This is a genomic window from Janthinobacterium sp. TB1-E2, from assembly GCF_036885605.1.
In the GTDB taxonomy this organism is placed as follows: Bacteria; Pseudomonadota; Gammaproteobacteria; order Burkholderiales; family Burkholderiaceae_D; genus Janthinobacterium; species Janthinobacterium aestuarii.
This window is the reverse complement of sequence record NZ_CP142523.1, coordinates 2868329-3099014: the sequence shown is the minus strand read 5'-3', so window position 1 is coordinate 3099014 and position 230686 is coordinate 2868329. Positions and strand designations below refer to the sequence as shown.

At 61.8% G+C, this 230686-nt stretch carries 160 protein-coding genes, 4 pseudogenes and 2 riboswitches (2 of these 166 cut by a window edge); of the genes and pseudogenes, 59 read left to right on the top strand and 105 right to left on the bottom strand.

The window, feature by feature from the left end; genetic code table 11:
• From OPV09_RS13875 to OPV09_RS13860, 4 genes are all read right to left on the bottom strand, one after another.
• A protein-coding gene (locus tag OPV09_RS13875; protein WP_225241018.1) for a PDGLE domain-containing protein crosses the window boundary here: on the bottom strand, positions 1-179 show its beginning. Its footprint begins 262 nt before the window's first position; only the first 179 of its 441 coding nucleotides appear in the window; it begins with the start codon at positions 177-179; its stop codon lies beyond the left edge, outside the window.
• 109 nt (positions 180-288) lie between these two features.
• Positions 289-738, bottom strand: a complete 450-nt coding sequence (locus tag OPV09_RS13870) for a VOC family protein (protein WP_338682179.1) — start codon at positions 736-738, stop codon at positions 289-291.
• A gap of 53 nt (positions 739-791) precedes the next feature.
• Positions 792-1586, bottom strand: coding sequence for a TOTE conflict system archaeo-eukaryotic primase domain-containing protein (locus OPV09_RS13865; RefSeq protein WP_338682177.1), 795 nt, complete (start codon positions 1584-1586; stop codon positions 792-794).
• A 61-nt stretch (positions 1587-1647) separates the two neighbouring features.
• Positions 1648-3165: an MFS transporter gene (locus OPV09_RS13860; protein ID WP_338682175.1), complete on the bottom strand. Its 1518-nt coding sequence runs from the start codon at positions 3163-3165 to the stop codon at positions 1648-1650.
• 146 nt (positions 3166-3311) lie between these two features.
• Here OPV09_RS13860 and OPV09_RS13855 point away from each other — a divergent pair, with 146 nt between their 5' ends.
• A complete protein-coding gene (locus tag OPV09_RS13855; protein ID WP_338682173.1) occupies positions 3312-4217 on the top strand; it encodes a LysR substrate-binding domain-containing protein in 906 nt (301 codons plus the stop codon).
• A gap of 63 nt (positions 4218-4280) precedes the next feature.
• Here OPV09_RS13855 and OPV09_RS13850 read toward each other — a convergent pair whose 3' ends face one another.
• Together OPV09_RS13850 and OPV09_RS13845 are read right to left on the bottom strand one after the other, a co-directional pair.
• Complete coding sequence (locus tag OPV09_RS13850; protein WP_319993113.1) at positions 4281-5405, bottom strand: fimbrial protein; 1125 nt, start codon at positions 5403-5405, stop codon at positions 4281-4283.
• A gap of 43 nt (positions 5406-5448) precedes the next feature.
• Positions 5449-5754, bottom strand: a complete 306-nt coding sequence (locus tag OPV09_RS13845) for a hypothetical protein (RefSeq protein ID WP_338682170.1) — start codon at positions 5752-5754, stop codon at positions 5449-5451.
• Here OPV09_RS13845 and OPV09_RS13840 point away from each other — a divergent pair.
• Complete coding sequence (locus OPV09_RS13840; RefSeq protein ID WP_338682168.1) at positions 5753-6472, top strand: SDR family oxidoreductase; 720 nt, start codon at positions 5753-5755, stop codon at positions 6470-6472. The two genes, OPV09_RS13845 and OPV09_RS13840, sit on opposite strands and share 2 nt — an antisense overlap.
• A gap of 308 nt (positions 6473-6780) precedes the next feature.
• Here OPV09_RS13840 and OPV09_RS13835 read toward each other — a convergent pair whose 3' ends face one another.
• Genes OPV09_RS13835 through OPV09_RS13825 form a run of 3 tightly spaced genes read right to left on the bottom strand, consistent with a single transcriptional unit; the run spans position 6781 to position 8164 of the window.
• Entirely contained in the window at positions 6781-7038 is a 258-nt protein-coding gene (locus OPV09_RS13835) for a hypothetical protein (RefSeq protein WP_338682166.1), read from the bottom strand.
• Entirely contained in the window at positions 7035-7607 is a 573-nt protein-coding gene (locus tag OPV09_RS13830; protein WP_338682164.1) for a type VI secretion system amidase effector protein Tae4, read from the bottom strand. Before OPV09_RS13830 ends, OPV09_RS13835 begins: the two co-directional genes overlap by 4 nt.
• A complete protein-coding gene (locus tag OPV09_RS13825) occupies positions 7604-8164 on the bottom strand; it encodes a PAAR domain-containing protein (protein WP_338682162.1) in 561 nt (186 codons plus the stop codon). Before OPV09_RS13825 ends, OPV09_RS13830 begins: the two co-directional genes overlap by 4 nt.
• 135 nt (positions 8165-8299) lie before the next feature.
• Between OPV09_RS13825 and OPV09_RS13820 the strand changes: the two are divergent.
• The 8 genes and pseudogenes from OPV09_RS13820 to OPV09_RS13785 all read left to right on the top strand — a co-directional run.
• A pseudogene (locus OPV09_RS13820) lies at positions 8300-8440 on the top strand (LysR family transcriptional regulator); the annotation flags it as partial.
• Positions 8441-8612: 172 nt separating this feature from the next.
• A complete protein-coding gene (locus tag OPV09_RS13815) occupies positions 8613-8882 on the top strand; it encodes a LysR substrate-binding domain-containing protein (RefSeq protein WP_338682160.1) in 270 nt (89 codons plus the stop codon).
• A 97-nt stretch (positions 8883-8979) separates the two neighbouring features.
• On the top strand, positions 8980-9594 hold the full coding sequence (gene gstA, locus OPV09_RS13810; protein ID WP_338682159.1) for a glutathione transferase GstA: 615 nt from the start codon (positions 8980-8982) through the stop codon (positions 9592-9594).
• A gap of 286 nt (positions 9595-9880) precedes the next feature.
• Entirely contained in the window at positions 9881-11437 is a 1557-nt protein-coding gene (locus OPV09_RS13805; RefSeq protein ID WP_338682157.1) for an FAD-dependent monooxygenase, read from the top strand.
• A gap of 61 nt (positions 11438-11498) precedes the next feature.
• Positions 11499-12596: an acyl-CoA dehydrogenase gene (locus OPV09_RS13800; RefSeq protein WP_338682156.1), complete on the top strand. Its 1098-nt coding sequence runs from the start codon at positions 11499-11501 to the stop codon at positions 12594-12596.
• Between the two features lie 170 nt (positions 12597-12766).
• Complete coding sequence (locus OPV09_RS13795; protein WP_235194278.1) at positions 12767-13564, top strand: HDOD domain-containing protein; 798 nt, start codon at positions 12767-12769, stop codon at positions 13562-13564.
• Positions 13565-13656: 92 nt separating this feature from the next.
• On the top strand, positions 13657-14088 hold the full coding sequence (locus OPV09_RS13790) for a hypothetical protein (RefSeq protein ID WP_034754765.1): 432 nt from the start codon (positions 13657-13659) through the stop codon (positions 14086-14088).
• Complete coding sequence (locus tag OPV09_RS13785; RefSeq protein ID WP_338682154.1) at positions 14085-15032, top strand: DUF2145 domain-containing protein; 948 nt, start codon at positions 14085-14087, stop codon at positions 15030-15032. Before OPV09_RS13790 ends, OPV09_RS13785 begins: the two co-directional genes overlap by 4 nt.
• Positions 15033-15041: 9 nt before the next feature.
• Here the strand turns inward: OPV09_RS13785 and OPV09_RS13780 are convergent, their stop codons facing one another.
• The 9 genes and pseudogenes from OPV09_RS13780 to OPV09_RS13740 all read right to left on the bottom strand — a co-directional run bounded on the left by OPV09_RS13780 (position 15042) and on the right by OPV09_RS13740 (position 23366).
• Positions 15042-16343: a glycosyltransferase gene (locus tag OPV09_RS13780; protein WP_338682153.1), complete on the bottom strand. Its 1302-nt coding sequence runs from the start codon at positions 16341-16343 to the stop codon at positions 15042-15044.
• Positions 16327-16923: a flavin reductase family protein gene (locus tag OPV09_RS13775; RefSeq protein WP_338682300.1), complete on the bottom strand. Its 597-nt coding sequence runs from the start codon at positions 16921-16923 to the stop codon at positions 16327-16329. Before OPV09_RS13775 ends, OPV09_RS13780 begins: the two co-directional genes overlap by 17 nt.
• Positions 16924-16932: 9 nt before the next feature.
• A pseudogene (locus OPV09_RS13770) lies at positions 16933-17349 on the bottom strand (GNAT family N-acetyltransferase); the annotation flags it as partial.
• A 47-nt stretch (positions 17350-17396) separates the two neighbouring features.
• Positions 17397-18026 carry an NAD-dependent dehydratase gene (locus OPV09_RS13765; protein WP_338682151.1) on the bottom strand — a complete coding sequence of 210 codons (630 nt, stop codon included), beginning with the start codon at positions 18024-18026 and terminating at the stop codon, positions 17397-17399.
• A gap of 58 nt (positions 18027-18084) precedes the next feature.
• Positions 18085-18468 carry a nuclear transport factor 2 family protein gene (locus OPV09_RS13760; RefSeq protein WP_338682150.1) on the bottom strand — a complete coding sequence of 128 codons (384 nt, stop codon included), beginning with the start codon at positions 18466-18468 and terminating at the stop codon, positions 18085-18087.
• 31 nt (positions 18469-18499) lie between these two features.
• On the bottom strand, positions 18500-19600 hold the full coding sequence (locus OPV09_RS13755) for an alkene reductase (RefSeq protein WP_338682149.1): 1101 nt from the start codon (positions 19598-19600) through the stop codon (positions 18500-18502).
• A gap of 74 nt (positions 19601-19674) precedes the next feature.
• Positions 19675-20259, bottom strand: a complete 585-nt coding sequence (locus tag OPV09_RS13750; protein WP_338682148.1) for a TetR/AcrR family transcriptional regulator — start codon at positions 20257-20259, stop codon at positions 19675-19677.
• A gap of 59 nt (positions 20260-20318) precedes the next feature.
• Positions 20319-21599 (bottom strand): arsenic transporter, encoded by a 1281-nt coding sequence (locus OPV09_RS13745; RefSeq protein WP_338682147.1) that lies wholly within the window; start codon positions 21597-21599, stop codon positions 20319-20321.
• Between the two features lie 117 nt (positions 21600-21716).
• Positions 21717-23366 carry a DUF4394 domain-containing protein gene (locus OPV09_RS13740; RefSeq protein WP_338682146.1) on the bottom strand — a complete coding sequence of 550 codons (1650 nt, stop codon included), beginning with the start codon at positions 23364-23366 and terminating at the stop codon, positions 21717-21719.
• Positions 23367-23560: 194 nt separating this feature from the next.
• Here OPV09_RS13740 and OPV09_RS13735 point away from each other — a divergent pair, with 194 nt between their 5' ends.
• Both OPV09_RS13735 and OPV09_RS13730 read left to right on the top strand, forming a co-directional pair.
• Positions 23561-23848, top strand: coding sequence for a DUF6150 family protein (locus tag OPV09_RS13735; RefSeq protein WP_219330318.1), 288 nt, complete (start codon positions 23561-23563; stop codon positions 23846-23848).
• A gap of 21 nt (positions 23849-23869) precedes the next feature.
• Positions 23870-24439, top strand: coding sequence for an Hcp family type VI secretion system effector (locus OPV09_RS13730; RefSeq protein WP_072453861.1), 570 nt, complete (start codon positions 23870-23872; stop codon positions 24437-24439).
• A gap of 9 nt (positions 24440-24448) precedes the next feature.
• Here the strand turns inward: OPV09_RS13730 and OPV09_RS13725 are convergent, their stop codons facing one another.
• From OPV09_RS13725 to OPV09_RS13715, 3 genes are read right to left on the bottom strand one after another with little or no spacing between them, the layout of a single operon-like run.
• Positions 24449-25822: an efflux transporter outer membrane subunit gene (locus tag OPV09_RS13725; RefSeq protein ID WP_319993099.1), complete on the bottom strand. Its 1374-nt coding sequence runs from the start codon at positions 25820-25822 to the stop codon at positions 24449-24451.
• A complete protein-coding gene (locus OPV09_RS13720) occupies positions 25822-28968 on the bottom strand; it encodes an efflux RND transporter permease subunit (RefSeq protein ID WP_338682143.1) in 3147 nt (1048 codons plus the stop codon). The genes OPV09_RS13725 and OPV09_RS13720 overlap by 1 nt, the downstream gene beginning before the upstream one ends.
• Before the next feature lie 33 nt (positions 28969-29001).
• Complete coding sequence (locus OPV09_RS13715; protein ID WP_338682142.1) at positions 29002-30159, bottom strand: efflux RND transporter periplasmic adaptor subunit; 1158 nt, start codon at positions 30157-30159, stop codon at positions 29002-29004.
• Positions 30160-30292: 133 nt separating this feature from the next.
• On the opposite strand from OPV09_RS13715, the gene OPV09_RS13710 reads away from it, so the two are divergent.
• Together OPV09_RS13710 and OPV09_RS13705 are read left to right on the top strand one after the other, a co-directional pair.
• The gene (locus OPV09_RS13710; protein ID WP_072453865.1) at positions 30293-31048 is read left to right on the top strand and encodes a response regulator; all 756 of its coding nucleotides are present in this window, start codon (positions 30293-30295) and stop codon (positions 31046-31048) included.
• Positions 31048-32133, top strand: coding sequence for an ATP-binding protein (locus OPV09_RS13705; protein WP_338682141.1), 1086 nt, complete (start codon positions 31048-31050; stop codon positions 32131-32133). The genes OPV09_RS13710 and OPV09_RS13705 overlap by 1 nt, the downstream gene beginning before the upstream one ends.
• Here the strand turns inward: OPV09_RS13705 and OPV09_RS13700 are convergent, their stop codons facing one another.
• Positions 32134-33018: a LysR family transcriptional regulator gene (locus OPV09_RS13700; protein ID WP_338682140.1), complete on the bottom strand. Its 885-nt coding sequence runs from the start codon at positions 33016-33018 to the stop codon at positions 32134-32136. It lies immediately after the preceding gene.
• A gap of 102 nt (positions 33019-33120) precedes the next feature.
• Here OPV09_RS13700 and OPV09_RS13695 point away from each other — a divergent pair, with 102 nt between their 5' ends.
• Both OPV09_RS13695 and OPV09_RS13690 read left to right on the top strand, forming a co-directional pair.
• Positions 33121-34119 (top strand): aldo/keto reductase, encoded by a 999-nt coding sequence (locus OPV09_RS13695; protein WP_338682139.1) that lies wholly within the window; start codon positions 33121-33123, stop codon positions 34117-34119.
• A gap of 120 nt (positions 34120-34239) precedes the next feature.
• On the top strand, positions 34240-34878 hold the full coding sequence (locus tag OPV09_RS13690) for an NAD(P)H-dependent oxidoreductase (protein ID WP_070306009.1): 639 nt from the start codon (positions 34240-34242) through the stop codon (positions 34876-34878).
• 55 nt (positions 34879-34933) lie between these two features.
• On the opposite strand, the gene OPV09_RS13685 is transcribed toward OPV09_RS13690, so the two are convergent.
• Positions 34934-36244, bottom strand: a complete 1311-nt coding sequence (locus tag OPV09_RS13685) for an ATP-binding protein (protein ID WP_338682137.1) — start codon at positions 36242-36244, stop codon at positions 34934-34936.
• Complete coding sequence (locus OPV09_RS13680) at positions 36238-36903, bottom strand: response regulator transcription factor (protein ID WP_034754799.1); 666 nt, start codon at positions 36901-36903, stop codon at positions 36238-36240. The genes OPV09_RS13685 and OPV09_RS13680 overlap by 7 nt, the downstream gene beginning before the upstream one ends.
• Positions 36904-37089: 186 nt before the next feature.
• Between OPV09_RS13680 and OPV09_RS13675 the strand changes: the two genes are divergently transcribed.
• From OPV09_RS13675 to OPV09_RS13665, 3 genes are all read left to right on the top strand, one after another.
• On the top strand, positions 37090-38955 hold the full coding sequence (locus tag OPV09_RS13675) for a LodA/GoxA family CTQ-dependent oxidase (RefSeq protein ID WP_338682135.1): 1866 nt from the start codon (positions 37090-37092) through the stop codon (positions 38953-38955).
• A complete protein-coding gene (locus OPV09_RS13670) occupies positions 38952-40046 on the top strand; it encodes a tryptophan 7-halogenase (RefSeq protein WP_338682134.1) in 1095 nt (364 codons plus the stop codon). The genes OPV09_RS13675 and OPV09_RS13670 overlap by 4 nt, the downstream gene beginning before the upstream one ends.
• A 220-nt stretch (positions 40047-40266) precedes the next feature.
• On the top strand, positions 40267-41466 hold the full coding sequence (locus OPV09_RS13665; RefSeq protein ID WP_319993090.1) for a YbfB/YjiJ family MFS transporter: 1200 nt from the start codon (positions 40267-40269) through the stop codon (positions 41464-41466).
• A gap of 23 nt (positions 41467-41489) precedes the next feature.
• On the opposite strand, the gene OPV09_RS13660 is transcribed toward OPV09_RS13665, so the two are convergent.
• Positions 41490-41849: a cupin domain-containing protein gene (locus tag OPV09_RS13660; RefSeq protein ID WP_319993089.1), complete on the bottom strand. Its 360-nt coding sequence runs from the start codon at positions 41847-41849 to the stop codon at positions 41490-41492.
• 229 nt (positions 41850-42078) lie between these two features.
• Here OPV09_RS13660 and OPV09_RS13655 point away from each other — a divergent pair, with 229 nt between their 5' ends.
• Complete coding sequence (locus OPV09_RS13655) at positions 42079-42612, top strand: ankyrin repeat domain-containing protein (RefSeq protein ID WP_338682133.1); 534 nt, start codon at positions 42079-42081, stop codon at positions 42610-42612.
• Between the two features lie 687 nt (positions 42613-43299).
• On the opposite strand, the gene OPV09_RS13650 is transcribed toward OPV09_RS13655, so the two are convergent.
• Positions 43300-43566, bottom strand: a complete 267-nt coding sequence (locus OPV09_RS13650; protein ID WP_072453872.1) for a hypothetical protein — start codon at positions 43564-43566, stop codon at positions 43300-43302.
• Positions 43567-43984: 418 nt separating this feature from the next.
• On the opposite strand from OPV09_RS13650, the gene OPV09_RS13645 reads away from it, so the two are divergent.
• Positions 43985-44854: a transposase gene (locus tag OPV09_RS13645; RefSeq protein ID WP_072453873.1), complete on the top strand. Its 870-nt coding sequence runs from the start codon at positions 43985-43987 to the stop codon at positions 44852-44854.
• Between the two features lie 273 nt (positions 44855-45127).
• On the opposite strand, the gene OPV09_RS13640 is transcribed toward OPV09_RS13645, so the two are convergent.
• The 15 genes from OPV09_RS13640 to OPV09_RS13570 form a co-directional block, all read right to left on the bottom strand.
• Positions 45128-45475, bottom strand: a complete 348-nt coding sequence (locus tag OPV09_RS13640) for a hypothetical protein (protein ID WP_139248293.1) — start codon at positions 45473-45475, stop codon at positions 45128-45130.
• 279 nt (positions 45476-45754) lie between these two features.
• On the bottom strand, positions 45755-64813 hold the full coding sequence (locus OPV09_RS13635) for a hemagglutinin repeat-containing protein (RefSeq protein WP_338682132.1): 19059 nt from the start codon (positions 64811-64813) through the stop codon (positions 45755-45757).
• Positions 64814-64878: 65 nt separating this feature from the next.
• Positions 64879-66651 (bottom strand): ShlB/FhaC/HecB family hemolysin secretion/activation protein, encoded by a 1773-nt coding sequence (locus tag OPV09_RS13630; protein ID WP_338682131.1) that lies wholly within the window; start codon positions 66649-66651, stop codon positions 64879-64881.
• A 297-nt stretch (positions 66652-66948) separates the two neighbouring features.
• Positions 66949-67740, bottom strand: coding sequence for a hypothetical protein (locus OPV09_RS13625; RefSeq protein WP_338682129.1), 792 nt, complete (start codon positions 67738-67740; stop codon positions 66949-66951).
• 124 nt (positions 67741-67864) lie between these two features.
• A complete protein-coding gene (locus OPV09_RS13620; protein WP_338682127.1) occupies positions 67865-68173 on the bottom strand; it encodes a hypothetical protein in 309 nt (102 codons plus the stop codon).
• A gap of 52 nt (positions 68174-68225) precedes the next feature.
• Entirely contained in the window at positions 68226-69017 is a 792-nt protein-coding gene (locus OPV09_RS13615; RefSeq protein ID WP_338682126.1) for a hypothetical protein, read from the bottom strand.
• A gap of 124 nt (positions 69018-69141) precedes the next feature.
• A complete protein-coding gene (locus OPV09_RS13610) occupies positions 69142-69933 on the bottom strand; it encodes a hypothetical protein (RefSeq protein ID WP_338682125.1) in 792 nt (263 codons plus the stop codon).
• A 31-nt stretch (positions 69934-69964) separates the two neighbouring features.
• Positions 69965-70744 (bottom strand): hypothetical protein, encoded by a 780-nt coding sequence (locus tag OPV09_RS13605; RefSeq protein WP_338682123.1) that lies wholly within the window; start codon positions 70742-70744, stop codon positions 69965-69967.
• A 17-nt stretch (positions 70745-70761) separates the two neighbouring features.
• Positions 70762-73665: a T6SS effector BTH_I2691 family protein gene (locus tag OPV09_RS13600; RefSeq protein ID WP_072453878.1), complete on the bottom strand. Its 2904-nt coding sequence runs from the start codon at positions 73663-73665 to the stop codon at positions 70762-70764.
• A gap of 45 nt (positions 73666-73710) precedes the next feature.
• Positions 73711-74634, bottom strand: coding sequence for a DUF4123 domain-containing protein (locus OPV09_RS13595; protein WP_338682120.1), 924 nt, complete (start codon positions 74632-74634; stop codon positions 73711-73713).
• Positions 74621-77425 carry a type VI secretion system Vgr family protein gene (locus tag OPV09_RS13590; protein ID WP_338682119.1) on the bottom strand — a complete coding sequence of 935 codons (2805 nt, stop codon included), beginning with the start codon at positions 77423-77425 and terminating at the stop codon, positions 74621-74623. Before OPV09_RS13590 ends, OPV09_RS13595 begins: the two co-directional genes overlap by 14 nt.
• Before the next feature lie 122 nt (positions 77426-77547).
• Positions 77548-78903 carry a T6SS immunity protein Tli4 family protein gene (locus OPV09_RS13585; RefSeq protein WP_338682117.1) on the bottom strand — a complete coding sequence of 452 codons (1356 nt, stop codon included), beginning with the start codon at positions 78901-78903 and terminating at the stop codon, positions 77548-77550.
• Positions 78904-78931: 28 nt separating this feature from the next.
• Positions 78932-81985 carry a phospholipase gene (locus tag OPV09_RS13580; protein WP_338682116.1) on the bottom strand — a complete coding sequence of 1018 codons (3054 nt, stop codon included), beginning with the start codon at positions 81983-81985 and terminating at the stop codon, positions 78932-78934.
• A 55-nt stretch (positions 81986-82040) separates the two neighbouring features.
• Positions 82041-85346 (bottom strand): type VI secretion system Vgr family protein, encoded by a 3306-nt coding sequence (locus tag OPV09_RS13575; protein ID WP_338682115.1) that lies wholly within the window; start codon positions 85344-85346, stop codon positions 82041-82043.
• Positions 85343-86113, bottom strand: coding sequence for a hypothetical protein (locus OPV09_RS13570; protein ID WP_338682113.1), 771 nt, complete (start codon positions 86111-86113; stop codon positions 85343-85345). The genes OPV09_RS13575 and OPV09_RS13570 overlap by 4 nt, the downstream gene beginning before the upstream one ends.
• Before the next feature lie 216 nt (positions 86114-86329).
• On the opposite strand from OPV09_RS13570, the gene OPV09_RS13565 reads away from it, so the two are divergent.
• Genes OPV09_RS13565 through tssA form a run of 7 tightly spaced genes read left to right on the top strand, consistent with a single transcriptional unit; the run spans position 86330 to position 95728 of the window.
• A complete protein-coding gene (locus tag OPV09_RS13565; protein ID WP_072454193.1) occupies positions 86330-87175 on the top strand; it encodes a M15 family metallopeptidase in 846 nt (281 codons plus the stop codon).
• A 14-nt stretch (positions 87176-87189) separates the two neighbouring features.
• Entirely contained in the window at positions 87190-87459 is a 270-nt protein-coding gene (locus OPV09_RS13560; protein ID WP_034754859.1) for a PAAR domain-containing protein, read from the top strand.
• A gap of 31 nt (positions 87460-87490) precedes the next feature.
• Positions 87491-88942, top strand: coding sequence for a hypothetical protein (locus OPV09_RS13555; RefSeq protein WP_338682109.1), 1452 nt, complete (start codon positions 87491-87493; stop codon positions 88940-88942).
• Between the two features lie 46 nt (positions 88943-88988).
• Complete coding sequence (gene tssM / locus OPV09_RS13550) at positions 88989-92885, top strand: type VI secretion system membrane subunit TssM (protein WP_338682299.1); 3897 nt, start codon at positions 88989-88991, stop codon at positions 92883-92885.
• Positions 92882-93862: a type VI secretion system-associated protein TagF gene (tagF, locus tag OPV09_RS13545; protein ID WP_338682107.1), complete on the top strand. Its 981-nt coding sequence runs from the start codon at positions 92882-92884 to the stop codon at positions 93860-93862. Before tssM ends, tagF begins: the two co-directional genes overlap by 4 nt.
• Before the next feature lie 2 nt (positions 93863-93864).
• A complete protein-coding gene (locus OPV09_RS13540) occupies positions 93865-94659 on the top strand; it encodes an OmpA family protein (protein WP_338682105.1) in 795 nt (264 codons plus the stop codon).
• Between the two features lie 19 nt (positions 94660-94678).
• A complete protein-coding gene (tssA, locus tag OPV09_RS13535) occupies positions 94679-95728 on the top strand; it encodes a type VI secretion system protein TssA (RefSeq protein ID WP_338682103.1) in 1050 nt (349 codons plus the stop codon).
• 59 nt (positions 95729-95787) lie between these two features.
• On the opposite strand, the gene OPV09_RS13530 is transcribed toward tssA, so the two are convergent.
• From OPV09_RS13530 to OPV09_RS13465, 14 genes are all read right to left on the bottom strand, one after another.
• Positions 95788-97938, bottom strand: a complete 2151-nt coding sequence (locus OPV09_RS13530; protein ID WP_338682101.1) for a phospholipase effector Tle1 domain-containing protein — start codon at positions 97936-97938, stop codon at positions 95788-95790.
• A gap of 31 nt (positions 97939-97969) precedes the next feature.
• Complete coding sequence (locus OPV09_RS13525) at positions 97970-98467, bottom strand: DUF3304 domain-containing protein (protein ID WP_139143539.1); 498 nt, start codon at positions 98465-98467, stop codon at positions 97970-97972.
• Positions 98468-98520: 53 nt separating this feature from the next.
• Positions 98521-99021: a DUF3304 domain-containing protein gene (locus OPV09_RS13520; RefSeq protein WP_319993071.1), complete on the bottom strand. Its 501-nt coding sequence runs from the start codon at positions 99019-99021 to the stop codon at positions 98521-98523.
• A 73-nt stretch (positions 99022-99094) separates the two neighbouring features.
• Positions 99095-99514, bottom strand: coding sequence for a hypothetical protein (locus tag OPV09_RS13515; protein ID WP_331778742.1), 420 nt, complete (start codon positions 99512-99514; stop codon positions 99095-99097).
• 37 nt (positions 99515-99551) lie between these two features.
• A complete protein-coding gene (locus OPV09_RS13510) occupies positions 99552-100475 on the bottom strand; it encodes a DUF4123 domain-containing protein (protein WP_219330390.1) in 924 nt (307 codons plus the stop codon).
• Complete coding sequence (locus tag OPV09_RS13505; protein ID WP_338682095.1) at positions 100472-103273, bottom strand: type VI secretion system Vgr family protein; 2802 nt, start codon at positions 103271-103273, stop codon at positions 100472-100474. Before OPV09_RS13505 ends, OPV09_RS13510 begins: the two co-directional genes overlap by 4 nt.
• 135 nt (positions 103274-103408) lie before the next feature.
• Positions 103409-106072 carry a type VI secretion system ATPase TssH gene (gene tssH, locus OPV09_RS13500; protein ID WP_338682093.1) on the bottom strand — a complete coding sequence of 888 codons (2664 nt, stop codon included), beginning with the start codon at positions 106070-106072 and terminating at the stop codon, positions 103409-103411.
• A gap of 45 nt (positions 106073-106117) precedes the next feature.
• Positions 106118-107212: a type VI secretion system baseplate subunit TssG gene (tssG, locus tag OPV09_RS13495; protein WP_072453894.1), complete on the bottom strand. Its 1095-nt coding sequence runs from the start codon at positions 107210-107212 to the stop codon at positions 106118-106120.
• Entirely contained in the window at positions 107176-109020 is a 1845-nt protein-coding gene (gene tssF, locus OPV09_RS13490; protein ID WP_338682090.1) for a type VI secretion system baseplate subunit TssF, read from the bottom strand. The genes tssG and tssF overlap by 37 nt, the downstream gene beginning before the upstream one ends.
• 2 nt (positions 109021-109022) lie before the next feature.
• Positions 109023-109511 carry a type VI secretion system baseplate subunit TssE gene (gene tssE, locus OPV09_RS13485; protein ID WP_034752188.1) on the bottom strand — a complete coding sequence of 163 codons (489 nt, stop codon included), beginning with the start codon at positions 109509-109511 and terminating at the stop codon, positions 109023-109025.
• Positions 109512-109657: 146 nt separating this feature from the next.
• Entirely contained in the window at positions 109658-110149 is a 492-nt protein-coding gene (locus OPV09_RS13480; protein ID WP_034752191.1) for an Hcp family type VI secretion system effector, read from the bottom strand.
• Positions 110150-110178: 29 nt separating this feature from the next.
• Positions 110179-111663, bottom strand: a complete 1485-nt coding sequence (gene tssC, locus OPV09_RS13475) for a type VI secretion system contractile sheath large subunit (protein WP_034752193.1) — start codon at positions 111661-111663, stop codon at positions 110179-110181.
• 4 nt (positions 111664-111667) lie between these two features.
• Positions 111668-112177 (bottom strand): type VI secretion system contractile sheath small subunit, encoded by a 510-nt coding sequence (gene tssB, locus OPV09_RS13470; protein ID WP_034752195.1) that lies wholly within the window; start codon positions 112175-112177, stop codon positions 111668-111670.
• A gap of 69 nt (positions 112178-112246) precedes the next feature.
• A complete protein-coding gene (locus OPV09_RS13465) occupies positions 112247-112828 on the bottom strand; it encodes a hypothetical protein (protein ID WP_338682089.1) in 582 nt (193 codons plus the stop codon).
• Positions 112829-113187: 359 nt separating this feature from the next.
• Between OPV09_RS13465 and tssK the strand changes: the two genes are divergently transcribed.
• The 6 genes and pseudogenes from tssK to OPV09_RS13430 all read left to right on the top strand — a co-directional run.
• Positions 113188-114534, top strand: coding sequence for a type VI secretion system baseplate subunit TssK (gene tssK / locus OPV09_RS13460; RefSeq protein WP_034752199.1), 1347 nt, complete (start codon positions 113188-113190; stop codon positions 114532-114534).
• Between the two features lie 9 nt (positions 114535-114543).
• Complete coding sequence (gene icmH, locus OPV09_RS13455; RefSeq protein ID WP_070304023.1) at positions 114544-115323, top strand: type IVB secretion system protein IcmH/DotU; 780 nt, start codon at positions 114544-114546, stop codon at positions 115321-115323.
• Complete coding sequence (tssI, locus tag OPV09_RS13450) at positions 115323-119129, top strand: type VI secretion system tip protein TssI/VgrG (protein ID WP_338682088.1); 3807 nt, start codon at positions 115323-115325, stop codon at positions 119127-119129. Before icmH ends, tssI begins: the two co-directional genes overlap by 1 nt.
• A 50-nt stretch (positions 119130-119179) precedes the next feature.
• Positions 119180-119617 (top strand): hypothetical protein, encoded by a 438-nt coding sequence (locus tag OPV09_RS13445; protein WP_319993063.1) that lies wholly within the window; start codon positions 119180-119182, stop codon positions 119615-119617.
• Positions 119618-120766: 1149 nt separating this feature from the next.
• Positions 120767-121288, top strand: a complete 522-nt coding sequence (locus tag OPV09_RS13435; protein WP_139143435.1) for a hypothetical protein — start codon at positions 120767-120769, stop codon at positions 121286-121288.
• 272 nt (positions 121289-121560) lie between these two features.
• Positions 121561-121686, top strand: a pseudogene (locus OPV09_RS13430) (IS5/IS1182 family transposase); the annotation flags it as partial.
• A 32-nt stretch (positions 121687-121718) separates the two neighbouring features.
• Here the strand turns inward: OPV09_RS13430 and OPV09_RS13425 are convergent.
• The 9 genes and pseudogenes from OPV09_RS13425 to OPV09_RS13385 form a co-directional block, all read right to left on the bottom strand.
• Positions 121719-122018: pseudogene (locus OPV09_RS13425) on the bottom strand (Arm DNA-binding domain-containing protein); the annotation flags it as partial.
• Between the two features lie 1205 nt (positions 122019-123223).
• Positions 123224-124482 (bottom strand): IS3 family transposase gene (locus tag OPV09_RS13420; RefSeq protein ID WP_338679941.1). Its coding sequence is split into 2 segments (ribosomal slippage): positions 123224-124143 and positions 124143-124482, totalling 1260 coding nucleotides; the frame shifts between segments, so codons are not numbered across the junction.
• 373 nt (positions 124483-124855) lie between these two features.
• Positions 124856-125677: an Imm49 family immunity protein gene (locus OPV09_RS13415; RefSeq protein WP_338682087.1), complete on the bottom strand. Its 822-nt coding sequence runs from the start codon at positions 125675-125677 to the stop codon at positions 124856-124858.
• Entirely contained in the window at positions 125677-147948 is a 22272-nt protein-coding gene (locus OPV09_RS13410) for a filamentous hemagglutinin N-terminal domain-containing protein (protein ID WP_338682086.1), read from the bottom strand. The genes OPV09_RS13415 and OPV09_RS13410 overlap by 1 nt, the downstream gene beginning before the upstream one ends.
• A gap of 65 nt (positions 147949-148013) precedes the next feature.
• Entirely contained in the window at positions 148014-149786 is a 1773-nt protein-coding gene (locus OPV09_RS13405) for a ShlB/FhaC/HecB family hemolysin secretion/activation protein (protein WP_338682085.1), read from the bottom strand.
• Between the two features lie 259 nt (positions 149787-150045).
• Positions 150046-151656 (bottom strand): glutamine-hydrolyzing GMP synthase, encoded by a 1611-nt coding sequence (gene guaA, locus OPV09_RS13400; protein ID WP_034752205.1) that lies wholly within the window; start codon positions 151654-151656, stop codon positions 150046-150048.
• Between the two features lie 66 nt (positions 151657-151722).
• The gene (guaB, locus tag OPV09_RS13395; RefSeq protein ID WP_034752206.1) at positions 151723-153183 is read right to left on the bottom strand and encodes an IMP dehydrogenase; all 1461 of its coding nucleotides are present in this window, start codon (positions 153181-153183) and stop codon (positions 151723-151725) included.
• Positions 153184-153318: 135 nt separating this feature from the next.
• Positions 153319-153615, bottom strand: coding sequence for an RnfH family protein (locus tag OPV09_RS13390; protein WP_338682083.1), 297 nt, complete (start codon positions 153613-153615; stop codon positions 153319-153321).
• On the bottom strand, positions 153608-154039 hold the full coding sequence (locus OPV09_RS13385) for a type II toxin-antitoxin system RatA family toxin (protein WP_034752216.1): 432 nt from the start codon (positions 154037-154039) through the stop codon (positions 153608-153610). Before OPV09_RS13385 ends, OPV09_RS13390 begins: the two co-directional genes overlap by 8 nt.
• A gap of 93 nt (positions 154040-154132) precedes the next feature.
• Here OPV09_RS13385 and smpB point away from each other — a divergent pair, with 93 nt between their 5' ends.
• On the top strand, positions 154133-154582 hold the full coding sequence (gene smpB / locus OPV09_RS13380) for an SsrA-binding protein SmpB (protein WP_034752217.1): 450 nt from the start codon (positions 154133-154135) through the stop codon (positions 154580-154582).
• 305 nt (positions 154583-154887) lie between these two features.
• Here the strand turns inward: smpB and OPV09_RS13375 are convergent, their stop codons facing one another.
• From OPV09_RS13375 to ppsA, 5 genes are all read right to left on the bottom strand, one after another.
• Positions 154888-155196: an H-NS family nucleoid-associated regulatory protein gene (locus OPV09_RS13375; RefSeq protein ID WP_010397665.1), complete on the bottom strand. Its 309-nt coding sequence runs from the start codon at positions 155194-155196 to the stop codon at positions 154888-154890.
• A gap of 610 nt (positions 155197-155806) precedes the next feature.
• Entirely contained in the window at positions 155807-156751 is a 945-nt protein-coding gene (locus OPV09_RS13370; RefSeq protein ID WP_034752220.1) for an SPFH domain-containing protein, read from the bottom strand.
• A 15-nt stretch (positions 156752-156766) separates the two neighbouring features.
• Positions 156767-157183, bottom strand: a complete 417-nt coding sequence (locus OPV09_RS13365) for an NfeD family protein (protein ID WP_338682297.1) — start codon at positions 157181-157183, stop codon at positions 156767-156769.
• 177 nt (positions 157184-157360) lie between these two features.
• Positions 157361-157858, bottom strand: coding sequence for a Dps family protein (locus tag OPV09_RS13360; protein ID WP_070304020.1), 498 nt, complete (start codon positions 157856-157858; stop codon positions 157361-157363).
• Positions 157859-158004: 146 nt separating this feature from the next.
• Positions 158005-160437, bottom strand: coding sequence for a phosphoenolpyruvate synthase (ppsA, locus tag OPV09_RS13355; protein ID WP_034752367.1), 2433 nt, complete (start codon positions 160435-160437; stop codon positions 158005-158007).
• 152 nt (positions 160438-160589) lie between these two features.
• Here ppsA and ppsR point away from each other — a divergent pair, with 152 nt between their 5' ends.
• Positions 160590-161438 (top strand): posphoenolpyruvate synthetase regulatory kinase/phosphorylase PpsR, encoded by an 849-nt coding sequence (gene ppsR / locus OPV09_RS13350; RefSeq protein ID WP_034752226.1) that lies wholly within the window; start codon positions 160590-160592, stop codon positions 161436-161438.
• A 38-nt stretch (positions 161439-161476) separates the two neighbouring features.
• Here the strand turns inward: ppsR and OPV09_RS13345 are convergent, their stop codons facing one another.
• The 17 genes from OPV09_RS13345 to rpsB form a co-directional block, all read right to left on the bottom strand.
• Positions 161477-162679, bottom strand: a complete 1203-nt coding sequence (locus OPV09_RS13345) for an aminotransferase class V-fold PLP-dependent enzyme (protein WP_338682078.1) — start codon at positions 162677-162679, stop codon at positions 161477-161479.
• 11 nt (positions 162680-162690) lie between these two features.
• Positions 162691-163476 (bottom strand): RNA methyltransferase, encoded by a 786-nt coding sequence (locus OPV09_RS13340; protein WP_338682077.1) that lies wholly within the window; start codon positions 163474-163476, stop codon positions 162691-162693.
• Entirely contained in the window at positions 163473-164111 is a 639-nt protein-coding gene (gene rnhB / locus OPV09_RS13335; RefSeq protein WP_070304017.1) for a ribonuclease HII, read from the bottom strand. Before rnhB ends, OPV09_RS13340 begins: the two co-directional genes overlap by 4 nt.
• A gap of 37 nt (positions 164112-164148) precedes the next feature.
• Positions 164149-165333 carry a lipid-A-disaccharide synthase gene (gene lpxB, locus OPV09_RS13330; RefSeq protein WP_338682076.1) on the bottom strand — a complete coding sequence of 395 codons (1185 nt, stop codon included), beginning with the start codon at positions 165331-165333 and terminating at the stop codon, positions 164149-164151.
• Positions 165317-166108, bottom strand: a complete 792-nt coding sequence (gene lpxA, locus OPV09_RS13325) for an acyl-ACP--UDP-N-acetylglucosamine O-acyltransferase (RefSeq protein WP_338682075.1) — start codon at positions 166106-166108, stop codon at positions 165317-165319. The genes lpxB and lpxA overlap by 17 nt, the downstream gene beginning before the upstream one ends.
• A gap of 1 nt (position 166109) precedes the next feature.
• The gene (fabZ, locus tag OPV09_RS13320) at positions 166110-166604 is read right to left on the bottom strand and encodes a 3-hydroxyacyl-ACP dehydratase FabZ (protein ID WP_034752234.1); all 495 of its coding nucleotides are present in this window, start codon (positions 166602-166604) and stop codon (positions 166110-166112) included.
• Positions 166601-167656: a UDP-3-O-(3-hydroxymyristoyl)glucosamine N-acyltransferase gene (gene lpxD, locus OPV09_RS13315; RefSeq protein WP_319993057.1), complete on the bottom strand. Its 1056-nt coding sequence runs from the start codon at positions 167654-167656 to the stop codon at positions 166601-166603. Before lpxD ends, fabZ begins: the two co-directional genes overlap by 4 nt.
• 149 nt (positions 167657-167805) lie before the next feature.
• On the bottom strand, positions 167806-168324 hold the full coding sequence (locus OPV09_RS13310; protein ID WP_051991282.1) for an OmpH family outer membrane protein: 519 nt from the start codon (positions 168322-168324) through the stop codon (positions 167806-167808).
• 52 nt (positions 168325-168376) lie between these two features.
• Positions 168377-170713: an outer membrane protein assembly factor BamA gene (bamA, locus tag OPV09_RS13305; RefSeq protein ID WP_219328429.1), complete on the bottom strand. Its 2337-nt coding sequence runs from the start codon at positions 170711-170713 to the stop codon at positions 168377-168379.
• A gap of 83 nt (positions 170714-170796) precedes the next feature.
• Positions 170797-172158, bottom strand: coding sequence for an RIP metalloprotease RseP (rseP, locus tag OPV09_RS13300; RefSeq protein WP_072453997.1), 1362 nt, complete (start codon positions 172156-172158; stop codon positions 170797-170799).
• Positions 172155-173339, bottom strand: coding sequence for a 1-deoxy-D-xylulose-5-phosphate reductoisomerase (gene ispC / locus OPV09_RS13295; RefSeq protein WP_338682070.1), 1185 nt, complete (start codon positions 173337-173339; stop codon positions 172155-172157). Before ispC ends, rseP begins: the two co-directional genes overlap by 4 nt.
• Before the next feature lie 8 nt (positions 173340-173347).
• Positions 173348-174181: a phosphatidate cytidylyltransferase gene (locus OPV09_RS13290; RefSeq protein ID WP_070304011.1), complete on the bottom strand. Its 834-nt coding sequence runs from the start codon at positions 174179-174181 to the stop codon at positions 173348-173350.
• Positions 174181-174948, bottom strand: a complete 768-nt coding sequence (uppS, locus tag OPV09_RS13285) for a polyprenyl diphosphate synthase (protein ID WP_034752255.1) — start codon at positions 174946-174948, stop codon at positions 174181-174183. Before uppS ends, OPV09_RS13290 begins: the two co-directional genes overlap by 1 nt.
• Positions 174949-175047: 99 nt before the next feature.
• Positions 175048-175608 carry a ribosome recycling factor gene (gene frr / locus OPV09_RS13280; protein ID WP_034752256.1) on the bottom strand — a complete coding sequence of 187 codons (561 nt, stop codon included), beginning with the start codon at positions 175606-175608 and terminating at the stop codon, positions 175048-175050.
• A gap of 302 nt (positions 175609-175910) precedes the next feature.
• Positions 175911-176627, bottom strand: coding sequence for a UMP kinase (gene pyrH / locus OPV09_RS13275; RefSeq protein WP_034752258.1), 717 nt, complete (start codon positions 176625-176627; stop codon positions 175911-175913).
• A gap of 148 nt (positions 176628-176775) precedes the next feature.
• The gene (gene tsf, locus OPV09_RS13270; RefSeq protein WP_034752260.1) at positions 176776-177687 is read right to left on the bottom strand and encodes a translation elongation factor Ts; all 912 of its coding nucleotides are present in this window, start codon (positions 177685-177687) and stop codon (positions 176776-176778) included.
• Between the two features lie 158 nt (positions 177688-177845).
• Complete coding sequence (gene rpsB / locus OPV09_RS13265) at positions 177846-178598, bottom strand: 30S ribosomal protein S2 (protein ID WP_010397614.1); 753 nt, start codon at positions 178596-178598, stop codon at positions 177846-177848.
• A gap of 398 nt (positions 178599-178996) precedes the next feature.
• Here rpsB and map point away from each other — a divergent pair, with 398 nt between their 5' ends.
• The 4 genes from map (at position 178997) to OPV09_RS13245 (ending at position 184101) form a co-directional block, all read left to right on the top strand.
• Positions 178997-179809 (top strand): type I methionyl aminopeptidase, encoded by an 813-nt coding sequence (gene map, locus OPV09_RS13260; RefSeq protein ID WP_034752375.1) that lies wholly within the window; start codon positions 178997-178999, stop codon positions 179807-179809.
• A gap of 34 nt (positions 179810-179843) precedes the next feature.
• Positions 179844-182411, top strand: a complete 2568-nt coding sequence (locus OPV09_RS13255; protein ID WP_338682068.1) for a [protein-PII] uridylyltransferase — start codon at positions 179844-179846, stop codon at positions 182409-182411.
• Between the two features lie 41 nt (positions 182412-182452).
• Positions 182453-183202 carry a pseudouridine synthase gene (locus tag OPV09_RS13250; protein ID WP_034752263.1) on the top strand — a complete coding sequence of 250 codons (750 nt, stop codon included), beginning with the start codon at positions 182453-182455 and terminating at the stop codon, positions 183200-183202.
• A 134-nt stretch (positions 183203-183336) separates the two neighbouring features.
• Positions 183337-184101 (top strand): flagellar brake protein, encoded by a 765-nt coding sequence (locus OPV09_RS13245; RefSeq protein WP_080698590.1) that lies wholly within the window; start codon positions 183337-183339, stop codon positions 184099-184101.
• 179 nt (positions 184102-184280) lie between these two features.
• On the opposite strand, the gene def is transcribed toward OPV09_RS13245, so the two are convergent.
• The 7 genes from def to OPV09_RS13210 all read right to left on the bottom strand — a co-directional run bounded on the left by def (position 184281) and on the right by OPV09_RS13210 (position 194318).
• Positions 184281-184817, bottom strand: a complete 537-nt coding sequence (def, locus tag OPV09_RS13240) for a peptide deformylase (protein ID WP_034752265.1) — start codon at positions 184815-184817, stop codon at positions 184281-184283.
• Positions 184814-185707, bottom strand: coding sequence for a UTP--glucose-1-phosphate uridylyltransferase GalU (gene galU / locus OPV09_RS13235; RefSeq protein ID WP_034752268.1), 894 nt, complete (start codon positions 185705-185707; stop codon positions 184814-184816). Before galU ends, def begins: the two co-directional genes overlap by 4 nt.
• 24 nt (positions 185708-185731) lie before the next feature.
• Entirely contained in the window at positions 185732-188083 is a 2352-nt protein-coding gene (ligA, locus tag OPV09_RS13230) for an NAD-dependent DNA ligase LigA (protein ID WP_338682064.1), read from the bottom strand.
• Positions 188084-188097: 14 nt separating this feature from the next.
• Complete coding sequence (locus OPV09_RS13225) at positions 188098-189267, bottom strand: cell division protein ZipA C-terminal FtsZ-binding domain-containing protein (RefSeq protein ID WP_072454000.1); 1170 nt, start codon at positions 189265-189267, stop codon at positions 188098-188100.
• The gene (gene smc, locus OPV09_RS13220; protein WP_034752272.1) at positions 189264-192791 is read right to left on the bottom strand and encodes a chromosome segregation protein SMC; all 3528 of its coding nucleotides are present in this window, start codon (positions 192789-192791) and stop codon (positions 189264-189266) included. Before smc ends, OPV09_RS13225 begins: the two co-directional genes overlap by 4 nt.
• A 184-nt stretch (positions 192792-192975) precedes the next feature.
• Complete coding sequence (locus OPV09_RS13215) at positions 192976-193611, bottom strand: phosphatase PAP2 family protein (protein ID WP_235194236.1); 636 nt, start codon at positions 193609-193611, stop codon at positions 192976-192978.
• Between the two features lie 134 nt (positions 193612-193745).
• On the bottom strand, positions 193746-194318 hold the full coding sequence (locus tag OPV09_RS13210; RefSeq protein ID WP_338682059.1) for an ATP-dependent Clp protease proteolytic subunit: 573 nt from the start codon (positions 194316-194318) through the stop codon (positions 193746-193748).
• Positions 194319-194487: 169 nt separating this feature from the next.
• Positions 194488-194574: riboswitch (glycine riboswitch) on the top strand.
• A gap of 27 nt (positions 194575-194601) precedes the next feature.
• Positions 194602-194707: riboswitch (glycine riboswitch) on the top strand.
• A gap of 74 nt (positions 194708-194781) precedes the next feature.
• Here OPV09_RS13210 and gcvT point away from each other — a divergent pair.
• The 3 genes from gcvT (at position 194782) to gcvP (ending at position 199376) form a co-directional block, all read left to right on the top strand.
• Positions 194782-195903 (top strand): glycine cleavage system aminomethyltransferase GcvT, encoded by a 1122-nt coding sequence (gene gcvT, locus OPV09_RS13205; protein WP_338682057.1) that lies wholly within the window; start codon positions 194782-194784, stop codon positions 195901-195903.
• A 73-nt stretch (positions 195904-195976) separates the two neighbouring features.
• Positions 195977-196357: a glycine cleavage system protein GcvH gene (gene gcvH / locus OPV09_RS13200; protein ID WP_034752282.1), complete on the top strand. Its 381-nt coding sequence runs from the start codon at positions 195977-195979 to the stop codon at positions 196355-196357.
• A gap of 118 nt (positions 196358-196475) precedes the next feature.
• Positions 196476-199376 (top strand): aminomethyl-transferring glycine dehydrogenase, encoded by a 2901-nt coding sequence (gene gcvP, locus OPV09_RS13195; RefSeq protein ID WP_338682056.1) that lies wholly within the window; start codon positions 196476-196478, stop codon positions 199374-199376.
• A gap of 157 nt (positions 199377-199533) precedes the next feature.
• Here the strand turns inward: gcvP and OPV09_RS13190 are convergent, their stop codons facing one another.
• The gene (locus OPV09_RS13190) at positions 199534-199701 is read right to left on the bottom strand and encodes a hypothetical protein (protein WP_338682055.1); all 168 of its coding nucleotides are present in this window, start codon (positions 199699-199701) and stop codon (positions 199534-199536) included.
• A 144-nt stretch (positions 199702-199845) separates the two neighbouring features.
• On the opposite strand from OPV09_RS13190, the gene OPV09_RS13185 reads away from it, so the two are divergent.
• From OPV09_RS13185 to OPV09_RS13160, 6 genes are all read left to right on the top strand, one after another.
• Entirely contained in the window at positions 199846-201063 is a 1218-nt protein-coding gene (locus OPV09_RS13185) for a Bcr/CflA family efflux MFS transporter (protein WP_070304004.1), read from the top strand.
• A gap of 25 nt (positions 201064-201088) precedes the next feature.
• Positions 201089-201706, top strand: a complete 618-nt coding sequence (locus OPV09_RS13180; RefSeq protein WP_338682054.1) for a helix-turn-helix domain-containing protein — start codon at positions 201089-201091, stop codon at positions 201704-201706.
• Positions 201703-202362 carry an Asp/Glu/hydantoin racemase gene (locus OPV09_RS13175; RefSeq protein ID WP_338682053.1) on the top strand — a complete coding sequence of 220 codons (660 nt, stop codon included), beginning with the start codon at positions 201703-201705 and terminating at the stop codon, positions 202360-202362. The genes OPV09_RS13180 and OPV09_RS13175 overlap by 4 nt, the downstream gene beginning before the upstream one ends.
• A gap of 379 nt (positions 202363-202741) precedes the next feature.
• Positions 202742-205426 carry a magnesium-translocating P-type ATPase gene (gene mgtA, locus OPV09_RS13170; protein WP_338682052.1) on the top strand — a complete coding sequence of 895 codons (2685 nt, stop codon included), beginning with the start codon at positions 202742-202744 and terminating at the stop codon, positions 205424-205426.
• 36 nt (positions 205427-205462) lie between these two features.
• Positions 205463-205804: a hypothetical protein gene (locus OPV09_RS13165; protein WP_319993046.1), complete on the top strand. Its 342-nt coding sequence runs from the start codon at positions 205463-205465 to the stop codon at positions 205802-205804.
• Positions 205801-206367, top strand: coding sequence for a ribonuclease HI family protein (locus tag OPV09_RS13160; protein ID WP_338682051.1), 567 nt, complete (start codon positions 205801-205803; stop codon positions 206365-206367). Before OPV09_RS13165 ends, OPV09_RS13160 begins: the two co-directional genes overlap by 4 nt.
• Here OPV09_RS13160 and OPV09_RS13155 read toward each other — a convergent pair.
• From OPV09_RS13155 to OPV09_RS13145, 3 genes are all read right to left on the bottom strand, one after another.
• Positions 206364-208001, bottom strand: coding sequence for a methyl-accepting chemotaxis protein (locus OPV09_RS13155; protein WP_338682050.1), 1638 nt, complete (start codon positions 207999-208001; stop codon positions 206364-206366). The two genes, OPV09_RS13160 and OPV09_RS13155, sit on opposite strands and share 4 nt — an antisense overlap.
• Positions 208002-208082: 81 nt before the next feature.
• Complete coding sequence (locus tag OPV09_RS13150; protein WP_338682048.1) at positions 208083-209690, bottom strand: methyl-accepting chemotaxis protein; 1608 nt, start codon at positions 209688-209690, stop codon at positions 208083-208085.
• 238 nt (positions 209691-209928) lie between these two features.
• Complete coding sequence (locus tag OPV09_RS13145; RefSeq protein WP_034752308.1) at positions 209929-210420, bottom strand: chemotaxis protein CheW; 492 nt, start codon at positions 210418-210420, stop codon at positions 209929-209931.
• Between the two features lie 48 nt (positions 210421-210468).
• Here OPV09_RS13145 and OPV09_RS13140 point away from each other — a divergent pair, with 48 nt between their 5' ends.
• The 5 genes from OPV09_RS13140 to OPV09_RS13120 all read left to right on the top strand — a co-directional run bounded on the left by OPV09_RS13140 (position 210469) and on the right by OPV09_RS13120 (position 214591).
• Complete coding sequence (locus OPV09_RS13140; protein ID WP_338682047.1) at positions 210469-210747, top strand: hypothetical protein; 279 nt, start codon at positions 210469-210471, stop codon at positions 210745-210747.
• Positions 210748-210750: 3 nt separating this feature from the next.
• Positions 210751-211401, top strand: coding sequence for an HD domain-containing protein (locus tag OPV09_RS13135; protein ID WP_338682045.1), 651 nt, complete (start codon positions 210751-210753; stop codon positions 211399-211401).
• Between the two features lie 119 nt (positions 211402-211520).
• The gene (locus OPV09_RS13130; RefSeq protein WP_070303117.1) at positions 211521-212804 is read left to right on the top strand and encodes a TCR/Tet family MFS transporter; all 1284 of its coding nucleotides are present in this window, start codon (positions 211521-211523) and stop codon (positions 212802-212804) included.
• A 100-nt stretch (positions 212805-212904) separates the two neighbouring features.
• Complete coding sequence (locus tag OPV09_RS13125) at positions 212905-213726, top strand: substrate-binding periplasmic protein (protein WP_072454011.1); 822 nt, start codon at positions 212905-212907, stop codon at positions 213724-213726.
• 7 nt (positions 213727-213733) lie between these two features.
• Entirely contained in the window at positions 213734-214591 is an 858-nt protein-coding gene (locus OPV09_RS13120) for a DMT family transporter (RefSeq protein WP_338682041.1), read from the top strand.
• Here the strand turns inward: OPV09_RS13120 and OPV09_RS13115 are convergent.
• A complete protein-coding gene (locus tag OPV09_RS13115) occupies positions 214588-216540 on the bottom strand; it encodes a CocE/NonD family hydrolase (protein WP_338682039.1) in 1953 nt (650 codons plus the stop codon). The genes OPV09_RS13120 and OPV09_RS13115 overlap by 4 nt on opposite strands.
• A gap of 318 nt (positions 216541-216858) precedes the next feature.
• Here OPV09_RS13115 and trpS point away from each other — a divergent pair, with 318 nt between their 5' ends.
• The 3 genes from trpS to OPV09_RS13100 all read left to right on the top strand — a co-directional run bounded on the left by trpS (position 216859) and on the right by OPV09_RS13100 (position 220922).
• Positions 216859-217935, top strand: a complete 1077-nt coding sequence (gene trpS / locus OPV09_RS13110) for a tryptophan--tRNA ligase (protein ID WP_338682038.1) — start codon at positions 216859-216861, stop codon at positions 217933-217935.
• 119 nt (positions 217936-218054) lie between these two features.
• A complete protein-coding gene (locus OPV09_RS13105; protein ID WP_338682037.1) occupies positions 218055-219644 on the top strand; it encodes a pyridoxal-dependent decarboxylase in 1590 nt (529 codons plus the stop codon).
• Between the two features lie 36 nt (positions 219645-219680).
• Entirely contained in the window at positions 219681-220922 is a 1242-nt protein-coding gene (locus OPV09_RS13100; protein ID WP_338682036.1) for a voltage-gated chloride channel family protein, read from the top strand.
• Between the two features lie 119 nt (positions 220923-221041).
• On the opposite strand, the gene OPV09_RS13095 is transcribed toward OPV09_RS13100, so the two are convergent.
• Positions 221042-221599 (bottom strand): XRE family transcriptional regulator, encoded by a 558-nt coding sequence (locus OPV09_RS13095; protein WP_338682035.1) that lies wholly within the window; start codon positions 221597-221599, stop codon positions 221042-221044.
• 51 nt (positions 221600-221650) lie between these two features.
• Here OPV09_RS13095 and OPV09_RS13090 point away from each other — a divergent pair, with 51 nt between their 5' ends.
• Positions 221651-222562, top strand: coding sequence for a DMT family transporter (locus OPV09_RS13090; protein WP_338682034.1), 912 nt, complete (start codon positions 221651-221653; stop codon positions 222560-222562).
• Here OPV09_RS13090 and OPV09_RS13085 read toward each other — a convergent pair.
• The 6 genes from OPV09_RS13085 to OPV09_RS13060 all read right to left on the bottom strand — a co-directional run bounded on the left by OPV09_RS13085 (position 222554) and on the right by OPV09_RS13060 (position 229687).
• Positions 222554-223504 (bottom strand): cupin-like domain-containing protein, encoded by a 951-nt coding sequence (locus OPV09_RS13085; RefSeq protein ID WP_338682032.1) that lies wholly within the window; start codon positions 223502-223504, stop codon positions 222554-222556. The genes OPV09_RS13090 and OPV09_RS13085 overlap by 9 nt on opposite strands.
• A 52-nt stretch (positions 223505-223556) precedes the next feature.
• Entirely contained in the window at positions 223557-224549 is a 993-nt protein-coding gene (locus OPV09_RS13080) for a chemotaxis protein CheB (protein WP_072454017.1), read from the bottom strand.
• A gap of 128 nt (positions 224550-224677) precedes the next feature.
• Positions 224678-225421: a DNA-binding protein gene (locus OPV09_RS13075; RefSeq protein WP_034752328.1), complete on the bottom strand. Its 744-nt coding sequence runs from the start codon at positions 225419-225421 to the stop codon at positions 224678-224680.
• A 142-nt stretch (positions 225422-225563) separates the two neighbouring features.
• Positions 225564-226181: an LON peptidase substrate-binding domain-containing protein gene (locus OPV09_RS13070; protein ID WP_083292699.1), complete on the bottom strand. Its 618-nt coding sequence runs from the start codon at positions 226179-226181 to the stop codon at positions 225564-225566.
• A gap of 66 nt (positions 226182-226247) precedes the next feature.
• Complete coding sequence (locus tag OPV09_RS13065; protein WP_070303106.1) at positions 226248-227486, bottom strand: DEAD/DEAH box helicase; 1239 nt, start codon at positions 227484-227486, stop codon at positions 226248-226250.
• A 119-nt stretch (positions 227487-227605) separates the two neighbouring features.
• On the bottom strand, positions 227606-229687 hold the full coding sequence (locus OPV09_RS13060) for a TonB-dependent receptor plug domain-containing protein (protein ID WP_072454019.1): 2082 nt from the start codon (positions 229685-229687) through the stop codon (positions 227606-227608).
• Positions 229688-230080: 393 nt separating this feature from the next.
• Between OPV09_RS13060 and asd the strand changes: the two genes are divergently transcribed.
• Positions 230081-230686 carry the 5' portion of an archaetidylserine decarboxylase gene (asd, locus tag OPV09_RS13055; protein WP_034752331.1) on the top strand. 243 nt of this gene lie beyond the right edge of the window, so the window shows 606 of its 849 coding nt (coding positions 1-606); the start codon lies at positions 230081-230083; its stop codon lies beyond the right edge, outside the window.

The following is a 230686-nucleotide window of genomic DNA, read 5'->3' as shown; positions in this document are numbered from 1 at the left end:
CACTCCCTGCTTTCCAAAATGGCCCAAAGAGTACCGATTTCCAGGTCCGTGATGCCATTGAATTGGACCGGATTCAACAAAAGCGCAATTTCCTCGCCCTCGTCAGGTTCTTCAATCCGATTTGCATATCGGATGGCCTCGGCTGGACCGGCGATAAAGAAGTCTGCAATTACTCCCAATGTAGTTCTCCCAGTTTTTTGCACAAGATTGATTGGATATTCAACGACTGCTGCTGGCCGGCTGCCGTCGTTTCACTAACGGGCTAGACGCCGATCCGGCGGGATTCCCTCAGGACGTTTTCTGCACGAGCTGTTCGGCAAGCCCGATGAGGATTCCTTCCGGACCACGAATATAGCAGAGCCGGTACATGTTTTCGTACTGGACTACTTCGCCGACCAGCTTCGCGCCGCGTTTGACGAGCCGGACGAGCGTATCGTCGATATTCTCGACGGTAAACATGACGCGCAGGTAGCCGAGCGCGTTCACTGGGGCGTTGCGGTGATCGGCGACCACGGGCGGCGCGAGGAAACGGGATAATTCCAGACGGCTGTGACCGTCCGGCGTACGCATCATGGCAATCTCGACGCGCATGCCGTGCAGTCCGGTGACGCCATCTGCCCATTCTCCTTCAATCGGGGCACGCCCTTCGAGAACGAGACCAAGTTCGGTGAAGAATGCAATGGCGGCATCGATGTCTTCTACCACGATGCCGACGTTGTCCATGCGCTTGACTGTCATGTTGCCTCCTGGGTGTCTAACTTAGCTTGAAATAAGGGATAAGGAGCGCCCCGCTACGGCAGCCGGTGCCGGAACGTCGGTTCGATATTACGCGCATGCAGCCAGCGCACGATGTCTTCCAGGCTGGCGTCCTGCAGCAGCAAGCCCGGCGCAGCGGCGGATGTTGCCACTGGCAATGTGACGGCGACTGGAGCGGGCACGGCGTCAAGCAGGCCCGCATGCCCCTGCAGCTTGGCCAGCGCTTGCGCGAATTGTCCCGGGGTGATGCTGCGCAAGCTTTCCAGGAAACCCAGCTGGGCGGCGGGCGGCGGCGGCATGTCCAGGCCAGGCTCATCGACAAAGGCGGCGCCCATGCTGGGGTGGATGAAGGCGGCCCACTTGCCCGTTGGCTGCAGGCACGGCGGCAGCGCCGCCTGTTCCACGTAGTCTGGCGGCGCGATAGAGAGGATGTCGGTCGATGCTGGCAGGAAAGTCGAGCGCAGCAATTGGACGAATTGGCGCGCCTGCGCGACGGGTACGGGCGTGGCCAGCGACAGCCACAGCTGGAATGCACTGCCCGAGATGCTGACGGCGGGCGCCGGCAAGTCCAGCTCGTGCTGCACGGCATTGGCGATCGTGCACAGCGCGCTCCAGTGCGCTTCGCCGCCGCCCTTGCCGCCAAACTCCAGCACCAGCGCGCGCGTCAGGCCGCTCTCGGTCACGAGTTGCACGGCCACCGTCTGCTCGCCCGACAGATGGCGCGCCAGCACGGCCGGCGTCAGCGGCTGCGCGCCGCCCTCCGCATCGATGTATTGCTGCTGTTCCTCGAACAGGTACAGGCGGGTGAGTTCGGAAATCAGTTTATGCATGGGCGGCCTCGTAATAACGTTGAGCAAGACTTGTCAACGTGCCCAGATTATAGCGTCCTGGCTATTCCCTCACTGGCAGCCCGGCTGCATGCCGCGTCCGTCCGGCGCCAAACACCAGCCAGCTGGCCACGGCGAACAGGCAGGCGGCCACGCCGCCATACAGCATCACGGCGCCAAATCCCTGCGCCAGCGCCAGCTTCGCCACGCCGGCCGGCAGTGCGCCGGCGCCCTTGCCTACCGACAAGCCTTCCGCCATGGCGCGCAAGGTGGCCGCGTCCAGTCCGCCGGGCAACTGCATCCGCAAGGCGGACTGGATGGCTGCGACGAGAATACAGCCCATCAGCGCGATATTCACCGACAGGCTGATCATGCGCGCGCTGATGTCGATGCTGGAAGCCATGCCGGCCCGTTCGCCCGGTACGGCGCCCGTCGTCGTATTGGTGACGGGCGTGTTAGTCAGGCCCAGGCCCGTGCCCGCCAGCAGGCAGCCGGGCAGGATCGTCAGCCAGCTGGCGGCATCCACACGGCTGCCCCACAGCATCAGCAAAAAACCCACGCCGATGACCAGCAAGCCGGCAGGAATGACGGCATCGGCCCGGTAGCGCAGCGCCAGGCGCTCGGCCAGCGGCGGCACGAGCAAGGTGGGCAAGGTGTAGGCCAGCAAGGTCAGGCCCGTGTCCAGGCTGCTGTAGCCGAGGCCATACTGCACGTACAGGGGCAGATAAATCATGAACGGCCAGAAACTGCAGTTCATGCCCGCCGAACCGAGCAGCGCTCCCGAGAAACGGCGGATGCGGAACACGGCAAAGTCGATCATCGGTTCGGCCTGGCGCCGTTCGATCATGACAAACAGCATCAGACTGATCAGCGCCACGGCCAGGCTGGCCACGCTGCGCGGATCACCGAACCCCAGCGCCGGCCCCTGCGTCAGGCACCAGGCCAGGCTGAACACGCCCAGCGACAGGGTGGCGATGCCGGCCACGTCCAGCTTGCGCCGCTGCGGGTCGCGCGATTCGCTCACGCCCAGCGTCACCAGCAGCAACGCCGCCAGCGCCAAAGGTCCGTGTACGAGAAATACCCACTGCCAGTTTGACAGCGCGACGATGGCCGCGCCGATGATGGGACCGAAGCCCAGGCCCAGGCCAAACACGATGCCCCAGGCGCCAAACGCCCGGCCCCGCGCGGCGCCGTCCGGAAACTGCTGCGACAGCACGGCCACCTGGCAAATCAGCATGGCGCCGCCAGCCATGCCCTGCAGCGCGCGCGCGGCGATCAGCACGCCCGTGCTGCCGGCCCAGCCGCATGCCAGCGAACTGAGGCCGAACAGGATCAGGCTGGCGAGCAGCAAGCGCTTGCGGCCATAGCGGTCGGCCAGGGTGCCCGTGGCCATCAGCACGGTGGTGCAGGCTAGGGTGTAGGCGTTCATGATCCATTGCAAGTCCTTGAAGTCGCCATGCAGCACGGTTTCCAGGGTGGGCAGGATCACGGGCACGCTGGAAATTTCCAAGCCAAACATGAGCGAGGCCAGGCAGACGGCGGCCAGGGTGAGTACGTTTTGTTGCGAAGTAGTCAGGTGCATCGAAGCTTTGCTTTCGGTAGTCATGGAGGGATGCGTGGTGCCGGGGCACTGCAAGCGGCCATTCTAGAAAAGCTCGACTCATGAGGGAAATGATAAAATTTTGTACAATTCATTCATTTTCATCATGAATCGCAGGAGCGTCACCCATGGACTTCGATACCGCCCTGCTGCGCGCCTTTGTCGCCGTAGCGGACACGGGCGGCTTTACGCGCGCCGCCGAACGGCTGCACCTGAGCCAGTCCGCCATCAGCCACCAGATCCGCCGCCTGGAAGAGCAAGCGGGCAGCGCGCTGCTGGTGCGCACGACACGCAGCCTGCGCCTGACGGAAGACGGCGAAGATTTCCTGCGCCACGCGCGGCAGATCCTGGCCGCGCAGGATGCGCTGGCGCGGCGCTTTCAGCGCTCCTCGATTGCCGGCGCCGTGCGCTTTGGCGTGCCGGAAAATTTCATGGGCGCGCGCCTGCCCGCCCTGCTGGCGCAGTTCGCGCACCTGTTTCCCGCCGTGCGCCTGGATGTCACGGTAGGCACCTATCTTGACTTGCAGAAACTGGTCGCTGCCGATGCGCTGGACCTGGCCGTCGTCATGGCCCTCGCGGACGGACAAGATGAGGCAGCCGTGCTGCGCCGCACGCGCTTCGTCTGGGCGGCGGCGCAGGATTTCCGGCACGACAGCGCGCTGCCGCTGCCGCTGGCGTTTTCGCCCGCGCCGTGCATGCACCGGCAAGTCGGCGTCGACGCCCTCGATGCCGCCGGTCTGGACTGGCGCGTGGCGTTCACCTCGCCCAGCCAGCAGGGCTTGCGCGCCGCCGTGCTGGCGGGATTGGCCATCACGGCCATGCCGCAAAGCGACTTGGAGCCGGGCATGGTGATCATCGATGGTCAGCATGGCTTGCCTGCCCTGCCCGCCGCCCAGTTCCAGCTCGTCTGGCGCGCCACCAGCACCACGGCGGCGGCTGAAGCGTTCGGACAATTGCTGCGCGAGTGGTCAGCCGTCGCCAGTGTACCTTTGCAGGCGACATTTTCAGGCCAAAGCACATCGCCAATGACGTAACAAGCCAGGTATTGCTGCTGATGGAGGCGGCAGTCCGATAAATCGTCGCCGGACGGCTACAAGTCAGTCATAACTCATCGTGAACGTCGCCGATGCGTTTGCCGGACCTGGCGTCACCTTGCTGCCCGTCTGCAGGTAGCGCGCGCGCAGCGCGATGACATAACTGCGTTCGGTGGAGCTCAGGGTCAGGCCGCTGCTCTGCAAGCTTGCCAGCGGCACCGTGTTACTGGCCTGGGTGGCTATCTGCAGGCCTATGCCGGTGGCGGCGGGAGGACGCCCGGCGGCACCGGAGTCGAGGCTCAGCACGCCGTTGCCTGCGTTGATGGCCATGCGAACGGGATCGATGCGATAGCGCAGGCTGTTCACTTCACGCGTTCCGGGTGTCCCCGTGCCGCCCGGAGAGCTGCCGCTTTGCGACTCCCAGCTTGCAGCGGTCTTGTTAACCGTTCCATGAAACGCCGGGCAATCATTCAAGCGTATGGAAAAATCCTTCCAGCCGGTGGCGCTGTTGATCCCGCTAAAATCTTTGGGTGCATACGTGCCCATGGGCACCGAGACATCCGGCGTGCTGCAGGTCCGCGAGACGATCTGGAGACTGCCGGTGATGCCTATCTGGAAGCCCAGCACTCTGGCATCGCCGAAATTGCCGTACAGGCTGACGGTCGGCAATGAGCTGTTTGTCAACACCCCGGGAGTCACGTCTCCCAGCTTGATCAATATCAATTCAAAATTGGACGGCCCCTCAAAAGGAATCAGGCAGCGATGGCCCGGCGTGCAGGTGCTCGGCTGCGTGGAGGTCCGTCTTGGCAGTACACCGCCCCGACTATTCATGACTACCCCCAACCCCGGAATACTGGTCTTGTAGACTTTATTGGCATACGTCCCGCTGGGCCAGGCGGCCAGGCCGAAGCTGGCGTCTACCGTCAGCTCGGTAAACATTTGAAACGGGGCATACAAGCAGTCCGGTGTCACTGCCTGGCCGGAGGCCATTTTGAATGTCTGGCGATACACCTCGGTGCCCACCGGCACGTCGCGCCCGACGGTGATCGCCGACACTTGCAAAGGCATGTAGCCTATTGCCGGCTGGATCCCATTCGAGTAAGTGCAGTTGACCGCGAAAGCCGAATCGGCTACCGCCCACAGTAGCGCGACGGCCAGACCCGATTTGAGCAAAGAGCCAATATTCATAACGCGACCTTTTATATGTTGATTGGTGCAACTTACTGATGATTCATGACGTAATCATGGCGCTGGCGGCGGCGCCCAGCGGCGTAGCAATTGCTCCGTGGCAGCCCCGAACCAGGAATGTCCGACGTTCAGATCGAAAGCATCGATGCGCGAAATCGCTTCTGTATTGTTGCGGGATGAAGTGTATGGCCCCAACGGCACCTGCCATATAGGAGCACTCCGAAAAGCGGATACATTGCAAAAAATTATTAACAAGCAAGCCAAGCGACACCGGCAGCGAAGCATGCAATGGCAAAAAAGTGTAGCCTTCGCAGGTGTTCATTTTCAGGCCAAAGGAAATCCTCTCCATGACATCCCGTACTTTTCTCGTCACTGGCGCGACACGCGGTATCGGTTATGCCATCAGCACCCTGCTGCATCGGCAGGGCCACCGGGTCGTCGGCATCGCCCGGCATACTGAAGGCGTGGACTTTCCAGGCACCTTGGTTGGCTGCGATCTTGGCGACCTGGCGCAGACGGCGCAGGTTCTCGAGGCGCTTGAAAAAAAGTTCGATATCGACGGCATCGTGAACAATGCAGGCATTGCCTCGCCCCAGCCACTGGGTCAGATCGACTTTGCCACCTTGCAGAACGTCTTCGATCTGAACGTGCGCGCCGCCATCCAGGTGACGCAGCAGTTCGTGGCGGCGATGAAGCAGCGCCGCTATGGCCGCATCGTGAATATCTGCAGCCGGGCCATCTACGGCAACGCGAACCGCACCGCCTATTCCGCCGCCAAAAGCGCCCTGGTCGGCTGCACGAGAACCTGGGCCCTGGAATTGGCCGAGCACGGGGTGACGGCCAATGCGGTCGCGCCAGGCCCCGTGGAAACGGAACTGTTCCGCAAGACCCGCCCCGCCGGCAGCGAGATGGAACGCCAGGTACTTGCAACGATACCGATGCGGCGGCTCGGGCAGCCCGATGAAATTGCCGCCGCCGTCGGCTTCCTGCTATCGGAGCAAGCCAGTTACGTGACAGGCCAGGTGCTGGCGGTCGATGGCGGAGGCAGTCTGGGCGGACGCGCCTGACAGCTCAGCACTAGCAGCAAGGCTGGCATCAACACGCCGCCGAATGTCAGGGTGTAGGTGCTGACCCGTCTCCGTAGAGCCCAGTTCCTGATGGATTTTAGGCAAGCCCGTCAGCACGATGGACGTGCCGAGCACGATCATCACCTAGCTAACGAGAACGGCCGCCTTGTGCGGCGCGGCGGGGAGAGTGGAATCGGGAAGATTTTTCATGCCGCTACTGCAAGGCGTACGCATTGAATAGCTACCAGAATCAGCATGAACTTATTAGCAAAGCTAATGAGTACAAGGCAACACATGATACAGGCCACTCACCGCCGTTCACGCCCCTGCGTGCCGGCTAGCCTTTGATCATGTCGTCGGCTCAGCAAGGCTGCCACTATCGCCGCCCCGAACGCAAAACATAGCCAGCATAGAAAGAAAATATCGGCTGCATACGGCGTGCGGTCCCAATAGCTGTCGCCTTGTTTTAGCTTGAGCAACATGGCGCTCCATATGAATAGACCGCCCCAGGCAATGATGCTGGCGATAACAAAAGCAAGGATGGAATAAAGAAAGGTTCTCATCATTTGATTGAGAAAAAGCGAATCTTCCCGGCTTCGCGGAGATCCGACCAAATGGTAGGAATGACAATACCGAAGCTCGTGCGCAGGCCTGAAGTCAGATCCGTCATGCGGCTCCCGTTCCAAAGGTCGATATGATCGCCACCGGAGCCACCGGAGGGCGTGTAATAGTCCTCAAAGCAAATAATACCCGTCCGGTCAACCACCTTGTCACGCCAGTCCTTGCCGGTAATATCCTCAACTTTGCCACAGCCAAGGAAAGGCTGCTTTTCAAGCCAGGTGGCAAGTTCCGCAGCCGCCAGGCAGTGATCTTCAGCCGGATGAACCCAGCACTTGCGCTTGGAAGGATAGGACTTGAACGTGACCCCGACTTTCTTTAACGCGTGGCTTACTCGAATGGCGCACTGATTCGCAAACAAAATATCTCCCTTGGCATCCTTGGCGTTGCAAGGGCTTCCTTTTTCGTAGGCGGACCAGAGGGCACTGAATTTGATGATTGATGCATTGATCTTGCAAACCGAATCCTTGATCGCATTCGTCTTTACGCTGGCTTGCTGCTTGACGGCTTTTGTCACGCGGGTCCCCCTTCGATACGGGCCAGTGCCTCATCACCCCAAAAAACCTCATACTCGGCAATTCCATCCGTAACTACCCGCTGCATCTTGCCATCCACATCGACCTGACCAGAAAGGCGCTGGCCGTCCGGCAATACAATCAGGTAAGGCACACCATGGGCCAGGCGTTCGGCGAACACAGGTTGCTCATCGTATAGCTCCTTTACCCCACTCACAGCTTGATTGATGAGAATACCCGCTGCCATGGTTGCAACTGCATTCTCTGCTGCGTTCGGTGCACCGGATGCCCCGCTACTCCAGTCAACCGTATCCGTAAACTGGGTTGCGATCAGTGTCGCACCGCACGCGGTCTTCATGCCGGCAACGGCCACCCCTCGGCCATACAACGTCGTTGTATTGACTCCCTCGATAATCGGGTAACTCCCCTTGCACCGGGGACACATGACCTTGTGCCCCATATATGCAATCGGTTTGCCATGGCAAAGATCAGTTACCGAACCTTCAAGCACTTTGCCGCCGTGGCTAGTGGGATCACCTAATCGAATTATCTCTGGCATGCCAAGTTTTCTTTTATGAGAAATTTTATCAATTAATCATTATGTCTCACTAACTCAATTGTCCGAGCACGATAGGATGTCGCGGATAAATGTTAAAGTCGCCATGAACTTATTAGCAGTACTAATGAATAAAAAATGCGCATGGAACAGACCAACTTCAACGACATCCTTGCCTTCGTGGCCGTGGCCCGCGAAGGCAGTTTTACCCGGGCGGCGGCCAAGCTGGGCGTGTCGCAGTCGGCCTTGAGCCAGACCGTGCGCGCGCTGGAAGAACGGCTCGCCTTGCGCCTGCTGGTGCGCACCACGCGCAGCATCTCGCCCACGGAAGCGGGCAAACAGCTGCTGCGCACGGTGGCGCCCCGCTTCGACGAGATCGAGGCGGAACTGGTCCTGCTCAGTGAGCGTCGCGACAAGCCGGTAGACAACATCCGCATCAGCGCGGGAGAGCATGCGGCGCTCACCGTCCTGCAGCCGGCCATCGCCAGACTGCTGCCGGCCTACCCTGGGCGGCCTGTTTGCCTGGGAATTTGTCAAAGATGGGCAGGAACTGAAAGTACGCATGGAAGGGCAAATGATCTACAACAACATGGCCATGCAGCTCCATTCGGCGCTCGATGGCCTGGGCGTGGCTTGCATGGCCGAAGACGTCGTGCTGCCCTATGTGCCCAATGGCAGGCTGGTGCGAGTGCTAGATGATTTGAGCCAGCGCAATCGTTGACCCGAGGCGTGCTGAAAATGACGCGAACAAGCATTTACCCGCCGCCTGCGCAGGTCTATAGTGGCGTCTTCCCAATCTGTTCAAGGACAGGACCGCCATGAAACTCTTTTACTCGCCGGGCGCCTGCTCGCTGGCACCGCACATCATCCTGCGCGAAACGGGCACGCCGTTCACACTCGTCAAGGTCGACCTGGGCCAGCACAAGACGCCGGAAGGCGGCAGTTACTATGAGCTCAACCCGAAAGGCCAGGTACCGCTGCTGGCGCTCGACGATGGCAGGACCTTGAGCGAAGGCCCCGTCATCGCCCAGTACATCGCCGAGCAGGCCGGCAAGCACGACCTGCTGCCGCCCGTGGGCGACTTTGCCCGCTACAAGGTGATGGAATGGCAGAATTACATCACGTCTGAGCTGCACAAATCGTTCAGCCCCCTGTTCGATTCGCGCATCGACGCCGCCACCAAGGCCCTGTTCATCGAGGAACTGGGCAAGAAATATGCGTGGATCAACAGCCGCCTGGAAGGCCAGGCCTACCTGACCGGCGACACCATGACCGTGGCCGATCCCTACCTGTTCGCCGTGACGGGCTGGGCGCCGCAGCTGGGCGTGGACCTGTCGCAACTGGCCAATGTGCAGGCATTCCTGGGCCGCATGACCGAGCGCGACAGCGTCAAGGCGGCACTGGAAGCGGAAGGACTGGCCAAGGCCGCCTGAACGCCGTTGCATGGAGTTTTCCCGGGCTGGCGGCGCACGACAATCCCGTGCTAAGATCGTGGCGTCGAAAAAGGTGGACCGGCGTGGTGAGCCCCGGTCAGCCGTCCGCCTGTGGACGGTCATATTCCAGCCCTGGGGGCCGCGGACCACGACGAAAAGCGGACGTGCGCCGTTTTTTCGTCGGCGTGCGTTCCGTCACCCTGCTGCCTGAACGGCGTTCCGCCTGCCGCGAAAAATCACCACGTCCTTGACCAAGTGTGCTCTGCACAACCTCCAGGACGACATCATGAACCCAGCTTCAATCCACACCCCTGTACTCATCATCGGCGGCAGTCTCGTCGGACTTTCAGCCTCGCTCTTCCTCGCATGGCGGGGCGTGCCGCATATCCTCGTTGAAAAACACCACGGCAGCGCCGCGCATCCCCGCGCCACGGGCTTTACGGAACATACATTGGAATTTTTCCGCACCGCCGGCATCGCCGAGCGCATCCCCCAGGTGCCGCCCGGCGCCACCGTGCGCCGCGCCCGCGTGGAAAGCCTGGCGGGTCAGCACTACGAGGAATTGCCGTGGACACCAGGCCAGCCGGAGGAGCGCGACGGCAAGGCCTCGCCCATGGCCGGTGCCGCCATCGCCCAGGACTTGCTGGAACCGATACTGCGCGAGGCCGCGCGCGCACGCGGCGCCGACCTGCGCACGGGCGTGGAACTGCTGTCCGTGCAGCAGGATGCGCAGCGCGTCACGGCCCAGCTGCGCCAGCGCGACACGGGCGCATGCTATGCCGTCACGGCCGATTACCTGATCGCCGCCGATGGCGCGGCCAGCCCCATCCGCGAACAGCTGGGCATCGCGCGCCAGGGTGCCGGTGCCCTGCGCGTGCTGCGCAGCGTGCTGTTCCGCTGCGCGGAGGCGGACGCCTTTCTGGAACGGGGCATTCGCCAGTTCGACATCGACCAGCCAGGCTTCAAGGGTTTCCTGGGCACGTATTCGGATGGGCGCTGGTTCCTCATGTTTGAAGAGCAAAGCGAGAGCACCGACGCGCAATTGCGGGCGCTGGTCCGCCAGGCCCTGGGCAAGGACATGGCCTTCGAGCTGATCACCACAGGGCGCTGGGAGCTGGCCGGCCTGATCGCGGACAGGTTCAGCGAGGGGCGCATTTTCCTGGCCGGCGATTCTGCCCATCAATTGCCGCCCACGCGCGGCGGCTACGGCGCCAACACGGGCATCGACGACGTCTACAACCTAGCATGGAAGCTGCAAAGGGTGGTGCGGCAACAATCGCGCCCTGCCCTGCTCGACACCTATACGGACGAGCGCCGGCCCGTCGCCTGGCTGCGGCACCAGCAAACCTTCGCCCGCCCGGACTACGCGAAATGGGTCGGCGACGGCTACCAGAACGAACCCTTGTATGGCAACCTGGCGATGGAACTGGGCCAGCTGACACGCTCCAGCGCCATCCTTGGCGCGGACGCGGCACTGCCGCCGGCCGCCCATCCGCGCGACTGGGCCGGCCAGCCAGGCACGCGTGCGCCCCACGTATGGGTACGGCATCGTGGCAACAGCGTCTCCAGCATCGACCTGTTGACCGAGGATTTCGTGCTGCTGACAGCCGATCCGCGCTGGTCCGCCGCCGCCGCGCACCTATCGTTGAAGACCTTGCTGGCCGGCGCCGACGTGGTTTTCCCCGCCGATCAGGCCTTCGTCGACACTTTCGGCACAGGCGATGACGGCGCCGTGATCGTCCGGCCGGACGGCATCATCGCCTGGCGCTCGGCCCCGGCGGCAATACCGGATGCCATGCTGCTGCGCGCGGTGATGGAAAAAATCGCCTTGCCGCACGGCTGACGGCAACGGCGCCGCCACGCTGTGCGAAAATGCCCGCCTTCACCATTGCCGGACATTGCCCATGCCGCACGCTGCCATTGCCACCCTTTCCGAACGCGACGCGCACCGCATCGCCCGCCACGCCCAGGCGGCCGATGCGGCCCGCTTCCTGCATCCGGTGCAGCAAGCCTTGCTGCACCGGCGCGGCTGGCTGACGATGCTGGCGCCGCGCAGCGCGGGCGGCGCCGAACTGCCCTTGCCGCAAGTGGTGCGTCTGGAAGAAGCCGTGGCCGCCGTCGATGGCAGCATGGGCTGGGTGCTGACCCTGTGCGCAGGCGCGGGCTGGTTTGCGGGCTTTCTAGCGCCCGGCATGGCGCAGTCCATCATCGGCACGCCGCGCGTCTGCCTGGGCGGCAGCGGCGCGGCCACCGGCTACGCGGAGGAAGAAGGCGACGGCTACCGCATCACGGGCAGCTGGGACTACGCCAGCGGCGCACCGATGGCGACCCACTTCACCCTGAACGCCCTGCTGCGGCGCGATGGCCAGCCCCTGCTCGATGGCGAAGGAAAGCAGCGCATCCGCGCCTTCCTCGTCCCCGCCGCGCTGGTGCGGCTGGTGCCCTCATGGAACAGCGTCGGCATGCGCGCCAGCGCCTCGCACAGCTACCGGATCGACGGCCAGTGGCTCGGCAAGGATCATGGCTTCACGATCAGTCCCGACACCGCGACGGCCGGCGGCCCCCTGTACCGCTATCCGTTCTACTCGCTGGCCTACGTGACCCTGGCCGCCAACGTGGCCGGCATGGCCGCGCATTTCATGCAATTGGCCGAGGAATGCATGCGCCACCGCCGCCATGTGCGCGCCGGCTTGCCCCTGCTGGACGTACCGGAAGTGGCCGCCATGCTGCAAGCCAAGAAAGATGCTAGCACGACCGCCCGCGCCCGCTTTTACGCCGTGCTGGACGACAGCTGGGCCCAGGTGGCGGACGGCGCGGCGCTCAACGCGGAAGGCATGCAAGCCGTGCAGGAACGTTCGCTGGAGCTGGTCGCCGTGTGCCGCGCCGCCGTCGATGGCCTGTATCCATACTGCGGCCTGTACGCGGCCCGCGAAGACAGCACCATCAACCGGGTCTGGCGCGATTTCCACACGGCCAGCCAGCATTCACTGCTGCTGCCCTGACATTGCCAACCGCGGCTTCGCCGCGCGACAACTTGCCCTCCCCTGGCAGCCGCATGACTGAAAAGGCTGGCGGACGCCATGCGGCCCGGATTGCCTGATACTATGAGGCATTGCTACTTTTCGCTCCCCTATCCATGCACGTCAACACGCTCAGCAGCCTTGCCCAACTTTTGGCCAGCGCCGAAACGGAAACCCTGGCCTTCCCCACCAGCATCAATACGGCCCTGCTCCTGCAAAAGGAACTGGCCAACCCCGATTGCCACTCGGCCGACATCAGCCGGCTGCTGCTGTGCGAACCGACCTTGTCGGCGCGCGCCGTGGCGCTGGCCAATTCGGCCCTGTTTGCGCCCGGCCAGGCGCCCGCCATCACCAGCGTGCGCGGCGCCGTCGAGCGGCTGGGCCACCGCAACCTGTATGCGCTGGCGACGGCGGCCGTCATCCGCCAGCTGAACGCGGGCATCCGCGACGAAGCCTTGCGCGCCCGCGCCACCCAGCTGTGGGCGCACACCGTGCACGTGGCGGCGCTGGCGCATGGATTGGCGGGCGCCGTCACGCGAACGGATGCCGATACGGCGCTGTTCGCCGGCATCGTGCATGAAGTGGCCGGCTTTTATCTGCTGGCCCAGGCCGACAAGACCCCGGGCCTGTACGCCCACCTGGAAACGCAGATGGCGTCCGCCCTGGAAGTGATCGGCCGCGCGCTGATGCGCCAGCTGGGCGTGCCGCAGGCGGTGGCCGATGCCGTCAATACCTTGCCCGGTTCGACCATCATGCTGCCGCCCGAAGGCTTGCGCGACACCCTGCTGCTGGCCAAGGCGCTGGCGCCCGTGCCCTCGCCGCTGCCGCAGGCCGGCATCACCGTCAGCGCGCCGCTGCAAGCCTACCTGGACAATGATCCCGTGCTGCAGGCGCTGCGCACGCAGCCGTCGGCCGAAGCGAAGGCCCTGATCGAGGTGCTGCTCAGCTGATGGCCGATCTGCTATGATGGCGCAGGCCGGGATGGACCCGGTCCGCTTTCATTGATGTCCACTGGGAAACTGCCTTGACTACCTCCTTACGCATGCTCGGCCTGGCCGCAGCTCTGACCATGGCGTGCAACGCCAACGCCGACAGCTTCGTTTCCTCGGCCTCCAGCGCCGGCTCCCAATCGAGCGGCAGCATTTCCGATTCGCTCAACGGTTCGAGCAACAGCTCCTCGCGCGACAACAAGGTGGCCAATGGCCCCTACCGCATCATCGACGTTGCCGCCTTGCCGGGCCGCAACGGCATGACGCGGCTGACCATGCAGGCCGACGCCACGGCAACGCCGCTGGTGCTGGACTTGCCGCAAGCGGCACTGGACAAGCAGCAGCTGGCGCAGGGCGACGTGGTGCATGCGCAAAACCGCGCCTACGGCATCGAATTCTCGCGTAACGACACGCGCGCCGCCTTCTTCCTCGTGCTGGCCGACGACTGGTACGGCGAAATGGCCACGCGTCCCGTCAGCCTTTGATTCGTTTTCTCCCGCGCCGCCCGGCACTGCTGCTGGGCGTTTGCGCCATCTTCAGCGCCGGCGCGGCGCAGGCGGGCACCTCGCTCGCCTCGTCGCGCTTTTGCGACCGCGCGCAAGAACTCACGGCCACGGAACAGGACCGGCTGCTGCGCTTTGCCGCCGTCGTGCGCGAAGAACTGGCCGCCAGCGAAGGCAGCGTGGCCCTGATCAGCCGCTCGGGCCTGGACCTGGCCCGCTTCGGCATCCGCTATTCGCACGCGGCACTGGCCTGGCGCCACGACAACGACAGCGGCTGGTCCGCGCGCCAGCTGTACTACGCCTGCGACGAAGGCCGCCCGCGCATCTTCGACCAGGGCACGGCCGGTTTCGCCATGGGCACGGAAAATCCATCGCTCGGCTACATCTCGCTCGTGAAACTGCCAGCCGAAACCGTGCCGCCCCTGCGCCGCGCCCTGCTCGATCCCGTGCGCGTGCAGCAGTTGCTGGCGGGCCGCTACAGCGCCAATGCGTATGCCTACAGCCTGAAATACCAGAATTGCAATCAGTGGGTGGTGGAAATGCTGGCCGCCGCCTGGGGCGAACTGGACGCGGGCGGCGACTTGCGCGCCCGTGCCCAGGACTGGCTGCGCGCCGCGCCGTATGCGCCCGCCCCCGTCGACGTGGGTGCGCGCTGGCTGATGCTCGGTTCCATCTTCGTGCCCCTCGTGCACATGGACGATCACCCGCCGGAAGCCATCGGCACGATGCAGCTGGCAGTGAGCCTGCCGGCCAGCCTGGAAGCGTTCGCGCGCCAGCGCCTGCCGGCAAGCGAACGCGTGGAAATCTGCCACGACGGCAAGCAGGTCGTGGTGCACCGGGGCTGGGATGCGATCGCCGACGGCTGCGTGCCCGGCGCGAACGACAGGGTCATCGCCCTCGACGATACGCCGCACGACAGTCCCTGACGGCAGTCCCTAAGCTGCGGCCAGCGCCGCTTCGACCTGGTCAAGCAGGCGCGATGGTTCCAGCCCCTGCCCCATCCTGCGAGCCATCTCGCCACACGCCAGCTGGACCCCGGGCGCGGCGAGCAGGCGCGCCAGCTGCCGCTGCATGCGTCCCGCCGACAGACGCCTGGCCAGCAAGACATCCCCCACGCCGAGCCGTTTGACCCTCCAGCCGTTATCGAACTGGTCGTATGCGAACGGCACGATCAGTTGCGGAATGCCCGCACGGAAAGCATCCGCGCTGGTGCCGATGCCGCCATGGTGCACCACGGCCGCCACGCGCGGCAACAGGGCCGCAAACGGCACGTGCGCTTGCCACATGACGCTGGCCGGCAAATCCTGCGGCACTTGCGCCGCATGCGGCGTGAGGAACAAGCCGCGCCGTTCCAGCCGCCGCAACACTTCCAGGGCGACGCTGAAATAACGCTGCGCGTGCTGGTGGCCGGTACCCGGTGTGAACACGATGGGCGCTTCGCCCTCGTCCAGAAAACGCTCGAGCGCTGGCGGCAGCGCCGCAGCGCCATGCATGGCGGCGCCCATGAAACCGGTTTGCACAAAATGCGGCGGCCAGTCCGCCTGCGGGGCGGCGAACCACGCTGAAAACAGTCCCAGCGAGGCATCCGGCGCGGTCAGCATGTGCGCAAAAAAATGCGCTTCGGGCGGCAGTCCGTGCTGCGCGCGCGCCCCGTTCAGGCCAGGCAGCAGCACCGGGTCGACCATGCTGCGGTTGATCAGCCGCCACAGGGCCTGGCGCCAGGCCAGCGGCACCCAGGCGGGAACGCGCAGCGAGCCGGCCGCCAGGAAATCATGGCTGCTGCACAAATTCGATGGCGCCAGATACGCCGCGACGATGCGCAGGCCCGGGCGTGCCGAGCGTGCCAGGGCGGCCATCGGCACGAGGAAGGGGTGGCACAGCACCACGCAATCTTCAGCATCCGGCAAGCCTTGCACGACGTCGCGCACGGCGCCCAGGTGCGGCACGAGGCCGCGCCACACCAAGCCCCAGCCCTTGCGTTCATCCCACAGGCCCGGGTCGCCCAGCATGGCCTGGCCCTCTGCCGCACTGCCAAAGGTGTGATACGGCAGCCTTGACGCCTGCGCTGCCGCTTCCTGCCAGCCCGGCACGAGCAGCAGCACGCGCCGGCCCCGCTGCTGCAAGCCCTGCGCCAGCGCGATAAACGGTTGGATGTCGCCGCCCGTGCCGCTGCTGGCGACGATGACGAGCGGCATGGCGACGGCCTGGCCGGCCAGCGCTTCAGCCCGGGGCAGCATCGAGCGCCTGGCCGATCGCATAGAAGCGCCCGCCGGCGATGTAGTGCAGGCTGCGCCAGGATGGATCGGCGTCTTCGAAATGCCAGTGCCCGTCACGGAACACGCGCGTGTCGGCCCAGGCGCCCACCACTTCGCCGATGAACAGGTCATATGCGGTCTGGTTGTGCGGCTCGGGGATCAAACGGCAGGCCAGCCAGGCCGAACATCCGGCCACGAACGGCAAATCAAAGCCGTCCATGTGAAACAGCCGCACGCCAGCGCGCGCCAGTTTGTCGGGCTGCGCATCGAGGCTGTGCGTGCCGACGGCGTGAGTCAGCTGCAGCTGCGCCGCCGTCGGCACCTGGATGACGAACGTGCCGCTGCCTTCGACCAGCGCGCGCGTGCGCGTTGCCTTGTCCAGCACCACGGTCAGTTTTGGCGGCGCGAAATCGAGGGCGCAGGCCCAGGCGGCGGCCATCACATTCTCGATGCCGTCATGGCGGGCCGAGACGAGGATGGACGGGCCGTGATTGAGCAGTCGATACGCTTTTTCCAGCGGCACGGCGGCGAGGTGGTCCCGTTCATTTAGCGACAGCAGCATATCCCACTGGTCGATGCCGGGCCCGAAACCGTCCGGCGTCACCTTGACTGTCTCAAAGCCGAAACGCGCATAAAAAGCCTGCGTGTGCTGGCTGGTGTTCATGCTCACCTTGGCCACGCCCGGCACGGCGCGGATGGCGTCCAGGCGCGCCTGCGTCAGCGCGCGGCCCAGGCCCTGGCCGTGCAGATCCTGCGCCACCATGCCCCAGCACAGGCTGGCCACCGTGCCGCCCGCGTCCAGCGCATGGCCGCCGCAGGCGACGATGCGTCGGTCGCGTTCGATGACCAGATACGGATGCGTCGATTTTTCCAGCCAGGCGGCAAAGTCCGCGCGCTCGGACGGGTCGAAAAAGCGCGGCGTATTGCCGTCGAAAAGAGCCAGGCAGGCATCGCGGTCGCCGGCCTGGTAAGGGCGCACTGTTTGCATTTTTTGTACTTAAAAAAACATGAATGGCAATTATAAGGGGCGCACGGTCAAGCCAGCTGTTCCGGGCCGACGACGTGCACGCCCGGCGTGCCGGCCAGCGCCGCTTCCAGCAAGGCGCTGGCGATACGCGGCGCGGGATTGATGCGCCAGCGGCGCGGCAGCACGGGACCGAGCACGCGCAAGATGCCCAAGGCAGCGCCCTCGCCCGCCCGCGCCACGTCGCGTTCGCCGCCGATCAGTCCCGGCCGCACGTGCGTCAGCGACGCAAAGCCCAGCGTTTCGAGGTCGCGTTCCAAGTCTCCCTTGACGCGGTTGTAGAAAAAGTGCGAAGCCGCGTTGGCGCCGGCGGCGGAATTGAGCGCATACGTGCGCGTGCCGGCCGCCAGCGCCAGCCGCGCCGCGGCCAGCGGATAGTCATGGTCGACTCTGCGAAACGCCTGCCGCGTGCCCGCCACCTTCATGGTCGTGCCCAGGGTGCAGATGACGGCGTCCGCCTGCCACCAAGGCGCGTCCGCCGGCAAGCGGTCGAAGTCGACAAGGGGCGCGTGCAATTTGGGCTGCGCCGGCAAGGGCTTGCGCACGGGCGCGACGATGGCCGTGACGCGCGTGTCACTCAGCGCCAGGCGCAGCACTTCGCGGCCCACCAGGCCCGTGGCGCCTATCAGTATCAGTTTCATTCATTCTCCCCGCATGCTGGACGCCACACGATACAGCATCGGGCGCCCAGGCAGCGCATCAGGCGCCCGCGTGCGTGTGATAGATCTTGCTGACGATGGTCCACTCGCCCTGCACCTTGAGCAGATTGAAAAAATCGGTGAAGCGGAAGCCCGAAATATCGTCCGTGTCGACGCGCGCGCTGGCCGCCGTGCCCACGATATCGATCCGCGCGATGGCCGCCTTTGCCTGCGGCGATGGCCGGAACGCGCTGTCGATGATTTCGAACAGGCCTTCGATGGGCCCGCCCGTCAGCTTGTCTTCGCCGTCGACGCCGAAAATGGTGGCCTCGCTGCTGAAGGCCGGGCGCATGATGCTGCTGTCGGCCTGAGCCCCGCCCGCATTGTATTGATTCAGCACGGCGACGATGGCCTGGTAATCCTGCACATAAGTGGTGTTGTTCATGTTGCGCTCCTTGAGTGGGTAAAAAGAAAAATCAGGACTGGCTGGCCGGCCAGTCGGTGTAGCCGACGGCGCCGCCCCCGTAATACGCCGCGCGCGGCGCCACGGCCAGCGCCACGCCATGGCGCAGGCGCGCCACGAGGTCCGGGTTGGCGATGAAGGGACGGCCGAAGGCCACCGCATCGACCTTGCCTTCGGCGCGGCGCGCCAGCGCCAGCTGCAGGTCGTAATGGTTGTTGCCGATGTAGGGGCCATCGAACAGCGCCCGCAACGCGTCGAGGTCGACGCCATCGGGCACGTCGCGCGAGGTGGCCGTGGCGCCCTCGACGAAGTGCAGATAGGCCAGTCCGTGGCGGTTCAACTGTCCGATCACATAGCCATAGGTGGCCATCACGTCGCTGTCGACGGGCGTGTTGCCCGCGTCGGGCGTGACGGGCGACAAACGGATGCCTACCCTCGATGCGCCCCAGATATTCACCACGGCATCCGTCACTTCCAGGGTCAGGCGCGCGCGGTTGTCGATGCTGCCGCCATAAGCGTCCGTGCGCCGGTTGGTCGAATCGCGCAGGAACTGGTCGAGCAGGTAGCTATTGGCCGAATGCACCTCGACGCCGTCGAAACCGGCGCGCAGCGCGCATGCGGCCGCATGCGCATACTGGGCAACGATGCCGGCGATTTCCCACGTTTCCAGCGCGCGCGGCATCGACACGGGCTGCATGCCGCTCGCCGTGTAAGTGCTGCCCTCGGCGCGGATGGCGGACGGCGCGACGGGCGCGGCGCCGCCGGGCTGCAAGCTCGTATGCGAAAACCGCCCCACATGCCACAGCTGGCAGACGATCTTGCCGCCGGCCGCATGCACGGCATCCGTGACCAGCTTCCAGCCAGCCACCTGCTCGTCCGACCAGATGCCCGGTGTCAGGGCATAGCCGCGCGCCTGGGGCGAAATATTCGTCGCCTCGCTGATGATCAGGCCGGCGCTGGCGCGCTGGGCGTAGTACTCGGCGTGCAAGGCGTTCGGCACGCCATCGTCGCCCATGCGGCTGCGCGTGAGCGGCGCCATGACGATGCGGTTGGCCAGCGCCAGCGCGCCCAGGTCGACTGGAGAAAATAGATCGCTTTCATGCTGTTCGGTCATCGTATTGCTTTCATATTGTGCGAGAGATCAAAAAATAACTGACCGGTCGTCTAGTTAATGATTAAAAAAAACGGCTACGCCAGCAGCCGTTGCGTGGTGGACATGGCCGCGTCGAACGGCCCGCCGTTCCTGGCCACCTTGACCATCAGGGAAGCGCCCAGCCACAGCTGGTACAGCGATTCGGCCAGCACGCGGGCCGGCGTCGTCGCCGCCACGGAACCGTCGAGGTAGCCCGCTTCCACGCACTGCGTCAGGCGGTCCAGGATGGCGCCCGTACCGTGCTGCAGCACGGCGCCCATGTCCACGGACAGGTCGCACACTTCGGCGCCCAGCTTGACCACCAGGCATTTGCCTTCCGGGGCGCTGCCGGCCTGCGTCGCGCTCCAGTAGTCAAAATACGCGAGCAGGCGCTCGCGAGCGGTGCCCGGGCCGTCCAGCAAGGCGTCGACCGTCTGCAGATAGGTGGTGAAGTAATCGTCGAGCAAGGCTTGGCCAAACTCTTCCTTCGACTTGAAGTAATAGTAGAACGAGCCTTTCGGCACGCCGGCCGCCGCCACCAGTTCGGCCAGGCCCACGGCCGTATAGCCCTTCTCGGCCATCAGGGCCTTGGCGATGTCGATCAGGTGCTGGCGCATGTCAGCGGAGGATTTTTTGCTCATGCGGCCAGTATAGCAAAAAATCTGACCGGTCGTCTAGTAAACTATCCCCTGCTCCGCCATCACCCCAGGCGCAGCGCCAGCGCGGCCAGGGTCACGAGCAGCACGGGCACGGTCAGCACGATGCCGACGCGGAAATAGTATCCCCAGGAAATGTGGATATTCTTGCTGTCGAGCACGTGCAGCCACAGCAAGGTAGCCAGGCTGCCGATGGGCGTGATCTTCGGGCCCAGGTCGCTGCCGATGACGTTCGCGTAGATCATCGCTTCGCGCACGGCTCCCTGCGCCGTCGTCGGGTCGATGGCCAGCGCGCCCACGAGCACCGTCGGCAAGTTGTTCATCACGGACGACAACAAGGCCGTCAGCACACCCGTGCCCATGGCCGCGCCCCACACGCCGTACTGCGCAAAGTGGTTCAGCATGCCCGTCAGGTAAGCCGTCAAGCCAGCATTGCGCAAGCCGTACACGACCAGATACATGCCCAGCGAAAAAACGACGATCTGCCACGGCGCATGGCGCAGCACGTGGCGCGTGGAAATCACGTGGCCCTTGCCGGCCACCACCAGCAGCAGCGCGGCGCCCACGGCCGCGATCAGGCTGATGGGCACGCCCAGGCGCTCCTGCGAGAAAAATCCCACCAGCAGCAGCGCCAGCACCAGCCAGCCGGCGCGGAAGGTAGCCAGGTCGCGGATAGCGGCGTCAGGGCGTTTCAGCTGCGCGACTTCGTAGTCGCGGGGGATATCCTTGCGGAAAAAGAGCAGCAAGGCGGCCAGGGTCGCCAGCACGGCGACGACATTGACTGGCGCCATCACGGACGCGTACTCGGCAAAACCGATCTTGAAGAAATCGGCCGAAACGATATTGACCAGGTTCGACACTACGAGCGGCAGACTGGCCGTGTCGGCGATGAAGCCGGCCGCCATCACGTAGGCCAGGGTGGCCCTGGCGGAAAATTTCAGCGCCCGCAGCATGGCGATGACGATGGGCGTCAGGATCAGCGCGGCGCCGTCATTGGCGAACACGGCCGAGACGAGCGCGCCCAGCAAGACCAGCAGCACGAACAGTTTTCTGCCGCTGCCCCCGCCCCAGCGCGCCACGTGCAGCGCGGCCCACTCGAAGAAGCCGGCCGCATCCAGCAGCAGGCTGATGATGATCACGGCCACGAAGGTGCCCGTGGCGTTCCACACGATATGCCAGACGACGGGAATGTCGCCCCAGTGAATCACGCCGGCCAGCAAGGCGACACAGGCGCCGATGACGGCGCTCCAGCCAATACCCAGGCCGCGCGGCTGCCAGATGACGAGGACCAGGGTTGCGAGGAAGATGAGGAAAGCGGTGAGCATGGGGCGAGGTTCCGGGTATGCGGCATCGCGGGCACCATGCGCCGCAGCCATTGAATATCATCAACAATTCTATAATACTGGAATTATTGAATCAAAGCAAAGCTGCGGCGTACTTCCTTACTTCAGCGCAATGGCGATATCGACCAGCCCCACCGCCCCATTGCCGATGGCGGAAGCGGCTGGCGTGGCCGCACCGCCGCTCAGCACGGCCCCACCCGTCGCCAGGTCGATGCGGTACAGCGAGCTCGGTCCCGTGGCCGACGTGCGCAAGGCCGCCAGGGCCAGGCCGTTGGCGCCGCCCGCGATATCGAAGCCCACGTCGCCCGCCACCGCCACGCCAAGCGCGCCGACATTCACCAAAGTGCCGTCGTTTGGCGGATTTTGCAGGGCGAGCGAGGCGCTGGCGGTGTCGATATCGAACAGCATGGTCGCCGTCGTGCCGGCAAAGCTGTTGGTATAGGCGGCGGCTGTCACGCTAGGCGCGGCGCCCGCGCGGTTGACGCTACCGTCGGTGGTGGTGGCGCCCGTGTCGACATTGATGCGCAGGCTTTGCCCCGTGTTGCCGATCACGCGCAGGCGGTCGGCGACGGGATTGAAGTCGACGCCAAAGGCCGTGCCCGCGATGGCCGTGTACGGCGCGGTGACGTCCAAGGCATCGGCGGCCAGCGTCGCCTTGACGGTGGCCGCACCCGTCGCCGGGTCGATGGTGACGATACGCCCCGTCGACGATATCCCGTACAGCAAGCCATCCTTGGGACGGATGTCAAAGCCCAGCAGGCGCTCGCTTGCCGCCAGGCCCGTCACGGCCACGTTGGCGTCGAGCGTGTTCGGCGTGGCCGTCTTGAAGGTGACGATGCGGGCGTCGTCCGTCAAGCCGTAGGCGACGGGCGTGGCCGGCGCTTTCAGGGCGATGCCGCGCAGCTCTTCCGTCACGCCGATGGCCGCCACCAAGGTCGCCGGCGCCGTGGTGGCCGCCAGGTTCAAGGTGTACAGGTTGCGCGCGCCGGCCACCGTCATGACGGCGTAGCCCGTATTCGTGCGCGCATCGATGTCGAAGCCGGCCACGCCGGTGGCCGCCACGCCCAGCGGCACGGCGCTGGCCAGGGTGCCGTTGTTCGGCGGATTTTGCGTGTACAGGGTGGCGTTGGCCCCATCGATGACAAATAAAGTGGTGCTGGCCGTGCCGGCAAAGCTGTTGGTATAGGCGGCCGCCGTGATGGCCGTACTCGCTGCGCCGCCGTTGATATTGCCATCTGTCGTGGTCGCGCCCGTGTCGACATTGATGCGCAGGCTCTGCCCCGTGTTGCTGACGATGCGCAGGCGGTCGGCGACCGGGTTGAAGTCGACGCCGAACTCCGTGCCGGCCAGCGCCGTGAAAGGCGCTGTCGCGTCGCCAGCGTCGGCCGCCAGGGTGGCTTTGACGGTGGCGGCGCCCGTCACGCCATTCAGGGTGTAGATGCGGCCCGTGCTGCCGACGCCATACAGCTGGCCATCGGCGGGACGGAAATCGATGCCCAGCAGGTTTTCGCCGGCCTGCAGGCCCGTCACTGTCGCCGTGGTGCGGATGGTGGCCGGCGTGGCGCGGTCGAACGACAGCAGCTTGTTGCTGGCGGTGAGCACGAAGACGTCGCCAGCCACCACCACGGGCGGCGGTGGTGTGACGACGACATCGTCGTGGTCGCTGCCGCCGCCGCAAGCGGACAAGGTCATGGCGACGGCGGAAACAAGCAGCAGCTTGGCGTATGGCAAGGTTGGCAGTGGTGACATGGTCGTGGTCCCGATAGAGTGAGTGGAGGTGCAGCTCATGCCGCCGTTGCGGCGAGCGCACCCCTGTACTACTCGCCGTGCCCGCGTTTGGATGCAGTGATGCAAAAAAATTTATTTCGGCGCAATTTATGCTTGTGTTTAGGCAACTTAATCGGTGTATAGTCGCAGGCACGATTGAAACTGGGGTCAGGAAAGTGGCGCGCATCTATCAGACCAACAACATGGGCGAAGCCGACGTGCGGGTGGCCATCGTGCAGCGCGGCAGCGCCGACTTGCTGGTGCACCGCGTGGCCAGTTTTGGCCTGGCGCATGGCGACGCCCTGTGGTTCATCACCCGCGAGCGGCAAAGCGCCACGGCCGGCATGTATTTCACCTCGCCAGGCTTTGCGCAGCTAGCCATCTGTTTTGTCGACCACGCCAGCGAAGCGGGCTGGACCCGGCCACATCGGCTCAAGGGCTGCCTGTCGCACGGCGGCAGCTGACATCAAGCGGAGGAGCTCGTCATGGATTTGATTTTGCTGGAACCCGGCAACGGGGAACTCGTGTTCGGCAAGACGCCGGACGGTGGCAATGCCGGCATCGACGCCATCTGGCGCGACGCCGCTGCGCTGCAGGGCATGGGACCATGCATCGAGCTGGTCTCGCTGCACCAGGGCATGAAGCAGCAAATAACGACGGACGTCAGCAATTCTGCGCGCACGTCGGGGCGGCCCGTGATCACGGAATTTACCTGTGTCAAATATGTCGACCGGACCTCGGTCAACTTGTACGACCTGTGCCTGCGCGCCAAGCCGCTGGGCACCGGCACGGACCAGCCAACCAAGCTCTACATCGCCCGCAACTCGGGCGACAAGACGGCCAACATCATGACCATTTGGCTGCGCGACGCCATCATCAGCGAAATCCAGCTGCAAACCCATCCCGATGACATGCCGACCGAGCAGTTCAAGCTGAATTTCACGGAAATCCTCTGGAGCCACAGCGTGCAGCAGGCCGACGGCAAGCCCGGCCCCCAACACACGACAGGCTGGAGCCTGGCGCGCAATCGGCCCATCGGCGCTTTCACGGGCTAAGCAAAGCGCCTACTCCTCCAGCCCTCCCCCCAGCGCCTTGTACAAGGCCACGGCCGACTTGAACTGGTCGCGCCGTGCGTCAAGCAAGGCTTGCTGCGCCGCATACGACTGGCGCTGCGCGTCGAGCAATTCCAGGCGGCTGTCCTGGCCCGCGTCGTAGCGCAGCTGCGACAGGCGCTGGCGCTGCTGCGCCGCCACCACCACGCGCTGTTGGGCATCGATCTGCTGCGCGTACGTGGCGCTGCCGGCCAGGCCGTCGCGCACTTCACGAAACGCCACCTGGATCGCCTGTTCGTACTGCAGCACGGCCACGTCCTTGCGCAGGCGCGACAGCTGCAGTTCCGCGCGCAGCTGGCCGCCCTGGAACAGCGGCTGCGTCACTTGCGGCGCGAACGACCAGCTGCGCGCGCTGCCGCGGAACAGGTCACCAAGCTCCGGGCTGGCAAAACCCAGCGACGCCGTCAGGGACAGGCGCGGGAAGAAGGCGGCGCGCGCGGCGCCGATTTCCGCATTCGCCGCCACCAGCGCATATTCCGCCTGCAGGATGTCTGGGCGGCGCGCCAGCAAGTCCGACGGCAGGCCGGGCGGCAGCTGCGTCAGCACGGGCTGGCCATCAAGTGCGCGGCCAGCCGGCAAATCGGCGGGCAGCGGCGCGCCGAGCAGCAATTCCAGGTTGTTGCGCGCCAGGGCACTGGCCCGTTCGCGCGCCTGCACGTCCGCCTCCGCCGTGGCGGCCTGCCCTTGCGCCTGCGCCACGTCCAGGCCGCTGCCCTGCTGCGCGCCATGCAAGCGCTGCGTCAGCACCAGCGCCTGGCGCCAGTCGAGCAGGGTTTGCCGGGCCAGCGCCAGCTGTTCCTCGGCCAACCGCTGTTCCAGGTAGGCATCGGCCACGGCGCCGATCAGGGCCATGCGCGCAGCGCGCTGGCCCTGCTGCGTGGCCAGGTAGCGGGCAAACGCGGCGTCCGACAGGGAACGCAGGCGGCCGAACAGGTCGATCTCGAACGCGCTCATGGCGATGCCGGCCGTGAATTGGTTTTGCGTCACCGCATCGGCGCCGCGCTGGCGCACGCCGCCAGCATTGGCGCCGATGGCCGGATAGCGGCCCGCATCCTGGATCTGGTACTGGGCCCGCACGGCTTCCACGTTGAGGGCCGCCACGCGCAAATCGCGGTTGTTTTCCAGCGCAATGTCGACCAGGCGCTGCAGGCGCGCATCGAGCAGCATCTGGCGCCAGCCCAGGTCCGCCGCAGTGTCCACACTGCCCGGTGCGGAGACCTCGGCATACGCTGCAGGTATCGGCGCCGCCGGCTTGACCAGCGGCGGCGTCAAGGAACACGCCGACAAGGCCAGCGCGGCCAGGGGCGTCATAAAGAATAAACGCATTACAACTCTCCTTCCACCGTCTTGACGGCGATGCGGTTACTGCGTTTGTTGAAGTACGTGCCCATCTTGTCGACGGCGCCCAGCACCACGACAAAGAACACGGGCACGAAAAACACGGCCAGCACGGTGGCGGTGATCATGCCACCGAACACGCCCGTGCCGATCGCGTGCTGCGTCTCGGCGCTGGCGCCCGTGGCCAGCATCAGCGGCACCACGCCCAGCGCGAACGCCAGCGACGTCATCAAAATCGGGCGCAAGCGCAGCCTTGCCGCTTCCACCGTCGCCTCGACCAAGCCCTTGCCTTGCGCCTGCAGCTGGCGCGCATATTCAACGATCAAAATGGCATTCTTCGCCGACAGGCCGATGATCGTGATCATGCCCACCTTGAAGAACACGTCGTTCGGCATGCCGCGCGACATCACGGCCAGCACGGCGCCCAGCAATCCCAGCGGCACGACCAGCATCACGGAGACGGGAATCGACCAGCTTTCATACAGGGCCGCCAGCACGAGGAAGACCACCAGCATCGACAGCGCCATCAGCATCGGTGCCTGTGAGGCCGATTCCTTCTCTTGCAGCGACTGGCCCGTCCACGCCAGCGCGAAGCCCGGTGGCAGCTGTTTCACGAGCCGTTCCATTTCCAGCATGGCGTCGCCGCTCGATACGCCCGGCGCCGCGCTGCCCGAAATGCGCGCCGCCGGATAACCCTGGTAGCGCACCAGCTGCAGCGGCGACTCGCTCCACACGGGACGCACCAGCTCGCCCAGCGCCACCATGCCGCCCGCGTTATTGCGGATGCGCAGGGCCAGCACGTCGTTCAGTTGCATGCGCGACGGCGCATCGGCCTGGATGATCACCTGCTGCATGCGGCCGGCATTCGGGAAATCATTGACATAGGTCGAGCCCATGGCAGCCGTCAGCATGTCGGCAATCGCCGTAAACGACACGCCCAGCGCTTCGGCCTTGGTGCGGTCGATGTCGAGGCGCACGCTGGCGCCCGGTGGCAAACCGTCCGGATACACGCCCGCCACCTTGCCGCTTTGCGCGGCCAGGCCCAGCAACTGGTTCTGCGCCGCCTGCAAGGCAGCGACACCCTGGTTGGCGCGGTCTTGCAGGCGCATGGAAAAGCCGGACGAGTTACCCAGTTCATCGATGGCGGGCGGCATCAGGCTCATGATCATGCCCTCCTTCGCCTGCGACATGGCCGCCTGCGCCAGCGCCACTTCTTCCTGCGCCGTGGCGCCGTTGCGCTCTTTCCAGTCCTTCAGCATGGTGAACGCCAGGCCCGCATTCGGGCCCGCGCCGGAAAAGCTGAAACCGAGAATAGACTGGTTCACTTCGATGCCGGGCCGCGTGGCCACGTGCTGCTCGTACAGCTTGACGACGTCGAGCGTGCGCTCCATCGTCGCGTCGGACGGCAGCTGGATCGAGGTGATGAAGTATCCCTGGTCTTCCTCCGGCAAGAAGGCCGACGGCAGCTGCATGAAGGCCACGCCCAGCGCCGTGACGATGGCGCCATACAGCACCATCGAGCGGCCCGCGCGTTTCACCATCGCCACCACGCCCTTTTCATAGCGCGCCGTCATGCGCTCAAAACCGCGGTCGAACCACAGGAAGAAGCCTTTCTTGTCATGGTCGTGCGGGCCGATGGGTTTCAACATGGTGGCGCACAGGGCCGGCGTCAGGGTCAGCGCCAGGAATGCCGAGAACAGAATCGACACGGCCATGGCCAGGGTGAACTGGCGGTAGATCGCACCGACGGAACCGCTGGCCAGCGCCATCGGGATGAACACGGCCGTCAGCACCAGGGTGATGCCCACGACCGCCCCGGTGATTTCGCGCATCGCTTTCGACGTCGCTTCCTTCGGTGACAAGCCTTCGGTGGCCATCAGGCGCTCGACGGCTTCCACCACGACGATGGCGTCATCGACGATGATGCCGATGGCCAGCACCATGCCGAACATGGTCAGCACGTTGACGGAATAGCCGGCCATCAGCATGACCGTGAAGGTACCCATCAGGGCGATCGGCGCGACGATGGCGGGAATCAAGGTGTAGCGTATCTTTTGCAGGAACAGATACATGACGAGGAAGACCAGCACCATCGCTTCCAGCAAGGTGATGACGACCTTCTCGATCGAGATCTTCACGAACGGCGCCGTATCGAACGGTACCGAATATTTGATCCCGGCCGGCATGGTATGCGCCAGTTCGGCCATGCGCGCGCGCACGGCGCTGGCCGTCTGCACGGCGTTGGCGCCGGGCGACAGCATGATGGCGGCGCCCGACGCGGCTTGCCCGTTTTCGCGGATGCTGAAGTTGAAGCTTTGTGCGCCCAGCGACACTTTCGCCACGTCGCCGATCGTCACTTTCGAGCCGTCCGCATTCGCGCGCAGCACGATGGCCGCAAATTCGGCCGGCGTCTGCAGCTGGCCCTGCACCGTCAGCGGAATGGTCACGCGCTGGCCGTGCACGGCGGGCGAGTCGCCGAGGCGGCCCGGGGCGATCTGCGCATTTTGCTGCGCGATGGCCGCCGTCAGTTCGCCCATGGCGATGTTGTACGACACCAGCTTGGCCGGATCGACCCAGATGCGCATGGCCCGCTCGGAGCCGAACAGCTGCACCTTGCCCACGCCGGGAATGCGGCGCAGTTCTTCCGTCACGTTGCGCGCCAGGTAGTCGCCCAGCGCTACTTCGTCATGCTGGCCGTTGTCGGAAATCAGGCTGACGATCATCAGGAAGCCGGACGACGCCGATTCCACCGTCAAGCCGTTTTGCCGCACGGCTTGCGGCAGGCGCGGTTCGATGGCTTTCAGGCGGTTTTGCACGTCCACCTGGGCCATTTCCGGATCCGTTCCCGGCTGGAAGGTGACGGTGATCGAGGCCGAACCCGACGTATCGGTGGACGACTCGAAATACAGCAGGTGCTTGACGCCCGACAGTTCGCGTTCGATCAGGCCGACCACGGAATCGTTCATGGTTTGCGGCGTGGCGCCAGGGTAGTTGGCGCTGATGCTGACACTGGGCGGCGCCACCGAGGGGAAGCGCGCAATCGGCAATTGCGGTATGGCGATCAGTCCGAACAGGACGATGAAGACCGCCACCACCCACGCAAAGACGGGGCGGTTGATGAAAAATTGAGGCATGTCGTTAGGCTTTCATGGTATTCAAATGGCGCATCAATGCGCCTTGGCGGCGGTGGCCGTTGCCACGACAGCCGGCTTCCACGGTTGCGGCGCGGCGGTGGCGCCCGGCTGCAAGCGTTCCTGGCCTTCGATGACGACGGTTTCTCCCGCTTTCAGGCCGCCGTTGACCACGTACTGGTGGTCGACGACGTCGCCCACGGCGATCGTCTTCAGGCTCGCTTTGTTCGTGCCATCGAGGACCCAGGCCTGCGCCTGGCCGCCGCTGCTGTGCAAGACGGCCTGCTGCGGCAGCAGCACGCCATTTGCCTGCACGGCGCGGGCGATGCGCGCGCGCACGAACATGCCCGGCAAGAGCTGGCGCTGCGGATTGTCGACCAGCACGCGGACGACGGCGTCGCCCGTGCCCGCATCGACGCTGATGCCCGAGAACAGGATGCGCCCCGTGACGGGATGCGGCTGGCCATCGGCGCCTAAAATGGTCACGGGCAGCTTGTCGGCGCCCCCGTTGCCCGAGGCTTGCAAGGCGGCCAGTGCGGCGGCCGGCTGGCGCACGTCGACGTACACCTTGTCGATCTGCTGGATGCGCGCCATCGGCGTCGCATCGGCCAGGCCCACGAGTGCGCCTTCCGTCACCAGTTCGGAGCCGATGCGCCCGGCAATCGGCGCCTCGATGCTGGCAAAGGCCAGGTCCAGGCGGCGGCGTGCCAGGGCGGCACGCGCCTGCGCCACGGTGGCCACGGCCTGCTCGCGCTGGGCCACGGCGTCGTCATACGCCTGGCGGCTGATGGCGTCCGCCTCCACCAGCGGTTTTAACCTGTCGGCCTGGCTGCTGGCGCGCTTGGCCGTGGCCACCGCATGCTGCAAGGAGGCGGCGGCCGAATCGACGTCCGCCTGGAATGGCGCCGGGTTCAGCTGGAACAGTTTCTGCCCCGCTTTCACTTCGGCGCCCTGCTCGAACTGGCGGCGCAGCACGATGCCGCCCACCTGCGGGCGGATATCGGCCGTGCGGAAGGCGGCCACCCTGCCCGGCAATTCATCGCTGAGGACGACGGGCGCCGCTTGCAGCTTGAGCACGGTGACGGCGGCGGGCGGCGCCGCGCCTTCTTCCGGCGCGGGTTTGGAACAGGCGGCAAGGCTGAGCAGTGCCGCGGCGATCAACATGTTTTTCTTGGTGAGGTGGCTCGGATGCATGGTCTTTCTCTATGGCAGATCCCAACCGGCGGTCCGGTCGACAGATAACAAGAGCATAGAAGGCCTACATGGATGTTCCGTCAAAGAAATGTGGAGATTCGATGGAGACAGCGAAGAATGCTAGACTAATTGCATGAACTATCATCACAGCGCCAGCCAGCCCTCCTTCCTTGCCACCACGCCGCCTTCCGCCCTCGTCCTGATCGCCGAAGATGAACCGCAAATCGCCCGCATCCTCGCCGGTTACCTCGAGCGCGACGGCTACCGCACGGCCTTCGCGCACGATGGCCAAGAAGCGCTGAACCAGCACCTGGCATTGGCGCCGGACCTGCTGCTGCTCGACGTGCAAATGCCCAGGGTCGATGGCTGGGGCGTGCTGGCGGAAGTGCGCCGGCGCGGCGAAACGCCCGTCATCATGCTGACGGCCCGCGACCAGGATGCCGATAAACTGGCCGCCCTGCGCGTGGGCGCCGACGACTACATCATCAAGCCCTTCAATCCGGCCGAAGTGGTGGCGCGCGTGGCCGCCGTGCTGCGCCGCTCGCGCGTGCGCCACCACCCGGTGGGCGGCCAGCGCCTGCGCTGCGGCCCCATCGAAATCGACCAGGAAACGTATGTGGCCAGCGTGCTGCAGGATGGCATGGCCCAGCCTCTCATGCTCAGCCTGACGTTGACGGAGTTCCGCCTGCTGGCGCACCTGGCGCGCACGCCGCGGCGCGTTTGCAGCCGCCTGGAATTGCTCGAGTCGTGCATGCCTGAGAGCAATTCGATGGAACGCACGGTGGACAGCCACGTCAGCAAGCTGCGCAAGAAGCTGGAAGAAGCGGGCGTGATGAACATGCCGGCCAGCCTGCGCGGCGTGGGCTACCGTCTCGAAAGCGAGCTCTGATGCGCTTCACAGGCCTGAACCGGCAGATCATCCTGTCGATGTCCGTGCTGATGGTGTGCAGCATCCTGATCATCTGGATCGGTTCCTGGACCTTCTTCGCCATCGCCTTCAAGATCGATCCCGGCATGCTGTCCGAGCCGGACGACTGGTCGCCCAGCACCGTCGAGTGGCTGTGGATCTTCGCCATCACCATCTTCGGCCTGGGCCTGGCCGCGTTTTTCGCCCTCAAGCTGGCCGCACGCATCCTCAAACCGATCAATTCCGTGATGGACAGCGTGCGCCGCGTGGCCCATGGCGACCTGTCCGCGCGCGCGTTTGCCGGCGACCGCAGCCTGGGCGAGACGGCCATGCTGGTCGATAACTTCAACAGCATGGCCGAGCGCCTGCAGCGGGGCGCGCAGGAAAGCGAAACGTGGAATGCGGCCATCGCGCACGAACTGCGCACGCCCGTGACCATCCTGCGCGGCACCTTGCAAGGCGTCGTCGATGGGGTCTTCAAGCCCGAGGAAGTGCCGTTTTCCAGCCTGCTGGCGCAAGTGGAAGACCTGGGCCGGCTGATCGAGGACTTGCGCACCCTGAGCCTGGCCGACAGCGGCCACATGCAACTGCGCATGGCGTGGACGGACCTGACCCTGGAAATCGAGGAAGTGGGCCGGTTGCTGGCGCAGGAAATGGAAGCGGCCGGTTTTACCTTGCAGCTGCACCTGTCCGACCATCCCGTCTGCTGCGACGCGGCACGCATCCGGCAAATCGTGCTGGCCCTGCTCGACAACGCGCGCCGCTATGCGCACCCGGGCCTGCTGCGCGTGCGCACCCGCGTGCAGGCCGGCCAGTATTACCTGAGCGTCGAGGACGCGGGCCCCGGCATTGCCGAGGAATTGGCGCCGCACGTGTTCGAAGCCTTCCGCCGCGGCGACAGCGCCAGGGTCGACCTGAACGCGGGCAGCGGCCTGGGCCTGGCCGTGGTCGAAGCCATCGCGCGCGCGCATGGCGGCAGCGCCGTCTGCACGCGTGGCAAGGCGGGCGGCAGTCTGTTCACCATCAAGTGGCCGGTCGAACATGCCGCACCGCCGCCCGCCGGCTAACTACGCCGGCGCGCGCAGCATGTCGATAAAGGCGCGCAGGACGGCCGGCATCTGCCGCCGGCTCGGGTAATACAGGAAGTAACGGGGCGGCGGCGGCAGGCAACTCTCCAGCACGCACGCCAGGCGCCCCGCCGCGATATCGGCGCGCGCATCGGCCTCGTACACATAGGCCAGTCCCGCGCCATCGCGGGCCGCGCGCAGCATCAGTTCATCGTCGTCGAACACCAGCGGGCCGCCGACGGCGATGCTGACGCCCTCGCCTGCCTGCTCGAACTCCCACGCATACTGGCGCCCGCTGGGAAAACGCCGGCCTATGCAGGCGTGGTCCAGCAGCGCGCGCGGCGTGCTTGGTGCGCCATGCGCGGCCAGGTAGGCGGGCGACGCCACCACCACGAACGGTTGCGGCGCGCCGACAGGCACGGCGATCATGTCGGCCGCCACCTGCTCGCCGAAGCGGATGCCCGCGTCAAAACCATCGCGCACGATATCGATCATGCCGTCATCAGTCACCACTTCCACCTGCACGCGCGGATAGCGGGCGACAAAACTGGCCAGCATGGGCGCGAGCAGCAAGCGCGCGGCCGGACGGGGCACGTTCAGGCGCAGCTTGCCTGCCGGCACATCCTGCAAGGTGCTCAGGTCCAGCAAGGCATCATCGATTTCGCGCATGGCCGGCGCCAGCCGCGCCAGCAGCAGCTGCCCCGCCTCCGTCGGCGTGACGCTGCGCGTGGTGCGGTTCAGCAGGCGCACGCCCAGACGCTCTTCCAGCGCGCGCAGCGCATGGCTGAGGGCGGAAGCGGATACGCCACGCTCGAGGGCCGCCTTGCGGAAGCTGCGCAGGCGGGCGACGGCGGCAAAGGCCGTCAATTCGTTGAGGTCAGCCATTATTCATGAGTTTCATTCAGCAATACATGCAGGATAAGCTATCTTATCGCATGCTGTGCGCCCGCCCATACTCTGTGTTCCAACTATTAACGAGGAATCACAATGGAACACAGAACACTGGGCAACTCCGGCTTGCGAGTGGCCCCCATCGGCCTGGGCTGCATGGGCATGAGCTTTGCCTACGGCGGCGCGGACGAGGCCACCTCGCTGCGCGTGCTGCACCGCGCCGTGGAACTGGGCGTGACCCTGATCGACACGGCGGAAGTCTACGGCCCCTACGCCAATGAGGACTTGGTAGGCCGCGCCCTGAAGGAACTGCGCGGCAAGGTCCACATCGCCACCAAGTTCGGCTTCAAGATATTGCCCCACGGCCAGGGCGTGGAACGCATGGCGGGTGTCGACAGCCGCCCCGAGCACATCGTCCAGGCCGTGGAAGCGTCGCTGTCGAGGCTCGGCATCGAGTGCATCGACTTGCTGTACCAGCACCGCGTGGACCCCGCCGTGCCCATCGAAGACGTGGTCGGCGCCATGGCCGGTCTGGTGCGGGCGGGCAAGGTACGCCACCTGGGCCTGTCGGAAGTGTCGGCAGCCACCCTGCGTCGCGCCCACGCCGTGCACGCGATTGCGGCCGTCCAATCCGAATATTCGCTGTGGAGCCGCGACGTGGAAGCCGAGGTGCTGCCTGCCTGCCGGGAGCTGGGCATCGGCTTCGTACCCTACAGCCCGCTGGGCCGGGGTTTCCTGACGGGCCAGCTGAACTCCAGCGCCGCGCTGGCGCCAGACGACTACCGCCACAGCCTGCCACGCTTCCAGCCGTCCGCGATGGCGGCCAACGCCCACCACGTTGCCGAGCTGCAGCGCCTGGCAGCCGCACGCGGCGCCACGGCGGCGCAACTGGCGCTGGCCTGGCTGCTGGCGCAAGGTACTGACATCGTACCGATACCGGGCGCCCGCAGCCTGGTGCACCTGGAAGAGAATGTGGCCGCCGGCCAAATCACATTGAGCGAAAGCGAGCTGGCCGCCATCGGCGCCGCCATCGCGCCCGCCAGCGTGCAGGGTGCGCGCTACCCGGACGTGGAGCTTGCCATGGTTGGCCTGTAGACAACCATGCTGGAGTGCGCTAACTTGAGTACGGTAAGCAATTCTTTGCCCCTTTACACTTGAAATGCCCGAATCCGCTATCATTTCCAGTCTGAACTATTCATTATGAAAGGGATTTACATGTCCGATTTGCTCGAAACACTGCAATGGCGCTACGCCACCAAGAAAATGGACCCGACGAAAACGGTGCCGCAAGACAAGGTCGAGCGCATTCTGGAAGCCGTGCGCCTGACGGCCAGTTCCAGCGGACTGCATCCTTACGAAGTCTTCGTCGTGACGAATCCGGCCCTGCGCGAGCAGATCAAGCCGCATGCGTGGAACCAGTCGCAAGTGACGGACGCCTCGCATCTGCTGGTGTTTGCTGCCTGGGACAATTACACGGTCGAACGCATCAACAAGATGTTTGACCTGGTCAACACCGTGCGCGGCTTCAAGAATGAAGGCTGGGAAGCGTACCGCCAGCAAATCCTCGCCACCTACCCGCAGCGCGATGCGGAAACCAACTACCAGCACGCGGCGCGCCAGGCCTACATCGGCGTGGGCACGGCCCTGATCGCCGCAGCGCAGGAAAAAGTCGATTCGACGCCGATGGAAGGTTTTGATCCGGCCAAGGTCGACGAGATCCTGGGCTTGCGCGAAAAAGGCCTGCGTTCCGTCGTCATGCTGCCGCTCGGCTACCGCGCCGACGAAGGCGACTGGCTGGTGGACCTGAAAAAAGTGCGCCCTGCACGCGAGCAATTCATCACCGAGCTGGCCTAAGCGCTTCGCCCGTAATTGAAAAGCGGATGCCTTCACCGGCATCCGCTTTTTTCATTCAGGCCGCCTGCGGAAAACGTACCGTCACCTGCAGTCCCCGCCCCGCCTCGCCTTCAGCCAGCGCGATGTCGGCCTGGTGGTGCTCCGCGATGTGGCGCACGATGGACAGGCCCAGGCCGCAGCCCCAGGCGTCATTGCCGTCGGGACGGAAGAAGCGGTCGAACAGGCGCGCATGGTGCTGTTGCGGCACGCCGGGGCCGTTGTCGGACACGCGCAGCAGCGGCCTGCCCTCCTCCAGCGCCGCCTGCAAGTCGACCCTGCCACCCTGCTGCGTGTAGCGCAAGGCGTTGTCGATCAGGTTATTCAGCAACACTTGCAAGCCGTCGGGATCGGCTTGCACCAGTACTCTGGCCGGCGGCGCTTCCACCACGCCCAGGTCGATGTCGCGGCTGTCGGCCAGCGCGCTGTGGTCGGCCACGGCCGCTTCCAGCAATTGCCCCAGGTCCACTGTGTGCAGCTGGCTGGCCGTGAGCGCCGTTTCATGGCGGGCCAGGCTGAGCAGCTGACGCACAAGGTGCGTGCTGCGGTCCAGCCGTTCGTGCAGGCGCGCCAGCGCCATGCGGCGTTCTTCCTCGCTGCCGGCCCGCTCGGCCACCTGGAGCTGCAGTTTCAACGCCGTCAGCGGCGAGCGCAATTCATGCGCGGCATCGGCAACAAAGGTGCGCTGCGCCGTCAGCGCCGCCTCGAACTGCCCCATCAAACTATTCAACGCCAGCGCCACGGGCCGCAGTTCGGGCGGCATGTCGTCGGCCGCCAGCGGCGTCAAGGTATCCGGCGAGCGACCCGCCACGGATTCGGCCAGCCGGTGCAGCGGCGCCAGCGCGCGCCCCACGACGACGACGATCAGCAGCGCCAGGATCAGCGCGAACACCAGCAGCGGGGCGCCGGCGCGCATGGTCATCTGCCAGGCCAACTGGTCGCGCACGGCCTGCGCCTGCGCCACCTGCACGTAGCGGCCGCGCCGCGTTTCGCCGTACAGGCGCCAGTCCTCGCCGTGCAGCACGACATCGGCAAAGCCGGCCAGCGCATAGCGCGGCAATGCCGGCTGGCCCTGCAGGACGGGCAAGGGCTGGCCGTCCTCGTCCCACGCCTGCAGCACGAACGCTTCTTCCGGATCCTGCGCGGCGGCCAGGCCCGCCTGCGGCTCGAACTCGTCGGGCAAGGCCACGGCCAGCTGGCGCAGCTGCAAGTCGGCCAGTTCATTGGTTTCTTCCAGCAGCGAGCGGAACAGCGAAATGCCGGCTCCGAGCACGCACAGCAAGGTGGCGGCCAGCAAGCCGAGCAGCAACTGGCGGCGGATGGTCAGCATGCCGCCACCCGCATCTTGTAGCCCACGCCGCGCACGGTCTGGATGCAGTCCGCGCCGAATTTCTTGCGCAGCTGGTACACGTACACGTCGACGGTATTGCTTTCCACTTCGCAATCCCATCCATACAGTTTCTCGCTCAGCTGGCGCTTCGACACCACCTTGCCCGGATGGTCGAGCAAGGCGCGCAGCACTGAAAACTCGCGCGGCGGCAATTTGATCAGTTCTCCCTCGAACGTGACGTCGTGGCTGGCCAGGTCGAGTATCAGCGCGCCATGCTCGATGACCGAGCGCGAACGGCTGACCCGACGCCGCAGCAAGGCGCGGATGCGCGCCAGCAGCTCGTCGAGGTCGAACGGCTTGACCAGGTAATCGTCGGCGCCGCTGTCGAGCCCATCGACGCGGGCCGGCGTGCCGTCGCGCGCCGTGATGATCAGCACGGGCAACTCGGCGCCCCGCGCACGCATGCTGCGCAGCACGTCCATGCCCTGCTTGCCGGGCAAGCCCAGGTCCAGCAGCATCAAATCGTAGGCGAAACCGGCCAGCGCCAGCTCCGCATCGTGGCCGTCGCGCACCCAGTCCACGGCATAGCACTCGCCGCGCAAGCCCTCGACCAGACTTTCCCCGATCATCGGATCGTCTTCCACCAGCAACACGCGCACCTGGACCTCTCGCAGTCTTGAAAATACCGCTATCTTAACGTGGCTGGAAAAAGCGGGCCTGGCCGCCGCCGCAGCGTGTGTCCGGCGCCCGTCGCAGGAATTCACGATGCGGTGACTATGTGCGCATTTGGCGCGTTTTTTATGCGGTATATTTTCCTTCCCTCCACGCATCTGGAAAGGCACGCCATGTCCAGTTCCACCCAAGATACCGTCATCGTCAAGGCGGCGATTTATCCGCCCATCGGCATTGCCCGTGTGGGCAACAGCCCCAGCGAATACTTTCTGGGACCGGAAGTGCCGGAACCGGCGGCGCGCCCGGCCGGCTACTACCGCGATGCGTCCGGGGCCATCAAGCGCCAGGCGGCAAGCTTTCGCATCTACGGTCTGAATGCCGCCGGCGTGGCGGTGGCCGAATTGAACGCCGGCAATGCCGACATCGAATGGTCCGTCACCCTGGCCAACACCAAGGCGGCGTGGTACCAGTTCCAGATCGCGCTCGATATTCCCGAGGCGCACGTCACCCAGCCCTCGTTCCTGCGCAACATGGCCGTCACCGACCGCGCAGCGCTTTCCATCACGCCGGGCGAGCGCAAGATCAGCGGCAAGGAACAGCCGGCCGTCGCCTTCGACAGTGGCAGCTTCCTGGGCACGCCCGTCTACCTGGGCGAATTGCGCACGGATGCCATGGGACGGCTGATCGTGCTGGGCGGCCATGGCAAGTCGGCCTCGTGGAATGGCGCGCGCGCCATCACCTTCGCCAACAACGAAGGCTGGCATGACGACACGTCCGACGGCCCCGTCTGCGCCACCGTCCACTATCAGGGCCAAGCCTTGCCCGTCGACATGGCCTGGGTGGTCGTCGCGCCGCCCGATTACGCGCCGCAGCAAAAGTCCGTGCGCACGATGTGGGACTTGATGCGCGACTTGTTTGTTTCCGAAGGCAAAATTACCGCACCTGCCGTTCCCTCGTTCCAGGACGATATCCGTCCCATATTCGAGCGCCTGTCCAATCTGCAGTGGGTCAACGCGGGCTTCGCGGCCGCCTTCGGCTGGGACGGCAGCACGCCGTTCAGCCGCGACGAGTGGATGGCACGCCTGTCCAGCCCGTCCGAAAACCGCAGGGAGTGGCGCAACGTCATCTATAACCAGTTCCGCCGGTTCGAGCGCGACGCCTGGGCGCCATCGCCGTGGCCGTGGCTGTATGGCGATGCGATGGCCATCCCGCCGGCAGACACGCCGCGCCAGAACTGCGCGCTGAGCAACCTGCAATTGCGCTTCCTCAAGCAATGGGCCGACGGCAAGTTCACGGACGACTACGCTCCCGGCAAGGTGCCGCCGCAAAGCCTGGCCGAGGTGGACGTGGCCCAGCAACCGGACACCCTGCTGCGCGCGGCCATGGAATTCTGCCTGGCCGACGCCTTCCACCCCGGCTGCGAAATGACCTGGCCCATGCGCCAGGCCAGCATGTACAGCGCACCGTTCCGCCTGGCGCACCGGCCGCCCGGCTGGGTCGAGCCCGATTACGGCGCCGTCCTGACGCCGGACAATATCGGCAGCCCCTGCTCGGCGCAGATCGCCGGCGGCGTGACGCGCTGGATGGCCGTGCCATGGCAGACGGACACGGCCAGCTGCCGCTCCGGCTACCAGTCCGATTACGATCCCTATGTGCCCACGTTCTGGCCCGCGCGCGTGCCGAACCAGGTGATGAGCAAACTGGCCTACGACACGGTAATGAACCGCGAAGTGCCCGTCGACGACCGCCTGGCCGCGTTCGCCCGGCGCGCCGCGTGGATACGTCCGCTGGGCAACATCAGCTATGAAGAGCAGATCAACAACATGATCGCCGACCTGGCGCAGGTGGGCGTGGTCGAGGTGCGCCCCGGCCCCACGGACGTGACCGGCTTCCCCTCATTCTTGCAGGTGGAAAACCTGCCACCGCCGATAGCCGGCAAGCACCAGCTGCGCGCGGCAGCGGCCATACCGGACGAGTTCGTCGACGTCGACCTGGAAGGCACGGAAAAAGCGCGCCATCTGCAGCGACACCGCTTGTGACCGTGCTGCAGGCTGACGTGCTCATCGTCGGCGCCGGTCCTGCCGGCGCCACGGCCGCCCTGAACCTGGCGGGGCGGCACCGTGTGTTGCTGGTCGACCGGCTGGCCGCCCCGCTGGCGCGCATCGGCGAATCGCTGCCGCCGGCCGCCGCGCGCCTGCTGCAGGACATGGGCTTGCTTGACGCCTTCCTGCGGCAGGGCCATGCACCCTACCACGGCAACCGCGCCTGGTGGAACGGCGCCTGGACGGAACACCATTTCCTCAGCGATCCCGATGGCCACGGCTGGCACCTGGCGCGTGGCACCTTCGACCTGTGGCTGCGCGACGAGGCGCGCCGGCGCGGCGCCGCCCTGCTGGCCTCGGCCACAGTCGCGGGCATCGCGCCGGAAAATGGCGGCTGGAAAGTACGGCTGCAAACGCGGCATGGCCCCTGCGACGCGGCCGCGCGCATCGTCATCGACGCCACGGGACGCAGCGCTCGGCTGGCCCGCAAAGTCGGGGCGCGGCGCCAGCGCGGCGACCGGCTGGTCTCGGTATGGCAATACGGACACGACCGCACGCCTTCCGCGCGGGGCTTTGCCCACATCGAGGCTTGCGAACACGGCTGGTGGTACAGCGCCCCCCTGCCCGGCCAGCGCCGCGTGCTGGCCCTGCATACGGATGCGGACTTGCTCGCCAACAACGCCTTGCGCGACGCCGGCTGGCTGGAAGCGGCGGCGCGCAAGCTGCCCGCTACGGGGGAATTGCTGGCGCAGCAAGGCTATGCGGCCGATACGCTCGCCATGGCCACGCCCGCGCATACGGCCAGCCTGGACGCCGGTGCCGGCCCAGGCTGGTTCGCCGTCGGCGACGCGGCCCTGAGCTTCGACCCGCTGTCGTCGCAAGGCATCTTTAACGCCCTGTACACGGGCCTGGCCGCCGCCGAGGCAGCCGACCGTACGCTGCAGGGAGAGCTGCAAGCCTACCGGCACTACAATGGGGAACTGGCCGCCATCGGCGCGGCGTACGAACGCCACCTGGCGTACTGCTACGGCCAGGAAACGCGCTGGCCCACGGCACCGTTCTGGAGCCGGCGCGTCCCGGCGCTCTAGCTGGCGCGAAAGGCGAATCTCCACAAGCAATGATAGAAAAATCGCATTGCCTCCCGCCATGTCCAGGCACGTCCCTGCTTGACTTCCCAGGCACGATTCGCTAACTTGGCAGTAAAAAAGCGTGTCGTCAGCGCCCTATGCCACTGTCCCGCACAGACCTTGCCCGCCGGCCTGCCCCGGCGCCAACTCCACGCTTTTCATATAGACGGGTATCCTGGACATGCCGACACACGATCATTCCCCGTCCCATCCGCTGGCCACGGCGCTGGCCCTGTCGCTGGGCGCCGCCGTGGCCCTGGGCCTGTCGCGCTTTTCCTATGGCTTGCTGCTGCCGCCCATGCGCGACGACCTGGGCTGGTCCTACCTGCTGGCCGGGGCCATGAACACGTTTAATGCGCTCGGCTATTTTCTCGGCGCCCTGGCCACGCCGGCGCTGATGCGCCGCCTGGGCGTGTGGCGCTTGCTCATCATTGGTTCCGTGCTGGCCAGCATCTTCATGCTGATGTCGGGCCTCGTCAGCGATACGACCACCCTGTTCCTGCAGCGCGTGTGCGCGGGCGTGGCAAGCGCCTTCATTTTCATCGCTGGCGGCGTGCTGGCGGCGCGGCTCGGCTCCATGCACAGCCAGCACGCCGGCTTCTACATCGGCCTGTATTACGGCGGCACGGGTTTTGGCATCGCGCTGTCGGCCCTGCTGGTGCCGGCCGCATTGGCCGCCGCGCAAGACCACGGCGCCGCACATGCCTGGCAATGGCCATGGCTGGCCCTGGGCATCGCCTGCCTGGCCGCCACCGCCATCATGGCCGTGCCGGCGAAGGCGATCGGCGAAGCGCCGCGCGCCCTCGACACGCCGCGGCGCTTCGCCTGGCGCGACTTTGCCCCCAGCCTGGCCGGCTACTTCATGTTTGGCGTCGGCTACATCGGCTACATGACCTTCGTTATCGCCCTGCTCAAGCAGCAAGGCATGAGCGCCACCTTGATCACCGTGTTCTACACCTTGTTGGGGCTGGCGGTGGTGGCGTCGTCGCGCATCTGGGCGCGCATGCTCGACCGCTACAGGGGCGGCGAATCGCTGGCGATATTGAACGGCGTGCTGGGCGCAGTTACGATCCTGCCCGCGCTGACGAGCTTTGCGCCCGTCGTGTTTATTTCAGGCCTCGTCTTCGGCGCCGTGTTCCTGTCCGTGGTGGCGTCAACCACGGCCCTCGTGCGGCATAACCTGCCACCGCAATCCTGGACGGCCGGCATCAGTGCCTACACGACGGTATTCGCGCTGGGCCAGATCGTTGGCCCCATCGTCGTCGGCTGGATCGCCGACGGCCCCGCCGGACTGGAGCGGGGATTGATCGCCTCGGCCATCGCCCTCTTTATCGGCGCCGCATTGGCATCGCGGCAAAAGGCGCTGGCGGCGGGCGCGTGAGCGGCTGTCTTCAGCTGCCGCCCTTATTGCGGTTTGGCATACCTTGCGACACCGGTGACATCGAACAGGACACAACGCTGATCTCCAACCACCCAGGCATCATGTCCCGGTGGCATATAGAAGACGTCACCCGGTCCATATTCCATCTCGGCGCCATCATTCATCCGTACCACCATCCGCCCCTCGAGAACCATGCCGGTATGCGCTGCCTGGCACGAATCCGTTCCCGCAATCGGTTTGACATGCAGGCTCCAGCGCCAGCCAGGCTCAAATTCGCCGCGCCCCATGGTCTGTTCGCCTAGCGTAAAGACAGCCATCCGGCCGGCTCCGTCCTTGAATGGACGCACTTCGTCCGGTTTGTCGATGGACTTCTTTTCTAACATTGCACTCATGACTCGTCCCCCCTTTTGGAATTTCTGGAAGTATTAAATTTCCGAATCGGAATAACTGACATGATATAAAAATCACATCATTTTCCAATATAGTTTAATAATGGAAATTTACAAGCGGAGCACCTTGTTGCATTTGCCTCAAGTGAGAAGCCGGACTCGTACAATTGACACTTCCCGGCCACTACTTCAATATCCATTTAACCTTCGCAGAAAGAACACGATGAACACCGATGCACGAAAACTCCCCCCAACGATAGATGCCGAAACCCTGGAATTCATCCAGGGCCTGTTTGCCCTGGTGCGCGAAGGCGACACGCAACAACTGGGCGCCATGCTTGCCCAAGGCGTGCCGGTCAACTTCCGCAACGAAAAAGGCGACAGCCTGATCATGCTGGCCAGCTACCATCGCCACCTGGAAACGTCGCGCCTGCTGCTCGAAGCGGGCGCCGACGCCAACGTCCCCAGCGACCAGGGCCAGACACCGCTGGCCGACGTGGCCTACAAAGGCTACCTGGACATCGCCGAGCTGCTGCTCAAGCACGGCGCGAATGTGGAAGGCGCCAGCCCGGATGGCAAGACACCGTTGATGATGGCCGCCATGTTCAACCGCCTGGCCATCCTCGACCTGCTGCTGCAACACGGCGCCCGCATCGATGCCATGGACAGCCGGGGCATGACCGCCGTTTCACTGGCCAAGAGCATGAATGCGCAGGAGACGCTGGTTCGGTTGGTCAGCTTGGGGCAGATGGCATAGCCGATGCAGATATCGCCAGTAGTTTGCGACGGCCACTAGGCAAAAAAACCTAATAGCCAGAGCTTAGCTGTTTCATTGACCCGGCATTAGCCTAAGGTTCTGGACGGGAGATTATTCCCACTCGATGGTCAACGAGGTGGCTAAGCGCTTGATTTTTCAGTGATTTCCAAACCATTCAGTTGCCGATACCCTCAACAATACCCTCACCAGCAAAACCCGTCATTGCCAGTTTGTCGCGGGCGCGAGAGGAGAGGAAAGTCCACTCACTCACAGCAGCCATCAGATTCTTCTGGGCGACGCCGCCTTCATTTCAGCACATCAGCAATCGCAGTGGTCCAATCATTCAAAGATGCGCCAAGGCAGCAGCACCGCGCTGTCACACTGTCACGCGCGCAGTATCACGCACGCTATAGCGACAGAGACGAGGCCATGGCACGCGCTTATCTGTCAACCGCTTTTACCATGTCCCACATCGCCGCCGCTTTTCACGTGTCGAGCAAGACAGTCAGTCGGGCCGTATTGGCATTTAATAAAGCGCAACTTGCTGTCGATCAAGACGGCAAAGGTTGAGACCGTGTACAAAAGTCGGACCTGACCCCGCCCGCGTGCAACCTGCTGCAGATCGAGACGACTAAGGCTGAGATCGTGTACGAATGCCGGACCTGACCCCGGCCTCTCCGTTTTCCGTTACTTCGGAAACACTACGGAATATATTTCACGCAACCAAGAACGCACCTCATCCATTGAAACAAACTCATTGAACGTAAGCGAATTCACGAGTTGCGTTATATCATTTTCTTCCGAAATCATTGATTCAAATTGCTCCTTAAGTGCCACCACATCAAATTTTCTATTTCCACTTCGGACGTCATCAGCAAGTTCATTGATTTCGAACCATTCAACGTGACAGTAGTCGCGCAAGATTGATTTAATTGGCTCAGGCAAGTCGTTCATAATTAATCCTTTTATAGCTATTTTGGCTGTGGGAACATAGTGTTGAAATTCCAGTTTCCGTTGGCATCCTGTTTATAACGAGTGATCATATAGGAATCATTGCCAAAGACTGTATTTCCCGAACCGAGCGGCGCATTCTTTGGGCCATATCGCGTAACGCCATTAACGTAATTCCTGAAATTATCACCAAAAATATCGCGCAATGGAATTTCAACCTGGGCTCTCCCAGTTGTTGCGGTAGCTGTCGCATCTACAAACTGCTGGCTAGTTCTTGCTTTTCTTTCTGCAAAAACGTACGCCTCATCACTCAAAGAGGCGGGGTCAGGTCCGCCATTCCGACACGGCCCCAGCCATACCCAACCTAAAACCTCTGCGCAATTTCAGTGCCAATGCATAAGGCTCAGATATCCTGTACCGTATGACGCGACCACTACGACTTGAGTTTACCGGTGCTCTCTACCACGTTACTTCGCGCGGCGACCGGCGTTGCGCAATTTATCGTGACGATACTGATCGCCTTGCTTGGCAAGAAGTATTAGAACATGTGTGTGAACGGCACCATTTTATCGTGCACAGTTTCTGCCAGATGAGCAATCATTATCATCTTCTCGTTGAAACGGTCGAGGCAAATCTGTCACAAGGCATGCGCCAACTCAATGGCGTTTATACCCAGCATTTCAATCGACGCCACAAGCTTGTCGGGCACGTATTACAAGGCCGCTACAAAGCCATCTTGGTGCAGAAAGAAAATTATCTATTGGAATTAGCCCGCTACATCGTCTTGAATCCAGTCCGGGCGCACATGGTGGCATCACCCGACGACTGGTACTGGAGCAGCCATCACTACGTTTTGGACGATGCAATGCCTCCATGCTGGTTGACGCGTGACTGGCTCTTGAGCCAGTTTGGCGCTACGCGTGACGAGGCGGTCGCCAACTATTCTCGATTTGTCGCTGCCGGGATGGGCGAAACTAGTCCGCTCATCCATACCTGCCACCAGATGCTTCTGGGCGATGTCGCCTTCGTTTCGGCACATCAGCAATCGCAGCGCTCCGATCCATACAAAGATACGCCAAGGCAGCAGCGCCGCGCTGTCGCGCTATCACTAGCGCAATACAAAGCCCTCTATAGAAACAGAGACGAGGCAATGGCACGCGCCTATCTCTCAACCGCTTTTACCATGTCCCACATCGCCGCCGCTTTTCACGTCTCAAGCAGGACAGTCAGTCGAGCCGTATCGGCATTTAGTAAAACGCAACCTGCTGCAGATCGAGACGACCAAGGCTGAGATCGTGTACGAATACCGGACCTGACCCCGGCCGACCCGGCGCCCGCATCGATGCCGTGGACAGCCGCGGCATGACCGCCGTTTCACTGGCCAAGAGCATGAATGCGCAGGAGACGCTGGGCCGCCTGGTCAGTTTGGGGCAGACTGCGTGAATGCGGCGGTCTGATCTGCCCCGGTGTTGCTGCCCCGAGCATCAATAAGAATTTCACGGCGAAAACAAGGGCTTGCCATTTCGACACAACCTCGCCATGCCAATGCTAAGTCACCTATAAATTATCGCAACGAACCATCTCTAAATGCATCCTCCTCATAACCCAGCTCCATAGAGAATTTATTGGCATCAACATTTACTGTAAATTCGCAACGTGTCCATGCAGGCTGATTATTAGCAACCATGAATTTCTGATGTGCGGTAGCCAAGTAATGGAGCTTCATCGTATCCGAATCACCGATGGAGAACTCGCTCTCATTAACTCCGTTGTTCGAATAAAATTCAAACTGACTGACATCGCCTTCCGGAGAAAGGGCAGCAATCATCAAAATTATTTTTGCATCCGCTGGAGCAATCTTATACAAACATTGTCCAATCTCATTAGTTAGTTCAATATCTTTTGATTCCATTTTTATTCAGTAAATTTAAATTTAAAGCAGCAAGATAAATTTTATTAAGGAAATATTATTCTGAAACTGAGGTTAATCTTGCCAGCGTTTCGCCTGGATAGCCATGAACCCTGGAATACCTTTGGGCCACCTCAACCGCTTCCCGCTCCCGCACCACGCATGATCCCACCCGCGTACTTGAGCGAGCGGAAATATGCAATCTAACCGTATCTGCCTTTGAAAACTGCACCTTGCTGCACATAAGCGCAACCAGAGTCCGCAGAACCAAGGAAGCACCCGCTATTGCGTTTTCTTTTCCTCCTTTTTCACCAATTTCCCATTAATAAAGGTAATGATATTGCCCGGGTCCTGTTTTGTGGCAAACGTGTCGCCAGCTATCGGGTTGCTCACCGTGGCGCATCCTGCAGCGCCGGTGCCATAGCAGCTATGCGCGCTGTATGAAGTGTTGTACACATTGATAAACTCGAACATGGAAGCGATGACGTTGCCAGGATTCATGGTCGTCAGGACAGGAATCGGATCATTTTTCATGTACGTATAGCGGTACAGTTCCTTGTCCGACGACGTTTGTGTGTTCACCTTGCCAAACGAGGAATACAGGTCCGTATTCGAAATGCCGGGACCGAATGCCTGCAGCGTCAGGTTCGGGTTGACAAAGCCGTTGCTTGCCGCGATGTCCAGTCCATTCCTGGCGACAATTGCGCCGCGGCTATGCGCCAACAGCAGGTTTTCCGTGTCCTGGCGCCCCATCAGCACCTGCGCCAGCTCCTTGTCGCCAGCAGAATAACCCAATACCGGCGCCAGCAATTTCTCATATCCAGCCAGCAGCACATCCGCGAAACCAGCTTGCGTCTGCTCGATATGCATCAGGACAATGACTTCCGGCTTTTTATTCTCGGCATCAAGAAGCACGTTCTGGTAGGCCAGTTCCGCAGCGCGGTCCATGCCATTGCGAATGCCATTCACGGCCAGCACTCCTTTCATGGCGATGGCCTCCTCCTTGGTGATCTCTTCCTTGACAAGCAAACCAGGTTCCTTGATGCAGGCATTGCGGTCGCCTGGACAGCTCAGCTTGTAGAACTTGCTGGGTGTATTTGCCGCAATAAAGGTCTGATCCGTGTAGTAGGTGGCCTCGCCATACATGGCATTCTTGAAGCCTTGCACGATCTCGGCATTTTTCGCCAGTTCCTGGACATTCTGTTTTTCCGCCGCCGTATGCGCCACGCCCGTATCACGGTTCAGCGCCGCGATGGCCGCCGCGCCATCTTTCCCCGTCAATGCCTGCTGCTGCGCATTGTCGCGTATCGTCAGTACGCCATTGCTGACGGTACTGCGCGTGAGCCCGTTCGAGGAAGCGGAATCGGAACTGTTATTGAGCAAGTTTTTCGCCACCAGCTTGCTGCCCTCGTACAGATTGTCGGTGGCATTCGGCCTGCGGCCTGCGTTGATCAAATCTGTGCCACCCGGTCCCTTGCCCTTGCCGACATCCTTGTTGTCAGCCACCTTGTCAGTCCCGTCCTTGGTGGCCGGCTCCTTGTCTTTCTTGGCGTCCGGATCGGCAAAGCTAAAGCCGCCGCTCAGTCCCATGGTGCTGGCTTGTGCCACCGAATGGTTCTTGATATCGCTCTGCGTGAGCGTGCCCGTATTCAGGCTGTTGGCGCCGGGCGCGGCGCTGCTGCTGATTATGGCGCCCTTCAAGTCAGTATTGCCGCCAACCGTAATCTGGAAACCGCCCGCGCCGGCCTGGATGCCGCTTTGCTCCTGCACGTTGGCATAATCGCTATGCATCTTGCTCTGGCTGAAACTGGCATTCACACTGGCGCCGGCGCCATAGGTTCCGCTCACGCTGACACTCTGGTTCTTGCTGTCGAACTTGGCCGTATCCTGCAAGCTTTCCAGATTCAGATTGCCCCCGATATTGGCGATCACCTGACCGGCATTCGCCACCGCCCCCTTGATCGTGGTGTCGCCACCACTATGAATAACCAGCAACTTGCCCGCATTGATGTGGGTATTGAGCTGAGTACTGCCCTCGCCATCCTGCTTGCCCTGACTAGCGCTGACGCTGCCGGTCAAACCAAACGCCGCCCCGCTCTTGCTGATGTTGGCCGAGACGCCTGCGGAGGCACTCAGGCTCGAACTTGTAGTGTGCTGACTTTCCGTATCCTGAACTGCCAGTAAATTGACCTGATTATCGGCACTCAGACGGATAATATTGCTGGCATTGAGCTCGCTGCCGAGGATATTGATATTGCTATCCTTGCCGCCGCCCGTTGCCGTGATGTTGATGTTTTTACCGCTCAGTATGCTGCCGCTGTGCGTCGTGCTAGCGGTCATTTGCGTCTGTTCGCTTTCCGAGTGGCCATAGGTCAGACTGATACTCACGCTCGGGCCTTGCTGGGCATTAGCCGATTTGGCGTTGTTAGCGGCCAAGGCGGCTGTAGCCGCGGCCATGGCCTGCACCCGACCATTGCTGGTCTTGCCCATGGCCTCGCCCATGCCTTGCACGGTCTGAATGGCGCTGACCACGGTGCCACCCAAAGCTAGGCTGAAGCCGTCTTGCACTGTCTTGGTGACAATTTTACCTTTCTCTGTATCCTGCCCAGCAGCAATCGTCACACTCTTGCCGGAAAGGCCAAGGTCGCCCCCGGCACCGACATCACTTCCCTTGATATTAAGTGCGTTGCTGGCGCTGATGGTCAGATTACCATTCACCGAACCTATCAAACTGCGCGCCTGCCCACTTTCCATGGTGCCGTCGCGTTGCTGGTCCATGGTGGTCATACGTTTGCCATAGCTGATACCCAGACCACTGCCGCCGCTCAACAATCCGCTTTCCTTAACTTCGCTATGATGCAACTCATAGACGGTATTGGTTCCGGCCTCAATGCTGATATTATTTTTCGCCACTAGGCTTGTTGCCGCATCGCTGAGAATATCGGAGCCAATGACTTTAATGTCATTCCCCGCGAAAAATACCACTGTATTGCCGCCAAAAGAGCTGCCGATGGCCGTGTTGGTATCGACAATATCGTGCCGGGTCGTCACTTTCTTTGAAAGAAATCCACTCTCCGTTTGCTGGCTGGCAGACTCGACCTTGTTACTCGCGTTACCCGCGACAATATGAATGTCATGTCCAGCACTCACGGCCAATAGATCGCCAGCTTGCATGGTGGCAGCCCTGGCATTCACATCATTTCCTGCGCTTAATATAACATTGCCTAATCCCTGTATCTCGCTGCCAATTTCACCTGTATTGTTTTCCTTGTTGTAATTCTTCGCATCGTAAGTTCTGCTTTCAGCGCTGGCCGTCGCCAGCGTCGCGAAGTTGATATCCCGGCTAGCATTGAGCAGCGTATTGCCTGCCTCGCCAGCATTTCCAATGACGCCCGCCAGCAGATTCACGTCCCGCCCCGCCGAAGCGAGCAATAATCCACTGCCAGTGGTGCCATCACCAGTCACATACAGACCCGCGATACGGTCGGCCGCCGTACGGCTGGAACTGCTCTCGGCGACATTGCGGGAAGAGCTATAGGCCGAGCTCGTCACGTTGATATCGCGCCCTGCCGACAAGACCATCTCGCTATTGGCAGAGATTGTGCCCCCTACATTGTTCAAATCATTTAGTACCGCGATCGCGACGGCGTCACTATGGATACGCCCATTCAGGTTGTCCACATTCTCCGCGTTCAACTTGACCACATTGCGTCCGGCAATCGAGCCACCGTTCACCAGATCACCAGACATACTGATCTCGACATCCTTACCGGCCAGCAAGCTTCCGGAACCATCCAGGTCACCCTCGCGCAAACGCACAAACACTTGCGGCACCAGCGCCTTCTCGATGGAACCGTCCGCCAAGGTGACGTCCTGCTCCACCAGCCAGACAATGTCGCTGGTGAGAACAGCCATTTGCGCCGGCGTGAGCATGACGCCAGGTTTTAAGTCATGCGCTCTGGCAAACAAAACACCCGCGTCCATCAGGGCTCGATACTGCTGTTCATCACTCGTGTAATCGCCTACAAAACGCTGGCCCGTCAATTCCGCAACCTGCTCGCGGACGAGGCGCTGCTCATAAAATCCATCTCCGAGGCGCTTTTGCGTCACGGAAGGATCCATTTGCACCTGTGCCGACATGTAATCAGAGCCGGTCCAGTCTCGATAGTTGGTAAACCGCGGATCAGTTTCCACCAGATACCGTGCGGTCTGACCTCCATTGGTCTTGAACAGGCTAGCATTCGGCAACTGCATCGATGGAGAAACCGTACGCACCAATTGTGCACGGCCAGACGAGTTGGCCAACGCGACCTGCTCAATGCTATTGATCTGCCCCCGCGATACGCCATTGGCGGCAGAAACCCGCACCGCATTTCCAGTGCTTGATTGAATCGTCGTGCCGTCTGCCACGGCAATGTTTACCTCCATTGACCCGCTAGTGCCTGCAGCGTCTACTGCACGCGCTTGTGCCACGGAGGCGAGCGTCAGATATTGTCCCGACTTACCAATACGCTCGCTGCCATCGGCCGTCGTAGCCCCCAAAACGGTTGACGGGCCACTCTGCTTTGTGGAAACAAGCAAACCAGGATCGAGGTTGGCGCTTCCGCCACCTCCACGGGCCGTATCGACATGACTGCCATGCACATTACTCAGTCCCCCAGCCCTGCCTGCGTTGCCCGTACGCTCACTTGCACTCACGCCAGCGGCACCATCGACAGCGTGTGCGCCACCATGCCAAGTACTGGCCAGCACAGAGGCATCGACCGTATCGGCGCCGCTCACGCCACTCGCGGCACCGGTTTGAACGCCGGTCACCTTGCCATATGATTCAGTTTTCCCTGCATCTCCGATGCGAGTACTGCCGTGAAGGCCCTCATGGTCAGCCACAGCGCCAACGCCCTGGCCAACGGTATCGGTAACGGCGGCGCCAAGTTGCATGGATGACGCTGTGGCAGAACTGTTCACGCCGCTGACCTTGCCGACAAGGGCGCCGCTCGCGCCGCCGACAGGTCCCGTCTGGCCTGCATTGCCTGTGTCTCCTGCGCCATTCGGGATCGTGCTCCCCGCCGCCTTACCTGCACTCTTGCCATTTGCCGCGCCAACGCCTGCGACGCCCACAGCAGTACTGTCAACAGTTGCGAAAGCTATACTGGCACTGGCAGCAGTGGCGCCGCCAGCACCAGTGTCAACACCGTCCGCGGCTTTTCCTGATGGCGATGTGTAATTGCTTCTTTGCACTGTTTCGTGGGCCGGCGCCGTCGAAATATAATCGGCCGGGTTATACGCCTCGGTACGTTGCCCGCCTCCAGAAGAACTGCCACCCGCGCCTCCTCCTGCTCCATACATCATCGTCGTAACAGTCCCCGACTCTCGGATGAAAGTCGTGAGCATCACGTCCGGATTCCTCAGCACCGCCCCCGTCATGGTCAACTTACCTCCCGCTATGACATGACTTTGCTGATTCAAGGCATCGTTGGAGCTGATGGTCAAGTTCCCGCCTGCTAGTATTTTTCCAGGATCAGACTCAACAATTACATCCGAACGCGACGTACGCCTGATCACATACCGTTTATAATTGGTTGTGCTACCGCCCGGGTAGTTGAGCGCCATCCCATAATTTGCTGAGGAAGACCCGCGTGTTTCCTCGCTAACGCCCGGTGTGCCCGCTCGATAACGCTGGCCATTGTATTCATACTCAATGATGTCTTCCGTACCATTATCTAACGTCTCGACCCTGAAATGGGCATTCAGATTCCTGAACTGGCCAGCCGCCATGTCCAGATTCCCCAGCGCCTCAATCGTCGCGCTGGCATTCGTCACCGATCCCGCCCAGCCTGTGGCGATGCGATTGCCGTCCAGGTAACCTCCAATCGCCATGTCGCCGCCGCTGAAGATCAGGCCGTGTTCGCGGTTGTTCAGCGTCGTCACGCCGATGTCAAGGCGGCTGCGCGCCGCGATGGTGGCTGCAATCCCGCCCTCCACGTCATTGTTGACGGTGCCGCCGGCTATGCTCAGATGATCACCGTAGATGCGCCCCGTGCCCATGTTGTTCAGCGTGCCGACGTTCAGTTGTGTGCTGATGCCATCGATCACGCCGTGGTTGTTCAGCAGGCCACCGACATTGACGCGCGTCGTGCCCGCGTTGATGTCGCCCGTCGCCGTGTTATCGAAATTGGCGGCGCCAAGGGTCAGCATGCTGAGCGCCTGTATCTTGCCCGCGTTCACCAGTTGCCCGCCGATGGTGATATCCGCATTGCCGTTGGCCATGACTTCGGCCCCTGCGCTCAAGGTAAAGTTGCCGGCCAGGTCCAGCGCCATGTCTTTCTGCGACAGCACCTTGCCGTCGCCGCTCAGGCTGCCCGCCCGGATGTCGGTACGCTGGCCGCCGATGATGGTGCCGCCCGTATTGGTCACGGCCAGTCCACGGCCGGGGCCGGTGTCCTGCAACGCCAGCGCGCCACCGGCGCTGAACATGCCCAAGGTATTGTTGATGCTGCCAGCGCTGTTGATCGCCAGGTTGCCATCGGCGCGCACCGCGCCCTGCACATTGCTGACGTTGGCACTGTTCAGGGTCACATGGATGCCTTCGATGCCCTGGTTCGCGCCCAGGGTGCTGGCATTGTCAATTGCGCCGCCTGTTAATGTTACCGCCGCGCCGGAACGGATCAAGCCTTGCTGGTTGTTGACGCTGCCGCCACCGGCGTTCAGGCCGATCTTGCCCAGCACCTGGATTTGTCCGCCCTGGTTATGCAAGCCGCTCAAGGTCAAATCCAGCGCCGACTTGCCGACGATCTGGCCGCCACGGTTATCCAGCGGGCCCACGCTGCCCGTGATGTTGCCAGCGGCGCCCAGGTAGCCGCCCGCATTGTTCCAGCTGCCCGTTTGCAGGGTCAATCCTGCGCCGCTGCTGATGCCGCCGGCACTGCCGGGATGGCGCACCGCATACGCGCCCGCATTGGTGTTGAGCAAGGCATTGCCGTGCGTATCGATGGTCATGGCGCCGCCCGACTGCAGCAGGCCGCCATCGTTGTCCAGGATGCCCGTCTGCAAGTTGACGGTTCCCGTGCCCGCCAGGGTGCCTTGGTTGTTGTTGAACAGTTGACCATGCGTGTCGAGCGTGACGTTCGCGCCGGCAATGGTGCCCTGCGCGTTCCACAGGCCGCCATTGCTCAGGATGATGTCGCCACCCGCTTGCATGGTGCCGCCATTATTGACGGTGGCGCCCGTGGAGGTAACCTGCAACTGGCCTTGCACCGAGGCCAGCTTGCCGCCGGCGCTGTTGTCGACGCTGGCTGCGTTCACGGTCATATTGCCCGTGGCGGCCAGCAAGCCGCCCGCATTGTTCAAGGCCTGCGCCACATTTGCCGTCAGCTGCCCGCCCGCCGTGGCGCTGCCGCCCTGGTTCAGCAGGCTGCCAGCACCCAGCACGACATTGCCGCCGCCGGCGATGGCGCCGCCATGACTATTGTCCAGCACGTTGTTCGCCGTCACCGTCAGATTGGCCGTGCCGGCCGCCTGCAGCTTGCCGCCCTGGTTGTTCAGGCTCGGGGCAACGATATTGGTGTTGCCATTGCTGGCGATCGTGCCGCCACTGTTATCCAGGCTGGTCGTCAATTGAATGCTGGTATCACCTTTACCCAGCTGCGTCAGGTTGCCACCCGCATTGTCCAGGGTACTACCCGTCACGCTCACTTGCTGCGCGATGGTGCTGGCGTTGCGGTGGTCGATGGTGCCGGCTGTGACAACCAGGGCGCCATTGCCCGTGATCTGTCCGCGCAGGTCGTTCAACTGCGTGGCCTGTAAGTTCAAGGTACCGCTGCCCGCGTGCTCGATCTTGCCATCCGTATTCGTCAGGATGCCTGCTTTCAGGCCCAGGTTGGCGCTGTTGACGGCGATGCGTCCACCCGTGTTGTCCAGCACGCCCGCTGGCGATGTCAGCTCGATGACCGTATTGCCGGTACCCGTCTGCACGATGCTGCCTTGCTGGTTGTTCAGGTTGCCCACGCCAACGGCCAGCTGGCCAGCGCTGATATCGCCGCGCTGGTTGTTCCAGGCCTGGCTATTCGCACCGGCCGTGATCGTCAAGGCGCCCGGCGTGGTGACCACGGCACCGCTGGTGCTGACGTCGCCTGTTGTCGCCGTTAGATTGATATTGCCGGCACTGCTGCGGCTGCCGCCAAGGTCGACGCTGCCACCGCCCAGGACGGCATTGCCTGCCGCTAGCACCTGCCCATGGGCACCCAGCGCCTGCTGCGCCGTGACCTGCAAGTTGCCGCTCGTCTGCAAGCTGCCGTCGGCTTTCACGCCCGCGCCGATCAGGCTGGACGCGCCGCTGTTGACGCTGTTGGCGTTGATGGTGTTGTTGCCCTGGGCCAGGATCACGCCGGTGTTCTCCAGCGCGCCGCTCACCTTCAGCACTTGCTCGCCGCCGGCAAACAGACTGCCGCTGTTGCGCACGCTGCCCGCCGTGGTCGTCAGATTGCCGCTAGCAACGATGCTGCCCTGCGCATTGAGCAGCTCGTCCATGCTCAATTGCGCATTGCCGCCCGCTGCCTGCAATTGTCCCAGGGTATTGTCCACCTTGCCGCCAGCCAGCGTCAGGTCGCGCCCTGTAATGATCACGCCGCTGGTGTTGTCAAGCTTGCCCGTCGCCGCCACATTGACGTCCTGCGCGGACGCAATACGGCCGTGATCGTTGAGCAACTCGCCCGTTTCCACGCGCACATTGCCATTCGCCTCGATCTTGCCCCCGCTATTGTCCAGGCGCGTGCTGGCCAGTACTGTTGCCGCACTCGTGCCCAGCTGCGTGATCTGTCCCTGGCGGTTGTCGAGGATGCCGGCGGTGACGCCCACTTGCTGCGCCAACAGGCTGGCGTTGCGGTGATCGATGTAATTGGCCGCCACACCCAATGCACCATTGCCCGTGAGCTGGCCCCGTTGGCCGTACAGATTCGTGGCGCGAATGTCCAGCACACCCTTGCCCGCGTGTTCGATCTTGCCATCCACATTCGTCAGGTCGCCCGCCTGCAGACGCAGATTGGCGCTGTTGACGGCGATGCGCCCGCCCGTATTGTCCAGCTTGCCCGTCTCGATGACCGTGTCGCCAGCGCCCGTCTGGATCAAGGTCCCCTTGGTGTTGTCCAGGTTGGCCACCCGCAAGGCCAGCTGCCCGGCGCTCAGGCTGCCGCCCTGGTTGACCAGTGCCTGGCCATTGGCGGCATTCGCCGTGATGCTCAATAGGCCATTGGTAGACACGACCGCCTTGCTGGTCGTCACATTGCCCGTCAAGGCCGTCAAGCCGATATTGGCCGCGCTGCTCTGGCTGCCGCCCGCATCGACCGACGCGCCCGTCAGCTGCAACTGGCCGGCCGCCATGTTCTGGCCACCGGCTTGCAAGACGCCACGGGCCGTCACCGCCAGGTCACCAGCCGAGGCAAAGCTGCCATCGGCGCGCATGCCTGCCGCCAGCAAACCGTTACCGCTCAGGCTACCCGCCGTGATCGCCGTATTGCCCAGGGCGGCAAGCGAGCCTGTATTGCTCAGCAAGCCACCGATGTCCAAGGTCTGGTTGCGTCCTGCGTACAGCACGCCTGCGTTGAGCACGTCACCGCTGACCTTGGCCGTGATATCCATGCCCGCGCTGAGCGTACCTTGCGCATTGCGCAGACTGGCCGCATCCAGGCTGAGAGCGCCAGTACCCGCCTGCAGCAAGCCGCGCGTATTGTCGATGGCGCCGCCCAGGTGCAAATCGGTTGCCGACGCGATCACGCCGTCGGTATTGACGAGTGCGCCAGTGCTGACGATGTTGGCGGACATGGCCGAGGTAATCTTGCCTTTGCTGTTGTCCAGGCTGCCGGTCTGTACCGACAACACGCCATTGCCGGCGATTTCTCCATTCGTATTGTCCAGCAGACCCGTGACGGCGACCGTCATGCCTCCCGCGCCCGTCTGCAGCAGATGGCCGCCCCGGTTGCTCAGGCTGTCCGCCTGCACGCTCAGGGAGCGTCCCGTGGTGGTGGCGTTGGCGTGGTCGAACAGACCGGCCTTCAGATCGACGGCGCCATTGCCGATGATGCTGCCGCTGGCGCCCTGCAAGGTGGCTGCCGTGATGGCCAGGGTGCCGCTGCCGGCATGCTCGATCTTGCCGCCTGCATTCGTCAGGGTGGACGCGTCCAGAGTCAAATTATTACTATTGACGGCGATACGCCCGGCGCTGTTGTCCAGCTTGCCCGTTTGGATGACAGTGTCGCCCGTGCCCGTTTGGATCACGGTGCCTTTGGTGTTGTCCAGGTTACCTACGTGCAGCTCAAGATGGCCAGCACTAAGTTGTCCTTCCGTATTGCGCAAGGTGTCTTGCGCATGGATCGTCAAGGCGCCAGGCGTGCTCACTACGGCTTTATTGGTACTCACATCGCCCTGTGTTGCCGTCAGGCCGATGTTGGCGGCGCCGGTCTGGCTACCGCTGATATCAACGTTGGCGCCAGTCAAATTGGCGCCGCCTGCCGCCAGAGTCTGGCCATGTGCGACCAGCGTTTGCGCGGTAGTGATCGTCAAGTCACCAGCCGTGCCTAGCTTGCCATCGGCCTGAACACCCGCGCCGATCAAGCTGCTTGCGCTGCTGTCGAGGGTCTTTGCCGTGATGCTGATATTGCCCTGCGCCGCGATGACGCCCGTGTTCGTGATGGCACCTGTTGCGGTCAAGGATTGATTCCCTGCCGCATACAGGCTGCCCGTATTGTCCAGACTGGACAGTGTCGCGTTCAGGTTGGCACCGGCAAACACGTTGCCTGCGGTGTTGTTCAAGTTCGCCACATTTAGGGTGGCATTACCGGCCACGGCCTGCAATTGGCCCTTGGTATTATCGATATCGCCACCGGACAGTTGCAGATGACGCCCTGCCGCCACTGTCCCTTCCGTATTGTCCAGGCTGCCCACGTTCAATACGGCATCCTGCGCCGCCACGATGCGGCCGGTGTTGTTCAGCAAGATTGCGGCTTTTACCAGTGCATCGCCGTTGCCTTCGATCTTGCCGCCCGTGTTGTCCAGCTGACCCGTGGCAGCGACCGTCATGAGGCCCGTACCCGTCTGGGCCAGGCTGCCGCTGCGGTTGTCCAGGCTGCCGGCGTTGATGGTCAGCTGATTCGCCACCGTCGTCGCATTGCGATGATCCAGAGTGTTTGCCGTGATGTCGAGCTTGCCATTGCCCGTGATCTTGCCGTACTGGTTGTTGAACTGGCCCGCATTGATGGCCAGCAGGCCGCTGCCTGCGTGCTCCAGCTTGCCATTGATGTTCGTCAAGACCGTCGCGTTCAGGGCCAAGTTAGCGCTGTTGGCGGCGATGCGGCCCGCCGTGTTGTCCAGCTTACCTGTCGTGATGGCGGTGTCGCCGGCACCCGTCTGCACGATCTCGCCGCTGGCGTTGTTCAGGTTGGCGACGTTCAGCTGCAGTTGTCCCGCCACCAACTGACCCTGGGTATTCACCAGCGACTGGGCGTTATTTGCATTGGCCGTGATGGCCAGCACGTTGCTGGCCGAGACGACGGCTTTGTTCGTCAGCACATCGCCGCTGCGCGCGGTGATGGCGATGTTGTCTGCCCCCGTCTGGCTGCCCGACAGGTCGACACCGGCACCCGTCAACGTGGCTGTACCTGCTGCCAGATTCTGGCCACTGGCCTGCAACACACCATCGGCATTGATGATCAGATCGCCAGCCGTCCCCAGGCTGCCATCCGCTTTCACGCCGGCGCCCAGCAGACCGCTGCTGATCACTTTGCCAGCGGTAATCATCGTGTTATTGACGGAAGCGATAGAACCTGTGTTGTTGAGCAAGCCGCCCACCGTCAGTTGCTGGTTGCGGCCCGCGTACAGCAGGCCCGCGTTGTTCAGGTCGCCGCTCACTTTCGCCGTCAGGTCCGTGCCGGCGCTAACCGTGCCCTGCTGGTTCAGCAAGCTGGATGCATCCAGATGCAAGGTGTCCGCCTGCAACACGCCGCGCGTGTTGTCGACATTCACGCCACCGACATGCAAGTCGGCAGTCGCTGCCATCACGCCATCGGTGTTATTCAATACACCTTTGCTGACGATATCGGCCGCCGCAGCCGAGGTGATGCGGCCCTTGCGGTTGTCCAGTAGGCCCGCTTGCAGATTCAAGATGCCCGTGCCCGCATGCTCGATCTTGCCATCCTGGTTCGTGATGGTGACGGCATCGATGTTCAAGTTTGCGCTGTTGACGGCAATGCGGCCCGCTGTATTGTCCAGATTGCCGGTGACGATGCTCGTGTCGCCCGTGCCCGTCTGCAATACCGTACCCTTGGCGTTGTCGAGATTGCCTAAATGTAGATCCAGCTGGCCCGCCTGCACCGTGCCTTCCGTGTTGTGCAAGGTGGAGTTCGTCGTGATGTTGAGCGCGCCTGGCGTCGTGACCACCGCCTTGTTCGTGCTGACGTCACCCGTTGTTGCCGTCAGACCGATGTTCGCCGCGCTGGTCTGGCTGCCGCCGATATCGAGCGTGCCGCCAATCAGTTTGGCATTGCCTGCCGCCAGGTTTTGGCCATGCGCAGCCAGCGTTTGTGTAGTGCTGATCGTCAGGTCGCCAGCCGTGCCCAGCTTGCCATCAGCCTGCATGCCAGCACCGAGCAAGCTACTTGCGCTGCTGTCGAGCGTCTTTGCCGTGATGCTGGTGTTGCCCTGCGCCGCGATGACACCCGTGTTCACAATGGCGCCGCTGGCGGTCAAGGTCTGGTTGCCGGCCGCATACAGACTGCCCGTGTTGCTCAAGGTATCGAGTGCGGTGTTCAGGTTACCGCCGGCAAACACGTTGCCTGCGGTGTTGTTCAGGTTCGCCACATTCAAGGTGGCATTGCCGATCACAGCTTGCAATTGGCCTTTGGTATTGTCGATGTCGCCACCGGACAGTTGCAGATGACGTCCTGCCGCCACCGTGCCTTCCGTGTTGTCCAGGCGATTTACATTCAACGTGGCATCCTGCGCCGCCACGATGCGGCCGGTGCTGTTCAGCAAGGTGGCTGCCTTCACCAGCGCATCACCATTGCCCTCGATCTTGCCACCCGTGTTGTCCAGCTGGCCGGTGGCGCTCACCGTCATCAGTCCGGCGCCCGTCTGTGCCAGGCTGCCGGCGCGGTTGTCCAGGCTGCTGGCGTTGATGGCCAGCTGATTGGCCACCGTCGTCGCATTGCGGTGATCCAGGGTGGCAGCCATCATATCCAGCTTGCCATTGCCCGTGATCTTGCCGAACTGGTTGTTAAACTGGCCCGCGTTGATGGCCAGCACACCGGCACCAGCGTGCTCCAGCTTGCCATTAACGTTCGTCAATATCGTCGCGTTCAGGGCCAAATTAGCGCTGTTGGCGGCGATGCGGCCGGCCGTGTTGTCGAGCTTGCCTGTGGTAATGACGGTATCGCCGGCACCCGTCTGCACGATGTCGCCGCTGGCGTTGTTCAGGCTGGCTACGTTCAACTGCAACTGGCCGGCCACCAGTTGCCCCTGGGTATTCACCAACGACTGGGCGTTAGTCGCATTGGCGGTGATGGCCAGCACATTGCTGGCCGAGATGACGGCCTTGTTCGTCACGACATCACCAGTATTTGCCGTGATGGCGATATTCGCCGCCCCCGTCTGGCTGCCAGACAGGTCCATACTGGCACCCGTCAACGTGGCCGTACCTGCTGCCAGATTCTGGCCACTGGCCTGCAACACACCATCGGCATTGATGATCAGATCGCCAGCCGTCCCCAGACTGCCATCCGCTTTCACGCCGGCGCCCAGCAGGCCGCTGCTGGTCACTTTGCCCGCGGTAATATGGGTGTTGCCAACGGAGGCGATGGAACCTGTGTTGTTCAGTAAGCCGCCGACCGTCAGTTGCTGGTTGCGGCCCGCGTACAGCAGGCCCGCGTTGTTCAGGTCGCCGCTCACTTTCGCCGTCAGGTCCGTGCCGGCGCTAACCGTGCCCTGCTGGTTCAGCAAGCTGGCCGTATCCAGACGCAAGGTGTCCGCCTGCAATACGCCGCGCGTATTGTCGACATGCACGCCACCGACATGCAAGTCGGCAGTCGCGGCAATCACGCCGTCTGTATTGTTCAGCGCCCCCTTGCTGGCAATATCCGCCGAGGCAGCGGACGTGATACGGCCCTTGCTGTTGTCCAGTACGCCCGCTTGCAGATTCAAGATGCTCGTACCCGCATGCTCAATCTTGCCGTCCTTGTTCGTGACGCTGACGGCATCGATGTTCAAGTTTGCGCTGTTGACGGCGATGCGGCCGGCCGTATTGTCCAGACTGCCGGTCTGGATGACCGTATTACCCGTGCCCGTTTGCAACACGACGCCTTTGGCGTTGTCCAAGTTTGCCACGTGCAGGTCGAGCTGGCCTGCCTGCAATGTCCCTTCCGTATTATGCAAGGTGGCGTTGGTCGCCACACTCAACGTACCCGAGGTCGTCACAACCGCCTTGTTCGTACTGACGTCACCTTGGGTGGCCGTCAGGCCGATGTTGGCACCGCTGGCCTGGCTGCCGCTGATATCGAGCGTAGCGCCGGTCAGATTGGCATTGCCTGCCGCCAGAATCTGGCCATGCGCGGCCAGCGCTTGCGCGGTATTAATCGTCAAGTCGCCTGCCGTGCCCAGCTTGCCATCGGCCTGGATGCCCGCACCGATCAAACTGCTTGCGCTGCCGTCAAGGCTATTGGCCGTGACGCTGTTATTGCCCTGCGCTGCAATCACGCCAGTATTCGTAACAGCACCTTTCGCGGTAAGCGATTGGTTCCCGGCCGCATACAGACTGCCGGTGTTGTTCAGGGTGTCGAGCGTGGTGTTCAGGCTTGCGCCAGCAAACATACTACCCGCCGCATTGTTCAAGTTCGCCACATTCAAGGTGGCGTTGCCCACCACGGCCTGCAGCTGGCCCTTGGTATTGTCGATGTCGCCACCGGAAAGATTCAGGTGACGGCCCGCCGCCACCGTACCTTCCGTATTGTCCAGGCTGCCCACGTTCAATACGGCATCCTGCGCCGCCACGATGCGGCCCGTGTTGTTCAGCAAGGTAGCCGCTTTCACCAGCGCATCACCATTGCCTTCGATCTTGCCGCCCGTGTTGTCCAGCTGGCCTGTGGCGCTCACCGTCATGAGGCCCGTGCCCGTCTGCGCCAGACTGCCGCTGCGGTTGTCCAAGCTGCCTGCGTTGATGGTCAGCTGATTCGCCACCGTCATCGCATTGCGATGATCCAGAGTGGTTGCCGTGATGTCGAGCTTGCCATTGCCCGTGATCTTGCCGAACTGGTTGTTGAATTGACCCGCGTTGATGGCCAGCACACCGGCACCTGCCTGTTCCAGCTTGCCATTGATGTTCGCCAAGACCGTCGCGTTTAGGGAAAGATTATTGCTGTTGACGGCGATGCGGCCCGCCGTGTTGTCCAACTTACCTGTGGTGATGACGGTGTCGCCCGTGCCCGTCTGCACGATCTCGCCGCTGGCGTTGTTCAGGTTGGCTACGTTCAACTGCAGCTGGCCGGCCACCAGCTGGCCCTGGCCGTTCACCAACGACTGGGCGTTATTCACATTGGCCGTGATGGCCAGCACATTGCTGGCCGAGATGACGGCTTTATTCGTCAGCACATCGCCGCTGCGCGCGGTAATGGCGATGTTGCTTGCCCCCGTCTGGCTGCCCGACAGGTCCACATTGGCCCCCGTCAGCGTGGCTGTGCCCGCCGCCAGATTCTGGCCACTGGCCTGCAATACGCCATCGGCATTGATGGTCAGATCGCCCGCCGTGCCCAGGCTGCCGTCCGCTTTCACGCCGGCGCCCAGCAGACCGCTGCTGGTGATCTTGCCAGCGGATATATTGGTGTTGTTGACGGACGCGATGGAACCTGTGTTGTTGAGCAAGCCGCCCACCGTCAATTGCTGGTTGCGGCCCGCGTACAGCAGGCCCGCGTTGTTCAGATCGCCGCTCACTTTCGTCGTCAGGTCCATGCCGGCGCTGACCGTGCCCTGCTGGTTCAGCAAAGTTGCCGCATCCAGGCGTGCATTCTCCGCCTGCAATACGCCGCGCGTGTTGTCGACATGCACACCACCGACATGCAAGTCGGCAGTCGCTGCCATCACGCCATCGGTATTGTTCAGCGCCCCCTTGCTGGCAATATCCGCCGAGGCAGCGGATGTAATGCGGCCCTTGCTGTTGTCCAGCACGCCGGCCTGCACTTGCAGGCCGCCATTGCTGGCGATGTTGCCACGCGTATTGTCCAGGGTCTGCGCCACGTCCACGCGCATCTGTCCCGGTCCCGTCTGCTGCAGGGTGCCGTCGCTATTGTCCAGCTGGCCGGCCTGCACTGTTACGTTCTGCCCGGAAGTGATGGCATGGCGGTGATCGATCGTTTCCGCCTGGATATCAACTAAACCATTGCCCGTCACCTTGCCGCGTTCGTCATCGAAGCGCGCCGCCTCAATACTCAGGCGGCCCGTGCCCGCATGTTCGATGCTGCCGTCGCGGTTAAGCACCTTGTCGGCATGCAGCGCCAGCTTGGCGCTGTTGACGGCGATGCGTCCGCCCGTGTTGTCTAGGGTGCTGCCTTGCAAGGTGGTGTCGCCATTGCCCGTCTGAATCAGGGTGCCGCTGCGGTTGTCGAGCGATCCCGTTTGGATATCTAACTGGCCCGCGCTCAAGGTGCCGCGCACGTTCGACAGGATCTGGCCGCTATCGGCCGCCGTCACGGACAGCAGACCGGTGGTCGTCACCAGTGCGGTATCGGTGACGACATTGCCTACGCTGGAATTCAACTCAATGGCCGCGCCCCCCGTCTGGCTGCCGCTCAGGTCGATGGCGGCAGCATGCATGCTGGTTTTGCCGGCGGCCAAGTTCTGGCCATGGGCCGCGATCGCTTGCGTGGCCGTCAGCTGCAACTGGCCGCCGCCGGCCAAGTTGCCGTCGGCGCGGACCCCGGCGCCCAGCAAGCTGCCGGCCACGCTGTCGATGCGGCTGGCATCGATGCTGTTGTCGCCCTGCGCAGCGATCACGCCGCTGTTGCTGACGGCGCCGTTCACCTGCAGCGTCTGGCTGCCGGCCGCATACAGGTTGCCGCTGTTCAGTACCTCGCCAGCCTTGGTGACAAGATTGCCACCAGCAAACACGCTGCCGGCCGTATTGTTCAGTTTTGCGACCGTCAAGGCCGCATCGCCCGCCAGCGCCTGTATCTGGCCGCGCGTATTGTCGATGTCGCCACTGTCGAGGCGCAGCTTGCCGCCCGCCGCCAGGATCGCCTCCGTATTGTCCAGCGCGCCTGTCGACAGTGCCAGGTCGCCGCTGGCCACGATGCGGCCCTTCTGGTTCTGCACGCCGGCCGCCTGTACCGTCATCGTGCCATTGCTTTCCAGTGCACCGCCGCGGTTGTCCAGCCCGCCACGCACCTGCACGCCGGTCGCGCCCTGGCCGCTCTGCGCCAGGCTGCCGCCCCGGTTGTCCAAGCTACCGGCATTGATACTGAGCTGCCCCGCCACCGTGCGCGCGTCGCGGTGGTCGACCTGTTCTCCCGTCAGCGCCATCGCGCCGTTGCTGATGATGCTGCCGCGCTGCAAGTTGATTTGTCCCGCGCCGATCTCCAGCGCACCCGTGCCCGCATGCTGGATCTGTCCATCCTGGTTGCTCAGGCTGGCGGCCTGCAGGCGCAAGGCCTGGCTATTCGTGGCGATGACGCCGCGCGTGTTGTCCAGGCTCCCCGGCAATTGCATTGACAGATCGCCCGTGCCCAGTTGCGTGATCTGGCCGCCCACGTTCGACAAGTCGTGCGCATTCAGCCCCAACTGCTGGCCCGTCAGCTGCGCTGCATCGCTGCGCACGGTGCGCGCAGCGTCCAGCTGCAGGCGTTCGCGGGCACTGACCTGGGCGCGGCTGGCGTCGAGGTCGCCGGCGCTGGCGCCCAGGCTGACGTTCGCGCCCGAAACCTGCGCCCCAGCAAGGTCCAGCTGGCGCGCCGCCAGGCTGCTGTCGCCGCCCGCCACGGCCGTGCCGTGCACGGCAATGGTGTCGCCAGCGGAAACGTTCAGCTTGCCGCTGACGGTCAATGTATTGTCCAGATTCAAGCCGGCCGCCAGCACCGAGCCAGCCGTGGCATCGATGCGCGATCCGGCGCCCGTGGCTTGCACGCCGACATTGTTCTGCGCGCCGATCACGCCGCTGTTCGCAATATTGCCCTGCGCCTGCACCTGGCTGTCGCCGCCCGCATACACGGTGCCGCTGTTGGCCATGTCGCCCGTGACGGCGATGCTGGTCTGGCTGCCGCTGCCGGCGGACTGGATGTTGCCGCTGTTGCTCAGCCAGCCGTTCGATTGCAGCACCAGGTTGCCCGCCGTGGCCGCCAGGACGCCCGCGTTGCGCACGCCCAGGCCCGCTTCCGTGCCGATCAGGGTAATCTTGCCCGCATACATGCCGCCCAGCTGCGCCACGTCCAGCGCGTAGGCTGGTGCCGGGCCTACGCCAGATGCTGCGCCCGCCACGCCATGCGCCGCATCGATCTGATTCGTTCCTGTCACCACTTTCAGTTCCTGCGCCCAGATACCGCCATTGATTTGCGCGGCGCGCGCCAGGATGGCCGTATAGTCGCTCAGCGACGTATCGAGGCCGCGACCATTGATCGTGACCACGCCGCGCTGCACCATGTAGCCGTCCAGGCTGCCATCGTTGAGCATCGGCGTACCCGTCGTCAGCACGACCCGGCTGGCATTAATAAAACCGCCGCCATCGATGGCCACGCCGGCCGGGTTGGCGATCACAACCTCTGCCCGCTGGCCCGCCACTTCCACATAGCCGCGCAACTGGCTCGGATTTGCCGAGTTGACCTCGTTGAGGATGACGCGCGCACTGCCGCCCGCCAGCCATGGATTGCCCTGCACCCAGCCGCCCGTCTGCGTCTGCACATTGCCGCGGCTGTTGTTGAGGATGGCGCCATTCGCCGTCACGTCGAACTGGCTGTAGGTATTGCGCGAGACACCCGCCGCGCTCGGCGTCTGGATATTCACCTGGGTCACGCCATTGGCGCTTTGCACCACCGTCGGACGCTGGCGGCCCGGCGCATTCGGGTCGGCCACGATCTGCCCCATGGCCGGTCCGGCCACAAAGGCCACCATGCCCAGTGCGCCAAATATCGCCAAGGCCAGCGGCCGCAGGCGTCCGTTCACACTTAAACTTAGCCCGCCACCGCCATCACCCTCAAATACGCCGCTATCCAGGCCGCCTTCTCCCTTGGCCGCCTTGCCTTGCGACGAAGCATTTTCGGCGACGACCATCAGTTGGCCACGGCGTTTATTGAAGATGATGCGGTACAGGTTCTTGTTCATGAAATGTCCTAATGACAATTAAATGATGCGATAAAGGGAGATGACAACTGATCGATGGCGGCGTCTTAGTAACTGGCGTTCAGGCTGAAGCCGGCCGTATGGCTGGCCGTACGGAACAGCTCGGGTTTGCGCACGGGCCAGCCGACAAAGGCGTCGTACTGCACGCCCAGCCACTGGCCGCGCAAACCGACGAAGCAGCCCGTCAGGCGCCGCGCAATCAGCCATTCGGCGGATGGCCCCGACACTTCGCCGTGGTCCAGCCCGGCATACGCTTCCTGGCCGCTGCTGCCCAGCGGCACGCCGAGCTCATTGCGCAGCAGCCAGCCGCGCTCGGCGGACAAGCTGCTTTCGCCGTCGTAGCCACGTACCGTGTAGCGCCCGCCGATGGCAAAGCGGTCTTGCGGCACCAGCGGCGTGCGGTTGTGCTGCATGCGCCAGCTGCCCGCGTAGCGCAGCGGCTGGCCAGCCAGCTTGAACGGCGCGGACAGGGCCGCGTCGGCCAGGATGAGTTTGAAACGCGACGTGCCCTCGCCAAATGCTTCCTCGGGCGCCGCCATCGCATGCATCGCGCCCGTGCCGCGCCGGTATTGCAGGTTCAAGTCCAAGGTGGCCTGTCCCATGAATTCGCGATGACCGATACCCAGTTCCCAGCCCGCCATGCGGCGGCGCTGCACTTCCACTTCCGTGTCGTCGATGAAATTCTGCGCGGCGCGTTGCCAGCCACGCAAGGACACCGTCGTCTTGCGCGACGCATCGCGGTACACCATGCGCGAGAGTTTCACTTCCTTGTTCTGGCTGGCGCCGCTGTAGTTGTAGTCTTGATTGATGCCGGCCACGGACTGGTGGTAATGGCTGTCGCTGGCCGTGAAGGCCAACAGCCAGTAAGCGTAGGGAATCGAATAGTGGGCCACCATGCCGCCCGTGCCGCGCGGACCGTTGCGGTCACCGTCGACGTTCTGGTTCAGGCTCAGGTAAAACAGGTCGTTCAGGGTCAACCAGTGGTCGTACGACAGGGTCACGCTGCCCTGCAGCTTGCCTGTCGAGCGCGAACCGCCATCATCGAGGCCCAGCGCCAGCCGAAACGGCAAGCCCTGCTTCCACTGGATCTGCAGGTCGCTCTCGCCCGGCTTGGCGTTGCCGCCCTCGGCCGGCATGATCTGGATATCGGCCTCGGCCGTCGGCACGCGCTTGAAGTTCTCCAGCGCCTGCTCCGTATCGCGCACGTTGAGCAAGTCGCCGGGCCGCGCCGGCACGGCATTCCACCAAGTGGCCCGGGGATTCGTGCCGGGCGCAAAACCGATCTGGCGGATACGCCCCGGTATCACGCTCAAGGCCAAACTACCCTTGCTCAAGTCCTGCGGCTCGGCCAGCACGCGCGTGGTGACGTAGCCGCGCGCGATGATGGCGTTCTGCATGCGGCCCATCAGTACATTGATGGCCTGCGTGCCCAGGCAACGGCCCAGCGGAGAATCCAGCGCGCCCAGGTCGTCGCGGTTGGTGGCGTTCAATGCCAACTGAAACTGCGCCGCATCCTCGCCGCGCAACACAAGATGGTCAATCGTAAAACACGGCGATTCGCCCGTCGGCAAGCGGTTTGCTGACACCGCGGCAGGCGCATCGAGCAGGCGCACGTCGGGATTGCGTTCCTGCTGCTGGCGCAGGACGCGCTCGCGCTCTTGCTGGCGTATCAATTCTTGGCTGGCATCGTCGCGCTGGCTGCTGCCAGGCGTGGTGGGAAGGGGCGGCGCGATTTCGGGACGGGTCTGCGCGGACACGGCGGCACACAGGGTGCCGCTAAACAAAAATACACCGCACCATGGCGTCAAGCGCAGGTGCATATGTTGCCTTAAATAATTATTTACGTAAGGAAATTATAAATTAATTATTTCTACCGGGCAACTTTATTTATTTCTTGAGAACTTTACCTCTTTGGTAACTACTTTTCATCTATCCAATTACCACTAGTAATCAAAGATATCGTCTTGAGCACCCAAGATCATGCTGAAGCCTGCGACAAGATCTCCGTCACTTGTCGCTGCCTGTACGCTGGAACAGCACCTAGCGTGCCTGCAGCAGCCTGGACGATCACTGCCAAGCTAGATATTTTCTGAACGGGAAATTTATTTTTGAAATTATCAAGCAGACTGAATTTTGTATTTCGACCTATGCTTCTTCAATGCCAATTCACAACTATACCCAATAAAACCATAGCTGTGATCCTTGAATAAAGTAACGCCTTCGCGCATATCAAAGTCATTTGGCCTTGGAAAACCATGGACAGCGAAAATTTCTGTCGCATAGACCGCATAGTCACGCATGGTTCTAAAGCTCCAATACTCAAAAGGAAAACAAAAAATTAGCGGAATCAGAAATATGATGCCAAACATCGTAATTAAATGCTCTTTTTTTTCTAACGATACATCGATAGAAAAAAGAAGCATAAGTGAAAGAATTATCCAAACAGCGAATGTCATGTTCCTTGCAAATTTCATGCAACTCCAGAAAAAAGCACGCTCTCCGCAATAAGCATTCAATGGCATCATAAAAAAGCTATCGTCGATGCGCAGCAAACTGTGTACGTACAGCACATCCTCTTTCTGTGTCACCACTAATTTGACGATATCGCCATCCTTGATCTTGTCAGCGTCTCTAAAAACGCCACACACTACTTTTCCGTTGACCATTCCGGCAAAATTGTACATATCTTCGCCATCGTAAAAACTCAGCATGGCGGCATTTGTCAAGGCTCCTGGCATGCCGTTGATCACGGCTGCAACGCCACCAGCCAGATTTTTTTCCACAAAGCTGCTTTCGATTTCATCAAGTAAATTCACATTTGTTGCAGCCATATGGAATTCCGTGAGCTTTCCCTCCACTGTAAAAAAATCCCCTTCGGAAGATGTATTTTCAATATTCTCTTCGGCCATGATTCGCTTCCTAACAATTATGCTTGAACCGCCTTTAATGCCTTATGCAGCTCCATCAATTTTTTCACCAGAATCAAACAGCTATTCGCTAGCTCCCACTTCTTTTCCTCAAGTCGCATATTTATCAGGCAGATGGAATCTTGTGCTTCAACCTGTGTTTTTTCAGAGCCAGCTCACAATTCGTTGCAAAAAATACATTTCCATTATTTTCGAAAAAAGTAATCCCTTTGCGAGCATCAAATACATCTGACTTTGGGAAACCATAAGCGAGGAAAATTTTCTCAGCGCATACAGAATAATCACGTATGCTCTTATATGTCCAGTATTCGAAAGGAAAACAAAACAACGGAGGCATCAACAATATCGCGCCAAATGCTGTAATTAAATTTTCTTTTTTTCCATTGATACCAATAATATATTTCCAATAACCCATCAATTCCGTGCAGAGAGTAACTGAGATCGAACTTCAAAATTAAAAAAAATTATCAGGAAGATTGAATATTATATTTCAACCGGTGTTTCTTCAAAGCCAACTCACAACTATATCCAATAAAGCCATGGCTTTGATTTTTAAATAAAGTAGCACCCATTCGCATATCAAAGTCACTAGGCCTTGGAAAACCATGGGCAGCGAAAATTTCTGTCGCACATATCGAATAATCACGCATGGTTCTGAAGCTCCAATATTCGAAAGGAAACCAAAAAACCAAAGGAGCCAGGAATATAATTCCACATGCCACAATTAAATATTCTTTTTTTTCAACTGATATATCAACATATGAAAAAAAGGCAGCAAAAGCCATAACCCACATAAACAGTATCATATTCCGCGCAAACTTCATGCAACTCCAGAAAAAAGCTCGCTTTCCGCAATAGGTATTCAATGGCATCAGCAACAAACTATCGTCAATACGGAGCAAACTGTGCACGTACAGCACGTCATTTCTCTGTGTCACCACCAATTTGACGATATCGCCATCCTTGATTTTATCAGCGTCTCTAAAAACACCACACACTACTTTTCCGTTGACCATTCCGGCAAAATTGTACATATCTTCGCCATCGTAAAAACTCAGCATGGCGGCATTTGCCAATGCCCCTGGTATGCCGTTGATGAGGGCGGCAACGCCACCTGCCAAATTTTTTTCCGCAAGGCTGCTTTCGATTTCGTCAAGTAAATTCACATTTGTTGCAGCCATATGGAATTCCGTGAGCTTTCCTTCCACTGTAAAAAAATCCCCTTCGGAAGATGTTTTTTCAATATTCTCTTCGGCCATGATGCGCTTCCTAACAGTTATGCTTGAGCCACCTTTAATGCTTTATGTAACTCCATCGATTTTTTCACCAGAATCAAACAACTATTCGCTAGCCCCCTCTTCTTTTCATAAAGTTGCATATTTATCAAGCAGGTGGAATCTTATGCTTCAACCTGTGTTTTTTCAGAGCCAGCTCACAATTCGTCGCAAAAAATCCATTTCCATTATTTTCGAAAAAAGTAATCCCTCTGCGAGCATCAAATACATCTGGCTTTGGGAAACCATAAGCGAGGAAAATTTTCTCAGCGCAAACTGAATAACCACGCATACTCTTATATGTCCAGTATTCGAAAGGAAAACAAAACAACGGAGGTATCAAAAATATTGCGCCAAATGCTGTAATTAAATTTTCTTTCTTTTCCATTGATACATCGATCAATAAAAAAAATCCAGAAAATAAAACAACCCAAACAAATAACGTCATGTTTCTTGCAAATCTCATGCAATTCCATAAAAAAGCGCGTTGTCCGCAATAAGCATTCAGAGGCATCAGTAAGAGGCTATCCTCTATACGAAGAAGGCTGTGTACGTGCAGGACATCACCCCTTCTTGCCACGACCAATTTGACGACATCGCCATCCCTGATCTTGTCCGCATCATCAAAAACACCACAGACTACTTCGCCATTGACCAGCCCGGCAAAAGTATGCATATCTTCGCCATCGTAAAAACTTAGCATGGCTGACGTTGCCAATGTTCCAGGCATGCCATTGATGGCCGCTGCGACGCCACCTGCAAGGTTTTTCTCCTCAATATTTTTTTCTATTTTCCTGAGTAAGTTTATAGTTGCTGCAGCAGTCTGAAACTCTGTGATTTCCCCTTCCAGAATAAAATACCACTCACTTGAAATCTCTTCGAAGCAATTTTTATCACCCATTAAATTTATCTAATTTTTCGTCAATGGGAAGTCAGGCATGATTCAACTTGTATTTATCTCGATGCTTTTGAAGGGCAATTTCACAATTGATCGCGCCAAAACCATAAGCTGCGTCCTTATATAAAATCATGCCACTGCGAATATCCAGATCGTCCGGCAGGGGGAAACCATAGGCGGTGAATATGGCTGATGCATATAGGGAGTAATAGCGCATGGACTTGTAGGTCCAGTATTCAAATGGAAACAGGATCAACACAGGCAGCAGGAGCATGATGCTACTTGCTATCAACGGCTTTACCAGATCATCCATTGAAATGTCGACGCTGTAAAAAAAGCCGGCAAACATGACCAGCCAGGCGAACAAGGTAAACCGCCATGCCACTCTCATGCAGCCTTTGAAAAAAGCCCGTTCTCCACAGTAGACGTTCAAGGGCATCAACAACAGGCTGTCCTCGATGCGCAGCAAGCTGTGCACGTGCAGCACCTCTCCTCGTTCCGACACCACGAGTTTCACGACATCACCATTCTTGAGTTTGTTGGCCTTGTCGAAGACGCCACACACCACCTTACCGTTGACCAGGGCGGCAAAATTAAACATGTCTTCGCCATCGTACAAGCTCAACATGGCGGAGTTGGCCAAGGCGCCATACATGCCATTGGCGGCGGCGGCAAGCCCGCCTGCAAGGTTTTTCCCCGCCAGCTTGGTCTCAATTTCTTTCAATAAATTAACGGTCGTTGCCGATATATGCAGCTCCGTCAATACACCGTCTACACTGAACAAAACTTCGTCAGAAAATCTGTTGTTACTCATTAATCAACTCCAGCTATTTAGGATTGAATTGCCTTGAACGCCTTTTGCAGTTCCAGCAGTTCCTTCTCGACCGTGTCATAAGGTTTTTCACTGAACCACCCCCTGCTCTTTCTGAAGGTGCAGGCTTGAAACCAATTCTCCAAAGCGTCATCCATGATCCACACACGATATCCAACCTCGACCACCGTAACGGCTACGCCGATGAGATTAAAACGTGCAAGTCTGATCAACCACAGGGTACGTTCCAGCCCCAGTCTGGCTGCCAGGGTTGCCGATTCAGCAAAGAAATGCGTCATTCTCAGCGCCAGCACCGAATTACTCATGAGAGTGGAACCGGCCATTCGCCAAAGCAGTGGTGCCGCGTAAGAGAATGCAGCGATCAGGCCCAGGCCAGTATTGAACAGGCCCATAATCGCACGTCCCGTGTAAATCCCAAACAGAATCCAGTTCACACGCTCTTTGTTGTATTCATCAAAAGCAGAAAGCATGTCAAGGCAAGATGCAATCGCACCAGCACTGGCTCCGAGTGTTCCTGCCGTCATTTTCAGCCCACCGCGGATCACATCCGCAGCATCTTTAATACCTACAATATTTTTGTAAGGGCTAATTTCCCTGATTGATTTTGCCACCGCATAGACGAGATCGAATGACATGCTGCTCAGCGAGAGGATAGACGCCGTAATTTCCGCCTTGATGCGTGGGGAATCCGCAAAATGCGGGAGTTTGGTCGTCAAGGAAATACCTTCGATCGACATCAAAACAACACCGATCCGGGCATGACGAAAATTGTTGGTTTCGGGCCGTTTTCCCTTGTCGATATCGTCCAGCGCCAGCTTGATCTTGTTTTTGACTTTTAGCTGTTCATCCTCGATCAGCTTTTCGATGCTCCCTTCCACCTTTGCCGCATCAGCCTGGGCAATTTTGGTCGCTTCCGCGCGCGCCATGCGTGCTGCTTTCCTGTCGATGCCCTGCTCCAGCTTGTTTTTCTCGCTTTCTGTCCTCAGGGTATCGGCATACTTTTTCGCCTTTTCCTTCAGTTCCCCGGCGATCTTGTCCTTCAGCGGATTCATCAACTCTTCGAAGCCAATTTTCTCGGCCAGATCAGCGAGTTTGGAGTAAAGCAATGCACCGACGACGCTGGAAATTGCCTTGTCCAGCCGGCTGCTCTTGCTGGACATGGCCTGGGTCCATTCCGATATCCGTGCGTAGACCATGCCCTCCACGCTACGATGATATTTGGAAAGGCTGTGTATTCTATTGGCCGGGTCCGGCTTGGTTTTGCCGGTATGGATATCGATGATGTTTTTATCTCGCAACCACTCATCCCAGGCGGAATCGATCTTCTTGAAGGAATCGACCAGTCCCTTGCAAGCTTTCAACCAAGGTGCACCTTGCACCTTTGAAATATCACCAGCCGCCTCGACCTGGTCTTTTGCTTCCTGAAAAGCTTTTTTTGCTTCGTCGTACAGCGATTTGAAATTGTAGAAATTTGCGCGCATGTACAAGTTTTTACGCTCCACCGCTTTCACATCCATCCAACTTTTCAGAATGGGCAAATTGTCTTTATGGGCAAACATGCCGAACGTGCACAAGGAATGTTCGAGGGTGAAGCAAAAACCACTGCCCAGGTTCTGCTCGTCGTAGGAGTCGAAAGCATCGACCAGTTCCGCAGAGGTGACCCACTTGAGATGGTTCGCATTTCTCTTTTTCGTTTCCACATCAGCTTTGTTGGACAAGTTCTCCAGCGTTTTCTTGAGCAAATCGATCTCATCGACCGATATCAATGATTCATATTTGCCGGTGAATTTCTCTCGCTCGTTTTGCTCGCTGGTCGCCAAAATATGCTCGCGCCGATTCTCACGCGCTTCTTCATTTTTCCTGATGCGCTCCTCGATAATTTCCGCTTCCTTGACGCGGTTCAGTTTCCGCAGCATCTGCGCATTATCCTGATCGAGATTCGGCAAGCGGATCGCATCGAGGTCGGCAAGGTTTTTCTTGCGGATTTCTACCCCGTATTTGATGGCGGCATCCTTGACGTCCTCGATCGCAACCATGACCTCCAATTTGCGCTGATTGCTGATCTTGTCCTTGTCTTCACGCTTCAGGAAATCTTCCAGCGGTTGCATGGCAGCATTGCGATAATCATTCAATTCCTGCGTAATGCCAATGGGATCGAACACGACAAAAGCGGCGGCTTTGCCAGCCACCATCTTTTCTTCCAATTTTCCAATTCGCCCGCCCGGCGTCGCCGAGGGCATGTTGGACATGCCGCGAAACGCATCGGCAGTCCCCCGGTACAATTGCCCCATGATATTCTTGCCCAGCTGGCTTTTGCTGGCATTTTGGTACTGCCTGGCCAGTATCGATTCCGGCACGTATTTGCCCAGCTCTTCTGGCTTCAGGCTGTGCGGCTGTTCGGTACTGCCTGCCGCCCATTCCTTCGGCAGGAATACCTGCATCTGTCCAGTTCCAACCCTGGCGTCGGCATTGGCCGCATAGGCGTCCAGCCGATCTGTCGTCATGGCAGTCGGCGTAAACAGCAGATAAATTTTTTCGACAAACTCGATCTTGTCGATCGCGATCAGGCTGGCATTGATGCCGCAGGTGGTGCGGTCGCAGGAGAAAGTCACGGCCGCCGAGGGCGGTGTATCGACGGGGAACTTCGACAGAAAGGCGTCGTCGTCGGCAAAATAGCCCTCCCAATACAGCAATCCCGACCGCTTGATCAGCACGTACAGGAAGCCGGAGCGCAGCAGGCGCGGCGCATAGCTGGCGTTTTCCAGTTTGATGTGCTTGACCTTGTCGCCCAGCTTGCCTGGCAGCGCGGGCACGCTGCCGGCCGCCCCCTCGCCCACCACTGCCGCATAGCGCAAGGGCAAGATGAACAAGCCGTTTTTATCGCAGAATTTACAGTCTTTCATCGCTCTTCCTGTTAGGTGTGCGGCACGCGGCCATCCTGCTGGGCATCAGTCCAGGGAATGCAGACGGGCTTTCAATACTATGTCCAGCGGCAAGCCTTGCGTCGCTGCCATCCGCATCAGTTCCCCGAGGGCGGGGTGCAAGGTGAAGGCCTGGCCGTATTCAACGGCGCGCCAGGCATAGGCGATCTGATCGTCAGCCTGCTCCAGGCCCGCACTTGCGCTGTGGACAAGATGGTGGTCGATTTGCGCATCGATGCCAGGCCCGATTGCCGTTTGCCTTGCGCGCAGGATGCGCACCACCAGGTTGATCTGCTCGATGCGCTCCATCGCCTGCATGGTCGGCTCATCGATACGCAGGGGAATGTCTTGTAGCGCCGACTCCGGCTGCGCATGGCCATGCTGGATCAGCTGCCCATCGCGGTCGAGCTGGCACCATTTTTCAACAGGACCGAGCAGATCGGAAAAACTGCTGCCCCCCCCTGGGCCTGCCACGCTAGACGGGGGCAACACTCTTGCCAGATGCGGCATGACGCGCGGGTCAAAATAGCGCAGGTAGACGGCGTCGCCGGACGGATAGCGCACATTCAGGCGCGCCAGCATGGCGCTGCGCAAGCGCTCCAGGGTCGCCTGGCCAAACAGCCAGGCACAGATCCGGGGTACCGCGCCGGCTTCGGCTTGCTGCTCCAGCGCCAGCTTCAGGCTCTGTTCGACCAGCGCGTAGTGCTCGGGCCGGCGGTTTGACAGTTCGAGCAGCATCGGCGCGCGTTGCAAGTCATCCTCGAAGATCGGGTCATCGAGCAGCACGCTGGCCGCGGGCGGCGACAGGGCTTCGATCGCCTCGCGCAGGGGATTGTCGATGAACTGGTCGATCAGGACGACGGTCCTGTCATAGTCGCGGGCCACGTTGTACAGCACTTCATCGGCGCGCACCGCCGATACGGTTGGCGACGGTGAATTATCGTTTGACACTGGCCGCTCCCGCCATCGTGGCATCGAGAAGTTTCAGCGCACAGCCTTTCAATTGTCCCATTGGCAAGGCCAGGGGTACAGGGCTGGCACTGGCCGGCCCCGTGAACTCCTTCATGCCGGCCTTGAATTCCATCTTGCCGGGTCCATGGATTTCGATATTGCCACCCTCGAGCTTGATATAGGCGCCCTGCACTGTCATCAGCACATGCTGCTTGCCGCTGATATTGACGCTTTTGCTGACACTGGCCACGGTCACGGCCTTGTCTGCGGTTAATTTTGTTTCATCGGACTGGCTCTGGCTGCTGACCTTGCCGCTGGCGGCGTGCAGGCGGATGCCGGTTTCCTGGTTGGGTTTATCGGCTTTGCTGGCCTTGCCATAGGTGAACAGGCTGATGCCGGAACTGATCGCATGAAAATGGTTGCCTTGCGCGCCGAAATTGATGTCCTGCCCTGCCGCGATGCTGCTCGTATTGCCGGCGGCGAAAAGCGCATTGAGCGGCGTGGTGGCGGCGATGCCGGCCGGACTGGACAATTGCAACTGGGGCGCCCCGTAGGCCGTTGCCTGGCCGTCGCCTGTGCCCGTCGTGCCCTTGAGCATGTCGATGCTGTTCGCCAATTGTTTCAGTGCAGGCAAGGTATCGGGCGCCGTTTCGGCCTGGCCTTGCCCACCGCCTAACACAGCCTTGTGCTTTTGCGCCGTCTCGGCAAGCGAAGTCAGCAAGGCCAGGCTCTGTTCGATCTGGGCCGTGGCTTCCTTCGTATCCATCTGTGTGCCGCTGGCGTTGGTACGCCCGTCGGTCGACAGCAGCAGCCCCTGCCCCGCACGCAGCGCGGCGCTGTGCTCGGTTTTCAGTTCGGCGCCGAAGCCGGCGGCGGCCAGCCGCTGGTTGTCGGTCTGATGGCGCAAGTGCCCGAGGTTCAGCTCGGCAGTACCCTGGTGCGCGCCGGCATGGCGCTGCAGGGCCACGCGCGGCTGACCCGGACTGTCGTCGAACACGAGCTGGCTGTACGCCGCGCCGCCCTGCTGGCTGGCCTGCATGGCCTGGCTCTTGATGCCGGACAACGCGGCCGGGTGAGCATGCGCGCCCGCCTCACCGGGAAACCAGGCCGGTGCATTGCCGGTGGCGGGCCCGGCGCCATGGGACACGCGATTATTCTGGGCATCGGCCGTGCCCTGGCCGTTGTAGACGGCACCGATCACGAGCGGCCGGTCGATATTGCCTTCCAGGAAATCAATCAATACTTCCTGGCCGATGCGCGGCAAGGCATGGCCACCCCAGTTGGCGCCCGCCACCGGCGCTATGGTGGAGGCCACGCGCACCCAGGTGCCGGCACTGTCATCGCCAGGCGCACCAGTATGCTTGCCGCCTTGCGGATGGTCGAGGCGGCTGTGGCTCGTGACGCCGCGCTGCCAGTGAAATTGCACCTTGATGCGGTGGTCGCGGTCGGTGTAAATCGCGGCGCCGGCCGGGCCCACCACGACGGCCGTCTGCTGGCCATGCACGGTCGGGCGCGGATGCAGCAGCCGGCCATGCTGGTCCTTGCCGCTGGCGCGATAAGGAATGTTGCTGCGGATGGCATCGATGCGGTTGCGGTACAGGGGCCGCTCGGCAATGGCGCCCAGCAGCGCGGGCATGCGGTGCAGGCTGCCCGCTTGCTCCTTGCGGATGGCCGCATCGAGCAAGCCCGTCTTGAGCGTTTGCACAACAGACGATTGCAGATCCGCGCTCAGGTTGTTGTGCATCAGGTGCACCGTGCGCACGACCAGGAAGTTGCGTGCGTCGTCGCTACCCTGGTCGAACACCGGCTGTCCCTGCAAGCTGAACGTGGTGCCCGGCGACAAGGTACGCACGGTACCGGCCGCCACATGGACTTCCTTGCCCGCTTCAAGCGCCTGCAACTGGTTGCGCGCGATACGCTGGCCCTGCTCACGCGAGGCGTAGGCATAGGCCCCGGGCGCGTCGCGGCTGAGCAGCTCCACCTGCTGCGCCTCACCCGTCGCGCTGGCGACACGCTGGTCGAGCGAGCGGTAATCCCAGCTGCCGATGGCGATGGCATTGGTCTGCTGGCGCAATTCGGTGCGCCAGCGGTCGATGCTGTCGACCTTCATCACGGCACCCGGCTGCGTGAAATCGATGCTGCTCTGGGCATTCGGCTTGAACGCGCCGTTATGGTCCGCGATCACCAGGCAGTGGCTGCCCAGGCTGGGGCTGCCCGGATCGCCGCTATGCTCATAGTAATAAAACAGGCCTTCCTCGTGCATCAGGCGCTGCGCGTAGGCCCAGTCGCTTTCCTGGTATTGGGTGCTCAGGCTGCGTTTCGGGTATGCCGCTCGGTCGAGAATATCGAAACGCCAGGCCGGCGCCAGCTTGCCTTGCGCCTGATAAGCGGCAAACAGCGCGTCGAGGATGTCGAATACCGTCATGTCCTGGAACACGCGGCTGTCGCGGCCGTGGGCAAGAAACGTGCTCCACGGTTCCAGTGTCAACTGATAGCGCGCCATGCCGCCATTCGCGCCAACCAGCTCAACGGCGGTGATGTGGCCGTGGAACGGGCGCAGCGCGTCGGCGCTGGTCGCGGTCAGCAATTGCAGCAGGGCCGGCTGGCCGATCAGGGTACGCAAGGAAATGGCGGCGTCCGTCGACAGGGCCGCGATCTGGAACACGAAGCCCGTGCTCAAGCCCTCCTCGCCGCGCACGCATTCGGCCAGCAGGCGGTCAGCGCCGAGGGGCGTGGTCAGCTGTAACAATCTGCTGGCTTGCGTGAAACTGGCGGGCAAGGACATGGACATCCGGAACTCCATCACGCGGCTTACCGCATAAAATTAGTAAATAAGCACTTTTATCAAAGCCATTACACCCTAGAAATTTCGTTATAGCAAGAGTGTTTCGATTGAAATCCGGACTGCGGCAATCATTGCGAGCCGTTAAGACCGCGCAGCTCCGGCATGGCCGGTTCCGTGGGCCGCAAATGTGTACTCTTCAACAAGGTTTCCAGGCGCGTGTAGCTGGTCTTGAACGGCGGCGGATTCTGCTTCAGTTCCGGCGCCTGCTCCATGCTGCGGCTGTTAAGTTCGATCAGGATGTAGGGCAGCACTGCCGTACCCAGCCATCCCGCGTAACCGGTAAATACCGTATAGGTTTCAAACGGCATGCTGCCGGGCCGGCTCACTTTCAGCGCCACGCCGCCCTGCTGCGCCGTCAGCGCGCCGATGCGGGCGCTACGGGGCGCGATGCGTTCGACAATGAAAGGCTGGGCTTCCTGCTCGCCACGGCTGCCGAACTTGCCGATGCCGCCGGTGGCGGCCGCCTGGGCCAGCGGCACTTTCAAGGCGCGCGGATCGACATTGCCGGTGCTGATCGTGTACAACACGCCGGGCGCGTCGGGCCAGCGCAAGGACTGCTTGATGGCGCTGACCGTCTTGCCATCGTCAGCGATAAAGCCATGCGGAATGCACAGGCCCAAGTCTTTCGGCACTTCGTTGGCGGCGCGCGGGCGGAAGCTTTTCAGGAAGCGGATGAACTGCTGGCCATGCGCTGCCTCGCTATCCTTGTCGCGTATTTCTTGCGTGGATTCAAACACGTAGACATAATCGCCGCGCTTCAGGTGGCTGCGATAGATGGAGTAGCGCATGGGGTTGACCGTTCCCGACCCTTCGCTGTTGCGGTAGCCTTCACTGCCGGGCAGGCCGGAATCAAATGCCTGATAGTTACTTTGCAGTTCCTTGATCTGCGCCTGCCTGCCGGTAACCGACTTTTGCGCCAGATAGCTCGCCTGACGGGTCCTGGCGTTGGCGGGCTGGCCTTTCAATTGGGCCAGTTCCGCCTCATCGTCCTTGAGCAGCGCCTGCAGCCTGTCGATCCTCGCTTGCGGCATGGCTTCCCGCAAGGCGGCCAGGTCTTCCTTGCCTAGCGGCCCCAGCACGCCGATGCGGACATTTCCAACCTGTATCTCATCACCTTGGTGAAATACTTCCTCGCTGAAAGAGCGGTAAAAGATACCCGTGTCGGAAGCGTCCTTGTAGCGGGTCGGCCATTGCACCGGCGCATGCACGTCGAACACCAGCCGCCCCAGGCATTCGCGCGCCGTGCCGGCCGGCGTCACGTAACCGGATGCGGTCGCTTGCATCAGTTCCTGCGCCGTCGGCTTGCGCGACGGCGCCGCCGGATCGGCCTGCTCAGCGCCCATGCCGTCGCCATGCGCGCCTGCAAACAGCAGGAGAGCGGCGAGATGGCGTACGGCACTACGCGGAAAACGAACTATCATCATGGGTAGCAATCAAAAAATACACTATTCTTCAGGCCGCGCTTTCGCTCTGGCCGGTTGGCGGGCGTTTGCCTGATTCAACGTGGGCGTAGGTTTCTTGCGGCAATGGATGGTCGACATCGTGCAGCCGTTTCTTCTCCTGATGGGCCAGCAGGGTCAGATTCATGCCAGATATATTGTTTTCGCCTGCCGTCCAGGTAACCGGCAAGGCCACGATAAAACCCTGCACGCCAACGGGCGCCGATTCGGGCGCGCGCGTTTGCGCCTCCCAGGAATGCGATTTGTCGCGCAAGATATCGGCATCGCGCCAAAAGCGCTCGTGGAACGGCATGTGGTGCTCCAGACTGCGCGTCCTGGCATTCCAGGTGGGCCAGATCGAGCTGGGCTTGCCGCTTGGCCGCGCCAGGAAAGCGAAGGCCTTGGCATACGCTTCCGCATTGGCAAGCGCCACTTTTTGAATCGCCTCCCAAGTGTCCGGGGCCGCCGGACGCAACAGGTGCTTGATCAGGTCCTTGGCCGGGGTGGCGCCATCGGTCAGGCCGAACAGTTTTTTCCACAGGCGCACCCGCAAGTCATGCACGTTGACGCTGACCTTGTCGCTATCGACACCATCAAGCTCGACATCGGTCTGGTTGTCATCCCTGACGACGACCGCCAGTTCCGAATCGCGCCCGCCAAGCTGGCTGCGGTCGTTGATATTGGCGCTGCCCAGGATTGCCACCCGGTCGTCGGCGATCAGCAATTTGGAGTGCACATAAATCTGCTCCGTCACGTGACGCTTGTCCAGGGTTTCCCAGGAACGCAGGTTGAGCAAGGTCAGGTAGCTGGTCCACTTGTCACCGGCCAGTTCGGCCAGCCGGTCCGGCGCGTAGCCGGCAACGGTTTTCCTGGCCTCTTCCGCTCCGAGTTTTTTGCTCTTGCGCAAATCCCGCACGAGGATGGCACGCCGGATCCGGTTGACCAGGCTATCCTTTCCAAACACCAGCGACTGCATCGTCAAATGCAGCTGCGTCATGATATTGAGGGTGTCGAGCGTGCCTTCAGGGTGTACCGGCAGCACCATGTAGACATGGAAGGGCAAGCCATCGTTGATGGCGCGCTCGATGCGCTGCGACAATGCCAAGCCGATCGGATTGAGGATGCCCGACTCTTCCTTGCCCATCATGCGCGTCGAGGTGATATCGGCATAGTTGCTCATCACATTGAACAGATCGGCCATGAAATCGCTGCCGCCACCGGTAATGTCGGCCCTGACATCGTCGATCTGCGACCAGATCAGCTTGTCGATCATCTCCGCCGGCGGCACGCCGTACACGCCGAGCTGCCGCGCGTACTTTTCATAGGCCGGCGACTTGCTGATATCGAGCAGCGCCGCCATGGGACCGGACAGCGGCCTGGTCTTGCTCGCATCGTCGCCATATTCCGACTGGAAAAACTGGCCCTCGATATAGATGAATTTCTGCGCCCCATTAATCGCCGTCAACATCGCCTTGAGGCAATTGTTCTGAGGCCACTCCGGCCTGGCCTCAGGTTTCCTACCGCGCGCATGCGCCGCCCGCTCGTCATTAAGCAGCTTCATCGGCGCGCTACGCAACACTTGCACCCAGGCGTCGCCCGGCTGCGCATGCGTATTCGGCGGCGGCGCGGCGGCGATGCGCTGCAAGATCAATCTGGGCGTGCCGGACATGCCCAGTGCCTGGAACATCTTGATCAGCGCAGGCGGCATGCTGGCCTGGTACGATTTTTCATAGCGCTGGGCAATGCCATTCCAGCGCTCGATGAAGTTGCGGCTCAAGTCGCTCACCGACGGCCCGACGATGGCCGCATGCACGTCGTGCCATGGCATGCGCGGCTGCGTGGCGGCGAAGGTCTTGGCCCCGGTCGGCATGATCTTGCGCAGTTTTTTCAGGTTTTCATAGCGCGTGGGACGCGCGTCGGCCAAGGTCGACAGATAAGTGAGGACGCCGATCACGAAGGTCTCGAGCAGCTTGACCGTGCCGCTGCGCAATTCAGGCGGCAGCTTGTTCAGCGAGCCGGCGTTCAACCACGACATCAGCGCCGTGCCGCCGTCGATCACATGCGCGCTGCCCGTGGTGCGCACGCCATCGACCTTGTCGCGCAAACCTTTGTCGAGCTGGCCGTAAGCCCAGCGCGATATATCCTGCGCGACATCAATCGGTATGTCCTGCAGCTTGCCGATAAAGTCGGGCATCAGGTCAATCGCCTGCCATTTGGCGGACATATTCTTCGATATCCGCACGATGCCATCCTTGGCATCCTGTACCACGTCAAGCACGACGGCGACCGGCGTGGCCATGGCCGAGGTGGCGAACGTGGCCACGCCACCGACTTTTCCGCCGATGCAGCCGGCCAGCAGTTCGGCGCGCGTCAGGTAGGCCGTTTGCGCTTCATTATTCATGGACTCGATGGCCGGGATGCAGGTGTTATACACCTCGTTGCCCTTGCGCGTGCCATGGCTGAGGGCAAACTTGCCGTTGTCGCGGCGGCCATAGGCAAGGTCGATGCCGCCGACAAACGCGCGCTCATCGTCGATCACCACCAGTTTCTGGTGATGGGAAAAGCCGATGCCCAGCATGCCTTCCATGTCGCTCTGGGCGATCGCCGGCAAGGCGAACGCCTTGGCGGGGCCGTCGACGCCGGCATTGAGCTGGAAGATCGCCAGCACGGTTTCGAAGTCGCCCGTGTCGACGCCGACCTTGGGCGAAAGCCACGGCATCACGTACACTTTCGGCGCGGCGGGGCTGGCGATGGCCGTTTCCAGGCATTCGAACAAGGTCTTGGTCGTCGTCAGTTCGACATCGAAATTGACTTGCCAACCGGTGATGAAAATCGATTTTTTTGCCCCTTCGATGGCCTTGGCCACGGCCGTGAAATACTCTTCGCCGGTGACATAGAACTCGACGCGGTTGCCCTTTTGCTGTTCGGAAAAGATGCTGCCCCACTTATGCTTGGGGAAATTCGGCAGTTCCTCGCCATCGTGCACGAAACAGCCGGGCGCCGACGTGGCCGGCGCGCTCGGCGTACCGTCCTCGGCCGTCAGTTGGGAGATATTTTTATTTGTCATGACACATGTCGCGGTCTGTTGCCGACGTGGCGTAGCGGGAAAGAAAGCGTCACCATCAGACTTTCACCTTCGGCAGGATATTTTTCAGGGTCAGCGAAGCCAGCGCTTCTTTCGCATAGCGCGCCTGCGGTGCCGCCGCCGCCTCGAAGATGGTGCCGTAGCGTCCGGCGCTGAAGTCCGCCGCCTGCATCGCATGGAACAGCTTTTCCTTGTCGCTCCAGTCGGGCGATTCGGTTTCCACGTTGAGCCGCACGCTGTGGCCCGGATACACGATCCATGTATGGTCCGGATTGCTCGCATAGACGGCGGCAAGTTTTTCTTCCTCTGCATCGCTGAGCTTGATATTCCCCGATGCATCGGTCTTGCCCTGCGCCACCAGCTTGTCGTCGTCGATGAAATCCATGCCGTCGGGTTGCGCGCCATGGGCGATCTTCCACGGCGTGTGCGCCAGTGCATGGCCTTTCAGCCCCGGCGTATCGGCCAGGCGCAGCAAGAATTTCAAGGGCCGCAGCGCCAGCTCGGAGCGCGGCAGGCGCTGCAGCGGATAGCCGAGTCCTGCCGGCCCCAGAAAACTCTTCTTGCCCGCAAACACGGTGATCTTGCCCGGGCACTGGATCGTGATGTTGCCGCCCTCGATCGTGATGTTGGCGCCGCCCGCCGTCGACAGGCGGATGCTTTTCGCCGCCGCCCAGTCGACGTGCGCGTTGGCGCTGGCGACATTGACCTCTTCGCGCGCCTGGACCTTGATCTCGTCGGACTGGGCCTGCACCTCGATGGGCTGGCTGGCCGCCACCAGCTGGACGCCCAGCTCGCCCTCGCCCGGTTTGACGACACCGCCCAGCATGCCGATCGCCTGGCCCGTGTGCAGTCGCCATTGACCGCCGCTGGCGAACTGCGTATCGAGCCCGCTCATCAGTGTTGCCGTTTCGCCATTCGACAATTGCATATCCTGGCCGGCCACCACGCCCAGGCCAGCCTTGGCCGCCACCGCGATGATGGCGTCGCTGCTGTGCGGCAGCTTGTCGTCGGCTGGCGCCGTGGGCTTGCCGGCCGCGTCGCTCCTGGCGGCGTCCACGCTGTCGCGGCTCAGCATGCCCGAGGCACTGGTCAAGAATGCCGGCAACGGCGCGGCCTTGGCATCGAGCGCACTGCTGCCGGGCGCCGTCGCCCCCAAGTGCGCCGCATAGGCCACCCCCTGATGCGTGACGGCCGCCTCGCTGAAAGTCTCGCCCAGCTTGGCCGCCTGCTTGAGCAGCGCCATGCCGGGCGCATTGTCGCCGGCCGGGTCGCGCGCCCGCGCGACGTGGTTGACGAGGTAGCTGGAAATCAGGAGCCCGGCGCCCGCCCGCACCGCGCCATACGCATCGGTGCGCAGCTCGGCGCCGGCGCCGCGCAGGCTGCCCCGGTAATTGTCGGCCGCGTGGATCAGGTGGCCAAGAGTGAGTTCGCTGGCCGCATGGCTGCTTTTCAGCTGTACCCGGCCCTGGCTGTCGGTGTCGTCGAACAGCAGCTGGTTGTAGCCGGCCAGGCCGCCCGCCTTGCCGAATTCCTTGCTGCGGATGCCCCATTGCGCGCTGGCATTGCGGTGCGCCGCACTGGCTCCGGCGGCGCCATGCCACAGGGGACTGTTGCCGCCCGCCACATTGCCCTGGCCCGCTACCGCGTGATCGTGTGCCGGCTGGAACACGCCGGCGTCGCCCGACTCGCCGCCAACACCGCCCGGGGTCGGCTTGGTACCGCCCTCGCCCTGGCCGTTGTACAGCGCGCCGACGATGACGGGACGGTCGATATCGTTTTCCAGGAATTGCACCAGCACTTCCTGGCCGATGCGCGGCAGGAACTGGCTGCCCATGCCGCCGCCAGCCGCGCGCTGCGCCACCCGCACCCAGCAGGTCGCGCCTGTTTCCTGTTGCCAGTGAAAGCGGATGCGCACCCGGCCCAGCCTGTCGCAATAAATCTCATCGGCGCCGCTGGCCGCGTCCTGGCCATCGGCGCCCACGACGATGGCGCTCTGGCTGCCGCAGGCGGTCGGTTTCGGATGCTGGCGCAATCCGTTTTCACCGAGCACCGGGCGCCACGGCGTGGCGGCGGGAATCGCTTCCAGATGATTGGCATAGCCGCTGGCCACCGCTTGGGCGATCACCTGCTCGAAGTGTTCGATGTGGCGCGGTCCGAGGTTCAGCGTGCCCAGGCTTTCCTGCAGCAGTTCCGGAATCGGGCCGAACAATTCAGCCAAACCTTGCCTGGCCGGTGCCGGCAAGTTGTTGACGCCCACGCTGCAGACGCGCAGCACCGTATAAGCCGGGGCCGGCGCATCGCCGCCCGCCCCCTGCAGCGGCCCCTGTGTCAGCCTGAACCGCGTACCGGCGCGCAAGGTGCGCACCGTCGAGCGCGCAACGCAACGTTCGCTGCGCGCTTCGAGCGCCTGCATCCGCAACAGCGCGTAGCGGCTGGCCTGGGCAGCGTCGGCATAGTAATACTGGCCAGGCGTATCGTAGCTTTCCAGCAATGGCGCATGCTGGCCGCCCACCGCCGTCCGGGTCGGCACGCCGGCCGCGACCGCCTGCTTGGCCTTGTAGTCATAACTGAGCACGGTCGCCAGCGCCGTGTTCAGCGAACGCGCCGTGCTGAACGCCTGCAGCGTATCGCCCTGCTCGCCGGCGCGCGCGCCATGAAAGCGGATGCCGCCGCCGGCCGCGCTGGAAGCATCTTCCGGCACCGCGCTGTCGGCGCTGCTGTCGGCAAACAGCACCAGGCAATGGCCGCCTTCCTGCTCCTCGAAGCGCCATGCCAGTCCTTCTTCGGTCAGCAGGCGGCCGACGAAATCGAGGTCCGATTCGCGGTACTGGCAGCAATAGCTGCGCACCGAGGCGCCATCCATGAACGGACGCGTGTCATCGCTCCAGCGCCACCTCGCCGCGGGAGCATAGGACTGGAATACGGACTCGACGATCTCGATCACGCTCTTGTCTTGCCAGACTCTGCTGTTACGCACCTGGCCCAACCGCCACAGCCACGGTGTCAGGCGCAGCCTGTAGCGCGCCAGGCCGCCGAAGCTGCCCAGCATGGCCGCCTCGCTGACATGGCCGCTGAAGCTGGCGCGGCTGCCATCAAACAGGCTCACTTGCAGCGTGGCCAGCTTGCCCAGCATAGGCGCCAGCGCCAGCTGGGCGCTGGTCGACAGCACGATGACATCGCGCGCGCCTTGTGTCTGCAATTGTTCGTCACCGGCGAACGCTTCCACCAGCAAGGGGCCCGCATCCTGCGCGCCGTCGCCTTCCAGCGTGATCTCGTACAAGCGCATGATGCTGGAGAACGCGCCCAACGCGGCATCCACCTGCTCCAGCTGCGCTGCGCTCATCGCGCGCCTTTCGCCGCAGCCCTGGCCGCCTTGCATAACGGCTTGTCGGTGCGGCCGGCGCAGGTCCTCTGCCGGCAGCTATCGGCGGCCGCCGGTTTCAATTTGCTGCATTGCTGTAACTGGACTTGCAGGCTGGACGGCGCTTTTTTGGGCGGCGTGCCAGCCTGGGCATGCGATACGAGCGCGGCCAGAAGCGCCAGGTCGTTTTCCTGTTCCGGCGTGACGGCGGGCTTGGCCGGAGCAGCGGGCTTGAGCGGTTTGGCTGGCGGTTTTTTCTGCGGCGCGCGCGCCGGCTTGGACGCGCTCTTCTGCGGGCTTTCCAGCGCCTTGCTCAGCACATCCCTGGGGCCGGGCACGGACGCCGGCGCTGGGACTGGCAAGTCGGCGCCCAGCATTTCGCTCAAGCTCTGCCGTGGCAGCGCCTGCTGTTCCTCCTCCCGGATGCTGGCAGCGGCGGTGACGGGCGCGGCGGCCACGGCCGGTGTTTCCGGCGCTGGTGCCGTACTGCTCAACGCGGGTTCGGCCACCGCCGCCGCCTCGTGTTGCCCCAGCCAGGCGCCGGTGGCCAGCAGCAACAAAGCGCCGGCCAGCATGCCGCCCCAGATGGGCCACCGGCTGGCGCGCCTGCCTTCATGCGGCACGGGCGCAGGCCGCCTGCCACCTTCGAGATGGTTGAGGATACGGCTGCGGTCGGCCTCGGCCTGTTGCGCTGGCGTCAATAAGCTGGGCCGTGTCGATGGCCGTGGGCTGTCGTCATTGCTTTGCAAAATCTTAACTCCTGTCAATATTTGCAATACCTTACGACAATAAAAAAAAGCGTGACGCATGTTAGGAAATCAACAGTGCGCACCCGGCGCACAATTGAAACTAAGCGCCCGTAATTAGCAAGTTAGTAAGATATACTCACAGGCAATATTAGCGCAAACGCTGGCGCAGCCGCATTCCACTGCCCATGCATGGCGCCTTTTTCAAGCGGGGTGGACGTGTTTCTACTGGCGGTGGCACTCTATTTTTTACTGGCATGCCTGATCAGCTGGCTCGTGCTGTTTCCATCGGGCCGCGAACTGCTGCTGCGGGCGCTGGCGACGGCCGAACAAGGCATCGGGGCACGGCTCGATCGGCTTGCCCGGCGCAGGAACGCCGGCCTGGACACGCTGCGCCGTGGTGGCGCCAGCACCTTGCTCGGCAGCGCGGCGTTCGTGCGCCGCCATTACCTGCTGTTCCTGGGCGGTGCGGCGGTGATGTGTCTGCCACCGGCGATCGCCTTGCTGGCAGGCAGCAAGAGTGTATTGGGCGGCTACGAAGTGTCGACGCGCGAAATGAATACGCAAGTATCTGCCCTGCTGCAAGGCGAACAGCTGGTACCGCCGGTGGATCTGCCGCCGCTGGTGTTCGCCACCGAGGAAGTACAGCAAGTGCGGCCGATGCTGGTATCGGCCAGCCGCAACTGGACGCTGCTCAATGCCGAGTACGCACAAAGGCTGCTGCTGGTGTTCAAGATCATGAAGGAAAAACATGGCTACGACATGGCCATCCTGGAAGGTTACCGCAGTCCGGAACGGCAAAACATGCTGGCCGGCATGGGCAGCAATGTCACCAATGCGGCCGCGTTCCAGAGCTGGCATCAGTATGGCCTGGCGGCCGATTGCGCCTTTTTGCGCGACGGCAAGCTGGTGATCTCGGAAAAAGATCCATGGGCCATGCGCGGCTATCAGCTGTATGGCGAAGTGGCCGAATCGGTCGGCATGACCTGGGGCGGCCGCTGGAAAATGATGGATTTCGGCCACACGGAACTGCGCGTGCCTGGTGTGATGAAAAAACAACGATGACTTAAGGAGCACATATGGCTGGTCCTGTAATCAGATTGGGTGACAAGACATCGCATGGCGGCAGCGTGCTGGAGGCCTCGGCGGTGACGGACAGCGGCGGCATCGGCATCGCGCGCGTGGGCGACAAGGTCTCGTGTCCACGGCCAGGCCATGGCACCTGCCCCATCGTCAGCGGCGACGCCAGCTGGATCGTCGATGGCAAGCCGGTGGCCCGCCAGGGCGACAAGACCAGCTGTGGCGCGGTGCTGATCGCCAGCCAGCAAGCCACCACGGATCAGCTATGACGTCCGGCCGCCACTGCAAGGGAGCGCGCTGATGCGCGCGTGGCTGCGGCGCAGCCTGCTGATATTGGCCGTGTTCGCCTTGTGCTGGGGCGGCGCGATCTGGTACTGGCGCACCAGCACGCGCATGCCGTCGACGGGCGACCTGGCCGGTAGCATGCTGGCGTTGCCGCTGGCGCTGCTTATCAGTTGGTGGCTGGGCAAGAAACTGCTGGCCAGGCTGACGGCGCCGGCGGCGGCATCTCCCGCGCTGGCTGACGCCGCCGGGGCCGACGCCGGGGCGCCCGGCAATGAACCTGCGCCGCGCGCGCCGCTGCACCTGACCGCCGCCGCGCTGCGCATGCCGGGCGGCGCCTCGGCGCCGGAACTGGCGGCCGCGCTGCAAGACAAGCAGCAGCGCCCCGAACTCGACCCGGAACTGACCGACGCGCAAGGCTACCCGGTGATGAGCGCCCGCGTGGCCGACGTCGATGAACATGAGCAGAAGGCACTGCTGGACGACTGGCTGCGGACCCGTCCAGCCGATACGGCGCAGGGTGCAACAGCGCATTTCGATGCCGAACACTTGCGCGCACTGGCGCTGGGCGCCGGCGTATTGACCGAACTGATGCAGGAAGCGGCGATGCACACGGAACTCGACGACTACAAGGCGGCGCAACCGCGATCGCGCGCCGCGCTGGCGCTGCCGACCCTGCAACTGCATCTGCTGTTACCACCCGATTGGGAGCAGCCGCAGCGCGACACAGGCGCCGCCTGGCTGCAAGCACAGGCGGAACAGCAAGGCTGGCCTGCCGACAAGCTCGGCGTGCACTTGGCCGGCGACAGCGGGCCGCTGGCGCTGATCGAACAGCTGGCCGCGCAGGCTGCCTTGCAAGAGTTGCCTTGCCTGGCCATCGTGCTGGCCTGCGGTTCGCATATCGGCGAGCTGACCGTGCATGACTGGACCTCGCGCGGCCTGCTGTTCAATGCGGGCCAGCCGGGCGGGCAAATTCCCGGCGAAGGCGCGGCCGGCCTCTTGCTGGCCGACGCGGCCCAGGCGGCGGCGCTGCAGGTGGACACGCCGGTACTGCTGCACCATACCAGCATGGCCGTACGTGGCCAGTCGGCGGACAGCCGCGGCCACGGCGATGCCACCTTGCTGACCGAGCTGGGCGGCAAGGCGATGTCGGCGGCGTCTGTCGCCCCGGCCGCGATTACGCGGCTATACGCCGATGCCGACCAGCGCTCGAGCCGCATGATCGAACTGATGAACAATGCCGGCACGCTGCTGCCCGATATCGATCTCAGCAACGACGTACTGAGCGTGGCGGCGGCCTGCGGCCAAAGTGGCCAGGTGGCCACCTTGGCGGCGCTGGTGCTGGCGCGGCACGAGGCGGCCGACAATGCCAGCCAGGTGCTATGCCTGAGCAACCTCGACGCTTTCCGCCGGGCCGCCGTGGTGGTGGGGGCGCCTACCCTTGCCCCTGAAGCCCTCGCAGCGACATGACCCCTCCCTCCACCATGCCTATCAACCTCTCGCCCCTCATACTATGATGCAACGATTCTGGCATTCCATTACTACCCGTTTCAGCCTGTTCGCCATCGGCTTCGTGGCGCTGGCCGCACTGCTGGCCAGTTGCGCCATCATCTTCGAATGGCCGCTGGTATGGATCGTGCCGCCGCTGGCGCTGGTCCTGCTGATCGCCAGCGCGGTATGGTGGCTGCAGCGCAGGCGCCGCCAGCGCGATGCCGCACGGTTCGGCGGCATGCTGGAACAGCAGACGGCTGGCGCGGCGCCCAAGGCGGGCCCTACCCAGCGCGAGGAAACCGAAACCATCCGCAAGCGCATGCTCGAAGCGATCGGTACCATCAAGACGTCCAAGCTGGGCCAGCTGTCAGGTGACGCGGCCCTGTATGAGCTGCCCTGGTATATGGTCATCGGCAACCCGGCGGCCGGCAAGAGCACGGCGATCGCCAATTCCGGCCTGCAGTTTCCTTTTGCCGACAGCAAGATCGTGCAAGGCATCGGCGGCACCCGCAATTGCGACTGGTTCTTCACCACCGATGGAATCCTGCTCGACACGGCGGGCCGCTATTCCGTCAACGACGAAGACCGCGCCGAATGGTTCGGCTTCCTGGCGCTGCTGAAAAAACACCGCAAGCGCGCGCCGATCAACGGCATCATCATCGCCGTCAGCATTGCCGAACTGACTGGCAGCCGGCCCGAGTTCGCCATCAATCTGGCCAAGAACCTGCGCCAGCGGGTGCAAGAACTGACGGAAAAGCTGGAAGTGCACGCGCCCGTCTACGTGGTGTTCACCAAGGCCGACCTGATTACCGGTTTCAACGAATTCTTCCAGGACACCGAACGGGGCGAACGCGACCGGGTATGGGGCGCCACCCTGCCCTACAGCCAGACCAGTTCCAAACAGGACGTACTGGAGCAGTTCGACCAGCGTTTCGACGAACTGTATGACGGCCTGAAAGAGCTGAGCCTGGCCAGCATGGCGCTGCAGCAGCAGGAACGCATGCCGCCGGGCGTGTTCACCTTCCCGCTCGAGTTCAGCGCGATCAAGGGTTCGCTGCGCGCCTTCATCGCCACCCTGTTCGAGGAAAACCCGTTCCAGTTCAAGCCCGTCATGCGCGGCTTCTATTTCACCAGCGCGTTGCAGGAAGGCATGTCGGTATCGGCCTCGTCGGAACGCGTGGCGCAGCGCTTCGATTTGAAATTGCAGCCGCAGCAACAGAACGCGGTGCAGGACCAGCACGGCTATTTCCTGCTCAATCTGTTTCGCAAGGTGATCTTCGCCGACAGGGAGCTGGTCGCCCAGTACGCCAGTCCAGCCAAGACCCGCCTGCGCTACGCCACTTTCTTTGCCGCCACCGCGCTGGTGGGCCTGGCGCTGGCCGGCTGGAGCTGGTCCTACATGGCCAACCGCCAGTTGGTGGCCAACGTGCAGGCCGACCTGGACCAGGCGATCAAGGTGCAGGACAAGCGGCTCGACCTGCAATCGCGTTTCGAAGCGCTGGAAATCATGCAGGACCGGATCGAACAGCTCGATGCCTACCGCAACAGCCGGCCCATCTCGCTGGGCCTGGGCCTGTATCAGGGGGAACTGCTGGAACGCAAACTGCGCGAAGAGTATTTCTCGGGTGTGCGTGAAGTGATGCTGACCCCGGTCGCGCAATCGCTGGAAGCCTTCCTGGCCGAGGTCAATGCCGGCGCCAGCCGCTTGCAGCCGATGGCCAGCACGCCGCAGTCGGGCGCGGTGTCGGCCGGCGCGGCCGCTACCCTGCCCGCGCCAGCCGGCACCCTGGCCGCACCGGCGGCCGCCACGCCGACGCCAGCCCTGGCAAGCGCCCCTGCCGCCGCACCGCCAGCCACGGCGGCCGCCGTCAACCTCGGCGCACAGCAGTTCAAGGACGCCTCGCCGGCCAATGTGGAAGACGCCTATAACGCCCTGAAAACCTATCTGATGCTGAGCGACAAGTCGCGCGCCGAAGCGAGCCACCTGAATGACCAGCTGACCCGTTTCTGGCGGGTCTGGCTCGACAGCAACCGCGGCAGCATGCCGCGCGAACAGATGATACGCAGCGCCGAACGCATGATTTCGTTCTACCTCACCCAGATCAACGACCCGTCCTGGCCGCAGGTCGACAGCAAGCTGGCGCTGGTCGACCAGTCGCGCGACAGCCTGCGCCGCGTGGTGCGGGGCATGCCGGCCCGCGAGCGCGTGTACGCCGACGTCAAGGCGCGCGCCGCCACGCGCTTCGCCTCGATGACGGTGGCCCGCATTGTCGGCGAGCAGGACAAGGAACTGGTGCTGGGGAGCTACGCCATTCCCGGCACGTTTACACGCGACGCCTGGGAACAATTCATCCAGCAAGCCTTCCAGGAAGCGGCCAACCGCGAACTGCAAAGCGCCGACTGGGTGCTGAAAACGGCGTCGAAGGACGACCTGACCCTCGAAGGCAGCCCGGAGCAGATCCAGAAAGCGCTGGTCGAACTGTATAAAACGGACTACGCCAAGGAATGGCAGAAATTCATCCAGGGCGTCAGCATCCGCGAGTTGAACGGCTTCGACAACGCGGCGGCGGCCATGAACCGGCTCGGCGATCCGCAAACCTCGCCGATCAACAAGCTGATCGAAACGGTGTACAAGGAAACCTCGTGGGACAACCCCTCGCTGCTGGGCCAGGGCTTGCAGCGGGCCCAGCGCGGCATGATGGGCTGGTTCAAGGAAACCATCCTGCGCCAGAAACCGTCCGGCATCAACGTCAACATCGGCAGCGGCGCGCCCGCCGCCGGCGCCTTGCCGATGGGGCCGGTGGGCCGCGAGTTTTCCGGTGTGGCCCGCCTGGTGGTGACCAAGGACAAAGACGCTTCGCTGATGCGCGGCTACATGGACGCGCTGTCGAAGCTGCGCGCCCGCTTCAACCAGATCAAGAACCAGGGCGATACGGGCCCCGGCGCCAAACAGTTCATGCAGCAGACGCTGGACGGCACCGGTTCGGAACTGGCCGATGCGCTCAAATACGTGGATGAACAGATGCTGACCGGCATGACCGATGCGCAAAAGCAGGCCATCCGGCCGCTGCTGGTACGCCCGCTGATGCAGACGTTCGCCGTCATCATCAAGCCGACCGAGACGGAAATCAACAAGGTCTGGCTGGCGCAGGTGCTCGAACCGTTCCAGAAAACCCTGGCGCCCAAGTATCCGTTTGCGCCCGCTTCGGGTAGCGAGGCCAGCAATGCCGACATCGGCCAGGTGTTCGGGCCGGAAGGCAGCATCGCCAAGTTCTTCAATACCACCATCGGCCCGCTGGTGGTGCGCCGTGGCGATTCGCTCAGCGCCAAGACCTGGGCCAACATGGGCATCGGCCTGGCACCGTCCGTGGTGGCCAGCTTCCCCGGCTGGATCGCTCCACTCAGCGCCAACGGCGTGGCCACGGCGGCCGGCGCCGGCGAAGCGCAAACCCGTTTCGACCTGCAGGCGCTGGCCGCCACCGGCGCCACCGAGTACACGATCGAGATCGACGGCCAGGCGCTGCGCTGGCGCGGCCAGCCGCAGCCGTGGATCCATATGGTCTGGCCGAATCCGCAAGGCACGCCCGGCGCGCGCATCAGCGCCATCACGCCGGAAGGCCGCACGGTCGTGTTGCTCAACGAGCCTGGCCATTTCGGCCTGAAGAAAATGATCGATTCGGCCAAGCGCAAGCGCAAGGATGGCGGCGTATTCGAACTGAGCTGGGAAAACAGCGGCGTGAGCGTGGCGGCCAACCTGAAGATCGTCGCCACTCCGGCGCCGGTTGCGGCACCGGCCACCGCCTCGGGCGCCGCGGGCTTCCGCGGCCTGAAGCTGCCGGAAATCGTGGCCCAGAGCGTTCCGGCCGTCAACACTCCCGCGCCGGCAGGCACCACCGCGGCCAATGCCGCCGTCGCGCCATGAACCGCACCACCGCCACCCCGATCGGCTATTTCGGCAAGCTGCCCAGCCGCGGCGACTTCGTCAAGGCCAGCGACAACCCGGCCCTGCTGAAGATCCTCGACGACTGGCTGGCGCAGGCGATGGACCTGCTCAGCGCCGACGCACGCTGGAAGCTGACCTACGATGCGCTGCCGCCCATGCATTTCGCCTTTATCGGCCCGCGCCGTGGGCGCGCCATCGCCGGCCATATCGCCGCCAGCAGCGATGCCTCGTCGCGCCGTTTTCCCTTCCTGATGATGAGCACCATGGAAGTGGACCAGCCGGCCGCGTTTGTCGCCAACAGTCCGCTGGTGCTGTCGCGCCTGTGGAACCGTTTCGAGGCGCTCAGCAACGACATGCGCGGCCCCGATGCGGGCAACGCGCTGCACGCGGCCAGCCATGCCAGCATCGACCTCGACCTGCGCGCCGCCGCCTATGAAGCCACCTTCAATGACTTCCTCGACATGCAGACCGTGGGCGAACTCGACGCGCTGCTGGCGCCCACCGGTTTCACGGGCACGGTGCGGCAGGTGCTGCTGGCGCTGGGCCTGCTGCTGCAGCCGGTGATGGCCAGCAGTTCCAGCCGGCTGGAGAAAAGCCTCGAATTGCCGCTGCCGGCCGACCCGCTGTACCGCAACATGGTGGCGGCGTTCTGGATGCACCTGATCACGCCGTTCCTGGCGCGCGCCGACTTCGAGCTGGCGCTGTTCATCACCCGGCTGCGCGGCCGCCAGACGCTGGTGCTGGGATTTTCCGGCGCGTCGGCGCAAACCCTGCATGTGCTGATGAACCCGCAAGCGGCACTCGATCACCATATCGCGTTCGACGACCTGGACTGGGTCGAGGAACAGGTCGGCAGCGACTATGCGATCAAGAAAGTGTCGACCTATCTGGCGCAAGCCAACCTCTCGCTCAAATTGGCGCACGATTCCTTGCGCGCCGCCTTTATCGGAACCTGACCATGCGCCTATCCCGTATCGTTCTCCTCCTCGGCATGGCGCTGGCCGCCATGTCCGCTTCGGCGCAAGCGCCCACAGCGATACCCACGGCCGCCACGCCGCAGCCAGGCCAGGTGCTGGCCTCCGGTACCGTGCCCGACGAAGCGAGCAAGGCGGCCGTGCTGGTGCGCCTGCGCGAGCTGTACGGCACCGACAAGGTGGTCGACCAGATCGCCGTCGGCCAGGTGGTGCTGCCCGCCAACTGGAACGCGTATGTGCAAAAGCTGCTGTCGCCCAACCTCAAGCAGATCAGCCGCGGCCAGCTGAAAATCGACGGCAGCGTCGTCAGCGTGCGCGGCGAAGTGGCGAACGAGGCGCAGCGGCAAAAAATCGCCAGCGATATCGCCACCAGCCTCAATCCCACCTACACCGTCAACAATGGCCTGCGCGTGTCGGCCAGCGAGCAAGGCGTGCTCGACACAACCCTGGCCAACCGCACGATCGAGTTTGAAAGCGGCAAGGCCACCTTGACGCCGTCGGGCCGCGCCATCCTCGATGAAATGGCGGCAGCCATGCAAAAGCTGGCCGGCCGCAAGGTCGAGATCATCGGCCATACCGACAACCAGGGCTTGCGCGCCAGTAACCAGAGCCTGAGCCAGGCGCGGGCCGAGGCCGTCAAATTCTACCTGGCATCGAAAGGCATCCACAGCGACCTGCTGACGGCATCGGGCCAGGGCTCCGACCGGCCGATCGCCAGCAACGACACGGCGGACGGGCGCGCCCGCAACCGGCGCATTGAATTTCGCATGGCGCAATAACCATCCATCAGAGGACCACATGTTTTCAGCCGAACAGTTATTACTTCCGATCAGCAATGAACAACCGGCAGGCGTGGACCTGGCGTTTTCGCCCGAACTCGACGCGATCACGTTGGCGCGCAAGTTCGACGACCCCACGCTCGACCAGGGCGAATGGGTTGCCGACCTGAAGGAGGCCGACTGGGACTTCGTCGTGCGCAGCTGCGCCGGCCTGCTTGCCGGCAGCAGCAAGGATCTGCGCCTGGCCGTCTGGCTGACGGAAGCGGGCACCAAGCGCCACCACCTGCGCGGCATGGCCGAAGGCTTGCTGGTGCTGGCGGGGCTGTGCGAAAAATTCTGGGACCGGGGTCTGTTCCCCGAAGCCGAGGACGGCGACCAGGAGCAGCGCATCGGCAACCTGAGCTGGATACTCTCGCGCATCCCCGCGCTGCTGCGCGAAGTGCCCATCACGGGCGGCCCAGGCGGCGCTTTTTCCACCATCGATTTCGAGACTGCGCGACGCCAGGCCGCCCCGGGGGATTCCGCCAGGCAGCATGAGGGCGTCAAGTTGTCCGACATGGAAGCGGCACGGCGCAACAACTCGGCCGCCTTTTGCGCCAGTTTCGCCGTCGACGCGCAAGATTGCCTGGAAGCGCTGCGCAAGCTTGAAAGAGTCGTCGACGCCCGCCTGGGCAACGACAGCCCAGCCTTTTCCACGGCACGCGAAGCCGTCGAAGCGATGCTGCGCGTAATGCCCTCCAGTGCCAGCGTGGCGCCCGCCGCGCCCGCCGCTGCGGCGGATGGCGGTGTGGCCATGGCTGAAAGCGCGATGGCGCCGGCCGTGCCAGCGATCCCAGCCGGACCGCCAGGCACCATCACCACGCGTGCACAGGCGATCGAGCAACTACGCGCCGTGGCGCAATTCTTCCGCCGCAGCGAACCGCACAGCCCCGTCTCCTATTTTGCCGACAAGGCCGCCAATGCGGCCGACCAGGATTTGCACAGCTGGCTGCGTTCGGTGGTCAAGGATGCCGGTTCGCTGGCGCATATTGAAGAGCTGCTGGGTGTGCAACCGCCCGGCAATGGCTAATATCCATGCCTCTGGCGGTGCCTTTGCCGCCGCCAGAGGCGGCTGTACCTGACTCCGTCTTATTTCGTTTTTTCCCGGTCTTGCTCGATCCAGCGCTTTTTCAGCTGCTCCAGCAACTCGGCCTCTGCATTCGCGTACTTCAAAATGACTTTTTTTTCTGCCTCATAATAAAGCCGGGCTTCCTGGCTGGCTTGCTGCATGGCATTTTTCGCGGTTTTGACTGCGTGCTTCAATTTCTTTTCCGCCTCCACCCCGGCATCGTGCACGTCGTGACCGGTGCGGGTGGCGCCATCGACGATCATCCGGCTCGTTTCCCTGTACGTTTCCACCGCCTGCCGTTCCAGCCGCTTTTCGGCCTCGGACACCGCCCGCGCGGTGGCGGCGATCTTTCTGCGCGCCACCCGGTAGGTGCTGACGGTGTAGCCATACAGTTTCTGGAAGTAGGTCACGGCCGCATCGCCCGCTGCCTTGACAGCCTTCAGCGATTCATTGGCGATATTCGACATGTTCGAATAATCATCGCTTTGCACGAAAACGTGGCGGAAGCGGCCATAGCCGCCGGTCAGCCATACCGGCTCGTGCTTGCCCAAGATGCGAAAGCCGGCGCGGGAATCGTGTACATAATCTTCAAACAGCGTGACGCAGCCAGCCGGCGGCTGCGCGCCTTCCGTCATGATTTTCAAAAACCGCTCTTCCCAGTCGCTTAACGGGTCTTTTCCTTCTTCGACAAACAGCATGCCAGCCGGGCTGACGCGATGCAAGACCGTCTTGGCGCGTTCATTGAGCCATCCCGACAAGGTCGCGTTGGCATTCTTTCGTTCGCGCCAGGAGCGCAGATATACCCCCAGATCGCTATCGGCCTCCAGCAAGTCTTTCTGGCCCGGCTTATCCGACTCCTTGAAAAAGCGCTTGGTCTTCAATTTCGCTGTTCCCTGCGCGTGCAACATGCCGCGCCAGCGCAGATATTGTTTTGTATGCGCCTCGGTAAAGGTCTTCACGTCTGCGCCCTTGATGCCGTTATGCGTCAGCCAGTTGTTGTAGGAGGCGATCAGTCTTGGGTCGGTGGAAAAAGACTTTCGAACAGCAACACGCTGTTTTTCGTTCATTTCTTTGATCGTCAATAACGGCACTCCCGCTTTGAGGGCGGCGAAATGCATGTCGATCAACGGTATCTGCGACAAGTGAGGTGAGGGCCCCCAGGCCGGCATGGATCGGCCCTGCTCTCCCGGGTAATAACCGCCGCCCACATCGGAATGCATGCCGGGATATCCTACATTACCCCGTCCAGTTGCCGATTCCAACGGAAAACTCGCGCGCTGTTCATGCAGAGCAATAAAGTGGGCACATTCTTCGACTACTGGATGGATACTCTGCGTTCCATCTCCCCAAGCCATATGACCAAAGGTGACTGGTGTCACATCACCCACACCTACTGCCGCAACGGTATCAAAAATTCCCAGGAAACCTATCCGAATGGGTACGCCGGCAAGCTCAAATGCGCCATTTTCCCGTTCAAATATCTGATGCAGCCAATGTGCACTGGCACGCGCTTCGGCCGCGCCACGGGAAAAACCGAAAATGGAAACATTAATTTGCTTTACCTTGCGCTGATGGGTTTTTACGACCTTTGCAAGACGCTCTTCCAGAGCGGTCAACATTGCCCAGCGCCGCACGCCCTCTTTACCCAGCAGCATCTGAGAACTCATCAAGTTAACCAGCACCCGCTGTGTGTCGGACTCAATTAAGTTGAAGCCGGTCAAGTATGAATGCACTGCATTGAACAGCGAGGTAATGCCCCAGTTTATTCTATCGGCGCCCATATAGCCAAATCCACCGCCAGCATTATCGGTAAGGGCTGAAATAGTGTCACCAATAGCAGCAAACGGAGTTCCTACACCTGGCATATAGACACTAAAATATCCATTTCTCTCTTGCTCAAGATGCGCATCCCACAACTTGGCAACGTTGCTGTGCTTGTTCCGTTGCCGCTGTGTAAGATTTTTCGGATTGACAACGGGATCAACCTGCCTCCATGCAGCATTATTTCCGCTCCCATCATAAAACAGCCCGATATAAACTTGCCCTTGGCATTCAGTTTTGTGAGGTGATCTAACACATGCCATGGCTTTTGCACGTTGTGACGATTCTTTTGCCGTGAGCCTGCGACGCCCATCCAAGGGGGCTTTACGTCCAGTATAAATAATAGACATTATATAAGCTCCATGAACAATTTTTTTGGAATTACTCCCATATAATCTCCAATGGCACACCTGGCTCAAGCTCTGCCTCCTTGCCTGAGAGTGGATACTTTCTGTGCCCTAATGCATATTTAGTTACAAATACCTTATAATTTCCATTGTGCAGAAAATGTACTATAAATCTTCCAGCATCGCTTGAGACATACTTAGGCACTGGGACGGTTTTTTCCACACTAATTTCTTTTCCATTTTTTATGGTACTCATGCGGATTGTTGCCGTCATTCCCGGCTGCCATACTGCTGGAATTGCAAGACAACAAGTGTATCCGCCGCCACCGGAACCCGCATCGAGATAACCGACCTCCACTTCCGACCCTGTCGACAAGGTCACTAAGTAACCCCCAATCCCATGTTCGGTATGATTATATCCACTTACATTGACTGGTAACATCATCTTTCCCTTGCCACAAGCCATATTTGAAAACAAAAGAAACCCACATAAAAGGACACAATAAAATCGTTTTCCCAATAAATTCATCATAACCTCTCAAGAATAAAAATAATTCATCGCAAATAACATTCATATCAGAAAAATTATTCCCAAATTATCTCAAGCGGCTCGCCTTGCTGCAATTCAGCTTCTTTTCCATAAAGAGGATATTTTCGATGTCCCAGCAGGTATCTGGTCACAAATACCTTATAACTTCCATTGTGCAGAAAATGTACAATGAACATCCCAGCATCGCCAGCAGTGTACTTTGGCACCGGAACACTTTCTTCCACATGAATTTCTTTGCCATTTTCTATTGAACTCATGATGATATTTGCAGTCATTCCCGGACGCCATATTGTCGGCAGGGAAAGGCAGCAAGTCATCCCTCCTCCACCTTTTCCAGGAGCAAGGAATCCGGCTTCCACCCTTGACCCATTTGATAGCGTCACGACATATCCACCGATTCCATTCTCGGTATGATTGTAGGCGCTCAAATTGACTGTCAAGTCCATTTTTTCCTTGCCACATGCCGTATTTGAAAATGCCATAAAAATACATAAAAATACATTGATTAAATTTCTTGGAAATAGCCTTTTTATCATCTGAGTTCCTGAAATTCATTGACCAAATACATCCCGAGATTGAAATGAAAATTACATCAACCTTAGATGTAACTTATCCCTTGGGTTCATACGCCTCCCACAGCGGCGGCCCCGCTTCCCAAACGGTTTTCGGCAAGGCTTGCAGCGCGTCGTAAAAGGCGTCCAGCGATGCGGGTGGGTTTTTCATGAATTCAACAAACAAGGGCTGTTCCATTGCCTTGCCAGAGGTATACAGCGCCAGCAAGACATATTGCGTTTGCCGGTCGAGGTCATCGATCCCGGCATCGAGCGCGCGCTGCTGGTATTTCGCGACAAAGGCGTTCAGGACGCGCGGCGGCGTGTCATTGGTTTCATCGGTGATCACGCGCCGCAAATGGCTGACCAAGTTGGCGGTGTCGGCCGGTTTCAGCTTGGCGTGCTTGACGGCGCTTGACGCCTGCGGCGCGGCTTTTACCGCTGTCTGCGCTGCGACGTTGCCGCTGGCAATCACCAAGGCCAAACTCAGGCACAGTGCCAGCGCCGGGAGCCGGTCAAGCTTCAAGTTGAATGCCCCACAAGGGCGGACCGGCTTCCCATACGTCGTCGGACAAGGCTTGCATGGCTTCATAGAAACTTTCGATAGAGGTGGGTGGGTCTTGCATGAGGGCGATGAAATCGGGGTGTTCGATGCCGGCGCCGGAGGTGTACAGGGCCAGCAGCAGGTATTGCGTCTGGCGGTCCAGGTCGTCGATGCCGGCGGCCAGGGCGCGCTGCTGGTAGCGGGCAACGAATTCGTACAGCAGCCGGGGCGGGGTATCGTTGGTTTCGTCCGTGATCACCCGCCGTAAATGACTGATCAGCGTATCGGCGTCACCGGCATCGACCAGCATGCCGTATTGCGCATCGTCCAGGTGGATGAGCGGCGAGCCCATCAGCGCAACGTCCGGCGCAGCACCGGCGGTGTCGACATCGAGCAGGACGGCAACGTCACCAAAACGGTTGATGTACTGCAAGCTCAACAACCCAGCTACAAACTGCTCGCGCTGTAGCGGCTCCAGGCAGGCCAGCCAGACGGGCAGGATGCGCGTGTCGTACCAGCGCAGCATCATCTGCTGCTCGTCGCTCAGGCCGACGGCGTGAAACTGGCGCAAATGGCGCGCCAGTTCGGGCAAGGGCCACGGACTTTCCATCCAGCTCAGGCAAGGCGCGCCGTAACCGAGCTTTTCGGCCCAGTCGCAGACTTTCTCCAGCATGGCGGGCGCAAGGCCGGACAGCGATATCAGCAGCGGCGCGATCTCGGGCAGGCTCGCTTCATGGGTTTCCTCGAACAGCGAGGCATACGGCACTTTCCAGCGCTGCAGCGTCAGGTGACTGTTTTCGGCCTGCGCACTGTCGAGCAGCAAATAAGGCAGGCGTTGCCGCCCAAGACTGGCCCGGACCCAGCCGTGCAATGCCGAAACGCTGCCGGGCGTCACCGCAGTACTCCCGCTGCACCCTGTTGCATGGCGCTCAAAATGCAGCTTTTACACGTGCTCGATGGCAGCGGCGGCATCACATACGGCGCGCGCGTGGGGCCGATAAAACTCTTCTTGCCTGCAAATACGGTGATCTTGCCCGGACACTGGATCGTGATGTTGCCGCCTTCGATCGTGATGTTGGCACCGCCCGCCGTCGACAAACGGATGCTTTTCAGCGCTGCCCAGTCGACATGCGCGTTGGCGCTGATGACGTTGACCTCGTCGCGCGCCTGGAGCCGCAAGGTGTCGCCTTGCGCCTGCACGTCGATGGTGCCCTGGGCGGCGATCAGCTGCACCCCGGCATCACCCTCCCCGGCCTTCATCGCGCCGCCCAGCATGCCGATGGCCTGGCCCGTGTGCAATCGCCACTGGCCACCGCTGCTCCATTGCGTGTCCTGTCCGCTCATCAGGATGACGCTTTCACCATTGGCCAGCTGCAGGTCTTGGCCGGCGATCAGCCCCAGATCGGCCCGGGCGGCAATCGCGATCAGCGAGTCCTTGGTGTGCGGCAGTTGTTCGTGCATGCCCGCCACGCTGGCCTGCATGGCTTTCAGGGGCGCCGCCTGCTCGTCAAGTTCGCTGGCATTGGCGGCGCTGGCGCCGACATGGCTGGCGTAGGCCACCGTTTGATGCGTTTGTGCGGCCTGGCTGAAGGTGTCGCCCAGCAGTACAGCCTGCTTCAACAATGCCATGCCACCGGCATTGTCGCCGGCCGGCTCGCGTTGCGCGGCCTCGTGCCTGAGCACATAGCTGCTCACCAGCAAGCCCGCCTTGGCCCGCACCGCGCCATACGCATCGGTGCGCAATTCGGCGCCCGCGCCGCGCAGGCTGCCCCGGTAATTGTCGGCGCCGTGGATCAAGTGGCCAAGAGTGAGTTCGCTGGCCGCATGGCTGCTTTTCAGCTGTACCCGGCCCTGGCTGTCCGTGTCGTCGAACAACAGCTGGTTGTAGCCCGCCGCTCCTCCCGCCTTGCCGAACTCCTTGCTGCGGATGCCCCATTGCGCGCCGGCATTGCGGTGCGCCGCACTGGCTCCGGCGGCGCCATGCCACAAGGGACTGTTGCCGCCCGCCAGATTGCCCTGGCCCGCCACAGCGTGATCGTGTGCGGGCTGGAACACGCCGGCGTCGCCAGGCTCGCCGCCAACACCGCCCGGGGTCGGTTTGCTTCCGCCCTCGCCCTGGCCGTTGTACAGCGCGCCGACGATGACGGGCCGGTCGATATCGTTTTCCAAAAATTGCACCAGCACTTCCTGGCCGATGCGCGGCAGGAACTGGCTGCCCATGCCGCCGCCGGCCGCGCGCTGCGCCACGCGCACCCAGCAGGTCGCAGCCGTTTCCTGTTGCCAGTGAAAGCGGATGCGCACCCGGCCCAGCTTGTCGCAATAGATTTCATCGGCGCCGCTGGCCGCGTCCTGGCCATCGGCTCCCACGACGATGGCGCTCTGACTGCCCAGGGCCGTCGGCGTGGCGTGCTGGCGCGCATCGTTGCCATCCTGCAGCGGACGCCACGGCGTGCTTGCGCTGATCATCTCGATGCAGTTGGCGTAACCGCTGGCTTGTGCCTGCGCGATCGCGGCGGCGACATCGGGAAAACCGTCGCCCCACTGCGCCACGGTTTCCTCCAGCAATTCCGGTATCGGGCCGAACAGTTCCGCCAATCCCTCCAGTGCCGGCGCCGGCAGGTTGTTGACGCCGATGCTGGCCACGCGCAGCACGACATATTCGGACGCGGCGCCATCGGCGGGCGGCAATGGCCCCTGCGTCAGGGTAAAGCGCGTGCCGGCGCGCAGGGTGCGCACGGTCGAGCTCGCTTGCCACAGCTGGGCGCGCGCTTCATGCGCCTGCATCTGCAACTGCGCGTAGCGCTGCGCCTGGGCGGCGCTGGCGTACCAGTACTGACCCGGCGTATCGTAGCTTTCCAGCATAGGCGCATTCTTGCCGCCGAGCGCCGTGTTGGTCGGCACGCTGGCGGCCACGGCCTTTTTCGCCTTGTAGTCATAGCTGAGTACGCTGCTCAGGCCCACCTGCAGGCTGCGCCGCGCGCTCAAGGCCTGCACGCTGTCGCCCGGCTCGCCGACGCGGGCGCCATGAAAGCGCAAGCCGCCGCCTTGCGCACTGCTAGCGTCCTCGGGCGTGGCGCACACCTGGCTGCTGTCGGCAAAGACGATCATGGCCTGACCGTCAAACCGCCAGGCCAGCCCTTCTTCCGTCAGCAGGCGCCGCACGAAATCGTAGTCCGATTCGCGGTACTGGCAGCAATAGCTGCGCTCGCCCGCTTCCTGCATGAATGACGCCACCTCGTCGCTCCAGCGCCACAGCGCGTATGGCGCATACGCCTGCAAGACCTCGTCGACGATGGCCGTCACGCTGCGGTCTTGCCAGACGCGGCTGTTGCGCGCCTGGGTCAGCAACCACAGCCATGGGGTGATGCGCAGCCGGTAGCGCGCCAGGCCGCCATTGCTGCCCAGCGTGGCGGCGGCGCTGATATAGCCGGAAAATGGGGTGCGCGTGCCGTCCGCCAGGCTGACGTGCAGACTGGCCGGCTGGCCCAGCAGGGACGCCAGCGCCACATGGGCGCTGGTGGACAAGGCGATGATGTCGCGCGCGCCGACCTCCTGCAGCCGCTCGTCGGCGGCAAAGGCTTCGACCAGCAAGCCGCTGTCCGCGTCCTCGCCGTAGGTCAACTCGTACAGCCGCGTGGCGCTCGTGAAAGCAGCCAGCGCGTCAGCAATCTTGTCGGTCGAGGTGGATGACATGCGCTTCCCGTCAGTCGTTTACCAAATTTTGCATATTTAACAATTATTGTAGCGAGGAATTTATATCACCGGAGCGCGATTGAAACCGGGTGAACAGATTGCGCCCCTCCTCTCCACGCACCATGGCGGCAGTGCCTACTTGATGGTGTACTTGAACTGCCCCTGCTTGCTGGCGCTGACCTTGATTTTCGTAATCGCTGCGCCTTCGGCCATCTTGGCCAGCACCGACTCGGCGATCTCGGGCAGCACCGTGCCGTTGAGGATATTGTCGACATTGCGCGCGCCCGAATCGACTTCGGTGCAGCGCGCCAGCACGGCCTCGACCAGCGCCTCGTCGTGGCTGAATTCGGCCTTGTGATTGGCCGCGATGCGCTGGGCGATCTTGCCCAGTTTCAGGCCGATGATATTGACCAGCACATCGTCCGAGATCGGATAGAACGGGATCACTTTCAAGCGCCCCAAAAAGGCCGGCTTGAAGGTTTTCATCAGTTGCGAGCGAAGCTTTTCCTCCAGCTGCTCCGGCGCCGGCAGGTCTGGCGCCGCCACATTCAGGCAGGCCTGCATCAGGATGCTCGAGCCGACGTTCGAGGTGAGAATGATGATGGTGTTTTTAAAGTCGATCTCGCGCCCTTCGGCATCCTCCATCACGCCCTTGTCGAAGACCTGGAAGAACAGTTCGAGCACGTCCGGGTGGGCTTTTTCCACTTCGTCGAGCAGCACCACGCTGTACGGATTGCGCCGCACGGCCTCGGTCAGCACGCCGCCTTCGCCATAGCCGACATAGCCGGGCGGCGAGCCTTTCAGGCCTGACACGCTGTGCGCTTCCTGATATTCGCTCATGTTGATGGTGATCAGCTTGCGTTCGCCGCCATACAGCACATCGGCCAGCGCCAGCGCCGTTTCCGTCTTGCCCACGCCGGACGGGCCGACGAACAGGAACACGCCCTTCGGCTTGTTCGGATCGTCCAGGTTGGCGCGCGAGGTGCGCACGCGCTGCGCCACCGCTTCGAGCGCATGCGACTGGCCCAGCACGCGCTCTTCCAGCATGTCCTTCAGTTTGAGCACCGTGCGGATTTCATCCTTGACCATTTTTCCCAGCGGGATGCCGGTCCAGCCGGCGACGATTTCCGCCACCACGTGGCCGTCGACCTGCACCGGCACCATCGGTGTTTCGCCCTGCAGCGCGCGCAAGTCCTTGAGCAGGGCCTGCAGATCGCCGGCCTGGCTGGCGTCCGGTTTGACGCCGGCGCTTTCCAGGTCCTGGCGCGCCGCCCTGACCTTTCCGGTCAGCGTCTTTTCGTTTTCCCAGCGCGCGGCCAGCGCCGCATGCTCGCCGGCGGCGGCGCTGCGCTGCTCACGCAAGTCTTTCAGACGCACCGGGTGGTTGCCGCCGCTCTTTTCCTCGCGTTCGAGCGTGGCGACTTCGGCGTCGATGCGGTCGAGTTTTTTGACCAGGTTTTCCAGCAGGGCCGGCGTCGCGTTCTGGCCCAGCGCCACCTTGGCGCAGGCCGTATCGAGCACGCTGATGGCCTTGTCGGGCAGCTGGCGTCCCATGATGTAGCGGTGCGACAGCCTTACCGCTTCGGTGATGGCTTCGTCATAGATGCGCACATTGAAATGCTTTTCCATCAGCGGCGCCATGCCGCGCAACATGGCGCAGGCCAGTTCCTCGCTCGGCTCCTCGATCTTGACGACCTGGAAGCGGCGCGCCAGCGCGGCGTCCTTTTCAAAATACTTCTTGTATTCACCCCAGGTGGTGGCGGCAATCGTGCGCAGCTCGCCGCGCGCCAATGCCGGCTTGAGCAGGTTGGCCGCGTCGTTCTGGCCGGCCGTGCCGCCTGCGCCGATCATGGTGTGCGCTTCGTCGATGAACAGGATGATGGCGTGCGGGCTTTTCTTGACTTCGTCGATGACGTTTTTCAGACGGTTCTCGAACTCGCCCTTGACGCTGGCGCCGGCCTGCAGCAGGCCCATGTCCAGCGTATGGATCTCGACGCCCTTCAATACATCGGGCACGTCGTCCAGCGCGATGCGCAGGGCCAGCCCTTCGACCACGGCCGTCTTGCCCACGCCCGCCTCGCCCGTCAGGATCGGGTTGTTCTGGCGCCGCCGCATCAGGATATCGATGGCCTGGCGGATCTCCGCATCGCGGCCGATCACCGGATCGACCTTGCCGTCGCGCGCGCGCGCCGTCAGGTTGGTGGTGAACTGGTCCAGCGCCGGAGTTTTCGACGCGGCCGCGCGCCCTGCCAGTTCGCCGACGGGGTCTCCTCCTCCCTCGCCGCCCTCGCCATCGGCAGCCGAAGCGCCTGCCGCCTCCTGCGAGCCTTGCGTGATCTTGTCGAGGTTATGCTTCAAGTCGTCGAGCTTGAATTTGTTGAACAGTTTCGAGCCCCGGTAAGCCAGCTGCGCCAATTCAGGGTCGGTCAGCAGCGCCTGCAGCAGATGCGCACTGCGGATGCTGGCCTGGCGGCCCGCCTGCACGTCGAGCGACGCGATCAGCCAGGCGTTTTCAAACAGCTTCGGCAGCCGGGGCGAAAACACGGGGGTGCGCGCATTGCCGGTCTGCAGGCGCGCCACTTCGGCCTGCAAGTCCGCTTCGAGCATGCTGACGCTGATGCCGCTGTGGCGGGCGATCAGCGCAAAGTCGCTGGCCGGCTGTTCCAGCAGGGCCAGGAACAGGTGTTCCAGGTCGACCTCGTATTGTCCGAGGCCGACGCAAATGCCGGCGGCGCGGGTGGCGGCGGTACGGCTGGTGTCATTGAGCTTGCTGATCAGCGTCTTGAGGTTGATGCTCATGGGGCAAAGGTCCTTGTGTGGAAACGGATAAAAAAGAAAGATGGTTCATGCCAGCGTATGCAATTCGTAGCGCACGTCGCCACGGTCCTGCGCGGCGCCGGCGGTGATCAGGAAACTGTCCCAGCCCAGCCGCCCGCCGCTGCGCGGCTGCTCCAGGGTGACGCCATGCACATCCTCGGCGCGCAGCACCAGCTGCACTTCGTATTCGAGGCACAGGCCGGTAAACATGGTGAGCATTTTTTCCAGCGCGCGCGCGGCCGCCCCGCCCGGCAAAAAGGCGTCAAAATGGGCGCGCGCCAGCGGCCCGACCACCAGGCGCATGCGCAAATCGCGCTGCCAGACGCGCGCGCCGACCAGCGCCGTCGAACCCAGCATCGCGTTCATGCCACCGAGGCTGCTTTGCTGGTCGCGCGGCACGTCGTACCAGCAGCCGACAAACTGGGTCACCTTGATGCTCTGGCCGAAATACGCGGACAATACCTGGCCGATCGCCACCGCCGATGGCGGCCGGTGCCGCATGGCCGCGACAAAAAATCCCACCGACTCGTCGAGGACGCCATCGCCATCGTCGTACAGGCGCTGGCATAGCGACGCATGGCCCAGGCCTGCCAGCGACAGCAGCAGCGGCAGGAATTTGTCCCTGCCATCGAGCTGGTATTTGAGTTCCAGGCGGTACTTGCGCCACGCTTCGTAGAACAGCGCCAGCGCGCGGCTGGAAAAAGTGTCGAGAAAAGCACGCGGTCCTTCGTCCTTTTCATACAGCTGGTGCGCGGCGATGCGTTCCGTGTAATGGGCGGGCAGCGCGCCGGCCACGCCGAGAAAGCCCATGAAGGCCGGCGTGATGCGCACGTATTTCAGTCCGCCGCCCCGCACGGCCTCACCCAGCGCGCGCATGTCGGCCGCCAGGGCGCCCAGCTCGCGCGGTTCGGCCTGCACGGCTTCAAGCTGGCTGGGCGCGAAATTGAGCGACACCGAATTTTGAAAGCGCAGGTAGTTGGCCACCGCGCCCTCGCGCGCCATGCCGTTGCGAACCAGCCAGATTTCGAGCATGCGCACCGCCTGGAAGTACTGGAAGCGGTAGGGCTCGGCGAACAGGCGCTCGATTACACTAGGCTCAAATCGCCGCTGCGTGGTTTGCATCGCAACAACTCCTCTCCCGATTTTTTCGACAGCACCACCAGTTGCGTGAAACTGTTGGCATGCACGTACAGGCCGAGAAAACACTCGACGATATGTGCAAACGCATGGATGCCGCTGCCCACGAAAGCTTCCTCGTCGAGCGTCAGCCGCACTTCCAGGCCGCGCACCAGACAGGCGAAGGGATTGCCGGGAAGCCAGGCGTTGGCCGCCTTGTGGTCGATCGCGGCAATGCCGCTGATCTGCCGTTGCGAGGCCGCCGAGCGGGGCAAGTCATACAGGGTCAGCATCTCCTGGAACGCTTCCAGGCCGCTGCCCGACAGCGACAGATGGTTCAGCGACAGGTGCGAGATCAGGCGCCAGTGCGCGCCGCGGCCCCGCTCGAAGCGGTGCGATTCGGTCGGTTTGCGCAGGAAGTGGATGCTGCGCACGCTCGATCCGCCTTCCAGGAACAGGTCGCCGCCGCGCAGGCCATAGGTGAGTTGCGCCGGCAAGTCGCGGTTGGTGCAGCTCAACTCGAGGCTCAGGGTATCGGTTTCGATCGAGGCCGGGTCGAAATCGATGTCGACGATGGAAATCTCGGTCTCGTAGCCGGGGCTTTTTTCGCTGACGGTGTCATCGCGCCGCATCACCCAGTAATGCCCGTCCTTGGCCGGCATCTGGCCGTGGCGCAGCGAATAGAACGGGCGAAATTCGGTGATCGACTCCCCTTGCGGCGTCTGGCGCACCAGCTTGACCGATTCGATGGCCTGCACCTCGAAGGCATAGGCGCGGCGCGCATCGGCCAGCACCGGATAGCTGGCGGCCGTGTGCGTCAGCCGGATCGGCTCGCCGCGCTGGCGGAACAGGTTGACCACCGGCGTGCAGCCCAGCAGCAGGTTATTGGTCGTCATGGTGCCCAGCATGCGCGCCGTATTCGAATCGGTGCGCAGGCCGGCCAGGGCCAGGTGCAAGGTGATGCGCCGGCAGCCGGACGGCAGCGGCGCGCACAGCGCGGCCAGGTCGATGTCGAAAAAATTGAATTTTTCGGGAAAGCAGAAATATTCGGTCAGCAGCCGGTAGGCCGGATGCGAACGGGCCGAAAACGGGATCAGCGCATCGTCCTCGGCATAGCCGGCGGTGCTGACGGGAAGCTGCGCCAGCGCGTTCCAGCGGCCGCCGTCGTCCGCTTCCACATAGGCCTTGACCGTGCGCATGAACAGCGCGTCGCGCAGCGCCGCGCAAAACGACGGCTCGCCGTCGATGAACACGCGCAGCTTTTTGACGCCCAGTTGCGCCAGGCTGATCTGATCGGCGGTCGTTTCGAGGACGATGCTGACGCTGGAAGTGGCGTTTGGCGGCAGTTGCACCTGCTCGGGCGCGTCGATGATGGCGGCAAACGCCGCATGCGTCAGCGCCAGCGGCGCCACGGTGACCGGATACGCGGTGCGGAAGGTGCATGCGACGCCCTTGACGGGGCGTGTCGCCAGCTCGGTGCCGCGCGCGATCTCGGTGGCGGCCGTCAGCTGCGCCGCCGCGCCGCTGTAGTCGAGGCGCGCGATCGAGCACGAAGGAAATGGCCGCAGGTAATGCGGATACAGTACCTCGAACAGCGCCTCGGTAAATTCCGGGTAGTCGTCATCGAGGCGTTTCGAGATGCGCGAATTGAGCAGCGCGAAGGACTGGATCATGCGCTCGATATGCGGGTCTTCGCAGACTTCGCCGCCGATCAGCAGCCGTCCCGCGATCTTCGGGTAGCGCTCGGAAAACTCGCGCGAATAGCGGCGCAGGAAACCCAGTTCACGTTCGTAGTACGGCAATAATTCTTCCAAGTTCAGGCTCCTTGCGCCGTACGGCGCGCCTTGCTGATCGTGTAATGCAGGCTGGACGGCTGCAGGATGGCGTCGAAGTTGACAGGTTCCTGGGCCGAGTGCACCACCAGTAGCGCGGTAATGGCGAAATTGAGGCGGTTGATCGAGCCTTCCTGGATTTCCAGCGAAGCGCGCACGCTGCGCAGGCGCGGTTCATGGCGCGCGATGGCTTTTTCCAGGCACTGGCAGATATACGCGCGGTCGTCGGAACTCGACAAGCTCAGGCCTGCGAAATCATTGAGGCCGTAGGTGACGATCGAACGGCCGCATTCGGGAAATTTTTTCAGCAGCGCTTCCGGTATCACGGTGCGCGTGTTGAGCAGCGCCTCCAGGTCGCGTGCCACGGTATCTTTCAAATCCTCCAGCGACAGGCGCGAGACGGTGCTACTGGAAGCGCCCTGGACGGGCGTGTCCATCAGGCGGTCGAACAACCCCGGCGTAAAACCCTTCATCGGTATCCTGTCGTTGGCGGTGGGAAGGAACAAAAGGGCGGCCTGCGGCGGCCCTTTGATTCAGAAGCATCAGTCACGCGGGCACAAGCCGGAGTCACCGTCGGCGGCTAGCCGGAACGGCGTCATCCGGCAAGGGCCGTTGTCGATCAAATCGTCTTGTTGGCCGACAGATCCCAACCGCCAGAGGTATTGCCGCCCGAGCCACCACCGACTTTTTGCTGCGTGTATTTCCACTTGACCTTGGAATACTTGATCGACACGTTCTCGCCGAGGATGTCGCCAGCGGCGACGGACGGCGCCACGCTGCTGATCAGCACGTTTTCCAGCTCGATCTCGAAATACTTGATGCGCTCGCCCTGGCCGTCGGCACGCAGGAATTCGAACTTGGCTTTCGGGATCGTTTTACCGGATGAGCAATTTTGCAGCAGCAGAGGCGTGGCGAGGTCGGCCAGCTTGGCGACCACGATATCCTTGTGCTCGGTACGTTCGGCGGTATGGCCGCCGCCGGTCGAGGCGGTGGCGGACTTCGGCTGCAGCACTTCCCACTGGACCGACTTGCATTCGATCCAATCTTTATGGGAGGTGTCGGTGGATTCGCCTTTGATACCATCAATTTGCAAGTAAACGTCGATTGCCATGTCATTCCTTTCGGTTGTTGATGAAAAAATCAGGATTTGGTCGATTGCGGCAGCTCCGCGACCAAACGGAGTGAAACGGACAGCTCATCGAGCTGGAAATGGGGACGCAGGAAGGAAATGGCGCGGTAGACGCCGGGACGGCCCGGCACTTCCGACACCTGCACCGACGCTTCGCGCAGCGGGAACTGGGCCTTCTGTTCCTGGCTGGCGTTATCGTCGAGCAGCACGTATTGCATCAGCCAGCGGTTGAGGAAATCTTCGACGTTGGACGCGGCGGCAAAGCTGCCGATCTTGTCGCGCATCATCGCCTTCATGTAATGGGCGATGCGCGAGACGGCAAAGATGTATTGCAGCTGCGACGACAGCACCGCATTCGCATTGGCGGAATCGGTGTTGTATTTCTTGGCCTTCTGCGCCGACTGGGCGCCGAAGAACGCCGCGTAATCGGTGTTTTTGCAATGCACCAGCGAAATGAAACCCAGGTCGCTCAACTCTTTTTCGCGCCGGTCGGTAATCGCGATCTCGGTCGGGCATTTCAGCGCCACTTCGCCTTCGTCGGTCTTGAAGGTATGCGTCGGCAAGTCTTCGACCAGGCCGCCGCCTTCCACGCCGCGGATCGCCGCGCACCAGCCGTAGTCGTCGAAAGCCGCCGTCAGCTTGGCGCCGAAGGCATAGGCGGCATTGCACCACAGGTATTTCTGGTGGTTGGTGCCATCGACGTCCTCGACGAAATTGAAACCGTCGACGGTGGCGCCATCGGCCGGGTTGAACGGCAGCCGCCCCAGGTAGCGCGGCAGCGTGAGGCCGACGTAGCGCGCATCTTCCGATTCGCGGAACGACTTCCACTTCGCGTATTCGACCGTGTCGAACACCTTGGCCAGGTCGCGTGGTTTGCCGAGGTCGGCATAGCTTTCAAGACCGAACAGTTCGGGCGATGCGGCCGAAATGAAGGGTGCGTGGGCCGCAGCGGCCACATGCGACATCTGTTCGAGGAAATACATGTCCTCGGGCTGGCGCGTAAACTCGAAGTCGCCCAGCAGCGCGCCGAACGGAGCGCCGCCGAAAGTGCCGAACTCTTCCTCATACACTTTCTTGAACATGGTCGACTGGTCGAATTCCAGCGCGCTCTGGAAATCGCGCACCAGCTCGCGCTTGGTGGCGTTGAGCAGCTTGATCTTCAGGTTGGTGCCGGTGGGCGTGTTGTCGACCAGGTGATGCAGGCCCGTCCAGCTGCTTTCCAGCTTCTGGAATTCGGGCGCATGCATGATGACGCTGAGCTGGCGTGAAATCAGTCTGTCCAGCTCGGCAACGCGCGCATCGATGGTGGCCGCCAGGTTGTTCGACACCACCACGGTGCCCTCCATCACCTGGCTGACCAGTTCTGAAATCAGGTCCTTGGCGCGCGCATGCTCGACGCTGGATTTGGCAACCTTGCTTTGTTCGACGATCTGGTCGAGCAAGCCGATATCGGTGGTCGCGGCGGCGCCGGACGCGGGGGTCAGTTGAGCGGACATGGGATCAGTCTTTCTTGGCGGTGGATTGTTGTTCCAGCTGGGCCAGCTTCTCCGTGCTGTTGAGCACGTCGTTCAGGATATCTTCCAGTTTGTCGTTGCCGGCCAGCTTGTTGCGCAGGTCGGCCAGCTTGGTACGCGCCTCGAGCAGGCGGCGCAACGGTGCCACCTGCTCCACCACCGCCTCGGGACGGAAGTCGTTGAGCGACTTGAAGCGCAGGTCGACGCGCAGCTGGCCGCCCTCATCGCTGAGCTCGTTGGCTACGCCAAACGCGGCGCGCGGCTCGACACCCTTGAGCACTTCGTCGAAATTGTCGCGGTCGATGCCGATGAACTTGCGGTCCTTCAGCCGTTTTTGCTCGACTTCGGAATTGCCGCCGAAGTCGCCCACGACGCCCATCACGAAGGGCAGCTCCTTGTTTTCAATCGCATCGCCGATTTCCACGTCATACGTCATCTGCACGCGTGGCGGCCGGACCTTTTGCAGGCGTTTTTGAACACTTTCTTTTTTTGACATGACACATCCCTTCACGAGTAATGGGCGGCATCCGCGATGCCCCTGGTAGATCGCCTTACTGCTTCAGCTTCACTTCAAACCATCGAAGGGATTGGCACTGCTGTCAGCAGTCTTGCTCTGTCCCTTGCGCTGCGAACGCACCGGCGGCTTGTCGCGTACCTGCGCTGCGGCCGGGGCCGGTACCAGCACGGTTTCGCCCAGGCTTTCGCGCAACAGCTTGGCCAGGTCCTGCGATTCGGTGCGCAACGGGCCGGACAGATTGTTCTGGCGGCTCAAGTCGGCCAATGCACGCGTCGACAGGCGCAGTCCGCTGATCGCAATGACGCTGTTGGCCAGCTTGTCAGCCGGGTCGCGCACCAGCACTTCCTGGGCATTGATGATGGCGTCGCCGTACTGGCCCGCCTCATAGCGGGTCTGCGCCATGCGAACCCATGGATGCTTATCGGCTGGAAATTCGACGGCGGCTTGTTTCCACAAACCCATGGCCGCTTCGTTGTTGCCCGAACTGGCGGCCTGGGTCGCCTTGGCCATCAGTTCGTCGAGCGAGGGCGGCGGCGCCGCCGTCTTGACCGCAGGTGCGGTGCTGCAGGCGCTGAGCGTCAATGCGCAGGCAACAGCGGCAAAAAAATGCAATGTGAATTGGCGAGACATGGTCTGATTTCCCTCAAAAAAAAGATGGCGCGGTCATTAAAAAACTTGCAATTTATAGTTGCTAAATTCGTATTTTTGCCGAGACTAACATGGATTTAATATTGACTCCGTTCAATAGAAAATACGCGAAAACTCACATTTCAACCGGCCGCAAAGGCAGGCACCATGCGGGAAACGTACCGTACGCACCTTTCTTCAAGATAATGTTAATGTTGTTGCAGTTGCGAAAAAAGCACATAATTTCCTATTGCAAAGATTGAATGATCGGACGCTCCGGCAACGCGCCGATCGCGCTTCAAAATAACCCGGGAGCGGCAGCGTTCTCCGCGCTTTTACTTCTTCGGAAAAAAGGGCAATCGATGAGCATTACAAGCAAATTGTTATGGGGTGAAGGTCTGTTTCTGCGCCCCCAGCACTTCCAGCAGCAAGACCAGTACCATGAACATCGCCTGCACGAAAGCATCAAGGCGCTGCATCCCTACGCCTGGGGTGTCAACCACGTGCAGATCGACCGCGATGCGCTGAGCAATAACACGCTGCGGCTGCTGGAACTGTCGCTGGTGTTCCAGGACGGCGAAATCTACAACGCTCCCGGCGCCGACGAGTTGCCCGAGGCCCTGGACCTGAGCAAGCTGCTGCAATCGCAGCAAACCGTCACGTTCTATGCCGCCCTGCCCGCCTTCAAGCATTTCGGCGGCAACTTTGCCGCGCCCGACCAGCCCAACGGTGCGGCGCGCTACGGTCAGGCCAACCTGGAAACGCCCGACCTGTACACCCATGCGGCGCAGGCCGAACTGGCCTACCTGCAAAAATCGCTGCGCCTGGTGGCCGAATCGGAACCGCGCGATTCGTATGTGAATTTTCCATTGCTGCGCCTGCGTCGCCTGTCGACCGGCGGCTTCGAGCCGGACCCGTCGTTCGTACCGCCTAGCCTGTCGATCCGCAGCGCCCCGCTGCTGTTCCTGCAACTGCGCCGCCTGATCGATGCGCTGCAGGCAAAGGTCAACGCCCTGTACGGCCACCACCGCGAACCGAGCAAGAATGTGATCGAATTTCGCTCCGGCGACATGTCCTCGTTCTGGCTGCTGCACACGGCCAGTTCGGCGTTCGCCTCGCTCAGTCATTATTTCCATCATCCGGCGCTGCACCCGGAACGCCTGTACGAAGCACTGCTGGCGCTGGCCGGCGCGCTGATGACGTTCTCGAAAACCCATGCGCTGGCCGACCTGCCGGCCTATCAGCATGCCGATCCCGGGCCGTCGTTCGCGCGCCTGCACGCGATCATCCGCGAACTGCTCGATACGGTGATCTCTTCAAAATATTTCGCCATTGCATTGACCGAGGTCAAGCCGTCTTACCATCACGGCAAGCTCGATTCGGGCAAGATCGACGACAAGACGGCGTTTTACCTGGGCGTCTCGGCCGATTTGCCGGGTGTGGAACTGGTGGACGTGGTGCCGCTGCGCTTCAAGATCGGCGCACCCGACGATGTGGAAAAATTCGTGCTGTCGGCCCTGCCCGGCGTGCGCCTGCAGCACACGCCGCAGGTGCCGGCCGCCGTGCCGGTGCGGCCCGATACCTATTACTTCACCATCGAGGCGAAGGGCCAGATGTACGACCGCATGCTGCAGGCCCAGTCGATTTCCATCTACGTTCCGTCCGGCATGCGGGATCTGAAACTTGAACTTGTCGCCATCACTTCCTGAAGATAAACGATGAATGCAAACGCCCCCTCCCTGATGTCCGGCGGCTCCGCCGCTTACGCATCGAGCGTACCGGCCGGCCCGGGTACCGAACACACGCTGACGGACCTGATGTACGACGGTTTCTACGCGCTGTTCATGCTGAAAAACGGCAGCGGCCCGCAAGACAATGCCGACTTCATCAGAAAAATGACGCAATTTCTCGACGAGTTCGGGCACGCGGCGAAAAAACATGCTGCCTCGGCTGATGATATCGATGCGGCCAAGTATGCATTTTGCGCGGCTGTCGATGAAATCATCCTGCGCTCGCCCTATGCCATCCGCGACGAGTGGGCGCGCCGCCCGCTGCAACTGGTGCTGTTCGGCGACCAGCTGGCCGGCGAGAACTTCTTCATCCGGCTTGAAGCGCTGCGCGCGCGCGGCAGCGCGCACCTGCAGGCGCTGGAAGTGTTCCACATGTGCCTGCTGCTGGGTTTCCAGGGTCGCTACATCCTCGAAGGCTCGGAAAAACTGGCCTACCTGACGGCCCGCCTGGGTGACGAGATCGCCCAGATGAAGGGCAAGAAGGCGGGCTTTGCGCCACATGCGGAACGCCCCGACCAGATCGCGCACAAGTTGCGCAACGACGTGCCGCTTTGGGTGCTGTGCTCGGTATTCGCGCTGATCTGCGCACTGGGCTACCTGGGCCTGCGCACCATGCTGGCCAAAAACACCGAACAGCAGATGAACGCCTACAGCGATATCGTCAAGCTGGCGCCGCGCACGGCCAACCTGACCATCACGTTGCCGTAATGAGCGGCCCGGCAACGACAGAAGCTCCTCAGGGCGTGTTCGGCACCGGCCTGTCGCAGCATGCGCGGCTGATCACGCTGGCCACGGCGCAGGCATCGAACCTGCCCGAATCGCTGATGGCCGAGCGCATGAGGGGCCGCGAAGCGGTCAACGAGCTGTTCCGCTTCGAGGTCGATGCCTTGAGCACGGCGGCGGGCCTGGACCTTGCCAGCTTTCTCGGTGAGGAAATCACGCTCAAGCTGCTGCAGCCCGACGGCAGCTGGCGCGCCTGGCACGGACTGTGCACCGACTGCGGCTTTGCCGGCGCCGACGGCGGCGTGGCGCGCTACCGGCTGCGCCTCGAGCCTGCCTTGGCCTTGCTGGGCTTGCGCCGCGACAGCTATATCTTCCAGGACAAGAATGCGCGCGACCTCATCACGGAGCTGCTCGCCGACTATCCGCAGGTGCGCTTCGAATTCGATGTCAGCCAGGAACTGGCACCGCGCCCCGTCTGGACCCAATACCGCGAAAGCGACCTGGACTTCCTGACCCGCGTGCTCGCTTTCGAAGGCCTGAGCTGGCGCTTCGAGCACGAGCAGGACGATGGCGCGGCGCAACAAGGCGAACAACAGAACGCACAGCAGGCCAAGCACAAGCTGGTGATTTTCGACAGCAAGGCAGCCGCGCCGCCGACGCCGGGCGTGGCTGGCCTGCGCTTTCACGGCGTGCGCGCCAGCGATACCGATGACGCCATCGACAGCTTCAGCGCGCGGCGCCAGGTGCGGGCCAATGCGGTCGGCATCAGCAGCTGGGACCCGCAGCAACTGGTGGCACCGGCCGCCGAACACAGCTCGAGCCTGCAGGCGGGCGAGCTGCCACCCCTGCCCCTGTACGACGGGTCCGGCGAACGGCGCCATGCCGACAGTGCTGCCGCCGATCCGCACGGCTTGCGCATGCTGCAGGCACTGGAACTGGAGAACAAGCAGTTCACGGGCGCTGGCGCGGTGCGGCGCATGGCGGCCGGCCACGCCTTTGAGCTGCTGCAGCACGAACAGTATGCCGGTGGCGCCAACCAGTTCACCGTGCTCTGGGTCGAGCACGAGGCACGCAACAACCTGGGGCCGGCCGGCGGCGCGCTGACGACGCTCCTGTCGAAATTATCGACAGTGGCCAGCCTGGGCGACGTCGCCAGCCTGATCGCCGGCCAGCTCGAGGCGGGCACCTACCGCAATACCTTCGCTTGCGCGCGTACCAGCGTGGCCATCGTGCCGCTCGCTACCGCCGCGCGCCAGGCCAGCAGCGCGCTGGGGCCGCAAACGGCGCTGGTGGTCGGCCTGCCCGACAGCGTGGCGACCACCGGGCGCGACCATCAGATACGCATCCAGTTTGCCTGGCAACGGGGCGCCGCCGCCAATCCCGGCGGCATGGCGCACAACACGGATCAGCAGGGCAACGCGCCCGGCAACGAAGCGTCAGGCACCTGGGTGCGCGTTGCCGAAGCCTTGGCTGGCCCGAACTGGGGTTCACAATTTACGCCGCGCATCGGCACCGAAGTGCTGGTCGACTTCATCGAAGGCGACATGGACCGTCCGCTGGTAGTGGCCCAGCTCTATACCGGCAGCGACACGCCGCCCTATGCGGCCGGCGTCGATTCGGACGTCAATCACGCCGGCGTCATTTCCGGCATTCACAGCCACAATTTCGATGGCGGCGGCTATAACCAGTGGGTCATCGACGACACGCCTGGCCAGTTGCGTACCCGCCTGGCGACGAGCAGCGCGGCCACGCAGCTGAACCTCGGTTACCTGGTACAGCAAGGACCCAACACGGCGCAGCGCGGCAGTTACCGGGGCAGCGGCTTCGAACTGCGCACCGACGCCTGGACCGTACTGCGCGGCGGCGAAGGCGTGCTCATCTCGACCACAGCCCGCGCACAGACTGGCGCGGGCATTGCATCTACCCAGCTCGACACCACGGAAGCGTTGGCCCAGCTGAAAGGCGCGGCCGAACTGAACAAGTCGTTGGCCGAGGCCGCGCAACAACAAACCGCCCTGTTCAGCCAGGACGCGAAACAGGCCCAGCTGGACCTGATCAAGCAGATCGATCCCCAGCAAGATGGCAAATACCAGGCCAGCGTGGGCGGACAGGAGGCACTGAAGGCCAGCGCGGGCGAGCGCAAGCTGGCTGCCGACCAGCCGGTGGAAAAATTCGGCCAGCCGCTGGTCGTGATGGAAGCGCCCGCCAGCATCAACTGGGCCACGCCAGGCTCGACCGTGTTGTTTGCCGCCCAGCAACTGCACTGGACGACGCAGTCGGACTTGCACATGACGGCCGGCCACACTTATTCGTCCGTGTCGGCCAGTGCGCATGGCTTGTTTAGCCACACCGGCGGCATCCAGGCGATTGCCGCCAACGGCCCCGTATCGCTGCAGGCGCATACGGGACAACTGGAAATCCTGGCCGACAAGGCCATTACCGTACTCTCGGTCAACGACTGCATCGACATCAAGGCCAATCAAAAGATCACGCTGCAGGCCGGGCAATCGTCGATCACGCTTGAAGGCGGCAATATCACGTTTACCTGTCCCGGCAACTTCACGGTCAAGGGCGGCCAGCACGTGCTCAACGGCGCCGCCAGCGCGGCCGGCGTGCTGCCGGCGCTGCCCGACACGCGCATCAAGCTGTTCGACGAAGGCTTTGTGCTGCGCGACCGCGACACGGGCGAACCGATGCCGCGCCAGCCCTACCGCATCAAGCGCGAAGATGGCAGCTATGAGAGCGGCATGACCGACGAAAAGGGCTTGACGCATGTGATTGCAGCGGCGGCCGCCGAGGCGCTGGTGATCGAGCTGCTGAAAACGATGGGCGGCCAGGGTTCGGCACCGGCACCCGACCCTGCCCCCTCTTCAGCGCCGGCGCCGGTACCAGGTTCGCCAGGGCAGCCGGCAGCCAGAACCAGCACCCCGCCGGAACCGAAATACAAGCCGGCAGGCGACTCCAGCACCACGCCGGTGGACAACAAGCGCCGCAAGGAAGTGCTGGTCAAGCTGCCGGCCTGCTGGATCGCGGACTACGAAAAAGAAATCGCCGGCCCCTCGTATGGCCGCTATGCCCAGCCTTACCAGCACGACGGCACGCCGCACAAATACAGGGACAAGATCTGGTTCAAGCTGTACGTGCCGGCAAAATCGGACGGTCCGGTGGTGGTGGAAGTGCGTTTCAAGGCCATCACGGTACTGGACGCTGCAGGACAGGCGCTGGAAGAGAGCGACAAGGGCACGGAATCGGCGGCGCTGCGCGTCAAGCAGCGCGCCTACGTGGTGGCGCTGGCGCAGAAAAACGCGACGGCCGGCATCGAAGGCAACTGGAACAACAAGTTCCGGCTTGAAATCAATGATCCGCAATGCGGACAAAAGGTGTTGCCCGTGGTTTTCCGCGTCCTCTGGGTTGACGAGAATCAGCACTACACGCTGCAGATCCACAAGCGCTATGACCGCGAAAACGTGACCGGCGACGTCATGAACGTGTCGCTGGCAACGGAACTGACCACGTATGCGCATGAATTCGGACATTGCGTCGGCATGCCCGACGAATACTCGTACACGGAGTTCGAAGAAACGGTACGCTATTTCAAGCCGGACGGCACACTCGACGCGCCCATTGTTTGCCACGTCAACGGCACCTCGCCGCAAGACCTGACGCAATCGATCATGTCGTATGCGGAAGGCGCGCTGATCCTGAAACGCCACGGCTGGAATATCGCAATTGAAGCGCAGGAATTGTTGAGCAAAAAAATTGGCAGGAAAATACGATGCGATATTGTCTGAGCCTCCTTATCTATGCCATGCTGATGGCACTACCATTGAAAGCAAACACCATGACGAGCACCCATGCGCCCCTCTCCATCTCCCTGCAATGCCTGGGCAACGCTGGCTGCGTCTATGAGCGCAAGCCGATCGACGTGCTGGTCACCATCCGCAACGATGGCAGCCGCGATATCGGTTTTCCGCTCGACTACCTGCGCAAGTCGGGCCCGATCGTCAAATTCATCGACACCGATACCGGCGCCGTTACCTATGCCCGCCGTGGCCTGGCCAATCCGGCGCTGAAGACGAAATTCACCACGATCGCGCCAGGCGCCTCGATTTCCATGGAAATCGATATACACCCAACCGACATTGAAACGTTTCGCATCAAAAGAGTCGATATCAGCGTGGAGGTGATATTGAAGGGCGACATACGCATCGATGGCGAAACGGATCTGCAGGACTACCAGGGCGGCGCGAAGATCCGCATCTTTGAAAAAGAGGAGTGAGACGATAGGCTGCCATGCTCGTCTCGGTCTGCCTGACGAGAAATCGCCAGGCGACTGCATATATCACGCAATACCGTCCGACGCTATCTGTGATCGGAAACCACTAAGCCCTCCTATGCGGAGCGGCGATCAGTTAGCGGATTAGACAAATACTCGGTGCAGCTATCCGGGTGGCTCAAGGCCGAAATGACGAAGCCGCGTAAGCAGCGGCACAATTTGAAGCAGATCCATGAGGACCTGAAAGAGCTGGGCTATGCAGGGTCATACGACCGCGTGGCAGCGTTTGCCAGGCAGTGGAAGGCGCGTCAAACAGAGTGGGTCAATTCTGCGAGCAAACGAACACCTGCGCAGCATGTCGAACTTAATCTAGGTCCAGGAACCACCAAATGAATGCTCCATACTGCGTTCTTTCTCTATGGCGGGATAGATGGGGTGTTACCAGCCTATACATGCAGTCTTATAGATCAACGATATTCATGCAAGAGAAGGTAATTTCATCAGGGTAATGATATCCTTGATATTGGTCAAACAATAATCAAAAGATGCGCTTGGAGGCGCCAACAGGACCACAGAATGAATTGTCACCAGTGGTTTGGCCTCTCCCGCACCATAATTCTGCGTAAATAAGAAGTAGATAAATCGTATTGAGACCTTTGGCTTTCTGCCAAGCACCAAGTGGGTGCTGATATCGTTGTCTGATCCTACGACGAGATCGTGCCGGGCCTTCCTATCCCGAGTAAGCAACAGAGCATCTGCTTCTGAGAGCAATAACGGCATAATTGGCTACGATAAAATAGCCCGTCATCTGCTTCGTGCGCTCGGCCAGATGGGGGACTTTGCGCGCTGGTGCTGGAGTAGCAATAGCGATCACGGCTGACGCGACATGGCACCTGACGGCATCACGCCAAAACAGAAGCTTGCCATGGCCGCTTAACCTCTACTTCTAAAGCGCTCTAAAAATGGAGGATTACCAATCATTGCTGGGTATATCGCGCGATCGATTTAAATCTCTAAAATTTAAACATAGGATCTAAAACCGTCAGTGAAATTATGCAATAATTCAAGAGGTTCCGTCATGCCAATTTGAAGTGCGGTACTGTCAACTGCAACACCCAACGCTGATTCTCCTATCTTAGTGAAAATAAACTGATGAAAATTACAAAAATTGTACTGGTCGCATCCCTTGCAGCACTACTTGGAGGCTGCGTGGCACCTCAACGTCCAAGCTTCACTCCGCTGCCATTTGACGCCGTTGAATATGATGCACTTCCTAAAAGTGGCACCGGTATTGTAAAAGGTCAAGTCTTTGCGAAAACAGTGGGCGGCACCGTGAAAAAAGGTGCCGGGAATGCAGTACTTTTAATACCGGTGACAAAGTACAGGCAACAGTGGTACCAGGCGGTACTCATGGAAGGCCGGGCAGCAGCAGTATCTCAGGATCCACGCTACTCGACCTATGATAAAACTAAAACTACTGATGGTGAAGGTCGTTTTGAGTTTAATGAAGTTCCACCAGGTCAATACTATGTACTCAGTAATGTGAATTGGGAAACCATTTCGGATAATGAATATTCACGGCGTTTGGGCCTTCTTGATCAACAAGGCGGCCTGGTTGTGCGAACAGTCGAAGTGAAGAACGGCGCGACAACTGAGGCAATCCTCAACCGCTAAAGTACAGTCGGGCGGCAGCTTACTTGAAATCTTGCCCTGATACAAAGGCAAGTCCAGGTAATTTGCCGCTCAATTGCCTGCTATTCTTCGTTTCGAATAGATCATCCACCTACCTGCCGTACCGTCCAAAGCTTGCGTCTTGCCTGCGACTCTCCAGCTTCCATTTCCAACCTTTGTTGCACATCTTTTTGCTAAACCGCGCTGTCCTAAACCTGATCTTATTGAAGGCAAGAGGCAGGAAAAGCCTGCCTTGGAACGCCTAAACAAAACGTCGTCCAAAGAAACCCCTCGGCGGACAGCATACCGGCCCCAATCCAACCGACCGGGGCAAGCTTGGCTGCAAGCCCCATCTGCTCATCGACCAACGCGGTCTGCCTCTGGTGGCGAGCATATCGGGACTCAGGTACATGATTTCACGGATGCTGATCCCGCCGCTTGTCTCGGCGTCCTTGACGCGGGCCTTATTCCGCGCCTTTTCTTTCGCCGGGGACTTTCCGGCCGTGATCAGTTTCTTTGCCTCGCCCAGCTTCTCGCGCGCCTCCGCCAGCGTCATGCCGCCGACGCCATAGCGGCCGAAGGTAACGGTCTCCTGGCGGCCGTTGATTACATAGTTATAACGGAACGAGATTGAGCCGGCAGTCGTGACGGCCACATACAGGCCATCGCGGTCGTTCACCTTGTAGAGTTTGTCCTGTCGCTTGAGATTGCGCAGTTTGGTATCGGTCAGCATGGCATCTGGTCATGAAGAGCTGAAATACCATGATCAAAAAGCGGATGAAAATTTCTTACAAGTCCTTGATTTTAATGAACTTTATACGAAATTGATACCATGACAGAATCCGGAAGCATCGCATGGTATCGACCGCCGATCATGCATCGTTGTGAGATTATACCATTAATAACGCCATGAAAAAAACAGTGCTTAAGCGCGCCAATCGTTGCCAGGCAGTGCCAGACAAAATAACAAAAAAGCCCGTGAAATCAAGGGCTTAGGTGTGGCCTCCTGCCTATCAGTGCCAGCAGTTGCTAGACATCAAATCATTCCCACTCGATGGTCAATGAGATGGTTAAGCGTTTGATTTTTCAGTGCTTTCCAAACTATTCAGTTACCGATACCCTCAAAAATACCCTCACCGGATTTACCTATGGTTGCCGCTTAGTCGCGGCCGGGATGAGCGAAAACTAGTCCGCTCGCCCATACCTGCCACCAGTTGCTTCTGGGCGATGACGCCTTCATTTCGGCACATTAGCAATCGCAGCGGTCCAATCATTCAAAGATGCGCCAAGGCAGCAGCACCGCGCTGTCACACTGTCACGCGCGCAGTCTCACGCACGCTATAGCGACAGAGACGAGACAATGGCACGCGCTTATCTGTCAACCGCTTTTACCATGTCCCACATCGCCGCCGCTTTTCACATGTCGAGCAGGACGGTCAGTCGGGCCGTATCGGCATTTAATAATGCGCATCTTACTGTAGATCGAGATGGCAAAGGTTGAGACCGAGTACGAAAGGCGGACCTGATCCCGCCCCCTCCGCCCCCCCATGCGAAGACGGTATCTGACCCCGGCCCTCTTGATTTCAATGCGGTGGTGAGGCCCCACCCGTACTTTCCCCTGTCTTTATATCAACGCGGAATGGCACATAAGCGGACGTTGGCGCATCCCATCCTTCACCTTCTACTGCTCCGTTGACGACGCGCACTGACCTGAGCCCGTCCCACGAAAACGATCGTGTCGACCAAGCTTTTCCATTCGCGCATAGCCCCATAACTTTCGTGTAGTCATATAAAAGCAAAACACCTTCGTCTGCAGCAACGCAATAGCCTAAGATGGGCCGGATAGGAATTTCTTGCCAGTTTTTTGGATCTGCTGCGCTCACAATGTACGGGGTGCCACGTGATCTTGCCCCAATATAACCAGACACAGCCAATCGTTTAGTTAGCGCCGCTTTCCTGAGCCCGGCGCGCCAGCTCCCTCCTGAACATGCGAGGCGATTTCCATTTCAGCGACGAATGCGGATGGACCTCGTTGAAGTGCATAAAGGCGTCTGGCAGTTGAGCCAGAACGATTTCTGCGCTGCTGCGGTCCATCAAGTTCACGTAGTCCCGTTTAAACGTGTTCACGAAGCTCTCGGCCATGCCGTTCGACTGCGGGCTGCATACCGGTGTATGCACCGGTTCAATCCCAAGTGCGCGCACCAGCGCGTGCGTTTCATGGGCTCGATAGGCGCCGCCGTTGTCGCTCAAGAATTCCAGCCGGGTCGAGCCGACGCTGGCCTGGCCGAATCTTGTCTCGACCGCTTCCACCAGCATGTCGCGCACGGGCTCGCCAGGCAGGCCACGTTCGGCCCACGCACGCCAGGCAATGATTTCTCGGTCACAGCAATCCTTCATGAACACACCGGTCACCACTTCGCCGTTGTCGCAGGCGATCTCGAAGCCGTCCGAGCACCAGCGCTGATTGGGTTCGTCCACCGCCACCGCGCCATTGTGCACGCGGCTGCTCACTGGGCGTTTCGGCGCCTTGGGTAGCAGCAGACTGTTCGCCTTCATCACGCGATAAAACCGCTTGTGATTGATTGCTGGCAAGCCCATCAAGGCGCGCGTGCGGTTGACCAGAGCGCCAGCCCGGCGGTAGCCATAGGTCGGCAGCGCTGTAATCTCGGCGCGCACGGCGTCGACCAGGATGGCGTCGGTAGGTTGGTGGAACGTCTGAGTGGTACGCCCGTCGATCCAGTCCGCGGGACGAACCAGCAACTGGGCTACGTGTGAGCGCGCTACGCCAAGGGCAGAGCAGACCGGCTTCACTGGTCGTCCTTGCCCGACAAGGGCGAGCGCGCAATCCACTTTTTTTCGCGAGCAAACTCGACGGCCTCCTTCAGGATTTCCGCCTCCATCGTCTTCTTGCCGAGCATGCGCTGCAACTGGGCTATCTGCGCGCGTGCAGCGGCCAGTTCGCTCGCTGGTACCACCGATTCGCCAGCAGTGACCGCCGTTAGCGCGCCTTCCCGTTCGAGCTTACGCCAGTTGAACAACTGGCTTGCACCGACGCCGTGCTTGCGAGCGACCAGCGACACGTTCATGCCTGGCTCGTAAGTCTCGCGCACCAGCGCCGCTTTTTCCTCGGCAGACCAGCGCCTGCGGCGCTCCTGGCCCACCGTCACCACCTCGATTGTTTGCTTGTTCCTAGTCATATGCACAGTCCTATTCCTATCCGTAAGAATAACGCATAGGCTGTGTCTGGTGAATCAAGGGGCTATTTCACTGCTGCAGATCGAGACGACCAAGGCTGAGATCGTGTACGAATACCGGACCTGACCCCGGCCTCCGCTATAGCGACAGAGACGAGGCCATGGCACGCGCTTATCTGTCAACCGCTTTTACCATGTCCCACATCGCCGCCGCTTTTCACGTGTCGAGCAAGACAGTCAGTCGGGCCGTATTGGCATTTAATAAAGCGCAACTTGCTGTCGATCAAGACGGCAAAGGTTGAGACCGTGTACAAAAGTCGGACCTGACCCCGCCCCCCCAGGCGTACCGCATATAAGGCTAAAGTAGCTCAATGAATTACTCGAACCGTCTTTTTAGCCAACGGAGAATGTCTGCGACGGCACCTTGAGGAGGAGGAGCCCATCCAGGCGCAAGGAATTCATAGACATCGTCATAGTGCGCCAAGGGGCGCACCGGCATCAATGCCATCGGTACCAGAAGGCTATCGATTTGGACAGGAATGCCCCTGATCCAGCATAACTTAGTCTGCAGCACACCCAGATAGGAAAGGAAATCTTCCTCGGCCGCATCCGAGCTTTTGACGCGTGCGCTTCGCGTCTGTATGAAATGCTCCAAGCCAGCTTGGTCACGTTTAAGCAGCAGGGAGAAAAAATCCTGGCCTGCAGCACTATCGGCACGATCTGGCTTGCGGCCGTTCTTGGCCACCTTCTCAATTTTGGACAGTAAGGCACCGTCGTCACCGCGCAATGCAAGTTGGATCATGTGGACATGAAATGCAGTGAGGGTGGGGCCGTTGCGCTGTCGAATAAGCTCTTCGGTTTCCGCAACTGCGATTGCTGCGATCACTTTCTCGTTGTCGGAAAGCATACCATACAACAATTCCCCCCCAACACAGAAGCTCGCGCCACCATCCTGCCCAATGCTCGCCAGTGCCAACCGGCTAGCGAGATAACAGTTCTGCTTGAACTTATCGAGATTTCTTTCTACGAAGAAACTGTACATGGCGCTAGCACGCGCGTGCGCAGCCAAGCTTGTGAGAACGGCACCCAGCCGCACTTGCTTGCGCCGATACATATAGCTATCAACGGAGTCGGAAATTCGCCCTTCCCAAAATGACACAAGACTTTTCAACCTGTCTGCCGGACTACGTTCCGCCATCACTTTCTACCTCCATTTAATTTTATGACTACTGCCCCATCATCACCAACACCTGTAACCATTTTTACAAGTCGACCGTTATCCCTCGCCTTCGTCAACAACTCGGCGGTCTGCATCAAAGTCGCGTCACCTGATTTTGCAAGACGCTCAATCGCTCCAGATATCCATTCATCCGTCATCTGTGCGTCCAGTTTAGTTCCGCTATTCGCTCCAGTAAGTTTTATCGACCCATTTGCATTCAACGGTTTGACCTCGTTGATATACACCAGATCCCCCTTGACATATACCCCATCAAAGCAATTGGTGCCGCATTTCCCCTCAAACGACTTGAATCCATTTCGCATGAAATAGCTATTGGTAACATACTCGCGCAGGTCGCCTTGCAGCGTCGTGTTGGGCAGTTTGCCTATTTGCGCAAGGATGGCTTGTTCCGACGGGAGCAATCGTAACGCCATGCTTTCCTCGGTGATTTTACTGGCGCTCAGATTGCCGCTCGCCGACGAACTCACCTTCCCGGCCAAGGCCACATCCGCTCCCGCCCACCACCGCCCGATCGTGCCCGACAAGGTGTTGCCGAGCTTTATCCCCATCAACCATTCCTCGGCCCAGTATTGCTTCTGAGCGGAACCATTCAAAGCAGCAAAATAATCGAGCCGGTTCTGGTCGCGAATCTCCACGCCGGGCATCACAGAACCAGGCGGTTGCATACCTAAAACGTCGTTGAGATATGGGTCGCTCCGTTGCGACGGCGTGGCCCCGAAATAGCCCTGCGGCGCGCCGTCCCCTGTCATAACGACGCCCCGCACCGTGATGAGCGTTCCCATGTATGGTTCCAGCATGCTCTCCGCAGTTTGCAGTCGCGTCAAGTACGACTGTAATTCACCGCGTGCGCCCTCGCTGTTAGGATCACTGGAGGCCTGCACTAACTTCTGCAAATAGGCCATGTTTTTCGCGTACTCCTTGTCGTCAACCAATCCCTTGGCGGTACGCTCCATCGCATCGGCCATGGCGATTGCATACCGTGCCTCGCACGAGGGGTCACGACATTCCGCTTTGGCTTTTTCTTTCGCCAGCTTTTCAATCAAATGAATCTCTTCCGTATGCAACTGCCGGTTGTTGACATCCACAGCTGTCGCACTGCCACTCCCTTGCGTTACTGACGACAGTGCCCCCACCCCAGTCTGGCCGCTAGCACCTGCTGCGGCTAAACCACCGACTGCGCCACCAAGGCTTGCAAACATTTGTTGATAAGAATTGACCAATGATAGGCGCGCCACATCGTCTAACTTCAGACGATCAGCTTCCTTCTCGGCCAATTCTTTGCCTAGTTTTTGGCCAAGATTCCCACCCACAACTCCGGAAGCGCTACCAAGTGCGCCAGCCCCTCCGCCAGCCAATGCGCCAATCAGACCCTGCGTTCCAGCGTGTAAAGCAATACGATTTGCACCATTATCCCCCCATGATTCGTAGTTTTCTTTCGCTTGCGTGGCCAATTTCTCGAATCGAGCAACTTCTTCTTCGTTACCGCTTCTCTTCGCTTCTTCAGCCAAACTCTTATTTTTAATTATTTCCTGCTTGGCGGCTTCTTGCTTTTGTGCGCCGATGTCACCTACCCAGTTGGCAACCAACGGTGCTGCCGCCTTGACAAACTCCTTCGTCACGTCCATCGTCGCCTGCAACGCAGCCTTGTCAAAATTATTGCCAATTTTGCCGCTACTATCCACTCCAGTCGTCACATCGCGGTTCACACCGGCAATAGCTTCATCCACGCCCTTGCCCGTCGCCGCGCGCTGAGCCGCATCGTCGGTGATGACGATTGTGCCGCCGCTGATGCCGCTGCGGGTCGTGCTGGTGGAATTTTCGCTGAGGGAAACGATAGCTGGCAGGCCCACTGTCGTAGCATCTTTTTTGCCAGCGACATCCGTCAGGTTCTCATTTCGTGTTCCCGTGCCAGCAAACGACATTCCACCCGACACTCCCACACTGCTCCCCTTCGATATCGCATGATTGGCGATATCGCTGTGCGTCAGGGTCGCGGTGGTCAGGCTGCTATCCAGCTTGCCCGCCTCCGTGGCGCTGATGACGGCGCCCTTCAAATCCGTATTGCCAGCCACCTTGATCTGGAAGCCGCCATTGCCCGCCTTGATGCCGCTTTGCTCCTGCACGCTGGCATAGTCGTTGTGCATGCTGCTCTGGCTATAACTACCGCTGACGCTGGCGCCAAAGCCCACGGTACCGCTGGCGGACATGCTCTGGCTCTTGCTGTCGAACTTGGCCGTGTCCTGCAGGCTTTCCACGTTCAGGTTGCCCTTGATGTCGACAATGACCTGGTTGGCGCTGGCGATGGCGCCCTTGATATTGGTGTCGCCACCGCTTGTGATAACCAGCTTGTCGCCCGCATTCACATGCGTATTGAGCTGCGTTGTGCCGTCGCCATCCTCATGGCCCTTGCTGCCGCTGACGCTGGCTGTGAAACCGAAGGACATACCCTTGCTGCTGACGCTGGCCGCCACACCAGCCGACGCGCTTATGCTCGAACTCTTGCTGTGCTGGCTTTCCGTATCCTGTTCCGCCAGCAAGTTGACATTGTTATCGGCATGCAGGCGGATATCGTTCTTCGCATTCAGGTCGCTGCCCAGGATATTGATGTTGCTATCCTTGCCGCCACCCATGGCCGTGATATTAATATTGTTGCCTGTCAATACGCTGCCGCTATGCGTGGTGCTCGCCGTCGTTTGCGTCTGTATGCTTTCAGAATGGCCTGCCGTCAAGCTGATGCTGATGCTTGGTCCACCTTCCTTCATCATGTCCTTGGCCGCGGCGTTCGCCGCCATGGCCGTGGTCGCCGCCGCCATCGCCGTGACGCGGCCATCCTTGGCCGTACTGGCCGCGGAACTCATGGTTTGCAGGGTCTGGATGGCGCTGATCACGCTGCCACCCAGAGCCAGGGTCAAGCCATCCTGCGTCGTCTTGACTTCGAACTTGCCCTTCTCATTGTCCTGCCCAGGCTTGATGGTAACGCTCTTGCCGACGATGTCGAGATCGGTGGCGGCAAGAATATCGCTGCCGCCAATTGTCACGTTATTGCCGGCGACCATCGTCAGCGCACCATTTGTGGCGCCAATCGAACTGCGCGCCTCGCCGCTTTGCAGGATAGCGTCGCGCTCCTGATCCACCGTCGTGGTCTTGGTGCCATAGCTGAAGCCGATGCCGCCGCTGCTCATGAAACCGCTTTTCTTGGTGCTGGAATGATGCAGTTCGTACACGCTATTGGTGGCCGCATCAATAGTGATGTTGTTACCCGCGAATAATTTCGTCGCATCGTCACTCAAGATGCTCGACCCCGTGACTTGCAGATCGCGCCCCGCCTGCACCGTCACGCTGCTGCCACCAAGCGAGGTGCCGATCGCCGTGGTCGTGTCGACCACGTCATGCTTGGTCGTTGTGGTCTTGTTCCAGGAGCCCTTCTTCGTCGATTTGCTGGCGACATCCGTCACTTCGTTCTGGAAGCCATTGATCAAACTGATATCGTTACCGGCCACCAATCCCAAGGTACCGCCCGCCTGCACGTCCGCCGCGCGCGCGGTCAGGTCATGGCCGGCCTGCAAATTGACATTGCCTGCGCCCATGATCTGGCTGCCCACTTCGCTAGTCTTGCTCTGCTTGCTGTAATTGTCGGCATTGCGTATGTCATTGTAGGTGGAGGCCACGCTCACGGTGTTGAGCGTCAGATTATTGCCGGCAATCACGCTGGTCTGGCCGTTCACGCCCGCATTGGCGATGACGCCGCCCGTCACTGTCACGTCCCGGCCAGCCTGGATGACCAAGGCGTTGCCTGCTTCCGTACCCGTTACATACAGGCCCGCCGTCGAGCCGATGGTGGTACTGGTCGAGTTGTTACCTGGCCGTTCCTGACTTGCATTGCTGACGGTGGTGCTTACCACGTTAATATCGCGGCCAGCACTGGCCAGCAACTGGGATTCCGCCACAATACTGGCGCCACGGTTATTGATGTCATTGCCAGCGATTAGTGCCACTTTATCGCCGTGGACTTCGCCTACCTGTTGCTCGATACGCTTGGCCGACAAGCCGCTACCGGAGGTAGCCACCACCGTATCGACACTCAGGTCGCGCCCTGCGGAAATTGACGTGACGCCACCCTTGGCGGCATTGCCGACAATACCGCCGGCAATACTGATATCCCGTCCTGCCGACAGCACCAGGCTGGCGCCAGCGGCGGCATCGCCGCTTACGTACAGGCCCGCCACGCGGCCCAGGTAGCGGCCGTCCTCAAGTGTATCCGTGGAGATATTAATGTCACGTCCAGCGCTCGCCTGCAATGCATTATTGGCCGAGATGGTACCGCCGATATTATTCAAGTCGCTGCGCGCCGCAATGCCGACATTGTCAGCACCAACACGGCCACCCATATTGCTGACATTCTCGGCATTCAGCAACACGACGTCACGCCCGGCAATGGTTCCGCTATTCACCAAGTCGCCCGACAAGCGGATATCGACTTCTTTCCCCGCCAGCAGGCTGCCTGCGCCGTCGAGATCATCTTCGCGCACGCGCACGTACACTTGCGGCACCAGTACCTTTTGCGTGGAGCCATCGGCCAGGGTCACGTCCTTTTCCACCAGCCAGACGATATCGCTGGTCAGCGCCGCCATCTGTGCCGGCGTCAGCGCCAGGCCGGGACGCAGGTCCCAGGTCTGGGCAAAGGCTGCACCGGCATCCATCAGCCCGCGATACTGCTGGTCATCACTGGAATAGTCGCCAGCAAAGCGCTGTCCCGTCAGTTCCGCGATCTGCTCGCGCACCATGCGTTGCTCGTAAAAACCATCGCCCAGGCGCTTTTGTGTCACTGTCGGATCGAGCTGGACCTTGCTGGTCAGGTAGTCCGACCCCGTCCAGTCCTTGTAATTGGCAAAACGGGGATCCGTTTCCACGAGGAAACGCGATGCAGGTCCGGGACTCGTCCTGAACAGGCTGGCATTCGGAATTTGCGTGGAAGGCGAGGTCGTACGTACAACCTGGGCGCGGCCGGAAGGATTCGCCAATGCAATCTGGCCGATGACCGTCATGCGTCCGGCGGAAGTGCCACTGGCCCCGGCAACATGCGATGCACCACCGCTGGAGCTCGAGACTGTGGCGCTATTCACTGCGGCCATGCCAGACTGTGTGGCCTTGCCCGGCCCCGTAGCACCTGCCGCAAGTTCCTGCTTGACGCCCGCCAGGCTGAGCGCTTGGCCAGCATTGCCGGCACGCTCGCTCCCCTGCAAGCCGTTGCCGCCACTCACTGAGGCAGGGCCACCTTGCGTATTTTTCGCCAGCAAGCCCGCATCTACCTTGCCGTCACCAGCCACTCCGCCGACGGCGGCAACGCTGCCATCTTGCACACTGCCGTGGCCTGCTGTCTGGCCCCCGCTGCCAAGGCGCCCGCTACCTCGCAAGCCGCCGGTCCCCCCTACCGCATCGGGTCCGCCTTGTGTCCCAACTGCCAGCAAGGCGGGATCGACCGTGCCAACCCCAGCGGCACCGCCAACGGTAGCAACAGAGCCGCCCTGTACGCCCCCGTGCCCAGCCGACTGGCCAGCGCTACCGAGACGTCCGCTACCTTGCAAGCCGCTGCCCCCGCCGACCGCGCCGGGACCACCCTGCGCGTCACGCGCCAGCAAGGCAGAATCGACCGTGCTGGCAGCGCCGCTTCCTGTGGCCGCACCGGCGGAACCGCCCTGCACCGCGCCATGGCCGGCTGTTTTCCCCGCGTTACCAATTCGGCCACTGCCATCTTGGGTACCTTGCGCTACCACCGCGTCCGCGCTCTTGCCATCGGCACCCACCGTGGCACGGCCAGTGTCGATACCCGACGTCGCCATCTGTACGCCCGCACCTGTGGCGCCAGCGGCGGCTGAACCGCTGAGCGCGCCGACATTGCCCACCTGACCGGCATTGCCCGTGCCGCTGGCACCGGTCAATGCCCCCGTGCCGCTAGCTGTCCCCGCGCCTGTCCCTCCAGCAGCATTTACACCTGCAACGCTGCCAGGCGTACCATTCACTGCCGTGTGCGTCACATTTGCACTGGTGGCGCCGGCGCCGCTGGTGCCGCCAGTGACGCCGCTTACACCTGCCGACGACGGCGGTGCGTTTGGCGTTTTTTGATAAATCTGATTGACCGGATCCACCGAGCTATGTTCGACCGGCGTCAGGTTCTGCTCTCCCATCGGTTTCTGAACATAGCCGCCCCAGGCGCTCGAAGGCACATACAAGACATTCTCGGATGTTCCCGTCTCCTTAGAATAGGTATGCAGATCAACTGACGGATTGACAAGCTTGGTTCCTTCCATGAGGAGCCTCCCACCCGCAATGACATGGCTTTGCTCATTGCGCGCATCGCTGGAGCGAATCGTCACATTGCCACCCGCCAGTAGTTTCGCCGGATCGGTATCCACCACGGTTTCTGTACGCGAGGTACGTGTCAGCCGGTAGATGACGTACTCTTTTTGTACTATCCCATTTCCATCAACAACATTACCGCCTTCGCTACGAAAGCGCTTGTCCTTTTCGCCAGGGAGCAGGCTCCCGTACTCTATGACACTTTCAGTCCCGCTATCGAGCGTCTCGATCCTGAAATGCGTATTTAAATTTCGGAACTGACTCGCCCCCATCTCCAGATTCCCCAGCGCCTCAATCGTCGCGCTGGCATTCGTCACCGATCCCGCCCAGCCTGTGGCGATGCGATTGCCGTCCAGGTAACCTCCAATCGCCATGTCGCCGCCGCTGAAGATCAGGCCGTGTTCGCGGTTGTTCAGCGTCGTCACGCCGATGTCAAGGCGGCTGCGCGCCGCGATGGTGGCTGCAATCCCGCCCTCCACGTCATTGTTGACGGTGCCGCCGGCTATGCTCAGATGATCACCGTAGATGCGCCCCGTGCCCATGTTGTTCAGCGTGCCGACGTTCAGTTGTGTGCTGATGCCATCGATCACGCCGTGGTTGTTCAGCAGGCCACCGACATTGACGCGCGTCGTGCCCGCGTTGATGTCGCCCGTCGCCGTGTTATCGAAATTGGCGGCGCCAAGGGTCAGCATGCTGAGCGCCTGTATCTTGCCCGCGTTCACCAGTTGCCCGCCGATGGTGATATCCGCATTGCCGTTGGCCATGACTTCGGCGCCCGCGTTCAGCGTAAAGTTGCCGGCCAGGTCCAGCGCCATGTCTTTCTGCGACAGTACCTTGCCGTCGCCGCTCAGGCTGCCCGCCCGGATGTCGGTACGCTGGCCGCCGATGATGGTGCCGCCCGTATTGGTCACGGCCAGTCCACGGCCGGGGCCTGTGTCCTGCAACGCCAGCACGCCGCCAGCGCTGAACATGCCCAAGGTATTGTTGATGCTGCCAGCGCTGTTGATCGCCAGGTTGCCATCGGCGCGCACCGCGCCCTGCACATTGCTGACGTTGGCACTGTTCAGGGTCACATGGATGCCTTCGATGCCCTGGTTCGCGCCCAGGGTGCTGGCATTGTCGATCGCACCAGCCGTCAGCGTGACGGCCGCGCCGGAACGGATCAAGCCTTGCTGGTTGTTGACGCTGCCGCCACCGGCGTTCAGGCCGATCTTGCCCAGCACCTGGATTTGTCCGCCCTGGTTATGCAAGCCGCTCAAGGTCAAATCCAGCGCCGACTTGCCGACGATCTGGCCGCCACGGTTATCCAGCGGGCCCACGCTGCCCGTGATGTTGCCAGCGGCGCCCAGGTAGCCGCCCGCATTGTTCCAGCTGCCCGTTTGCAGGGTCAATCCTGCGCCGCTGCTGATGCCGCCGGCACTGCCGGGATGGCGCACCGCATACGCGCCCGCATTGGTGTTGAGCAAGGCATTGCCGTGCGTATCGATGGTCATGGCGCCGCCCGACTGCAGCAGGCCGCCATCGTTGTCCAGGATGCCCGTCTGCAAGTTGACGGTTCCCGTGCCCGCCAGGGTGCCTTGGTTGTTGTTGAACAGTTGACCATGCGTGTCGAGCGTGACGTTCGCGCCGGCAATGGTGCCCTGCGCGTTCCACAGGCCGCCATTGCTCAGGATGATGTCGCCACCCGCTTGCATGGTGCCGCCATTATTGACGGTGGCGCCCGTGGAGGTAACCTGCAACTGGCCTTGCACCGAGGCCAGCTTGCCGCCCGCGCTGTTGTCGACGCTGGCCGCGTTCACGGTCATATTGCCCGTGGCGGCCAGCAAGCCGCCCGCATTGTTCAAGGCCTGCGCCACATTTGCCGTCAGCTGCCCACCCGCCGTGGCGCTGCCGCCCTGGTTCAGCAGGCTGCCAGCACCCAGCACGACATTGCCGCCGCCAGCGATGGCGCCGCCATGACTATTGTCCAGCACGTTGTTCGCCGTCACCGTCAGATTGGCCGTGCCGGCCGCCTGCAGCTTGCCGCCCTGGTTGTTCAGGCTCGGGGCAACGATATTGGTGTTGCCATTGCTGGCGATCGTGCCACCACGATTGTCCAGGCTGGTCGTCAATTGAATGCTGGTATCACCTTTACCCAGCTGCGTCAGGTTGCCACCCGCATTGTCCAGGGTACTACCCGTCACGCTCACTTGCTGCGCGATGGTGCTGGCGTTGCGGTGGTCGATGGTGCCGGCTGTGACGACCAGGGCGCCATTGCCCGTGATCTGTCCGCGCAGGTCGTTCAACTGCGTGGCCTGTAAGTTCAAGGTACCGCTGCCCGCGTGCTCGATCTTGCCATCCGTATTCGTCAGGATGCCTGCTTTCAGGCCCAGGTTGGCGCTGTTGACGGCGATGCGTCCACCCGTGTTGTCCAGCACGCCCGCTGGCGATGTCAGCTCGATGACCGTATTGCCGGTACCCGTCTGCACGATGCTGCCTTGCTGGTTGTTCAGGTTGCCCACGCCAACGGCCAGCTGGCCAGCGCTGATATCGCCGCGCTGGTTGTTCCAGGCCTGGCTATTCGCACCGGCCGTGATCGTCAAGGCGCCCGGCGTGGTGACCACGGCACCGCTGGTGCTGACGTCGCCTGTTGTCGCCGTTAGATTGATATTGCCGGCACTGCTGCGGCTGCCGCCAAGGTCGACGCTGCCGCCGCTCAGGACGGCATTGCCTGCCGCCAGCACCTGGCCATGGGCACCCAGCGCCTGTTGCGTCGTGACCTGCAAGTTGCCGCTCGTCTGCAAGCTGCCGTCGGCTTTCACGCCCGCGCCAATCAGGCTGGACGCGCCGCTGTTGACGGTATTGGCGCTGATGGTGTTGTTGCCCTGGGCCAGGATCACGCCCGTGTTCTCCAGCGCGCCGCTCACCTTCAGCACTTGCTCACCGGCGGCAAACAGGCTGCCACTGCTGCGCACGCTGCCCGCCGTCGTCGTCAGATTGCCGCTGGCAACGATGCTGCCCTGCGCATTGAGCAGCTCGTCCATCGTCAATTGCGCATTGCCGCCCGCCGCCTGCAGCTGTCCCAGGGTATTGTCCACCTTGCCGCCAGCCAGCGTCAGGTCGCGCCCGGCAATGATCACGCCGCTGGTGTTGTCCAGCTTGCCCGTCGCCGCCACATTAACATCTTGCGCGGAAGCAATACGGCCATGATCGTTGAGCAACTCGCCCGTTTCCACGCGCACATTGCCATTTGCCTCGATCTTGCCACCGCTATTGTCCAGGCGCGTGCTGGCCAGCACTGTTGCCGCGTTCGTGCCCAGCTGCGTGATCTGCCCTTGGCGATTATCGAGGATGCCGGCGGAGACGTTCACCTGCTGCGCCAGCAGGCTCGCGTTGCGGTGATCGATGTAATTGGCCGCCACGCCCAATGCACCATTGCCCGTCAGCTGGCCCCGCTGGCCATACAGATTCGTGGCGCGGACGTCCAGCACACCCTTGCCTGCATGCTCGATCTTGCCGTCGATATTCGTCAAGTCGCCTGCCTGCAGGCGCAGATTGGTACTGTTGACGGCGATGCGCCCGCCGGTGTTATCCAGCTTGCCCGTCTCGATGACCGTGTCGCCAGCGCCCGTCTGGATCAAGGTCCCCTTGGTGTTGTCCAGGTTGGCCACCCGCAAGGCCAGCTGCCCGGCGCTCAGGCTGCCGCCCTGGTTGACCAGTGCCTGGCCATTGGCGGCATTCGCCGTGATGCTCAATAGGCCATTGGTAGACACGACCGCCTTGCTGGTCGTCACATTGCCCGTCAAGGCCGTCAAGCCGATATTCGCTGCGCTGGTCTGGCTGCCGCCCGCATCGACCGACGCGCCCGTCAGCTGCAACTGGCCCGCCGCCATGTTCTGGCCACCGGCTTGCAAGACGCCACGGGCCGTCACCGCCAGGTCACCAGCCGAGGCAAAGCTGCCATCGGCGCGCATGCCTGCCGCCAGCAAACCGTTACCGCTCAGGCTACCCGCCGTGATCGCCGTATTGCCCAGGGCGGCGAGCGAGCCCGTATTGCTCAGCAAGCCACCGATGTCCAAGGTCTGGTTGCGTCCTGCGTACAGCACGCCTGCGTTGAGCACGTCACCGCTGACCTTGGTCGTGATATCGGTGCCCGCGCTGAGCGTACCTTGCGCATTGCGCAGACTGGCCGCATCCAGGCTGAGAACGCCAGTACCCGCCTGCAGCAAGCCGCGCGTATTGTTGATGGCGCCGCCCAGGTGCAGATCGGTTGCCGCCGCGATCACGCCGTCGGTATTGACGAGTGCGCCAGTGCTGACGATGTCGGCGGAAGTGGCCGAGGTGATCTTGCCTTTGCTGTTGTCCAGGCTGCCGGTCTGTACCGACAACACGCCATTGCCGGCGATTTCTCCATTCGTATTGTCCAGCAGACCCGTGACGGCGACCGTCATGCCTCCCGCGCCCGTCTGCAGCAGATGGCCGCCCCGGTTGCTCAGGCTGTCCGCCTGCACGCTCAGGGAGCGTCCCGTGGTGGTGGCGTTGGCGTGGTCGAACAGACCGGCCTTCAGATCGACGGCGCCATTGCCGATGATGCTGCCGCTGGCGCCCTGCAAGGTGGCTGCCGTGATGGCCAGGGTGCCGCTGCCGGCATGCTCGATCTTGCCGCCTGCATTCGTCAGGGTGGACGCGTCCAGAGTCAAATTATTACTATTGACGGCGATACGCCCGGCGCTGTTGTCCAGCTTGCCCGTTTGGATGACAGTGTCGCCCGTGCCCGTTTGGATCACGGTGCCTTTGGTGTTGTCCAGGTTACCTACGTGCAGCTCAAGATGGCCAGCACTAAGTTGTCCTTCCGTATTGCGCAAGGTGTCTTGCGCATGGATCGTCAAGGCGCCAGGCGTGCTCACTACGGCTTTATTGGTACTCACATCGCCCTGTGTTGCCGTCAGACCGATGGTGGCGGCGCCGGTCTGGCTACCGCTGATATCAACGCTGGCGCCAGTCAAATTGGCGCCGCCTGCCGCCAGAGTCTGGCCATGCGCGACCAACGTTTGTGTTGTGCTGATCGTCAGGTCCCCAGTCGTACCCAGCTTGCCATCGGCCTGGATGCCGGCGCCGATCAAGCTGCTCGCGCTGCTGTCGATGGACTTCGCCGTGATGTTGCTGTTGCCTTGTGCCGCGATCACGCCCGTGTTCACGATGGCGCCGCTGGCGTTCAGGGTCTGATTGCCAGCCGCATACAGACTGCCGGTATTGCTCAAGGTATCGAGCGTGGTGTTCAGATTCGCACCGGCAAACACGCTGCCTGCCGCATTGTTCAGGTGCGCCACATTCAAGGTGGCGTTGCCCGCCACAGCTTGCAGCTGGCCCTTGGTATTGTCGATATCGCCACCGGAAAGGTTCAGGTGACGGCCCGCCGCCACCGTCCCTTCCGTGTTGTCCAGGCTACCGACGTTCAACTCGGCATCCTGCGCCGCCACAATGCGGCCCGTGTTGTTCAGCAAGGTTGCGGCTTTGACCAGTGCATCGCCATTGCCTTCGATCTTGCCGCCCGTGTTGTCGAGCTGGCCAGTGATGCTCACCGTCATCAGTCCGCTACCCGTCTGGGCCAGGCTACCGGCACGGTTGTCAAGGCTGCCGGCGTTGATGGTCAGCTGATTCGCCACCGTCATCGCATTGCGATGATCGAGAGTGGTTGCCGTGATATCGACCTTGCCATTGCCCGTGATCTTGCCGGACTGGTTGTTGAACTGGCCCGCGTTGATGGCCAGCACACCGGCACCAGCATGTTCCAGCTTGCCATTGATGTTCGTCAAGACCGTCGCGTTCAGGGCAAGATTATTGCTGTTGGCGGCGATGCGGCCTGCCGTGTTATCCAGCTTGCCCGTGGTGATAACGGTGTCGCCCGTGCCCGTCTGCACGATCTCGCCGCTGGCGTTGTTCAGCTTGGCTACGTTCAGCTGCAGCTGTCCTGCCACCAGCTGACCCTGGGTATTCACCAGTGACTGGCCGTTGTTTGCATTGGCCGTGATGGCCAGCACATTGCTCGCCGAGATGACGGCTTTATTCGTCAGCACATCGCCGCTGCGTGCGGTAATAGCGATGTTGCTTGCCCCCGTCTGGCTGCCTGACAGGTCCACACTGGCACCCGTCAACGTGGCTGTGCCCGCCGCCAGATTCTGGCCACTGGCCTGCAATACGCCATCGGCATTGATGGTCAGATCGCCCGCCGTGCCCAGGCTGCCGTCCGCTTTCACGCCGGCGCCCAGCAGACCGCTGCTGGTGATCTTGCCAGCGGATATATTGGTGTTGTTGACGGACGCGATAGAACCTGTGTTGTTGAGCAAGCCGCCCACCGTCAGTTGCTGGTTGCGGCCCGCATACAACAGGCCAGCATTGTTCAACGTATCATTGATGCGCGCCGTCAGGTCCGTGCCGGCGCTGAGCGTGCCCTGCTGGTTCAGCAAGCTGGCCGTATCCAGACGCAAGGTGTCCGCCTGCAATATGCCGCGCGTGTTGTCGACATGCACGCCACCGACATGCAAGTCGGCAGTCGCGGCAATCACGCCGTCCGTATTATTCAGCACGCCTTTGCTGACAATATCCGCCGAGGCTGCGGACGTGATGCGGCCCTTGCGGTTATCCAGCACACCTGCTTGCAGATTCAAGATGCCCGTGCCCGCATGCTCAATCTTGCCGTCCTTGTTCGTGACGCTGACGGCATCGATGTTCAAGTTTGCGCTGTTGACGGCGATGCGGCCGGCCGTATTGTCCAGACTGCCGGTCTGGATGACCGTATTACCCGTGCCCGTTTGCAACACGACGCCTTTGGCGTTGTCCAAGTTTGCCACGTGCAGGTCGAGCTGGCCTGCCTGCAATGTCCCTTCCGTATTATGCAAGGTGGCTTTGGTCGCCACACTCAACGTACCCGAGGTCGTCACGACCGCCTTGTTCGTACTGACGTCACCTTGGGTGGCCGTCAGGCCGACGTTGGCACCGCTGGCCTGGCTGCCGGTGATATCGAGCGTGGCGCCGGTCAGATTGGCACTACCTGCGGCGAGAATCTGGCCATGCGCGGCGAGGTTCTGCGCAGTGCTGATCGTCAAGTCACCCGACGTGCCCAGCTTGCCATCGGCCTGGATACCGGCGCCGATCAAGCTGCTCGCGCTGCTGTCGATAGACTTTGCCGTAAGGTTGTTGTTACCCTGTGCCGCAATGACGCCCGTGTTCGTGATGGCACCTGTTGCGGTCAAGGATTGATTCCCTGCCGCATACAGGCTGCCCGTGTTATTCACGGTGTCGAGCGTGGTGTTCAGGTTGGCGCCAGAAAACACGCTGCCTGCCGCATTGTTCAGGCTCGCTACGTTCAAGGTGGCGTTGCCCGCCACGGCCTGCAGCTGGCCCTTGGTATTGTCGATATCGCCACCGGAAAGGTTCAGGTGACGGCCCGCCGCTACCGTACCTTCCGTGTTGTCCAAGGTACCGACGTTCAACTCGGCATCCTGCGCCGCCACGATGCGTCCCGTGTTGTTCAGCAAGGAGTTAGCTTTTATCAGCGCATCGCCGTTGCCTTCGATCTTGCCGCCCGTGTTGTCGAGCTGGCCCGTAGTGCTCACCGTCATGAGGCCCGTACCCGTCTGGGCCAGGCTGCCGCTGCGGTTGTCCAGGCTGCCTGCGTTGATAGTTAGCTGATTCGCCACCGTCGTTGCATTGCGATGATCCAGAGTGGCAGCCATCATATCCAGCTTGCCATTGCCCGTGATCTTGCCGAACTGGTTGTTGAATTGACCCGCGTTGATGGCCAGCACATCGGCACCAGCATGTTCCAGCTTGCCATTGATGTTCGTTAACACCGTGGCGTTCAGGGCAAGATTATTGCTGTTGACGGCGATGCGGCCGGCCGTGTTGTCCAACTCACCTGTAGTGATGACGGTATCGCCCGTGCCCGTCTGCACGATCTCGCCGCTGGCGTTGTTCAGGTTGGCGGCGTTCAGCTGCAGCTGTCCTGCCACCAGCTGGCCCTGGCTGTTCACCAACGACTGGGCGTTAGTCGCATTGGCCGTAATGGCCAGCACATTGCTGGCGGAAATCACGGCCTTGTTCGTCACGACATCATCAGTATTTGCCGTGATGGCGATGTTTGCCGCGCCCGTCTGGCTGCCAGACAGGTCCATACTGGCACCCGTCAACGTGGCCGTACTTGCTGCCAGATTCTGGCCACTGGCCTGCAGCACACCATCGGCGTTGATGGTGAGATCGCCCGCCGTCCCCAGGCTGCCGTCCGCTTTCACGCCGGCGCCCAGCAAGCCGCTGCTGGTCACTTTGCCAGCGGTAATATGGGTGTTGCCAACGGAGGCAATGGAACCTGTGTTGTTCAGCAAGCCGCCCACCGTCAGTTGCTGGTTGCGCCCCGCGTACAGCAGGCCAGCGTTGTTCAGATCGCCGCTCACTTTCGCCGTCAGGTCCGTGCCGGCGCTGACCGTGCCCTGCTGGTTCAGCAATTTAGCGGCATCCAGACGTAAATTGTCCGCCTGCAACACGCCGCGCGTGTTGTCGATATTCACACCACCGACATGCAAGTCGGCAGTCGCGGCAATCACGCCGTCCGTATTATTCAGCACGCCTTTGCTGGCAATATCCGCCGAGGCAGCGGACGTGATGCGGCCCTTGCTGTTATCCAGCACGCCTGCTTGCAGATTCAAGATGCCTGTGCCCGCATGCTCGATCTTGCCATCCTGGTTCGTGACCGTGACGGCATCGATGTTCAGGTCCTTGCTGTTGACGGCGATGCGGCCGGCGGTGTTGTCCAGATTGCCGGTAACGATAGTCGTGTCGCCCGTACCCGTTTGCAACACGACGCCTTTGGCGTTGTCGAGGTTTGCCACGTGCAGGTCGAGTTGACCTGCCTGCAAGGTGCCTTCCGTGTTGTGCAAGGTGGCGTTGCTAGTGATGTTCAATGTGCCGGGCGTCGTGACTGCCGCCTTGCTAGCGTTGACATCGCCCTGTGTCGCCGTCAGCCCGATGTTGGCGGCGCCAGTCTGGCTGCCGCTGATATCGAGCGTAGCGCCGGTCAGATTGGCATTGCCTGCCGCCAGGACCTGGCCATGTGCATTCAGCGCTTGCGCGGTGCTGATCGTCAGATCGCCAGCGGTGCCCAGCTTGCCATCGGCCTGGATGCCGGCGCCGATCAAGCTGCTCGCGCTGCTGTCGATGGACTTCGCCGTGATGTTGCTGTTGCCTTGTGCCGCGATCACGCCCGTGTTCACGATGGCGCCGCTGGCGTTCAGGGTCTGATTGCCAGCCGCATACAGACTGCCGGTATTGCTCAAGGTATCGAGCGTGGTGTTCAGATTCGCACCGGCAAACACGCTGCCTGCCGCATTGTTCAGGTGCGCCACATTCAAGGTGGCGTTGCCCGCCACAGCTTGCAGCTGGCCCTTGGTATTGTCGATATCGCCACCGGAAAGGTTCAGGTGACGGCCCGCCGCCACCGTCCCTTCCGTGTTGTCCAAGCTACCGACGTTCAACTCGGCATCCTGCGCCGCCACAATGCGGCCCGTGTTGTTCAGCAAGGTTGCGGCTTTGACCAGTGCATCGCCATTGCCTTCGATCTTGCCGCCCGTGTTGTCGAGCTGGCCAGTGATGCTCACCGTCATCAGTCCGCTACCCGTCTGGGCCAGGCTACCGGCACGGTTATCCAGGCTGCCGGCGTTGATGGCCAGCTGATTGGCCACCGTCGTCGCATTGCGATGATCCAGCGTCACAGCAGTGATGTCGAGCTTGCCATTGCCCGTGATCTTGCCGTACTGGTTGTTGAACTGGCCCGCGTTGATGGTCAGCAGGCCGCTGCCTGCGTGCTCCAGCTTGCCATTGATGTTCGTCAAGACCGTCGCGTTCAGGGCCAGATTCGCGCTGTTGGCGGCGATGCGGCCGGCCGTGTTGTCCAGCTTGCCGGTGGTGATGACGGTATCCCCGGCACCCGTCTGCACGATCTCGCCGCTGGCGTTGTTCAGCTTGGCTACGTTCAACTGCAACTGGCCGGCCACCAGTTGCCCCTGGGTATTCACCAACGACTGGGCGTTAGTCGCATTGGCGGTGATGGCCAGCACATTGCTCGCCGAGATGACGGCTTTATTCGTCAGCACATCGCCGCTGCGTGCGGTAATAGCGATGTTGCTTGCCCCCGTCTGGCTGCCTGACAGGTCCACACTGGCACCCGTCAACGTGGCTGTGCCCGCCGCCAGGTTCTGGCCACTGGCCTGCAACACACCATCGGCATTGATGGTCAGATCGCCCGCCGTGCCCAAGTTGCCGTCCGCTTTCACGCCAGCGCCCAGCAAGCCGCTGCTGGTCACTTTGCCAGCGGTAATCGTCGTGTTATTGACGGAAGCGATGGAACCTGTGTTGTTGAGCAAGCCGCCCACCGTCAGCTGCTGGTTGCGGCCCGCATACAGCAGGCCAGCATTGTTCAACGTATCACTGATGCGCGCCGTCAGGTCCGTGCCGGCGCTGAGCGTGCCCTGCTGGTTCAGCAAAGTTGCCGCATCAATGCGCAACATGTCCGCCTGCAACACGCCACGCGTGTTGTCCAGCGCAGTACTACCCACCTGCAGGCCAGTAGTCGCGGCGATCACGCCATCGGTATTATTCAGCCCATCTTTGCTGACGACAGAAGCAGCTGCCGCCGAGGTGATACGGCCCTTGCTGTTGTCCACCACGCCAGCCTGCACCGACAAAATGCCCGTACCCGCATGTTCGATCTTGCCATCGCGATTCGTCAGCGTGGCCGCATCGATGTTCAAGTCTTTGCTGTTGACGGCGATGCGCCCAGCCGTATTGTCCAGATTGCCGGTGACAATGTTCGTGTCACCCGTGCCCGTCTGCAAGATGGTACCTTTTGCGTTGTCCAGATTGGCCACATGCAAGTCGAGCTGGCCTGCCTGCAAGGTACCGTCCGTGTTGTGCAACGCGGCGCTGCTCGTCACATTCAATGTGCCTGGCGTCGTCACCACCGCCTTGTTTGTGCCGACGTCACCCTGGGTTGCCGTCAAGCCGATGTTGGCCGCGCTGGTCTGGCTACCGCCGATATCGATGCTGGCACCTGTCAGATTGGCGCTGCCCGCCGCCAGGTTTTGGCCATACGCGGCCAACGTTTGTGTTGTGCTGATCGTCAGGTCACCAATTGTGCCCAGCTTGCCATTAGCTTGCATGCCGGCACCGATCAGGCTGCTCGCGCTGCTGTCGAGCATCTTTGCCGTGATGCTGTTGTTGCCCTGTGCGGCGATCACGCCCGTGTTGACGATGGCGCCACTGGCGGTCAAGGTCTGGTTGCCGGCAGTATACAAGCTGCCCGTGTTGGTCAGGCTGGCCAGTGTCGCGTTCAGGTTTGCTCCGGCAAACACACTGCCCGCCGCATTGTTCAAGTCCGCCACATTCAAGGTGGCGTTACCCGCCACGGCCTGCAGCTGGCCCTTGGTATTGTCGATATCGCCACCGGAAAGGTTCAGGTGACGGCCCGCCGCCACCGTACCTTCCGTGTTGTCCAGGCTGCCCACGTTCAATACTGCATCCTGCGCCGCCACGATGCGGCCCGTGTTGTTCAGCAAGGAGTTAGCTTTGACCAGCGCATCGCCATTGCCTTCGATCTTGCCGCCCGTATTGTCCAGCTGGCCGGCAGCGCTCACCGTCATCAATCCGGCACCCGTCTGTGCCAGGCTGCCAGCGCGATTGTCCAGGCTGCCGGCGTTGATGGTCAGCTGATTCGCCACCGTCATCGCATTGCGGTGATCGAGAGTCGCAGCGGTAATGTCGAGCTTGCCATTGCCCGTGATCTTGCCGAACTGGTTGTTGAACTGGCCCGCGTTGATAGCCAGGATGCCGGCGCCCGCGTGGTCCAGCTTGCCATTGATGTTCGTTAACACCGTGGCGTTCAGGGCAAGATTATTGCTGTTGACGGCGATGCGGCCGGCCGTGTTGTCCAACTTACCTGTGGTGATGACGGTGTCGCCCGTGCCCGTCTGCACGATCTCGCCGCTGGCGTTGTTCAGGTTGGCTACGTTCAACTGCAGCTGGCCGGCCACCAGCTGGCCCTGGCCGTTCACCAACGACTGGGCGTTATTCACATTGGCCGTGATGGCCAGCACATTGCTGGCCGAGATGACGGCTTTATTCGTCAGCACATCGCCGCTGCGCGCGGTAATGGCGATGTTGCTTGCCCCCGTCTGGCTGCCCGACAGGTCCACATTGGCCCCCGTCAGCGTGGCTGTGCCCGCCGCCAGATTCTGGCCACTGGCCTGCAATACGCCATCGGCATTGATGGTCAGATCGCCCGCCGTGCCCAGGCTGCCGTCCGCTTTCACGCCGGCGCCCAGCAGACCGCTGCTGGTGATCTTGCCAGCGGATATATTGGTGTTGTTGACGGACGCGATGGAACCTGTGTTGTTGAGCAAGCCGCCCACCGTCAATTGCTGGTTGCGGCCCGCGTACAGCAGGCCCGCGTTGTTCAGATCGCCGCTCACTTTCGTCGTCAGGTCCATGCCGGCGCTGACCGTGCCCTGCTGGTTCAGCAAAGTTGCCGCATCCAGGCGTGCATTCTCCGCCTGCAATACGCCGCGCGTGTTGTCGACATGCACACCACCGACATGCAAGTCGGCAGTCGCTGCCATCACGCCATCGGTATTGTTCAGCGCCCCCTTGCTGGCAATATCCGCCGAGGCAGCGGATGTAATGCGGCCCTTGCTGTTGTCCAGCACGCCCGCCTGCACTTGCAGGTCGCCATTGCTGGCGATGTTGCCACGCGTATTGTCCAGGGTCTGCGCAGCGTCCACGCGCATCTGTCCCGGTCCCGTCTGCTGCAGGGTGCCGTCGCTATTGTCCAGCTGGCCGGCCTGCACTGTTACGTTCTGCCCGGAAGTGATGGCATGGCGGTGATCGATCGTTTCCGCCTGGATATCAACTAAACCATTGCCCGTCACCTTGCCGCGTTCGTCATCGAAGCGCGCCGCCTCAATACTCAGGCGGCCCGTGCCCGCATGTTCGATGCTGCCGTCGCGGTTAAGCACCTTGTCGGCATGCAGCGCCAGCTTGGCGCTGTTGACGGCGATGCGTCCGCCCGTGTTGTCCAGGGTGCTGCCTTGCAAGGTGGTGTCGCCATTGCCCGTCTGAATCAGGGTGCCGCTGCGGTTGTCGAGCGATCCCGTTTGGATATCCAACTGGCCCGCGCTCAAGGTGCCGCGCACGTTCGACAGGATCTGGCCGCTATCGGCCGCCGTCACGGACAGCAGACCGGTGGTCGTCACCAGTGCGGTATCGGTGACGACATTGCCTACGCTGGAATTCAACTCAATGGCCGCGCCCCCCGTCTGGCTGCCGCTCAGGTCGATGGCGGCAGCATGCATGCTGGTCTTGCCGGCGGCCAAGTTCTGGCCATGGGCCGCGATCGCTTGCGTGGCCGTCAGCTGCAACTGGCCGCCGCCGGCCAAGTTGCCGTCGGCGCGGACCCCGGCGCCCAGCAAGCTGCCGGCCACGCTGTCGATGCGGCTGGCATCGATGCTGTTGTCGCCCTGCGCAGCGATCACGCCGCTGTTGCTGACGGCGCCGTTCACCTGCAGCGTCTGGCTGCCGGCCGCATACAGGTTGCCGCTGTTCAGTACCTCGCCAGCCTTGGTGACAAGATTGCCACCAGCAAACACGCTGCCGGCCGTATTGTTCAGTTTTGCGACCGTCAAGGCCGCATCGCCCGCCAGCGCCTGTATCTGGCCGCGCGTATTGTCGATGTCGCCACTGTCGAGGCGCAGCTTGCCGCCCGCCGCCAGGATCGCCTCCGTATTGTCCAGCGCGCCTGTCGACAGTGCCAGGTCGCCGCTGGCCACGATGCGGCCCTTCTGGTTCTGCACGCCGGCCGCCTGTACCGTCATCGTGCCATTGCTTTCCAGTGCACCGCCGCGGTTGTCCAGCACGCCGCGCACCTGCACGCCGGTCGCCCCCTGGCCGCTCTGCGCCAGGCTGCCGCCCCGGTTGTCCAAGCTACCGGCGTTGATACTGAGCTGCCCCGCCACCGTACGCGCATCGCGGTGGTCAATCTGCTCTCCCGTCAGCGCCAATGCGCCGTTGCTGATGATGCTGCCGCGCTGCAAGTTGATTTGTCCCGCGCCGAGCTCCAGCGCACCCGTGCCCGCATGCTGGATCTGTCCGTCCTGGTTGCTCAGGCTGGCGGCCTGCAGGCGCAAGGCCTGGCTATTCGTGGCGATGACGCCGCGTGTGTTGTCCAGGCTACCCGGCAATTGAAGTGAAAGATCGCCCGTGCCCAGTTGCGTGATCTGGCCGCCCACGTTCGACAAGTCGTGCGCATTCAGCCCCAACTGCTGGCCCGTCAGCTGCGCTGCATCGCTGCGCACGGTGCGTGCCGCGTCCAGCTGCAGGCGTTCGCGGGCACTGACCTGGGCGCGGCTGGCGTCGAGGTCGCCGGCGCTGGCGCCCAGGCTGACGTTCGCGCCCGAAACCTGCGCCCCAGCAAGGTCCAGCTGGCGCGCCGCCAGGCTGCTGTCGCCGCCCGCCACGGCCGTGCCGTGCACGGCAATGGTGTCGCCAGCGGAAACGTTCAGCTTGCCGCTGACGGTCAATGTATTGTCCAGATTCAAGCCGGCCGCCAGCACCGAGCCAGCCGTGGCATCGATGCGCGATCCGGCGCCCGTGGCTTGCACGCCGACATTGTTCTGCGCGCCGATCACGCCGCTGTTCGCAATATTGCCCTGCGCCTGCACCTGGCTGTCGCCGCCCGCATACACGGTACCGCTGTTGGCCACGTCGCCCGTGACGGCGATGCTGGTCTGGCTGCCGCTGCCGGCGGACTGGATGTTGCCGCTGTTGCTCAGCCAGCCGTTCGATTGCAGCACCAGGTTGCCCGCCGTCGCCGCCAGCACGCCCGCGTTGCGTACGCCCAGGCCCGCTTCCGTGCCGATCAAGGTAATCTTGCCCGCATACATGCCGCCCAGCTGCGCCACGTCCAGCGCGTAGGCTGGTGCAGGACCTACGCCAGACGCTGCGCCCGCCACGCCATGCGCCGCATCGATCTGATTCGTTCCTGTCACCACTTTCAGTTCCTGCGCCCAGATACCGCCATTGATTTGCGCGGCGCGCGCCAGGATGGCCGTATAGTCGCTCAGCGACGTATCGAGGCCGCGACCATTGATCGTGACCACGCCGCGCTGCACCATGTAGCCGTCCAGGCTGCCATCGTTGAGCATCGGCGTACCCGTCGTCAGCACGACCCGGCTGGCATTGATAAAACCGCCGCCATCGATGGCCACGCCAGCCGGATTGGCGATGACGACTTCGGCGCGCTGGCCCGCCACTTCCACATAGCCGCGCAACTGGCTCGGATTTGCCGAGTTGACCTCGTTGAGGATGACGCGCGCGCTGCCGCCCGCCAGCCACGGGTTGCCCTGCACCCAGCCGCCCGTCTGCGTCTGCACATTGCCGCGGCTGTTGTTGAGGATGGCGCCATTCGCCGTCACGTCGAACTGGCTGTAGGTATTGCGCGAGACACCCGCCGCGCTCGGCGTCTGGATATTCACCTGGGTCACGCCATTGGCGCTTTGCACCACCGTCGGACGCTGGCGGCCCGGCGCGTTCGGGTCGGCCACGATCTGCCCCATGGCCGGACCGGCGACAAAGGCCACCATGCCCAGCGCGCCAAATATCGCCAAGGCCAGCGGCCGCAAGCGGCCATTCACACTTAAACTTAGCCCGCCACCGCCATCACCCTCAAATACGCCGCTATCCAGGCCGCCTTCGCCCTTGGCCGCCTTGCCTTGCGACGAGGCATTTTCGGCGACGACCATCAGTTGGCCACGGCGTTTATTGAAGATGATGCGGTACAGGTTCTTGTTCATGAAATGTCCTAATGACAATTAAATGATGCGATAAAGGGAGATGACAACTGATCGATGGCGGCGTCTTAGTAACTGGCGTTCAGGCTGAAGCCGGCCGTATGGCTGGCCGTACGGAACAGCTCGGGTTTGCGCACGGGCCAGCCGACAAAGGCGTCGTACTGCACGCCCAGCCACTGGCCGCGCAAACCGACGAAGCCGCCCGTCAGGCGCCGCGCAATCAGCCATTCGGCGGATGGCCCCGACACTTCGCCGTGGTCCAGCCCGGCATACGCTTCCTGGCCGCTGCTGCCCAGCGGCACGCCGAGCTCATTGCGCAGCAGCCAGCCGCGCTCGGCGGACAAGCTGCTTTCGCCGTCGTAGCCACGTACCGTGTAGCGCCCGCCGATGGCAAAGCGGTCTTGCGGCACCAGCGGCGTGCGGTTGTGCTGCATGCGCCAGCTGCCCGCGTAGCGCAGCGGCTGGCCAGCCAGCTTGAACGGCGCCGACAGGGCCGCGTCGGCCAGGACGAGTTTGAAACGCGACGTGCCCTCGCCAAATGCTTCCTCGGGCGCCGCCATCGCATGCATCGCGCCCGTGCCGCGCCGGTATTGCAGGTTCAAGTCCAAGGTGGCCTGTCCCATGAATTCGCGATGACCGATACCCAGTTCCCAGCCCGCCATGCGGCGGCGCTGCACTTCCACTTCCGTGTCGTCGATGAAATTCTGCGCGGCGCGTTGCCAGCCACGCAAGGACACCGTCGTCTTGCGCGACGCATCGCGGTACACCAGGCGCGAGAGTTTCACTTCCTTGTTCTGGCTGGCGCCGCTGTAGTTGTAGTCTTGACTGATGCCGGCCACGGACTGGTGGTAATGGCTGTCGCTGGCCGTGAAGGCCAACAGCCAGTAGGCGTAGGGAATCGAATAGTGGGCCACCATGCCGCCCGTGCCGCGCGGGCCGTTGCGGTCGCCGTCGACGTTCTGGTTCAGGCTCAGGTAAAACAGGTCGTTCAGGGTCAGCCAGTGGTCGTACGACAGGGTCACGCTGCCCTGCAGCTTGCCTGTCGAGCGCGAACCGCCATCATCGAGGCCCAGCGCCAGCCGAAACGGCAAGCCCTGCTTCCACTGGATCTGCAGGTCGCTCTCGCCCGGCTTGGCGTTGCCGCCCTCGGCCGGCATGATCTGGATATCGGCCTCGGCCGTCGGCACGCGCTTGAAGTTCTCCAGCGCCTGCTCCGTATCGCGCACGTTGAGCAAGTCGCCGGGCCGCGCCGGCACGGCATTCCACCAGGTGGCCCGGGGATTCGTGCCGGGCGCAAAACCGATCTGGCGGATACGCCCCGGTATCACGCTCAAGGCCAAACTACCCTTGCTCAAGTCCTGCGGCTCGGCCAGCACGCGCGTAGTGACGTAGCCGCGCGCGATGATGGCGTTCTGCATGCGGCCCATCAGTACATTGATGGCCTGCGTGCCCAGGCAACGGCCCAGCGGAGAATCCGGCGCGCCCAGGTCGTCGCGGTTGGTGGCGTTCAATGCCCACTTGAACTGCGCCGCATCCTCGCCCCGCAACACAAGATGGTCAATCGTAAAACACGGCGATTCGCCCGTCGGCAAGCGGTTTGCGGACACCGCGGCAGGCGCCTCGAGCAGGCGCACGTCGGGATTGCGTTCCTGCTGCTGGCGCAGGACGCGCTCGCGCTCTTGCTGGCGTATCAATTCTTGGCTGGCATCGTCGCGCTGGCTGCTGCCAGGCGTGGTGGGAAGGGGCGGCGCGATTTCGGGACGGGTCTGCGCGGACACGGCGGCACACAGGGTGCCGCTAAACAAAAATACACCGCACCATGGCGTCAAGCGCAGGTGCATATGTTGCCTTAAATAATTATTTACGTAAGGAAATTATAAATTAATTATTTCTATCGGGCAACTTTATTTATTTCTTGAGAACTTTACCTCTTTGGTAACTACTTTTCATCTATCCAATTACCACTAGTAAAAAACACGCGGCCTTGTGACAGCAGAGCATGCAATGGGAGCCGGCATCGATGGCATAAAAAAAGCCCTGTAAAAAACAGGGCTTTGGCTCACTCAATTAGTCGGAAATGCAAAGTTTCCTTGTGGAAAATCATTCCCACTCGATGGTCGCCGGCGGCTTGCCAGAGATATCGTAGACGACGCGGTTGATGCCGCGCACTTCATTGATGATGCGGTTCGAGACCTTGCCCAGCAGGCTGTGCGGCAGGTGTGCCCAGTGGGCCGTCATGAAGTCCTGCGTTTGCACGGCGCGCAGGGCCACCACGTATTCGTAGGTGCGGCCGTCGCCCATCACGCCCACCGATTTGACGGGCAGGAAGACGGCAAACGCCTGGCTGGTCGCCTCGTACCAGTTGGTCGGAACGCTATCCTGGTCGAAGCCAGGAACCACGACCGGCTCATACGGCGTGTTGCGCAGCTCTTCGATGAAGATGGCGTCGGCGCGGCGCAGCAGGTCGGCGTAGTCTTTCTTGACTTCGCCGAGGATGCGCACACCGAGGCCCGGGCCCGGGAATGGGTGGCGGTAGACCATGTCATGCGGCAAGCCCAGGGCCACGCCCAGTTTACGCACTTCGTCCTTGAACAGTTCGCGCAGCGGCTCGAGCAATTTCAGCTTCATGGTGTCCGGCAAGCCGCCCACGTTGTGGTGGCTCTTGATGGTCTGGCCTTTTTTACCTTTGCCGGCCGATTCGATCACGTCCGGGTAAATCGTGCCTTGTGCCAGCCATTTGGCGTTGACCAGCTTGCCCGATTCGACCTGGAAGACTTCGACGAATTCGCGGCCGATGATCTTGCGCTTTTGCTCAGGATCTGTGACGCCGGCCAGGTGGCCCATGAACTGGTCTTCCGCATCGACGCGGATGACTTTCACGCCCAGGTTCTTGGCGAACATGTCCATCACCATCTTGCCTTCGTCCAGGCGCAGCAGGCCGTGGTCGACGAAGACGCAGGTCAGCTGGTCGCCGATGGCGCGGTGGATCAGCGCTGCCGCGACGGAGGAATCGACGCCGCCGGACAGGCCCAGGATGACATCGTCGGTGCCCACTTGCGCGCGGATCTTTTCCACCGCTTCGCTGATGTAATCGGGCATGTTCCAGTCCGACTTGCAGCCGCAGATTTCATGCACGAAACGGCCGAGCATGGCCTTGCCCTGCACCGTGTGCGTCACTTCCGGGTGGAATTGCACGCCGTAGAACTGGCGCTCTTCGTCGGCCATGGCGGCGATCGGGCAGCTCGGAGTGTTGCCCATCAGCTTGAAGCCTGGTGGCATTTCCAGCACCTTGTCGCCATGGCTCATCCACACTTTCAGCATGCCGTGGCCTTCGTCGGTGACGAAGTCGGCAATACCGTTGAGCAGCTTGGTGTGGCTGCGGGCGCGCACTTCGGCGTAGCCGAATTCGCGTACCAGGCCGTTTTCCACCTTGCCGCCCAGCTGGGCCGCCATGGTTTGCATGCCGTAGCAGATGCCCAGCACGGGCACGCCCAGCTCGAACACGGCTTGCGGCGCACGCGGCGAGTCGCCGTCCAGGGTGGAATTGTGGCTGCCCGACAGGATCACGCCGGCGGCGCCATAGTTGCGCACGAACTCGTCGCTGACGTCATACGGGAAGACTTCGGAAAACACGCCGGAATCGCGCACGCGGCGGGCGATCAACTGGGTGACTTGGGAACCGAAATCGAGAATGAGGATTTTAGAATGCATGATGGGGACTTTATCTGAGGTCATTACAAAACCGGCGCACTAGGCGCCGGTCTGGTGTGTCGCTATTTACTCGGAACGGTAATTCGGTGCTTCCTTGGTAATCTGCACATCATGGACATGCGACTCGCGCATGCCGGCCGAGGTGATTTCCACGAATTCCGCTTTTTCGCGCAGTTCGTCGATGGTGGCGCAACCGCAGTAACCCATCGATTGACGTACGCCGCCCACCAGCTGGAAGATGATCGCCAGCACGCTGCCTTTGTAGGCCACGCGGCCCTCGATACCTTCCGGCACGAACTTGTCGGCCTTCATGGTAGCGTCCTGGAAATAGCGGTCAGCCGAACCATCGGACATCGCACCCAGCGAACCCATGCCGCGGTACGATTTGTAGCTGCGGCCCTGGTACAGGATCACTTCGCCCGGTGCTTCTTCCGTACCGGCAAACATCGAACCCATCATGACGGTCGAGGCGCCAGCGGCCAGCGCTTTGGAAATGTCGCCCGAGAAGCGGATACCGCCGTCGGCGATACACGGCACGCCCGTGCCTTCCAGTGCTTCGGCCACATTCGAGATGGCCGTGATTTGCGGTACGCCCACACCGGCGACGATACGCGTGGTGCAGATCGAGCCAGGACCGATACCGACCTTGACCGCATCGGCGCCGTATTCCACCAGCGCCTTGGCGGCAGCAGCCGTAGCGATATTGCCGCCAATCACTTCGACTTGCGGGTACTTGGTCTTGATCCAGCGTACGCGGTCGAGGATGCCTTGCGAGTGGCCGTGGGCCGTGTCGACCACCAGCACGTCGACGCCGGCAGCGACCAGCAGGTCGATGCGCTCTTCATCCTTGGCGCCCACGCCGACGGCAGCGCCGACCAGCAGTTTCCCCTGGCTGTCTTTCGACGCGAACGGGTGCGAAGTCGACTTCTGGATATCCTTGACGGTGATCAGGCCGCGCAGTTCGAATGCGTCGTTGACGACCAGCACGCGCTCGAGGCGGTGCTTGTTCATCAGGCGCTTGGCTTCGGCCGTATCGGCGTCTTCCTTGACGACCACCAGCTTTTCGCGCGGGGTCATCTTGGCGGAAGCTTCCGCGTCGAGTTCCTGCTCAAAACGCAAATCGCGGTTGGTGATGATGCCGACGACTTCCTTGCCTTTGACGACAGGGAAACCGCTGATGCCGTATTGTTCCGTCAGCGCGATCACGTCGCGGATTTTCATTTCCGGCGGAATCGTGATCGGATCACGGAGCACACCTGCTTCGAAACGCTTTACGCGGGCCACTTCACGTGCCTGGTCCTTCGGATTCAAATTCTTGTGGATGATGCCGATGCCGCCTTCCTGGGCCATCGCGATTGCCAGACGGGCTTCCGTCACCGTATCCATGGCTGCGGACAGCAAGGGAATATTCAAGGTGATATTGCGGGTCAGGCGAGTTTTGAGGGACGTATCGGCGGGCAGAACGTTGGAGTAGGCTGGGACGAGCAGCACGTCATCGAATGTGAGTGCTTTTTGAAGTAGACGCATAGCATTTCCTATTGGCGCAAAAGCAGATTATACAGAAAAAAGCGCCCTCCGTCCTTGCAGCATAGAAAAGATATTTGAAAATAGCAAAAAATGGCGCTCACTAGGCAAGGGCTGCGCGGCGGCCGTCCTGCCCGCTCAGCCCTTGGCGGGCTTATTGCCCGCCCTGCGCCGGCGCGCCTCTTTCGGGTCCGCCTGCAAGGGACGGTACACTTCCACCCGGTCATGTTCGTGCAAGACGGTATCGAGCGGCTTCTTCTTGCCATAGATACCCACCATACTCACGGCCAGGTCGATGCCGGGGATGGCCTGCAGCAAGCCGCTCTGCGCCACCGCCTGTTCGATGGTGGTGCCGGCAGGCACCGTCAAGGCACGCAGGAAGCTGCTTTCCGGCAAGGCGTGGCAGACTTGCACGTGGATGCTGGCTTCAGCCATACACGGTCTCCGCGCGCTTGCAGAAGGAATCGACCATGCTGTTGGCGATCATGCCGAAGACGGGGCCGATGATCTGCTCGAGTACGCGGCTGGAAAACTCGTAGTGCAGGTCCAGTTCGATCTTGCAGGCATCTTCACGCAGGGCCTTGAAGGTCCACACGCCATCGAGGGTCTTGAAAGGGCCGTCCACCAGCTTCATCTTGATGGATGACGGCGGCACGTTCTCGTTGGACGTGGTGAAGCTTTGGCGCACGCCGTGGTAATGTATGCCCACGCTGGCGACAACCGTGTTCTCGCCCCGCTCGCGAATCTCGACCGCACCGCACCAGGGCAGGAATTTGGGATAATCCTCCACCGCCGCCACCAGCGCGAACATTTGTTCGGCGCTATAGCCGAGAAAAACTGATTTATGTACTACTGCCATTGAAGAACCATTTGCTATGATGTTGGATACATTTGATTTTATCGCGCTTGCGCGAGACAGTAGTTTAACCGACCCGCGCACATTTACCATCTCATGACCATAGCAGACAACAGAAAAGCCTTCCACGACTACTTTATCGAGGATCGCTACGAAGCGGGCATCGTGCTGGAAGGCTGGGAAGTCAAAGCCATCCGCGACGCCCGCGTACAAATCAAGGAAGCCTACGTCGTCGTCCGCGGCGATGAACTCTTCCTGTTCGGCGCGCATATCAGCGCCCTGCCGACCGCCTCCACCCACATCCATCCGGAAGCCGTACGCACGCGCAAGCTGCTGCTGCACCGCACGGAAATGGATAAACTGATCGGCAAGGTGGAACGCTCCGGCTACACCCTGGTCCCGCTCAACCTGCACTACAAGGGCGGCCGCGTGAAATGCGAAATCGGCCTGGCCAAAGGCAAGAAGCAGCACGACAAACGGGCTGCGGAACGCGACCGCGATGGCGCGCGCGAAGTGCAAGCGGCAATGAAATCGCACCGCCGCTGATCCGGCACTGCGCGCAGCGTGCTGCGCCAATACCAACAAGCCCGGCTATATGCCGGGTTTTATTTTGCCGATTGCCTGAGGCAAGCGGAAATGCATAACGTAACGGGATAAAAACAGGGAAAGGAAGAGATCCGGCGGAAATAAGGCTGGTATTGACGAAAATACCGGGAAGATAAGCGATGTGAATCAGCTTTGCCTGCCTGGCCAAAGACGATAACGAGGAAAGTTCCGGATGCTTGCGTGCTGCCTGGCATTACCCCTGCACTACTCCACAGGACAAGCATCCGAATGAATGGCGTATTACATTACACCTTCAGCAGATCACGCGACTTGCCCGAATCGGTCCATTCTTTGACCCATTTCGGTTGACGGCCACGGCCAGTCCATTGTTGCGTCGCATCATCCGGATTGCGATAGCGCACTGCAACCGTGCCGGTTTTAGCGCGGATACCCGTACCAACCAGATCTTTCACGGAAACGCCGACGCTCTGGGCGATCGCCAGGATTTGTTCGCGCGCCTTGGACAGATCGTCCTGTTCGCGTTTCTTCATTTGCTTCTTGATGTCGTCCTGCAAGGTGCGCAGTTCGGACAGGGATAAGCTGGACAGATCCATGATATTTCCTTGTGTGAGTTGAAAAATATAACTGAACAGTTAAATTCTATCCAATTGTAACGCGACTGAGGTGATTTTTTTGAAGATTTGATTGTTTTTTACAATTCTTTTACCAAAAATCCTACTCCCCCGGCTTTCAAGCGATGCTGTCTTCAACCAAGTGGGGCGGACATCACACACGGACCGTCTGCGCAAGCACCTCTGTTTTGAGCGGTGGGGATTCAATACAGCGCTATCGGCCGCATTTATTCTGCAGTATTTTTTGTTTCATTGCAATTTATAGTAATTCTAAATTGCAATTAAAAATATACATGAGGCCAATACTATCGACCATCGCCCATCCGCCCCAAACCCCGCACCGGCATCCGTAGCGGACACCGGTGCAGCAGATTCTACTTCAATCAAAAAGATAAGCGTCGCACGACAGCATATAATCCCGAAAGTGCGCACAGCATAGCATAAAGAAAATATTTTCAACGTTACTGGTTCAAGCGCAGATACTCGATCCCTGCTGCCACCACATATTCCGGTAGCGCAAATGAAAACTGCCCGCCATATGGCGGGCAGTTTTGACGGCAAACTTGCTACCAGTTTGCTATTCGCCAGGCAATCAGGGAATAGCCACGCCGCCTTTCGGCTTCTGCGTTTTCACCACCTGCATCGCCGTGGCGATCAAACCGCTCATATCACCGAGATTGGCTGGCACGATAATCGAGTTATTCGTTTTCGCCAATTGCGCGAAGGCGCCCACATACTGCTCGGCTACTTTCAGGTTGACGGCATCTTCGCCGCCCGGCTCGCGGATGGCGGCCCCCACCTGGCGCAGCGCCTCGGCGCTGGCCTGCGCCAGCGCGACGATGGCCGTGGCCTGGCCTTCAGCGCGGTTGATCGATGCCTGCTTTTCGCCTTCGGAACGGGCGATGGCCGCTTCGCGCTCTCCGCTGGCGATATTGATCTGCTCCTGCTTGCGCCCTTCCGAAGCAGCAATCAGCGCGCGCTTTTCGCGCTCGGCCGTAATCTGCGCCTGCATCGCATGCAGGATTTCCTTGGGCGGCGTCAAATCCTTGATTTCATAACGCAATACCTTGACGCCCCAATTCGCCGCCGATTCATCGATGGCATTCACGATGGCCGTATTGATATGGTCGCGTTCTTCAAATGTCTTGTCGAGCTCCATTTTACCGATTACCGAGCGCAAGGTCGTTTGCGCCAATTGCGTAATGGCGGCAATATAATTCGACGAACCATACGAAGCACGCATGGCATCGGTTATCTGGAAATACAGAATACCATCGACCTGCAATTGCGTATTGTCGCGCGTGATGCACACCTGCGGCGGCACGTCGAGTGGAATTTCCTTGAGCACATGCTTGTAAGCGATACGGTCAACAAAAGGCACGACAATATTCAGGCCAGGACCCAATACCGCATGGAACTTGCCCAAGCGCTCCACCACCCAGGCATGCTGCTGCGGCACGACATTGACCGTCTTGAAGACAAATACCAACGCCAGCAATAACAAGATCAGCGACACGCTTCCGATACTTACTTCCATAATTTATTCTCCAGGTTATCCAACAATCAAACGGCTGCCACGCACGGCACGTATGGTGTAATGACCGGCCTGCGTATCGCTGCCGGGAATCAGTTCCACATCCCACAAGGCGCCGCGATACATGACGCGCGCCGCGCCATCGACCCAATGCGCGACCGCCACGCTTTGGCCGATATCGAGATTTACATTCGGATCCTGCGCCGCATCGCGCCGCGCCGCCTTGCCAAAACGGCTGCGCCGCAATAACAGGGTGGCCGCCACGCCGACAATAGCGGCCGTCAGGGCCTGCCAGCTGCCATTTCCGCCCGCCAGCGCCGCCAATCCGCCGGCACTGACGCCGATGGCGATCATTAGCAGATAAAACGTGCCAGTAAACAGCTCTAGGATCAATACCGCGCCAGCCGCTACAAACCAGCCTACCCATTCAGCCATGATGCCTCCATCTTTGTAAATCCGAAAATAAAAAACCCCGCAGCCTATATAAGCGACGGGGTTTAATGCGCTGTGCTGCCTGATATTATTCTTGCCAAACACCTATATACAAGCAGTCTAACGCAATTCCGGATGGCGTCAATAGCCAGGGGCGAATTAGCGCCGCCAGCCCGGCAATTACTCTTCCAGCAGGCTGCGCAGCATCCACGCCGTCTTTTCATGCAAATCCAGACGCTGCGTGATCAGGTCGGCCGTCGGCTGGTCATTGGCTTTTTCCAGCAGCGGGAACAGGCGGCGCGCCGTACGCGCGGTCGCTTCCTGTGCCGCCACCAGATGGCTGACCATGTCCAGCGCCGGCGGCACGCCGTCGATTTCCTTGATCGAGGCCAGCTTGACGAATTCCTTGTAGGTGCCCGGCGCCGGGTAGCCGAGGGCACGGATGCGCTCGGCGATCAGGTCCAGCGCGGCCCACTGCTCCGTGTATTGCGTCATGAACATCAGGTGCAGGGTGTTGAACATCGGTCCCTTGACGTTCCAGTGAAAATTATGGGTCATCAGGTACAAGGTGTAGCTGTCGGCTAGCAGGCCGGACAGGCCTTCCGCAATCTTCGCGCGGTCCGCCTCGGAAATGCCGATGTCGATCTTTGCAACTTTGCTTGGTTTCTTGCTTGCCATGTGAACTCCTGTTTCAATGTATTGGTGGAATCATTTTAGCTGATCTGGCGCAAGCCCATCGGATACTGCCGTGCGCCGCATGGCAGGCATAAAAAAACCCGCTGCCGGGTGAGCGGCAGCGGGTTTTCAGACGGCGATAAAGATGCTTACGCTTTCAGCGCAGCGAGCTTTTGCCAGGTATCGATCACCGAGTCGGGATTCAGGGACATCGATTCGATGCCCTGCTCCATCAGCCAGACGGCGAAGTCAGGGTGGTCCGAAGGACCCTGGCCGCAAATGCCGATGTACTTGCCGCGTGCCAGGCAAGCCTTGATGGCCAGGGCCAGCAGGGCTTTCACGGCAGGATCGCGCTCGTCGAAGTCGGCGGCCAGCAATTCCATGCCGGAATCGCGGTCCAGGCCCAGGGTCAGCTGGGTCAGGTCGTTCGAACCGATCGAGAAGCCGTCGAAATGGTCGAGGAACTGGTCGGCCAGGATGGCGTTCGACGGTACTTCGCACATCATGATGACGCGCAAGTCGTTCTCGCCGCGCTTCAGGCCATTCTTTGCCAGCAGGTCGATGACTTTCTCGGCTTGGCCCAGGGTACGCACGAATGGCACCATGATTTCCACGTTCGTCAGGCCCATGTCGTTACGCACGCGCTTCATCGCTTCGCATTCCATGTTGAACGCTTCGGAGAAGTCGGCCGACAGGTAGCGCGCCGCGCCGCGGAAGCCCAGCATCGGGTTTTCCTCGTCCGGCTCGTAGCGCGAACCGCCGATCAGCTTCTTGTACTCGTTCGACTTGAAGTCGGACAGGCGCACGATGACCTTTTTCGGCCAGAACGCGGCGGCGATGGTGGCGATGCCTTCTGCCAGCTTGTCGATGTAGAACGCCTTCGGCGAAGCGTGGCCACGGGCCACCGATTCCACGGCCTTTTTCAGGTCGGCGTCGATGTTCGGGTACTCGAGAATCGCGCGCGGATGCACACCAATATTGTTATTGATGATGAATTCCAGGCGCGCCAGGCCCACGCCGGCATTCGGCACGGACTGGAAGTCGAACGCCAGCTGCGGATTGCCGACGTTGAGCATGATCTTGGTGTCGAGCTTCGGCAATTCGCCGCGCGACACTTCCGACACTTCCGTTTCCAGCAAGCCATCGTAGATCTTGCCTTCGTCGCCTTCGGAGCACACGACGGTGACGAACGTGCCGTCTTTCAGCACGTCGGTCGCGTCGCCGCAGCCGACGACGGCCGGCACGCCGAGTTCACGGGCAATAATTGCAGCGTGGCAAGTACGGCCACCACGGTTGGTGACGATGGCCGATGCGCGCTTCATGACCGGTTCCCAGTTCGGGTCCGTCATGTCGGCAACGAGCACGTCGCCTGGCTGCACACGCTCCATGTCGGCCGGGTCGTGGATCACGCGCACGGGGCCGGCGCCGATCTTCTGGCCGATGGCGCGGCCGGACGTCAGCACGGTGCCCGTGCTTTTCAGCTTGAAACGTTCCTGCACGTCGGTCGCCTTTTGCTGCGACTTCACGGTTTCAGGACGCGCCTGCAGGATGTACAGCTTGCCGTCGCGGCCATCCTTGCCCCACTCGATGTCCATCGGACGGCCGTAGTGGTTCTCGATGATGACGGCGTATTTGGCCAGCTCCACCACTTCGCTGTCGTTCAGCGAATAGCGGTTGCGCATTTCGACGGGCACGTCGACGGTTTTCACGGAACGGCCAGCTTTCGCTTCGTTCGTGAATTCCATCTTCAGCAGCTTCGAGCCGATATTGCGGCGGATTACAGGCGACTTGCCTTTTTCCAGCATCGGCTTGTGCACATAGAATTCGTCTGGGTTGACGGCGCCCTGCACCACGGTTTCACCGAGGCCATAGCTGGAGGTGACGAAGACCACGTCCTTGAAGCCCGATTCCGTATCGATGGTAAACATCACGCCGGCCGCACCCAGGTCGGAACGCACCATGCGCTGCACGCCGGCCGACAAGGCCACTTCAGCGTGCGTAAAGCCTTTATGTACGCGGTACGAGATGGCGCGGTCGTTGTACAGCGAGGCGAATACCTGTTTCATAGCCTCGAGCACGTTGTCGATGCCGACCACGTTCAGGAAGGTTTCTTGCTGACCAGCAAAAGACGCGTCCGGCAAGTCTTCCGCCGTGGCGGAGGAGCGCACGGCAAACGACATTTCCGTGTCGGAATCGGCCACCAGCTTGGCATAGAACTGGTCGATTTCGGCGGCCAGGCGTGGCTGGAATGGCGTTTCCACGATCCATTGACGGATCTCGGCACCGGCTTGCGCCAGCGAGCGCACGTCATCGATGTTCAGCCCTTCGAGGCGCTGGGCGATGCGTTCGGCCAGCGGCAAGCCGCCGTTGGCGCTATACGACAGGAAATCGCGGAACGCCTGCGCCGTGGTGGCAAAGCCACCGGGCACGCGCACGCCGGCTTCCGCCAGCTGGCTGATCATTTCGCCCAGGGAGGCGTTCTTGCCGCCGACGGATTCGACATCCGTCATGCGCAAATGCTCGAACGAGGCAACATACACCGCGTCCTTGTCTTCCTGCTGTTGCGATACTGCGTTGGTCATAATGACACCCTTACTGATGATAGAAATCTTTACGCGCGGCGCACAGACAGTCTTCTTGTTATTCTTGGCGTCGTGCAGCACAATCATACCGTTGCAGCCATTTTACCTTGTGCGGCGCAAATTGACGACGCACAATCTTGATCCGAAAACCCATGACACAAGAACCACGCCCTCCTCTGCCCTCCGCGGCCCGCACCGTCTTCTTCGTTTCCGACGGCACCGGCATCACCGCCGAGACGTTCGGCCACTCGGTGCTGACGCAGTTCGATCTGCGCTTCCGCCAGATCCGCCTGCCCTTCATCGACACCATGGACAAGGCCCATGAGGCGGCGCGCAAGATCAACGAGGCGTTTGCCAGCGACGGCCAGCGTCCGATCATTTTCTCCACCCTGGTGAAGAACGACCTGTCGGCCGTGATCCGCAAGTCCAGCGGCATGCACATGGACCTGATCCAGACCTTTGTCGCCCCGCTGGAGCAGGAACTGGGCGTCATGTCGACCCATACCATCGGCCGCTCGCACAACATCGTCGACAGCGAGGAGTACAAGAACCGCATCGAGGCGATCAACTATTCGCTGGCGCACGACGACGGCCAGTCGCACAAGAACCTGTCATCGGCCGATGTCATTCTGGTGGGTGTTTCGCGCTCTGGCAAGACCCCGACCAGCCTGTATCTGGCCATGCAATATGGCATCAAGGCGGCCAATTATCCGCTGATTCCCGACGATTTCGAGCGCGACAAGCTGCCATCGGCCTTGCTGGAATTTAAGAATAAAATTTTCGGATTGAGCATTACGCCCGAACGTTTGTCGGAAATACGCAACGAAAGACGCGCTGGCAGCAAGTATGCGGCCATTGAAAATTGCCGTTACGAGGTCAACGAGGCGGAAAAAATGATGAAACGCGAGGGAATACGCTGGCTGTCGTCGACCACCAAGTCGATCGAAGAGATCTCCACGACCATCTTGCAAGAGATTAAGCCGAACCGCCGCGAATACTGAGAAAAACACCTGACCAGACCCGCTGCGCGTCGGTTTTGTCAGGTGGTCGCCTCGCTGGACAGCACCATCAGCGCGGCCACCAGCTGATCGAGTTCACCGGTGGTGGTCGTGATGGCGACCGTGGCGCGCACGACATCGGTATCGCCGATATTGCGCTGCACGGTAAAGACGCCGAAACGCTGCAGCAAGGCTTGCTGCAGATCGCGCGCGCTCATGCCATCGACTGCAAAGGCGACCAGCGCCGTACCACGCCTGGCATCGAGCGGCGACAACATGCGCACGCCCGGCAGTTGCGCGGCGCGGCTGACCCAGTAATTGCGCAGCCAGGCCAGGCGTTCGTTCTTGGCCGGCGTGCCGCCCAGGCGCGCATGGAAATCCAACGCGGCAGGCGCGGCCAGGATGGCGCCGATCGGCGGCATGCCCATGTGCAGGCGGCTGCGGATATCGTCCAGCGGATAATCGTCGTCGCCACAATGCGGCTCGATCTTGTGCAGCTGCGATGCGCGGATATACACGACACCGAGTCCCGCCGGCGCCCCCAGCCATTTGTGCAGATTGAAACCGGCGAAATCGACGCCCATGGCCTGCACGTCCACGTCGACCTGTCCCAGCGCATGGGCGCTGTCGAGCAGCACGTCGATGCCGTGCTCGCGCGCCAGCGCCATGATGTCCTTGAGCGGCAGTTGCTGGCCGTTGGCCGGCGTCACCTGCGACAGCAGCAGCAATTTTGGATTGACGGCCTGGCGCATGGCTTGCGCGTAACGGGCGATGATCTCGTCATCGCTGATGGGCAGGCTCAATGTGACTTGCGTGCTGGTGACGCCACGGCGCTGCGCCAGCCAGCGCATGGCCGTGCGCATGGCCGGATAATCGAGATTACTCCACAGCACCGTATCGCCGGGCGCCAGGGCGTGGTATTGCGTGATCAGCACCTGCATCGATTCGGTGCCGCTGCGGGTCAGCAGGATCTCGTGCGGCTGCGCGCCGATCAGCGCGGCGACGCGCTGGCGCAGGATATCCACATGTGTGCGCGTGAACTCGCCGCGCACGAAAGGGCTCAGTTGCTCGTTGGTGTAGCGCACGGCCTGTTCGAACGCCGCTTGCACGGGCGCGGCCATGGCGCCGAAATAGCCATGTTCGAGATTGACGATGGCGTCCGGCGGCGCGGGATACAACGCGGCTACCTGGCGCCACCAGGCCTCGTCACGTGCGGCACCATCGGCAAGCGGAGGAAAAGACATGGCTACCCTGTTCAGGACTGGCCCTGGCGCAGCTGCTCGAAGAAGCAGACGGCGGCGCAGGCGGCCACGTTCAGCGATTCGATCTGGCCCAGGTGGGGAATAACCACCTGGTGCGTCGCCATAGCCAGCAGGTCGTCGGCCACTCCCTGCCCTTCATGGCCGAACAGCCAGGCGACCGGTTGGCGCAGGTCGACGTCGTACAGCTGCTTTGTGGCGTAGCCGCTGGTAGCCAGGGTCGCCACCTTGGCGCCCGCAACGAGCGCGGCCAGGTCGACGTTTTCAAAGATATCGAGCACGAAGTGTGCGCCCATCGCCGCGCGCAGCACCTTCGGCGACCAGCAGAAGGCCGTGCCGGCGCTGCAGTACACCTGCGTGATGCCGGCCGCCGCCGCGCTGCGCAAAATCGACCCCACGTTGCCCGGGTCTTGCAGGTTATCGAGCAGCACGGCCGATACGCTCAGCGGCTGCGTGACGGCCCGTTCCGGCGTCTCGATGAGGAACATCACGCCCACGCCGTGTTCGACCTGGCTCACGGCTTTGTACAGCGCGTCGGGCAAACCCAGTACATGCGCGCGCTGGCTTTCCAGCTGGCCGACGATCTCCGCCACTTCCGCATTTTGCAAGGCGCTTTCGCTGACGATGCACTGCTCGGGCATGCCGCGCAGCTGCAGATACGACTGGCACAGGTGCACGCCGTCGAGCAAGGTGCGGCCCGACTTGCGGCGCGCCTGCGAACTGCCCGCCAGCTTCAGCAAATCCTTGTATTGCGCATTGTCGCGCGAGGTAATCGTCTTCATGCCGCCACCTCCTGTCCGCCAAACAGCGCGATCACGTTGCGCACGGGCGCGAACGAGCGACGGTGCACGGGCGAGGCGCCGTGCAGATGCAGGCGCTCCAGGTGCAATTTTGTGCCATAGCCCTTGTGCTGGTCGAAGCAGTACTCGGGATAGGCCGCATGCAGGTGCACGAGGGCCGCGTCGCGCGCCGTCTTGGCCAGGATCGAGGCAGCGGAAATCGAATCGACTTTGTCGTCGCCACCGACGATGGCCATGCCGCGTATCGGCATCACGGGACAGCGGTTGCCGTCGATCAGGGCCAGGGTCGGCACGGTGGCCAGGGCCTCGACGGCGCGGCGCATGGCCAGCATCGACGCCTGCAAAATATTCAGGCGGTCGATCTCTTCTTCCGACGCTTCGGCGATGGCCCAGGCCAGGGCCTTGGCCTTGATCTGCGGCGCCAGCAGGTCGCGCTTGGCTTCGCTGAGTTTTTTCGAATCGCGCAAGCCGTCGATGGGCTGGTTCGGGTCGAGGATCACGGCGGCGGCGAACACGGGGCCGGCCAGCGGACCGCGGCCTGCCTCGTCGACGCCGCAGATGATTTCATCGAGCGAGAATGGCAAGTCGTCAAACAGGCCGGGATAGATATTTTTCACGTTGAATCTTTGGTAGGAACTGCGATTGAAACGGTGCTCACTTGCGGTTGGCGGCAATGACCTGCATGACGGCGTTGGCGCTTTCCTGCGCGCTGTCGCGCAGCAGGCTGTGGTGCATGTCCGTGAAGCGCTGTACCAGGCGCAAACGGCCCGGCACGTCGCTCAGCTGCTGCCACATGGCCTCGGCCAGCGCTTCGGGGCTGGCCGCGTTTTGCAGCAGCTCGGGCACCAGGTAATCGCGCGCCAATATATTCGGCAAACCGATCCACGGCTGGTAGCCCATATGGCGCATGATTTCCCACGAGGCCCGCATCATCTTGTAGGCGATGACCATGGGCTTCTTGTACAGCGCCACTTCCAGCGACGCCGTGCCGGACGCCACCAGCACCGCATCGGCGGCGCAGATGGCCGTGTGCGAGCCGCCGTCCGTGAGCAATATCTCGACGTCCTGCAAGCCCGCTTCCGCAATCAGTTGCAGGAAATACTGGCGCTGCTTTTCGCCGGCCATGGGCGCGACGAAACGCAAGGAGCGGTCGCGCGCCAGCAGCAGCTTGCAGGCGCCGACAAAGGCCACGGTATTGTATTTGAGTTCGCCCATGCGGCTGCCCGGCATCAGGGTCACGACATTCGCGTCTTCGGGCAAACCCAGGACACGCCGCGCGGCCGCTTCGTCGGGCTGCAAGGGAATCATCTCGGCCAGCGGATGGCCGACATAGGTGACGGGCACGCCCGCCTTGCGGTAGATCTCTTCCTCGAATGGGAAGATCACCAGCATGTGCGAGACGGCCTTGATGATTTTCTTGATGCGGCCACCGCGCCAGGCCCAGATCTGCGGCCCGATGTAATGCACGGTGGGGATGCCGCCTTCCTTGAGCTGCTGTTCCAGTCCCAGGTTAAAACCCGGATAGTCCGCGCCGATGAAGACGGCGGGACGCTCGGCCAGCAGCTGGTCGCGCAGCGCGTTCTGGATGCCCTTGATCTCGCGGTAGCGGGGAATGATCTCGAACAGGCCACGCACGGTCAGCTTGTCGAGCGGCCAATCGGACACAAAACCCTGCTTGGCCATGTGCTCGCCGCCGATGCCATGGAAGCGCGCGCCGGGCAGCTGCGGCACGAGGCCCGACAGCAGCCGGCTGGCCAGCAGGTCACCCGACACCTCGCCGGCGACGATGGCGACATTGGCGACCGGCAGGTCGCTGGCATGGTCAGCGGACAATGCCACGCGACGCGACGCCAAGGAATTCGCGCATGGCGCGAATATGTTCCGCCACCTCGGGCGACGATGCCGCTTCTTCTTCGAACAGGGCTGCCTTGGATTCTTCCAGGGTCAGTCCCGAGCGGTAGATGAGCTTATACGCGGTACGGATGCCGTTGATCTGCTCGCGCGTAAAGCCGCGGCGTTTCAAGCCTTCGATATTGACGCCATGCGCCTGCGCCGGATTGCCATTCAACAGGACGAATGGTGGCACGTCCTGCGTCAGGCTGGTACTCATGCCGACAAAGGCGTGCGCGCCGATCTTGCAGAACTGGTGCACATTGGCGAAGCCGCTCATGATGACCCAGTCGCCGATTTCCACGTGGCCCGCCAGCTGCGCGTTATTCGAAAAAATCGTGTTGTTGCCCACCAGGCAGTCGTGCGCCAGGTGCACATACGCCGAGATCCAGTTGTCATTGCCCAGGCGCGTCACACCGCCGCCTTGCACGGTACCGGTGTTGAAGGTGCAGAATTCGCGGATCGTGTTGCGGTCGCCGATTTCCAGGCGCGTCGCCTCGCCCGCCCATTTTTTATCCTGTGGCTGCGCGCCGATGGAGGAAAACTGGAACAGGTGGTTGTCGGAGCCTATCGTCGTGTGGCCGTCGATGACCACGTGCGGGCCAACCCTGGTGCCAGCGCCGATGCGCACGTGCGGACCGATGATGGTGTACGGACCCACCTCGACCGAGCTGTCGAGCTCGGCCTTCGGATCGATGACTGCCGTGGAGTGGATGGCCGCCATGTTACTGTCCCGCTGGCTGGCTCGCAGACTGGCTCGCATCTTGCGCGCTGCGGATGGTGCACATCAGTTCCGCTTCCACCGCCAGCTTGCCGTCGACCGTACCGACGGCCTTGTATTTCCAGATGCCGCGCGAGACGCGCAGGATTTCCACGTCCATCTTCAGCTGATCGCCTGGTTCGACAGGACGCTTGAAGCGCGCGTTGTCGATGCCGACAAAGTACACGACCGAATTCTCATCCGGTTTCACGCCCATCGACAGGAACGACAGCAGGGCCGCCGTCTGCGCCAGCGCTTCGATCATCAGCACGCCTGGCATCACCGGCTTGTGCGGGAAATGGCCCTGGAAGAACTCTTCGTTGACCGTCACGTTCTTGATGGCGGTGATGGTTTTATCCGCTTCCCAGTCCAGCACGCGGTCGACCAGCAGCAGCGGGTAGCGGTGCGGCAGCAGCGATTTGATGGCGAGGATGTCGAGGGTCTTTTTTTCAGTAGTCATTTTTCGTCTTGCGTGGTCAGTGTTTTAATTGTTTTTTCAAGCGCGCGGATTTTCTCGCGCATGCTTGACAGGTTGCGCACGATGGCGGCGCTCTTTTCCCAGTCGGCGTTCTTCGCCAGCGGATAGAAACCCGTGTACTGGCCGGGCTCCGCGATCGACCGCGAAACCATGCTGCCCGAGCCCACGTGGACGCGGTCGGCAATGGTCAGGTGGCCCAGCACCATGGCGGCGCCGCCAAAGGTGCAGTACTTGCCGATGATGGCGCTGCCGGCCACGCCGACGCAGCCGGCCATGGCCGTGTGCGCGCCGATATGGCAGTTGTGGCCGATCTGGATCTGGTTATCGAGCTTGACGCCATCTTCGATGATGGTGTCGGCCAGTGCGCCACGGTCGATGGTGGTGTTGGCGCCGATATCGACATCGTCACCGATCACCACCCTGCCCGTCTGCGGAATCTTGATATACACGCCGCCTTCGTTGGCGAAGCCGAATCCGTCGGTGCCGATCACGGCGCCCGAATGGATGATGCCGCGCTGGCCGATCACGCAGCGCGCGTGGAAGGTCACGTTGGCGAACAGCTGGGTGCCGGCGCCGATGACGGCGTCGCGGCCGATGACGCAGCCGGCGCCGATGACGCAGCCGGCGCCGATCACGGCGCCCGCTTCGATCACGGCGCGCGGTCCGACCGAGGCAGTGGCGTCGACCCGCGCGCTGGCATCGACGATGGCGCTGGCATGGATACCCACGGGCGCCTTGATCTCGGCCAGGGCGGCGAAGTACTGCGCCGCGCGCGCGAAATACACATAGGGATTCGGTGTGACGATGCGCGCGCCGGCGTAGTCGCCGCCGATCAGCGCGTCGTCGGCCGGCGTGAGTATCAGCGCGGCGGCGCCGCTCTGGGCCGCCTGTGCGCGGAATTTGCTATTGCTGAGAAAGCTGATGTGCGAAGCGCCGGCGTCAGCCAGCGGCGCGATCCCTGAAACTTCCAGGTTCGGATCGCCCGCCAACTGTCCGCCGAAGCGTTCGACCAATTCACCTAGTCGAGTGCCCATCGATATACCCTTATAAAAACGCCTGACTATGCCTACTGCGCGGCGCGATTTGCGGTCTCCGATGCTCACTGTGCTCCAGCACAGTTCCGCTTCTCAACCACAACTCACATCCGCTCGCTACGGCACTGCCAGGCTTGAAACCGTTTCGATTACTTGTCCAGCGCCTTCAAAACCTTGTCGGTGATGTCGATGCGCGGGCTGGCCCACAGGGCTTCCTGCAGAACGATGTCATATCCTTCGATATGCGCCATCTGCTGGATGATGGTGTTGGCTTTTTCCGCGATGGCGCTGCGCTCTTCGTTCGTGCGCTGGTTCAGGTCTTCGCGGAACTCGCGCTGGCGGCGCTGCAATTCCTTGTCCAGCTCGAAAAACTCGCGCTGGCGCTTGGCGCGCTCCGCCTCGCTCAGGGTCGGCATGTCCTTTTCCAGGGCTTCGTTGGCCACCTTGAAGCGGGCCGCCAGTTCCTGCACGGCTTTTTCGCGCGAGCGGAACTCTTCGGCCAGCTTGGCGCTGGCCAGCTTGGCCAGCCTCGACTCGTTATAAATACGTTCGCTGCTGATCCAGGCGATCTTCGACTCCTGAGCCTGCGCCTGCACCGGCAACAGCGAACTCCAGCACAATGCGATCACGGCAAGGGTCTTGGGCAGGGTAGCGGATGCGGTGTTCATGATACTCCATGGTCAAAAAGTAAAAGCTGTCGCCCCCGTTCAGATGGCCCGGTCAGAAACCGGTGCCCATCTGGAACTGGAAGCGCTCCAGGCGGTCCGTCGGCTTGGCGTTCAGCGGCTTGGCGTAGCTCAGCTTGAGCGGGCCCACCGGCGAAATCCAGCTGATGCCCAAGCCAGCAGAATAGCGCAATTGCGACAGACGCATTTTTTCGCCTTCCTGGTAGACCTGGCCGCCGTCAAGGAAACCGAACCAGCGCAAGCTGCGGTCATTGCCCGAACCGGGGAATGGCATCTGCAGTTCCGCGTTCGCGATCAGGCGCGAAGCGCCGCCCAGTGCATCGTTGGTACTCGGTTCGACCGCGCCCAGCGAGGAACTCAGGTAGCCGCGCACCGAACCGATACCGCCGCCGTAGAAGTTCTTGAAGACCGGATAGACGTGATTGCCGATGCCGTGGCCGTAATCGAGCTCGCCCTTCAACGCCAGGGTGACTTTGCTGAACAGCGGACGGAAATACTGGTGCTCATAAATGGCACGGAAGTATTTCTGGTCGCCGATCAGGTCAGCCTCCAGGTTGACGCGCTGGTAGCGGCCGATCGATGGCGTCAGTGCGCTGTCGCGGCTGTCGCGCTGCCATGCCGCCGTCAGCGGGATGGAATTCGTCGTGGCCGAACCGATACCGTCGGACGGGCCGCCATTGTCGACCACGTACTGCTTGAAGCGGATCGGGCTGGTGACGTCGGTTTCGATGCGCGAACGCTCGGCGCCGATGCCGAAGAAGACGGTGTCGACTTCCGAGAACGGCACGCCGAAACTGACGCGGCCACCGGTCTGCTTGATCTTGTAGCTGCCGATGTTCAGCGCCGGCGGTTCCGTCGTACGCAGGTAGACTTCAAAGCTGCGCGAAATGCCATCGTCCGTGTAGTACGGATTGGTCTGCGAAAACGCGATCGTGCGGCTGTAATGGCTGGTATTGAGTTCGATGCCGACCGTGTTGCCGCTACCGGCGAAGTTGGCCTGCGAAATCGATGCCGACAGCGTGAACTTCTCCGATTGCGAGAAGGCGCCGCCGATCAGGAAGTTACCGGTTGGTTTTTCCACCACCGTCACGTTGACGTCGACCTGGTCGGTCGTGCCCTGCGCTTCCGGCGTGTCGATGGTCACATCCTTGAAGTAGCCGAGACGGTCGACACGGTCGCGCGACAGCTTGATCTTGTTGCTGTCGTACCAGGACGATTCGAACTGGCGGAATTCGCGGCGGATGACTTCATCGCGCGTGGTGGTGTTGCCGGCGATATTCATGTGGCGCACGTAGACGCGCTTGCCCGGGTCGATGAAGAAGGTGAAGCCGACTTCATGCTTTTCGCGGTTAATTTCCGGATTGGCGTTGACGTTGGCAAACGCATAGCCGAACGTGGCCAGGCGGTCCTGGATACGCTTGTTCGTGGCCGTCAGGCGTGCGCCCGAGTAGATGTCGCCTTCGCGCATCAGGTTCAGCGCTTTCAGTTCTTCTTCGCGGCCGAACATCTCGCCTTCGAACTTGGTGCCGGCGATCTTGTACTTCTCACCTTCGGTGATGTTGATCGTCAGGTAGATATCTTTTTTATCGGGCGTGATCGACACTTGCGTCGAGTCGACCTGCATCTCGATATAGCCGCGGTCCAGGTAGTAGGACTTGAGCGACTCGATGTCGCCCGTCAGCTTGGTCTTCGAATACTGATCGGCCTTGGTATACCAGCTGAACCAGCCGCCCGTGTTCAGGGCCAGCTGCTCGCGCAGTTCCTTGTCCGTGAAAGCCTTGTTGCCGACGATGTTGATCTGCTTGATGCGGGCCACGTCGCCCTCGTCGACGGCGAACACCACGTTGACGCGGTTACGCTCGATCGGCGTGACGGTGGTGGTGATCTTCACGCCGTACAAGCCATGCGACAGGTACTGCCGCTTGAGTTCCTGTTCCGCGCGGTCGACGGACGCCTTGTCGAAAATCTTGGCTTCACCGACGCCGATTTCCTTCAGCGCCTTGACCAGCACGTCCTTTTCAAATTCCTTGGTCCCGGTAAATGCCACGGAAGCGATGGCCGGGCGTTCCTCGACCAGCACCACCAGCACGTCGCCATCGGCTTCCAGGCGCACATCCTTGAACATGCCCGTCGCATACAGGGCCTTGATGGCGGCAACGCTCTTCTCGTCGGAGAACGTTTCGCCGACCCGCACCGGCAGGTAGGCAAACACGGTGCCCGCTTCAGTACGCTGGATCCCTTCGACCCGGATGTCCTTGACAGTAAATGGCTGGACGGCCAGCGCATGGCCGGAACAGAAGGCCATGACGGCGGCGCCGATCAGGGTGCGGCGAAAGGAAGGCAAGGCAAAACGAGCAGAATGTAATTTCATTGGGGTTATTCAATGGGTAAATCAATGGACAACATACACAAAAGATTGCTTGTGCGACTCACGCAATGGCATCAACCACCGCCCTAATTCAGCAATCGCAACACGTCATTAAAGACGGCAAGCACCATCAAGGTCAGCAACAAACCGATCCCCAGGCGCTGGGCAATCTCGCCTACGCGCTCCGGCAAGGGGCGTCCGGTCAAAACTTCCAGCGAATAATACAGCAAATGCCCGCCATCCAGAACAGGAATGGGTAGCAAATTCATCACGCCCAGACTGATACTGATGAAGGCGATGAAGCTCAGGTAGCTTACCAGGCCGATGCGCGCCGTCTGGCCCGCGTAATCGGCGATGGTAATGGGCCCCGTCACATTCTTCAGCGACACCTGGCCGGTGATCATCTTGCCCAGCATTTTCAGGCTCATGACACTGGTATCCCAGACCTTGGCGGACGCCTTGCCCACGGCAGAAAACGGTCCCGATGCCACGGTGATCATATCCGGCACCTGTCCCAGCTTTGCTTGTATCTTACCAACTGTTACAGCTCCCTCCGCCCCGGCGCCCGGCATGGCGTCCGGCGTAATGGGCAGGGTGAGGTCCTGCCCCTGGCGCAAGAGCTGCAATTGCAAGGTCTTGCCCGGCGCCTGGCTCAGGGTGGCAATGACGGCCGCCACGTCGTGCACGGGCTGGTCGTCGATGGCGAGAATCTGGTCGTTTTTCTGCAGGCCGGCACGCGCGGCGGCGCCATCGGGCATGATTTCCATCAGCGTGGGCGCGGAACGGGCCAGGGTCAGACCCAGCTTGCCCAGCACGTCGCCTTCCAGGTCCGTCTCCGTCAGGCTGGCCGTCGGCAACGTCGCTTCCTGCTGGCCACGGTCGGGACGGCGCACTTCGATGCGCGCCGGCTGCTTGTCGAGGGTGGCCTGGATCAGTTCCCAGCGCAGCTCGGACCAGCTGGCCACGGCCTTGCCGTTGACTGTTTCAACGGTATCGCCGCTGCGCAGGCCGGCCGCATAGGCGGCAGTCTGTTCGGCCACGGGGCCGAGTTTACTCGACGGTTCTTCGATGCCATGCATGAACAGACCCGCGTACAGCACGATGGCGACGAGGAAATTGGCCAGCGGGCCGGCGGCCACGATGGCGATGCGGCGCCACACGCTCTGGCGCGTGAACTCGCGGCGCAATTCGCTTTCCGGCAAATCGCTGAGGTCTTGCGCGCGGCTGTCGAGCATGCTCACATAGCCGCCCAGCGGCAATGCGGAAATCGCCCATTCCGTCTGGTCCTTGCCAAACTTGCGCGAATACACCACTTTTCCCATGCCGATCGAGAAACGCAGCACCTTCACGCCGCACCAGCGCGCCACCAGGTAGTGGCCCAGCTCGTGTAGGGTAATCAGTGAACCGAGCGCGACGATAAAAGCCAGCAAGGTGGTGATGAGCGTCATGCAGCCAGCCTTTGGGCAATGTACGCTTGCGCGGCCGCTCTGGCCAGGCGGTCCTGCTCCATCACGGCTTCGATGCTGGAAGCGGCGCCGTGCGGCACCGTCTCGATCACGTGCGCGATGACCCGGTCGATCTGGCGGAAGCCGATCCGTTCGTCAAGAAACGCTTGCACGGCCACTTCATTGGCCGCGTTGAGCAGGGCCGGCGCCGTGCCGCCCGCGCGCAGGGCGTCAAACGCCAGTGCCAGGCAGGGGAAACGGCGGAAATCGGGACGTTCGAACTGCAGGGTGGCCACTTGGGCCAGGTCCAGCTGCGCCACGCCGGAAGCGATGCGCTGCGGATACGCCAGCGCATGGGCGATCGGCGTGCGCATGTCCGGATTGCCCAGCTGGGCCAGCACGGAACCGTCGATGTAGGACACCATCGAATGGATCACGCTTTGCGGGTGGATCAGCACTTCGATCTGGTCGGCCGGCGCGCCGAACAGCCAGTGCGCCTCGATCACTTCCAGGCCCTTGTTCATCATGGTGGCCGAATCGACGGAAATCTTGCGCCCCATGGCCCATGTCGGATGCTTGCATGCCTGGTCCGGCGTGACCGCGTCGAGCGTCTCGACGTCGCGCGTGAGGAAGGGACCGCCGGATGCCGTCAGCACGATTTTCGCCACGCCCGCGGCGCCTGGCGCGCGGCCATGCGCATGCGGCATGCATTGGAAGATGGCGTTGTGTTCGCTGTCGATCGGCAGCAGCACCGCGCCGCTGTCATGCACGGCATCGATGAACAGCTGACCGGACATGACCAGCGCTTCTTTATTGGCCAGCAATACTTTCTTGCCAGCACGCGCTGCCGCCAGGGTGGGCGCCAGGCCGGCCGCGCCGACGATGGCCGCCATCACGCCCGTCACCTGCGGCGCGCTGGCGATGGCGCACAGGGCTTCCACGCCATACTCGACTTCCGTAGACACGCCCTGCCCGCGCAGCAAGCGCGTCAGTTCAAGGGCCGCGTCCGCCGTGCCGACGACGGCGCGCTGGGGACGAAATTGCAGGCACTGGGCGGCCAGTTCGGCCACGCGGCTGTGCGCGCTCAGCGCATATACGCTGTATTGCTCGGGATGACGTGCGAGCACGTCCAGGGTGGACACGCCGATCGAGCCGGTCGCGCCAAGGATGGTGATGTATTGCATGAGTTTCCTTAAAGCCAGCTGGCCACGAGGGCGGCAAATGGCAGGACCGGGATCAACGCGTCGATACGGTCGAGTACGCCGCCATGGCCAGGCAGCAGGTTGCTGCTGTCCTTGATGCCGGCGCGGCGCTTCAATTGGGATTCGAACAGGTCGCCGACGATGCTGGCGGCGACGATCAGCAACAGCACCAGCAAGGCCACGAGCCAGCCGCGGCGCAATTGCAGCTGCACGGCGAAGGTATCTTGCAAGACCGGCAGCGATGGCGCGGCGATAATCGTGATGGCAGAGATGAGCAGCACGGCGATACCGCCGCCGATGGCGCCTTCCCAGGATTTACCTGGGGAAATACTTGGCGCCAGCTTGCGCTTGCCGAACGCCTTGCCCGAGAAATAGGCGCCGATATCGGCGATCCACACGAGGGCCATGACGGACAGCAGGTACAAAGGACTATGCAGGAACAGGGCGATGATGGCAACGAAGCAGCCAACGATGGTCACCGGGTACACGAGGCTGAGCAAGGTATTGCCCAGGCCTTCGGTGGGCGGCAAGCCCGTCGCCAGCGAAGGCACGAAGCGGATCAGCCAGATGGCCACGCACAGGGCGAACCAGAAATTGAGCTGCGCCATGCCGTTACCGACAAAGAACGTATACGCGAAGGCGGCAGTCCAGATGGCGGCGATCAGCAGCGCCTGGCGATTCTTGAAGATGCGGAAGCTTTCCCAGACGGCGGCGCCGAAGAACGCCGTGGCGATCACGGCGAAGGCGGGGAAATAATTCAGATACAGAACGGGCAGCAAGACCGCCAGGAGGACCAGGGCGGTGATTATCCGTGTTTTCAGCATCAGTTTGTCTTTTCAGTTAATTGCGCGCTGGTACGGCCAAAGCGCCGTTCGCGCTGCTGGTAAGACGCGATTGCCGCGTCGAGGCACTCGTCATTGAAGTCGGGCCAGAAAGTCTCGGTGAAAAACAACTCAGTGTACGCCAGTTGCCACAGGAGGAAATTGGAAATGCGCTGTTCGCCGCCCGTGCGGATGAACAGGTCGGGCTCGGGCGCGTAGGCCATGGCCAGGTGCGGCGCCAGTTGCTCTTCCGTGTAAGCGTGCCCGGCAGGCTGGCCATTGGCGCCAGCCTCGGCCGTCATTTTATTGACTGCCTGCATGATGTCCCAACGGCCGCCATAGTTGGCGCAGATGGACACCGTCAGGCGCGTGTTGTTCGCCGTCTTGCGCTCCGCATTGGCGATCAGGGTTTGCAGCTCTCCGTTGAAGCGCGACAGATCGCCCACCACCTTCAGGCGGATGTCGCTGGCATGCATCTTGACCACTTCGCGTTCCAGCATGGTGACGAACAGGCGCATCAGCATCGACACCTCTTCTTCCGGACGGCGCCAGTTTTCCGAGCTGAAGGCAAACAGTGTCAGGTATTCGACGCCGCGTTCGAGGCAGGTCTCGACGACACGGCGCACGGTATCGGCGCCCTTGACGTGGCCGGCCACGCGCGGCAGGAAGCGCTTGGTTGCCCAGCGGCCATTGCCATCCATAATGATTGCCACATGGCGCGGCACCGTGCCCACCTCAGGTACTGCCGTTGTCGAACTCGAATAGATCATGAAAACACGAATACCAAAAATAAAAGATAACTATTATGCTCCAAATAGCACTGCCCGGAAAAGCCATGCTTTCCCGGGCAGCGTCAAAAGGACTGAAAACTAGACCGTCAGCACTTCTTTTTCTTTGTCGACAACCATCTTGTCGATGTCGGCAATAAACTTGTCCGTCAGCTTCTGCACTTCTTCCGACGAGCGGCGCTCATCGTCCTCGGAGCAGGCTTTTTCCTTGACCAGCTTCTTCAGCGACTCGTTCGCATCGCGGCGAATGTTACGCACGGCAATCTTCGCGTCTTCCGCTTCGCTCTTGACCAGTTTGACCATTTCCTTGCGGCGCTCTTCCGTCAGCGGCGGCGTCGGAACGCGGATCAGGTCGCCCTGTGCCGATGGATTCAGGCCCAGGTCGGCGTCGCGGATGGCTTTTTCGATGGTCGAGGCCATTTTCTTTTCATACGGCTGCACACCGATGGTGCGCGCGTCGATCAGGGTCACGTTGGCAACCTGGGTCAGCGCCGTCGGCGAACCGTAGTAGTCGACCATCACGTGGTCCAGGATACCCGTATGGGCGCGGCCGGTACGCACTTTGGCCAGGTCGGCACGCAGTGTTTCCAGCGATTTCGTCATGCGTTCCTGGGCATTCTTTTTAACGTCAGCTAAGGACATTACTGTACTCCTGTAGTGACGCCTGTCAAAACCTGCTGCGCGTCGGCATTTGCGGCCTGTGATGCTCACCGTACCTTCGTACGCTTGCGCTTCTCAGCCACAACTCCCTTCCGCTCGCGACGGTTTTGTCAGGCGTTGTTAGTGATAAATTAATCTTGCAATTACATCCATATAACGAGCGGCTGGCGCCCGTCAAGAGTGCCGAAAACCGTTCAGGGCAAGGCGCAGCGCCGAAGGCAGTACGAATAGTACGGCGAGGCGCTGCAACGCAGCCATGGACGGTTTCTCGGTGCTCCTTATTTCTATACGTGAACCAGCGTGCCTTCATCTTCGCCCATGATGACGCGCATCAGCGCGCCTGGCTTGGTGATCGAAAACACCTTGATTGGCAGTTTCTGGTCGCGGCACAGGGCGAAAGCGGTGGCGTCCATCACTTGCAGGTGCTTGGCGATGGCGTCGTCGAACGTAATCGTGTGGAACAGGGTGGCGTTCGGATCCTTCTTCGGATCGGCCGTGTAGACGCCGTCGACCTTGGTGGCCTTCAGGACGATCTCGGCGCTGATCTCGGAACCGCGCAGGGCGGCTGCCGTGTCGGTGGTGAAGAACGGATTGCCGGTACCGGCGGCGAAGACGACCACTTTACCTTCTTCCAGGTATTGCAGGGCTTTCGGGCGGACGTACGGCTCGACCACTTGTTCGATGCCGATGGCCGACATGACGCGCGCGGTAATGCCGACGTGGCGCATGGCATCGGCCAGGGCCAGTGCATTCATCACGGTGGCGAGCATGCCCATGTAATCGGCGGTGGCACGGTCCATGCCTTGCGCGCCAGGCGCGACGCCACGGAAGATATTGCCGCCGCCAATCACGATTGCCAGTTCCACACCCAACTTCGCCACCTCGGCCACATCGGCCACCATGCGCTCGATCGTGGCGCGGTTGATGCCGTAGGGATCATCGCCCATCAGGGCTTCGCCGGACAACTTGAGGAGGACGCGCTTGTAGGCTGGTTTTGACATGAGCTGGGGCTCCATAAATGAGGTTATTCGAGTATGACATGGCGCAGCGCCTTGCAGCGCCGGATAGGCGGGAGGAAGCTGCCCATGCCGCCGCCCGGCACGACAGGTGCGGGCGGGCCAAAAAAACGGGCCTCTCGGCCCGCTTTACTTACGCTCCCTGGGAGGCAGCCATCTGTGCTGCGACTTCTGCTGCGAAGTCGTCTTGCTTCTTCTCGATGCCCTCGCCCACTACGTACATGGCGAAACCTTTGACGCTGGTGTTAGCCGCCTTCAGCATTTGCTCAACCGACAGCTTGTCGTTTTTCACGAAAGCTTGGTTCAGCAGGGAAACTTCTTTCAGGAACTTCTGTACGGAACCTTCCAGGCGCTTGGCCAGGATTTCCGGCGATTGCGCTGGCTTGCCTTCGGCGGCCGCTTTGGCTGCGTCTTCTTCGGCTTTCAGTTGTGCAACCGAACGCTCTTTTTCGATCAGTTCCGCTGGAACTTCGTTCGACGACAGCGACACTGGCTTCATGGCAGCGATGTGCATGGCCACGTCTTTGCCCACTTGCTCATCGGCGCCGTCGAATTCGACGATCACGCCAATGCGCGAACCGTGCAGGTACGAAGCCAGCTTGGCGCTGGTTTCGAAACGCTGGAAGCGGCGGATGGTCATGTTTTCGCCGATTTTGCCGATCAGGGCAGCGCGCACGTCTTCCAGGGTCTTGCCATCGAGTGGCAGGGCCAGCAGGGCAGCTACGTCAGCCGGGTTGTGTTCCGCTACCAGACGGGCAGCGTTGTTGGCCAGTGCCAGGAAATCGTCGTTTTTCGCAACGAAGTCGGTTTCCGAGTTCACTTCGACCAGGGCGCCTACGCCGTTGGCGATGTAGGTTGCCACGACGCCTTCAGCGGTGATGCGTGCCGATGCCTTCGATGCCTTGCCGCCCAGTTTGACGCGCAGGATCTCTTCCGCACGAGCCATGTCGCCTTCGGCTTCGGTCAGTGCTTTTTTGCATTCCATCATTGGTGCGTCGGTTTTGCCGCGCAATTCGCCTACCATCGCTGCTGTAATCGCTGCCATGTGTTTCTCCTGATTCGGTGAGTCGATAGTCGCGGCCGGGCATGCATGCCTCGCCAGCGGTCACTATCGTTTTTTTGTTAAAAAAAAGGGGGAGCTGCTGCCACCCCTTTTCCCTTACTGCTGTGCTTACAAACGGCTATCTTGCGATAGCCTGGCCATTAAGCCTGTTCGTTAACTTCGACGAATTCGTCGCCAGCGGCTGCTTTAACCATTTCAACAACTTCGTTACCGGCAGCTGCACGGCCTTCGATGATTGCATCAGCAACACCGCGAGCGTACAACATGATGGCTTTCGAGGAGTCATCGTTACCTGGGATCACGAAGTTCACGCCTTCTGGGGAGTGGTTGGTATCGACAACGCCGATGACCGGGATACCCAGTTTAGCTGCTTCGGTGATCGCACCTTTGTGGTAGCCGACGTCGACGACGAAGATTGCGTCAGGAATGCCGCCCATGTCCTTGATGCCGCCGATCGATTTTTGCAGCTTGATCATTTCGCGGGAGAACATCAGCGCTTCTTTTTTCGACAGCTTCTCGATCGAACCGTCTTCGATCATCACTTCCATGTCTTTCAGACGCTTGATCGAGGTTTTGATCGTTTTGAAGTTGGTCAGCATGCCGCCCAACCAACGTTGATCAACGAAAGGCACGCCAGCGCGTTGTGCTTCAGCAGCGATGATTTCGCGAGCTTGACGCTTGGTGCCAACCATCAGGATGGTGCCACGGTTTGCAGCCAGTTGACGCACGTGCTTCATTGCGTCCTGGTACATCGCCATGGTTTTTTCCAGGTTGATGATGTGGATCTTGTTGCGATGGCCGAAGATGAACGGTGCCATTTTTGGATTCCAAAAACGGGTTTGGTGACCAAAGTGGACACCGGCTTCCAGCATTTCGCGCATTGTTACGGACATTATTAACTCCAGGGTTGGGTCTGGAATCCGATCAGTCACCATACAGGCACCCTTGTCGACCGGATTCGCGTGTTTATATAAATTAAAGACACTGTTTTACTGCATTGCTTAAAAGAGAATTCAAGCAACCCGGGATTCTACACTGAAATGCCTGCCGCATCAAGTCCGCGCCGCAAATCGCGCGCCCGGCGGAAACACCCAGCGCACCACCATGGTGCAAGGCGTGGCCGCGTCGCCTTTTCATCCGCCTTCTCCCCACAATCCCCTTCCGGCCATAGGAAGGAGGCGGCGGAATGAGGGCGCCTCGTTTATAATTTCGACATATTTGCAGACTTTTCCCGTACAGCAGGAATCGTCTGTGCTTTTCACCTGAATTCTTGCAGATTGCGAATTACACCATGTCCACCATCCGTATCAATACCGCCGCCGACATCGAAGGCATGCGCATTGCCGGCAAGCTCGGCGCTGAAGTGCTCGACTACATCACCCCGTTCGTCAAGGTCGGCGTCACGACGGGCGAACTGGACCGCCTGTGCCATGAATACATGGTCAACGTGCAAGGCACCATCCCTGCCCCGCTGAACTACTGCCCGCCCGGCTACACGCCTTACCCGAAAGCCATCTGCACCTCCGTCAACGACGTCATCTGCCATGGCATTCCCGGCGACAAGGTCCTGAAAAGCGGCGACTCCGTCAACCTCGACATCACCGTCATCAAGGATGGCTACCACGGCGACAACAGCCGCATGTTCCTTGTCGGCACGCCGACCATCCTGGCCAAGCGCCTGTCGGAAATCACCTATGAATGCATGTGGCTGGGCATCGACCAGATCAAGCCGGGCGCCCACCTCGGCGATATCGGCCATGCCATCCAGCAGCACGCCGAGAAAGCCGGCTACAGCGTGGTGCGCGAATTCTGCGGCCACGGCATCGGCAAGGTCTTCCATGAAGAACCGCAGGTATTGCATTACGGCAAACCAGGCACCCTCGAGCGCCTGGAAGCGGGCATGATTTTCACCGTCGAACCGATGATCAACTCGGGCCGCCGCGAAATCCGCGAAATGAACGATGGCTGGACCATCAAAACCAAGGACCGCAGCCTGTCGGCGCAATGGGAACACACGGTGCTGGTGACGGAAACGGGCTATGAAGTGCTGACCGTCTCGCCCGGCATGCCGCCACCGCCCGCCTTGATCCTGAACAAAGCCTGATCTTCCATCCCACGCACCGCCACCCAGGGCCCAGATGAAAAAGCAAGTTCGGGAACAGCTGAAACAGCAACTGAAAGCCGACCGCCAGGTCGTCATTACGGCCTTCCAAGCCGACGGCAAGCCTGAAAAACTGCTGCGCAGCCTGCGCCACAGCGTCGACGGCGTGCTGGCGCGTGCCTGGCAGGAAGCGGGCTTGCCGCCCGGCACTGCCCTGGTGGGCGTGGGCGGCTATGGCCGCGGCGAACTGTTTCCGTATTCCGACGTCGATCTGCTGATCCTGCTGCAACAGGCGCCGGACGCCGCCACGCAGGAAAAGCTCGAGGAACTGGTGCAACTGCTGTGGGACCTGGGCCTGGAAATCGGCCACAGCATCCGCACGGTCGATGAATGCATGGTCGAGTCGAAGGCCGATATCACCGTCCAAACGAGCTTGCTCGAAGCGCGCCTCGTGTGCGGCAACGCGGACCTGTTCGCGCAATTGCAGCAACGCTATGACGCGGCCATGGACCCGCAGGCCTTCTTCCAGGCAAAAACAGCGGAAATGCGCCAGCGCCATGCCAAATATGAAGACACGGCTTTCAGCCTGGAACCGAATTGCAAGGAAAGCCCGGGCGGCCTGCGCGACCTGCAGGTCATCCTGTGGGTGGCCAAGGCGGCCGGCCTGGCGAACTCGTGGCGCACCCTGGCCACGAGCGGCCTGATCACCCTGACGGAAGCGCGCCAGCTGATGGAAAAGGAGCGCGCCTTCAAGGATATCCGCGTGCGCCTCCACCTGCACGCGGGACGGCGCGAAGACCGCCTCGTGTTCGACGTGCAGACGGCGATCGCCGAATCGCTGGGCTTGCAGGCGACGGGCAGCGGGCCGCACATGCGCCGCGCCAGCGAATTCTTGATGCAGCGCTACTACTGGGCCGCCAAGACGGTGACCCAGCTCAACACGATTTTGCTGCAAAACATCGAAGCACGGCTATTTCCGCAAGACGACGTGGCCGTGCCCATCAACGAGCGCTTCAACGAAGTCAACAGCCTGATCGACATCAGCGCCGACGACACGTTCGAACAATATCCGTCGGCCATGCTGGAAATTTTTGTCCTGATGACGGAGCGCCCGGCCCTGAAGGGCATGACCTCGCGCGCCACGCGGGCCCTGTGGCATGCGCGCTTCAAGATCGACGCCGCCTTCCGCCTGGACCCCGTCAACCGCGCCCTCTTCCTGCGCATCATGCAGGCGCCTGTCGGCATCATCCATGCGCTGCGGCGCATGAACGAGATGAGCATCCTGGGGCGCTACCTGCCGAATTTCCGCCGCATCGTGGGCCAGATGCAGCACGACCTGTTCCATGTGTACACGGTCGACCAGCACATTTTGATGGTGGTGCGCAACATGCGCCGCTTCACCATGAGCGAACACGCACACGAATACCCGTTCTGCAGCCAGCTGATGGCCGACTTCTCGCAGTCGTGGCTGCTGTACGTGGCGGCCCTGTTCCACGACATCGCCAAGGGCCGCGGCGGCGACCACTCGAAGCTGGGCGTGGCCGACGCCACCCAGTTCTGCCAGGACCACGGCCTGTCGCAAGAAGACACGGAACTCGTGGCATTCCTTGTAGAAAATCACCTGACCATGTCGCAAGTGGCGCAAAAGCAGGACTTGTCCGATCCCGACGTCATCGCCGCCTTTGCGAAAGTGGTCAAGGACGAGCGTCATCTGACGGGCTTGTACCTGCTGACGGTGGCCGACATCCGCGGCACCAGCCCGAAAGTGTGGAATGCCTGGAAGGGCAAGCTGCTGGAAGACCTGTACAAGATCACCCTGCGCGTGCTCGGCGGCGAGCCGCACACGGCCGACCGCGAGCTGAAAAACCGCCAGCAGGAAGCGCTGGCCACCCTGCGCCTGTACGGCTTGCCGCCCGATGCGCACCTGAAACTGTGGCAGCAGCTGGACGTGGCGTATTTCCTGCGCCACGACGCGTCCGACATCGCCTGGCAGACGCGCTCGCTTTATGACAAGCTCGACAGCAAGTTGCCGGTGGTAAAATGCCGGCTGGCGCCCATCGGCGAAGGCTTGCAGGTGGCCGTGTACATTCCCGACCAGCCCGACCTGTTCGCGCGCATCTGCAGCTATTTCGACCGCAAGAATTTCAGCATCCTCGACGCGAAGATCCACACGACGAAAAACGGCTATGCGCTCGATACCTTCCTCGTCACCGAACAGAATTTTGCCAAGAGCTACCGCGACATCATCAGCCTGATCGAGCATGAGCTGGGCGAGCTGCTGCAGTCGCAAACGCCGCTGCCGCCGCCGGGCAAGGGACGGCTGTCGCGCCTGTCACGCACCTTCCCCTTCCAGCCGACCGTGGATTTGCGGCCCGATGAGAAGGGCCAATACTATTTGCTGTCGGTGGCGGCCAACGACCGCACTGGCCTGCTGTATGCGATCGCCAATGTGCTGACCAAGTACCGCATCAACTTGCACACGGCCAAGATCATGACCTTGGGCGAGCGGGTCGAAGACGTCTTCCTCGTCGACGGTCCCGCGCTCAACAATGCCCGCAACCAGATATTGCTGGAAACCGATTTACTCGATGCGCTGAAAGTGTAAGCTTTCCGCGCAACGCCTACCCTTACTGAAACTGAAACAACATGACCGAAGAATTATTACGCTTGTCCAAACGCATGTCCGAACTGGGCCTGTGCTCGCGCCGCGAAGCCGATGAATGGATCGCCCGCGGCTGGGTCCGCGTGGATGGCAAGGTGGTGTCCGAGCTGGGCAGCAAGGTCTACCCGAGCCAGAGAGTCACCGTGGAACGCCAGGCGGCGGCCGAGCAATCGAAGCGGGTCACCGTGCTGATCAACAAACCGGTCGGCTACGTCAGCGGCCAGGCCGAAGACGGCTACACGCCCGCCGTGGCCCTGATCAAGGCGGAAAACCGCTGGGCGGAAGACCGCAGCCCGGAACAGTTCCACCCGACCCAGCTGCGCAGCCTGGTGGCCGCCGGCCGACTGGACATCGATTCCGTCGGCTTGCTGGTCTTGACGCAGGACGGCCGCGTGGCCAAGCAGCTGATCGGCCACGATACCGACATCGACAAGGAATACCTGGTGCGCGTGAGCTACACCAAGGGCGGCACCCTGCCCGACAGCGAACTGAAAAAGCTCAACCACGGTCTGTGGCTCGATGGCAAACCGCTGCTGCCGGCCAAGGTGCGCTGGCAAAACGAAGACCAGCTGAGCTTTACCCTGCGCGAAGGCAAGAAACGCCAAATCCGCCGCATGTGCGAAGCCGTGGGCCTGAAAGTGCTGGGATTGAAACGCGTGCGCATCGGCAAGGTCAAACTGGGCGACTTGCCAACGGGACAATGGCGTTACCTGAGCGCTGACGAGCAATTCTAAGCGCCCGCCTGGCATGCCAGGTCACATAAGCAACAGGAATATAGTGATATAAAATCAATTATTGTGATTTACTTAGTAAATATTGCCTTAAACCTATACACTATTCCCCATTAGAACAGAAGAGATACGCTGTCGTGAACGATCCCATTCCCAATCCCCTGCGCAAGGGCGCGCCCAGTCTGGCTGACGTGGCCGAGCCGATGGCTCCCGGCACCAAGCCGCACCATATGAGCGATCCATGGGATATCGGTGAAACCCTGTGCAGCCTGGCTGACAACGGCGACGCCATTTCCATCTACCCGGCAGGCGGCGAAGACGTCATCCTGGCGCGCATCCTGTCCGTCGATGACGACTTGCCGCAATTCGTGCTGGAACTCAATGAAGGCGCGACCCTGCCAGACGGTGCCGCCACGTTTGTGTCGTGGGTGCAAAGCGCCAAGCTGCAATTTACCATCAATGGCGAATGGCAAGCGTATCCCGACCGTCCCAACGTCTACCTGACGAACTTCCCCAGTCATTGCCTGGTGCTGGAACGGCGCGAATCGACGCGCCTGGAAACGCCGCTGGGCGTGTACTACCTGGCCGCCTTCGTGCTCGAGGGGCGTCCGTATGAGCTGCAGCTGTACGATTTCTCGGCCGGCGGCATCGGCATGCGCGCCCATCCGCGCGACACGGTCGGCCTGTACGTGGGCCGCAAGCTGTCGCGCGTGCGCCTGGAACTGGGGCCGAACAAGGTCATGATCGCCGACCTGGAAATCCGCCTGTCGCGCACCTTCCGCTCCTTCCTGCTGGGCGAACAGGTGCAGATCGGCTGCCGCTTCCTGAACCTGACGGAAGCCATGGAAGATGAATTGAAAGCCTTGCTCGATAACCTGGGCAGCAGCCGCAAGGTGCGCTAGGTTTGCTTCACATATAAAAATGGCCGCCCAGCTGATTGCTGCGCGGCCATTTTTTTTGTTTGATAGTCACAAGTACGAGGTGCCTGAAAAACGCTCAGGGCAAGGCGCATTGCCGAAGACAGTACGAATAGTACGGCGAGGCAATGCAACGCCGCCATGGGCGTTTTCTCAGGTGCCGATCAGTCGTCGTCGTTCGGGTCCAGGTCCGGAAACATCACTTCCGTATAGCCGAACTGCGTAAAGTCGACGATACGCATCGGATACAGAATGCCGTGCAAATGGTCCACTTCATGCTGTACCACGCGCGCATGGAAGCCGTCGCAGTCGCGGCTGATGGGCTGGCCGAACTGGTCCACTCCTTCGTAGTGCAGTTCGCTCCAGCGCGGCACGCTGCCGCGCAAGCCGGGCACGGACAGGCAGCCTTCGAAGCCCTCTTCCTTGCGTTCAGACAAGGGCGTCAGCACAGGGTTGATCAGCACGGTTTCCGGCACTTGCGGCGCGTCCGGATAGCGCAGATTTTGCTTGAAGCCGTAGATCACCAGCTGCAGGTTGACGCCGATCTGCGGCGCCGCCAGGCCCGCGCCATTGGCTGCATGCATGGTGTCGAACATGTCGGCGATCAAGGCATGCAGTTCGGGCGTATCGAATTCACGCACGGGCTCGGCCATCCGCAGCAGGCGCGGATCGCCCATCTTGAGGATTTCACGTACGGTCATTTTGCTTCCAGTGCCGATTGCAGTTCTTGCAGGTAGGTGCGGAAGGCCGCACCCGTTTCCGGATGTTTCATGCCCATTGCCGTCGTGGCCTTCAGATAACCCAGCTTGGAGCCGCAATCATAACGCTGCCCCTGGTAGCGGTAAGCGAGCACGCGCTCTTCGCGCATCAGGGCGGCGATGCCGTCCGTCAGCTGGATCTCGCCGCCGGCGCCCGTGCCGATATTTTCCAGGTGATTAAAGACACGGCTGGTCAGCACATAACGGCCCACCACGGCCAGGGTCGATGGCGCTTCTTCGGGCGAGGGCTTTTCCACGATGGCCGAGACCAGTTCCAGATCGGGCTGATAATTCTTTGCCGACACGATACCGTACTGCTTGGTTTCCGCGCGCGGCACGTCCTGCACCGCCAGCAGCGAGCAATTTTCATACTGGAAGACATCGGTCATCTGCGCCAGCACGGGGCGCACGCCCTCTTCCACATCCATGAAGTCGTCGGCCAGCAAGACGGCAAACGGCTCGTCGCCGATCACGGGACGGGCACACAGCACGGCATGCCCCAGGCCCAGCGGCGCCGACTGGCGGATGTAAATGCAGTTGATATGCTTGGGAATGACGTTTTGCACCATCTCGAGCAACTGGCGCTTGCCGGCCGCTTCCAGTTCCGACTCGAGCTCATAGGCCGTATCGAAATGGTCTTCGATGGCGCGCTTGTTGCGGCCCGTAATGAAGATCATTTCCGTGATGCCCGCCGCCACGGCTTCTTCCACCGCGTACTGGATCAATGGCTTGTCAACGATGGGCAACATTTCCTTCGGTTGCGCCTTGGTCGCAGGCAAGAAACGGCTGCCCAGGCCGGCGACGGGAAAGACTGCTTTTCTGATTTTTTTCATGGGTCTTCTGTAATATTTAAATGATTAGTCTTGCGCGAGCAAGGCCAGCAAACCAGCCTCGTCGAGTATGGCCACGCCCAGTTCCTGGGCCTTGGCCAGCTTGCTGCCAGCATCCGATCCGGCCACGACATAACCGGTTTTCTTCGACACGGAACCGCTGACCTTGCCGCCGGCCGCCTCGATCAGCTCCGCAGCTTCGTCGCGGCTCATGTTGGGCAACGTGCCCGTCAAGACGAAGGTTTTGCCGTCCAGCTTGCCGCCAGCGGCTGGCATTTCAGGCAATTGTGACATTAATTCATTTCGCAGGGCGTCCAGTTGACCAAGCAGCTTGACATTGCTCTCATCGGCCAGCCACTGCGCCAGCGCTTCGGCCACGGCAGCCGGCAAGCCCGCGTGGAAGCTGGCGCCTTGCGCCGCCAGGCTGGCCAGGGTGACGCCCCGCTCCACCAGTTGCTTGCTGCGCGGCTCCGTCAGTTTCGGGATGCAGATGGCCGCCAGCAATTTGGTTTCCTCAAGCTGCGTGCGCAGCTTGGCGCTAGGCGCGTGTTCGCCCTGCGGCGTGACGCCAGCGTCCAGCAATGCCTGCAGCGCCTGCTGGTTCTTTTCTTCGGCGAAGAAATCGGCAATCGATTCCGCCACTGTACCGCCGATGTCGGGCAGCACGCGCAGCAAGGCCGCTGGCGCTTGCCGCACATAGGCCAGGCTGCCCAGCCACTCGGCCAGAGTCTTCGCCGTCGATTCGCCCACGTGACGGATGCCCAGCGCGAACAGGAAACGTTCGAGCGGCGGGCGCTTGCTCGCCTCGATGCCGGCCAGCAGGTTTTCCGCCCACTTGGTGGGAATCTTGCCTTGTTGCACTGTTTCCGGCGTCGAACCGTCACGTTCGTCGGCACGCAACTTCATTTCCAGCAATTTATCGAGGGTCAGGCTATACAGGTCAGCCAGGCCATGCACGTATTCGAGTTCGACCAAGGTATCGATATAACGTTCCCCCAGGCCTTCGATATCCATCATGCGGCGGCCCGCGAAATGACGGAACGCTTCCTTGCGCTGCGCCGAGCAGAACAGGCCGCCCGAGCAGCGGGCAATCGCTTCGCCCTCTTCGCGCACCACGTGCGAGCCGCAGACGGGGCATGCTTCGAGCATCTTGAACGGCAGCGGCGCAGGTTCCGGGCGTTTTTCCAGTACCACGCTCAGCACTTCAGGAATGACATCGCCGGCACGGCGCACGACGACGGTATCGCCCACGCGCACATCCTTGCGCAGCACTTCATCTTCATTGTGCAAGGTGGCGTTGGTCACCGTCACGCCGCCCACGGAGACGGGCGCCAGGCGCGCCACGGGCGTCATGGCGCCCGTGCGGCCCACCTGGATATCGATGCCCAGCACTTGTGTCAGCGCCTCTTCGGCGGGAAACTTGTGCGCCAGCGCAAAACGCGGTGCGCGCGAGACAAAACCCAGCTCCTGCTGGTCTTCCGTCGCGTTCACCTTGTAGACGACGCCGTCGATTTCATACGGCAAGGCGGGGCGGCGCGCGCCGATATCGGCGTAGTAGGCCAGCAAGCCCTGCGCACCCCGCACCACCTTGCGCTCTTTTGACACGGGGATGCCCAGGGTCTCGTACCAGTCCAGCAAGGCCGAATGCGAGACCGGCATGGCGGCGCCATCGAGGGCGCCGATGCCGTAGGCATAGAAACGCAGCTTGCGCTGCGCCGTGATGCGCGAATCGAGCTGGCGCAGGCTGCCGGCGGCCGCATTGCGCGGGTTGGCAAATTCCTTCTGCCCTGCCTCGCGCTGGCGTTCGTTCAGGCGGGCAAAATCGCCCTTGAACATCATGACTTCGCCGCGCACGTCGAGCAAGGCTGGAATCTTGTCGCCATGCAGGCGCAGCGGGATGCCGGAAATCGTGCGGATATTCGCCGTCACGTCCTCGCCCGTGGCGCCGTCGCCGCGCGTGGCCGCCTGCACGAACAGGCCGTTTTCATAGCGCAGGTTGATGGCCAGGCCATCGAATTTCACTTCGGCCGCATACGCGACGTCCTGCGCATCGAGGCCCAGGCCTTCGCGCACTCGGCGGTCAAAATTGACGATATCGTCATCGGAAAAACCATTGCTCAGCGACAACATCGGCACCGTGTGCGTGACTTGCTCGAATTGCGGCAACGGTGCCGCCCCCACGCGCAAGGTGGGCGAATCGGGCGTGCGCAAGTCGGGATGGGTCGCTTCCAGCACCTGCAGTTCGACAAACAGCTTGTCGTACTCGGCGTCGGGGATGGTGGGATTGTCGAGCACGTGGTAGGCGTGCAGATGCCGATTGAGTTCGGCCGTGAGTGCCAGGACGCGGGCGGCGGCGTCCTGGTTGATCGGATCAGTCATTGTTGCGGGATTCTTCAGCTAAATAAACGCAGGGCGCGGGTGGAACCGGCCGGAATGTCGGCCGCGTCCATTTCCTGATAAAACTCTTGCACCTGGCCGGCGATCTCGGCCAGCGCCGCATCGGACAGGGCCTGGTTGTAATCGTCGACGATGGTGGCGTCGAGGCGGCCTACCAGTGCCTTGGCGCAAGCGACCATGGCGCCAAAACCGTCGCGCGCGGGCGCCACGCAGGGCACGTCCAGCAGCAGGGTCAAACGGGGCGTCGTTTCCTCGGCCAGGGTGACATTCGTCGACAGCGAGAACAGATAGCCGCCTTCGCCGTCCGGCATGACGAAGCGGCCGTCCGGACGCACGTCAAAGCCCTGTTTTTCCAGCGCGAACAGCAAGGTGGAAATGGCCCATGGTGCGCCATTCGTGTGCAGGTTCACGCCCAGCTGGGCGTCGTGACCGGCAACGAAACGGTGCAGATTGCGCGCTTCGGCCATCACTTCCATCATGTCCGGCACTTCCGGCTCGGCGCCGATCTCGTCGGCTACACCGCGCAGGCGCGTGACCAGTTCCGAGTATTCGAGTTCATTCAAGGCCGTGCTGCGGCTGGCCAGCTGCACGCCGCCCTGCATCTTGGTGTAGACACCGCCATGCGTGATCGGTTCCCAGTCGCCATTCACGTGCAGGCCGATGAAGTGCACGGGTTTGTTGCCCACCAGGCGCAGGGTTTGCAGCACGGGCAGGATCTTGTCGCCGCGCACGGGCGCTTCCAGCGACAAAGGCAGCAGGCAATCGATGAGCGGGTCGACCAGGCTGGTCGCCTGTTCGCTGGCGGCGCTGACTTCCTGCTGTACCGGCGCGACAGGGGCGGCTGGAGGCGCTTCGATGCCGGCGCCACCCAATGATGGTTCCGCATGCACGGGGGCGTCGGGCACGGGCGCCGCTGGCGGTGCGCCGAACGACGGTTCGGCCTTGGCGGCGGGCGCGGCGTCAAAGCGCGGCTCCTGGCGCAGCACGGGTTCCTGGGCTTCCACTGCGGGCGCATCGCCTTCGCGCATCAGCACGTCGTCGTGGTCGGTGGAAAAAGCCCGTTCCACGCTTTTCTTGGCCTTGTATTCCTGCCATTTGTTGTACGAGAAAACGCCGACGATAAAGACGCCGCCGGCGCCGAACAAGGTAATTTGAAGGTCTGTCATGCTGCTTGTGCCTCGGTTGCAAAATTTGCGGCGGACTCCATGTCCACCGCCACGATGCGCGATACGCCCTGCTCCTGCATCGTCACACCGATCAATTGATGGGCCATTTCCATCGCAATCTTGTTATGCGAAATGAAAAGGAATTGGGTCTGGTCGGACATGCGCTTGACCATGCGGCAGAAGCGTTCCGTGTTCGAATCATCCAGCGGTGCATCGACTTCGTCGAGCAGGCAGAACGGCGCCGGATTCAGGCGGAACATGGAAAACACCAATGCGGTCGCGGTCAGCGCCTTCTCTCCACCGGACAACAGGTGGATGGTGGCATTTTTCTTGCCGGGAGGCTGCGCCATGACTTGTACACCGGAATCGAGAATCTCGTCGCCCGTCATGGTCAGTTTCGCCTGGCCGCCGCCGAACAGGATCGGGAACAGCTCGGAAAAGTGATGGTTGACCTTGTCGAACGTGTCTTGCAGCAAGTCGCGCGTTTCCTTGTCGATCTTGTGGATCGCGTCTTCCAGCGTGTTGATCGCTTCCGTCAGGTCGGCATTCTGGGCGTCGAGGAAATTCTTGCGCTCGGATGCCTGTGCCAGTTCGTCCAGCGCGGCCAGGTTGACGGCGCCCAGGGCCGTGATGGCATTGGTCAGACGAGTGACTTCGCCCTGCAGATACGATGGGCGCATGTCCGGATGCAGCTTTTCCGTCAGGGCCGCTTCATCGGCGCCCGATTCCAGCAATTGCTGGGCGAATTGCTCCTGGTTCAGGCGCGCGGCCTGTTCCTTGAGCTGCATTTCCATGATCTTGTCGCGCTGCGGCTGCAAGCTGCGTTCCGATTGCGTGCGCGCATCTTCGGACAGGCGCAGCTGCTGCGTAATTTGATCGAGTTCGTGGCGCGCGTCGGCCAGCGCCCGCTCCTGCGTGGTGCGGCGTTCGAGCAAATCCTGCAAGCCGTCGGCGGCCGCGCCGCTTTCCAGGTTGGCCAGTTCCAGTTCGCCCGCCTGCAGGCTGGCCGCCACTTGCTGGGCCTGCGTATTGGCCGTGGCGATGTTGCGGCGCAATTCCTCGATCTTCGCGCGGTGGGCTTTTTCCGCGTATTCCGTATCCTTGGCGGCCCGCTCCAGGTCGCGCAAGGCTTCGCGCGCCTCGGCCAGCCGCTGTTCCTTTTGCAGGAAGTCAGTGTGGCCGTCTTCGTGGGCTTCCTGCAAGTTGCCCAGTTCCATGTCCAGCTGTTCGAATTTCTCTTCCGATTCCGCCTTGATCTGCTGCTGTTCCGCTTCCTGTGCGGCGATTTCGGCCAGGTCGGCGCCGATCTGCGTGCTGCGCTGGTTGAAGCGCGCTTCCACTTCCGACAGTTTCACCACGTCCAGCTGCAAGGTATGCACGGAGGAAGTGAGCTGCTGTATGCGCAGTCGCAAGTCGGACAGGTTGCGCGTCAAGGTGGCGACGGCCGCGTCGGCCCGCACGGAACGGGCGCGCGCCTCTTCGGCCAGCAATTGCTGGGCGCGCAACTGTTTGCCGATATTCTCGATTTCCTGCTGGCGGCCCAGCATGCCTTCCTGCTCCGAATCGGCCGCATAGAAGCGCACGCTGGTGGCCGTGACCACGTGACCGGCGCGCGTGACGAAATAGCCGCCCGGCGGCAATTTACTACGTTCGGCCAGCGCTTCGGCCGCGTCTTCCACGGCGTAGGCGTTGTACAGCCAATCCTGCAGCAAGCCGCGCAAGCCCGGATCGTTGAGTTTGAGCAAATTCAGGAAAGGCTTGAGGCCCGGCACTTCCGGTTGCGGCAGCGGCGCCACGGTCGACGGCGCGTACAGGGCCAGCTTGGCCGGTGGCGCATCGGCAAAGAAGGCCTTGGCCCAGTCGATGTTCGACAGTTGCAGAGCCGACGTACGCTCGCGCAAGATCGATTCCATGGCCGCTTCCCAGCCCGCTTCGATCTGCAGCTTTTGCCACAGGCGCGGCAAGGTGTCGAGTTCGTGCTTTTTCAGCCATGGCTGAACCTTGCCCTGGGTTTGTACCCGTTCCTGCAATTGTTTCAAGGCGGAAAGACGCGCTTCCAGCTGGGCGTTGGCAGCCGTTTCGGCATTCACCTGCGCCTGCGCCTCCATCCGTTCCTGCTCCAGCTTCGGCTGCTGCTCCAGCGCCTCTTCCAGGTAAAAGCCCTGCTCTTCCAGGGTTTGCTGCTTTTCTTCCAGCTGCAGTTTCAGGTTTTCCAGGTGGCTGCTGTCGGGCAAACTCAGGCTGTTCTTTTCCTGCTGCAGGCGCTCGCGGCGCGTCAACAGGCTGGCCAGGATGTTCGAGGCGTTGCGCTGGTGCGCCGATTCCAGTTCCAGCTGCTGCTGTGCCTGCATGATCCGTGCGCGCGATTCCGTGCTCTTGTTTTGTGCGGCGCGCCAGGCGGCGTCGAGTTCGGGCAATTGCTCGCCCTTCTGCTCGGCCATCATTTGCGACTGTTCCACCTTGGCAGCCAGTTCCTCGAGGTGGAATTCCGCCTCTTCGATCTGTTCCTGGTATTCGCTACCCTGCTGCGTCCACTGGTCGCGCTGGGCAGTCAATGTGGCCAGCTGCGCCTGCAGGCGGGCGCGCGATTCGATGACGAACTTGATCTGCGCCTCCAGGCTGCCGATTTCCGCATTCGTCTGGTACAGATGGCCTTGCGCCGTATGCAGCCGGTCGCCCACGGCAAAGTGCGCCTGGCGCATCTGCTCGAGGGTCAGCTCCACGTTGCGCAGCTTGGCCGTCTGTTCTTCCAGGTCCGTCTGCGCCTGTTCCACTTCGCGGAAATAGCGCGTCTGTTCGTTTTGCGCCTCGTTCTTGCGCAGCAGCCACAACAGTTTCTGCTTTTCTTCCTGGTCCGCCTGCAAGGCGTGGAAACGGGTGGCCACGGCCGCCTGCGCTTCCAGCTTTTCCAGGTTGGCGTTGAGTTCGCGCAAGATGTCTTCCACGCGCAGCAAATTCTCGCGCGTGTCCTGCAGGCGGTTTTCCGTCTCGCGGCGGCGTTCCTTGTATTTGGAGACACCGGCCGCTTCTTCGAGGAAAACGCGCAATTCTTCCGGGCGCGATTCGATGATGCGCGAAATCATGCCCTGGCCGATGATGGCGTAGGCGCGCGGACCGAGGCCCGTGCCGAGGAAGATATCCTGGATGTCGCGCCGGCGCACGGGCTGGCCATTGATGTAATAGGTGGACGTGCCGTCGCGCGTCAGGGTGCGCTTGACGGCGATCTCGGCGTACTGGCCCCACTGGCCGGACGCCTTGCCATCGTTATTGTCGAACACCAGTTCCACGGAAGCGCGCCCGGCTGGTTTACGGTGGGTGGAGCCGTTGAAAATGACGTCCTGCATCGATTCGCCGCGCAATTCCGACGCTTTCGATTCGCCCAGCACCCAGCGCACGGCGTCGATGATGTTCGACTTGCCGCAGCCATTCGGCCCGACCACGCCCACGAGCTGGCCTGGCACCTGGAAATTGGTGGGATCGACGAAAGACTTAAATCCCGACAACTTGATGGAAGAGAGACGCACGTGTTTTAGAGTTCCTGGCCTATGCTGGCGGTTATATTATGGGTGAACCCGGTTCATATTCAGTTCAGATGCAGCATCGCGACGGCTGTCTGGCCATGCACCGCAAAAAAAGTGGTTCATCATACCATTTCCTGATGCTTTTCTGGCCAAAAAACAGCGGCGCCAGGCGCCGGTTGGCAGCGGATCAGCGGGCAGGACGGCCATCCTGCGCCAGTTTCCAGTCCGCACGCGAAAAAACGCGCTCGTGCCCGGACAGCACCAGGGCCAGTTTTTGCAGCCATTGTTCGGTCGGCATGGGTTCGGCCTTGAAGCTCAGCACCACCATCAGCGCCAGGCTGGCCAGGGCCAGCGCATGGCTGACGGCGAAATTGACGGCGCCGCGGGCATTCCACATGAAGCCCAGCGCCACCGCCAGGCCCAGCACGCAGCCGCTGACGGCTTCCGACACGCTGTGCGCATGCACGACCACGCGGGAAATGGCCACCAGCACGGCAAAGGCCACGCCGACGAGCACGCCGGCATGGCGCCAGCGCGGCTCGGCCCGCTGCAACAGCACATACATCAGCACGGGAAACACAGCGCCGGCGCGCATGGCGTGGCCGCTGAAACCCGTAAAATCGAGCGTGCTGCTGCCCACGCCCCAGCTCATGAAGGCCAGCTTCGACAGCACCACGAGGGCCAGGCCGCCGCCGTACCACAAGCTCCAGCTGAGCACCAAACGCCACTGGCGCGACACGAGCAGCCACAGGGCAATCGCCACGCCAGCCGGCCCCATCACGGACATGTCGGCCGCAAAAGAAATCCCATTCCACCAAGTCATCGTGCATGCGCTTATTTCATGATCAGCTTGCACTATGCCACGACTCTGCCCTGTTCCGCGCGGCTTTTGCTGTGCTGCAGCGAAGAATTACATTCGATTACAAAATTTCCTCGTCAAGACCAGCCGCCTGGGCGTCAGATATTCGTCAGGCGCTTGCCCTTGGGCGGCGCAAAGTCGCGGATCGAGTCGATCATGCCCACGTCCAGCGCCTGGTCGGCCGTCAGGTGCAGGTCGGAATACGCATGCACCTGCCACTGCTCTTGCGTCAGGTTGACGTGGCCGCGCAGGATGCGCTCGGTGCGCATGTCGTCGGCGCGCAAGCCCTCGACGATGATGCTGAGCGCATCGGGACGCGAACCGGGCGACGCCGTCGCATGCGACTTGTGCACCATGAAGCGGGCCGTGTCGCTGGCGTGGCGCTGCCGCCCCGCCAGGAACAGGGTGACGGCGATGGACGCCACGGCGCCCGCGTTATAGGTAATGATGTCGAGCGGCAACTTGCTGAGGATGTTGTACAGACAGATGCCATCGCTGACATAGCCGCCGTTGGACTGGATCAAAATGTGCGCGGTGGTGAGCTTGTCTTCCGTGATGTCGGCCACGGCGTTGAAGACGCGCCGCACCATGTCACTGTTGACATCGCCCGAGAGGGTAAAGTAACCGTGCTGCTCGGTGTTGTTTTGTGTCTCGCTTTGTGTCGTGTTCATGGCAGGCACCCGCAAGAAAGCCAGGATTTCATCATAGCGCATTCCCGCGCGGCCGGGCGCCCTTTTGCACCGGGCCAGCGCCCCTCCCAGCCCCGCAAACCGGGGCTTTTGCTGCAATTTGGCAACGTCTTTTCAGATTGACAGAAACACCCTGCTGGCATATATTCCTCCCACTTGATCGGGAGAGGGCAACCCAGCGTTGCCGCCGAAGGGGCACTACCCAAAAACTCTCAGGCAAAAGGACCGATCAGGCGGACTGAAGCTGTTGCTTTGGCAACATCTTTAGCTCAACTCTGGAGAGCGGCCGCGGCTATTGCCGGCGGCCCACCGAAGGGGCGCACGGGGCAAGCCCCCGTAATCTCTCAGGTACAAAGGACAGGGGGGTCAGTGATCACGCTGGAAAGCCGTGTTTGGCTATTCTATGTTTTGTTAACTCCCCCTTTACCTTCGTCCCGAGGAATCCATGACGCTCAAAGCGACCCCACTCAACAACGCCCACCGTGCCCTCGGCGCCCGCATGGTCGATTTCGGCGGCTGGGACATGCCTGTCAACTACGGCTCGCAAATCGAAGAGCATAACGCCGTGCGCGGCGATGCCGGCATGTTCGACGTGTCCCATATGTGCGTGGTCGATATCGAGGGCCCGAACGTGCGCGCCTTCCTGCACGGCTTGCTGGCCAATAACGTCGACAAGCTGCAAGTGTCGGGCAAGGCCCTGTACTCGTGCATGCTGAATGCCGAAGGCACCGTCATCGATGACCTGATCGTCTACTTCTTCAACGAAAACTGGTTCCGCCTCGTCGTCAACGCGGGCACGGCTGAAAAAGACGTGGCCTGGATGCAGCAGCAAAATGCCAGCACCAACAGCGGCCTGACGATCACGCAGCGCCGCGACGGCAATGACGCCATGGCCCTGGTGGCCGTGCAAGGCCCGAACGCGCGCGCCAAGGTGTGGCAAGTGCTGCCGCAAACGCAAGCCGCATCCGAAGCCATCAAACCGTTCAACGTCGTCATCGTCAAGGACACGCCATTTGGCGAAGTCATGCTGGCGCGCACCGGCTACACGGGCGAAGATGGTTTTGAAATCGGCGTGGCCGCCACCCAGGTGGAAGCGCTGTGGAACGCCCTGGCAGCGGCGGGCGTCAAGCCGGCCGGCCTCGGTGCGCGCGACACCCTGCGTCTGGAAGCGGGCATGAATCTGTACGGCCAGGACATGGATGAAACCGTCAACCCGCTCGACGCGGGCCTCGCATGGACCATCGACCTGGTCAGCGAGCGTGACTTCATCGGCAAGGCCGCCCTGCTGGCCAAAGGCCAGAATGCGCAATTCGTCGGCCTGATCCTGCGTGAAAAAGGCGGCGTGCTGCGCGCCCATCAAAAAGTCATCATCGCCGGTAACGAGCAAACAGGCGAAATCACGAGCGGCACCTTCAGCCCGACCATGCAGGAAGCAATCGCCCTGGCGCGCGTGCCCAACGGCGTCAACGTGGGCGACACCGTGCACGTGGAAATCCGCGGCAAGCAGCTGGCCGCCTCGGTAGTCAAGCTGCCTTTCGTGCGTAACGGTAAAATCCTGGCTGCGTAAGCGTATTTATAGAGCCGCCCGCAAGACCGTACAACCATAATCAATAACGAACATTTACCATCTGGAGCCACACATGAACATTCCTGCAGACCTGAAGTACACCGCTTCCCACGAATGGGTACGCCTGGAAGCCGACGGCACGATCACCGTCGGCATCACCGAGTACGCGCAGGATGCGCTGGGCGACATCGTCTTTGTCGAACTGCCTGACGTCGGCGCCACCTTCACCGCCGGCGACGACGCCGCCGTGGTGGAATCGGTCAAGGCAGCAAGCGACATCTATGCGCCGCTGTCGGGTGAAGTCGTGGCCGTCAACGACGACGTGGTCAATGCGCCTGAATCGATCAACGCCGATGCCTACGCCAACTGGCTGTTCAAGATCAAGCCAGCCGACGTGTCGGCCCTGGACGGCTTGCTCGACGCTGCCGCCTATGGCGCCACCACCAGCGCGTAATCGCGTTTGACTCACGGGCCGCGTTTGCGGCCCGTTTGCATTTAATTTTGTAGCTATGCCCCGGCGCCGCGCCCGCGCGCCGCATCCCGGTTTTTCAGTCTTTTTTGGCCTCTATATCATGACCCGCACCAGCCTGACCCAACTCGAAGCACGCGATGCCTTCATCGCCCGCCACATCGGCCCTTCCGCCACCGAACAGCAAGCCATGCTGGCGACCCTCGGCTATCCATCGCGCGCAGCGCTGATCGACGCCCTGGTACCGGCCAACATCCGCAACAAGGGCGCCCTGCCCCTGGGCGCGTACTCGCAGCCGATGCCGGAACAGGAAGCCCTGTCGCGCCTGAAAGCCATCGCCGGCAAGAACCAGGTGCTCAAATCCCTGATCGGCCAGGGCTACTACAACACGTTCACCCCTGGCGTCGTGTTGCGCAACATCTTTGAAAACCCGGCCTGGTACACGGCATACACGCCTTACCAGCCAGAGATTTCGCAAGGCCGCCTGGAAGCGATTTTGAACTTCCAGCAAGTGATCACGGACCTGACCGGCATGGGCATCTCGAACGCCTCGATGCTGGACGAAGGCACGGCCGCCGCCGAAGCGATGACCCTAATCCAGCGCGTGGGCAAGTCGAAATCGAACGTGCTGTACGTCGCCAACGACGTGCTGCCGCAAACCCTGGAAGTGGTGCAGACGCGCGCCCAGCCGATCGGCATCGAGGTGCGTACGTTCGACCCGGCTGAAATCGAGTCGCTCGACGCCTGTTTCGGCGTGCTGCTGCAATACCCTGGCGTGAACGGTGTCGTGCGCGACTACCGCGCCGGCGTGGAAAAACTGCATGCGAATGGCGCCATGGTCATCGTCGCGGCAGACCTGCTGGCCCTGACCATGCTCACGCCACCGGGCGAATGGGGCGCCGACGTCGTCGTCGGCAACAGCCAGCGCTTCGGCGTGCCGCTCGGTTTCGGCGGCCCGCACGCGGGCTATCTGTCCACGCGCGATGAATTCAAACGCAATATGTCGGGCCGCCTGGTCGGCGTGACCGTCGATGCGCAAGGCAACAAGGCGTATCGTCTGGCCCTACAGACGCGCGAACAGCATATCCGCCGCGAAAAAGCGACGTCCAACATCTGCACGGCGCAAGTGCTGCTGGCCGTGATGGCCTCGATGTACGCCGTCTACCACGGCCCTGCCGGCCTGCTGCAGATCGCCCAGCGCGTGCACCGTTACACGGGCGTGCTGGCCGCCAACCTGAAGACGCTCGGCTATGGCGTCGTCAACGCGAGCTACTTCGACACCCTGACCATCAATGTCGCCGATGCGGCGCAGCTGCACGCGACGGCCATGCACCACGGCGTCAACCTGCGCAAGATCGACAACACCCATGTCGGCGTGTCGCTCGACGAAACCACCACGCGCGATGATATCGCGCTGCTGTGGAAGGTGTTCGCGCACGGCCTGGCCAACGCGCCTGCCGCCCCGGACCTGGATGCCGTTGAAGCAACTGTGACCAGCGCGCTGCCGGCCAACCTGGCGCGCGAAAGCGCCTACCTGACCCACCCCGTCTTCAACAGCTACCACTCGGAACACGAAATGCTGCGCTACCTGCGCAGCCTGGCCGACAAGGACCTGGCGCTGGACCGCACCATGATCCCGCTCGGCTCGTGCACCATGAAGCTGAACGCCACGAGCGAGATGATTCCCGTCACCTGGCCAGAGTTCTCGAACATCCACCCGTTCGCGCCGGATGCACAAACGGTTGGCTACCGCGAAATGATCTCGCAGCTAGAAGAGATGCTGTGCGCGCTGACCGGCTACGCGGCCGTCTCGCTGCAGCCGAACGCCGGCTCGCAGGGCGAATACGCGGGTCTGCTGGTGATCAAGGCGTATCACGAATCGCGCGGCGAAGGCCACCGCAACATCTGCCTGATTCCATCGTCGGCACACGGCACCAACCCCGCATCGGCCAACATGGTCGGCATGCAGGTCGTCGTCACCAGCTGCGACGCCAACGGCAACGTGGATCTGGCCGACCTGAAAGCGAAAGCGGAAAAGCACAGCGCCAACCTGGCTTGCGTGATGGTCACCTACCCATCGACCCACGGCGTGTTTGAAGAAGGCATCCAGGAACTGTGCGAAATCATCCACTCGCACGGCGGCCAGGTCTACATCGACGGCGCCAACATGAACGCACTGGTCGGCGTGGCCGCTCCCGGCTCATTCGGCGGCGACGTGTCGCACCTGAACCTGCACAAGACCTTCTGCATCCCGCACGGCGGTGGCGGACCAGGCGTCGGCCCGATCGGCGTGGGCGCCCACCTGGCGAAATTCCTGCCGAACCAGCGTTCAAGCGGCTACCAGCGCGACGCCGCCGGCATCGGCGCCGTCAGCGCCGCGCCATTCGGCTCGGCCAGCATCCTGCCGATTTCGTGGATGTACATCGCCATGATGGGCGCAGAGGGATTAACCGCAGCGACCGAGACGGCGATCCTGGCGGCGAACTATATCGCGCGCCGCCTGGCGCCGCACTACCCCGTGCTGTATTCGGGCCACGACGGCCTGGTCGCGCACGAGTGCATCCTGGACCTGCGCCCGATCACGGACGCCACCGGCATCAGCAACGAAGACGTGGCCAAGCGTTTGATGGACTTCGGTTTCCATGCCCCGACCATGAGCTTCCCCGTGCCGGGCACGCTGATGATCGAGCCGACGGAAAGCGAATCGAAAGCGGAAATCGACCGCTTCATCGACGCCATGATCGCCATCCGCGCGGAAATCGCCAAGGTCGCCAGCGGTGACTTCGACCACGACGACAACCCTTTGAGGAACGCGCCGCACACGGCACAAGTCTTGATGTCGGACAGTTGGGATCGCAAGTACAGCCGTGAAATCGCGGCCTATCCGGTCGCGTCCCTGCGCCAGCGCAAATACTGGCCGCCGGTCGGCCGCGCCGACAACGTGTACGGCGACCGCAATCTGTTCTGCGGTTGTGCACCGATCAGCTCTTACGAAGAAGAGTAAGCGCCACGCGCCCGCTTAGGCGGGCATGTCAGCGACAGAAAGGCAGGCCACGCGGCCTGCTTTTTTTTATCGTAGGTCGGATTAGGCCCGAAGGGCCGTAATCCGACAACATGGTTGGCGTATATGGTGACGTCGGATTACGCTCCGCTAATCCGACCTACGCGATTGGCAACGCCAGCAAGACCGCCCCCGGCAAGCCCAGCACGGTGCCCAGTACCGTCAGACACACAACATCGCGCCGCTCGCAGCGGGTGCGGTGCGAGCTCCAGGCGGCAAACAGCAGCGCGACAGCCACGCCGCTGAGCGAGATTCCCACTTCCGTCATGCCAGCTCTCCCGTCATTGTCTCTTCCTTCATCGCTCTCATCCTTTTCATTGATTGAACAAACTACCTACCGGTAGGCAGTAAGTGTACAATAAAAAACACGGCGGCGTCCATGCCCTGTTTTTTGACGATAAAAGGAATCGCAATGCAGCAGCAAACCACTCTCCCCGCCGCCAGTCTCGGGCTGGCGGCTTCCCTGGCTCTCGTGGCCGTGCTTGGTCCGGCAGGCATCGACATGTACTTGGCCTCGATGCCGGCCATGGCGCGCGAGCTGCACACCTCGTATGCGAACGTGCAGCTGAGCCTGACCGTCTTCCTGCTGGCCCTGGGCGCAGGCCAATTGCTGTGCGGGCCGCTCACCGACATGCTGGGCCGGCGCCGTCCGCTGCTGGCCGGCATCGCCGTCTACATCGTGGCGGCCGTATGGGCGTCGCAGGCGGATCAATTGAGCACCTTGCTGCTGGCGCGTACCTTGCAGGGCCTGGGTGCGGCGCTGACCCTGGTCGTGGTGATGAGCATGGTGCGCGACGTGGCCGATGGGGTCAAAGCGGCGCAGCTGTTTGCCCTGTTGATGACCATCGTCGGCCTGGCGCCCGTGCTGGCGCCCGCCGTGGGCGGCTTGCTCGATGCGCACTACGGCTGGCGCGCCGTGATGCTGGCCCTGGCCGCGCTGGGCGCCTTGACCCTGCTCAATAGCGCGCTGTTCCTGCCGGAAACACTGCCCCGTGCCCGCCGCGTTTCGCCGCAAGGCATGCACCGCACCTATGCGCGCATCGCACAGGACCGCGCCTTCCTGCTGCCCGCGCTGGCCCTGTCAGCCACGTTCTTTTTCCTGTTCGCGTATATCGGCGGCGCGTCGCTCGTGTACCAGCGCGATTTCGGCCTGTCCGCCAGCAGTTTCGGCCTCGTCTTTGGCGCGACAGGCGTGGCCGTGCTGCTCGGTGCCATGGCCAGCGGCCGGATGGTGGAAAAGCATGGCGTGGCGCGCCTGAGCGTGGCGGGCAGCGTGGCCATGCTGGGCGGTGCGGCACTGGCCCTGCTGGGCGCGTGGGCGGGAGCGGGCATCGCCGCCGTCGTGCCGGGCATGTTCGTGGCCCTGTTTGGCCTGGGCATCGCGGAAGCGGCGCTGATGGCCATGGCCATGGGTTCGCAGCAGCGCGCACTCGGCTCCACGGCCGCCCTGCTGGGCGCCATCCAGATGACCTTATCGTCCTTGGCCACGCCGCTGGCGGCCAGTCTGTCCGAATGGGGGCCGCTGCCCTGGCTGCTGTTCTTGACCGTGGCCGGCCTGCTGGTATCATGGCTGACCCTGGCCACTGCGCGCATCCATCCGGTCCATGCCGGCAGCCTGGGAGCGCACTGACGCTTCACCCAATCACTACCCTCATATGAAGAAACGTTCGGCCTCGGCCGATAACATCTGCGCCGTCGCCGTCTTGCATTTTTCCGAACACGGCTACGACGCCTCGTCGCTCAGCTACATCGCCGAACAGGCGGGCATGCGCAAGGCTTCGCTGTATTCGCACTTCGCCGGCAAGGACGCCCTCTTCCTCGACGTGTTTGCCGACGCGCTGGCCGAGGAACAAGCGTTCATGGATAGCTGCTTCGCCGACGAAGCGGCGCTGACGGCGCCCGGCGGCCTGCAGGCCGGCGCCCTGTATTGCGACCGCATGGCGCAGCGCTACGCGGAGTCGGCCCACCTGCGCTTTTTGCTGCGCACGGCATATTTACCGCCCGCGCCCTTGCGCATCGAAGTCGGCACGGGCTATGAAGCCTTGCTTGCGCAATTGCAGCGACATTACGTGGCCAGTCTGGGCCGCATGGCGCACGCCCTGGCGCCGCAACGCGTCGACCTGTACGCGCAAGCCTACCTGGGCATCGTCGACAGCCTGCACGTCGAGCTGATCTACGCAGGCGGCGCCGCGCTGCAGCAGCGCCACGCGGCACTGTGGCAGATTCTGTCCGATTCACTGGCGATGGTGCAAACGGCTACGCCTTCCTCATGACATCATTCATTTCCTTCCTGCACACGTCTCCCGTGCATGTGGCCAGCTTCGCACGCCTTCTCGACACGCAGGCGCCAGGCATGGTCGCCGAACACCATGTGGATGAAGCGTTGCTGGCGGCGGCGCAGCAAGCCGGCGCCGACGAGGCCGCGCTGGAACGGCGCATCCACGCCGCCATGGCGGCTGCCGCTGCCAACGGGGCGGCCGTCGTGGTCTGCACGTGCTCCACCATCGGAGCCGCCGCCGAACACACGCCGACCGGCGGACGCTACACCGCCATGCGCATCGACCGCGCCATGGCCGATGCCGCCGTGCTGGCAGGCCCGTGCATCCTGGTCGTGGCGGCCCTGGCCAGCACGCTGGCGCCCACCACGCGCCTGTTGCAGGAATCGGCTGCCGCGCTGGACAGGCCTATCCAGTTGCAGTCGCTGCTGGCCGAAGGCGCGTGGACGCACTTCCAAGCTGGCGATCACGCGACGTATATCGGCGCCATCACCGGCTGCATAATGACAGCCACGCCGGCGGCCGACGTGATCGTGCTGGCGCAAGCGTCGATGGCGCCGGCAGCGCAGGCACTGCAGGAACTGGGCGTGCCGGTGCTGTCGAGCCCATCGCTCGGTGTGGCGCGGGCGCTCGCGCAATTGCAGGCACCTTGACGTCAACATTACACTTTGGAAACCTAAGATTTCTTCAGTTGACACTCTTGCAGCCCATCCATAAGATGCCCTCATTATTCATTTACGGAGTCCCACGTGGGTACTTGTTCTAGTGACAGTAGCCGATCTTGTATCGGTGATTGCCTCGGCAGCTAAACAGCAAGCAACGCGGAACTCTCTTTCCTCCGTGCCTTGCTGAGCAAGGTGCGGTGTCTCGCGCGGCCAGTCCGGCTGCGCGCCTCCTCCCTCTTTCCGATCGCGACCGGCTACTGACCCGGATTGCCCGCCTGCGTCATGGTTCGCCATGTTGCGTCGGCGGCACGCAAGTCTTGCCTGCGGCTGCGCCGCCCGTCAACACCTCGCCGTGAAAGGAAGAGCTATGAATCTCTTCACCCGCTTATTCGAATCGTTCCTGCGCAAACGCCATACGGCCGGTCATTTCCGCCGCCGCGCCATGCCGCTGGAAAACAGCACGGCCCGCCCCGTGCCCGACCACCTGGCGCGCCAGCTGCTGGCCGCCGCCCATGAAGAGCTCGACAGCGCGCTGAACCGTCTGCACACACGCATCGAAGGCTTGCGCGATGCCGAGGCGCAAGTCATCGGCGCACAAACGGGGCCGAATGAGGTCGAGCATGAAAAGCCGCTGGCCTGGTACCAGCATCTGTGGCTGTGCTACAAGAATCCATTCAACCTGCTGCTCACCGTGCTGGCCGTCGTGTCCTACCTGACAGAAGATCCGAAGGCGACCATCGTCATCGGCACCATGGTGATTTTGTCGACCCTGCTGCGTTTCGTGCAGGAAGGCCGCTCGAACCGCGCCGCCGAGCGCCTGAAAGCCATGGTCAGCAATACGGCCACCGTGCTGCGCAATGGCCAGCAGATCGAGCTGCCGATCCGCCAGCTGGTGCAGGGCGACATCATCGTGCTGTCGGCCGGCGACATGATCCCCGCCGATTGCCGTTTGCTTTCCGCAAAAGACCTGTTCGTCAGCCAGGCCGCCATGACCGGTGAATCCTTGCCGGTGGAAAAGATGGCCGAGCTGGCCGACGCCCATGGCAAAGACCCGATGGACCTGGCCAATTTGCTGTTCATGGGCACGAATGTGATCTCGGGCGCGGCCACGGCGCTGGTACTGGCGACCGGCAACCGCACGTATTTTGGCACCATCGCCACGCGAGTGACGGCCACTGAGCGCACGCCGACGGCGTTCGAGGCGGGCGTGAACAGCGTCAGCTGGCTCTTGATCCGCTTCGCCCTCGTGATGGCGCCGCTCGTGTTCCTCATCAATGGCTGGACCAAGGGCGACTGGATGGAAGCTTTCCTGTTTGCCCTCTCTGTCGCTGTCGGCCTGACGCCGGAAATGCTGCCCATGATCGTCACCAGCACCCTGGCCAAGGGCGCCGTGAAACTGTCGAAAAAGAAAGTCGTCGTCAAGCGCCTCGATGCGATCCAGAACTTCGGCGCCATGGATGTGCTGTGCACGGACAAGACGGGCACCTTGACGCAAGACAAGATCGTGCTTGAGCGTCACACGGACGTGTTCGGCCAACCGTCCGATGAAGTGCTGCAATTTGCCTATCTGAACAGCCACTACCAGACCGGCTTGAAAAATCTGCTGGACCGCGCCGTGCTCGACCATGTGGAATTGCAGACGGAAATGCAGCTGGCGCGCGATTACGTCAAAGTCGATGAAATCCCGTTCGATTTCGTACGCCGCCGCATGTCCGTCGTCGTTTCCGAAAAAAATGATCATCATGAGCTGATCTGCAAGGGCGCCGTCGAGGAAATCCTCGCCGCCTGCAGCCATCTGCGCCTCGGTGGCGTGAATATTCCGCTCGATCCTGCCCTGCTGGACAAGGTGCTGGAAACCACGCATGGCCTCAATGCGGAAGGCTTGCGCGTAGTGGCCGTGGCCGTCAAGGAAGTGCCGCCGCATAAAACCGTGTATGGCGTGGCCGATGAAACGGCGCTGACCCTGATCGGCTATGTGGCGTTTCTGGACCCGCCAAAGGAATCGACGGCACCCGCCCTGCGCGCGCTGGCCGAACATGGCGTGACCGTGAAAGTCTTGACGGGTGATAACCACCTGGTGACGGCAAAGATCTGCCGCGAAGTGGGCCTGGCCGTGCATGGCGTGCTGCAAGGCCCGCAGCTCGATGACATGGACGACGCCACCCTGGCGCAGGCGGCAGAGGACAACACCGTGTTTGCCAAGCTCAGCCCGCTGCACAAGGAGCGCCTCGTGCGCGCGCTGCGCGGCAATGGCCATATCGTCGGCTTCATGGGCGACGGCATCAACGACGCGCCCGCCCTGCGCGCGGCCGACATCGGCATTTCCGTCGATTCGGCCGTCGATATCGCCAAGGAAGCGGCCGACATCATCCTGCTGGAAAAGAGCCTGATGGTGCTGGAAGAAGGCGTGCTGGAAGGCCGGCGCACCTTCAGCAACATGCTCAAATATATCCGCATGACGGCCAGCTCGAACTTCGGCAATGTGTTTTCCGTGCTGGTGGCCAGCGCCTTTTTACCGTTCCTGCCGATGCTGCCGCTGCACTTGCTGGTGCAAAACCTGCTGTACGACGTGTCGCAGATCGCCATCCCGTTCGACAATGTCGATGCCGAGCTGATCCAGCAGCCGCTGAGCTGGAATCCGCGCGACATCGGCCGCTTCATGGTGTTCTTCGGACCCATCAGCTCGATCTTCGACATCAGCACGTTTATCCTGATGTGGCATGTGTTCGGCGCCAATACGCCCGAGCAGCAGACACTGTTCCAGTCCGGCTGGTTCGTCGTGGGGCTGCTGACGCAAACCTTGATCGTGCACCTGATCCGCACGCCCAAGCTGCCGTTCATCGACAGCATCGCATCCGTGCCCCTGCTGGTGGCCACCACCGCCATCATGGCCGTGGGCGTCTTCCTGCCGATGGGTCCGCTGGCGACCTACTTCAAGCTGCAAGCCTTGCCGCTCGGATATTTCCCATGGCTGCTGGGCATCCTCGTCTGCTACACGGTGCTGACAACGTTCATGAAGCGCGTGTATCTGCGCAAATTCGGCTGGCAATAGTATGATGAGCCGCTCTTTCTTCTCACAAAGGCACGCATGAGCGGCTCCCCCCTTTCCAAACGTAATCTCGCCCTGCTGCTGTCGGGTCTCGTGTTTCCCGGCAGCGGGCATTTTGTATTGAAACGCAAGGCGCGCGGCTGCCTCTTCCTCGTGCCGGCCCTGGTCGCGCTCGTGCTCGTATTACGCCAGATCATGGCACGTTTGGACCAGGTAATGGCACAGATCGACAGCGGCGCCCTGCCTCTCGACGTGCAGCTGATCGTGGAAAAGGTCGATGCGCTGTCCGCCAATGACGGCCCGGCCATGACAGTGGCCGTGGGCGTCCTGGTGGCGTGCTGGGTAGCCAGCCTCATCGACACCCTCCTGATCAAGCCATGACGGAAGAAGCGGTCGCGCGCAAAGCACGCAAGGAAGCCAAGATGCAGGCGCGCCGCGCGCAGCTGGTGCTCAGCCGCCAGGACCATGGCGGCCCGCTGGCCTGGCGCGGCTGGTTCGACGGTTCCGCCCACCCGAACCCGGGCAAGCTGGGCATAGGCGCACTGCTGCTGGGACCGAATGGCGAGCGCATCGAAGTGAGCGAGGCGGCCGGGTATGGCAGCAGCAGCGACGCGGAATATGCGGCCCTGACGGCCGTGCTGCAAGCGGCACTCAAGGTGCGCCCGCCGCCCGTGCAGTTGCTGCTGTTCGGCGACAGCCAGGTGGTGATCAACGACGTGCTGGGAACGACGCCGGTGGGCGCCAAAGGACTGGAAACGCAAAGGGCCACCGTAGTGGCCCTGCTGGAACAATTCAATGAGGTCAGCTTGCGCTGGCTGCCGCGCCACAGGAATGGCGAGGCGGACAAACTGTCGCAGATGGCGGTCGATCGGGGGTCAGACCCGCCGGGTCTGACCCCAGCAGTTGATGTAGGGCCTAAGTCCCCCCGGCAACCATCAAATTAAGCAACGCGGCCGATCCGCAAGGCTTCTTGCTGCGCCTTGGCTGCCGGGCGCTTGGCACCCTTCAAACCGCTGACACTGGCCTGCTGCCCATTCAGTTTGAACACGCTGACGACTTGCGCCAGGTTATGCGCCTGGTGCTGCATCGATTCGGCGGCGGCCGCAGACTCTTCCACGAGCGCCGCATTTTGCTGCGTGACGGCATCCATCTGGCCGATGGCGCGGTTGATCTCGTCAATACCCACGCTTTGCTCGCTGCTCGCTGCCGTGATTTCCGTGATGATATCGCTCACGCGCTGCACACTGTCAACGATATCGGTCATGGTCGAACCGGCTTGCGCCACCAGCATGCTGCCCGCGTTGACTTGCTCCACGGATGCGCCGATCAGGGTCTTGATTTCTTTCGCTGCTGAAGCGGAACGTTGCGCCAGGTTGCGCACTTCGGACGCGACGACGGCAAAGCCACGGCCCTGCTCGCCGGCGCGTGCCGCTTCCACGGCCGCGTTCAGCGCCAGGATATTCGTCTGGAAAGCGATGCCATCGATGACACTGATAATGTCGACGATCTTGTTCGACGAAGCATTGATCGATTCCATCGTACCCACCACCTGCGCCACGACTTCGCCGCCCTTGACGGCCACTTGTGCGGCCGATGCCGCCAACTGGTTGGCCTGGCGCGCATTGTCCGCATTCTGTTTCACGGTCGACGTCAGCTCTTCCATCGACGACGCCGTCTCTTCCAGCGAACCGGCCTGCTCTTCCGTGCGGGAAGACAGGTCCTGGTTGCCGGCGGCGATTTCCGTCGACGAGGTGGCGATGCTGTCCGTGCCCGTACGCACTTCGCTGACGATGTTGAGCAGGCTCGTGTTCATGTCCTTCAGCGCTTGCAGCAATTGCCCCGTTTCATCCTTGGCGCTGGCGTCGATCTGCGCCGTCAAGTCGCCATCGGCCACCTTGCGGGCAATCTCCACGGCCGTGCGCAGGGGGCGCACGATGCCCATCGTCAACAGCCAGGCGCAGACGACGCCAAAGCCCAGCGCCAGCACGGCCAGGGTCAGCAGCAAGTTGCGGCTCGTCTTGGCGACCTCGTCGATCTCGCGCGCCGTCTTGTCGATGCTGGCGCGCTGGTGCTGCAGCATGTCGTTGACCACTTTCAGGTATTTCGTCGAACCGGGCACGAAGATCCCACTGAAAGCTTGCTCCGCTTCCGCTTCCTGTCCATCCGCCTTCAGCTTCGACACTTGCGCGCGCGAATCGAGGTAGACCTTGCGCTGTTCGCTCACCAGGCGGAACAGTTCCTTTTCTTCCGGGCTGGAAATCAAAGCTTCGATTTTCTTTTGCAATTCCCCCGAGACCACCGACGATTGCTTGGCCTCTTCCGCAAAATATGCGCCCAAGCTCGTGTCGCTGCTGCGCGCGATGGCCGTAGTGCGGCGCACACCGCTGTCGATTTTCGCGTACCAGTCGGAAATATAGCGTTCCTTCGTCAGCGGCAATTCCATCATGGAACGCGTGGCCGTGGCCACGTCATGCAAGCGCCACACGCTGATGCCCGTGATGAGCATGGAAAACAGCAAGATCACGGCAAAACCCAGGCCGAGGCGCACACCAATACTGACGTTTCTTAACAAATTCATGTGAATATCCTAAAAAAGCGGAACCAGACTATATAAAAGGGGAACAGCAGAAAGCGGCTGCACGGGGCAGCCGCGGCGCCATCAGCGTGTGCCGATGCGCAAGGCGGTTTGCGAAGTTGCCGGGCGTTTCAGCGTCTGCTGGCCATTCAATTTAAAGACGCTGACGACTTGCGCCAGGTTATGCGCCTGGTGCTGCATCGATTCGGCGGCGGCGGCCGACTCTTCCACCAGGGCCGCATTTTGCTGCGTGACGGCATCCATCTGGCCGATGGCGCGGTTGATCTCGTCGATGCCCACGCTTTGCTCGCTGCTCGCTGCCGTGATTTCCGTGATGATGTCGCTCACGCGCTGCACACTGTCAACGATATCGGTCATGGTCGAACCGGCTTGCGCCACCAGCATGCTGCCCGCGTTGACTTGCTCCACAGAAGCGCCGATCAGGGTCTTGATCTCTTTCGCGGCAGAAGCTGAACGCTGGGCCAGGTTGCGCACTTCGGACGCCACGACGGCAAAGCCGCGGCCCTGTTCACCCGCACGGGCCGCTTCCACGGCCGCGTTCAGCGCCAGGATATTCGTCTGGAAAGCGATGCCGTCGATGACGGAAATGATGTCGACGATCTTGTTCGACGACGCGTTGATCGATTCCATCGTGCCCACCACTTGCGCCACGACTTCCCCACCCTTGACGGCCACTTGTGCGGCCGATGCCGCCAGCTGGTTCGCCTGGCGCGCATTGTCCGCATTCTGTTTCACGGTACTGGTCAGCTCTTCCATCGACGACGCCGTTTCTTCCAGCGAACCGGCCTGCTCTTCCGTGCGGGAAGACAGGTCCTGGTTACCTGCGGCAATCTGTGTCGACGAGGTCGCGATGCTGTCCGTACCGCTGCGCACTTCGCCGACGATGTTGAGCAGGCTCGTGTTCATGTCCTTCAGCGCTTGCAGCAATTGCCCCGTTTCATCGTTGGCGCTGGCGTCGATCTGCGCCGTCAAGTCGCCATCGGCCACCTTGCGTGCAATCTCCACGGCCGTGCGCAAGGGACGCACGATGCCCATCGTCAACAGCCAGGCGCAGACGACGCCAAAGCCCAGCGCCAGCACGGCCAGCACCAGCAGCAGGTTGCGGCTGGTAGTGGCGACGGCGTCGATCTCGCGCGCCGTCGTGTCGATGCTGGCGCGCTGGTGTTCCAGCAAGTCCAGCACCATCTTCTGGTACTTGGCGGCGGCCGGTACGAAGGTCTTTTCAAACACCTCGTTGGCGGCATCGACCTGCGCTTCGCCCTTCAGCTTGTAGACCTGGTCGCGCGAACCGATATACACCTTGCGCTGTTCCAGCAAGCCCGCGAACATGGCTTTTTCTTCCGGCTTGTCGATCAGCGCCTCGATTTTCTTTTGCAGTTCAGCCGAGCTGGACGACGACACTTTCGATTCTTCGGCGAAATAGCCGCTGAGCGAGGTATCGCTGCTGCGGGCAATGGCGATGGTACGGCGCACGGCGCTGTCGATGCGGCCATACCAGTCGGAAATATAGCGCTCCTTGGCCAGCGGCTGCTCCATCATGACGCGCGTGGAACTGGCCACGTCGTGCAGGCGCCAGACGCTGATGCCGGTAATAAGCATGGAAAACAGCAAGATCACGGCAAAACCGAGTCCGAGGCGGACGCCGATGCTGACGTTGCGTAATACATTCATGTGACTATCCTAAAAAGCCCTGATGCAGCGCGCCGAACGGCTGATGGCATCCATTGACGCGCTGCGTGGCTGCGCTATCAAGGCGGGCATGAAAAGTGAAACCAAAGTGAAACTGGCGCACGGTTCGGCTGAACCGTGCGCCAGGAAAGGCGCTAGCGTGCGCCCTGCAGAAAAAGCAAACAATGCTTGGGGTCAATTGTTTCCAACAAAGCCGATCAAAATGACAGGCGGGGGAAAATCAGGCGGCCAATTTTTCGATCAAGCCCATGTCGGCACTAGACATCAGCTGGTCGATATCGACCAGGATCAGCATGCGCTCGTCGATGGTGCCCAGGCCGATCACGTATTCCGTGTTGATCGAACGGCCCATGTCCGGCGCCGGCTTGATCTGCTCGGGCATCAGGGTGGTGACGTCGGAAACGCGGTCGACGACCATGCCGACGACGCGGTTGCCGATGTTGAGGATGATGACGACGGTGAACTGGTCATAGCTGGGCGTGCCCAGGTTGAACTTGATGCGCATGTCGACGATCGGCACGATGATGCCGCGCAAGTTGACCACGCCCTTGACGAACTCGGGGGCGTTGGCGATGCGGGTCGGCGTTTCGTAGCTGCGGATTTCGCTGACTTTCTGGATGTCGATGCCATATTCTTCCTGGCCCAGGGTAAAGGCCAGGTATTCGGCAGCCTTGGCAACGGTTGCGCCAGTATCGCTGGAATTGGTGTTCATGATAATCCTTTCGTTAACTCGCCTGGGGCGCAGGCCAGGGCGCGCTGCATGCAAGCCCTGGATGTGACGCGCCAAGCACGATGGAATGGCTGTCACTTGTATGTTTTTGCAAATACTTTCTCGCAATTAGCTTATGCTTCTAATTTCCGTGCGGCAATGTTACCCCATGTAAATTTTACATGCACTAAAAAAGAGCATTCGTCTGACCAGCGCTTTTCAAAAATACAATTTATGTGGCAAATACGGCACGCCGAAGTGCCGGGCGCCCCGCCCCACGCGGCGGCGTTTTATGCCACACTGGCGGCCCCTGCTTTTTTACGACTTTGAACCATGCATTCTTTGCTTTCCCAATGGCAACCACGTCTGCTGGCGCTGGCCACGGCCGGCCTGGGCGATGACAGCGCCCACGACATCAACCATCTGCACCGTGTCTGGCGCAATGCCAGCGTCCTGCTGGAAGAATATGCGCAGGCCGACGCCCTCACCGTGATGGCAGCGTGCTACCTGCACGACCTGGTCAACTTGCCGAAAAACCATCCCGAGCGCCATCTGGCCTCGCGCCAGGCGGCAACGCTGGCTTGCCGCCAGTTGGCGGAACTGGAGTTCCCGGCAGAAAAATTGGCCGGCGTGGCCCACGCCATCGAGACGCACAGTTTTTCCGCCAACCTGCCGCCGCACACGATCGAAGCGCAGATCGTGCAGGACGCCGACCGCATCGACGCGCTGGGCGCCGTGGGACTGGCGCGCCTGTTCTATACGGCCGCGCGCATGAATAGCGCGCTCGCGCACGGCACGGATCCGCTGGCCGCGCATCGCCCGCTCGACGACAAGGCCTACGCGCTCGACCATATCGTCACCAAGCTCGACAAATTGCCCGGCAAGATGCAGACGGCGGCGGGCCGCGCGCTGGCCGAACGGCGGCTGGCCGTGCTGACGGATTTCCGCGCCGCCTTCGCTGACGAATGGGGAATGGGCGCATAAGCCTGGTGGCGATAGCCAGCAGCACGCATGCTATCTATAATGCAAGCCTTAGCTATCGCGCCGCGCGTCAGCAGAAAACTGCAAGACGCCGGCGCAATACCAACGCGCCGAAAGCATGCATGTCCGATCAAACCAGCCCCGACAGCCATTCCCCGTCATCGCCCGCCGCGCCCGCGCGCGCCGGCAACCTCAATTTCATCCTCGTCTGCGTCTTCATCGATATGCTGGGCATCGGCCTCGTGGTGCCCGTGCTGCCCATCCTGATCGGCAATTTTGTCGACGGCAAGGATGCCCAGGCGTTCTGGTACGGCATCATGGCGGCCCTCTTCGGCTTGCTGCAGTTCATCTTCATGCCCATGCTGGGCGCCATCAGCGACCGCGTGGGACGCCGTCCCGTGCTGCTGTACTCGATGGCCGGCATGGGCATCAACTTTCTCGCCACGGGCTGGGCGCCGAACCTGGCCTGCCTGTTCATCGGCAGGGTCATCGGCGGCGTCTCGTCGGCCAGCATGTCGGTCGCGTCCGCCTATGCCTCCGACGTTTCCACGCCCGACAACCGGGCCAAGAGCTTCGGCAAGATCGGCGCCGCCTTCGGCCTGGGCTTCATTTGCGGGCCCATGCTGGGAGGCCTGCTGGGCGAAATCGACCTGCGCCTGCCGTTTTACGTGGCGGCTGGCCTGTCGGCGGCCAATTTCATCTACGGCTATTTCTGCGTGCCCGAATCGCTGCAGCCGGGCCCGCGCGCGCCGTTCACCCTGGCCCGCATCAACCCGTTTGCCGCGCTGCTGAAACTGGTGCGCCGCGTGGAGATCCGCGGCCTGGTGCTGGCCTTCGGCCTGATGACGTTTGCGCAAATGATGCTCAACACCACGTGGGTGCTGTACACGCACTTCCGCTTCGACTGGACGCCGCGCCAGAACGGCATCGCCCTGTTCTGCGTGGGCCTGTGCGCGGCCGTCGTGCAGGCGGGCTTGCTGGGCATACTCATCAAACGCTTTGGCGAAGTGCGCTTATCCCTGCTGGGCATGGCGTCGGGCGCCCTCACCTACCTGCTGTACGGACTGGCCACGCAAGGCTGGATGATGTATGCGCTGATCCTGTGCAACCTGCTGGCCTTTGCCGCCGGCCCGGCCCTGCAAGGCATCATCTCGAAATCATCGAACGCCAGCGAACAGGGAGAACTGATGGGCTCCCTGCAATCGATCAGCAGCCTGGGCATCATCCTCATGCCTTTGCTGGGCAGCATGATCCTCGGCGAAGTGAGCCATTTGCCGCCGCAGGACTGGCGCATCGGCAGCACCTTCTACCTGTGCGCCATCATGCAAACCCTGGGCATCCTCGTGGCCTGGCGCTACTTCAAGGCGCAGCGCCTGGCCAGACTTGCGGTTTCCACCACAAAGTAGTCGACGGCGTAATATTGCATTCGAGAAATAAATAGGCGAGAATGGGATAATCAGCGGGGCGTTACCGACGCCCGGCATTCGTTGGCAAGCAAGGATGGGTATGACTGACTTTTATTCCAGCGCCTGGCGCCGAACCATGGCCATGCTGGCGCTGGCGCTGCCGTCCCTGGCGGGCGCGCAATGCTCGCGCGACATCCAGGTGCCCGTCTCGGCGATCGGCGCCAGCGTGGTCGTCAGTGGCGCCACGATCAGCGGCATCTATCCAGACTTGCTGCGCAGCATGGGCGCCAAGCTCGGCTGCAACTTTGTCTTCACGGCCGTGCCCCGCGCGCGCCTGGAAGCGATGTTCGAAGCGGGCAAGGCCGACTTGCTGATCCCGGCCAGCAGCACGCCGCGGCGCGACCAGCATGGCCTGTTCATCCCGCTGATGGGCAGCCGTCCGCTGCTGATCTCGCTGCAGGGCACGCGCGCACCCATCAACACCATGCAGGAACTGATCGACCGGCGCGAATTGCGCGTGGCGCTCGTGCGCGGCTACGACTATGGCGTGTCCTACCAGGCACTGGCCAAGGAATTGAGCAGCCAGGGACGCCTGTTCTACGAAGTCGACGCGCTCTCCGTGGCACGTCTGATGCAAAGCGGCTTCATCGATGCCACCATCATGGCCCCCACCATCCTCGCCGGCGTGGCGCAAAACGATGCGCGCGTGTATGGCCTGGCCGACCGATTGCGCCTGGAAGCGCTGCCGGAATTGCCGTGGGGCATGAGCGGCGCCTACCTGTCGCGCAAGTCGCTGACGACGGAAGATCAGGCCACCTTGCGCGAACTGCTGGAAAAGGCGGGCCGCTCGGGCGTCCTGATGGAAGGTTTCCAGCGCCACCACCGCCAGGAATTGTTGTCGCAGAGCATACGCCCCCGCTAAGGCCCGCATGTCCGGTCTGGTCGTCGCCATCGTCCTGTTTGCCGCGCTGCTGCACGCCAGCTGGAACGCCATCGTCAAGTCGGGCAAGGATACCTTTCTCAGCACGGTGCTTGTCTCCGTGGGCGCGGCCCTGATCTCGCTGGCCGTGCTGCCCTTCGTCACCTCTCCCGCGTCCGCCAGCTGGCCCTGGCTGGCCGCCTCGGCCGTGGCGCAGCTCGCCTATTACTCTCTGCTGGCAGCCGCCTACAAGGCCGGCGACATGAGCCATGCCTACCCATTGATGCGCGGCAGCGCGCCGCTCATCGTGGCGCTGGCCAGCTGGCCGCTGATCGGCGAGCGCCTGTCCGCCATGCAAATGGGCGCCGTCGCCTGCATCTGCGCGGGCATCCTCGGCCTGTATGTTGCCGCGCGCCGGCCCGCCACGGCTGGCACCGCGAAAAACACGGGCCGCGCCACGGCCTTTGCGCTGGGCAACGCCTGCGTCATCGCCAGCTATACCCTGATCGACGGCATCGGCGTGCGCCTGTCCGGCGCGCCGGCCGCCTACACCATGTGGATTTTTGTCTTGAACGGAACGGGACTGCTGCTGTGGACAGCGTTGCGCCGCCCCGCCGACTTGCTTGCGTATGCGCAAACGCAATGGCGCCTGGCCGCCTTTGGCGGTTTCGGCACGCTCGCTTCGTACGGCCTGGCCCTGTGGGCCATGACGCAAGCGCCCGTGGCCGCCATCGCGGCCCTGCGCGAAACATCGATCCTGTTCGCCATCGCCATTGCGGCCCTGTTCCTGCGCGAAAAAATCAGCCCCCGCCGCTATCTGGCTATCGCCCTGATCGCGGCAGGCGCCGTGCTCATGCGAATGGCCTAGCGGGCGTCGAGCGGCGCGATCGGCAACTCGATGGCGCTGGCCGCCCCTGCCGCGTGGTACACGCGCTGCGTCGCCTTTTTATAATCGCCTGGCTGGGCCAGGAAGATATTCGGCACGAAGGTTTGCGGATTGCGGTCGTACAGGGGGAACCAGCTCGACTGCACTTGCACGGCAATGCGGTGGCCGGGCAGGAACACATGGTTGGCGTTCGGCAAGGCAAAACGGTAGCGCTCGATCTTGCCGGCAGGAATCGCGGTCGGATGTTCGAGGCTGTCACGGTAGCGGCCGCGGAAGATGTCCATCGCCACGCCAAGCTGGTAGCCGCCCATGGCCGGCTGCGACGGCACTTCGTCCGGATACACGTCGATCAGCTTCACCACCCAGTCGGCATCCGTGCCGCTGGTGGCGGCAAACAGGTTGACCATCGGCGCGCCGGCGATGCGCACGGCCGTCTTCAATGGTTCCGAGACATAGCTGAGCACATCCGTACGGTCCGCATAGCCGCGCTGGTCGCTGACCAGCCATGGCTTCCACACGTCGCCATCGTTCAGGCGCACGGGACGGGTTACGAAAGGCACGGGTTTCGCCGGATCGGCCACATATTCATCGAACGCGCCGCTGGCTGCATCGGCGGTGGCCGATGACGCGGCAAAGCCCAGCTTGTAGCCATCCTGCAGATAGATCGGCGTCAGCTTGGTGTCGCAGGTCTCGCAGGCCAGCGGCCACTGCTGCAGGCGCTGCCACTGGTTCGTGCCGCTCTGGTACGACACGACGGGTGCCGTGTTCGCTTCCGGCGCGCCATCCTTCAGGTATTGATTGAGGAATGGTTGCATGACTTTTTCACGGAACTGGCGCGCCGTGTCGCCGTCAAACTTCAGGGCCCCCAGGCTGGAACCTTCGTAGTTGACGCCGCTGTGGCGCCACGGGCCGATGGCCAGGTAATTGAGGTTGTTGCGCGTGTCGCGCCCTTCCATCGCCGTATAGGTGGCGTAAGGGCCATAGATGTCTTCCTGGTCCCACTGTCCCACCACGTGCATGGTGGGCACGATCAGCGGACGCTTGGCGAGGATCTTGTCGAGCGCCTGTTCTTGCCAGTAACTATCGTAGGCCGGGTGTTCGAACAGTTTTTTCGTGTACGTCAGCTTGTCGATGCCGAATTTCTTTGCAAAGTCGCCAGCCGAGCCGATGCGCAGATACGCTTCGTAATCGTCGTAGACGCCCAGCACGGGCGCCTCGCCGCTGCCGCGCACGCTCGTCTGCCATGCCAGGTAAGACAAGCTCGGCATGCGGAAGGCGCCGTTATGGAACCAATCGTCGCCGCGCCAGCCATCGACCATGGCGCTCATGGGAATGGCCACCTTCAACGCCGGATGCGGGTCGACCAGGGCCATCAGCACCGTATGCCCTTCGTACGAGGAACCAAGCATGCCCACCTTGCCATTGCTTTCCGGGATATTCTTCGACAGCCAGTCGATGGTATCCCACGCATCCGTGACATTGTCCACTTTGGTATTGTTGAGCGGGCCGCGCACGGGGCGCGTCATCACGTAATCGCCTTCCGAGCCATGCTTGCCGCGCACGTCCTGGAATACGCGGATGTAGCCGTTTTCCACCAGGGTGTCGTCGCCTTGCGGCAAGGTGGCCAGCATGCTGGCGCTGGTGGCGCGCTGGGCGCGGCGGGCAGCGTTATAGGGCGTCCGCGTGAGCATGATAGGCGCCCGTTTGGCGTCTTTCGGCACGACGATGACCGTGTACAGCTTGACGCCATCGCGCATGGGAATCATCACCACGCGCTTGACGTAATCATTCACGTCGGGCATCACCAGCTTGGCGCCGATATCGGGCGTCATGGGCGGCGTTTTCGGCGTTTGCGCCATCGCGGGCGCAGCAAACAGGGAACTGATAACCAGGGCCAGGCCGGTGAGCCGGACGGGGGACGACACGCGCATACTGTTCTCCAATGGATTCATGCCACGCAAAAGTGGCCGAATGGCAATAATACCCGGAAAGCAAGTTCCACAGTAGGCTAGCCTCTGACGCAGCACAGCAGATAAATCGGGCCGCAAACTTGACAGAACGCGCCCAAACTGCAACCATAACGCCATGAAATTTATCCCTTCACAACACGCCTGCTTGAATTGGTGGTCCCGCTCACTTTCGCGCGGCCACTGTATAGTGATGTGAATTAGATCCACGCCGCCTCGATCGGTGGCGTAACAGGCTCAGCCTGGATCATCCCCGATGCAGGCGGCTCAAAAGGAAACTTGATGAGCTTGCCGAACACCCCAGATACCCAAGACCAGAATGACGCACCGGCAGCACCGCTGTCGCCCGCCGCCATCGCTTCGCAATCCGTGATCCTGACGGGCGACCGCCCGACCGGCCCCTTGCATCTGGGCCATTACGTGGGCAGCCTGCGCGACAGGGTCCGCTACCAGAACAGCTACAAGCAATTCATCATGCTGGCCGACGCGCAGGCGCTGACGGACAATATGGACGACATCGACAAGGTGCACCGCAATGTTGTCGAAGTGGCGCTTGACTACCTGGCCGTCGGCATCGACCCGACGAAAACCACGGTGTTCATCCAGTCGCAAATCCCGGAACTGGCCGAGCTGACCTTTTACTACCTGAATATCGTCACCGTGGCGCGCCTCGAGCGCAATCCCACCGTCAAGGAAGAAATCCGCCTGCGCGGCTTCGAGCGCGATATTCCAGCGGGCTTTTTGACCTACCCTGCCAGCCAGGCGGCCGACATCACGGCCTTCAAGGCAGGCGTGGTGCCCGTGGGCGAAGACCAGATCCCGATGATCGAGCAAACGAATGAAATCGTGCGCCGCTTCAACCGCATGTACAACCGCGAAGTGCTGATGGAATGCAAGGCGCTAGTACCGGACATCGGCCGCCTGCCCGGCATCGACGGCAAGGCGAAGATGAGCAAGTCGCTGGGCAATACCATCAACCTGGGCGCGACCTCGACCGAAATCACGGCCGCCGTGAAAAAAGTCTATACCGACCCGCTGCACCTGCGCGTGGAAGACCCGGGCCACCTGGAAGGCAATATCGCCTTTACGTACCTGGACGCCTTCGATCCGGAAAAAGCGGCGCTGGCCGAAATGAAAGCCCATTACGTTCGCGGCGGCCTGGGCGACAGCATCGTCAAGAAACGCCTGGACGTGGTCTTGCAGGAAATGCTGGCACCGATCCGCGCCCGCCGTGAAGAGTTCGCCAAGGACAAGGGGCAAGTCATCCAGATGCTGAAGGAAGGCACGTTCAAGGCACGCGAAGTGGCGGCCCGCACGGCCGATGAAGTCAAGTCGGCGCTGGGCCTCAACTACTTCTGATCACAGACAGTCAGCAAACTGATGCGCTCAGGCGGAGTCGGGTAAAATCCCGCTTCCGCCTGGGCGCGATGCATTTGTGTCACCGTGGCACCAGCAATCCGTAGAGAAGACAACGCGCCATGACCGATACCCCTATCGAACAGCTGCTGCAGCAGCATTTTTCCATCGATGCGCTGCAGCAGGCACCCGCGCCCCTGCAGCAGGCGCTGGGCATGCTGGGCGGCTGGCTGGCCGCCGAACGCGACACGCCCTATCCGCACACGCCGTATGCGGAACTGCTGACGCAATTGTCCGACACCTGCCTGCCCGCGCACGGCATGCCCGTGGCGGATTTCCTGCAAGAACTCGATACCACCGTGCTGGCCAATACGGCCCAGCTGAACCACCCGCAATACATCGGCCACATGACGCAGGCCCTGCCGTGGATCAGCGTGCTGGCCGAAGCGTTTACAGCCACCCTGAACCAGAACCAGGTCAAGATCGAGACGGCGTACGTGTCGACCCTGATCGAAAAACAGATCCTCGGCTGGCTGCACCGCCAGGTCTACCAGCAGCCCGATGCCATCTACACGCAGGCCATGGCCGCCACCAGTGGCGCGCTGGGCAATGTCATCAACGGCGGCACCATGGGCAACTTGACGGCGCTGGCCGTGGCGCTCGAGCAGCAGCTGCCCGGCACGCGCAAACGGGGCCTGTTCGCCGCCATGCAGGAATCGGGCTACGCGGGACTGGCCGTGATCGGCTCGGCGCGCAGCCATTATTCCGTGAAAAAAGCGCTGGCGACCCTGGGCCTCGGCGAAAACGCCTTGCAGCTGGTGGACGTCGACCGCGACAACCGCATCGACGTCGCCGCGCTGGAAGCGACCATTGCCGACTTAAAACTGCGCAACATCAAAGTCGTCGCCATGATCGGCATCGCCGGCACGACGGAAACGGGCGCCATCGACCCGCTGGCCGCGATGGCGGCCATTGCCGCGCGCGAAAGCATCTGGTTCCACGTGGATGCGGCCTGGGGCGGTGCGCTCTTGATCGCGGAACAGTACCGCGCGTTGTACGACGGGATTGCGCTGGCAGACTCCGTCGTCATCGATGGCCACAAATTGCTATGGGTGCCGATGGCGCAAAGCATGGTGCTGTTCAAGGATAGCGCCAGCCTGAACTTGCTCAAGCACAATGCCAACTACATCTTGCGCGACAACTCGGGCGACTTGGGCCAGACGTCGCTGGAAGGCTCGCGCCGCTTCGATGCCTTGAAACTGTGGACCTCGTTCAAGGTGCTGGGCGTGTCCGGCTACACGACCTTGCTGCAGCAGGCGGCCACCCTGTCCGGCCAATTGCAGGATTTATTGGCCGACCAGCAGGATTTCGAACTGGTCACGCGCTCCGATACCTTCATTCTGACCTACCGCTACGTGCCCGCGCACCTGCGCCAGCGCATGGAGGCCTTGCTGGCCGGCGGCAAGGTGGACGCTGCCACCGAACTGAACAAGCAACTGAACACCTTGAACGCCAAGCTGCAAAACCGGCAAAAGGCGCAGGGCCACAGCTTTGTCTCGCGCACGGTACTGGAATCGACGCGCTACCCTGGCCCGACCAACGTGCTGCGCGTGGTCATGACGAATGTCAAGACGCGCCCCCACCACTTGCGCGCCATTTTGGCCGAACAGCGCGCCATCGGCCTGGTGCTGGTGGCGGAACTGGGCCTGTAAGGAATCCCCCACCCATCAGTTTTGAATGGATGCACGATGCAGCGTCTTAGCGCCCTCACCGATCTACTAAAGCATCTGTTGAAATGGCTGCTGCTGGCCTTGGTCGTGGCCGTGCTGGCCGGCACGGCTTCGGCCGGTTTCCTGTTCGCCCTCGACTGGGCCACGCGCACGCGGATGGCGCACGCCTGGCTGATCTGGCTGCTGCCCGTGGCGGGCTTTGCCGTCGGCTGGCTGTATTTGCGCTACGGCAGCAGCGTCGAAGGCGGCGCCAACCTCCTGATCGATGAAATCCACGACCCGAAAAAAATCATTCCGCTGCGCATGGCGCCGCTGGTGCTGGGCGGCACCGTCATCTCGCATCTGTTCGGCGCCTCCGTCGGACGCGAGGGCACGGCCGTGCAGATGGGCGGCGCGCTGGCCGACCAGCTCACGCGCTTGTTCCGCCTGAACAACGAAGACCGCCGCATCATCCTGATGGCCGGCATCAGCGCCGGCTTTGCCTCCGTCTTCGGCACGCCGCTGGCAGGCGCCATCTTCGGCCTGGAGGTGCTGGCCATCGGCCGCCTGCGCTACGAAGCCATGCTGCCCTGCCTGGCTGCCGCCGTCATCGCCGACCAGGTGGGCTTGCTGTGGGGAGTCCACCATACGCATTACGCCGTGCCGTTGATCCCCGCCCTCTCCGCCTGGACCTTGTGCGCCATGGTGATCGCGGGCGTGCTGTTCGGCGTGACCGGTAAACTGTTTGCGCAAGCCACGCATGGTTTGAGCGGCCTGATGAAGCGCTGGATCGCCTACGCCCCGCTGCGTCCGCTGGCCGGCGGCGTGATCATCGCTGCCGCCGTGTGGCTGATCGGCACGGACAAGTATATCGGCCTGGGTATTCCCACCATCGTCGATGCGCTGAAGGAACCGCTGCCCGCCTGGGATTTTCTCGGCAAGATGGCGTTTACCATTGTTTCACTGGGCACAGGTTTCAAGGGCGGCGAAGTGACGCCCCTGTTCTACATCGGCGCGACCCTGGGCAATGCGCTGGGCCCGCTGTTGCACCAGCCCGTCACCCTGCTGGCCGCCATCGGCTTTGTCGCCGTCTTTGCGGGCGCGGCCAACACGCCGATCGCCTCGACCCTGATGGCCATGGAACTGTTCGGCGCCGAAATCGGCGTGTACGCGGCCATCGCCTGCGTCGTGGCCTACCTGTTTTCCGGCCACGCGGGCATCTACCGGGCGCAACGGGGCGGGCATGCCAAGCGCCACCCTGCCAAGGATATCGACGCATGACACAGAAGATCTAGATAACGACGCTTTTTCAACCCCACGCCATCGGCAGTCTCGACAGCGTCCCCGCCATGAACAGCCGATACTGTTGCCGGAGGATGTAGCCTGCCCTGATTGCGCTGTCAGCTGACCACATTGCGCGTAAAGCGCAAGGTGGACTCGCCCGCATTCACGTACGCATACGCTTGCGCGCTGCTGAAGACAAAAAATTCACCCGTGGCCAATTGCCTGGTTTCCGCCGCCAGCACGAGCTGCAGCGTCCCTTCCAGCACGTAGAGCATTTCGCTGAAGCCGGCCGGATCGGCTTGCGCATCGTAGCGCTCGCCTGGTGCCAGGGTCCACGACCACAGTTCCACCTGGCGGCTGGCGGGCGCCGCGCCCAGCAGCACGGCCTGGCTGGCTTGCGATGCGCTTTGCCACATCAGCACCCGCAGGCTGTCGTGCGGCTGCTGCGGCGGCTGGACGAGGTCGACAAAGGCCACATTCAAGGCGGCCGCCACATGGTCGAGGTTGGCCAGGCTGATATTGGTGCTGCCCGCCTCGACGCCGTTGACCATGCGCCGGCTCAGGCCAGACTTGCGCCCCAGTTCCTCCTGGCTGAGGCCGGCGGCAAGGCGTAAGCGCCGCAGATTGGTGGCCAGGTGTGCCAGCACGCCACCGGCCTCGGCTTGACTGCGCAATATATTGCTCCTATGATGATGGGAAATATTTTGCTCATAGCATAGCGTCCCATGAAAACACATGCAAGTCCCCCGCCCGCCCTCGGCCTGCCCGAACTGGCCCTGATCGCCATCACCTTCATCTGGGGCGGAACGTTTCTCGTCGTGCAACATGCCGTGACGGTCAGCGGCCCGCTGGCCTTCGTGGCCGCCCGCTTTGCCGTGGCCGCCAGCATCGGCGCCCTGATTTGCCGGGGCCAGTTGCGGCACTTGACGAAGGCGGAGTTGCTGACGGGCATGGCCATTGGCGTGAGCATCTTTGGCGGCTACGCGCTGCAAACCTATGGCTTGATGCATATTTCCAGCAGCAAATCGGCCTTCATCACGGCCTTTTATGTGCCCATCGTGCCGCTGGTGCAGTGGCTGGTCTTCAAGCAGCGGCCCCACCCTGCCGTGTGGGCAGCCGTGGTGCTGGCGTTCGTCGGCTTGCTGCTGCTTACCGGCACGGATGGCTTGAGCATGGCCTTCGGCACTGGCGAGCTGATCACGGCCGTGGGCGCCATCGCCATCGCCCTGGAAATCATCCTCATCAGCCGCGTCTCGCCGCAGCTGAACATCTTGCGCGTGACCATCGTGCAACTGGCGACGGCGTCATTGATCGCCCTGCTGCTGATGCCCGTCATGGGCGAAGCGCCACCTGTCATCAGCAAGACGTTCATCCTCAGCGTGCTGGCCCTGGGCTGCGCCAGCGCGCTGATCCAGTATGTGATGAACTGGGCGCAAAAGCGCATCTCCGCCACCAAGGCGACCTTGATCTATGCGGGCGAGCCTGTCTGGGCTGGCGTGATCGGACGTATCGCCGGCGAACGGCTGCCGGCGCTGGCCATCGTGGGCGCGATATTGATCATTTGTGCGGGCATCCTCAGCGAGTGGCGGCCGAAACGCCTGCGCGCCGACGGCAAGGCCATCGTGCCATCAGATTAATTCGGTACGCCGCAGCGCCATATCCCCATGCAAGGCCAGCGGCACGGCCCTGGCCCAGCGGTTCGAGGACAGCGAAAACGTCAGCGCACGCACCTGGTGATACCAGCCGGCGGGCACGTACAGCATGTCGCCCGGCTCGACGATGCATTCGATCATCGTCGCCTGGCGTGCCAGGGGAAAACGCTGGAAATCGGGCGCTTCCGGGTCGAATGGCGAACCGAACAGGATGGCGTTCGCTTCGCTAGGATAAAGAAAAGCGTCGTGGTGCGGCGGCGACAAAATGATGCGCTTGCGGCCCCACACCTGGGCGAAGATATTGTCATCGTAATCGCAGTGCAATGGCGTCACCGTGCCGGCCGGCCCGACCCAAAAGCGCGGCGGGCCCATCTTGTCAAAATACGTGGGCCAGTGGCACAAACGGTTCAGCTCGCGCAATTCCAGGTTGCCCAGATACGGCGGCAGCACGTACTTGCCCTCTGCCACCATATCCAAATATTGCCCCATCGACATATCCTGCATGGCGCGATCGGCCGCAAAGGCCGTGTTGATGTAGTCGCCTACCCGTGCGCGCACGGGCACATGGCTGAACTGCTCGCGCAAAACGTCAGGCTCCAGCGTGGATAAGGGCCAGCGCCGCACCAGTCCGCGCATCAGGAAAGGCAAGCCCTGCGCGGCGCGCGCGCGGAAGGCGGCGGCGTCCAGCATGGCCAGGCGCGGCACCTCGGTGATGGCAGGCAAGTCGCGCGCCGCCTGCTTGATGGCCTCGCGCATGGCGTCGATAGAGGTAACACCGCGCACCTGCGCATCCTTGTCTTCGCGCGCCTGCTTGCGGGCCAGGGCCGCTTCGGGCGAACTGAATTCGGCTGGCGGCCTGGGCGGCAGTGCACGTGGCAATACGGGGGCTGCCGCAAGCGGGAGCGGCTCTTTTTTTTCTGCGGACATAAACCTTCTTTGCGATCAGGCGCCGCGCGGCATGGCGCGACAGTGCGCTATTTTAAGCCAGCAAGGCCCGTTTCAGCATATCGGCCTGCTCGCCTGCCTGGCGCGCCTTGGCTGCATACTCGCTGGCCGTGCCCGGATGCAACCAGGCCTGGGCCTTGGCGGCCAGGTTCAGGTACAGTTTTTCTTTTTCCTGCAGCGCCCTGACAGCGGCCCAGATGGCGTCTTCCGCCTTTTCATGCTGCAACTCGCCAAGCGTCTGCGCCGTAAAACTGTGGCCCGTATGGCAGCGAAAACGCTGCGGCTTCTGGCCATGCAGCTCCCACAGCGTGCCCTGGCATTCGGGACAGGTGAACGTCGATGGCGTGGCAATTTTTTCCAGTTGCTCCATATTTCCCACTCCCCGGGCAAAACGGTTTTCCACAGCAACCCACTGGGGCACGGGCGGCAAGGACTGTGCAGCGACGGCTGGCGCCGGCGCGCCGCTGGCCAGCGCCAGCAGGGCCGGCCCGATCTCGGTGGACGGCAGGCACCAGTCCACTCCGGCATGGTCGATCGCGCTTTGCGGCATGGACGGCGCCACCGCGTCCTGCGGCTCCTGCACCAGCGCCTTGCCGCCACAGGCCTTGATGGCCTGCAAGCCCGCCGTGCCATCGTCGAGGTAGCCGCTGAGAACCACGCCCACCACCTTCGGCCCAAAAGCGGCGGCGGCACTGCGAAACAGGGGATCGATGGCGGGACGCGTATGGTTTTCCTTCGGACCCCGGGTCAGCTCGACCATCGCCTGGCCGGCCAGGTTGGCAACGAGCATGTGCCGGTCCGGCGGCGCCAGCAGGATGCGCCCCGCGCGTACGGGTTCGCGCTCTTCGGCGAAGCGCACGGGCAAGGCGGAGGTCTTGCCGAGGATCTCGGGCAGCACGCTGTTGCGCGCGCCTACATGCATGACGGCCAGGATTGCCGCGGGCAGGTCCGCCGGCAAGGTGGCGAAGATGGTGGACAGCGCGCTTACGCCGCCCACCGAGGCCCCCATGACGATCAGCGTTTCCATGCCTGCCCCTTTCGCGCCCGGATCACTGAACTATTTTGCCGCGCCTAGTGACACGATTCCGTGCGCCGACTAACACTATAAGAAGCGTCAGCTCAGGGACGACGCGCAGCAGGTTTGGTCAGGCGTCCTCAGACTGGGGTTTTGAAGATGGGATCCACGATGAACTGCTGCGCCTTGATGCGCAAGGTGCGCTCTTCGTCCAGCTCGGCGCGCGTTTCGCCCAGCTCTTCGCGTTCCGCTTCCAGTTCCAGGCGCGCGGCCGCCAGTTCCGTTTCCACGCGTGTCAGGCTTTCCAGCTTCAACTGGGCCTGGATCAGTTCCGCGCGAGCGGCTTCGGCGGCCTCTTCCAGGCGCGGGATGCCTTCGAGCTTGAATTGCGCTTTGGCCAGGTCCATGCGGGCCTGCTCTGCCGCCTCTTCCAGGCGCGGCAAGCCTTCCAGGCGCAGCTGCGCCTTGGCCAGGTCCGTGCGGGCCTGGTTCGCCACTTGCCGCTCGCGCTCGAGTTCCTCGCGCAAGGTTTCCAGCTCGCCCGCCTGCAGGTCGAGCAGTTCTTGCTGGCGCTCGTTCTCGCTGGCCAGGTCCATCAATTCCTGTTGATTGTCGTTCATCTCGGCTTCATGCGCGCTGTGGCTGGCGCTTAATTCCTGTCCTACATAATCGAGGATGGCTTGCTGCAGCACGGGCGACAGTTCGGCGGCGGCAGCGATCTGGCGCTGCGCACCGGCCTTGCGGCGCTGCAATAGCTTGCTGATGGTGCCCAGACAGGCGCCGTTGCCCAGCCGTTCGCGCAAGGCGCGCACCGTGATGGACTGGCCTTCGCCGGCCATCGCTTCCATTGCCGCATTGATCTGTTCCGCGCTTACTTTTGCCATGTCGTGTGCTCTTGAATGTTGCCCAGGGCAATCTTGCCCAGGGGCATTATCTTATGCCAGCGGCGGCAAAGCGTAAAGTATTTCTCAATAGTGATTGCAATTGCACAACAGAACGTTGTGCAAACATGCGGCTTGGGATGTTTTACTCTTCGAGCAGACCATTTTCCGTGAGCATATCCTGCACCAGTTCCAGGCGCAGCACGGGATTGTCCTGGCTCAGCAATAGTTGTTTTTGCATGGCGCTCAGGGACAGCAGCTCGCACCAGCGGTTCGCCACCCAGCCGCACTCGTCGAGGCGGTATGGCGGCTGCAGGGGCATCTGATCGGGCGGGATCTTTTGCTCCTGCAAGGTGCGGATCAGGGCGCCGAGCGCGTCGGCCACGTTCTGCTGCTCTTGCGGGATGGGGATGGTTTTATCGGGCGCCAAGGTGTCGACCTGCGCCATCCACAAGCCGTGCTTCAGCTGTTCGCTGGAAACGATGTGGAAGCGCTGCATGCCCATGCATTTGATTTGCAGCAAGCCCGACAGGGGCGCGGCCCAGTCGACGACGCGCGCCAGGGTGCCCACGGGCGCCAGGGTCTCTTGCTGGCCCGGCTTGCGCACTTCCGCACCGTCCAGCAGTTGCACCACGCCGAACGGCTGCTCGCCCATGATGCACTGACGTATCATGTCCAGATAGCGTACCTCGAAGATCTGCAGGGGCAGATAGCCGTCGGGATACAGCACCGTATTGAGCGGGAACAAAGGTATCGAGGTCATGGCGCATGATGGCACGAATGGCATATCCGTGCAGCGCGCTTTGCCTTGTCAGCTTAACTGCGCCGATTATTTGTAGAAGCGCCTTTTCTTGGCTCTCTCTGCCGCTTTCGGCGCCAGCACTTTCACGGCCTTTTTCTGGATCGTGCCGCCGGCGGACGTGCCCGGTACGCGGTGCTCGGCTTCGTAACCGGCTTCCTCATTGCGTTTCAGGGTTTGCCGCGTCAGCGCTTCGACGGCCGACAGCAACTCCACCTCGTCGGCGCAGACGAGCGAGATCGCTTCGCCCGAAGCGCCCGCGCGGCCCGTGCGGCCGATGCGGTGGATATAGTCTTCCGCCACGGTGGGCAAGTCGAAATTGACGACGACGGGCAATTGGTCGATATCGAGGCCACGGGCGGCCACGTCGGTAGCCACCAGCACTTGCACTTCGGCGGATTTGAAACGGGCCAGCGCGCGCAGGCGGTTCGGCTGCGTCTTGTCGCCGTGAATCGAATCGGCGCGCACGCCCTGCTCCAGCAAGGTGTTTACCAGCAGTTCGACACCCTTGCGCGTCTTGACGAAGACCAGTACCTGGCCCCAGCGCTTTTTCTTCAGCAAGTGCAAAAACAGTTCCGGCTTGCGTTTCTTGTCGCACACGATGACCGATTGCTTGACGGCCTTGACCGTGCTGTTGCGCGCACTCACCTCGACCGAGACGGGATCCTTCAACATGGTTTTCGCCATGGCGCGGATGGCGTCCGAGAAGGTGGCCGAGAACAGCAGGGTCTGGCGCTGCTTGGGCATGGTCATCAGCAATATATCGAGTTCGCGCTCGAAGCCCAGGTCCAGCATGCGGTCGGCCTCGTCCAGCACCAGGGTTTGCACTTGCTCGAACTTGACGGCGCCCTGCGTCTGCAAGTCCAGCAAACGGCCCGGCGTGGCCACCAGCACGTCGAGGCCCTTGCGCAATTTGCTGATCTGCGGCTCGATGGGCACGCCGCCATACGCGACAAAGCTGCGCAGCGGCAGGTTGCCGCCATAGCTGCGGAAGCTGGCATAGACTTGCTCGGCCAGTTCGCGCGTGGGCACGAGCACGAGCACGCGCACGCACTGGGGCGCCACCACGCCTTCCAATGTCAGGCGCTGCAGCAGCGGCACGGCGAAACCGGCCGTCTTGCCCGTCCCCGTCTGGGCGGCGGCCATCAGGTCGCGCCCGGCCAGCACGGCAGGAATCGCTTGCGCCTGCACGGGCGTGGGCTTGGCATAGCCGAGCTCGTCAAGTTTGCGGACCAGGGGATCGATCAGGCCGAGGGAGGAAAACGTCATGGGAAAAGCAATCTTGGCAAAGTAAAAGGTGGCGCGCACGGACTGGCCGTGCGCGCAATTGCCGAGATTATAGGCCAGCGGGGATGCCGGCCGGGGTTTTCAGTATAGAAACAGCGCGCTCAGAACTTCATTTCCAGGGTCGCGCGCGCCTGCGGCGAACTCGGCGAAATACTGTTGCGGGCTATCGTGCCGCTGGCGTCCGCATACGTGGTGGTGCTTTCGAAGTCTTGCGCCAGCAAGTTCGACACGGCCAGACGCAGCTGGTTCTTTGCATCAAATTTCCACAGCGCATAAATGTCGACGTCACGCCGCGGCGAGGTGTAGGCGCTCTGGCGCTCGGTGATGCGCACGGGGCCGCCATTGCGGAAGTTGAAGCTGCCACCCGTCGTCAGCACGCCGTCCGGCGTCTTGTAGTCAAGACCGAAGTTGCCGCTGACGGGGGTCTGCTGGTCGAGCCGGTTGTTCGGCCCCGGCACCTGGTCCACCTGCGACCAGTTGCGGCTGATGCTGGCTCGCAAGTCGATGGCTGGCACGGGCGCGGCCATCACGGCACGCAGCGGGAACTTCGCTTCCAGTTCCAATGTCTGAGTATTGGCGCGGCCATCGTTGACGGGCGTCGATACCCAGCGGTCATTGATGAACAGCAAGCCTTGGCGCGTGTAACCATCGATGCGGCGCGCCGAGGCGCGCGCGCTGAGCAAGGCGCCTTCGGCCCAGTAGTGCTCGTACGAAGCGTCGATGCCCAGCGCCAGCTCCGGTTTCAGGTAGGGATTGCCTTCGCGGTCAGGGTCCGTCTGGCTATTGTTGGTCGAGGTATTGCGGCGCGGAATCAGGCTCGCCGTGGGCTGCGCCTTGTAGGTGCGCGTCAGGGCCAAACGTATCTGGTCACCCTTGGTATCGGGCAGCTTCCACAGGGTTTGCAGCAGCGGGCTCCACACGCTGGTGCGCTGGTTCACTTCGTCATAGGTGTCGCCCGCGCTGCGCGTATCGATGCCTTCCCAGCGCACGCCCGCATACATCGACCAGCGCGGCGTGATTTCCCAGTCATCCTGCACAAACAGGGCCAGGCGCTTGATGGTGGCATCGAAACCTTCGTCGCTGTTGATGGGCGGACGCGCGCCCAAGGCAGCCAGGGCCGCTTCGCGCTGCCGGCGCGTTTCGTCGCGCTCCGTGTAGGCGCCGTCCCAGCCCATCGACAAGGCATGGCCGGGCAGCAAGGGCGACGAATATTTACCCGTCGAACTGACGCCGTTTTCCGTCGCCTTCACGCCCACCTTGCGCTCGAGCGCCAGGCCGCTGCCATCGACAAAGCCTTGCTGCAGGCTGTCGGACGTATTGCGTGCGGCCGAGGCGCCGATTTTCAGTTCCAGTCTGGCGCCGCCGGCCAGCTTGTGCATCCACGTCAGGTCGCTGCGGCCGAAGGCGTTGTGGTTGCTTGAGCTGCCCGTATTGGTGTCGTAGTCGGGGCGCACGCCCTGCTCCGTTTCGGCCCGGCTGAAATTGCGGTGATTCGAGCGCCCGCCATTGAAAAAGAATTGCGCCGTCACATTGTCGCCATTGGCCAGCACCCAGTTCAGGCGCGGCGACAGATTGATGCCTTCCGGACGGCCGTCACCCGTGCCATTCGTGCGGCGCAGCAGGTTTTGCCGGCCATCGGGCGCGTAGCCCAGTTCCAGGCCTGGATTGTCGTAATGGTAGTCGTAGCGGAACAGCGAGCCGGCCAGCGAATACGAAAAATTGCCGTCGCGGTCGGACAACTGCACGTTGACGCTGGGCGAAAAGCTCACGTCACTGCCCTGCACGCCCAGTTTGAGTTCGCGCTGCGCCGTCTTCACGGCTTTCTTGAGCACCACATTGATGGTGCCGGCGATCGACTGCGTGCTGTATTCGGCGCTGGCCGCATGCAGAATCTCGATGCGTTCGATCACGTCCGGCGACAGGGTGTCGAGCGAGAAACCGGCAGGCGCCCGCTCGCCATTGAGCAGTATCTGCGTGTAGCCGCTGCCCAACCCGCGCATGCGGATTTCTCCGCCCGAGCGCCCGGCCGCGCCGGAGACGGTAATGCCGGGCAAGCGTTTGAGCACGTCGGTGACATTCGTGTCGCCATACTTGAGGATTTCCTCGCTGCCCACGACCATCTTGCTGGCCGTATCGTCGCGGCGCGGATCGTAGCCGCTCCCCTTGACTTCGACGGTTTGCATGGCCGGTGCGGCGGGCTTTTCAGCCTTCGGCGGCGCAGTGGTGGCGGCAGCGGCCGTGTCGGCTGGCGCTTCGGATTGCTGGGCCTGGGCATTCCAGGCAAGTAAAACGGCTGAACAAAGGACGGTAAGGCGGAGGCAACGGCGTGGCATCATGACCTGGCTGAAAAAAGTTGGCTGAATAAAAATGGCTAAAAGCTAAAAAACAGGCCGCCGTATTGTGCTGCAATTTTTTCCGAGTGGCGCAGTTTCCCGAAAATATTTCTTACAGCAAATTAAATTCGGCGGCGGACTGCGATACGCACCCTTGCATACGGCGCATATCATTGCGCGCCACATCGCCGCTATAATGCGTTTTCACCATTGTTCCCATCATCCCGTCAAAGGCTTCCCATCGTGTCTGACCGTCTTGCCGTCCTGCCTCAATATCTGCTTCCAAAAGGAGCGTTGACCAACTTTGCCGGCCGGATCGCCGGCGCCAAAGGCGGCGCCATGACCACGCGTTTGATCCGCTGGTTCGTCGGCCGCTACAACGTCAACATGGATGAGGCGCTGGACCCGGACATCACGCACTACACGAGCTTCAACGACTTTTTCACGCGCGCGCTGCGCCCCGATGCCCGTCCGCTGGCCCAGGCCGACTACATCTGCCCCGTCGATGGCCGCATCAGCCAGTTCGGCACGATCGACAAGGACCAGATCTTCCAGGCCAAGGGCCATAACTTCAGCACCACGGCCCTGGTCGGCGGCGACGCGTCCCTGGCGGCCCAGTTCGAACACGGCAGCTTCGCCAATCTGTACCTGAGCCCGCGCGACTACCACCGCATCCACATGCCGTGCGATGGCCGATTGACGCGCATGATCTATGTGCCCGGTGAATTGTTTTCCGTCAACCCGACGACGGCGCGCGGCATTCCCGGCCTGTTCGCCCGCAACGAGCGCGTCGTCTGCGTATTTGACACGGCCAACGGCCCCTTCGTCATGACATTGGTCGGCGCCACC

Coding starts and splice junctions, on each gene's coding strand:
- OPV09_RS13870 (WP_338682179.1), bottom strand. CDS start 738: ATGACAGTCAAGCGCATGGACAACGTCGGCATCGTGGTAGAAGACATC.
- OPV09_RS13865 (WP_338682177.1), bottom strand. CDS start 1,586: ATGCATAAACTGATTTCCGAACTCACCCGCCTGTACCTGTTCGAGGAA.
- OPV09_RS13860 (WP_338682175.1), bottom strand. CDS start 3,165: ATGCACCTGACTACTTCGCAACAAAACGTACTCACCCTGGCCGCCGTC.
- OPV09_RS13855 (WP_338682173.1), top strand. CDS start 3,312: ATGGACTTCGATACCGCCCTGCTGCGCGCCTTTGTCGCCGTAGCGGAC.
- OPV09_RS13850 (WP_319993113.1), bottom strand. CDS start 5,405: ATGAATATTGGCTCTTTGCTCAAATCGGGTCTGGCCGTCGCGCTACTG.
- OPV09_RS13840 (WP_338682168.1), top strand. CDS start 5,753: ATGACATCCCGTACTTTTCTCGTCACTGGCGCGACACGCGGTATCGGT.
- OPV09_RS13845 (WP_338682170.1), bottom strand. CDS start 5,754: ATGGAGAGGATTTCCTTTGGCCTGAAAATGAACACCTGCGAAGGCTAC.
- OPV09_RS13835 (WP_338682166.1), bottom strand. CDS start 7,038: ATGATGAGAACCTTTCTTTATTCCATCCTTGCTTTTGTTATCGCCAGC.
- OPV09_RS13825 (WP_338682162.1), bottom strand. CDS start 8,164: ATGCCAGAGATAATTCGATTAGGTGATCCCACTAGCCACGGCGGCAAA.
- OPV09_RS13815 (WP_338682160.1), top strand. CDS start 8,613: ATGCGGCGCTCACCGTCCTGCAGCCGGCCATCGCCAGACTGCTGCCGG.
- gstA (WP_338682159.1), top strand. CDS start 8,980: ATGAAACTCTTTTACTCGCCGGGCGCCTGCTCGCTGGCACCGCACATC.
- OPV09_RS13805 (WP_338682157.1), top strand. CDS start 9,881: ATGAACCCAGCTTCAATCCACACCCCTGTACTCATCATCGGCGGCAGT.
- OPV09_RS13800 (WP_338682156.1), top strand. CDS start 11,499: ATGCCGCACGCTGCCATTGCCACCCTTTCCGAACGCGACGCGCACCGC.
- OPV09_RS13790 (WP_034754765.1), top strand. CDS start 13,657: ATGCTCGGCCTGGCCGCAGCTCTGACCATGGCGTGCAACGCCAACGCC.
- OPV09_RS13780 (WP_338682153.1), bottom strand. CDS start 16,343: ATGCTGCCCCGGGCTGAAGCGCTGGCCGGCCAGGCCGTCGCCATGCCG.
- OPV09_RS13775 (WP_338682300.1), bottom strand. CDS start 16,923: ATGCTGCTGTCGCTAAATGAACGGGACCACCTCGCCGCCGTGCCGCTG.
- OPV09_RS13765 (WP_338682151.1), bottom strand. CDS start 18,026: ATGAAACTGATACTGATAGGCGCCACGGGCCTGGTGGGCCGCGAAGTG.
- OPV09_RS13760 (WP_338682150.1), bottom strand. CDS start 18,468: ATGAACAACACCACTTATGTGCAGGATTACCAGGCCATCGTCGCCGTG.
- OPV09_RS13755 (WP_338682149.1), bottom strand. CDS start 19,600: ATGACCGAACAGCATGAAAGCGATCTATTTTCTCCAGTCGACCTGGGC.
- OPV09_RS13750 (WP_338682148.1), bottom strand. CDS start 20,259: ATGAGCAAAAAATCCTCCGCTGACATGCGCCAGCACCTGATCGACATC.
- OPV09_RS13745 (WP_338682147.1), bottom strand. CDS start 21,599: ATGCTCACCGCTTTCCTCATCTTCCTCGCAACCCTGGTCCTCGTCATC.
- OPV09_RS13740 (WP_338682146.1), bottom strand. CDS start 23,366: ATGTCACCACTGCCAACCTTGCCATACGCCAAGCTGCTGCTTGTTTCC.
- OPV09_RS13730 (WP_072453861.1), top strand. CDS start 23,870: ATGGATTTGATTTTGCTGGAACCCGGCAACGGGGAACTCGTGTTCGGC.
- OPV09_RS13725 (WP_319993099.1), bottom strand. CDS start 25,822: ATGCGTTTATTCTTTATGACGCCCCTGGCCGCGCTGGCCTTGTCGGCG.
- OPV09_RS13720 (WP_338682143.1), bottom strand. CDS start 28,968: ATGCCTCAATTTTTCATCAACCGCCCCGTCTTTGCGTGGGTGGTGGCG.
- OPV09_RS13715 (WP_338682142.1), bottom strand. CDS start 30,159: ATGCATCCGAGCCACCTCACCAAGAAAAACATGTTGATCGCCGCGGCA.
- OPV09_RS13710 (WP_072453865.1), top strand. CDS start 30,293: ATGAACTATCATCACAGCGCCAGCCAGCCCTCCTTCCTTGCCACCACG.
- OPV09_RS13705 (WP_338682141.1), top strand. CDS start 31,048: ATGCGCTTCACAGGCCTGAACCGGCAGATCATCCTGTCGATGTCCGTG.
- OPV09_RS13700 (WP_338682140.1), bottom strand. CDS start 33,018: ATGGCTGACCTCAACGAATTGACGGCCTTTGCCGCCGTCGCCCGCCTG.
- OPV09_RS13695 (WP_338682139.1), top strand. CDS start 33,121: ATGGAACACAGAACACTGGGCAACTCCGGCTTGCGAGTGGCCCCCATC.
- OPV09_RS13690 (WP_070306009.1), top strand. CDS start 34,240: ATGTCCGATTTGCTCGAAACACTGCAATGGCGCTACGCCACCAAGAAA.
- OPV09_RS13685 (WP_338682137.1), bottom strand. CDS start 36,244: ATGCTGACCATCCGCCGCCAGTTGCTGCTCGGCTTGCTGGCCGCCACC.
- OPV09_RS13675 (WP_338682135.1), top strand. CDS start 37,090: ATGTCCAGTTCCACCCAAGATACCGTCATCGTCAAGGCGGCGATTTAT.
- OPV09_RS13665 (WP_319993090.1), top strand. CDS start 40,267: ATGCCGACACACGATCATTCCCCGTCCCATCCGCTGGCCACGGCGCTG.
- OPV09_RS13660 (WP_319993089.1), bottom strand. CDS start 41,849: ATGTTAGAAAAGAAGTCCATCGACAAACCGGACGAAGTGCGTCCATTC.
- OPV09_RS13655 (WP_338682133.1), top strand. CDS start 42,079: ATGAACACCGATGCACGAAAACTCCCCCCAACGATAGATGCCGAAACC.
- OPV09_RS13650 (WP_072453872.1), bottom strand. CDS start 43,566: ATGAACGACTTGCCTGAGCCAATTAAATCAATCTTGCGCGACTACTGT.
- OPV09_RS13645 (WP_072453873.1), top strand. CDS start 43,985: ATGACGCGACCACTACGACTTGAGTTTACCGGTGCTCTCTACCACGTT.
- OPV09_RS13640 (WP_139248293.1), bottom strand. CDS start 45,475: ATGGAATCAAAAGATATTGAACTAACTAATGAGATTGGACAATGTTTG.
- OPV09_RS13635 (WP_338682132.1), bottom strand. CDS start 64,813: ATGAACAAGAACCTGTACCGCATCATCTTCAATAAACGCCGTGGCCAA.
- OPV09_RS13630 (WP_338682131.1), bottom strand. CDS start 66,651: ATGCACCTGCGCTTGACGCCATGGTGCGGTGTATTTTTGTTTAGCGGC.
- OPV09_RS13625 (WP_338682129.1), bottom strand. CDS start 67,740: ATGGCCGAAGAGAATATTGAAAATACATCTTCCGAAGGGGATTTTTTT.
- OPV09_RS13620 (WP_338682127.1), bottom strand. CDS start 68,173: ATGGGTTATTGGAAATATATTATTGGTATCAATGGAAAAAAAGAAAAT.
- OPV09_RS13615 (WP_338682126.1), bottom strand. CDS start 69,017: ATGGCCGAAGAGAATATTGAAAAAACATCTTCCGAAGGGGATTTTTTT.
- OPV09_RS13610 (WP_338682125.1), bottom strand. CDS start 69,933: ATGGGTGATAAAAATTGCTTCGAAGAGATTTCAAGTGAGTGGTATTTT.
- OPV09_RS13605 (WP_338682123.1), bottom strand. CDS start 70,744: ATGAGTAACAACAGATTTTCTGACGAAGTTTTGTTCAGTGTAGACGGT.
- OPV09_RS13600 (WP_072453878.1), bottom strand. CDS start 73,665: ATGAAAGACTGTAAATTCTGCGATAAAAACGGCTTGTTCATCTTGCCC.
- OPV09_RS13590 (WP_338682119.1), bottom strand. CDS start 77,425: ATGTCCATGTCCTTGCCCGCCAGTTTCACGCAAGCCAGCAGATTGTTA.
- OPV09_RS13585 (WP_338682117.1), bottom strand. CDS start 78,903: ATGATGATAGTTCGTTTTCCGCGTAGTGCCGTACGCCATCTCGCCGCT.
- OPV09_RS13580 (WP_338682116.1), bottom strand. CDS start 81,985: ATGACAAATAAAAATATCTCCCAACTGACGGCCGAGGACGGTACGCCG.
- OPV09_RS13575 (WP_338682115.1), bottom strand. CDS start 85,346: ATGAGCGCAGCGCAGCTGGAGCAGGTGGATGCCGCGTTGGGCGCGTTC.
- OPV09_RS13560 (WP_034754859.1), top strand. CDS start 87,190: ATGGCTGGTCCTGTAATCAGATTGGGTGACAAGACATCGCATGGCGGC.
- OPV09_RS13555 (WP_338682109.1), top strand. CDS start 87,491: ATGCGCGCGTGGCTGCGGCGCAGCCTGCTGATATTGGCCGTGTTCGCC.
- tssM (WP_338682299.1), top strand. CDS start 88,989: ATGCAACGATTCTGGCATTCCATTACTACCCGTTTCAGCCTGTTCGCC.
- tagF (WP_338682107.1), top strand. CDS start 92,882: ATGAACCGCACCACCGCCACCCCGATCGGCTATTTCGGCAAGCTGCCC.
- OPV09_RS13540 (WP_338682105.1), top strand. CDS start 93,865: ATGCGCCTATCCCGTATCGTTCTCCTCCTCGGCATGGCGCTGGCCGCC.
- tssA (WP_338682103.1), top strand. CDS start 94,679: ATGTTTTCAGCCGAACAGTTATTACTTCCGATCAGCAATGAACAACCG.
- OPV09_RS13530 (WP_338682101.1), bottom strand. CDS start 97,938: ATGTCTATTATTTATACTGGACGTAAAGCCCCCTTGGATGGGCGTCGC.
- OPV09_RS13525 (WP_139143539.1), bottom strand. CDS start 98,467: ATGATGAATTTATTGGGAAAACGATTTTATTGTGTCCTTTTATGTGGG.
- OPV09_RS13520 (WP_319993071.1), bottom strand. CDS start 99,021: ATGATAAAAAGGCTATTTCCAAGAAATTTAATCAATGTATTTTTATGT.
- OPV09_RS13505 (WP_338682095.1), bottom strand. CDS start 103,273: ATGTCATCCACCTCGACCGACAAGATTGCTGACGCGCTGGCTGCTTTC.
- tssH (WP_338682093.1), bottom strand. CDS start 106,072: ATGAGCATCAACCTCAAGACGCTGATCAGCAAGCTCAATGACACCAGC.
- tssG (WP_072453894.1), bottom strand. CDS start 107,212: ATGCAAACCACGCAGCGGCGATTTGAGCCTAGTGTAATCGAGCGCCTG.
- tssE (WP_034752188.1), bottom strand. CDS start 109,511: ATGAAGGGTTTTACGCCGGGGTTGTTCGACCGCCTGATGGACACGCCC.
- OPV09_RS13480 (WP_034752191.1), bottom strand. CDS start 110,149: ATGGCAATCGACGTTTACTTGCAAATTGATGGTATCAAAGGCGAATCC.
- tssC (WP_034752193.1), bottom strand. CDS start 111,663: ATGTCCGCTCAACTGACCCCCGCGTCCGGCGCCGCCGCGACCACCGAT.
- tssB (WP_034752195.1), bottom strand. CDS start 112,177: ATGTCAAAAAAAGAAAGTGTTCAAAAACGCCTGCAAAAGGTCCGGCCG.
- OPV09_RS13465 (WP_338682089.1), bottom strand. CDS start 112,828: ATGTCTCGCCAATTCACATTGCATTTTTTTGCCGCTGTTGCCTGCGCA.
- tssK (WP_034752199.1), top strand. CDS start 113,188: ATGAGCATTACAAGCAAATTGTTATGGGGTGAAGGTCTGTTTCTGCGC.
- icmH (WP_070304023.1), top strand. CDS start 114,544: ATGAATGCAAACGCCCCCTCCCTGATGTCCGGCGGCTCCGCCGCTTAC.
- tssI (WP_338682088.1), top strand. CDS start 115,323: ATGAGCGGCCCGGCAACGACAGAAGCTCCTCAGGGCGTGTTCGGCACC.
- OPV09_RS13445 (WP_319993063.1), top strand. CDS start 119,180: ATGACGAGCACCCATGCGCCCCTCTCCATCTCCCTGCAATGCCTGGGC.
- OPV09_RS13435 (WP_139143435.1), top strand. CDS start 120,767: ATGAAAATTACAAAAATTGTACTGGTCGCATCCCTTGCAGCACTACTT.
- OPV09_RS13415 (WP_338682087.1), bottom strand. CDS start 125,677: ATGGCGGAACGTAGTCCGGCAGACAGGTTGAAAAGTCTTGTGTCATTT.
- OPV09_RS13410 (WP_338682086.1), bottom strand. CDS start 147,948: ATGAACAAGAACCTGTACCGCATCATCTTCAATAAACGCCGTGGCCAA.
- OPV09_RS13405 (WP_338682085.1), bottom strand. CDS start 149,786: ATGCACCTGCGCTTGACGCCATGGTGCGGTGTATTTTTGTTTAGCGGC.
- guaA (WP_034752205.1), bottom strand. CDS start 151,656: ATGCATTCTAAAATCCTCATTCTCGATTTCGGTTCCCAAGTCACCCAG.
- guaB (WP_034752206.1), bottom strand. CDS start 153,183: ATGCGTCTACTTCAAAAAGCACTCACATTCGATGACGTGCTGCTCGTC.
- OPV09_RS13390 (WP_338682083.1), bottom strand. CDS start 153,615: ATGGCTGAAGCCAGCATCCACGTGCAAGTCTGCCACGCCTTGCCGGAA.
- OPV09_RS13385 (WP_034752216.1), bottom strand. CDS start 154,039: ATGGCAGTAGTACATAAATCAGTTTTTCTCGGCTATAGCGCCGAACAA.
- smpB (WP_034752217.1), top strand. CDS start 154,133: ATGACCATAGCAGACAACAGAAAAGCCTTCCACGACTACTTTATCGAG.
- OPV09_RS13375 (WP_010397665.1), bottom strand. CDS start 155,196: ATGGATCTGTCCAGCTTATCCCTGTCCGAACTGCGCACCTTGCAGGAC.
- OPV09_RS13370 (WP_034752220.1), bottom strand. CDS start 156,751: ATGGAAGTAAGTATCGGAAGCGTGTCGCTGATCTTGTTATTGCTGGCG.
- OPV09_RS13365 (WP_338682297.1), bottom strand. CDS start 157,183: ATGGCTGAATGGGTAGGCTGGTTTGTAGCGGCTGGCGCGGTATTGATC.
- OPV09_RS13360 (WP_070304020.1), bottom strand. CDS start 157,858: ATGGCAAGCAAGAAACCAAGCAAAGTTGCAAAGATCGACATCGGCATT.
- ppsA (WP_034752367.1), bottom strand. CDS start 160,437: ATGACCAACGCAGTATCGCAACAGCAGGAAGACAAGGACGCGGTGTAT.
- ppsR (WP_034752226.1), top strand. CDS start 160,590: ATGACACAAGAACCACGCCCTCCTCTGCCCTCCGCGGCCCGCACCGTC.
- OPV09_RS13345 (WP_338682078.1), bottom strand. CDS start 162,679: ATGTCTTTTCCTCCGCTTGCCGATGGTGCCGCACGTGACGAGGCCTGG.
- OPV09_RS13340 (WP_338682077.1), bottom strand. CDS start 163,476: ATGAAGACGATTACCTCGCGCGACAATGCGCAATACAAGGATTTGCTG.
- lpxA (WP_338682075.1), bottom strand. CDS start 166,108: ATGGCGGCCATCCACTCCACGGCAGTCATCGATCCGAAGGCCGAGCTC.
- fabZ (WP_034752234.1), bottom strand. CDS start 166,604: ATGACTACTGAAAAAAAGACCCTCGACATCCTCGCCATCAAATCGCTG.
- lpxD (WP_319993057.1), bottom strand. CDS start 167,656: ATGGGCACTCGACTAGGTGAATTGGTCGAACGCTTCGGCGGACAGTTG.
- OPV09_RS13310 (WP_051991282.1), bottom strand. CDS start 168,324: ATGAACACCGCATCCGCTACCCTGCCCAAGACCCTTGCCGTGATCGCA.
- bamA (WP_219328429.1), bottom strand. CDS start 170,713: ATGAAATTACATTCTGCTCGTTTTGCCTTGCCTTCCTTTCGCCGCACC.
- rseP (WP_072453997.1), bottom strand. CDS start 172,158: ATGACGCTCATCACCACCTTGCTGGCTTTTATCGTCGCGCTCGGTTCA.
- ispC (WP_338682070.1), bottom strand. CDS start 173,339: ATGCAATACATCACCATCCTTGGCGCGACCGGCTCGATCGGCGTGTCC.
- OPV09_RS13290 (WP_070304011.1), bottom strand. CDS start 174,181: ATGCTGAAAACACGGATAATCACCGCCCTGGTCCTCCTGGCGGTCTTG.
- uppS (WP_034752255.1), bottom strand. CDS start 174,948: ATGATCTATTCGAGTTCGACAACGGCAGTACCTGAGGTGGGCACGGTG.
- frr (WP_034752256.1), bottom strand. CDS start 175,608: ATGTCCTTAGCTGACGTTAAAAAGAATGCCCAGGAACGCATGACGAAA.
- pyrH (WP_034752258.1), bottom strand. CDS start 176,627: ATGTCAAAACCAGCCTACAAGCGCGTCCTCCTCAAGTTGTCCGGCGAA.
- tsf (WP_034752260.1), bottom strand. CDS start 177,687: ATGGCAGCGATTACAGCAGCGATGGTAGGCGAATTGCGCGGCAAAACC.
- rpsB (WP_010397614.1), bottom strand. CDS start 178,598: ATGTCCGTAACAATGCGCGAAATGCTGGAAGCCGGTGTCCACTTTGGT.
- map (WP_034752375.1), top strand. CDS start 178,997: ATGTCCACCATCCGTATCAATACCGCCGCCGACATCGAAGGCATGCGC.
- OPV09_RS13255 (WP_338682068.1), top strand. CDS start 179,844: ATGAAAAAGCAAGTTCGGGAACAGCTGAAACAGCAACTGAAAGCCGAC.
- OPV09_RS13250 (WP_034752263.1), top strand. CDS start 182,453: ATGACCGAAGAATTATTACGCTTGTCCAAACGCATGTCCGAACTGGGC.
- def (WP_034752265.1), bottom strand. CDS start 184,817: ATGACCGTACGTGAAATCCTCAAGATGGGCGATCCGCGCCTGCTGCGG.
- galU (WP_034752268.1), bottom strand. CDS start 185,707: ATGAAAAAAATCAGAAAAGCAGTCTTTCCCGTCGCCGGCCTGGGCAGC.
- ligA (WP_338682064.1), bottom strand. CDS start 188,083: ATGACTGATCCGATCAACCAGGACGCCGCCGCCCGCGTCCTGGCACTC.
- OPV09_RS13225 (WP_072454000.1), bottom strand. CDS start 189,267: ATGACAGACCTTCAAATTACCTTGTTCGGCGCCGGCGGCGTCTTTATC.
- OPV09_RS13215 (WP_235194236.1), bottom strand. CDS start 193,611: ATGACTTGGTGGAATGGGATTTCTTTTGCGGCCGACATGTCCGTGATG.
- OPV09_RS13210 (WP_338682059.1), bottom strand. CDS start 194,318: ATGAACACGACACAAAGCGAGACACAAAACAACACCGAGCAGCACGGT.
- gcvT (WP_338682057.1), top strand. CDS start 194,782: ATGACGCTCAAAGCGACCCCACTCAACAACGCCCACCGTGCCCTCGGC.
- gcvH (WP_034752282.1), top strand. CDS start 195,977: ATGAACATTCCTGCAGACCTGAAGTACACCGCTTCCCACGAATGGGTA.
- gcvP (WP_338682056.1), top strand. CDS start 196,476: ATGACCCGCACCAGCCTGACCCAACTCGAAGCACGCGATGCCTTCATC.
- OPV09_RS13190 (WP_338682055.1), bottom strand. CDS start 199,701: ATGACGGAAGTGGGAATCTCGCTCAGCGGCGTGGCTGTCGCGCTGCTG.
- OPV09_RS13185 (WP_070304004.1), top strand. CDS start 199,846: ATGCAGCAGCAAACCACTCTCCCCGCCGCCAGTCTCGGGCTGGCGGCT.
- OPV09_RS13180 (WP_338682054.1), top strand. CDS start 201,089: ATGAAGAAACGTTCGGCCTCGGCCGATAACATCTGCGCCGTCGCCGTC.
- OPV09_RS13175 (WP_338682053.1), top strand. CDS start 201,703: ATGACATCATTCATTTCCTTCCTGCACACGTCTCCCGTGCATGTGGCC.
- mgtA (WP_338682052.1), top strand. CDS start 202,742: ATGAATCTCTTCACCCGCTTATTCGAATCGTTCCTGCGCAAACGCCAT.
- OPV09_RS13165 (WP_319993046.1), top strand. CDS start 205,463: ATGAGCGGCTCCCCCCTTTCCAAACGTAATCTCGCCCTGCTGCTGTCG.
- OPV09_RS13160 (WP_338682051.1), top strand. CDS start 205,801: ATGACGGAAGAAGCGGTCGCGCGCAAAGCACGCAAGGAAGCCAAGATG.
- OPV09_RS13155 (WP_338682050.1), bottom strand. CDS start 208,001: ATGAATTTGTTAAGAAACGTCAGTATTGGTGTGCGCCTCGGCCTGGGT.
- OPV09_RS13150 (WP_338682048.1), bottom strand. CDS start 209,690: ATGAATGTATTACGCAACGTCAGCATCGGCGTCCGCCTCGGACTCGGT.
- OPV09_RS13145 (WP_034752308.1), bottom strand. CDS start 210,420: ATGAACACCAATTCCAGCGATACTGGCGCAACCGTTGCCAAGGCTGCC.
- OPV09_RS13140 (WP_338682047.1), top strand. CDS start 210,469: ATGCAAGCCCTGGATGTGACGCGCCAAGCACGATGGAATGGCTGTCAC.
- OPV09_RS13135 (WP_338682045.1), top strand. CDS start 210,751: ATGCATTCTTTGCTTTCCCAATGGCAACCACGTCTGCTGGCGCTGGCC.
- OPV09_RS13130 (WP_070303117.1), top strand. CDS start 211,521: ATGTCCGATCAAACCAGCCCCGACAGCCATTCCCCGTCATCGCCCGCC.
- OPV09_RS13125 (WP_072454011.1), top strand. CDS start 212,905: ATGACTGACTTTTATTCCAGCGCCTGGCGCCGAACCATGGCCATGCTG.
- OPV09_RS13120 (WP_338682041.1), top strand. CDS start 213,734: ATGTCCGGTCTGGTCGTCGCCATCGTCCTGTTTGCCGCGCTGCTGCAC.
- OPV09_RS13115 (WP_338682039.1), bottom strand. CDS start 216,540: ATGCGCGTGTCGTCCCCCGTCCGGCTCACCGGCCTGGCCCTGGTTATC.
- trpS (WP_338682038.1), top strand. CDS start 216,859: ATGAGCTTGCCGAACACCCCAGATACCCAAGACCAGAATGACGCACCG.
- OPV09_RS13105 (WP_338682037.1), top strand. CDS start 218,055: ATGACCGATACCCCTATCGAACAGCTGCTGCAGCAGCATTTTTCCATC.
- OPV09_RS13100 (WP_338682036.1), top strand. CDS start 219,681: ATGCAGCGTCTTAGCGCCCTCACCGATCTACTAAAGCATCTGTTGAAA.
- OPV09_RS13090 (WP_338682034.1), top strand. CDS start 221,651: ATGAAAACACATGCAAGTCCCCCGCCCGCCCTCGGCCTGCCCGAACTG.
- OPV09_RS13085 (WP_338682032.1), bottom strand. CDS start 223,504: ATGTCCGCAGAAAAAAAAGAGCCGCTCCCGCTTGCGGCAGCCCCCGTA.
- OPV09_RS13080 (WP_072454017.1), bottom strand. CDS start 224,549: ATGGAAACGCTGATCGTCATGGGGGCCTCGGTGGGCGGCGTAAGCGCG.
- OPV09_RS13075 (WP_034752328.1), bottom strand. CDS start 225,421: ATGGCAAAAGTAAGCGCGGAACAGATCAATGCGGCAATGGAAGCGATG.
- OPV09_RS13070 (WP_083292699.1), bottom strand. CDS start 226,181: ATGACCTCGATACCTTTGTTCCCGCTCAATACGGTGCTGTATCCCGAC.
- OPV09_RS13065 (WP_070303106.1), bottom strand. CDS start 227,486: ATGACGTTTTCCTCCCTCGGCCTGATCGATCCCCTGGTCCGCAAACTT.
- OPV09_RS13060 (WP_072454019.1), bottom strand. CDS start 229,687: ATGCAAACCGTCGAAGTCAAGGGGAGCGGCTACGATCCGCGCCGCGAC.